Source organism: Kiloniella litopenaei (assembly GCF_000982415.1).
In the GTDB taxonomy this organism is placed as follows: Bacteria; Pseudomonadota; Alphaproteobacteria; order Kiloniellales; family Kiloniellaceae; genus Kiloniella; species Kiloniella litopenaei.
In genome coordinates, this window is sequence record NZ_LANI01000018.1 from 1 (window position 1) to 200,520 (window position 200,520).

The window sequence follows — 200,520 nt, forward strand, 5'->3', positions numbered from 1 at the left end:
AAACACTATTGAGAGTTCTTCAGTAAACTCGTATAATAGGTGAAGGCTGTGGGTTCTTGGGTACCCACAGCTTCTTTAAGATGATATATTTTAATTTAGGAAAGAGGAGGAGGTCTGATGTCTGAAGTAACTATTTCAGGGCAACCTGCTCAACTTGCTCCAAAAATTTCAGCTTCTGGTTCTGGTGTATCGAAATCAAGTTCAATCGGTGCGAATGCAACTCAAGCTGTTGTTAATGTTCGGAAGAGCATTGAGACGAAAATAGCAGAATCACCTAGTGCTCCAGTGGAGGCCAAGGCCGTTTCAAATGGTGCAATTGATACTGCTGCGTCCCAGTTATCATCAAATATTGTGACTTACCGTGATAGTGAATCCGGTCGTTTAGTCGTACGTTTAATTGATGAGAAAAATAACGCTGTGATTTCTGAATTCCCAAGTAAGACGATGTTGGGTAACTACCCTAAACAGTCTAGTTTGCCGTCCTCAACTAATGTTAATCTGGATACAGAAGCATAACTGGAATGCATCTTGCATTAGTGATGCTATGTTTTTTATTTGGAGCGAGACATGGAAGCTGGCACTTTAACATACGTTAATGGATCCCCACGAATTACTGGGCAGTATTCTGGGTTTGATACCAACGCTATTGTCGAAGCATCAATATTGGCTAAACGCCTTCCTGCTGTCAGGATGGAAAGTACGATTAGCAATAATGAAATTCGTACGGAAGCTTATGGTGAGCTTAATACACTTTTAACATCCCTGCGAAATTCATTGAACGGGTTACGTAATCCACCTGGTTTAACTGGACGGGATAACAATGTTTTTGAAGCCAAAGCAGGCTTTCTAACCTCTTCTACAGCAACGCCTGCAACGGATATTCTGGGTGTTACATCTTCAAACTCTGCTGCGGCTGGTGTATACGAGATAGAGGTTTTGCAAATTGCAACTGCAAATAAGATTTCTTCTGGTACTGTTGCAGATGCTACCGCGGCCCAAGGGGTAACAGATACAATAACATTAGGTGTATCAGGGGGCACAACAAAAGATATTTCTATTACTGCTGATATGTCGTTAAACGATATTGCGGGGGCGATCAATGGTGTTTCAAATGATACTGGTGTAAGGGCGTCGGTCATCAAGGTTGGTGACAATGATTTTCGTTTGGTTCTGACGGCAGAAGAAACTGGCAAGGCCATTACACTTTCTGGCGCGGGTAATTTTTTAAGTACCTATGGTGATGGCGCTGTCCTCACAGAGCTCCAGGCAGCCAACAAAGCTCAAATCAAAGTGGATGGTATTGCTACAGTTATTGAGCGTGACACAAATAATATTACGGATGTGATAGATGGCGTTACAGTTCAGCTATATAAAGCTGAAGTCGGTAACCAAATTAAAGTAGAGATCAATAATAATTTAGGCGGTATTAAAACTGCTATTAGCGGGTTTGTTGATACCTATAACTCTTTGAGGGATCTGGTTAAGCAACAGCGGGATTTTGATCCTTCTTCCAGTTCGGGGACAAAGCCTGCTTTATACGGTGATGATATCTTAAGGCGTGTTGAACGCGCATTGAGTGGAATTGTTAGTACCGGCGCTGAAGGTGTAGATAGTAGTCAGATCAATACTCTCGCATTATTGGGCATTGAGCTTGACGATGATAATAAGCTGGTGATTGATAGTAACAAACTAGATGATGCTTTGGTGACCAATCTTGATGGTGTGCGGAGTGTATTTGAATTTACTTTTGAGCCAGATGATACGCGTCTTGCGATTATTTCTCGTACACAAGCAATCAATGTTGATGATTTTTCTTTAGTCATTGATGGCATTGACGGTAGTGGAAATATCACTGGTGCATCTGTAACGGGATATGGCAATGTATTTGATATTTCAGGTAATACACTCAAAGGACAAGTTGGTACTGCTTTTGAGGGAATGACAATGGTTTTTGTCGGTACGCCGGGAAGTGGGGCCCAAACAATTGAGGTGAAGACATCTTATGGTATCGCTGAAAATTTCTTCCACTCAATTGACGATTTCGTCAAGCCGGGATCAGGACAGCTTTCGACAAGGCTGCTTGAACTCGCTGATGCAAACAAAGAATTGAATGAAAAAATTGTTGCCCTTGATGCGCGGTTAGAACTGACGCGTAATTTCTTAATAGAGAAGTATTCCCGTTTAGAACAGGTATTGGCGCAAGCTGATGCAATGAGAAAACAGCTTGAAGCACAAGCAAATGCTAGTAAAAATTAAAGAGGGATGATCTATGTATTCTAATCCCTATGGTGCAAATGCATACTCTCAAGCTTCCAAAAATGTAGGCCCGCTAAAAGCAATTGTTATGTTGTACGAAGGTGCTATTCGTTTGATTAGCGAAGCCAAACGGGCACATGATGCTCAAGACTATGAGGCAAGGTTTATAGCGATTGACAAAGCATCTAAAATCATACTTGGCTTGCAGGGGCAACTGGATTTTGAAAATGGGGGGGACGTTTCCCCGATGCTTCACGAGTTTTATGATAGCTTGTTTATGAGAATGATGCAGGCTAACTCACGAAACCCGGAACCTATTTTTGAAGATGTTTTGATCAGTTTAAAGAATATGAAGGAAACATGGGCGGCTGTGGCCGAACAAGTTGGTGAAGGCAGCCAACCTGCGAGAGGTATTGGGGGAAAGCCTAATGATGTTTCACCTTCAAATGATAAAAATAGTCCTCCATCGAGCGCGTCGTTAAACGTGTAAATACTAGAAATTAGAAAGTTGTTCACACAATCCTCTAATGAGGCATTTGTCTTGAGGGGATATATTTTTATGCCCACTATACAAGTGCGATGTAAAATTTTAAGCTAGTTTTTTTATGACGTATTTATCAAAATTTAAAGCGTGGGGACCAGGTGAAGCAGGGCAAGAAATTCAACTACAAGGTTGAGAAAGCTGCAGAAGATACTTTGCAGTATCTTATGAACAGACAATTTGATAATGCATCTGAAATTGCTGCAAAAAATTTAAAGAAAAAGCATAAGCATCCTGTATTTTTGTTTGTAAAATCTGTTGATTCCCTTCTTCAGGGCGATGAAGTGTCATTCCGTTCACAGCTAGATGCGTTATTCAAGCTACCTTCTATAAGATACACAGATTATTATAACTTTGGTGTTTTCTTTCAACAGCACAAACTAGATGTTTTGGCTGTTGAGTGTTTTTCCGCCTGTGTGCAGCTTAAGCAGGACTTTTTTGAGGGACAAGAACAGTTAGGGAACTCTATTTTTAACCTGGGAGAGTATGAGAGCGCTCTGGGCGCTTATTCTGCTGCGTTAAAATTAAAGCCGAAAAGTAAAGAGCTTATCATTAGCGCGGGTAAATGTTGTTCGAAGTTGGGACATTATTCTGATGGGCTTGATTATTATGAGAGCCTTCTTTTTGAACATCCTTTTGATAGCGATGTAAGGACAGGTTACGCGAGTTGTTTGATCGGTCTTGATCGTGAGGCAGAGGCCGTAGCATTTCTTGGAAAAGATATTGATAAATCTTACAAAGCTGAAAAAGACTATTATTTGTTGTCTTTGGTTTCCTATAACAATTCCAAACTGCACTCAGCTTTGAAGTTCGCAGCCAAAGGGCATGAAATAAATCCAGACTATCTGCCTGTCCTAAAGATGTACGGAACCTGTCTTGGGCGTTTGAATATTCATGGTTTAGCAATAGACATCTTAAAAAAGGCAATTGAGAAAGACCCAAATGATCCAGAGGTATTATATAACTGTGGAAACTCATTTCAGGGAATTGGAGAAATTGATCAAGCCAGAGAATATTATATGGAATGTTTGCGGATTAATCCGGAATATTACTTGGCCTTTAATAACTTGGGTTTTGGTTATAACTATCAAGGAGATATCAAGAAGGCTAAAGAGTGTTATGGCATTGCTTTAGAGCTCACTCCCAAAAGAGAGGATTTCCATAGTAATCTGCTATTCACAATTTTGCATGAAAAAGATAGCAGCCCTGAAGATCATTTGAGAGAAGCACGCGTGTGGCAGGATAAACATGCCATACCGGTTGATGAGAGAGTTAAAGAATATAAGTTTAATCCTGCCGAGGTGAAGAAGCTTCGTATCGGTTATATTTCCGGGGATTTTGGTGATCACGTTGCCGCTTACTATTGGTTACCAATTGCAGAGCATCATGACCGAGACAAATTTGATATTTTTCTTTACTCTCAAAAGCCTAGAGAAGATGAGTTATCCCAAAAAGTTAATGCAAAAATAGACACGATTTGCGACAAAAAAAGAGATGTCTTTAACTTGTCCGACGAGGAATTATGTAAGCAAATTGTTGATGATCAGATTCATATTCTTGTTGATTTGTCAGGACATACTGGGGGGAACCGTTTGAGAGCCCTAACTTATAAACCTGCACCAGTTCAAGCAACATATATTGGTTATCCAGCAACAACAGGTTTGGAAACGATTGATTATTTTATAACTCAGCCAATACATACTCCAATAGAATCAGCAAAATATTTTTCTGAAAAACTGGTCCATACGCCCGGCTGCACCAGTTATAATATTCGAGATGCTGGCCGAAATGTACAATCTAAACCTTTGCCTTATAAAAAGAACGGTTACGTAACATTTGGAAGTTTTAACCGTCCAAGTAAAATATCAGATGCTTGTATTGATACCTGGGTGGATGTGATTTCTGGCGTACCAAACTCTAGGCTTATTATTAAAAGCTCTGGAACTGCAGGAGATGAATTTAAAGACAAAATTATTGGGCGTATGAAAGCTCAGGGAATTTCTGCTGATCGTATAGATTTTCGAGGGCGTAGCAGTTACGAAGACTTTTTAGAAGAGATCAATGAGATTGATATAGGGTTGGATTCTTTCCCTTATACTGGCGCAACTACGTCATTTGATGCGCTGTTTATGGGACGTAGCTATATTACATTACGAGGAACCGGAGCTGTTCATGCGATTGTTGGCGCTACTTACTTGGAATACTTTGGTCACCCGGAGTTCGTTGCCCATTCAACAGATGAATATGTCAAAATTGCTATTAATGCAGCGAAAAATATGTCCCAACTGGAAGACATTCGCCTGAAATTACGAGATACCTTTTTGCGTGAAATTGCAGGCAGTGGCCCAAGATTGTGTGCTGCTTTGGAGACAGCTTACCAGAAAATGTGGGATGTTTATATTTCTGGGGAAGAAAAAGACCATATTGTTATTGAATAAAGCCAATTAGAAAATTGGATCAGTTCAAAAAATAGCTGTTTGGAGAGCATTATTAGGTGATTACAAATCGTGCCATTATTGATCAACATCATGTATGGCATTGATTTTGCTTGGTAAAGGTAAGTTGGCTTTCATAAACAAGGGTTATCTATGCTTGGTTCTTTTAATGATGAAGGGGTCTTTTTCGCCAAGAAAATAATCCCGAATGATTTGATTAACGGCTTACTTGAAGAAATTATTACCCTTTCGCAGGAAGAGAAAACTGTGAGGGGAGGGCAAGATGATCTCTTTTCTGCTGCTGAGTACAGTTTGCTTGAGTTACTTCAATCAGTACCCGCTGATGAATACTTCGCCTTGCTTAGAGCGATAAAGTCCTCAGTGTGGGTTAGGCAGATTGCTACATGTTCTGGGGTCGTTGAAATGGCTCGTAAACTGTTGAATTCTTCTCATATCTCCCAGCGAGGAAACCCAGTGTTGCATTTGACGGGGGATAGGTTCCAATTAAGTGATAAATCACTGGCTGCCCCCTGGCATCAAGATTGGCCTGCTTTACGCTCTTCGAAAAGGACCTTGGTTGTATGGGTTCCCTTGGGCGGAGCGGAAAATTCTGGTGCTTTAAAATTTAAGCTTGGCAGTCATAAAGCTGGTCTTATCAAGACGTCTGAAATAGAGGCTGTCTATGAAATTGATCCTGATGAAATTCAGAAGTACGAGACTGTGCAAAGAGGGGTACCTGTCGGAGATGCTGTCTTTTTTGACAGCCTGACGGCCCATTCTTCTGAAGGTACGCAAAGGCTGCGCATGGCCCTTAGTTTTCGCTTTGAGGATCTCAGTTGTGATGAATGGAAGAAGCGGAAGTTTACAAGCTCGCATATTGATGGAATTGAAAAACGAGAGTTAACGGATGCAGAAAAAAACATTTTCTCCTAGTGAGGAAGGGGCACGAGCCGTAGAGAAGTATGCCGCCGTGCCTCAGTTTGAACGAGCGATTGAACGCTTAGATGGGCAGTTGCTTGATAACCCTTTTATGGTGACTCGATCGGGTTTGATTGCAAAGTTGCTCTTTCTCCATGATGTCTATGGGCGGATAAAAGATGTGCCAGGGGATATCATAGAACTGGGTGTTTGGTTAGGCCAATCACTTGTGATGTTTGAAAATCTACGGGCCATTCACGAGCCCTTTAACTCGTGCAGAACTATATACGGGTTTGATACTTTTGAAGGATATGTGGAAACCAGCGACCTTCCAATCGCCCAAAGTGAAATTGATAAGTATACCCAGCCTGAAAGTTGGCAAGAGGAGATCGAAGCTCTTTTTGCGGCACATTGTTCTATAAATAATTCAAATACAAAATTAGAACTCATTAAGGGAGACATACGGGAGACTCTTCCTGAATTCTCCCAAAATTATAATGGTTTCGCTGTATGTATCTTTGTGGATATCGCGACTTTTGAAACAACGGAAATCGCAATCGCCTTTGCCAATGAACACTTGGTTAAAGGTGGGGTGTTGGTGATAGATGACTATGGTGATACCTATCCTGGGGTGATGAAATCCTTAAAAGCCAACGGTATCGATGGTTACGAATGTGAGCTTAATCCCTATTTCAAGACGAAGTTACTGCTGTGGAAAAAATAATTGAAAATGCTAAAGCCGCTTTTGATAAAGACGGTGTTTTTGTTGCTGAGAAACTGTTGTCAAATGAACAGGTATCGAAGTTAAGAGAAGGCTTTTTGGCTTCACGTGAGTATTGCGCCAAGTTGCAAAAGAAGTATGAGCTGGATGCTCAGCAAACAGATACGGTTCACCACGTACTGTTCATGCATGAAATCTTTCAAGAGGTCCTTGATAACCCAGACTATATGGCAATTGTTGAGACCTTCTTTGGAGGAAGTAAATTTGTCCTGAACTCCATTGGTGGGCAAAACAACAGAGGTGATGCAAACTATGCCTCTAACATTCATCGGGATGTTCGCTTCTATACTCAAGATCGTCTGATGTTAAATACGATCCTAATTATTGATGATTTTACGGATACTAACGGTCCAACCGAGTTTTTACTGGGGTCTGACAAAGTTAAGGATAAACCCAGTGAAGAGAGCTTTAGTGAAAAGGCCGTATCATTAACCTGTCCTGCTGGCTCGATCATATTTTTTGATTCACGTATTTGGCATCGAGCTGGGAAAAGAAAGATCATAGGAGATGATCGGATAATTTTTACACCGATATTTGCGAGATCGTTCATCAAGCCCGGTTTTGACTATTCTAAAGCACTACAGGCTTATGGCCTTGAAAAGGTTTCTGATAATATCAAGCAGTTGTGTAGTTATTACAGCGATATTCCGGCCTCTCACGATGAATGGTATAACCTTAAAGAACGGCGATGTTATTTAGCGGGGCAGGATGATTGATCGTGAACTAACACAGGAAAACAAAGCCTGGGGTAATTCAAAATACGCGACAGATTTTGATTACCTTATGCATGACTATGTTTTGAAGACACTTAGGCCGTTATTCTTGGGTAAAGAATGTGCCGAGTTAGGCTGTTATAAGGGAGAGATGACGCGGAAGCTGTCTAAAGAATTTTCCAGTGTTACGGCCATTGATATTGAAGAGAAATACTGCGATATCATTAAGGGCATGGGGCTACAAAACGTGTCCGTAGTTCAGTCTGATTTTTCCAAATACCAAAACTACAATCAGTTTTCGGACCTGCTCTCTCTTCATAGTTTAGAGCATGTCGAGGATGATCTGGGGCTGCTTCGTCACATTCAGACTCATAAATCTTCAGATACGAGACTTCATATCGTTGTCCCCAATGGAACCTCTCTTTCTCGGCAGATCGCAGTAAATATGGGGTTCATGTCTGAGCCCCTGGCCGTTACTGAGTTTGAAGAAGCAATTGGCCATCACAGGACATATAATCTGGAATTATTAAAAGATCTGGCTAGTAGGGCGGGGCTAAAAGTCATTAAGGCTGGTGGAATTATGCCAAAGATCTTTTCTAATTCTCAATACGATAAGGCATTGCAAGAAGGGATAATAGATAGAGCTTATCTTGATGCTGCTTATGCGTTAAGTGATGAAATTCCTGAGCTCTGTTCGTCCATCTATATAACTTGTAACTAGTCAGTACTTTGTGGGGATACATGTATTATCCCTATACCACTCTTCCCAAAACCATTTCCGTTTATAAGAAGATAGAGATCATCGCCAATGTATAGGGGATAAGGGTAACTTGTCTGATAGGTAAATGCTGGGTGGTCGATCTCTATTTTATCTAATGTGCGCTCCCACCCCTCATCAACTTTTCTTGCAAAACCAACAGTATAACTGTTTGAGCCATCTCGAAAATCAGTCATACCTCTGGAACAGAAACTTAAGAAGCTCTCACCGTTAAAAGAAAAAGCTATGGGCCTGGAAAAAACTTCTGAAGGGTAGATCGGGGGAATTGTTCTCTCGTAACTACATTCTAGATTGTCGAGGCTTGGTCCAAAGGCAGATTTTACGTAATACTCTGGTTCATATCTGTCGGCAATTTTTTCCCAACGTTCTGTCGAAATGTAATAGGTTCTCAATCCTTCACTTTCTTGCACGACAAATGGGGTGACCGCGCTTGATGGATTTACCCTATCACGTGTTAAAAAAGGGCCTATGGGGATTTCCTCGACCTGAAAGAGCCCATCAACCAGCTCTAGGGTCAGGTAACCGGAAGCATTTAAATAGGCAGGTGTGCCGTTCAGCATGTTCCAACCGCTATAAAGGAGATGCCAGCTGTTATCTATCTCTAGAATTTGAGAAGGAATGGCACCGTCGGTGTCAAAAAAACCCACGCGATTAGGGTGGTAGAAATCGTCATCTTTGTGAATGATATTGAAATTCTTATCTAGCTTTTGATAGCAGATGTAAGATTTATTCTCCTCAGTTCGGTTAGAGAAAAACAGATGTATTTCATTGTCTAGTTCTAATGCGCAAGGAGACTGTGCGTAGCTCCGATCGATTTGCGGAGCAGGGAGTAATTTCTTTAGTTCGAAGTTTAAATGTCTCATGGCAAATATAATTAGCTAAGGAAAAATGAATTGTTGTCTGTTTTATAAAATTGTAATTGGCCTTGGATCTCTTTTCTTATGTTGATAGCTGTTTCGGTTAAGAGGCGTTCGAGAAGGCTTTTCCTCTCTCCTTGATAGGGGGCAAGTACTTTTAGTTCAATGCCGCGCTGCTCAAAGCCATCAGGCTTATAATAATTCACGCCGCCCTCAAGATTTATATAGCAGCGAGCTTCAAGTTGGCGACAGATTTCTTCGATCCTTTGTTGTCCTCTAAGTTCAGTTGGAATCTTCAAAGAAGAAGATCGAATTAACTGAGGTCGATAATCAAGGGCCTTCAAAGTGTAGTCGATGGTATCCTCTAGGTAATCAACGACTGACCCTTGGGTGTTGCATATGAAAGATGACAACTCTTCAAAATTCGCTAGATTTTGAAAGATATGAGGATAAGAGTTGATCTGCTGCTTTATGATTTCGTCGGCATCATTAGCAAACTGTTGAGACAGTATTAGGCTATGATAATCAGATTTGGTGAGGGGCAGGGTGAACCAGCCTTGTGTCCCATCCTGCTTAGTAAATTTGTTCCTGTGAACCCATCCTCTTCTTGGAAATTGAACGCAATCCAGAAGGACAAAAATATCAGCGGCGGCTGCCAGGCGATAGTAGCCGGCATAGGGAAAGAAGTAGGGCTGCATAATTGCCACTGAGGTCATCGGTTTATATGCGTCTTAATTTAGAGCTTGGAATTCTGGCAAGGTCGGCTGCATTGGCGACAAAAACATTCTCGTCTTCTGTATCTTTCAAAATTATGCAACCAGCACCAATGACGTTGGCTTGGCCTATGTTGATATTGTCCCGAAGCGTGGCATTCACGCCGATGAAGGTATAGGCGCCTACGTGGACTGAGCCAGAGATCACAACGTGCGAGGCAATAAAGCAGTTATCTTCGATAGTGGAGTGGTGGCCAATATGATTACCACTCCAGAGATACACATTGTCCCCGATTGTGACGAAGGGCTGAATAGTATTGTCTTCTAGGATAAGGCAGTTTTCACCGTATTGAATGTCGGGAAAGGTCGTCGCTCGACTAGATAGATAGCTTGCGAGTTGATATCCCTTGGCTTTACAGGACTTTACTTTTTCTGCTCGTAATTTGTTCACACCTGTAAAGCTAACAGCAACAAACATGCTATGGTCTGTTGTTGAGTACTTGTTCTCTATCTCTTCAAAGGGAATAACAGGTAAGCCAAAGATTTCCGCTTCGGTGATGTAATCTGCATCGACTGTAAAGGCGACGGGTTGGTAATCACTGTCGTGTTCAAACATGTAATAGACAAGCTCGGCTACTTGCCCATTTCCGAAAATGATCAGCTTTTCCATTTCAAGTTCCTGATGGTTGTTACTAGCTACAACAGCATGCCCGAATAACTCTTAAAACTAAGATAAGATTTTTGTCTAACTCTATTGTTAAAGCTTAAATATTGGATAGAGGCAGAATGAGCTTCAATTTGTTTTCTTTGGTTTCATTAAGAGCTTTCCAAAGATAATTTGTGTATCCACTTGCCATCAGATTGTCTGCGTGTTTAGCCAAATCTTGGGATGTCATATAGCCCATTCGCCAGGTGATTTCTTCGTGGTAGGCTATTTTTATCTCCTGTCGGTTTTCAACGGACCTCACAAAAGCAGAGGCGTTATGAGGGGAGCCTACCGTACCTGGATCTAGCCAAGCATGCCGCGACCTTAGTTGTTTGACCTGCAGTTGACCATACCATTTGTTTATATCGGTGATATGTTTCTCATTGTTGAGGCCTAGTTTGTCATCTCGAGCAACTTTAACGACTTGATTGTCGTCGTAATAAAGACCAATGAGAGCATAGTTCGTTTTTGGGTTTATTTGGTTTCTTTTCTATTTCGGTACCCAGTCTTTTTTCAGCAAGGGAGATAACACTGTAATTTTCGGGATCGTTCTCTCGATAGGTAAAAACGTTGCTCCTGATCTGGGTTGTTTGTCGGTTTATAATAACCGTGTAAGACCATTCCCTAATAATGCTTGAAAAGCATGGAGGTATTCTTTTGTTGTCATGATTTGCATATCTCTGATACCGGATAGCATCAGGGTTGTCAGGGGAAAGTATATCATTGGTTTGTCATAACTGTTTACTGACAACGCGCGTAATAGGGTAAAGGTGACTACCAGTTCCACCTGCTAAAATAATTCCTTTCACCCCCCCTAAACCTAAATCACTTTGTTCTTAGTTGACTGATCCTAATTGAAATTAGTGTACCGGATGGCGCACGTTATATTTTTCTGAATTTAAAATATGCTGCCAAGCCTGTTTTTTCTCTGTGTCTATAAAAACGGGGGCTCTTAGGTTAACAGTTTTTTGAATAGAATCCGGGGTTTGGCGGAGAGTTGTAACTAGCATTATAGCCAAGTTTTCTGGTGCAATCGCATATTGATTCATTGCTCCCGCGAGATCTTTATCTTCAATCTCTCCACTGCTCAGATCATAAGGTTTCAGAATGAAGGTGAGATCAGCTTCGTCAACTGATTGCAAAAGCATGTATCCGTCCAATAGAGCATGTGAAGGCACAGATAGACCGTATTCTTTATACTCGGAGAATCCTACAATACCTTGGGGTAGCTTGATGGTTTTGTCACGATCGATTTCCATCACCCCGAAACGGGTTTTCAGCGTAATTACGTTATTTGACACTTCTTCTGCCTTCGGCATTGTGATCCCGGCGAAATTTTGATCTGTATAATTTGTTTCCAAGTCCAACATAATGGCCTCTCTAGTCACAATAGGCAACCATGATTAACGAATAGTAAGCGTGAAATCACAAAGGCTTATCTAAGGTAATTTAATAGGGTTGTTTCGTTTATTCGCGTTAAGCTGATATAGGAAGCCTGAAGCTGTACCTGATCAAAGGCGAGTTTACTGGTTGCTTCGGCAACATCCACATCTTCAATACCGGAAATTGTATTTTGGACGTAGGTCTTAAAATCGGCGTGATTTTTATTGGCGCCTTCCAAAACGGTCAACTGTGCGCCTATTTGGCTTCGGAAGGCAGCAACGCCATCAAGCGAAGTTTGGAGCAAGTCGTAGGCTTCCTGTAAGACAGTGGTATCATTATTGTTTCCCGCGTACTCAACATAGGCGAGGCTTCTGAGGATTTTCTCAAATGTCGGATCATCAGCTGTAATGCCATAGGTTAGTGTAGCATCCTGATCAATTCTGTTGCTGAGTTTGACATTATCGCCATCATAGTAATCAAAGTCCGCAGTAAAAGTACCTGGTAAGCCTGCTTGCGGCGTATAGGCCGGGTCGGAAACGTCAACAGGTGGGGTGTCGGTCAGACTTCCAGAAAAAAGATACCGCCCTTCGTGTTGAGCATTCATCAAAGCGGTGATTTCCTGTCGAAAGCTGACGGCGAACTGATCCAGTGGAATTTCCTGAATGTTTGAACTGTTCAGGCCGTTAAGTACGTCACTGAGCAGATTTGTAATTCGCGCAGACATGGTTGCCATGTTGCTGTCCATAATCTCCAGCCTTGTTTTCGTGGTCTGGATGTTACGTTCAAATTGTGTCGTACGGACATTGTCGCGTTGTAAGCTGACAAGCTCTAGGGCCTGCGCTGAAATATTTGTGTATTCCTGCGTGATTTTACCGCTGGCGATCTGAACGGTTCTATCGGAAACTTTGGCCTGTGTAGAGGCCATGTTTGTGTGCAATAGTTGATTTTGAGCATAACTGGAAACGCGAATCATCTATTTTTCTCCTTAGGCGAGCTCTATAACGGTATCAAGCATCTCGCCTGTAATCTGTATTACACGTGCAGCGGCGTTATAGGCGTTTTGAAAAACCACCATGTTGGCAAGTTCTTCGTCCATATTTACACCGGATTCATTTTGCATTTTTATTTGTAAGTCCCCGGCAAGGGAGCTTTGAAATGAGAGAGAGTTTTCTGCTGATTGTGCGACGGTGGCGCTATAGGATAGCATGACCCCAGCATAACCACTTATTGTTGTTGAGGTTACATCAGGTCCATTGGACACGCCATTAAACGTGTAGTTCTGTTCAAAAACACTGGCTAGCTGAAGAGCAACATCATTATTGCCTGGTCCTAACGCATAGTTAGGGGGCGTGCCACTTAGGCTCCCTCGTGAAATATTTGAGGGTGTGTCAATCATGTCTTGTCGTACGACAAGACCGGAGGAAATTCCGGTTTGACTACCTTGACCTGCAACGGCTGGTACTGTTGTTGAAAGCTGTGGCGTTACAAAGAAATCATTTAAACCAAAGAAATTTGAAAAGCCGTTGTAGTTTTCGTTTACAGTATCGCCATCTGCATCGTACTGAATAACCGAATCCCCGGCATTTGTTGCCGCACCAGTATCTTTGAAAGCCAGACGTACGTTGCTATTTAATTTGATTTCCAATCGGCCATCGGCATCAAAACCTGCGGTACCGTTAGCACCAAGAAAGGTATTGATAGCGGTCTGGACAGCAGCCGGCGTTGTCGCGCCCGCTGTAATCGTGCCCATGCCACCGACCATGGCGCCGGTTGAATCTAGCAATACCATGTTAACATCACTACCAATGGTCATCGCTTGGGCTGTGTTTGGGAAAGATCTTGAACCAAGCATCGTGGCTGGGTCAAGTGCACCCGTCCCCAATCCCATGGGTGTATTGGCCCCTCTATTGTGGGCGCGATTTACTTGATCACGCAAAGCAGCTGACATTTGGTCGAGCTGATTTGTCATGGATGGTAGGATTGTATCACGTGCTTTGAATAGCGCGCCGAGCTTTCCACTCGTAATGCTTGATGTTATGTCGTTTGCTGCAGAGGGAGTTGTCCCTGCATTTAAGTGAATGCCATCCAAAACAGCGGGGTAACTTTCATCGGCGGTAATAAGTGTAGTCTGTCGGAAAGAAAGATCAGCTTGAAAGCTGCCGCTAATCAGCGTGTGTCCCGTTTTTGTTAAGACATTGACTTGATTTTTGTCCGTAACAAAATATTGGATATCCATATATTCGGCGAGCTTATCAATAGCTTGATCTCGTTTGTCTTCCAGATCTCCTGTTGGTAGCCCTAATGCAGTCTGACCGGGAATTGTGCCGTTGATTTCAGCGATAATAACCAGTTGTTGTTCAATATCATCTACGGCTTGCTTAATTTCTGCATCAGCACGCATGCGTTCAGCTTGAACAGTATCAGCCATATCGCGAATACGCTGGGCTAAAATCGTACCATTGTTTACTGACGTAAAGTAATTTGCTGAAATTTCGGGACTGCTTCCCAGGGTTTCCAGAGATGCATTGAATTTATCAATAAGATCACCAACAGAATTTTTATTTGCAACTGATCCAAACATCTGTTGAATGCGGTTCAGATAGTTGCTTTCTGTCTGTATAGAGGCAAGCGTCGTTGTTTCTTCTCTGAAATCCCTCTGAATCAGGGTGTTTACATTACGTCTGATCGTATCAGCTGTTACACCAGCGCCAACGCCAGCAATAACCTGTGTTTCCTGTAAAAGAACCTTACGGGAATAATTCGCGTTATTGATGTTTGCCAGGTTTGATGAGGTAACCGCCAGAGCATTCTGGTTTACCTTTAATCCTGTGAGCGCGTTGTTCATTGCGATGGTTAGCGACATAATGTCCTCAAATCTTATTTCTTATTTAATCAACAATTCAAAAATTAGAGGCACTGATTTAAGTGCATAGGTGCTGTTGTTTGTGTTGATTGTGCCTTTTGCGCGGCAAGGACACCTGCTTGCGAATAACTTGTACTGCTTTTGACTTTTTGCTCTTGAACGGCTTCTACAACAGCTTGCATCAGGCGCTCATTGCTTGTTTTTGCCGCTAGAAGTGCAGTTTCATTCTCGCTAACAGTTGTGTTGAGCAGCTGAATAACATCCCGCAGTTCTTCTTTCAGGAGAGGGTCGAGATGCTGCATGAAAGATGGGTCTTTCTTAAGTTGGGAAGAGCCCTGTTCATATGCATTCACAAGAACGAGTTTCTGTTCTTGTAGTTGGCTCATTTCCTTGATCTTCATTGCACGAAGGAGCTCAATTTCCCGGCTCATGACTGAAACAAGGCCTTTAACTGTTGCAATGACACTGTGAACAGTTGTTTCCGGTGTGTTTTGTGTTGCTGTAGTCATTTAAACCTCCTGCAGCTTCATGATTTCGCGATAGACAGCATCGGAAATTCCGATACCACCTGATTCGGCAAGAGATTTTCCGTACTCTTGAACCATGAGAGAACGAAAAATTTTCTCTCCAGAACCACCACCCATGGGACCATCGGTTGGCAGGTTCTCAAAAATGGGTGTTAACATTTGGGTTAGAAAAACGGCTTCAAAGTCTTTGGCGGTTGCCATCGCTTCGGCTTCGCTTTTCGGTTTCATGCTGGCAAGGGATTGGGCTTTACCAACAATCGTTTCGTTGATGACGTTATCTGCGTATGTCTGTGTATCAATTAGCATTATAACAACTCAATATCAGCTTGAAGAGCACCAGCTGCTTTGATGCTTTGTAAAATTGCGATCATGTCTCTTGGGCCAACACCCAGTGCGTTCAGGCCATTTACGACTTCTTGCAAAGTTACTCCGGACGGAAGAAGGGCTAGGCGTTTGTCGCTGTCGTCATCAATTTCAATTTCTGTGCGGTCAACGACTTCTGTTGTGCCCGTGTTGGAAAAGGCATTTGGCTGGCTGACTTGTGGTGTCTCTGTTATGCGAACGGTCAGGTTGCCCTGGGCAATGGCGACCGTACTGATACGAACATCATTACCGATAACAATGACGCCTGATTTTTCATCGATCACTACTTTCGCAGGGGTATCGACGCGTACTGGCAATTGTTCGATGTCTGTCAACATGGCAACGGTGTTGCCTCTGTAGCGTTCAGGAACATCCAGCTGAACGGTAGAGGGGTCTGTGCTGATAGCAGAGTTGCCGCCAAGTTGTGTATTTATTGCCTGTGCGATACGTCTAGCTGTTGTAAGGTCAGGGTTTTTAAGGGCAATTTTTACACTCTGAAGCTCTTTCAGGTCGAAATCAATTTCTCGCTCAACAATTGCGCCGTTTGAAATTCGCCCTACTGTCGGAACTCCTCGGGTAATGGTTTCCGCATTACCGCCAGCGCTAAAGCCGTTAATGGCGATCGGCCCTTGGCCAACTGCGTAAACTTCCCCGTCGGCACCCATCAGCGGAGTTACAAGTAGCGTACCCCCTTGTAAGCTCTCTGCTGTTCCAATGGCTGAGACAGTCATATCTATCCGCGTGCCTTGGCGTGCGAAAGGGGGGAGATTGGCGGTGATCATGACCGCGGCAACATTATCGGTATCAAGATCGTTATCCCGGGCATTGACGCCCAAACGCTGTAACACGCCGATAAGGCTTTCACGTGTAAAGACGGCATCGTCAATGTCATCACCCGTGCCGTTTAGGCCAACAACCAATCCATAACCAACTAAAAGGTTATCTCGAATGCCTTCAAAATTGGCGATATCTTTAATTCGTGATTGAGCAGAGGCGTCTGATACTTGAACAGCAAATGATACCAGCAATGTGCCCAAGAGGACTGTTGCTCTGTATAAAATGGTTATATGTTGTACTAAGCTCATTCTTCTACCCATTGTTTGGTTGGTTTTTGGTGTTAATGAAAGAACCAACGCGATGTTCTTAGTACCTTATGCGAATTTCGTGCCAATATTATTTGACCTTGACGATTGGTATGAAACTGCCAATTTATAAGGAATAATTTTGCTTCTGAATAAGAGCTGGGTAACAATGGTGCTATTGATTTGGTAAAACTTGCCCATCGGAAGACAAATTTTATCGAGAACCTAACGTTCACCTGTAGTTAGATTAGGTAATAGGCTTGAAATGAAGATTAGAACGGGATCATCCGTCACACCAGCCGCAGGTTCGAAGTCTAAACGCAAGGCTTCGGGAGTAGGGGGCAGTTTTAGTGATGCTTTGGAGGCCGGCGCCGGGGATTCTGTTTCCGATACAAGTGGAGTGTCTGCTGCTGGTGGGGTGAGTGGCCTGCTTTCGATTCAAGAAGTACCTGATGCCCTAACAGGCAAACAGAAGGCAAAAAAACAAGCTGAAGATATCCTGGATGAACTGGAAGAATTGCGGCTTGGTTTGTTGTTCGGGTCGATACCTGTTTGGCGTTTGGAAAAAATCGAATCGCTCGTTGCGCAGCGAAGAGAGCAAATTAATGATCCTCGACTCCTGGAGATTTTGAATGAAGTCGAGGTTCGTGCCGCCGTAGAGCTCGCTAAATTAGGGCGATAATCCTCTGTTTTTAATCGCATAAATAGAAATAAGCATTAATTCTTCATGACAAACTTGTCGTGACAGGGAAATTCCCTATACTGCACGCCCAAATTGCCAATTTATGGGGGTTGCCATGACTATTCCTCTTCCAATTGATTATCGTCCGCAAGAAGACGAAGAGTTTATGAATCCAGTCATGCTGGAGTTTTTTAAACACAAACTTTTGGCTTGGAGAGAAGAACTACTCGCTGAATCATCTGCCACGTTGCAGACGCTCCAGAATGAAACATTGCAAGAGCCAGATCTTGCTGACCGTGCTTCATCTGAAACTGAACGTGCTTTGGAGCTACGTACGAGAGATCGCGAACGTAAGCTTATTGGGAAGATTGACGAAGCCCTTCGTCGTATAGACGAAAATGAATATGGGTTTTGTGAAATTACAGGCGATCCGATTAGCATCAAGCGTCTGGAAGCTCGTCCAATTGCGACCATGACACTGGAAGCTCAAGAACAGCACGAGCGGATGGAAAAGGTTCACAGAGACGATTAATTAATTCTCTGCTTCAATAGAAAAAGACCCGGGAGATATATCTCCCGGGTCTTTTTTTTGCGGTACGTTTCCTGCTTCTTAGAACGGGAAAATTATATCATACAGTTGTTGACCATAACGTGGTTGTTGGACATCGCTTAGTTGTCCGCGACCACCATAGGCAATACGGGCTTCTGCGATCTGGTCATAGCTGATTGTGTTTGTGGAAGTAATATCTTCGGGACGGATCATGCCAGAGACAAGAAGCTCTCGTACTTCGTAGTTCACACGAACTTCCTGACGTCCGGAAATGATAAGGTTTCCGTTTGGCATAACTTGTGTGACCAAAGCGGCGACACGCAGATTGATTTCTTCTTCACGATCAACAGAACCAACCCCCTTTGAGGCACTGGTGCTTTCGCCGTCAACAAGTGTCGCCGGGTTTAAGTTGTCGTTAAAAATGCGGCCGAGGTCAGTTTCATAGCCCAGAAAGTTCGTCAGACCTGCGCCTTCGGCGTTGGCTCTTGTACGTTCTGTCGTATTTGACACAGCGGCTTTGTCATCGATCTGGATAACGACTGTTAACAGATCGCCAATTTCGTCGGCTCGTTGATCTTTCAAGAAGGCTCTTGAACCAGGTCGCCATAGGGAGTTGGGCTGTCTGGTCGCAACTTGCGGGGCGGGCATTGGCAAGGCAATCGGCTGCGGTGGTGCCGGATTTTCGATTTTGCTAAGTTGAGGAACTTCGCCAATTTCAGAGATCCGAGATATCGCATTACAGGCGGTTAGTGAAAAGCCCAGGATACCAGCGATCAGGTATCTGCTTATGTTGGATTTCAGTAAAATGTTCATAGCTGAGCTCCTTAGTTCGTGCCAATAATGGTTTTGTTGACGAGAGAGACGGTGACTAGTCCTGAACCCGTCACTGTTCCATTGACGATTGTGTTGGATTGTGTGTTAACCAGACGAATTACTTCCCCGATGGCGCCACTTTCCAGTGCTCTGCCCTGGGTCCTGAGATTTAGGGATCCGCTTTGCAAAAGCATTGTAACCAAGCCGTTTTTGTTAACTGCTTTGGGCGTGTCGACGTCGTTTGTTCTGATCACTACTTGGTCTTTGAGTGTTTGTTTCGGGGTCATTCCAATCAAATTTTCAATGTCAGTGATCGCATTCTTGCTGAGCTTTGACTCTTTAATTGTGACCCACTGGATGTCTTGTGCCTGAATGATATCGCCTTTTGACAAACGGTGTTTGAGTACGGGAACATTCACCATCTCAATCAAATGACCGGAAAGCGTTTTGTTGATGATTGGACGCCCCTCGGCGGGAATGACAATCTGTGCCGTGAAACGATTGCGACCGGGTCGATAGCTGATGTTTTCTACCCTCAGGGTAGGTTCAATTTCAGCAGGAATTTGGAGATCGCGATCCTTCCTGTCGAACTCAATTTTTTTGTTATCCACCAACCCTCTTTCCAGTAGGGCAGCTTCGACGCTGTTGCGGATATCAACCGAGTTAATTGTCTGGCTCGCCCGTGTTACCATGGCAGTATCAAGGTGTGAGCTAGGTTGCCAGTCAAGTTCATTTTTCTGGGCTAGTGCCCACAGCCACCGTGCTGAAAGTTCGACATCTTTGCCTAGGGCAGGTGAGCGGGCGATAGCTGTTCTGGCTTTTGTATCAGTACCAGAGAAAATATCATCCAGATACACAATGTCCCCTTCAATCACGATATCCTTGTTGAGGTTAATGATTGATGGAACTGAATTAATATTCGTCTCGGCAAAACTTGCCCCAATAAGGCCAGCCTGAGCGGTAAGCGATAAGCCAGTGACGAATAGTAGTCTCTTAAATAGATGCATAATTCTTCTCCGCCTGATCTCAATTATCTCAAGTTTGCAACAGAGCGCATCATTTCATCGGATGCAGTCAGAATTTTTGAATTCATTTCGTATGCACGTTGTGCGGTAATCAGGTTTGTGATTTCTGACACGGCATTGACGTTTGATGTCTCTAGTGCTCCTTGGAGAATGCTACCAAAACCTGTTGAGTTCGGTGCTCCATTGGTTGGTGCCCCCGAAGCAGGCGTTTCAAGGAAGTAATTGTCTCCGATAGCTTCTAAACCAGCTTCGTTGGGGAATATCGCAAGATCAAACTGTCCGGCTAGTGCGGCGTTAACCTGGCCATCAAGCTTTACGTAAACTTCCCCGGCAGAGTTAATTGAAATTGATACTGCGTTAGTTGGAACATTAATGCCTGGCTGAACGGTGTAGCCATCCGGTGTTACAATGTCGCCAGTTGGTGATAGCTGAAGTGCACCAGCACGTGTGTACCCGGTTTCTCCGCTTGGTAGCTCTACATTGAAGTAACCTTCTCCGTTAATGGCAACATCAAGCGAGTTGTCTGTAATGTTCATTTCACCCTGACTGGTGATGCGATAGGTTGCAGATGGCTTCACACCCAAACCGAGCTGGATACCTGTCGGGACAACAGTGCCGGTGTCGGAAGAATTTGTCCCCACACGACGCAGATTTTGATAGAGTAAATCGCTGAATTCTGCGCGCTGACGCTTAAAGCCCGTGGTGTTTAAGTTGGCGATGTTATTTGAAATAACTTCAACATTAAGCTGTTGGGCCAGCATTCCAGTTGCACCGATGTTTAATGATCTCATTTTGCGGCTCCTGTTAAACTTTTAAACTGGCCAGTGACTGAATGGCTTTTAGCTGGCGGTCATGTTCTTGTTTGATGAATTTAGCCATTGATGTGTAGCTACGTGTCGTGTCGATCAGCCGGGTCATTTCAATGACGCCTTGCACATTAGAGCCTTCGATCGCTCCTTGGATAATTTCCCCCGCGACTTGATCAATTGGTTCTTGATTGTCTGCGGTACTGAAAACGCTCCCGGCTTCTTTTACGAGAAGTTGTTCATCTTCAAAATCAACGGTTTTAAGGCGTCCTGCGGTACCAGCACTGGAAGATATAGTGCCATCTCTTGTGATTGTAATATCAGTTGCCGTCGCTGGGATTGATATGGGTGCATCGCCATCGCTTAGGACGATATAGCCTTCTGATGTAACAAGTTCTCCGTCCGGGCTCAGCTTAAAGGAGCCGTTTCGTGTGTAGCGGTCTTCGCCGTCAACTTCTACGGTAAAATACCCTCTGCCGGAAATAGCAACATCAAGGGGATTATCCGTTGTATGAAGTTGCCCCTCTGCAAGGTTTCTTACTAATCGCAGATCTTGTGTGAAGCTAAGGTTTTCACCAGTTTTTGTATCTTTTAGATACTCGACGAACATCATGCCTTCGTTCTTGTAGGCATTGGTGTTCATGTTCGCAACATTGTTGGCAATGATCGACATTTCTCTGCCGAGGGCCATTTGCCTTGAAAGTGCTATATAACTGGGGTTTTCCATCCTGGATACATCCTTGTCATCTTGAATTTGCCCTAGTCAATGCATGATGTGTGCCAATTAGATGAGGCGCTGGAAAATATAGATAAACTAGGCTCGTGACAGGGAATGGACACTGTTGGTGCTGCTTTAGTTGGTTAAGAATTTCCGGTATAGGGCAACATTTACCGCCAGGGGGTATTTTGCGGTCCTTGATGGGGTGGTTCGGTTGATTAGAGGGGAAAGTAAGTGAGGTTCTATAAAGGGCAGACGCGCTATCTCGTGTTGGGTAGATATTAACACTTTTCGATTAAGCTGGTTTCAGATACAAATTATTTAAGGGACAGTTTATATGTTATGGCGGTGTTTTTCCTGATAAGTATCTGATTTATCGTCCATACTACTTAACGACTTTTTAACCATCTTCACCCCTTATTAATGGGGTATTTTAATTGGAGGCTTATATCAGCATATGACTGATGAATCTGTTGGAGAAGAAGAACTAGAGGTCGAAGCACGTCCCAAGGGCGGGATGTCGGGAAAGAAGCTCGTTCTTTTTTTCATATTGCCTTTATTGCTTATTCTTATTGCAGGCGCTGGTGCCTATTTCACAGGTATGCTTGATTCTTTGCTTGGTAAAGAAGAAGTCGCTGAAGAAGAGGTCGTTGAAGAAGTTATTCCCGCACACGGCCCGGCTGCCTTTTATGATGTGCCGGAACTGTTAGTTAACCTCAACTCTTCGGGTAACAAAAAACATTTCTTGAAAATTACAATTAGTCTGGAACTGGAAGCACAGACAGATATTCCCGGTATTGAAGCAGTGATGCCAAGGATCGTGGATAATTTTCAGGTTTATTTAAGAGAACTTAGAATTGAGGATTTGAGTGGGTCGGCTGGCATCCAGCGATTGAGAGAAGAATTACTCCTTCGTGTCAATGCTGCGGCTGCACCTATAAAAGTGAAAGATGTATTATTTCAGGAAATGCTGGTACAGTAACCTGTAAGGTAAAAAATGGCTGACGAAACGGAAGAAGAAGTCGATCAGGAAGCCATGATGGCCGAATGGGAGGCCATGGCGGATGAAGACGCGGACGATGTGGATGATGTTTTCGACGAAGGCGAAGACAACCCTGGGGGTACGCGTGTTCTAGACCAAAGCGAAATTGACAGTTTGTTGGGTGTCGATGCTGGCGATGATGACGGTGGCGATAATTCGGGCATCCAGGCAATTCTCAATTCTGCGTTGGTTTCCTATGAACGTCTGCCGATGTTGGATATTGTTTTTGACCGCTTGGTCCGAATGATGTCCACGTCCTTGCGTAACTTTACTTCAGATAACGTAGAAGTGAGTTTGGACAATATAACCTCGGCCCGTTTTGGTGATTATCTAAATTCTATTCCTTTGCCCGCGATGTTGACAGTCTTCAAGGCTGAGGAATGGGATAACTATGGTTTGATGACCGTTGATTCCGCCTTGATATATTCAATTGTTGACGTGCTGCTTGGCGGGCGGCGTGGCACAGCGGCCATGAGAATTGAAGGACGTCCCTATACAACAATTGAACGTAATCTGATCCAGAGACTTGCGCATGTTGTGCTTGCTGACCTGTCGAGTGCGTTTGATCCTCTTTCTCCGGTTACCTTCAGGTTTGATCGACTGGAAACAAACCCGCGTTTTGCAACAATTGCACGCCACGAGAATGCGGCGATTGTTATTACATTGCGTGTGGATATGGAAGATCGAGGCGGACGTGTTGAGCTTCTGATCCCCTATGCAACGCTTGAACCTGTACGCGAACTGTTGCTTCAAATGTTTATGGGTGAAAAGTTTGGCCGTGATTCAATTTGGGAAGGGCATCTGACTGCGGAGCTATGGCAGACGGACGTTTCTATCCTTGCCGTGTTAGAACAGGTCAACATATCGCTTGGGGATGTGATGAACTGGAAAGTCGGGGATACAATGGATTTGACCGTTTCTCCGGAATCCCTTGTCGAGCTGCGATGCGGGGATGTTTCTATGTTCAAGGGAAACATGGGGCGTAAAAGTGGGAACATTGCTGTAAAGATTGCCAATAAAATTGTGCGCGATGATGGCGAATAAACGATGTTAGATTTGTCGAATATAGAGCTTGGTTTTAATATTCTGGTTGCAATCCTGTTGGTTGCAACAATTATCTATGCGGTAATTTTAAATAAAAAATTGGATGCTTTGCGCGAAGCAAAGACCGAAATGGAAGGTTTGATTGTCTCGTTTTCCGAGACAACGGCAAAGGCTGAAAGAAGCTTGGCCGAATTTAAGGCACATGCATCTGATACAGGATCTGGATTGAAGGAAAATACGGCCAAAGCGGACGGAATTTTATCTGATCTGAGCTATTTAGTCGATCGGGCAGAGATTGTCGCCGATCGCTTGGAAGAAGATCTTGGCCTGGCAAGACAGAAATCCCCCGAGACGGTTTTACCAAAAGGGGTAAAGCCCGGTGATGTCAAAAGCGACGTGGGAAAAAATCGTAAACAGGATGCTGGTAATGATAAATCAGCTGCGGCAAAAAGAGATCTTTCCCCGGCTGCCGAAGACCTTTTGAAAACCCTCAAGGGCATGCGTTAAGGAGAATTTACTATGCGTTTGCTGCCAATATTAATTGCTGTGTCTTCATTGACATTGGTTGTGAAAGCGGGGGGCGTGTGGGAAGGCTTTAACCAAACGGGTGAGGCTTTTGCCCAAGAAACACCTGAAACAGATCAGAAAACAGAAGATGCAGCGGCAACAGAAGCGCCTGATGATAATGCGGTAGATGCAAATAAAAATGCTGAAGAGACTGCTGAGGGGGCTGAGCCAGAAGAAACACCTGAAACTGCGTCAGTTGAGGAGGACCCAAAGGGTATTCCTGTGGTTCAGGGAATTGAAGCCGATCCTTTTTCAATGACAGATGAAGAAATTGAATTATTACAATCTTTGTCTGCGAGAAGAGAGCAGCTTGAAACTCGGGAACGGGATGTTGAGCAAAGAGAAACTCTTTTGCTCGCAGCAGAACGCAGAATTGATGAGAAAATTGCTGAATTGGGCAAGCTTCAGAATACAATTGAAGGTTTGATTGTTCAACACGATGAGCAAAGTGAAAAACAAATGCTCAGCCTGGTCAAAATTTATGAAAGTATGAAGCCTAAAGATGCGGCCAGAATCTTTGAAGAATTGGATATGGTTGTTCTTCTTGAAGTGGTTGAACGCATGAAAGAAAGAAAGACAGCACCGATTCTAGCGAGTATGAACCCGAAAAGAGCAAAAGCTATTACGTTAGAGTTAGCGCAAAGACGGGAATTGCCCCTATCTAAAGAGTAATCGAATCCCGATAAAGATTTATGGTTAATTTTTTGAATTGCCAGTTCGAAATACTGAATCAGCCCTGTATCCATTGAGATACGGGGCTTTTGTTTTGTTCTTGTCCCAAGTTTTTTGAAAATAAAAGCCTAAGATCTTGAAAAGCTGTGGTTTGTTTACACTGCGTTAATTCTATGCTGATAGCTTGAAATCACAATTTAAGCGAATGTGTGTGCAAGAGAGATAGTTAAGGAGTTGCTGATGTCGGATGTCGACATGAATATGCCAATCCTCATCGTGGATGATTATAAAACCATGTTGCGTATTGTGCGCAATTTGCTCAAGCAGCTAGGCTTCAACAATGTTGATGAAGCGACAGATGGCAGCAGTGCGTTACAAAAGTTACGTGGTAAGCAATATAGTCTGGTTATTTCCGATTGGAATATGGAGCCAATGAGCGGCCTTCAGTTGCTGAAAGAGTGTCGTGCAGATGCCCATTTGAAGGATTTGTCCTTCATTATGGTTACGGCTGAAAGTAAAACTGAAAACGTTATCGCGGCAAAACAGGCGGGTGTGAACAATTATATTGTGAAACCTTTCAATGCAGCGACCCTTAAAAAGAAGTTGATCGCAGTACTCGGAAACTTCTAGAGGTTGATGTTATGACCAACTCGGTCAGAGAAGAGTTACTCGAGAAACTAAAGGCTTTTGACAGTAATGCGCAGGATACAGATCTTGAAGCATTAGTGGATAGCCTGTTGCAGAACTTTGGTGAGGATGCAGTTGAAACCAATCACAAGCTGTTGGCCGAGATTGGTTCCGTTGCAAGTTATATTCACGATATGAAGACGCAGCTGGCTTCTTTACGACCTGATGAAATCAAGAGTGACTTTCTCCCGACCGCGGCTGATGAATTGGATGCTATTGTGGGGGCGACTGAACAAGCCACCCACAACATCCTTTCCGCTATGGAAACTTTGGAAGAAGTTTCTGAGAAGCTTGAGGATGCCGCCCTTACTGATCAAGTGAATGACGCTGTGACCCAAGTGTACGAGGCCTGTAGTTTCCAAGATATAACAGGACAACGTATTTCAAGAGTTGTGAATGCTCTTCAACATGTTGAAATTAAAGTTGATAAATTACTTGGTGCATTTGGCGGTGAGGAATTTTTACCGGACAATACAGGTGGCAAGCCAACTCCAAAGCGAGCTGATGGAGTGGAGAGACCAGATGAAGATCTACTGAATGGCCCCCAGCTTCCTGGTGAAGGTGTTAGCCAGGATGACATCGATGCACTAATGGGGTTTGATTAGTTGATATGCTTGGCCCTTTATTTCGCAGACGCCAAGAAGATGGCGATCGGAATTATGTCGCCTTATTAAGCCTTAAGCTCTTGCTTTTGGCTTTTTTCATTATGCTAAATGCGATTTCTTCATACGAAGAAGAAAAAGCCCGGGCAGTTCTTGAATCCGTTAATAATACGTTCCGGGGTGATGCCAGTCATATGGAACGACATGCTTCTTTTGATCAGGCTTTAGATAATCTTGATGATAAAGCTGATCTTGTAACTGAAATTGAAAGACTTTTTGAAACGACAATTCCTGCTGTAGAGAGAGAGCAGGGAAGTACTCAAAATTTTTTACGTCTAAAATTGCCCACTGAAGCTTTGTTTTACCGTGATGAAGTCGAACTTGCTTCAGGGCGCGAGCTTTTGCTGAAAAGATTAGCTGCATCCTTAAAAAAAATAGATATTGATGGCGGTTATTACGAATTAGAGTTTCTGTATGGTACATCTGCTCGCAGTGATGGACAAAAAAGCTCTATTAATTTGATGTTAAAGCGACTGGAAGTGGTTGCAATCGAAGTATTGGGTACTGGTATAGCAAAAGAGAGATTTGCAGTCGGATTACAGCCAGAAGAAGTTGGCAATGTTTTTGTTGTTATTCGGTTATATGATCAAGCGCCACCTAATATCACCTTTAGCTCTTTTCGAGAGGAAAGGTAATGGCAAGAAAGGGACAAGGTAATAACACGCGGGATGGAAAGCCGGGAACTGCACAGGCAGATAAAATTTACGAAGAAGGTAAAGAAGGTGTTGGGGACGGATCTGTAGAGGCAAGTTCTGAGAGTAGTGGTACGGCTGATGCCGTTGGAATGAAATTTTTTGTCGATCGTAGACAGAATGAGCAGGCAGTTTCTGTTAATTACGGATCAAGTTGGATGGTCACCTTCACGGACCTTGTTGCGTTAATGCTCACTTTTTTTGTTTTACTCTATTCCATGTCCGTGATGGAAGAGAAGCAATGGCGGAATTTGGTTGATTCCCTATCAAGCCATTTAAAAATAGAGCGGGTTGTTGCTGAACCCAAGCCAGCTAAAAGTTTAACGATGGAACCTGTTGATTTTATTCCAGGTGAAGATCTGGATTATTTACAGGCCCTGTTATCTGAAAAATTCAAGGCGGATACAGATTTATCCCAAGCTATCCTCACAAGGTTAGACGACCGGGTTGTTGTTTCTGTGCCTGGCGATTTATTGTTTTCCACGGGCGCGACAGAGCCAATGGAAGCGGCGCAACCAGTCTTGCGGCGCTTGGGTAGAATTTTTCAAAATATCAGTAATAAGATTGAGATAGCTGGGCATGCTGATCCTGCTGTCCCTTCTGGTGAGCAGGAATATCAGACTAATTGGCCTTTGTCAGTTGCTCGGGCTGACTATGTTGCTGGTTTATTAGAAAAATCTGGATATAAAAGCACAATTCTGTCGCGCGGGTATGGTGATTCGCGTTATGATGAAATAACCGATAAGTTATCCGAAGACCAAAGGAAAAAGCTCGCGCGCCGTGTTGATATTATTGTGCATTCCTATGCAGGAGAGAATGGGTGATTAAAACGCTATGCCAAATAGTTATGGCAGGGGCGTTTTTGTTATTTTTTTCTTCAGCTCCTTATGCCCAGGATATTCCTGTTAGAACAGGTATTCATCCGGGGTACGGTCGTATCGTTTTTGATTGGCCAGAGCAGGTTGGCTATGATGCAAAAATACGCCAGCGAGAATTGATTGTTCAGTTTGATAAGGCAGGTAATTATCAACTGGATAACGTTCTTTTGGGTATTAAAGGATACACAGGGAAACCGATAGTTGATCCAACCAAAAAGACACTAACCTTTCCGTTACTTGATGATTTCTCTCTGAAGACATTTACTGCCGGCCCTAAAGTTATTATTGATCTGCAAGTCGATCTAAATGCAGACAACAGTAATGAGGTTGCAAAAGAATCAAGCGCCCCACCAGTGTCTGGCGTTGGGTTTAGATTTGCAGAACATCCAGATTATAACAGACTGGTTTTTGACTGGCCTCAAAAGGTACAGGGTGCGATTTCTCAAGCGGATGACAAATTAACTGTACGTTTTGATAAAGGTGCAACAGTTGACCTTGGTAAGTTAAATAAACAAAAAATGCCGTTTGTTCAAAACGGTCGAGTTATCGCAACCAGTCCAAAGCTAACAGTTGAGTTTGGCTTGGCTCCAGAAGTTCAGGCTCGAATTTTTAATGTTGGGCCGAAGTCAGTTATTGACCTAAAGGTCGGGACTGCAAAGAAAACAGCTTCATCAGATAAAAAAATAAATGAAGTTCAAAGCGAAGAAAAAACCGGGCCTGTTGATGGCAACAAAAAACAGGTGAATGAAAATAATAAAAACGAGAACATTGAAACTGTAAAATCAGCGCAAAAGAAGCCCGCAACAGCATCAAATGAGCCGCCATCTTCTCTTCCCAAATTAGAAGAATTAGCCGGCCCCGGCCCCTTATCTCTTTTACCCAAGCCAACTGGTGTTGATACGCCAAGTACCGCGGCTCCCCGAAAAGGAGAGCAACAACCCGAGGTGGTTGCACAGGCTGCCCCTAAAGATGACATCACAACTAACGTTGAGACGAAAAGTAGTTCTGAAGATATCACTCCTCCCTCTCCTCAAGAAGGGGGGGATGCAAATAAGGGTAATACAAAAAAACGGCTTTCAAGTCCTCAGGGAAATCAAGGGCCTGTTAAGTTATCAGAATTTAAACTAGTGGATGCCCCTGAAACGGATGATCCTGATACTGAACGGTCCATAGAGCAAGATCTGGTTACCTTGACGGAACCCCTTGAAATACCCAATCTTGTTCCACCTCCTGGACGATCTGCTGATCTGCTGCCACCCACTATTTTGAATTTTAATTGGAAAGAAGAAACGGGCGCGGTTGTTTTCCGTCGAGGAGAACATTTATGGCTCGTCTTTGATCGGGAAGGTCCTGATAATCTGGCTGAAGCCATTGAGGCCATGGTGCCGCATTTTGCCCCGGTTGATACGCAACCTGTTGCTGGTGCAACAGTTGTTCGCTTAACCGCGCCAGCAACTCAGGTGCCTCGTTTAAGTAAACAGGATAACACTTGGACCATTGATATTCGTCGGCGATCCTCACTGCCAGTCCAGGCTATTTCAAATGTTCTTGGGGAAGGGGAAAATGGGCCCGAAGTCCGTTTTCTCGTGAAATCGGTTAGCCGCTTGTTGTCGCTTTCTCACCCAGAGCTTGGTGACAGGTTAATTGTTGCGCCGATCGGAGAACCAAACCTGGGCTCATCTGATATTGATGAATTTCCTCAATTCAGATCATTACCTTCTTATCAAGGTGTCGTGTTACAACCGACTGCAGAGGGGTTGGTGGTTGCATTGACATCGCGCGCGGTTGTCGTTCGTAGCCGCGACCAGTTAATTGTATCCGACGAGACTGCCCGTTCTCTGCCCCGAAGTGGAGAAGTGAGACCGTCACCTCCTATAAGAATGCTTAATTTGGAAGCTGATCGTCTGGGGACGGAAGACGATTATTTAAGAAACTTACAAGAACTTCAACGTGCCGCGGTTGAAACAACTGGTATGCAACAGGGCTTGGCGCGCTTAGATCTCGCCCGGTTCTTTTTTGCACATGGAAGAGTTGCCGAAGCTGCTGGGATGCTGAAGCTAATAGGCCAGGAAAATCGACGGTTAAGTGATGATCCGTCTTATCAGCTATTGCTGGGGGCGACCCAGTTTTTGAGCGATAAGTTTGACGAAGCACAGAAAACCCTCTCTAGTCCTGTATTGGCTGGTGAATGGGAAGCAAACCTGTGGCAGGCTGCACTGGCGGCCGCCGGACAAGATTGGGGCCCTGCGGCTATCGGATTTTCAGAAACCGAGACACTAATAGATGATTTTCCACAAAATATCCGAAACAAGCTTTACTTGCTTGCAGCTGATTCCAAGTTACATGTTGGGGATACCGGAAGTGCAAGCCTGCTAATAGGCAAAGTTCTATCCAGTGAACCAACGGATTTTGAAAAAGCCCAGGCCGATTATCTGGAAGGTCAGCGACAACTCCAGGATGGTTTCCCTGAAGAGGCACGTACAATATGGAAGGGCTTGAAATATAACAGGCACCGCCCGACAAGTGCGAGAGCACGACATGCTCTGACCAAGCTTGATATAGACGAAGGAACAATTACTCAGGAAGAGGGTATTGAACAGCTAGAACAGCTCAGGTTTGCCTGGCGTGGGGATAAGTTTGAGTTCGCTATTTTGAGTGAATTGGGGGATCGTTATGCTGATGAGCTGGATTTCCGAAAAAGTTTACATTCTCTGCGTCAGGCTGCGTCTTATTTTCCACATTCAGAGCGCGCAGATAAAATTGCGAAACGCATGCAGGAAATTTTCGAGGGTATGTATGTCGAGGATGGTGGCAAGAGAATACCCCCGTTATCTTCTATTGCGTTGTATGAGGAGTTCAAAGAACTAACGCCTCTTGGGGATAAAGGGGATACCATGATCACCAAGTTGGCAGATCGTCTGGTTGATGTCGATTTGCTTGAACAAGCGGGTAATTTGCTTGAAGAACAAATTGAGTTTAGGCTTGAAGGAGAAGAAAAAGCCCGGGTTGGAAACCGATTGGCGCTTATCCGGTTGCTAGATAAAAGTGCAGAAGAAAGTCTTGTCGCTTTAGATACGACCAAGAGTGACAAGATGTCTGATGATTTGGCTCAACAGAGATTACATTTAAGGGCGAGGGCTTTGGCAGAGCTTTCCAAAGAGGAAGAAGCTCTTGGTCTGTTGACAGATGACGAAAGCCTGGATGCTTTGCGTTTAAAGGCAGATATCCTCTGGAAACAGCGGAAATGGGAAAAAGCGGGGAAAATATTGGGTAAATTAATTCCGGCTTCTCCGCCAGAGGACAGAACTTTGAATGATAAAGAAAGCCAGGCTGTTATTAACCTGGCTATTGCTCAAACCCTTTCCGAAGATAACGAAGGACTTAAACTGTTGAGAGACAGTTACAGTTCTATCATGAGTAAAGGGCCGCATAGCGATACATTCAAGCTTTTGACAAACAGTTTGAATTCCGGGTCGGTGACTTCTATCGCAGAAGAACTAAAGCAAATTTCTCAAGTCCAGGCGTTTATGGATCAATACAGAAGCAGGCTTAAGTCTTCCCCCCTAAGTGAAATTAATTAGTATATTTTTATATGCATTGTTGATTTCGGGGGTTAGCATAGGGCCTTAACTATCCGAAGCTTCGAACCAAACTGCCTGCAATTAAATACCAGCCATCAACCATAACAAAGAAAATCAGCTTAAATGGTAGCGAAAGCATAATTGGGGGCAGCATCATCATACCCATCGACATCAAAACGGAAGCAACGACCATATCTATGATCAAAAAAGGTAAAAATATTAGAAAGCCAATTTCGAAAGCACGTCTTAATTCACTGATCATAAAGGCGGGTATGAGCGCCCGGAGAGGGGTTGCTGATGGTTCTGCGACTTCCCCGGTCTCAGCCAAATCAAGGAAAAGACGTAAGTCTTTTTCTCTTACATGTTGCAACATGAAGTCTCTGATTGGCCCTGTGCCTCTGTCCCAGGCCTCTATTTCGGAAATCTCTTCATCCACAAGAGGTCTAATGGCGTCCTGATAAACTTTTTCCATTGTCGGGGTCATAATGAAAGCGGTGAGAAAAAGGGCCAAACTGATTAGGACGGTATTGGGAGGGGCCTGTTGAATGCCCATTGCCGTACGAATAAAGGACAGGACAACAATAATTCTGGTAAAGGAAGTGACCATCATGAGGATGGCTGGTGCCAAGCTCAAAATGGTCAGTAAGGCCAACATTTGTAATATGCGACCACTTCCTGAGCCAAGTATTTCATTGTTCAAATCAAGTGTGAGTGCTTGCGCCCAGCTTTGGTCGGGAAAGAAAGAAAACCCGACAGTTAACAGTGTAACAACAATGATTTTTGGGCTGTTAATTTTTCTCATACCCCTGATCTTTCATCACTTTTTCCGCGTTTAGCCGCTTTGTCGTCGTTTAGAGGGGCTAACAGGTTATTTGGCTCGTCCAAAGGAACATCACAGGCAAGTGTATCGAGTAGAAGATCATTTGCGGCGCCAACCAAGACTAAATGTTCTTTGTTATCACATTGAATAAGAACGATTTTTCTTTTAGCGTCCAGCGGGCGGACTTCTTTGATGTGAATGCGTTTTTGTTTATTCCCTGTTATGGCAGGGCCGTGGCCTAAGCCTAATTTTTTTGCGATAATAGAAAAAGCAAAGATCAGGCCGATAATAAATATCAAGCTTAAGAAAAACTGGAAATAGTTACCATAATCCATTTAGCTATTTTTTTCCTGGCCGGTTAGCGCTTGTATAGGCTCGCGCTGCTTTGTTGTGGCTGGTGGTTTCTTTTATTTCGACCCGTACTTTATCCAAATTACTGTTGATTGTAATGGTAAGGTTATCAAGCTCTTCGATTAGCGCTAGTAACTTGGGGGATAATTTTGATCGTTCTGCGGGGGCGAGGTCTTGTAATTCCTGACACAAAAAATCGGTGACTTTGGGCAAATCAGTAACATCAAAGTCTTGGCCCGACTTGATCGTCGAATTGGCCAGAGAAATTTGCTGGGAAAGATGTGTTATCTGTTCCTGAAGTTCATTAAACTTGGTCATGACTGTTTTGGTGTTTCATCAAAAGGTTGTTTTTGTTCATCATAAACATAGTTTAGAATTGTGGCTACAGCTGTTAATGCTTCTAGGGGAATTTCACTTTCGAGTTCTACGTTAGCAAGGATTTGTGCCAGATCTGAATCTGTTCTGACTTTCACACCTTGGTCAAATGCGATCTGTAAGATTTGTTCTGCGACCTCACCTGACCCTTTTGCAATTACTTTGGTTTGCCCCGATGTACTTCGTTTCACGGCGACAGATAATTGTGGAGAAGGGGAGGGATCCGAAACAGAAAGGCCTTCATCTTGCGTGCTTGAAAACGAAGGCGGGAGCTTCTTTTGGTGGTCTTCGTTCATCACACTCATCGAGTTTACTCTAATGAAATCAGGAAATTCATTACTAGTTTGCCCTTTTATACTTAATGAAAGGTTATAAAGGAAAGGGCGCTGTATAAATTCAACAGTGTCTGTGTAAACGTGGTGGCAGGGTTATTCGTCTTCGGCCGTTAGATCAATTCCCAACATGTCTAAAGAGCCAGCCACAGCAGCTTTATTTTCTTCTTGAATACGTTCGTGCAGTTCTTGCCGAAGAACGGTCGCATCTTCTGGAAACGTGAAGCCAATCTTTACCGATTTCCCACGGATATCAACAACTTTGACTTCAATGTCGTTGTTGATGATGACAGATTCACCAATTTTCCGTGTAAGATATAACATCGTGGACGTCGGACTCCCTGTCCCTAGGTTGCCAAATGCTGACTTGTGTTGTTTTTATAACTACTTGTTCTATTGATAAGTTTATACGTGTATTTTTCAAATAGGTCGAGCCAAAGTTCTATTTTTATGTTATTTTTTGCTAGATTGGAAATTCGTTAACAGGTTATTAAGCCAGTGGGCGTATTATTCCGAGGGTTGTGGACCTTAGCGTTTATGAGGAGAGCCGACATTGGCTGATAAGCTGAAAATTACCGATGTTCTTGCCAGAAAAATGGATTGGCTGACACAGCGACAGGCTGTGATCTCTAAGAATATTGCGAATTCAGATACTCTGAACTATGTCCCATTGGATTTGAAAGATAATCATTTTAAGTCCTTGGTTAGTAGATCTGCACCTGTGATGGCACAAAAGTCCAGTCACGAGGGACACTTGTCGAGCAGTCCACTAAAGGGTGATCAAGCCCGGGCCGGTAAGGCAAAAGATATCTATGAGACGGCTCCGGCAGGTAATGCGGTTATTCTTGAAGAGCAAATGATCAAGATGTCACAAACCCAGTTGGATTATCAAGGCATGGTGCGCCTTTACAAGAAGCATCAGGAAATGTTCAAAATGGTCCTTAAGGGGCCATAAAATAGCCTGAGCGTTTTAATCTCTGGTGTTCATGAGTTTTAGGAAAGCAAGTTATGTCCGATCTTTACAAATCAATGCAGGTTTCTGCCTCAGGCATGAGAGCGCAAGGAACAAGGTTGCGCATTATTTCGGAAAATATTGCTAATGCTGATTCTGTTGCGCAAGAACCAGGTGGCGCCCCTTACCGCCGCAAAATGGTTTCTTTTGGCTCAGAATTGAACCGGGAACTCGGTGTTGAAAAAGTTGTTGTTAAAGACGTTCTTACCGATAAGTCAGAATTTAAAAGAGAATATTTACCGGGGCATCCAGCGGCTGATGAAGATGGATATGTGCTTCAGCCAAATGTGAACTCTCTTATCGAGATGACTGATATGCGTGAAGCCCAACGAAGTTTTGAAGCAAACTTACAGGCGATACAAGCGTCAAAAAGTATGTTGCAGCGTACTTTGGAAATACTTCAGTAACGCGGGTGTTAAGAGGATCTAAAAAATGGCTGTAAATTTTGTTGATGCAGTAAATGCTTACAACCAAGCTGCCGAGAAAGGGCTGGCTGGTAAAAAGAGCTCTTCTGATCCTGTTGGGGAAGACTTTGCCTCTACCCTGCGGGATGTTGCGACAGATACCTTGGCGACGATGCAAACAGCCGAAAACAAGACGTTAATGGCTGCCGCTGGTAAAGCAGATGTTACAGACGTTGTAACGGCGATGTCCGAAGCCGAAGTAACATTGCAAACGGTTGTTGCCGTACGTGATAAGGTTGTTCAGGCCTATCAGGAAATTTTAAGAATGCCAATTTGATTTGGCAGTTAAAGTAAAATTATTAAAAACGAATAAGTAAATAACAGGCCGGGCATGAGTGAAACTGACGTCATCGAATATGGTAAAGAAGCAGTGTGGGTGATGTTGAAAATGAGTGCTCCGGTACTTTCTGTCGCTCTGCTTGTTGGTTTGATCATTTCTTTGTTTCAGGCATTGACCCAGCTTCAGGAAATGACGCTTACTTTTGTACCGAAGCTTATCATTATCAGCCTGACGCTTGTTGCGACTGCTCCGTTTATGGCGCAGACACTGGGTACATTTACTGAAGAGCTGATGGACAGGATTGTCGCCTTAGGATAGATCATGCTCTATGATTTACTCCCTTCCAGCGTATACATCGTATTAATCGTATTCACGCGTATCGGTAGTGCGATGATATTGCTACCGGGTTTTGGTGAATCGTACGTATCTCCAAGAACGCGCCTAGCACTATCTATGTTAATCAGTATCCTCGTTGCTCCAATTTTGGCAAAGAGTATTCCGGCCATGCCAGATGAAGTATCTGGACTTGGGTTCTTGATTTTCAGCGAAGCTATTATCGGATTTTTTATGGGGACGGTTGCCCGGATGTTTCTGAGTGCTGCGGCATCGGCAGGGATGATTGCCGCAACAATGTCTTCATTGGCAAATGCGTTAATTCAGGATCCGGTTTCTGCTCAACAAGCATCTATTATGGGGACTTTTCTGACGGCAATCGCGATTGTTTTAATTATGGTTTTGGATATTCACCACCTTTTTATCTTGGGGCTGGTGGATAGTTACGAGCTTTTTGTTCCTGGACAGATTTTACCAACAGGTGATTTTTCAAACATGATCGCACGTATTGTCGGCGATACCTTTATCTTGGCAACCCGAATGGCTGCACCTTTTATTGTTGTGGGGATGATTTTCTTTTTAGGCCTAGGGCTATTGGCAAAGCTAATGCCACAAATGCAGGTGTTCTTTGTCGCGATGCCTTTGCAGGTCGCCATGGGAATAACAATACTTTTCTTGTGTGTACCTGTTATGATTAAGGTCTATATGATAAGTTTGGAAGAACATTGGATGGTATTTGTTAAGTGATAGATACATCCCTAAATTCTGAAATGTTAGAGAAGGGGGACTGTCGTGTCAGAAGATAGTGATGAGTCCCAAAAAACCGAGGAGCCGACAGCAAAAAAACTTGCTGATGCACGCGAAAAAGGGGATGTTCCCAAATCCCAAGAGATGAATTCTTGGTTTTCCTTTTTTGGTCTCTTGCTTTTCCTCAGCTTTTTTACGGTCTGGATATCGACAGAACTGGGTACAACCCTCTCGTCATTATTTGAACGGCCAGATATGATCCGATTTGATACCGGACATATATATGAGACAACCCTGTCTGTGATTAAAGATGTTGGCATCCTTTTCATTGCCCCAGCTGTTATTCTTGTCGCTTTTGGTATTGCATCAGGCTTGATGCAACATGGATTTTTACTCTCGGGGAAATCCTTAACACCTGAATTAAAAAAAATTTCCCCCCTTGCAGGATTCAAGCGACTTTTCTCACTGCAATCAGTGATGAATTTAGTGAAGGGCCTTGCCAAGCTTATCATTGTTGGCGGCATTATCGGTTTTGTTCTTTGGCCAAAACGCTCTGTCGTACCCCAGCTTTCAGAATTGAGTGTTGGACAGGTGGCGATGATACTTTTGGACTGGTCTACCCTTATTGTAATTGCAGTGGTTGCTGTTATGGCTGTGATCGCAGGGTTAGATTATCTGTATCAATATTTTGAGTATATCAAGAAGCTCAAGATGACAAAGCAGGAAGTCAAAGATGAATCAAAGCAGAGTGAAGGTGACCCGATGGTCAAGGGGCGCCTGCGTCAATTACGGATGGAAAAAGCGCGTCAGAGAATGATGGCCGCTGTGCCCAATGCTGATGTAGTTATAACAAATCCGACGCACTTCGCGGTTGCTCTGGAATACAACGGCATGATGATGGAAGCCCCGAAACTTACAGCAAAAGGGGTCGATGCTGTTGCTTTTCGTATTCGTAATGTTGCTGAAGAAAATAAAATTCCAGTGATGGAAAATCCGCCGTTGGCACGGGCTCTTTATGCTGGTGTTGAAATCGATCAAGAGATCCCCCCCGAACACTATAAAGCTGTGGCTGAGATCATTGGTTACGTTATGAAACTTAAAAAATAATATGTGTTCTCGATCATAGAGAGCCTTTCTTGTGCTATCCTGTTTGTTTTTAAACGATTTTCGGGTTAATCTTTTATTTACTGTCTTTTATTTCTTTTTAATGGTCACGAATGTGCCCGTAAAAGAAGGCATTTCGTGGGGGAAGCAGGGAAGTGTCACCTACTATCTGGATCGCAATTAGTAGCTTTTTAGCTCTGGTCATACTTGCTCTTGTTTTCGTTGTCTGGCGATACAGAAAGATGCTGGCTTTGCGCCAGTATGCCTTTGCAGCTGTTCCCAGACCGCGTCAAATTGTCGATCCCAGAGGGAAATGTCTTTTTGCAAATCCGGCATTTGAAGATTTTTTTGGGGGGGACCTGAGGTCTGTTCCGGATCTGATCCTGGCTGAAAGTCATGGAGATGAGGAAATTGGCCGTAAACTGGCAACCCTGGAGTTAAATGCCAAAAACGGTGTTTCAGGTCATGTTGAGATTGAAATACCAGGAGTGGGTTCTGGAGATAGTGATGTTCAGTGGCGTCATGTCGCTGCCTATCCATTGCCAAATCGCCCGGGGTATGTGTTCTGGTTCGTTGATGACATTACCATGCGCCGTCAGATGGAGAAGGTCATTAATGATCAGCAACAGCGGTTTGTTGATCTTTTGGAAAATGCCCCGATCGGTTTCTTCTCTGTGGATGCTGATGGTGCCTTCCTTTTTGCCAATCAAACTCTTACCGACTGGTTGGGCTATTCGTCGTCGGAATTGGAAAGTGGGCAAATCAAGCTGCATGATATTGTTGCTGAAGCTGCTTTGGAGGATGTGCCCGCATATCACCCCTTTGAAGATGTTGAGAGTCAGTCCGGAGAAGTTTTTCTTCAAAAAGCTGATGGGGAGAAGCGTATTCTCGCCGTGATAAGCCAGCACATTGCTGAAGGTAGTGGCGACAAGGGCTTTCGGACGAGGTCTGTTGTCCGGAATTTAACGCTTGAGCGCGAAATGGCGACGGCATTGGAGCAGTCGGAAAAACGGTTCCGAAAATTCTTTAACGAAGCCCCGGTTGGAATTGTTTTGTTGAATGAACGAGGTGTTATCACCGAAAATAACAGGGCATTTCAAGAGCTTTTGGCCACAACAGAAGAGGTTAAAGGAAAACCTCTGCTTTCTTTGATTGGTGATCAGGAAAGAGAGAGTGTTCGTGATGCGTTGGTTTCTGCAACGACCTATGAACGCAAGGCAATGGAAGTTCACCTGACAGGAAATTCAGATACTGTCTGTAATATGAACGTCACTCACGTTGATGAAAACTCTGGATTACCTAGCGGGTACATTCTTAATTTTACAGATACGACTGAGCAAAGAAGTTTGGAAGCGCAGTTTGCACAGTCACAAAAGATGCAAGCTGTTGGGCAGTTAGCTGGTGGCATTGCGCACGATTTTAACAATCTACTGACAGCTATGATCGGTTTTTCCGATTTACTCCTTTTGCGTCATCGGCCAGGCGACCAATCTTTTGCTGATATAATGCAGATTAAGCAAAACGCTAATCGTGCGGCCAATCTGGTTCGTCAGTTGCTGGCCTTTTCCCGTCAGCAGACGCTTCAGCCAAGGCGTTTGAATGTAACGGATATTATTGCTGAACTGGCACATCTTCTTCGCCGTCTTATTGGTGAGACGATTGAGCTACGGATTACACATGGCAGGGATCTCGGGGATGTTAAGGCGGATCAGGGGCAATTAGAGCAAGTTATAATCAATCTTGCTGTGAACGCGCGTGATGCCATGGATCAAGGGGGGGTGTTGGAGATTATTACATCGAATGTAATGGTTGATGCCCCCTATAAAGTCAAAGGCGAAGAAATTCCACCTGGCGATTATGTGTTGGTCAAGGTTCAGGACACGGGCCATGGTATTCCGACTGAAATTATTGACCGTATCTTTGACCCTTTCTTTTCTACTAAAGAAGTCGGGGCGGGAACTGGTCTGGGACTATCAACTGTCTATGGTATTGTGAAACAGTCCGGCGGTTTTGTTTTTGTTGATTCAACGGCAGATCAAGGAACCGTTTTTTCTTTACTGTTACCGCACTTCCAAGAAGATGCACAAGATCAAGACGAACTGGCTGCTGAAACACCCAAAGCACAGGATTTGACTGGCCGTGGGAATATTCTGTTGGTTGAAGACGAAGATGCGGTGAGATCCTTTAGCGCGAGGGCTCTGGAGAATAAGGGGTATAAGGTGCTTGAGGCCAATTCAGGCGAAGCTGCGCTTGAGATTCTTCAAGAAGAAGGTGGAGAAGTGATAGATCTGGTCATTACAGATGTTGTGATGCCAAAGATGGATGGGCCTACCTTGATCAAAAAGCTTTATGAAACTCACCCGGATTTAAAAGTTATCTTTATTTCTGGCTATACAGAAGATTCTTTTCGGAAAACGCTGGATGTAGATTCTGCAATTGAATTCTTGCCAAAGCCCTTTAGCCTGAAGCAGTTGGCCTCTAAAGTTAAGGATGTCCTTGCTACACAGTAATTTTACTTTGTGGAGCCCATATAAAAAGTCATTTTTTTTTTACAGGTATTTGATCCAAACCGCGCATAGGTTAAAGGTTTTATTACAACGATGTTCTCTTAATGTTCTTTTTCGTTGCTTCATGAGAACAAAGAGGGTACATTGTTCTCGTTGCAGCAAGTGTGAGCCTGTGGGATAAGGGAGGCAACGATGGCACAAAACGTCTTACAGTTAGTGGAGAATAGCACGGTGGACAAACAAAAGGCATTAGATGCAGCCCTGGGACAGATTGAACGCGCTTTTGGTAAAGGCTCGATCATGAAGTTGGGCGAAGGAACGACAGTAGAGACCGAAGTTATATCCACAGGATCTCTGGGGTTGGATATCGGCCTTGGCATTGGTGGGTTGCCGCGCGGACGTATTGTTGAAGTGTACGGCCCGGAATCATCTGGTAAAACAACCCTGGCCTTGCACGTTGTTGCTGAAGCACAAAAAGCGGGTGGAACATGTGCCTTTATTGATGCGGAACACGCTCTGGACCCAGCTTATGCAAACAAGCTTGGGGTTGATGTAAACGAGTTGCTGATTTCTCAGCCAGATGCTGGTGAACAGGCATTGGAAATTACGGATACATTGGTACGTTCTGGTGCATTGGACGTGTTGGTCGTGGATTCCGTCGCTGCCTTGGTTCCGAAAGCTGAACTCGAAGGCGATATGGGAGATTCTCTTCCTGGTTTACAAGCTCGTTTGATGAGCCAGGCGATGCGTAAATTGACAAGTTCAATTTCAAAATCTCGAACTCTCGTTATCTTTATTAACCAGATCCGTATGAAAATCGGTGTGATGTTTGGTAACCCGGAAACAACAACGGGTGGTAACGCGCTTAAATTTTATTCTTCTGTTCGTCTGGATATTCGTCGTATTGGCGCCATTAAAGATCGTGACAATATTACGGGTAACCAAACCCGGGTGAAGGTTGTTAAGAATAAGATGGCCCCTCCATTCCGGGTTATTGAATTTGATATCATGTACGGTGAAGGTATTTCCAAAACGGGTGAGATGCTGGATCTCGGTGTTCAGGCCGGTGTTGTTGAAAAGGCCGGGGCCTGGTTCTCTTGCGATGGGCAGCGTATTGGTCAGGGAAGAGAAAATGCCAAGAAGTTCTTGATGGAAAATCCTGAAGTGGCAGCGAAAATTGAAGCTGCTGTTCGGAAGAATGCCGGAATTGTTGCGAACGCGATGCTCGAAGGAAAAGAAGAAGGTGAAACAGAAGACGCTTAGTTTTCCTTTCCAGAGTTGAGAATAAAAAAGGAGCCATTTCGGGCTCCTTTTTTTATGTTTTATTCGGTTGTGAGGGCTGGAAAATTATGGATTGGTTACGCGTCCAAAGGCCTTTGTGAACCCTTTTAAAGAAAATGGAATTGCGATTTTCTTTTTAACCGCATCAAAAAATACAACACGTCCTTCGTTTTGACTTTTAAAGCTATTTAAAAGTTCATTGTCTATTTGAATTTCAGACTGACAGCCGGTTCTTAAACAACGAATAAAGGGATATTGTCTTTTTAGCTGAGGACCAACTTCCAGTGAAAACCCTTCTGGCAGGCGGATGCCTAGGGGAAGAGTTAGAATAAGGGTCGTGATGCCTGCGGTATTATTGTCAGGGCGTCCAACGGCCAAGTTCAAGACAGGTGTTGGGTTTTCGCCAAGTGTAACATTATGCACAATATAACAACTAAGTGGTTCGTTGACCGTGCAATGTGCAGCCCAATTTCCATAGCGTTCGGTTGATCTTTGCGGTGCCTGTTGTTGAGCTGTTGCAACAGAGGATGTCGCAATAAGAAACAGGCAACAGCTCGCAATGGTTTTTAAATGTTCAAGAGGATTTATAAGGACCATGGTTTCAAACTTGTCTGTTTATATAAATTAGGTAGTCGTGAATGTTGATTTATGAAGTATTTTATCTAGCTATATCGAATAATCGTGGAAAATTAAAGGCAAGTTATTATCGGGACTGTGTGAAGGTTGAGGCAGGGAAATTGTAATGCTGTAAGCGAAGCCTAGACAGAGCCTTGGCAGCACGTTAAAACCGCAGATAAGATTTCCCGCATTCTGTTATGAAAGAATGCGTCCTGTCCAAGTTTTAGGGTAAGTGATTAAAATGATTACCGGCAATGAGATCCGTAGGGTCTTTCTCGATTATTTTGCAAAACATGGTCATCAAACCGTAGAATCTTCGCCGCTGGTGCCGCGAAATGATCCAACGTTGATGTTTACCAATGCAGGTATGGTACAATTCAAGAACGTCTTTACCGGTAACGAGACACGTCCCTATAACCGTGCAGCGACTTCGCAGAAATGTGTCCGCGCCGGTGGTAAACATAATGATTTGGAAAACGTCGGCTATACTGCAAGGCATCACACATTCTTTGAAATGATGGGCAACTTTTCCTTTGGAGATTACTTCAAGGATGTAGCCATTGAACATGCCTGGAACCTGATTACAAAAGAATACGGCGTTCCCGAAGAAAAGCTGTTGGTGACAGTTTATTCCGAAGACGAAGAGGCTGCTGCTCTGTGGCGTAAAATTGCGGGCCTGAGTGATGATCGTATTATCCGGATCTCAACAAGTGATAATTTTTGGTCGATGGGGCCGACTGGGCCCTGCGGACCTTGTTCAGAAATTTTCTATGACCACGGAGATCACATCTTTGGTGGTCCTCCGGGAAGCCCGGATGAAGATGGCGACAGATTTATTGAAATCTGGAATCTCGTATTTATGCAGTATGAGCAAATTGATGCGCAGACAAGGGTTGATCTGCCCAAGCCATCTATTGATACCGGGATGGGACTTGAGCGTATAACTGCGGTTCTGCAAGGAAAGCACGATAACTACGATGTTGATTTACTTCGTACGATCATTGAAGCGTCTGCACATGAAACAGGCGTTGATGCGGACGGTGACCATGCGGTTTCTCACCGCGTTATTGCCGATCATCTGCGTTCAACGGCCTTTTTGATTGCCGATGGCGTTTTGCCATCTAACGAAGGTCGCGGCTATGTATTACGTCGTATTATGCGACGTGCCATGCGCCATGTTCACAAGCTTGGTGTGAAAGATCCAGCTATTTACAAGCTTGTTCCTTCGCTGGTTGGAATGATGGGAACTGCTTTCCCTGAACTCGCCCGTGCAGAAGCGCTAATTACCGAGACGCTCAAGCTGGAAGAAAACCGCTTTGGCCAAACACTGGATCGCGGCATGAAGTTACTTTCTGCTGAAACGGACAAATTGGGTGACAAGGGCACGCTTAATGGCGAAGTTGCCTTTAAGCTGTACGATACCTATGGCTTCCCGCTGGATCTTACACAGGATGTCTTGCGTGGACAGGGACAGTCTGTTGATATCGAAGGCTTTAATACTGCCATGGAACAGCAGCGTGCCGCAGCACGTCAGGCATGGAGTGGCTCTGGAGATGCTGCGACAGAGAAAGTCTGGTTTGAAATTCAGGAGCGTGTCGGGGGTACAGAATTCCTTGGCTACGATACCGAGACAGCCGAAGGTCAGATTCTGGCGATCTTGAAAGACGGGGACGAGGTTTCTGTTGCTAAAGCTGGTGATCAGGTGATGGTTATCACCAACCAGACACCATTCTACGGTGAAAGTGGTGGTCAACAGGGGGATCACGGCCTGTTGTTCTCGGCCGAAGGTGCAGAAGTTACGGTTAAGGATACCCAGAAAAAACTGGGCAACCTATTTGTTCATATAGGTGAAGTTACCCGTGGTGAGATCGCGGTTGATCTTGCGTTGGAAATGAAGGTCGATGTGTCTCGACGTTCTGCCCTGCGTGCTCATCACTCTGCAACACACCTGTTGCACGAAGCTCTTCGTCGGCGTTTGGGAACACATGTAACTCAAAAAGGCTCTTTGGTGGCAAAGGAACGTCTCCGTTTTGATATTAGCCAACCTAAACCTTTGGAGGCCGATGATATTGCTGCTGTTGAACGTGAGGTGAATGATTATATTCGTCGCAACGATCCGGTAATAACGCGTCTGATGACCCCGGATGAAGCGATTAAAGAAGGGGCCATGGCTCTCTTTGGTGAGAAGTACGGTGAAGAAGTCCGCGTTGTCTCTATGGGCGGTTCAGATAGTTCTACGGGTAGTGGTTATTACTCAACAGAGTTGTGTGGTGGTACCCATGTCAGAAGAACCGGAGATATCGGTTTCTTTAAAATTGTATCCGAAGCTGCGCTTGCTTCTGGTGTGCGTCGTGTTGAGGCCGTTACGGGGCAGGCTGCATTGGATTACGTATCAGCACAGGAAAAACAGCTGGCAGCAGCGGCGGCAGCCATGAAGGCATCGCCTGCTGAATTGGAAGCCCGTGTGACATCGCTTCTGGACGAAAGAAAGCGATTGGAACGTGATCTGACTGATGCGCGGCGCAAACTGGCTGCTGGCGGGGGAAGTGCAACTGGTGAGGCCGAATTCAAGGACGTAAACGGTATTAAAGTTGCTGCTCGCGTTCTCGAAGGTGTTTTACCTAAAGATCTGAAACCGACGGCTGATGAACTGAAAAAACAGATTGGTACCGGTGTTATTGTTCTTATCGCAGATACAGATGGCAAAGCCTCTATCGTTGTTGCAGTGACGGAGGATTTAACAGCTAAAGTTTCTGCTGTTGACCTTGTACGTGCAGGCTCTGCGGCCCTTGGTGGCAAAGGCGGTGGTGGACGTCCCGATATGGCACAGGCGGGTGGCCCTGATGCCTCAAAGGCTCAGGACGCAATAAAGGCAATCGAAACCCTGCTTGGTTGATTAGCTCCGGGTTCAAATCAAAAAGCTCCGTAGTTAGTGAATACTACGGAGCTTTTTTTGTAATGATCATGTTTTCACGAATTATTTCTTACCATCGGCAAGTTTTATCGCCTCGGGATGCTGGCGCAGTTTTAGCATAGCCCAAACACCCAGAAATGGTCCAATAGCCAGAGGCGCAAAGGCATAGTGCCAACTTAGAAAATCTACAGCGTATGGCATTAAATGAATCGTGATTAGGGTCAGTGTAAAGCCTAGTGATGTTTGTAGTGTTAGCATTGTCCCGACGATTTCAGGCGGAGATAATTCAGCAACAGATGCGGAAAATTGGGCGGAATCAGCAATGATACTGATCCCCCACACAATACAGAGCAATGTTAGCCAAATTGGGGATGTACCGAATAAAAAACCAACTGACAACGCACAGCTACCACTAATCAACATGGCAATGATCGTTAAGGTGGTACGCCCGAGTTTATCAGCCAGATATCCTGCTGCGAGGCAACCAACAGCACCTGCTGCCATTGTTACGAATGTTGCTAGTTTGGCAAGGTCATGGGCTTGAATAGTTTCCATTGTTAGTGAAAAGCTGGCTGTCAGGAATATTCCAATCCAGGCCCACATTGCATAGAGTTCCCACATGTGCCCCAGATAGCCGAGATTTGCCAAACGAACGGATTTGATATTCCAGGCCGAGAGAATATGTCGAGGGTGAAATCGCGGCGCCTTTGTGTAAGCGGGCCCCATTTTGAAAAAGAGAATACCAATGGCTGCTGCGACTGCACAGATCGATGCTGTTGCAATTGTAAAACGCCAGTCTATACCACCAATTGCATTAAAAAGATGCGGGGAAGCAGACCCCAGAGTTAAGGCACCGACCAAAATACCAACGAGCAATCCCATGTCACCCTTTGCCCACGTTGCGGCCATTCGCATGCCAACCGGGTATATACCTGCCATGCAAACCCCGGTGATAAAGCGCAGCATAGGCACAATCCCGTCTGTTGGTTCAATTAACAACAATAGTGCGTTAGCTATGGCTGCAATGATTGCTGAGCTTAAAAAAAACAGTTTTGGTGGTAAACGATCAGCAAGGCCAAAAAGAGCAGAGGAAAGGCTACCAACGACAAAGCCAATTTGAACTGTCGAGGTAAAGAGGGCTTGTTGGAAAGAGTTCAAGTCATATTCGACAACAAGAGAGGGCAGCACAGCAGAGGCAGAGAACCAAAGTGCCATAGCTGCGACTTGGCAAAGCGCCAGTATAGCCAAAGAAAGCCATTTATCAGAAATAGATGTCATATTGCCCAGAAGAGATGAAAGGAACTCTTTACAAGGTATGGGGTGGATCATGCTTTGTCGAATAAGAATTTGATCAGAGAAATTCAACCTGATTTTAAATCAGAATGGATAGCCATACCAAACATGATGTGTTGGTACTGTTAATTGCGTATCATCGCATGTGACGAGGTGAGGTTTTTGATCTGCACATGATACAAAAAAAGGCCGCGACTTGCGGCCTTTCTTCGTTGCAAGGTCTTCTTACAGTATCAAGCCTTGGCTTTAACGTCAGAAATAATATGCAAATCGCGTTGAGGGAAGGGGATAGAGATACCTTCCTTATCAAAGGCCTCTTTAATCGCTCTGCGATTGTCACTTAATGTGGGCCAATAATCTCCACTATCTGTCCAGTATCTAACGTTCAGGTCAACTGAACTTTCACCCAAACCGCTGATAATAATCTGTGCGGCTGGATCTTTGTGGATACGGCTGTCGCCAGAAAGTACAGCCAAGGCAACTTTTTCTGCTTTGGCAATATCATCACCGTAACCAATGCCGATTGCCATATCTGTACGGCGCTTACTGTTTCTGCTGTAGTTCGTCACAGTGGCAGACCATAGCTTTGAATTTGGTACAGAAAGGTACAGTCCATCCACAGTGGTCATGTGGGTGATGAAAAGACTGATTTCTTCCACCGTCCCTGAGATACCATCTGCATCAACAAATTCACCAACTTTTAGAGGGCGCAAGAATAACAACATAAAGCCAGCGGCAATGTTTTGCATCGTTCCTTGCAAAGCGAGGCCAATTGCCAGACCTGCAGCACCGAGAACAGCAATAATACTTGTTGTTTCCACGCCGAAACGGGCCAGAACAGCAATCAAGACAAAGATCATTATTGTATAGCGAATGATCTTAACGATGACTGGTTTAAGGGTCGTATCAACTTTTCCCGATTTGGTGAGAAGTTTGTCTGTATATTTTGCAACGCGTCCTGCGACAAAAATACCAACAATGAGAATGGCCAGAGCAGCAAGAATTTCCAGTGAGAAATCCAGTGCGGTCTGTGTGAGTTGCTCTACAAGCTGTGTGTATTCTTCGGTGATTGTCACAACCAAAGTCCTTTTTTTAAGATTACAGGCTGTCCCCCGGATAACCCCCCATTGGACAAAACCCCCGCCGTGGATAATACAGCGAGGGCTTTGAAAAATCACCTAGTAAAAATACCAACCTGTTTTATTGAGTTGATATAGGATTAGGCTGAATGAATTACGCGACGTCGGCGAGAACTTTTACGGACACCATGCGATCAGGATCATCAACAGCACCACTGCCCGGGGCACCTTTTTTGATGCCGTCAACCAGCTCCATGCCTTCGATAACACGTCCCCAAACTGTATATTGACCGTTAAGGGATGGTGCGCTGTCAAACATGATGAAGAACTGGCTGTCGCCTGAGTGCGGGTTTTGGGCACGAGCCATACCAACAACACCACGTACAAATGGTTCCTGGGTAAATTCAGCACGGAGCTTTTTGCCTGAACCACTTGTTCCTGTTCCGGTTGGATCCCCTGTTTGAGCCATGAAGCCGTCGATTACACGGTGGAAAACGATGCCATCGTAAAAGCCTTCACGTGCAAGTTCTTTGATACGCGCAACGTGAGTAGGAGCAAGATCTGGCAGCATCTCGATGGTTACTTTTCCAGTTTCCAGTTCGATAACGAGCGTGTTTTCCTGATCTGGTTTTGTGTCTTCTGTCATGGCTAGGGCCCTAAATAAGTGTGATAAACTATCTGCAAAATAGGTATCTGAGAGCACTTTTGCAAGGCAGCATCTTTGTTGAGATAGAATTTTAAAAAATAAGAGAAACCCTTACTTTTCCTTGAAAATAAAAAGCGCTGAATCCATTGGGATTTCAGCGCTTTTTTTGAGTTTTCTGGTCTGGTGCCTATTGAATATCAGCAAGTACCTTTACAGAAATCATTTTGTCAGGATTGCTAACTTTACCAGTATCCCGAGGGCCTTTTTTAATTGAATCAACATGTTCCATACCCTGTATGACTTTACCCCATACAGTGTATTGCCCATCAAGAGACGGCGTTCTTTTAAACATGATAAAAAACTGGCTGTCCCCTGAATGGATATTCTGGGAACGTGCCATGCCGACAGTACCGCGAACATAAGGTTCACGAGAAAATTCGGCTTTTAGTTTTTTACCAGACCCGCCAGTACCAAGACCTTTGGGGTCACCAGTTTGTGCCATAAATCCTGGTATTACTCGATGGAATACAATGCCGTCATAAAAACCTTCACGGGTCAGTTCTTTGATTCTTGTCACGTGGTTCGGGGCAAGATTGGGAAGCATCTCGATGAAGACTTTACCGGTTTTTAGTTCAATCACCAGCGTGTTTTCAGGATCAGCTGCTTGTGAACTGGTTGACGCCAGGGTCAAGGCAAACAGGCCAGCGAGTAAATGACGTAGGATTTTTGGCATCTTTGTTAGCTCATCGCTTTCTGTAGGTTGGTATCGATCGCATCCAGGAATTGATCTGTTGTCAACCAATCCTGATTTGGGTTGATCAGAAGCGCAAGATCTTTTGTCATCTGGCCGGATTCAACAGTATCGATACACACTTTTTCGAGTGTTTCAGCGAACTTAACCACTTCAGGTGTCTCGTCAAACTGTCCACGGAACTTAAGGCCACGTGACCAGGCAAAGATAGATGCAATCGGGTTTGTGGATGTTTCTTTGCCTTGCTGATGCAGACGATAGTGACGTGTCACTGTGCCGTGTGCTGCTTCTGCTTCTACGGTCTGCCCATCGGGTGTCATTAGAACAGAAGTCATCAGACCAAGTGAACCAAAGCCCTGTGCCACTGTGTCAGATTGAACATCACCGTCATAGTTTTTACAAGCCCAGACAAAACCGCCAGACCATTTCATAGCTGCCGCAACCATGTCATCAATAAGACGGTGCTCATATGAAATGCCTTTTGCAGCAAACTTGTCAGCAAATTCTGTCTGATAAACTTCTTCGAACAGGTCTTTAAAACGACCATCGTAAGCTTTCAGAATTGTATTTTTTGTGGACAGGTAAACTGGCCAGCCAAGATCAAGACCGTAGTTCATACAAGCACGGGCAAACCCACGAATTGATTCGTCCAGGTTGTACATGCCCATGGCCACGCCAGCTTCCGGGAATTCAAAAATTTCACGGGTAATTGGCTCACCACCGTCTTCCGGTTGGAAGGTCATGGTTAGTTTACCTGCGCCGGGCACCAAGAAGTCTGTGGCTTTGTATTGATCACCGAATGCGTGACGGCCAATGACGATTGGCTGTGTCCAACCGGGAACAAGACGGGGAACATTTTCCATAATGATCGGCTGGCGAAAAACAGTACCACCCAGAATGTTTCGAATAGTGCCGTTTGGCGAACGCCACATCTTTTTCAGATCGAATTCTTCCACGCGTGCTTCGTCTGGTGTGATCGTGGCGCATTTAACACCGACGCGATGTTCTTTGATAGCATTGGCAGCATCAACAGTGATCTGATCATCAGTTGCATCACGGCTTTCGATAGAAAGATCAAAATATTTCAGATCAACATCAAGATAGGGGAGAATAAATTTTTGTTTGATTTTCTCCCAGATGATGCGTGTCATCTCGTCGCCGTCGAGTTCGACGATTGGATTTTTAACCTTAATTTTGGACATGTTCGCCTCCTTGTTTGTCGGCTTGTTTCATATAATTTGGGGAACTCACAGAGGAAAATAACAGTCTTTCGCTGCAGTGCAAGATAACTTGGAATAACAATTGATATCAAAGTCGCTTGATATCTGTTTCTATACTGGTCCTCGGCATACTTTCAAGCTGGGTAAAGATTTCTTCTATGCTATTGACAACACTATAAATATTATCTGGGTCTTGTCTTAAATAACCCGCTGAAATTTGATGGTTTATCAAATTCAAAAGGGGGTCCCAAAAATTTTCTAAATTGACGACAATAAGAGGTTTGTCATGCATGCCAAGCTGTTTCCAGGTCGCAATTTCGAAAAATTCATCCAAAGTACCCAGTCCGCCAGGCAAAATACAAAAGGCATCAGATTGATCGAACATTGTCATTTTGCGGGTATGCATGGAATCAACAACAATCAATTCATTTACTTCTTTATGGGCGACTTCCAACTTGTCCAGATATTGAGGTATAATCCCGGTTACTGTTCCGTTATGTGCCAAAGCACCGTCAGCAACCCGCCCCATTGATCCAACACGACCGCCCCCATAAACGATTTTAATATTGTTCTCTACGGCCAATCGGCCCAATTGATGAGCTTTTGCAAGATGTTTATCACTGACCATATTGGACGAACCGCAGTAAACACAGAGAGATTTAATATTGGCCATTGTTGAATTCCTTTTATTATTTTTTTTGTGCAAAGTTGCAAAACGGCACGTAAATCATAAGGTTAGGTCCTTTTTTTACGTGCCGTGAGGTGTATTATATCTATAGATCTGGTGATGGCAATAATCTGAAAAGATCGCATAGGACGCTATTCGTTTATTTTTGTTGTCCAAAAAATGTCATAGCCCTTGTTCTTTTCCTGTAAGGACTTAACCTAGGGTCAGAACAATGTTAGTCTGGGGAATAATTTCCCACCTGCTTTGGTGATAAAATATTATCGATCAAGATAAAGATTTAGGAGGCATCTTTGAGCCGTACCCTCGTTTTTTCATTCGTAGCTGTTGCCGTGCTGTTTATCGGAAGCGTCTCGATCTGGTATGCCCTGGATGATGATTCTGCTGTAGTTACAGAAGGTACAAGTTCTTCAACAGATGCACCGAAAAAAATAATCAATAAACTTTCTGGAAAACGTGCTGATCCAGAGGGTAGTGATTCTGAGACAGATAATTCTGAGTCTGCTGTGACTGAAAGTGATGTCACAACAAGTGACACTGTTCAGACAAACGAACCCGTTACTTCGGAGGTTTCTGAAGAAGACAAGTCACAAGGATCTATTGATAAAACAGAAGTCGTCAAAGATAACAAACCGGATGTATCAGCAGAAGAACCTTCTGATGATGTGAAAACGCCGGCGGTTATCGTTGACCCATCGCTTGCCTTTGATGTGATCAGGGTCGAAAAAACCGGTGATACTGTTCTTGCAGGCAGAGCACCCGCGGGGAGTGAAGTTCGAATTGTTGATGGCACAACATTGCTTGGAACTGTTCAGGCCGATAATAACGGACAATGGGCCTATGTACTGGAAACACCACTTGCCCCCGGTGCCCATGAATTGGGGCTGCAGGTTAATAATGAAGAGCAAGGCGTCAGATTAAAATCTGCGGATGTTGCCATTGTTGATGTTCCAAAAGGGGATAAATCTGCCCTTGCCGTCCTTGTCCCCGAAGACAAGGGAGGAGCATCAAAGATTATTCAGTTACCTGAACGGGTAGAGGATGACGGCATTAAAGACGGTGAGTTGGCGTTAGACAGTGTTGATTATGATGATTCTGGCCAAACTGTTATTGGGGGAACATCGCAGCCGGGACAAAAGGTTGTCGGTTATTTGAATAACGAGTTTGTGGGGCAAGGCGTCACAGACGATGAAGGTCGCTGGACCGTTGAATCTGAAAAAAATGTCAAAGAAGGTTTGCACCAACTGCGAATTGATCAGGTTGATGACGAAGGAAAAGTAACGGCCCGCGTAGAGATCCCTTTTTCCCGATCAGGAAAGGTTGAATCGCTTCCTGATGAGCGAGTTGTCACTGTTCAACCAGGTAATAGCCTATGGCGGATTTCTCGTGCAATCTATGGAGAGGGGGCGCGTTATGCTGTGATCTATGACCGAAATCAAGATCAGATCAGAAATCCGGACTTGATTTATCCTGGGCAAATTTTTGTTCTCCCCAAAGAGAAGTAAATCGTAATTCGACGTTAAATTGTTAGTTTTTCGGAAAATACCTTACATTGAACCTCGTAATACAGTATTACAGCCCAAATGTTATCTGTAGCGTATGTGATAAACACAGAGCTACGACACAAATTATTTGAATATTGAATGGAGACGGCAGTGCTGAAGCACATTCTAGTGCCTATTAATAAAGCTGGTTGGCCTTTTGTTGGTGGCGCACTTGCGCTGAGTGTCGGGTTTGCATTGATTTGGAAGCCTTTGGCAATTGTTGGGCTAATTATCGCAGCATTTTGCACTTATTTTTTCCGTGACCCGGAAAGGCAGACACCGGTTCGTGAAGGCCTTGTTGTCAGTCCTGCCGATGGGCATGTAAGTGCTGTTGAAACGGCCGTGCCGCCAGCGGAATTAAATATGGGTGCCGAGCCAAGAATGCGGGTTTCGGTTTTTCTGAGCGTATTTGATGTTCACGTAAACCGTATTCCAGCAGCGGGTAAAATCACCGAATTGGCATATCACCACGGCGCATTCTTGAATGCTGCACTTGATAAGGCATCTGAGCTGAACGAGCGTATGTCCGTTAAAATGGAAACAAATGACGGTAAGGAAATAGCGTTTGTACAGATTGCAGGTCTGATTGCCCGACGTATCATTTGTAACCTGACATTGGACCAGGAAGTTAAAACAGGTGAGCGTTTTGGTTTAATCCGCTTTGGTAGTCGTACAGATATATACTTGCCGGACGGTGTTGCTCCTCTTGTTTCTGTTGGGCAACAAATGGTTGGTGGCGAAACGGTGATTGCTGATCTTTTGTCTGATGAAGCACAACGTGAAACAGAGGTACGCTAAATGTCTGGTCTCAAGCGCCGTCGTCGACTTCATGGATTTTCTGTAAATCGTCTGATACCAAATGCCATTACCTTGATGGCGCTGTGTTCAGGTCTATCAGCAATTCGTGCGGCGCTTGAAAGTAACTGGAAGCTAGCGGTTATTGGTATCGTTGTGGCGATGATCCTTGATGGATTAGATGGCCCGGTTGCACGGTTGATGAAAGGAACGAGTGAATTTGGCGCACAGCTTGATTCGCTTGCTGATTTTGTGAACTTCGGTGTGGTTCCTTCATTGGTTATTTATTTGTGGGCAATGGATGGAACTGGTGGTCTAGCCTGGGCGGTGTCGCTTTTCTTTGCCATTTGTTGTGGTATGCGTCTGGCGCGTTTCAATACCAGTTTGCTTGACGAAAACCCGCCCCCTTGGGCTTCGAAATTCTTTACAGGTATTCCAGCACCTTGCGGTGCCGGGCTTGTTCTTATTCCCGTTGTTTTATCATTTGAGTTAGGCGACGATATTTTACGTTCGTCTGTCCTAAATGGCATGATGCTGGTTGCGGTGGGGGCTCTTTTTGTCAGTACTATCCCGACCTATTCATCAAAACGAATTCGTATTCCAAGACGTTATGTTGGTCTTGTGTTACTTGGGTTTGCTGTTTGTATTATGCTTTTGTACAGTACACCCTGGGTATCATTGAGTGTTGCGGGGATAGGTTATCTGGTGTCCATTATTTTAGCACAATTCTCTTATCGGTCGACGCGTAAGAAGATGCTGGCTCAAGAAGGTAAAGACCCCGACGACGCTGGAAACGACGAAAATACTTCTTCTGAAAAAGAATAAAAGTCAGGCAGGTTATGTTTGACGCCTGGATGAGAACAAAGATTGACCCTCCTCTTGATAAAATAGGGGAGGCTCTTTCACGTTCTGGCCTGGGGGCTAATCAGATAACCTGGGTTGGATTTTTTGGGGGAATGCTTGTCATTCCTGCACTTGCCACTGAATCGTATTATTTAGCGATGACAGCGATTGCTTTTAACAGGCTGTGTGATGGCCTGGATGGGGCTGTCGCCAGAAAACAGGGGATAACGGATCTTGGGGGATACCTTGATATTACCCTTGATTTTATTTTTTATTCAGCAGTTGTTTTCGGTTTTGCCCTTGCGATGCCCCAAGAAAATGGGGTGGCGGCTGCTTTCCTTATTTTCTCTTTTATGGGAACCGGAGCGTCGTTTTTGTCCTTTGCAATTGTTGCAGCCAAGAAAAAAATTTCCACGGACATCCGCGGTAAGAAAAGTATCTATTATCTGGGTGGCCTGACAGAGGGAACAGAGACGATTATTTTGTTTCTGGCTCTATGTATTTGGCCCGAGAAGTTTGTTCTTATGGCTTGGATCTTTGGGGCCCTATGTTGGTTGACCACTGTTTTCAGGATCCACGCAGCTCTTGATCTTTTTGACGATTAATAAAAAAGCCGGCAACAAAGTTACCGGCTTTTGAAATACATGCTTATCCCTTTTATTCGGCTGGAATAACTTTTTCATCATCTGATACGGGACCAGCCGCTGGTGGTTCGGATGGTGTGTCATTCTTTTTAAATCTTGCCTTTATCCGCTTAACGAGATTGCGACTGTTTACCCTTACCATTAAAGAGCAAGGTGTAATGACAAGGGTTAGAATGGTCGCGAAGCAAAGCCCGAAAGCAATTGCTGTGGCAAGTTGTGTCCACCATTGAGTAGAGGGGGCGCCGACTTGAACTGTTCGATTGATCAGATCAATATTCGTTGCAAGAACCATCGGCATCAGTCCGAGAACCGTTGTGATCGTTGTTAGCATCACCGGACGTAAACGTTGTGCTCCCGTACGGATAATGGCTTCCTTTTGATCTTTGAACTTGGTTGATACGTAATCAAAAGTATCAATAAGCACGATATTGTTGTTCACAACGATACCAGCCAAGGCAATGACGCCGATGCCTGACATAACAATTCCGAAGGGTTGATCTGTAATAAGAAGACCGATGAGAACGCCAATTGTTGACATGATCACGGCAGACAGGATCAAGAAGGCGCTGTAGAAGCTGTTGAACTGGGTGACCAATATGATGGCAATCATAAAGAGAGCGACCCCAAAGGCCTTTACAAGAAATTCTTGCGATTCCTGCTGATCTTCATTTTCCCCTTTGAACTGAATTGTCACTCGAGGATCAAGCTCTTGGCTTGCCATCCATGCCGTCAGTTCCTTGACCTTGTCATCGGCGAGAATACCTGGTGCTATGTCTGATTTAACGGTTGCAACCCGTTGGCTGTCGACGCGGTTGATGACGCCAACTTTTGGCGCAGCAGTACGGGTGATGAAATTCGATATAGGGATCAAGCCGACATTGGTTTGAATCTTTATCTGATCCAGATGTTCGATGTTTCTGTTGTTACGGGGAAGGCGGACGACAAGATCAATTTCTTCGTCACTGTCATCCGGGCGATAACTGCCCAACTTCATGCCATTGGTGACCATCCGGATATAGCTACCGATCAGGGCAATGTCTGCCCCAAATTTTGCGGCCTGGGCACGATCAACATCAATACGCCATTCAATGCCGGGCACAGGAAGACCGTCCTCGATGTCAACAAAACCGTTTGCTTCTCTTAGATGGTTGGCCACTTTGCTTGCCCAAGGGTATACAAGGCTAGGATCTGTTGATGCAATTTCGATATGGATTGGTTTTCCCGATGAAGGACCTTTTTCTTCTTTTCTGGGTTCGACAGAAATACCCCCTAGAACGGCCGTCCTCTCGCGAATTTCTGCAAGAATTTCATCAGCAGGGCGTCTGTTGAACCAATCCGTAAATTCCATTTGGATATTGCCAATGACGTCTTCTGGCTGCTCGCTGCTTGTCGTGCTTTCGGCGTTAGTGCTGACATAGATATTGTGTAATTCATGCTTTTCATTTTGAATATCAAGCACGATTTGTTCAACTTGTCTGACGAGGTAGTCACGTTCATCTATCGACATGTTGCCCTGGGCACGAACCTGTAATACGGCATTATCAGGTTCGATATCCGGAAAAAATTCAACGCCTTTACCATAATTACTGTAAAGCATGATAACGCCAATAAGTGAAGCAAAGGTCAGGGTTGCAATGGTGCCCGGTATTCTGAGAACCAGGTGCATCAGCTTTATGTAAAGACCCGTAAAACCAGAGACCGCATTTAAGTCTCCGGCTTCTGATGCGGCCAGGTTTTCCATAGATTTTTTGTCCGCAGCACCACCGGCTTTGCCAATCAGTCCCCCAATTGTCGGCACAACGATCAAGGCCATGACCAACGAAGCACTTAGGGTTGCGATGAGGGTAATGGGCATGAACTTCATAAATTCACCCATAATACCCGGCCAGAAAATAAGGGGTGCAAAAGCCGCGAGTGTGGTTGCGGTTGATGCAATGATTGGCCAGGCCATTCGAAGACTAGCTTGTTTGTAAGCTTCTCTTCTGTGCAAGCCTTCACTCATTTTCCGGTCTGCAAACTCGGTGACAACAATGGCCCCGTCAACAAGCATTCCAACCGACAAAATCAGGCTAAAGAGAACAACGACGTTAACGGTTAAACCCGCGGCATGCAGGATCATGATAGAGGCGAGAAACGATCCGGGAATAGCAATACCGACAAGGATGGATGATCTGAAACCCAGGGCTGCGACCACAACGATCATTACCAGAATAATCGCTGATAGAACGTTATTTTGCAGGTCCTGCAACATCGTGCGGATGCCTGTTGATTGATCTTGGCTATAAGAAACGTTGATAGATTCAGGCCACAATGTTTGTTGCTGGTTAACAACATCGCGAACTTGTTCGATGGTTTCAATAATGTTTGTACCAGTCCGCTTTGAGATTTCCATGGTCAAAGCGGGCTTGTTGTTAACCCGGGCGTATTCAGTTGTGTCTTTGAATGTTTTGCGAAGAATTCCGATATCTTTGACACGAACAACAGCATCGCCATTAACCTTAACAGGCATGTTCAAGATATCTGTCGTGTCTTCGAAAAGGCCTGGGACCTGAATGGCAAAACGGCCTTGGCCTGTATCCAAAGATCCAGCAGCAACAACCAGATTGGATTTACCGACAGCAGTAATAATGTCGTTGGCATCAAGATTGTAGCTTTCAAGGACCAGAGGATCGACGACGATTTCGATCAATTCATCTCTATCGCCAACCAACTTTGCTTCGAGAACGTTTGGGATAGATTCCAGTTTGTCTTGCAGGTTCTTGGCTATGGCGAGCAATGCTCTTTCAGGAACATCACCTGAAAGATTAACAACCAGAATAGGGAAAAGGCTCAGATTGACTTCGTGAACAGAAGGTTCATCCGCATCGTCGGGAAGCTCGGCTTTGGCAATATCGACTTTCTCTCTGACGTCAGTCAGGGCAAGGTCAATATCGGAACCCGCTTCGAATTCCATAACCACGTTACCACCACCGAGAAATGAACTCGATCTCATTTCTTTTACGCCTTCGATACTACGAAGCTCTTTTTCCATTGGCTTTAGTAGCAGGCGCTCAGCATCGACCGGGGAAATGCCCTCGTGGTGCATACTGACATAAATAATCGGAATGGTGATGTCGGGGTTATCTTCTTTTGGGATGGTAACGTAGGACACAGCCCCGGCAATAAGAATAAGAATAAGCCCCAGTATAACGGTGCGTGAACGTCCTAAAGCACCCGAAATGATGTTTGTCATGACTGAGCTGCCCCGGTTGTTGTTTCCTGTTTAGGCTCAGTAGGTGTGACGGGGGTAAGTTCTTCCAATGTGTCAGCATCAATTGCTTTCACTTTTTGTCCGTCTTTGATCAGTTCTTGTCCAATAACAACAAAGGTTACTTCTTTTGGCAGGCCCCCAAGCCATAGACCGTCAGTTGTGTTTTCCAGAATGCTGGCTTCTTTGAATTCGATTGTGTTGTCGGGGGTCAAAGTTTTCACGCCAATCGTACCGTTGGCATTAATCGTTAGAATACCGGATGATACCTTATGCGCTTGCATGTCATTAAGGGTCAGAACCGTTTCGGCTGTGATACCATCCGCGATTTTCATGTCCGGGTTAGGTACAGCAACCTCAATGCGAAAGGTACGTGTGTTCGCATCGGCCATTGAGGCGATATATCTAACTTTTCCTTCAACGGTTTGGCCTGTAATCAAACGTACGTTGGCAGTGTGGCCGACAGATATGTAGGGGACCAGTCTCTCGCTAACATCTGAAACAACAAGTATGGTTGACAGATCAATGATCGTTCCGATTTTATCGCCAACATCGATGTATTCACCTATTTCTACCGCACGACTGTTCAAAACCCCTGTAAAGGGTGCAGGTATCAGTGTATTGGACAGGGCAACCTGTGCACGTCTTAATTCTGCCTCTGCTGATTCTAATGCTGCTTTGCTGGCGGCAAGTTTTGTTTCAGCTTTAAATCCTTTTTGTGAAAGGCGTTTTGCTGCTTTGTATTCAATCGAACGCTGTTCTTTCAGGGCTTTGAATTCCTGAACTTTTGCTGCGCGCTCATTCACATCAAGTTTGGCGACAAGCTTACCAGCTTCAATTATATCGCCTTTGTCGATTGCAAGATCAATGATCTTGCCGCTGGCTTCACTCTTTATTTCTACGGTGCGTAAAGCTTCTGTTCTTCCCCGTACGGTCAGATAGCGCGTATAGGGAACAGCGGTCTTAGTTTGCACGCGAACAGAGGGAGTTTTTGTTGCTTGATCAAGGTTAACTGGTGGTTTCTTAATCTCTGGTTGTCCTGCCTCGCCAGCTTCGGAGCTATCTGACAATTGCCCTGACATAACCCAGCCAGCTGTTCCAACAGCTAGAATGAATGCGAGTAAATAGGAAACTTTCATGATAAATGCCTGTTGGTTTCTATCTGCTTGAGATTTATTTCTGTTCGGGATCTATTGGATGCGTCTTGTTCGCGAAGCTCTGCAATGAACCGTTCTTTATTTTCTTCTAAATAAGAGAGTGAGTTTTTATAAACTGTTAGCCCTAAACCGTGGCAAAGGCGGCGCCCACTTGGCAATGCGGCGGGATCACACTTTGTCATGCGCTCAATAGTTTCTTTGTAGAAAGAAATTCTTTGTTCCAGAAGGTTTATGACCTGGGGTACTGGCATAAGGTCCGCAAAATAAAGAACAAAGAAAAAGTCAGAAGTAAACTTATCTGGCGCAGGTGGGGCGAGAAGGCTGGTTATCAACGCGTCCTGGCCTTGTTGGGTTAGTTTGTAAACCTTTTTGTCGGGCCTTTTTTCCTGTGCCATCTGGGTGCATTCAACAAGGCCTTCAGCAGAAAGTCGACCAAGTGCAGGGTAGATTGAACCAAAACTCGCGTCCTGAAAGTGACTAAAAGCCCCTTCCTGGAAAGCCTTTTTAATTTCATATCCACTTGCTTGCCCTTGGTATAGCACTGCGAGGCATAGTGTTCTCACATCCATATTTAATAGTTACCTGAACTTATTTGTTATATTTTTGCATCATAAAGATCCGGTCTTGGTTTTAAAGAATAACCCAAGATATATATTGGTTTGATATACTTAGGATCAATATATATCAAGTCAATATATATGAAGAGATTTTGACAAAAAAATGGTGAAGATAAGATTGGATTAAAAATCAATTAGTTACGTCTAGTATAGGTGGGATTTATCTAAAATACCCGAAATTGAAATGGTGACTGGTTTGGGGTATCATGGGACAAAGGATTGATTATATGGACTACTCTATACCTCTATCGGGTTTACAGTATCAGGCACATCGTATGTCTGTATCTGCAAATAATACCGTCAACGCGGGATCACTTGATTCATCGCGATTGCCAGAGCGTGTCCCCTTTGCGCCAAGTCGGTTGGATGCTGTTAGCCGTGAACCGGGTGTTTCGGGAAATTTACAGCAACTAGGTCCCAATGCCCCCTTGTCAGAACCTGGTCAGAGTGCTGGGTTTGTAGAAGTATTTTCTGCAACAGGTGTGAATATTGAAAGAGAATTAGTAGATCAAAAACTTGCGTCTATTGCATACAAAGCAAATGCTACCGTGATAAAAACATTTTCCGAGCTAGATGAAACACTTCTTGATACAATTAAAGAATAGTCTTTTATCGTATTTATCTTTTATCTTAACCATAAAAATATCAGCATTTGTCAGTTGTTAGCCAGATAAGTGGTTTTTTGTTGCAGATTTGATTAAATTTTATTTATAATTTAGTAAGTTTTATTCGCCATTCTTTGTTTTAGTTGCCAAGTATATATTCTTTAAATCGAAGTATGTGCTTTCTTTTTTGTTCTCTGTATGAGTGCTCTGAAATATGTCAAAAGAATATGATAATATGAAAGATGACCGGATAAGTGATGATAAACGTCGCTTTCAACGGGTGTCTGTGCTTTGGTCTGGAGAGTATGCAGATGATCGGGGGGCTGGGCAGAAGTGTGTAATCTTTGATGTGTCTGTAAATGGTGTTCGCGCAAAGTTTGATCAAGCACTGGCGATTGGAACACAATTTGTTCTGGAAATCGCTGGTGGAGTTCAGCTGTTGACAGAAGTTGTATGGGCAAAGGGAAAAACTGTCGGGCTTCGTTTTAATGATAGCCCTGATAAGATGGCAAGCATCATGGCGGGTGTCTTGCCGAGCAAATGTTTGGAATTTGCATAAGCAGATATACACTGGTCAGTGCTTTGTTTGGCTAGGGCTTATATTATTGATAGATTAATGCTTCAGGTGTTGCGTTTTTTTGCAACACCTTTTTATTTGATTTTACTGTCTTTAATTGGGGCAAGTATCGGCCTGTAAAAATTAACAGATAAAATTAACAAGTGTAATAACAGGTGAAGATCGCAAATTGATTGTGATTTGTGATCAAACGAATCTCAACAGGGCTCATCTTTGAGTTGTTTAGAGGGGTAGGACATGAGCTTAATGCTATTACTTCGCCTGAAAACAGATGAAATTTTATTGCTTTTTTTTGTTGATTAGTGTTTTATTATATTCGTTGTCAACGATCTATTCGAAATGTGTTTTGGAGTTATCTATTTGATATTAGATGGATAATTTTCCTTTGTTTATGTGTGTTTCATGCTCTTAGTGTAGTCTGTATTTTGTATACAATTTTACTGTGCTGCTTAACTGTAAATTGACTATGCAACTCCAGATGGATAGCTTAAAACCATCCTTATTAGATTAGGTAGAAGAACACTAATTAATAAAAGAAGCGCATTCCGCGCTTATTTGCGACATTTGGGAGGATATCGTGATTAAAAAAGGACTTATGGCTACTGCGGCTCTCGCAAGTATGCTTACGATGGGTGCTGTATCAGCAGAAGCAAAAACGTTTGTTTATTGCTCTGAAGGTAGCCCAGAAGGTTTCACACCAGCGCTTTACACATCAGGTACTTCATTTGATGCCAGCTCTCGTAACATCTACAACCGTCTTGTAGAGTTCGAAAGAGGTTCAACCATCATGCAACCAGGTTTGGCTGAATCCTGGGAAGTTTCAGAAGATGGTCTTTCATACACCTTCAAACTACGTCCAGGTGTAAAGTTCCACACAACAAAATACTTTACGCCATCGCGTGAATTGAATGCTGATGATGTACTTTTCAGCTTTAACCGTCAGTGGAAAGCCGATCATCCTTACCATAAAGTTTCTGGTGGTACGTACGAGTATTTCTCTGGTTACGTAAGTTTCCCGGACATTCTGGAAACAATTGAGAAAGTTGACGATCTTACTGTCAAATTTACTCTACAGAAGCCAGATGCTGCTTTCATTTCAAAAATCGCGATTGATTTTGCTTCTATTCACTCTGCTGAATACGCTCAGCAAATGATGGACGCAGGTACGCCTGAGAAGTTTGACCAAGAGCCAATCGGCACAGGTCCTTTCCAGTTCGTATCTTATCAGAAAGATGCTTTCATCCGCTATCAGGCGAATGAAGACTACTGGTCAGGTCGTACGCCGCTAGATAAGCTCGTTTTTGCGATTACGCCTGACGCACAGGTTGCGTATCAGAAGCTTGCTGCTGGCGAATGCCATCTTGTTCCTTATCCAAACCAGGCTGATCTTGCTGCAATCGAAGCAAACAAAGATCTGACTGTGGATAGTCAGGAAGGTATGAACGTTGGTTATCTTGCGTTCAACACCGAGAAAAAACCATTTGATGACAAGCGTGTTCGTCAGGCTCTTAACTATGCCATGAACAAAGAGTCTATCATCAAAGCTGTTTTCCAAGGCGCTGGTAATGCGGCTAAAAACCCGCTTCCACCAACACTTTGGGGCTATAATGAAGAGATTCAGGATTATCCTTATGATCCTGCAAAAGCGAAAGCTCTGTTGGCTGAAGCTGGTGTAACAAACCTAAGCACAAACATCTGGGCGATGCCTGTGAAACGTCCTTACAACCCGAATGCTCGTCGTATGGCTGAGCTTATTCAGGCTGACTGGGCGAATGTTGGTGTGAATGCCGAGATCGTTTCCATGGAATGGGGTGAGTACCTTTCCCGTTCACAGAAAGGCGATCACGATACTGTCCTGTTAGGTTGGACTGCGGATTATCCGGATCCGGATAACTTCCTGTCACTTCTGAACTGTGCATCTGCAAAATCCGGTGGTAACCGCGCGCGCTGGTGTCACAAAGAATTTGACGATCTTTTCCAGGAAGCTGTGAAAGTATCCGACCCAGACAAGCGTACTCAACTTTATGAGCAGGCTCAGGCTGTCTTCAAAGAAGAAGCTCCTTGGGTAACTGTTGCTCACTCTGTTGTTCACAAAGCTATGAGCAACAAAGTTGTTGATTTCCGTATTGATCCACTTGGTGGTCATGTATTCTACGGCGTTGATTTAGAAGAATAAGAAAAAAATCTTATAACTAAATATGAAACGGGGGGGGTGTAAACCCTCCCCGCTTTTCTTATAAGCGAAGTCAGGATCGCGATGTTACGCTTTATTCTTTCAAAGTTGGGTGTCCTTATCCCAACGTTTCTTGGTGTTACTCTGATTGCTTTCAGTTTCATCAGGATGTTACCGGGTGACCCAATCGAGCTGCTAGCTGGTGAACGTGGTGTTTCTGCTGAACGGCATGCCCAGCTTATGGCAGATCTGGGGTTTGATCGCCCGATTTGGGAACAGTATTTTTCATTCCTTTGGGGAATTCTACAAGGGGATTTCGGTGTCTCCTTTACCAGTCGTACGCCAGTTTTAGAAGAGTTCCTGACGCGGTTCCCCGCAACGGTCGAGCTCGCTGGGTGCGCAATAATTTTTGCAGCTTTGATTGGCTTACCTGCCGGAATCATTGCTGCGGTTAAACGCGGTTCAGCGTTTGATCATACCTTGATGGGGATTTCCCTGACCGGGTATTCCATGCCTATCTTCTGGTGGGGACTTCTTTTGATTATCCTGTTCTCCAGCCCGGATATGTTGGGGTGGACACCGGTATCAGGTCGTTTGTCCGCACTGTTCTGGATCGATCAAGACACTGGCTTTATGCTTATAGATGCTTTTGTCAGTGACGAAAAAGGTGCCTTTAAGTCAGCGGTCTCACACCTTATCTTGCCGACAATTGTTCTTGGTACCATACCGATGGCTATTATCGCGCGACAGACACGTTCTGCTATGCTGGAAGTTCTTGGTGAAGACTATGTGCGTACGGCAAGAGCCAAGGGGCTTTCGCCAATGCGGATTGTTGGGGTTCACGCACTCCGGAACGCATTGATCACTGTTATAACGGTAATTGGTCTTCAGGTTGGGGTCCTTTTGGCCGGTGCTATTCTGACAGAAACAATTTTCTCTTGGCCTGGAATTGGTAAGTGGATGATTGATTCTATCTCTCGACGCGATTATTTCGCTGTCCAAGGTGGTATCGTCCTGATTGCTTCGATTGTCATGATGGTGAACCTGTTGGTTGACTTCATGTATGGTCTGATCAATCCAAGAATTCTGCATCGGAGGTAATGATGAGCCAAGTTCAAAATACAGCCGAACAGTCTTCGGCACCTGAACAGATCAGTCCTCTGCGTCAACAGTTCAGAGAGTTCTGGTTTTATTTTTCGGAAAACAAGGGCGCCGTTGTCGGCCTGTTTTTCTTCCTTTTTATCGTGTTTATTGCTCTTTTTGCTGATGTGATAGCACCACATTCGCCAGACCAACAAAACCGAGACTTCATCTTGATTCCGCCGTTTTGGCAGGATGGAGGCAATATCCAGTTCCTGTTGGGGACCGATGCTGTTGGTCGTGATCTTTTGTCGCGCCTTATGCATGGATCACGCTTCTCGTTGTTTGCCGGATGTATTGTGATTGTTATCAGTCTTACATTTGGGGTTTTGCTTGGCCTGTCAGCTGGATATTTCAGAGGCTTCTACGAAGTTATCGTGATGCGGGTTATGGATGTTATTCTATCCATCCCAAGTTTGCTGATGGCCTTGGTTCTTGTCGCGATGCTTGGCCCTGGACTACGGAATGCGATGATCGCGATTTCTATTACCTATCTGCCGCATTATGTTCGCCTTGCACGAGCATCTGCTGTTGCCGAGTCTGCCAGAGATTATGTGACGGCGAGTAAAGTTGCGGGTGCGGGTACGATGAGATTGATGCTGGTGACAATCTTGCCAAACTGTATGGCACCATTGATTGTTCAGGCTTCGTTGAGTTTTTCAACTGCGATCCTCGATACTGCTGCGCTTGGCTTCCTTGGTATGGGGGCACAGCCACCAGCTTCAGAGTGGGGTACTATGTTGGCCGAAGCGCGTGAGTTTATTCTGAGTGCTTGGTGGGTTGTTACCTTCCCTGGTATTGCCATTCTCTTGACCGTGCTGGCTATTAACCTGATGGGTGATGGTCTGCGTGATGCCCTTGATCCCAAGATGAAGAGGTCTTGATCCCATGAGCTTATTGGATATTAAAAATCTCTCTGTCGAGTTCCAGACGGCGCATGGTTTGTTCCGTGCTGTAGATGGCGTGAACCTTGAAATTGATCAGGGGGAAATGGTCGCGATTGTTGGAGAATCCGGATCGGGTAAATCCGTTTCCATGTTGGCCTTGATGGGCTTGCTTCCTTGGACGGCAAATATCACCGCAGATCGCATGCTCTTTGATGGTATTGATCTGTTGTCAATTTCGAAAAAAGAGCGTCGCCAAATCATTGGTAAAGATATTTCCATGATTTTTCAGGAGCCAATGACCAGTCTCAACCCTTGCTTTACCGTTGGTTATCAGATCATGGAAGTGATCAAAGAGCATTTGGGTGGCACCAAGAAAGAGTTGGAAAAAAGAGCGATTGAGCTTTTGGGAATGGTTGGTATTCCCGCACCGGAAACAAGATTGCGTGCTTTCCCGCATCAAATGTCTGGCGGTATGAACCAGCGTGTGATGATTGCAATGATGATTGCCTGTAATCCGCGTTTGTTGATTGCTGATGAGCCAACTACGGCTCTGGATGTAACAATTCAGGCACAAATTCTTGAGCTTCTTGGTGAGCTACAGAAAGAGCAAGGCATGGCCTTGGTCCTTATTACCCATGATATGGGCGTTGTTGCTGAAACTGCCGAAGTTGTGAACGTTCAATACGCAGGTCAACAGGTCGAGCGTCAGGATGTTGTCGGGTTGTTTGACAAGCCGCAGCACCCTTATACCCATGCTTTGCTTAATGCTTTGCCTGAACGTGCGACCAGTAAGCGTCTTCCTTCAATTCCCGGGGTTGTGCCGGGGTTATTGGATAGACCAACAGGGTGCCTTTTTAATCCACGTTGTCAGTTTGCAACTGATAAATGCAGAAAAGAAGCACCGGATCATGCCAACAAGGTTTTGTGTCATTATCCTTTGGTTGACGGTAAGCCAACAAACAATCATCCCGGTGTCTCTGTTTCAGGGGGAGCTGCATAATGGGTGCTGAAACTGTATTAAAAGCCGATAACCTAAAGCGTTATTATGATGTTAAGGGCGGCATGTTCTCTAAGGGCGGTACCGTCAAAGCGCTAGATGGGGCAACCTTTCAGCTGGAAGCTGGTAAAACCCTGGCCGTCGTTGGTGAATCAGGATGCGGTAAATCTACGCTTGCGCGCCTTGTTACGTTGATTGAAAAACCAACAGAGGGTGAGCTGATCCTTGGTGGAATGGACATTGCTTCGGCGCATAGTAAGGAAGATATGATTACACTGCGCCAAATGGTGCAGATTGTTTTCCAGGACCCTTACGGTTCTTTGAACCCGCGTCAGAAAATCAGTGATATTCTGGCGGAACCACTGAAGATCAATACAAAGATGTCTGCTTCAGAAAGGCGCGAAGCCGTTCTTTCTATGATGTCTCGTGTTGGTCTTCGTCCGGAGCAGGCTGATCGCTATCCACATATGTTCTCTGGCGGTCAGAGACAGCGTATTGCTGTGGCTCGTGCCCTGATGCTGCGTCCCAAAATTGTTATTCTGGATGAACCTGTTTCTGCGTTGGATGTGTCTATTCAGGCACAGGTATTAAACTTGTTGACTGATCTGCAAGAAGAAATGGATCTTGCTTATCTTTTCATTTCGCATGATTTATCAGTTGTAAAACACATCGCGGATGACGTTCTGGTGATGTATCTTGGTCAGCCAGTGGAACATGGAACACGGGATGAAATTTTTAGTAATCCACAGCATCCCTATACACGCGCATTACTGTCCGCGACGCCTGTTGCAGATCCTAACAGAAAGAAAGAGCGTATTAAGTTGGTTGGGGAGCTTCCGTCTCCGTTAAACCCACCGTCTGGTTGTTCTTTCCACCCGCGTTGTCCACTTGCCAATGATCGTTGCAAGGCTGAACGACCGGTTCTCTCTCCAACCAGTAGTGCGCAGGTATCATGCCATGCTGTTGAAGAAGGGCGAAGTTAGGCTAACTCTTCTGGATTTCAAGAATGCGCCCAAAGATATTTGGGCGCATTTTTTTGTTGGAATTAGTTATTGATTCTAAGGCGTTATTTTAAATTTCGTTTAAACGACACTTCTCTTGTGTTAAGACTGTTCCACGCAAAGTTTGTTCGGGGGAAAGTGTGCAATTTGAAGAGACGAGTTTTTCCACAGAAGCTTTATGGGATCGTGCAACGGAAGTTGTGCGGGAAGACTATTGTGAATTGGATCTACTACTTCGAAAGCTTGGCAGCCCGAAGCCGACTATCGGTTGGAACCCCGCTATGGAAAGCCTTCCCGGGGATCAGCTGAAGTATTTTCTTGATTGGTGGGATAAAGCCAGAGGGGCTGACTTCGCTGCTTCTCCGGATGCTGTAGATCCAATGGAGTTGCGTTCGATTTTAGGGCATTTGGCGGTTTTGGATGTTCTGGATGGTGGTGAGAATTTTCGATACCGCCTCTATGGATCTGCGATAATGAATGAACCGGGAAAAGATCTGACAGGGCTTCTTCTTTCTGATATATGGACCCCGCTGAGAGCGTTTTTCACGATAAGTTATCGCGCAGTTGTTCTACGCAAAGAACCACTTTATACCCAACATGAGCCACATCACTCCTTAAAGATGCAAATCTGGGATCGGTTGATTCTTCCGCTTAGTAATGGGGACGAAGTCGAACGTATAATAGTGGCAATTGTTCCCAGCAAAACAAAACCATCGTACAAAAAAGATTATTTGTAATTATTTGATATATAAAAGTTTAGTTAACTCTATTGCCTGATTCGCAAAAGATATGGTGATGTTCAGGTGAGACGGTGAAGCGGATACTTTCGCCGGGTGTTGCTTGGATCATTCCATTAAGTCTTGCGACAGCCTGTTGATTCGCTTCTGAATTGAAATAGATATAGGTATCCGAGCCAAGTTGCTCAACGCTTGTGATTGTGCCCCTTATTTCTCCTGTGACCCCTTTTTCTCCTGCGTTTAGGGGAACCAAATGTTCCGGACGGATGCCGATTTGTAGTTTTTTTCCTGTTTGCATTGCCTCAGGCTTCAAATTACTGGCTTTGGTTTCTATGTAGTTATCTGTTCCGGTAATCTGAATGGATGTGGTTTGTGATTTTTGTTCGGGCACTGATGCCGGAAAAATATTCATTTTTGGCGACCCGATGAATTCTGCCACGAAGGTATTTACCGGGGTTTGATACAGCTCTAACGGGGCACCTGTTTGTACAATTTCGCCATTGTTCAAAATGACAATCCGGTCTGCAAGTGTCATCGCTTCAACTTGATCATGTGTAACGTAGATCATGGTTGCTGCTAACTGTTTGTGTAGCTTGGCGAGCTCTATTCGCATTTCCAATCGTAAGGCAGCGTCAAGATTGGAGAGTGGCTCATCCAAAAGAATAACCTTTGGGTCTCTTGCGAGGGAGCGTCCTATTGCGACACGTTGGCGTTGACCCCCTGAAATTTGACCTGGTTTTCGATCAAGAAGATGTTCCAGTTTCAGAATAGAGGCAATTTCCTGTACTTTTTTGTGAATTGTCTCTTTTGGCAGTTTTCCCAACCGTAAAGGAAAGCCAATATTTTCTGCGAGTGTCATGTGAGGATAGAGAGCATAAGATTGAAACACCATGGCGATATCCCGTTCAGATGCGGGCAACTGATCTGCCCGTCGGTCCCCGATCCTGAATTCCCCTGAACTGATATCCTCTAAACCGGCGATCATACGTAATAATGTGGACTTACCGCACCCTGATGGGCCGACAAAGACGACAAATTCGCCTGGCTTGATATTCAGGTTTATATTTTGGATAACGCGGATATCACCAAAACTTTTATTGATATTTTTAAGTGATAGTGCGGTCATCGTGCCTGCGTCCTTTTATGGCTAATTTTGGGATCTGTTGTTGGGGCGGAATAGTTGGAGAGGCCGACATCCTGGTGATTGGGATAGCGACGGGGATGAGATGCTATGGCATAACTTGCGGTATCTATCGCTATTTTTAGACAGGTTTCAATCGGTTGTGATCTTGCATAAGCAGCAAGAAAGCCCGCGTTAAAAGAGTCTCCTGCACCAACCGTATCCCTTACGACTGTTTTCTTTGATTTAAGTATCAGGGGGGATGAACTTTTTCTGTCCACTCTTGCGCCTTCTTCGCCAAGTTTTGTTACAAACAATGCGTTGTGGGGCATGCTTCTTAAAACAGATTGATAGTCAAGAGAGTGAGCGTCGAGCTTGTTGGATGGTTGTTGCGATAAGAGTCCAGTTGCTTCGGCTTCATTAAACAAAGCGATGTCAGTGTAGGGAAGCCAGCTTAATACTTCATCACGTGTGTGTGCGGTCCAACCATTTGTCGGCCATGCGGTATCCAGGGCGATTATGCCGCCCTTTGATTTCACGAACTTGAATATTTCGGTCAGGGCTGGACGAATTGTTGGCATCAACGATGTTCCGACAAACAGGACAATTACATTGTCGAGTTTCATTCCGGCCAATTTGTTGTGTAATTCCAGCGGTTGGAATTGTGCTACGTGTCCGGGGGTACTGAAAAAAGTCCGTTCTCCGTCGGGGTGGGTAATACCGACGGTAAGTGCTGTATCAACGCTATCAATAATCCAGTCATCAGACAGATCTGGATATTGTTGTCTAAGCCAGTTCCCAAAAAGATCATTTCCGATATTAACGACCATACGCTGTTTGATTCCCAGGGCACTCAGGGCTTTCGCTGTTATGCCTGCGCCACCTCCTTCACGAAGATTTGCATCGGGCAGAATAACTTCTGTTCCGGGTGTTGGCCAAGGGGCTTGCGGCCCCATGATTAAATCAACATTCACAGTTCCAACGGTGATGATTTCTGGGTTTTCAAGGTTCTTTTTGGGGTTGGGTGCTTCAATCATCCCTTAACGCTCCCACTCATTAGCCCGGATACGAGCGATTTTTGTAAAAAGTAAGCCATAGAAACAGGGGGAATAGTTGCCAGAATGCCTGCGGCTGATATCAGGCCGTAATCCGCAACTCGACCTGCCGCAAAGTCAGCAATGGCAACGGGGAGGGTTTTTGCCCTGATATCGTTCGTGAACAGCAAAGCGTAAAAGAATTCGTCCCAAGCCATTAGAACGGCCATTAATGCCGCTGCACCCAAGGCTGGCTTTGCAATAGGGAGGGTTATGTGCCAAATGATCTGAAGACGGTTTGCGCCATCAATTAAGGGGGCTTCATCAAGATCAATCGGAATGGCGTCAAAGTTACTTTTTAACAGCCAGGTCGTAAAGGGGACGAGCACTCCACAATATACAGCAATCAAGGCGATGTGGGTGTTTAAAAGGCCGAGGCTTGCCATGGCAGAGTAAAGCGGTAATACCAAGGCAACTGGGGGCATCATGAAGGTCGCTATTGCTATAAAAAGAAGGCTTTTTCTACGCGTTCCGGGAAGGCGAGACAGGCTATAAGCTGCTGGTATTGCAACGCTAAGCGATAAAACAGTGGCAGATATCGCAACGATCAAGCTGTTCCTGAGTGCATAAAGAAAAGATTCTGCGCTGGCGCTATCAAAATCACCTATCAAGCTGGTGTAATTTTCAAATGATATATTCTCTGGTATCCACGCCAGAGGTAACGTCGTGAGGTCTTTTGTCGAACTGATACTCATTATAAATAGCCATAGAACAGGGCAGAGAAGAACCAGTCCCAACAATATAGCGGCGCTATATACAATAGCTGTTTGGGTTTTACTTCGCTTGATCATGCTGTATCCCCCTGTTTTTTTATAAGCCATAAATAGGTGGCGATCAGTAGCGCGCTGATTAGGACGACGATAAGGGCATATGAGGCGCCAGAGCCAATGCGCATATAGGCAAAAGCCTCTTGATAAACGTGGAAGCTAACAGTTTTAGTACTGTTTGCCGGACCACCACGTGTCATAACGTAAATAATATCAAAAACTTTGAATGCTTCGATCGTCCGAAGGACAAGCGCGACACTGACCGGTGCGATTATTGCTGGGAAAACAACAGTCCAGAAGCGTTGCCAAGCATTTGCCCCGTCGAGGGTTGCTGCTTCGATTAAGTCCTTTGAAATCGTTTGCAGGGCGGCGAGAGTTATAAGTGCGACCAAAGGAAAGTTTTTCCATATATCCGCAATTGCGACCATCCATAATGCCAAATCTGGATCTCCGAGCCAGCTTTGATATTCTGCTAATAGTCCTATTTGCGTCAAAAGAGCGTTTAGTGCCCCAAAGTCAGGACCATAAATCAGGCGCCACATCATGGCATTGACCACTGTGGGAAGAGCAAGCGGCAGAATCAAAAGGGCGCGTAAAAGTGTTCTGCCTTTGAATGCCTGATTCAAAAGCAGGGCAACCAAAACACCAATGATTATCTCTGCGGAAACAGAAACGGAGACAAAATAGGCCGTATTTTCGATTGAATCCAAAAATTTAGAATTACCAAGTGCCTTAAGGTAATTTTTAAAACCAACCCAACAGTCTGTCGTAGCTGGTGACGCAAGATGAGCTGCTGTAAAGCTGTAATAGACGGTTTTGATCAGGGGGTATCCCACGACCCCGATGATGATTGTCATCATCGGGGTCAGCAGGAGCCACGCAGTTGTGGCTTTGGAAAAACGCACCATTGATTTTTGCTACTCTAATCCAGATCAGCAGCAACATCAGCAGCTTCGTTTAGTGCGTCTGCTGGTTCTTTTGAGCCTAACAGAGCTTCTTGGATCGCTACTTGTAGGGCAGAAGACATTTCCTGATATGATGCCTTGGTCGGGCGAGGATACATCGCCGCCAAACCAACTTTTGCGGCTTTCAGAAGCTCTTCTTGGCCTTTTGTTACCGCAGGGTTGTCATAAGATGACTTCCAGACAGGCAAACTTAATTTTGCGAAGTTTTCCTGTACAGGTTTAGAGGACAAATGCTGAATGTATTTCCAAGCAAGATCTTTATGCTTGCTCTTGGATGTGATTCCCAAGCCCATAGAGCCATTTACGGCTGATGCCGAGCTAATACCTTCTACACCCGGAGCAGGGGCAATGCCAACATGACCGGCTACGGATGATTCTTTCGGATCGTTTGCCAGGTTATACATATAGGTCCAGTTAACTGCGAAAGCAGCTTGCCCGCTGGAGAATGTCCGGCGTACGTCTTCTTCGGAATATTCGCGTGAATTTGGATTGGTCAAGCCAAGTTTGATTGTATCAACCATGTATTCCAATGCTTTGAGACCGCCCCCTTGTTGGAAAACTGGTTTGCCATCGGCGTCCAGAAATTCGCCCCCCATTGCAGAGAGGAAGGTAGCGTAATCACAGATGACGGCTTCTGACTGCGACCAGCTCCAGACCAATGGGTAATCAACGATGCCTTTATCTTTGATAACTTTTGCCTGTGTTGTCAGTTCGGACCAGGTAACGGGTGGTTTTGAAATACCTGCTTCTTTTAACATTTTTTCATTATAAAAAAGGTACTTGGTATCAACGATCCAAGGCATACCATAATACTTTCCACCGTACTCAACAGTGGTCCAAGCACCGTCGAGAATTTCTTCTTTTGTGGCTTCGTTGATTTTGTCGCTGACATCGGTCAGTAAGCCATACTGTGCAAATTCTGCGGGCCAGATGACATCAAAAAGAACAACGTCATAACCCTCTGCCGCATTATGAGAAAGAACGATTTTGTCATGTAAGGCTTCGTAAGGAACAAATTCCATCTTAACATCAACACTTGGGTTGGCCTTTTCAAAGGCCGCAGTCATGGTTTCGATGTCTTGTTCGCTGTAAGCCGCTTGCGCCATGAATAGAGCGCTTAATTGGGTCTTTTCTGCATTGGCGGGTGACGTGGTTACAAGAGCCCCGAGAGCCGCTGCCATGAGTAGTTTACTTTTCTTCATATTAACCTCCCTGTTTTAAGGTTATTGCCACAAATACTGGTTCACAAAAGTTTGTAGTTTTAATTTGTCTGTGGCAGTTTGAGTGGATAGTGTTATTTATTAACTCAATTTGATTTAATTAATCTAACATGGAATTGTTCTATGGCAACGGAAAAAAATAAAAGCGCTGAAAATCATGCGGTTAAGTCGGGCGTTTTGGGCACGAATCTGGAACATGCCAAAGAGCATAATTTAAGGGCTGTCATTGATGCTGTGCGTCGCCATGGAGAGTTGACACGCGCTGAAATAACACGGGCGACGGCTCTTTCCGTTCAGACAATTTCTAACCTGGTTGCCGAGCTAGAGCAGCGTGGTCTGTTGATCGCGGGGGAACCACAGAAAGCAAAGCGGGGACAGCCTGCACGTCCGTATAGGTTGAACTCTCAAGGTGGTTTTTCTGTCGGTATCCAGATGGATCATCAACTTGCCTTGGCTGTTTTGGTGAATTTGGCGGGGGAAGAATGCGCAAAAATTCAGAAAACAGTAGCTCGACCTTCTGCTGATGAAGGTATAGAGATTTTTGCCCATTTGGTCGATGAGGTTATTGAGGCAGGTAAGGTAGAAAAGCAGCGGGTGTTTGGCGTTGGTGTTGCTATTCCAGGTCCTTTTGATGTGAGTGGACCGACCGGGGTTGGCCCTGGGTGGGTGGGGTATCCTCTCGAAGATAATCTGTCGCGACGTATTGGCTTGCCGGTTATTGTGGAAAATGACGCAAATGCAGCAGCCATTGCCGAACGTTTACATGGGGCCGGGAAAAAATTTGATAATTTTGTTTATGTTTTTATCGGGATGGGACTTGGCGCTGGGCTTTTTCTGAATGGGCAAATTTATCACGGGGTTCGTGGGGCCGCAGGTGAAATTGGTCACATCCTTGTCGAGACTGATGGCAAGAGTTGTGAATGTGGGAACAAAGGATGTTTTGAGCGTTATGTTTCTTTACGTGCGGCTTATCACGCACTTGGCGAAGAAGATAATCATCATAGTTCGCCTGAGCATTTAGAAAAGCTGTTCGAAGAAAAAGATCCTGCTTTTATGGGCTGGTTACAGGAAGCCGCAGAAAAGCTCAGAATAGGTATTCTCGCGCTCGAAAGTTCCTTTGATCCAGAGGTCATTTTTATTGGTGGTTTACTGCCTCCAAAGATCGCTCGGGCGCTTGTGGATCTGTTAAACCCTTTGTTGCCTTCGGTTGTAACGCAGCTAAAGCCATTGGAGCAGAGGGTCTTGTTAGGCGTTAGTGCCCCTTCTGCCCCAGCACATGGTGCGGCGAGTGTACCGATCTTTTATGAGTTTAATGCGGAACTGTACAGTCATTCAAAAAAGCCCGTGGGTCGGTCATAAAGTACTCTTTTATGATTTAACTTCAGTGGGGCGCAAGCTATTGGGTAAAAATTTCGGTTAGTTGTTCTGCATTTTCGTATCGTTTGAATTTCTTACTGGCAATTTCCAGTAACTCTCGTATAACCCAGCTGTCTTTTCTATTTTCTTTGTAATAAGCGGAATATTTATAGGAAATAGAAGGTTTAAAAGGGCGAATTTTAACGCCTTTCGCGGCCCAAACTGGTGCAGAGAATGGCTCTAGTACGCCACTGCAAAGCCCTTTGCAAACCAGCGAGTATGCATTTGCTGAATGTTGCGTGCTAAAAGGCGTTTGGGGTGTAATCCGCTTGTAAAGATCCGTATGTTGGTGAAAAGCAAGAACTTCGTCACTATCAAGGGCTATAAGCCTTTCTCCTATCAGGTCTTCTTCGAAAATAACGCTCTTTTCAGCCAAAGGGTGATTAGGGCATAGCGCGCAAATATAATCAACCTTGGCCAAGATAGCTTGTTCGACACCTGGCTGATCCCCCATTTGGTTGCCAAAGGCAATGTCGAGATCTTCGTCCATGATCATATTAAAGTAACTCTTAACGTCTGTTGTATTCAAGGTAATGGAAACCTTTGGATGTCTTGCTGTAAATTCTTCTAGAATTTCTGGAATGATACTTACAGATAAGGCCCCGAGAGAGATAATCCGTATATCCTGTTGTTTATTTCTTGATATGTCTTCAGCAGCATTTTTAAGTTTAGAAAAAGCTTCGAATACTTCATCAAGCTTTCTGTAAAACGCCATGCCTTCCGGTGTGGGAACAACTCGGCCTTTGCGACGGTGAAGAAGCTTGAGTTGTAGGGAGTATTCGAGATCAGCTAGTAAGCGGCTGATTGTTGGTTGTGTGGTTTTCAGACTTTTGGCTGCAGAAGAAATGGTGCCATTTAAAATTGTTGCCCTGAAGGCCTCTAATTGTCTCATACGCATCTTATGCTATCCATTATGCTTTTTTTGTATACCTATATACATCATTATACATTGATTCAATTCCTGGATCGTGGCCTTCTTATCGCTCAATTCTGTTGGGTTACTTGTGTGCGTTAGCTAACAAAGCTGGCGGGTTAATAAAATTTTACCCCTTATAAGTTGTTTGATGTGTATATTGGGTGTTTATTTTTCCGCTTAGTATTTGTGTAGTAATTGGTTGGTGTTTTATTTGCTGCTTTCTTCGTTTTGTTAGGGTGGGTGGCTACAGGAGTTATTTGTGACTAAGTATTATTCAGCTAAAGAAATGCTTGCGAAGCTAGTTTCGTTCGATACTGTGTCACGAAACAGTAATATTCCTCTGATTGAATTTGTTGAGAATTATTTGAATTCCCACGGTGTGGCGTCTCATCGTGTCCAAAACTCAGATGGCACGAAAACCAATCTGTGGGCGACCATTGGTCCTGATACTGATGGTGGCGTTATTCTTTCCGGTCATACAGATGTTGTCCCCGTCGATGGGCAGCCTTGGGATACAGATCCCTTCGAAGTTGTCGAAAAAGAGGGGCTTCTTTATGGTCGAGGAACGGCCGATATGAAGGCTTTCTCTGCGATAGCTTTGTCTTTGGTTCCAGAAATGATTAACGCAAAAATGAAGCGGCCAATTCATCTTGCGCTTTCTTATGACGAAGAAATCGGGTGCTTAGGGGCCCCGTCAATGATTGAAGACATGGCGCCAAAGGTAAAAGCAGAAGCAGTGATCGTTGGTGAGCCGACGATGATGAAGGTTGTGTCCGGGCACAAAGGTGCTTTGGGTCTGACAACCAGAGTGCGAGGCTTTGAGGTTCATTCCAGTCTGGTTCATACAGGTGTATCCGCCGTGCATGTCGCAGCAAAGCTTGTTGTCTGGCATGAACAGAAGATGCTCGAAAACAAGGCTCGAACTGAGAATTTGTCTGAAAATGCTTTGTTTAACCCTCCCTATACCACCCTGCATTGCGGTGTTATTGAAGGGGGGACTGCGCATAACATTACTGCAAAGGACTGCTCTTTTTCTTCTGATTTCAGAACCCTGCCGTCAGAAAACCCCATGGACTATTTAGACGCGTATCGTGCCTATGCCAAGGAACTGGAAGCAGAAATGCAGCGTGTTGCACCTTCGGCAAAGATCGAAATTGACGTTAGGGGGAATGTCCCAGGGTGTCGCCGCGAAGTTGATGGTTCGGCTGAAAGGTTGGTTCGCCAGATTACGGGTGATAATGCTGAGCATGTTGTCTCTTATGGTACTGAAGCAGGTCAATTTCAGGACGGTGGCTATTCGACAATTGTCTGTGGTCCGGGTGATATTGCACAGGCCCATGCGGCAAATGAATACCTTTCTGTTGAACAGCTAAATGCAGGTGTTGATTTTCAACGACGATTGATTGAACGTTTAGCCAGCTAAAGTATGGAAAACGGATTAATAATTTAAATACGTACAGTAGAGATACCGAACTAAGGAATTAACAATGCCGATTATAAACAGGTTTGCAGAACTTCACGATGAAATTACAGGGTGGCGCAGAGAAATCCATTCGAACCCAGAGCTTTTATTCGATGTTGAGGAAACCGCGAGTTTTGTCACTGAAAAGCTGAAAGAGTTTGGTCTCGATGAAGTTGTCACTGGTATTGGCCGTACAGGCGTTGTCGGTATTATCAAAGGGAATCAAACTGGTTCGGGCAAGGTAATCGGCTTGCGGGCTGATATGGATGCTCTACCAATACATGAAGAAACGGGCCTTGATTATGCGTCCAAAGTTGATGGTAAAATGCATGCCTGTGGTCATGACGGACACACCGCAATGCTGTTAGGTGCCGCAAAATACCTAGCTGAAACCAGAAATTTTGATGGCTCTGTTGCCGTGATTTTCCAGCCTGCAGAAGAAGGCGGCGGCGGAGGCCGTGAAATGGTTGATGATGGCATGATGGATCGTTTCGATATTCAGGAAGTGTATGGCCTGCATAATTGGCCGGGTGTACCTGTGGGTAGCTTTGGCACGCGTCCTGGTGCATTGATGGCAGCAACTGACATCTTTACCATTGATATCCAGGCATCTGGCGGGCATGCAGCTAAACCACATGAAACCATTGATCCAATAGTGATTGCCAGCCATATTATTCTGGCGTTACAATCTATCGCTTCTCGTAATGTCGATCCAATTGAATCCGTGGTTGTTTCCGTGACAACATGTAATGCAGGAACTGCATTTAACGTTATTCCAGACACCGCAAGTCTGAACGGTACTGTTCGTACCTTGAGTGAGTCTGTGCGTGATTTGACGGAAAAACGAATTCAGGAAATTGTTGAACATACCGCAAAAGCACATGGTGCGACGGCCGTTCTTGATTACACGCGGAACTATCCCGTGGTGATGAACCACGAAAAAGAAACGGCTTTTGCTGTAGATATTGCATCTGGCATTTCAGGCGAAGACAAAGTGGATACGGATGCAAATCCAACCATGGGCGGCGAAGATTTTGCCTTTATGCTCAATGCACGTCCTGGGTCATTTATTTTCCTGGGCAATGGCGATACAGCACCGGTTCATCATCCGAAATACAACTTTAACGACGAAATAATTCCCATTGGGTGCTCTTATTGGGCTAAGCTGGTTGAAACGGCGATGCCTATAAATCGTTAAGAATAAAAGTTTTAATAAGTAGTGTGGTTCAAACAGATAAAGTTAGTAAAACAGGGAGTATAAAATGACAATTAAATCATTACTCGCGGCGGGTGCATGCGCGCTTGCTCTTGGCGCGGGTTCCGTAAATGCGGAAACCTTTAAGTGGTCGTTCCAGGGCGATGTTCAGTCTCTTGATCCGCATGGGTTGAACGAAACCTTCACGCTGGGTTATTTGGGGAATGTCTATGAAGGCCTTACCTATTATGACAACAATCTGGAACTTAAGCCTGGTTTGGCTGTCAGCTGGGAAAATACAGGTCCTACAACGTGGATTTTCAAGCTACGCGAAGGCGTTAAATTTCACAACGGTAACGATTTCAATGCAGATGATGTGATCTTCTCATGGAAACGTACCCTTACTGACGGCTCTGACATGAAGGGCTATGGCAGTCGTATGAAAGACATCAAGAAAATTGATGACTATACGATTGAAGTTGAAACACCTGCGCCAAACCCAATTCTACCCCGTGAACTCGTGTTCTATTACATGATGGACAAAGAGTGGTCAGAAGCTAATGGTGCGGTTGAAGCTACCAGCCCGAAAGCAGCTGATTCCACAGCAACTTATGCTGCGCAGAATGCTAATGGAACCGGCCCATTCATCTTGGCTGAGCGTCAGCCTGATGTACGTTCCACTTTCAAGCGTTTTGACGGATATTGGAAAGACATCCCAACAAACGTTAAAGAGGTTCACTTCACACCAATTGCTCAGGGTGCAACCCGTGTTGCTGCTCTGATTTCTGGTGAGCTTGATCTGGTTTATCCTGTTCCTGTACAGGATTGGAACCGTCTGGAAGATGCTGATGGTGTGCGTCCTCTGACTGGTCCTGAAGCACGTACGATCTTCTTGGGTATGGATCAGTGGCGTGATGAGTTGCTCTACTCCAACATCAAGGGCAAAAACCCACTGAAAGACAAGCGTGTTCGTGCTGCTATGGCGCATGCAATTGATCTGAACGCAATCGATAAGAAGATTATGCGTGGTGCGGCTGTACCATCTGGTCTTTTGATTGCACCACAGATCAATGGCCATGATACTAAATTTAATAATCCTTATGCGTATGATCCGGAAAAATCCAAAGCGCTTCTTGCTGAAGCTGGTTACCCAGAAGGTTTCGAGCTTGGTATGGACTGCCCGAACAACCGCTATGTAAATGACGAGAAAATCTGTCAGGCTGTTGTTGGTCTTCTTGCGCGTGTTGGTATCAAGGTTGACCTGAATGCTCAGCCAAAGTCCAAGTACTTTGCTAAGGTTAGCCCGCAGAACGGCAATGACACTTCTTTCTATCTGTTGGGTTGGACGCCAAGTTCTATGGATGTTCATAACGTTCTGTATAACCTGATGTCTTCTTTCGATACTGAAAAGAAAACAGGCCAATTCAACTATGGCCGTTATTCCAACCCACGTATTGATGAAATTGCAAGCAACGTTGAAAAAGAAACAGATCAAGCCAAGCGCCAGGAAATGGTCGCAGAAGCTTTCTCTATTCTTAAAGAAGACGTTGGCTATTTGCCACTTCATCAGCAGCCTCTGTCTTGGGGCGTTCGTGATGGTATTGAGCTTTCACAGCGTGCGGATAACGTTCTTGACCTCCGCTATGTTGTGGTTGGTAAGTAACTCTTGAATGAGTTTTAATACAGGGGGCCTCAGTGTAGTGGAGGCCCCCGTTTTTACTGGCTCAATTAAAACTGGGGCCTAGTTAACAGGGGACGTTATGTTCAAGTTTGTATCGATGCGACTGTTACAGTCGATTGTCGTGATGCTGGTCGTTGGCTTGATTGCCTTCGCCCTTTTCCGATTTGTCGGGGATCCCATTAACAATATGGTTGGTCAGGATACAACGCTCGAAGAGCGGGAAGCCTTGACTGAATCCTTGGGGTTAAATGATCCATTTATTGTTCAATACGGGCGATTTGTTTCAAACGCTGTCCAGGGCGATTTCGGCATGTCATATCGTTTGCGCCAGCCCGTTAGTGGTCTGATTGCTGAACGTTTCCCTGCTACCTTGGAACTCTCTCTGGTTTCTGCGATTTTAGCCTTGGTGTTGGGGGTTCCTATGGGGATCTACACGGCGCTAAAACCGAAGTCATTTTTTAGTCGCAGTTTTATGACGGTATCTCTGGTGGGGGTATCGCTGCCGACTTTTCTTATTGGTATTCTATTAATCCTGTTCTTTGGTGTTACCTTGCGATGGTTACCGACCTTTGGTCGCGGTGAAGTTGTCGAACTCGGTTGGTGGACCACAGGTTTCCTCACTTCTAGTGGTCTGAAATCTATTATCTTGCCAGCTATTACCCTTGCGGTTTTCCAGATGACACTGATTGTACGTTTGGTTCGCGCTGAAATGCTCGAAGTACTGCGTACAGACTATATCAAGTTTGCACATGCGCGTGGCCTGAGCCCACGTTTGATCAACTTCTCTATCGCCTTGCGTAACACGCTGGTCCCTGTGATCACCATTATCGGTCTTCAGGTTGGTTCTATCATTGCCTTTGCGATTATTACCGAGAGTGTGTTCCAGTGGCCGGGTATGGGGCTGTTGTTTATTCAGGCTGTGTCCGAAGTGGATATCCCGGTTATGGCAGCATATTTGCTGCTGATTGCCTTTGTTTTTGTTGTGATCAACTTGATCGTCGATATTCTCTATTTTGTTGTTGATCCCCGTTTGCGAGTACAGAGCTAATGAGTGATATTTCAAGCGAAGCACCATCATTTATCACGCGCTTCCGTGAAAGTGATCTCTGGTACAATTTCAAGAGATCTCCGGGCGCAATGATTGCCGCCTTCCTGACTTTTGTAATTGTCTTTGGTGCAATCTTTGCCAACTTTGTGGCCCCGCATAACCCATTTGATCTCTCAACAGTGGATCTCTTTGACGGCTTGCTGCCGCCAGCATGGGCCGAAGACGGTAAGGCGACTTACCTGTTGGGTACGGATGACCAGGGCAGGGACGTTTTCTCCACAATTCTCTATGGCTCTCGTATTTCTCTTATCGTAGGTTTTGCCTCTGTTGGTTTGGCTGCTGTTTTGGGAATTACGGTTGGTCTTATCGCCGGATATTCCGGTGGTATGGTTGATTCCTTCCTGATGCGTGTTGCTGATGTACAGCTGTCTTTCCCGGCAATTTTGATTGCTCTTTTGATTGACGGCGTTGCCCGGGGTATTATGCCGCGTGACGTTCATGATGAACTTGCCGTTTATGTTCTTGTTGTTGCGATTGGCCTGAGTTTCTGGGTGCAGTATGCGCGTACGGTTCGTAGTTCTGTGATGGTTGAGCGGAACAAAGAATATGTTCAGGCTGGTCAGGTGATTGGCCTTCCCGACTGGATTATTCTAATCCGTCACATTCTGCCGAACGTGATGGGACCTGTTCTGGTAATTGCGACCATTCAATTGGCGCTGGCGATTATTACCGAAGCAACGCTTTCTTTCCTGGGTGTGGGTGTTCCGCCGACGTCGCCGTCTTTGGGAACATTAATACGTATCGGGAACGACTATCTCTTCTCAGGTGAGTGGTGGATTACCATTTTCCCGGGTGTTGCTTTGGTGGTTCTTGTTCTTTCCGTTAACATTCTGGGTGACTGGCTACGTGATGCCCTGAACCCGAAACTGCGCTGATAGGGAGTGATGTCATGAGTAAAGAATTACTGGATATCAAAGATCTCGTTGTTGAGTTTCCCTCTCGTCATGGTGATGTTACTGCGGCCAAGGACGTTAATCTGACTGTTGCTGCAGGTGAAATCCTGGGTGTAGTTGGTGAATCCGGAGCGGGTAAATCCACGATTGGTAATGCTGTCGTTGGTCTTTTGGAGCGTCCGGGGCGTGTCGGCGGTGGTGAAGTCTTCCTTGAGGGAGAGCAGATCATTGGCAAGTCCCAAGCGGAATTACGCAAGATCCGTGGTAAGCGGGTTGGCATGATCTTTCAGGATCCACTGACTTCGCTGAACCCGCTAGAGACTATTGCCTCTCAGCTAATGGGTACCATTCAGACCCACCTTGATCTCTCAGACGAAGACGCTCGGGCTCGGGCAATCGATCTGTTGGATCAGGTTGGTATTCCGGACCCCTCTGTGCGGGTTGATCACTATCCGCATCAGTTCTCTGGTGGTATGCGCCAACGTGTCGTCATCGCTTTGGCCCTCTGTGCCGAGCCAGATGTTATTCTGGCGGATGAACCAACAACTGCTTTGGACGTGTCCATTCAGGCCCAGATTCTTGATTTGCTGAAAAAGCTGGTACGGGAAAAAGGCGTTGGCATGATCATCATTACCCATGATATGGGCGTGATCGCCGAAGTTGCCGACCGCGTTGCCGTGATGTACCGGGGTGTTGTGGTGGAAACCGGGCCGACAGCCAAAATACTTGGTAACCCGGATCATCCCTATTCCCGTAGTTTGATTTCAGCTGTGCCGCGTCCAGATGTTCGCTTGCATCGCTTCCCTGTTGTGGAAAGCATTGAATCCGCTGGTGAGTGTAAGGAGCTTGATCTAAATACGCACTGGTTGGGCAAGGCACGCGATTTTGGTAAAAGTGACGGGCCTCTGCTTGAAGTTAAAAATCTCGACATGGTTTTTAAATCCGGTGGTATGTTGGGCGGCGGTAAAAGCGAAGTTCGTGCCGTTGATAACGTCAGTTTTGATATTCGTGATGGCGAGTGCTTTGGGATCGTTGGTGAGTCAGGATCTGGTAAATCCACCATTGCTCGTCTGGTTACCTCTATCTACAAGGTTGCTGGTGGTTCCATCAACTTTGCAGGAACTGATCTGACCAAGATCAAAAAACGTCGTGAACTCAATGTGCACCGTCGTCAGATGCAGATGATTTTCCAGGACCCTTTTTCATCGGTGAATTCGCGAATGAAGGTTCGGGATATTATTGCAGAACCTATTCGCTTTCATAAGCTGACAAGTTCCGAAGCAGAGACACGCCAGATTGTGGATGATCTTCTCGATCACGTTGGTCTCGGGGCCAAGGCAGCTGTTAAGTTCCCGCACGAATTCTCTGGCGGTCAGCGTCAGCGTATTTCCATCGCCCGTGCACTGGCAACGCGTCCGCGTTTTCTGATTTGTGACGAGCCGACGTCTGCTCTGGATGTATCTATTCAGGCTCAGATTCTCAATCTTTTGAAAGATCTTCAGGAAGAACTTGGCCTGACCATGATGTTCATCAGTCACGATCTTCCGGTGATCCGTCAGATGTGTGATCGGGTTGGTGTGATGTCCAAAGGCAAGATGGTCGAGATCGCCGATACGGAAGAGCTGTTCAAAGCGCCACAGCATGATTACAGCAAACATCTGATCAGCCTGATGCCAAGTTATTCCGGCCTTATGGACCGGGATGCGGGCCAAGCCGAGGCAAGTTAAAGCTAATCTAAACTGGATATAGAAAAGGGCTTTGGTTTTTTCCAAAGCCCTTTTTCTTTTCGGGATCAGGTTAAGCTAAAATGATGGTCTAAGCGTAAACAGCCTGAGAAACAGATCCGTGGATATGGGAAACAAGTTCCGGTTCCAGTTTCAGGCGCGCCGCGAGCATGTTCAGGTACCCTTGTTCCGCGGGATCATCCACTTCGATTGCCATCAGAGACGCCACGTAAAGTTCAACGGCCTGTTCCTTGTTTTTCGCCAGAGCAACCAGACTGTCGATATCCAGTGGACGGCGCAGTTGATCCATCAGGAAGGCTTTCTCATCGTTTGACAGGCCAAGCTCGTCGATCTTGGCAAAGATGGCATCCTGTTCTGCACTATCAATCTGACCATCGGCTTTTGCTGCTGCAATCATGGCAGAAACCAGTGCGGCACCAAAGCTGTTTGCTGTTTCTGTTTCCGCTTCGACAGCAAAGGCTGAATCCTCGGGAACGGGTGGCACAATAGCCGCCTGTTGCGGTGCCTGATATGCTGTATATTGTTGTGGGGGCGTAGGCATGCTGTGGCCCTGTGCATGACCTTGTGTATGACCTTGCGTCTGTCCGGGCGTATGTCCGGGCACCTGTCCTTGGCCCATCCCTTGCTGTGGAGCTGCGTTCTTGTTGCCCTGCCAATCGCTGTAAGCCTTATATGCCAGCCCGGCAACAAGGGCGAGGCCACCGTACTGAACGGTTTTCTTTGCCATCTTGCGCCCCTTCTTGGACCCCATCATATAACCGGCGAGGCCACCCGCGACTGCGCCGCTAGCCAGACCACCGGCATTATTGGAAAGATAGTCTTTGCCCTTTTGTAAGGCAGATCCACCACCTGTTCCACCAGCTGCGCCAAGTACTTCATTGATTAGTTTCGATGCGTTAAACATGCTGTCCCATCATAGAAATTAGAGTTTTCGCAAGATCACTTTGTTTGTTCCTATCTCATATGGGGGATCTTTTGCAGGTTTCAATTCCCCATAGATGCTGCGTCTGGAAAGATTATCGTGATAGATTATATAGGAAAACAGTAGAGCCAGTACTTTAGCTATTATGTTTTCTGAGGCTTTTTGCCATTTTGCTCGAATCACCCCATGTGGATAACCACATCACGGCATTGGTTGCTAGGGCAATTGAACGTGTGAGTACCCGCGCCCATAACGAATTTGTTGTAATATGATCTTCGGCGTGGTGTAGATGGGAAAGCTCTTCTTGTTGAATATCCTTAATCAAAGAAAAGAGCGCGGGATCTCTATCCTTTAAGAAGAACAGCTGATCTTCTAGATGATGGTGCACTGTTTTCTCAACAGCTGCGGTACATAACCAAACGCCCTGACGTCCCAAGAGTGCGGTGGCAAAACCCAGAACAAAACCGCCATTGCCCCAAAGTGCCATAATACGACAAGGTCGAGAATTGCGTTCGGGCATCGCAGACCTAAAGAGTGCGCAATGATTGATTTCGTGCTCTAGTGTTTCCTCTAAAAACGCTACGATTTCCGGATAGAGGAATTTTGAGACCCATATTTGGGCGCGATAGATCCTGATCGCCCCGTATTCCCCTGCGTGGTTGACCTTAACAATGCGAGAGATTGTAATTTTATCAGCTTGGTTCATGTTTTCGTAGGGCATGAATGGGGAATGATTGGGAGAGCAAGTGTTATTCAAACACAGCTTTGGCGCGAAGAAAACACAATATTATAATCACTGAGATCATTGGTCGGTTTCATGCCTTATCAAAAAAATAGGTGGATAGTAGTTCCGGAGGTTGCTTTTCAAATAACGCGCAAAGGTTGATTAGTCATGAACCTGTTACACTGTTGTGGTATGTTAAGAGTGTCATGGGTGATCGGGGAGAAAAGCGATGGGTGTTCGTGTTGGAAATGTTGAATTTCATGCTGGGCCGGAAGGTCTGGGCGCGCCGGATGAGCTGGAAGCGGTGATCGTTGATTTTATCGACGGGGCGCAAAAGCGTCTGGATATCGCGGTGCAGGAACTGGAAAACGAAACCATTGCAAATGCTATTATTCGTGCCCGACAACGCAAGGTCCGGGTCAGAATGGTTATCGAACAAAGCTATCTCAAGGCCGCAACAGCGCGGGTTGATCCCTGGGTAGCGGGTGGCAAACACGAAGCAAACAGACAGGTACACGATGCAATCCTGCGGGCCAAGATTGATGTTAAGGTCGATTATAACTCAAAGATTTTTCACCAGAAATTTATTATTCGCGATGGCCTGTCTGTCCTGTCTGGCTCGACAAACTTTACCCCCACAGGCACGCACAACAATCTGAATCATGTGATTATCATTCACGACCAGAAGGTTGCGAAAATCTTCAGCCGTGAGTTTGCGGAAATTCAACGCGGACATTTTGGCAAGCGAAACGAGGGCCACGATAAAGCGCCGATGGATACGGTGGTATCCGACGTGCCTATCCGGGTCCTCTTTGCGCCGGATCACAGCCCGGAAATGGAGATCATGAAGCAGATGCTCAAGGCCCGTGAACGCATTGATTTTGCAATCTTTACCTTCTCAAAATCATCGGGGATTGATGATACCATGCTGCGCTTGCTTGACCTCAACATGCCGATACAGGGTGTCTTTGACGGTGGGCAGGGCAGTCAGGACTGGGCGCCCGTGGATGACCTCAAGGCAAAGGGCGCAGATCTGTTCTTTGTGCATAAAGGCGGACAGCTCGGCAAGTTGCATCACAAGCTGATGGTGCTGGATAGACAGGTGGTGATCGGCGGCTCCTTTAACTACACGGGTCCTGCGAACCAATTGAATGATGAGAATATTATTATCCTGGGTGACCTAGACACCACTTCCCCTGTGCAGCGCGAAGCCCAGAAGAAAATCGCGAGCTTTGCCCTCGCGGAGATTGAGCGCATTATCCGCGATCACGGGCGTCCCGTTCCCTAGGTCTTGTCGTATAGGTCAGGCGACGCATTCAGTTGCCGTTGCAAGTTACGGCCTTTTGTTTGACGCAAAAGAGAAAAGGGAGCGTGTGCTCCCTTCTTCCTGTGTCCGGCTGTTCCAAGGCTGCTTTATCTAAAACATGCGTTTTAGGGTGCCTTTTTTATCGATAAATTGATGTTTAAAAGCTGCTCCGGCGTGCAGCAAGATCACGGCAATCAGGCCATAAGCTATATAGTAATGCAGGCTGATGGCAAGGTCACGGATGGCATCGGTAATGGCCATGACCGAGGGAATGTCGAAAAGCCCAAAGAAGGTAAAACTGTTTCCTGATGAAGTGGAAATGGCATAACCAGTCAGGGGCACGACAAACATGGAAAGCAGCAATACGATATGCACCACTTTTGCCCCGACCTTTTCCATCGGCTTGAGCGATTTTTGAAGTCCGGGCGAGGGGGAGATGACTTTCCAGATCGCAAAGACTGTGGCCAGTAACAACACACAGACCCCAATGGCCCGGTGTAGTTCTAACCCTTTGTGATACCAGGAATCATAATAGCTAAGCCCGACCATCCACCAACCAAGACCGATCAGGCCGATAATGGAAAAGGCTATGAGCGAGTGCAGCAACTTGCTGACCAGCCCATAGCGTTCTGTTGAGTTGCGTATCATAGCTGATTAAAGCACTTTTGCTTATTTCTCTTTGATGGCTTCAATAAAGAGATCAACCTGTACGTTTTCTGCTGCTGGACCAAGATTGTAGTTCATACCAAAATCACTACGTTTGAGGATGTAGCTACCTTCGAAACCAGCGCGATATCCACCCCAGGGATCATTCCCTTCACCGATCTTTTTAACATCAAAAGAAATATTTTTGGTCACGCCATGAAGTGTCAGATCGCCAGAAAGCGTACCGCCGTTGGCATCACCATTATATCCCGTGCTGACAAAGGTTGCCGTTGGAAACTTTTCAACATCAAAAAACTCTGCACTACGCAGGTGTTTGTCACGTTCAGGGAGATTGGTATCCAAACTCGCTGTGTCGATCTCTATATTAACCTTTTGGTCAGTGCCATTTTCTGGATCATAGTCAATCGTTCCGGAAATCTTGTTAAAAGTCCCGGATAGCCAGCTAAAACCCAGGTGATTGGTTTTGAAATTAATAAAAGAGTGCGTCGGATCAATTTTGTATTCAGCAGCATTTGCCATTGAAACAGACATGGCCAGCGCGGCAAGGCCAGCAGGAAGAGCTTTAAAAGGCAACTTGAAAGGCATGTAATATTCCCCGTGAAAAAGATTCTTTCCAAATTAAGTGGTGAATTGAACCCTATCACCCAATTCACAAATCTGGATGTAACTATTGTGTGAGCAATCTTCAAGGAGGGGGCAATAACAAGCGAATGTTTTGCCACAATTGATTGTATTTTGTTTGGAGAAAGAAATTCGATCCGGGGCCAGGATAAACAAAAGTTGAAATAAGTTAATAAAATCAGTGAAAGGGTGTTCCATATTTGATTTCACTATACTTTAATTATTTCAATGGCTTAAAGAATAGGTGTCCCACGAATTAAACCCACAGGTGCGGCGTGGGGAGAACTACGTTTTGCTCTGGTTTTTCTTGAGGTTGCAATTATATTGTATTTGGGGAAGTTAATACAATCGGGGGTCGATATGGTGGATCTATCTCTAGATAATTTGCTACATGCATAAGTATTAGCAATTAATAAAATTCAAATTTCATAGGATATTTTTCAGTGACTATAATGAAAGTCGAAAACGATTACAGTGGGACATTCTCTTGCCCTTTATGTAAGCAGAAAAGTCGATTTTACGCACACCAGTTGCTATACTCTCGGTCTCACACCTCTTTTTATTCTGTTGATTGTAATGCTTGCGCCAAACATTCTCTCTGGAAAGAATTTATCCAGCACCATAATGGTACTTTTAAGGTAAAACTTATTGACCCGATTACTTCATCAGCACCTTCTCCTGCAGAGGATATGCCTGAAGATGTTAGAAAAGATTTCCTAGAAGCAAGCCTAGTATCAATTTACTCATCTAAAGCCGCTGCAGCTTTATTAAGGTTATCTCTTCAAAAATTGTGTAAACATCTTGGGCAACCCGGCAAAAATATTAATGAAGACATCAGAGCCTTGGCGAAAGAAGAAGGATTCAGTCAAAGGTTAGTAAAAGCTGCAGATACAGTCCGAATTATTGGTAATAACGCGGTACATCCAGGGGAAATGAATGACGAAGACATCGATGATGTCTGTCACGGCTTATTTCAGCTTGTTAATTTAATTGTAAGCACAGCGATAACTGAACCTAAAAAATGGAATGATCTTTACGATAAAGCACCTGAAAGCAAAAGACTTGCAGCTGAAAAGCAGGATGCATCCTAATACTTTAGTAATTTAAAGAGAATGTGTTGATGCCTGAAGAGAATACTGAAATCCAATCCAAAGAAACAAAAAACTGGCTACCAAAACTATTTTTAGGGATGGTTTTTTTTATTGTGATAGCTTTTATTACAATTACATTTTCACCAACATTTAGAAATTTCCTCACCTCTATCATTTCAATTGATGGGGTAATTTCTCAAAAATGGGGTGTGATTGGAGATTTCTTTGGAGGCTTTCTAAACCCAATCGTCAGCTTAGCTGCATTTGGGGGGGTGATTTACACAGTACTACTTCAACGAAAAGAACTTTCTCTTCAGCGTGATGAGCTACAAATAACTAACGAGCAACTTAAAGCCTCAGCAGAAGCTCAACAGGAACAATCGGACCATTTATCTCTACAAAGCTTTGAAAATATTTTGTTCAAACTCATTGATAGGCACTGCTCAAATATTGAAAATATGAGAGGGAAAGTAGGGACTGTTGAGTTATTTGGTAGTACTCTATTAATCCATATAATTGGAAATGTAATAAAAGCTGTTGGTAAAACAAGCCCTAAAAATGTAACTAATAATGGGCGAAATAAAGAGCAATTTATTGAAGCTTTACATAATAGAAACTTAGCCACATTTTTCACAATTTATCTTCGTTTATCGTATCGAATATATAAATACATTTGGATTTATTTTGGTTCCACAGAGGAACCGAGTGACCAAGAATTAAGCTATGCCAAATTGTTTCGCGCTCACTTCACAAACGAAGAATTGTTTTTTTTATTCGTAAACTCTCTGACACCAGAAGGTCATAAATACAAGAAATTTATTATTCGATACAAGCTATTGGATAACTTTGACGAATCAAAGCTTCCTGACGATGGCTATCTCAGAGAGCAGTATATTCAAATGAGGATATAGTGTTATTTATGACCACCATCTGAACTTTCTTCCGCTTCTTCGATTTTGTATTCATCAAAGGTCACGATCTCTTCGCCTGTCCAGTTGTTTAGGCTTGCGAAGGCAGATTGAAGTGGGATTAGCTCATTGCGGTTAAAGACCTTGGTGGCGTCGGTGACGGAGCCGAAATCACCTGTGTTTTTGGGAGTGATTCCTAGCAGGTGGATAGGGGTAATGATACTAAAATTTTTATAATTTAAAAACTAAGATACGGATTCATTGTGTCCCATAGACTGTTACTGCGTGGGACATATTTATCTCTAAGTTATTGATGCTGTTGAATAGTTTTTGGTTTTGGTGGATCCGGGACCAGGATTCGAACCTGGACTGAAGGAGTCAGAGTCCTTAGTTCTACCGTTAAACTATCCCGGATCAGGGTACAGCGTTTGTAAATTCCGGCAGATCGTATCGATCTCTATAAGCCAGATTGCTGTGTAACGGTGACTTGCGGGGCTTCATATAGTCCCTTGGCTCTGATCTTACAACACATTTTTGCATCCTGTGATGTTTTTTTGCTTTTGGGGCAATTTTAGGGCCCTGGTGGTGAATAGATGTTGATTTTTCCCCCTTTGAATTCGTAAGAAGGGAGTACCGGATTGTTGTCCGGTTGTTTCAGGAGCAGAATTTTTGACGGTTACTTCGCAGGCCCGTAAAAAAGCCTTGTCTAAAAAGACGGCAAAACGGGCGGATAACAATGTTTACGCCGCAATTGATTTGGGGACAAATAACTGTCGCCTGTTGATTGCGCGTTCCAGCCGCAAAAACTTTCGCGTTCTTGATACCTTTTCCCGCATTGTCCGTTTGGGCGAGGGGCTGAGCCAGACAGGTAAACTGTCGGAAGAGGCCATGCGCCGTACGCTTACTGCGCTCAAGATCTGTAACAGCAAACTTAAACGTCGTGGTGTAACAAAACTGCGTTGTGTCGCGACCGAGGCCTGTCGTCGGGCGGCAAACGGGGATGATTTTATCAAACGGGTCAAGCGGGAAACCGGGCTGGATCTGGAAATCATCGATAACTCGGAAGAGGCATCTTTGGCCATTATGGGCTGTGCACCCTTGCTCAACCCCGATCTGCCCGAGGCCCTGATCTTTGATATCGGCGGGGGCAGCACCGAAGTTAGCTGGATTCGTCAGGCTGATAAAGAATCTGTGCCATGCAACGCAAATGCGGATGATGCAAAGCCCCAGATGTCCCAGAGTTCCCAGACTTCTGAAACTTCAAAACAGATTCCACCCAGTGCTATTTTGCCCAATCCGGTTATGGAAGATTGGTATTCCGTTTCCAAAGGGGTTGTGACCCTTGCCGAAAAATACGGCGGGCGGGATATCACGCCGGAAACCTATCAAAAGATGGTTCAGGAAATCTATGATGACTTCCTGATCTTTGAGGAAAAACACGGCTTTGCCCAGCGCGTGCAGGACGGCACCCTACAGCTGTTGGGTACATCCGGCACGGTCACGACGCTGGTCGGGGTGTATAAAAAGTTGCCGCGCTATGACCGCAACCGGGTTGATGGCACCCTGATCAACTGTGATACCGCCATTGGTCTGTGCCACAAGATTGCGGGCATGACCTATGCCCAGCGGGTGGCGAACCCCTGTATTGGCAGTCAGCGTGCCGATCTAGTGGTGGCGGGTTGTGCGATTTTTGAAGCCTTGGCCAAGCTGTGGCCTGTGGCGCAATTGCGCGTGGCTGACAGAGGCCTGCGCGAAGGTATTCTCTACAAGCTGATCAACGAGGATTGAGATTGCATCCCGCCTTGTCGTATGGCTTTTAACAGAATGTTTTAACTTCTATTCTTTATTATAAGACCGAACAGATACTTCATGGCGTGTTTTAGGAGTACTCGGTTTTTAGGGGTATTCTGTTTTGGGGCAGATCACGAGATATTTGAGATTTTATCAATCCTGATGTATAGCCCTGCTGTGCAACACAACACTGAACGTTTCGTGTGCCGTATAGTTGGCGTGTCGTATAGCTGGTGTGTCCTATAGAATGTCTTTTGATCCCTGTGATCACGTGGCAGAAAACGACAGTCAGAAAGTACCAGTTCGTAAAGTACCAGTCAGAAAGAGGAAGAATGAGCTCTTCAGGTAAATCCAAAAAAGGCGGTTCTCGCCCCAGCAGTAATCCTTCGGGGCGGGGACTAAAAGTCCGTGTGAAAACTGCTGCCCGGCGCTCGAACTCTTCTGCGCGCTGGTTGAACCGTCAACTCAACGATCCCTACGTTCAGGAAGCCAAAAAGCGTGGCTATCGGGGGCGAGCAGCCTTTAAGATTGCTCAGATCGACGACAAGTTTAAAATTTTCAAAAAGAATTCCCGCATTGTCGACCTAGGGTGTGCCCCTGGGGGCTGGTGTCAGGTCGCTGTTGAACGCTGTGGACCCGGAGCGCATATCGTGGGCATGGATCTCCAAGAGGTCGAGCCGATTGCCGGGGTTGTTCTGCTGCAGGGCGACTTTATGGATGACGATGCGCCTGCGCGCCTTAAGGCTGAACTGAACGGGCCTGCCGATATTGTTCTGTCGGATATGGCGGCGGCGGCGACGGGCCATCCTCAGACGGATCACCTGCGGATTATGGGCCTGATGGAGACCGCCCTGATGTTTGCAGAGGAAGTTTTGGTTCCCGGCGGAAGTTTTATCGGCAAGGTCCTGCAGGGTGGGGCACAGGCCGAGTTGTTGAAGTTGGTAAAAACCAAATTTAAAAGCGTGCGCCACTTCAAACCAGATTCCAGCCGCAAGGATTCTTCTGAAATGTTTCTGGTCGCGACAGGTTTCAAGCAAAATTAAGGTCGCGCCAGTCGCATAGTCAAAGCTTTGAAAAATCCATAAAAATCAAAGCTAAAGCTGGGATGTGAATTGAAAATTCAGGACTTTTTGTCGTTCTGTTTTACGGGGCGTGAGGCCTGCATAAAAATTAATTGGAATCGTCATCTTTTAATCACTTGGCTTTAGGTCGCTTCTGTGTAGAATGCGGCGTCAATCGGATTTAGCCACTATGGTGTGGCACCCATAGGGGAAACGGGGTTTCCTCTCGTCTTAGGGATAGATTGACATGCACATCCGCGAAGCTCTCACATTTGATGACGTTCTGCTCCAGCCTGCAGAATCCTCTGTTCTTCCCGCACAGGCAGACACGCGTACAAAGCTGACTGCCTCTCTCGAACTGAATATCCCGCTGCTTTCTTCTGCCATGGATACGGTCACCGAAAGCCGTCTGGCGATTGCAATGGCCCAGTTCGGGGGGATTGGCGTTATTCACAAGAACCTGTCTATTGAGGAACAGGCCAGTGAAGTTCGCAAGGTTAAAAAGTTTGAATCCGGCATGGTTGCCGACCCGCTCACCTTCCCGCCCAGCGCGACGCTGGCGGATATTCTCCGCCTTCAGGAAAGTGTCAGCTTTTCCTGTTTCCCGGTTGTCGAGGATAAAACGGGCAAGCTGGTCGGCATTATCACCAACCGTGACATGCGCTTTGCCCAGGACCCCAATCAGCCGATTTCAGAGCTGATGACCAAGGATAACCTGATCACGGTTAAAGAAGGCATTACCGGCGATGAAGCGAAACGCTTGTTGCATCAACACCGTATCGAAAAGCTGCTGGTGGTTGATGATGACTATCGCTGTATCGGTCTGATCACCGTTAAGGACATCGACAAAGCGGCCAAGCACCCCGTTGCCTGTAAAGACGCACATGGTCGCTTGCGGGCCGCGGCGGCAACAGGTGTTGGTGAAGAGGGCTTTGCCCGTGCAGAGGCCCTGATTGATGCTGGCGTGGATCTGTTGGTGGTTGATACCGCCCACGGTCATTCCCGTGGTGTGATCAACGCGGTTGAGCAGATTAAAAAGATTTACCCGACAACACAGGTTGTTGCAGGTAACGTTGCCACTGCCGAAGCAACCCGCGCCCTGATCGGGGCCGGTGCCGATGCGGTGAAGGTGGGGATCGGACCGGGATCAATCTGTACAACCCGTATTGTTGCCGGTGTCGGTGTGCCACAGCTAACGGCGATTATGGATGCGGTCGAAGTCGCGAACAAAAGCAACGTCGGCATTATCGCCGATGGTGGTATCAAAAACTCTGGCGATATTGCCAAGGCCATTGCCGCCGGGGCACGCGCGGTGATGGTTGGCTCACTCCTCGGCGGGACAGACGAAAGCCCGGGGGAAGTTTTCCTCTATCAGGGGCGTTCCTATAAGTCCTATCGTGGCATGGGATCTGTCGGTGCCATGGCACGCGGATCTGCGGATCGCTACTTCCAGGATGATGTGAAAGACAACCTGAAACTGGTTCCCGAAGGGATCGAAGGGCGCGTTCCCTACAAAGGCCCGGCAAATGCAATCGTTCACCAACTGGTTGGTGGCTTGAAAGCATCCATGGGCTATACCGGATCGCCGACCATTGATCACATGCGCGAGAACTGTGTTTTCTGTAAAATCACCAACGCTGGCCTGCGCGAAAGTCACGTCCATGATGTGACAATCACCCGCGAAGCCCCGAACTATCGCAGTGGTGGTTAAGTCGTAATCAAGAGATGGGGAGCGTAATCAGCGTTTGGTTTCTGCTCTCTAATCTATTATTTATAAGGGCGGCCCCCTGTAACGGGTGTCGCCCTTTTTATTCCCGGCTATAAACGCGAGATCAGTTGTGAGACCTTCCGGACGTATTCAAACTTCAATCGACCTTCTGACCGAGGTTATGGGCTCATCCCTGCCCATGGATCGGGTGGTCAACAGCTACCTACGGGCGCGGCGCTTTATTGGCTCTAAAGATCGCAAGGATATTTCTGCACGGGTCTATGGCGTGATCAGGTCCAGGTGTCGGCTGGATTGGTGGACAATCAGATCCGGTCTTGGCGATGGCTGTCGATCACTGGTTTTATCCTATGCGATCCTGGTCGAGGGGATGAAAGCCTCTGAACTGGACGAAATCTGTGACGGCGGTGACTACAGCCCCCGTGCCCTCAGCGAATTTGAAAACGAAGCTTTGGCAACCTTGCAAGGACAGGACCTGAACCACCCGGATATACCCGCAGCGGTGCAGGGGGAATTGCCAGACTGGCTTTATGCTTTGTTTGAAGCGCAGTTTGGCGTCGAGGGCGCAAAGGCTGAAGCCGCTGGTTTGCAAGCACAGGCCAGTCTTGACTTGCGCGTCAATCTGCTCAAGGGCAAACGGGATCAGGCTATCGCGTTCCTCGGCAAGGATAATGTGGAAGGGGGCGCGACGGATTTCTCGCCCTGGGGCATCAGGGTTCAGGGACGGACGGCCCTTGGAAACTGCAAAGCCTTTCGCGAGGGACTGGTTGAAGTGCAGGACGAGGGATCGCAACTTATTGCCTTGTTGTGCGATGTGACACCCGGTCAGTCTGTGCTCGATCTCTGCGCGGGTGCCGGGGGGAAATCTCTTGCTCTGGGCGCTCTGCTGAAAAACGATGGTGAACTGGTGGCGATGGATATTGATCCCCGCCGACTTCAACGGGCGGAACCCCGTGTTGAAAAAGCAGGCATTGAAAATATCCGCTATGCAACGCTGAACAAAGAGAACCTGAAGAAGATGTCAGCAAAAGGCGCTGGCGAAGGTTTTGACCGTGTCTTGGTCGATGCCCCCTGTTCAGGAAGCGGCACATGGCGGCGACAGCCGGATGCACGTTTGCGCATTACCCCGGATAAGTTCGTAAACTACAGGGAAATGCAGGCGACCGTACTGGAACAAGGGGCGTCTTGCGTAAAGATTGGCGGACGCCTGATCTATGCGACCTGTTCCGTTCTTGATGAGGAAAACACGGATCAGATTGATGCCTTCCTTGCAAAGCACCCGAACTATCAACGCGTGCCTGCCAGCAAAATCTGGGAAGCGCAAGGCATGGAGCCCTGTTCCTTTATTGACGAGACTATGAAGGTGTCCCCCGCGCAACACGGCCTTGACGGTTTCTTTTGTGCGGTATTGGAAAGACAGTCGTAATCGGGAATGGCGCTGGATTGCACCCAAAACAATTTGTGCGCTGACAATCCTGATCGGATAATATCTTTTGGTGCAAAGCCAAGAAAAGCTTGCTAGGGCTATATCCTGTTTTCCCGATTTTGTTTTTCTGCTCTTTTCTTCCGACAGGTCACCTCAATGGATTTCTTTTCTCCCGAGCTTCTTGCTCTGATGTTTGCTGCGGGTCTTTTCGCGGGCTTTGTTGATGCCATTGCCGGGGGCGGGGGGCTGATTACGCTGCCTGTCCTGTTGACTGTCGGACTGTCGCCGGTTCAGGCCATTGCAACCAACAAGCTACAGGGATCTTTTGGCACCTTTTCCGCGACGCTTAATTTTATCCGCAAAGGCCATCTGGATATCAAGGCGTGGATACTGCCGATTGTTCTGACCTTTGTCGGGGCGGGGTCTGGTGTACTTGTTCTGCGGTCGGTTGATAGCAGCTTTCTGGTCAATGCCATTCCCTTTTTATTGATTGCCATTGCTATCTATTTCCTGTTTCAGCGCAAACTGGGGGATGAAGATCGGCATCAGCGGATCAGCCGGAATGTCTTTGCCTTTTTCTTTGGCACGAGCATTGGGTTTTACGATGGTTTTTTCGGCCCCGGTACGGGATCGTTCTTTACCTTGGCAATTGTGACCCTGCTTGGCTACAACATCCTGAAAGCGACGGCCCATGCAAAGCTGTTGAACTTTACCAGCAACTTTGCCTCATTACTGTTCTTTATTCTGGGCGACAGTCTGGTGTGGTCTGTTGGCCTGATTATGGCCTGTGGGTCCATCGTCGGGGGCTATCTGGGATCACAGATGACCATGAAGCACGGGGCGCGGATTATTCGCCCGCTGTTGGTTATCACCTCGATTCTCATGACGGTCAAGCTGATCCATTCCAACCCTGATCATATTCTCGGGCGCTGGATAGTTTCGTTTTTGGATGTTTTTCTTTCGTAGTTTCAAAAGCTGTGTTTGGAAGAGAAAATTTATATTCTTGCTTTAGGGCAAAAACTTCAGAAAACCAGTAATTGAGCTGTTTCTGCCTTTGACATTTGCCACGCTTTGCGGCAGGAAAGGGGCGTGAAACTGAACGCGCCCTGGATGCTAGGTAGTTGCATGTGCCACTACGGGTATCGGGCTTATAGCGGAGCATGAGTTCCATCCATGACTGATCGTATTCTCATTATTGATTTCGGGTCACAGGTTACCCAGCTGATTGCACGTCGTGTGCGTGAAAGCGGTGTCTATTCCGAAATTCATCCCTTTAACGCCGTTGATGACGCGCTTTTGGAAAGCTATGCCCCCAAGGGTATCATTCTTTCCGGTGGTCCGGCTTCTGTAACCTGGGACGATGCCCCGTCTGCACCGAAGAAGGTGTTTGAAATGGGTATTCCGGTTCTGGGGATCTGTTATGGACAGCAGACCATGATGGAACAGCTTGGCGGCAAGGTTGAAACATCAGACCATCAGGAATTCGGTCGCGCCATTGTTGATATCAAAGAAGACTGCGCCCTGTTCCACGGGGTCTGGAATGTCGGTACACAAGAGCAGGTCTGGATGAGCCACGGCGACCGTGTTGGCAAGCTGGCACCGGGCTTTCGCGTGGTGGCAACGTCCGAAGGCGCGCCCTATGCGGCTGTGGCAAACGATGAAAAGCGTTTCTATGCTGTTCAGTTCCACCCGGAAGTGGTGCACACGCCGCATGGCGCCCAGCTGTTAAAGAACTTTACCCATGGCGTGGCTGGCTGTTCCGGTGACTGGACCATGGCTGCCTTTAAGGATCAGGAAATTGCCAAAATCCGCGAACAGGTTGGTGACGGCAAAGTTATCTGTGGCCTGTCCGGTGGTGTCGACAGCTCTGTTGTTGCTGTTCTGTTGCACGAAGCGATTGGCGAACAGCTCACCTGTGTGTTTGTTGATACCGGCTTTATGCGTATGGGCGAAGCAGAGCAGGTTGTTACTTTGTTCCGGGATCATTACAACATCCAATTGATCCACGTTGATGCTTCTGAAAAGTTTTTTACGGCTCTCGGGGATGAATTCGACCCAGAGAAAAAGCGCAAAACCATCGGTGGTCTTTTCATTGATATTTTCGAAGAGGAAGCAAACAAGGTTGGCGGTGCAGACTTCCTTGCACAGGGAACGCTGTATCCGGATGTGATTGAATCCGTTTCCTTTACTGGCGGCCCAAGTGTGACCATCAAATCGCACCACAACGTGGGTGGTTTGCCAGAGCGCATGAATATGAAACTGGTTGAGCCTTTACGCGAGCTGTTCAAAGACGAAGTTCGTGATCTTGGCCGTGAACTCGGGCTACCGGATACCTTTGTTGATCGCCACCCCTTCCCGGGGCCTGGCCTTGCGATCCGTATTCCGGGGCAGCCACTTACGCCAGAGAAGTGCGATATCCTGCGCAAAGCAGATGCAATCTATCTGGATGAAATTCGCAAAGCAGGTTTGTACGATGAAATCTGGCAGGCTTTTGCCGTTTTGCTTCCCGTCAGAACCGTTGGTGTTATGGGCGATGCCAGAACCTATGACTTTGTCTGTGCTTTGCGTGCGGTCACATCAACTGATGGTATGACGGCTGATTATTATCACTTTGATCATGAATTCCTCGGCCGCGTTTCCAACCGGATTATTAACGAAGTCCGCGGGATCAACCGTGTGGTCTATGATTGCACCTCAAAGCCACCGGGAACGATTGAGTGGGAATAATTCTGTAGAATTAATCTTGCAGTCCAAGTTTTTGTTGAGGGCGAAACCACGTGTTTCGCCTTTTTCATTTTTGTGTGGATTAAGGAGTAGCGGGGGCACTACACGCGCAACCACAACCTTTTTGTCCTTGCTCCTTGGCTACTTCATCTGCTTTGCAGCAGGCGGTAGTATTGTGTTCTGGGACGCCACCACAACATTGGTGATTGTCGGGTGTTATTGATTTTGACTTCTCTGTTTTTCTTTCCATTGGTCCTTACTTTGCATGATGTAGGGTGAGCATGAATACTGCTGGTAGTCTTTGTTCCTTAACGGCATGTAAGTGAAGCATCGATTTCACAGCCATCACTATCTTGGGATGCATCGATACAGCATTCGCAAACGAGGTAATCGACCAATTGCTGGACCGATGTGTAGTTTGCCCGGCAAATTAGGGTTGTCGCCTGTCTTTCCTGGGTGATCAGGTCAGCGATCATGAGGGTTTTCAGGTGGTGTGACAGGGTTGATCCCGGAATTTTCAGTTTGTCTTGTAATGCACCGACAGAAAGGCCTTCTTTCCCGGCACGAATAAGTGCACGATAAATATCCAGCCTTTTGGGTTTTCCCAATGCTTCCATCTGTGACGCGGCAGTCTCTACATTCATAATGAAGCTCTTCTGTTTTAAGATGATTACATAATAAACTGTATTTCTAGAATTATCAAAATAAAGTTCTAAATTATATTTGTGTACAGATATTCAAAACCGTTACAAAGGCAAGGTGATGGAATGATTCAAAGATTTATAACTGAAAGATAATAGAATGGAAGAGCTTGGTGAACGTATCAATGTTCTCGAAGGTTATATTGCAGAACAGGATAAAACCATTCAAGAACTCAGCGATGTTTTAGCTGAACAATGGCAGGTTATCGAAAAACTTACCAAGCGTTTGGAACGTTCAGAGCGAATGGTCGAAGAGATTGTCAGTGGTCAGGATGATGGAGGGGGTACAGCTGTCTTTGTCCCCTGAAAGTTTGCAGAAATCTTGGGCTCGATTTAGTTGGGGCTGATTTCCATTAAATACGAACGGGTATAATAGTGATCCCAGTCTTCTGAATGAGTATGTTTGAACCGGTGCTTTTGGTAAAAATTATTGGCTCTGCTTTCTTTAAGGGCGCAAAGCTTTATGGGTAATTTTTCCCTGCAGGATATATCAACTATTTTCTTCATAACTGCGGAGCCTACACCGCTGCCTTGTGTGGTGGGATCTATGTAGAGATGATCAAGCCAAAGATGATCGTCTTTGGCAAAAAGAACATAAAAGCCAATAATTTGTTTTCGCCTTAAAACAAGTGTTGTTCTTTCCGGCTGGAACTTACTGGCAAAGCGTTCTCGGGCACGTTCTGGGTCAAAGCGTCCAACATTTGTCAGGCTCTCTTTCATCGCAGCAATGCGAATTGTGATCAGTTTTTCCAAGTCTGATGGGGAAGCTGTTCTAAAAGAGAGCGACATAATCGGTTCTTGTTCGGATATAATTTCGGTGAAAGAAAAAATGGGCTTTACGAGATTTCCTGTATGACGCGGTTGCGCCCTTGGTCTTTGGCTCTATAGAGCGCTTCATCTGCACGCTGGATGAAACCTTCGAGAGATTCGCCCTTAACATACTTTGAAACACCGATAGAGAGTGTAATGCGTCCAAACTCTTGCCCGGTTTTTTTGTTTCTCAAAACCTGTTTTGCTATTTTTTCACGGATTTGATTTGCCAGGCTGGTCGCATCATGAAGGCTGGTGTTGGGCAGGATACAGGTGAATTCTTCTCCGCCATAGCGGGCGGGGGTGTCCTGTCCTTTGACGGCGCTTTTTAACTGGCGCGCCACGACTCGTAGTACTTCGTCGCCAACTCTGTGCCCGTAGGTGTCGTTGAATTTTTTAAAATGGTCAATGTCCATTAAAAGCAAGCATAGATCTGTTTTTTCTTCTTCCGCCTTTTCCGCTTCCTTGATCAGGTTTGTATCAAACAGCTTTCTGTTCCCGATTTGAGTCAGAGCATCTGTTAAAGATTCTGTTCTCACCTTTTCAAGATTTGCTTGCAGCGTATCAATTTCGCTGGATGATTTTTGTAACTGGCTTTGAAGGACTTTGTTTTTCTCTGTGATTACTGCGGTTTCCCGCACGATTTCTTGAACAAAATGCTGCAAAGAAGAGGCATTATCTTCTTCGGCCATATCGCCCGCAATACTGGTGATTTTTTCGCCGTAGCTGGCGTTGTCACTGCCGGCTTGGCTAATCTGTTGAATGACTTGTGCCAAGGTATCCTGTATCCTGACGCCAGCTTCTTGTAGGTGGTCACCATGGGCAGTGTCGGTTAAATAGAACTGTTGATACAGCTTGTTACAGGTTTCAAGCGTGAAGGGCTTGTCTTCTTCTATAATCTTGTCGATCGCTATTTTTAAATCTGTATTTTTGCCGCTGACATAATCATACCAGATTGTGTAGTTTGGGGGTGTTGAGGGGATGCCCCTTTGTCCCATAATCTTGATAGCTTGCTCTGCGTAAGTCTGAGCACTTGTAAAACTATCGGCAACCAACATTTGCGGTATATCCTTAAAGTTTAATATCTTTGTTTGTAAAGTTAACAAGGTAGATATTTACCCAGTTAAGTATATAAATAATCATACCTGTTTTCAGGTTATAGAATTTTTATAACCAGTCTTATTTATAGAATCATAGGCGTTAATTAGTAGCTAACAGGATGAAGAATATTATTAAAAACTTCGAGGGCTTCGGTCAGGCTTCGTGTTCGCTTTAGTTTTTTGTGTCCGTTGAACACCGTGTATTCTTCATAGCGATTTTTGTGGCCCATGGACTTAACAACCGAAAACAAAGGAGTTTCATGTGCGTGTCTAAAGATAGAAAAAACGGCACAATCCCCTAGCATATCAATTGCATAGTCCCGCCACTCTCCTTTGGCAACTCTTTGGCTATAAACAGATAATAGTTGCCCAATTTCCTGTTTGTTGAACGTTATGTGTTGAGAGCTCTTCTTTCCCTTGTTCAGGTAATAAACAGCAGTCATCCAGCACCTTTTATGCAGTGAACATCCATAACTACAGGTTGGCTGATTTTTTTGTGAAGGTCCACTCATAAAAATAAATCATCCATAACATCGTTAGTAGAATAACTGTTCGATAAAGATGTTGATCTATTTCGATTAAATCCTGATATTGATCTCGGATACCCAAAGATGCGGAATTAATGCGGGACTGTCTATTTAATCCTGGGTTGTTATTACGTCCTAATATTGAGAGCTCTATGACAGATAGCAGAGAAAAAAAGCAATATGATGTTGCTGTAATCGGTGGCGGAATGGTCGGGATTTCATCTGCTTTGTGGCTGCAAAAGAGCGGATATTCAGTTTGTGTTATTGATCGTAATCCCCCGGGTAACAGTACGGCCAGCGGCAGTGCATGTACCTTTGCTGATTATGCCTGTATTCCGATTAATTCCCCATCCTTACCATTTAAAGTACCAGCGCTGGTTCTAAGCAAAGACAGTCCTTTTGCGATAAAATGGAATTACATCTATCGAATGCTTCCTTGGCTTGGACAGTTTGTATCCCATTGCCGTCCAAAAGAAGTTATCCGTATCATTGATGCACTGGCTATCCTGCTTTCCAAGGCCGAAAGTGGTCTAATGCCCTTGATAGAAGATACCGGGGCACAAGACCTTATTCAACGACGCGGATGTCTCTATCTATATAATACAGAAAAAGGTTACGAAGCTGCGATTTCTGATATTCAGGCCAGACAGGAACGCGGGGTGTCGCTTTGTGAAATTGAGGCTGGGGAAGTATATGAAATGGAACCAGAACTGGCGAAAGTCTTTTACAAGGGAGTGTTTTTCGATAAGTCATTTCAGTTTTTATATCCAGGAAAATTGATTGAACGCTTTACAGAACATTTTGTATCCCAAGGTGGCGCTTATGTTCATGAAAACGTTGAAGCAATAGAAAACTCTGGTGATGACAATGTGCGTGTTCTGTGTGCAAACACAGAATTTGTCGCGAAAAAAAGTGTTGTTGCTGCTGGTGCTCATGCACTGAGTTTACTTCCTTCCCTTGCGGGGAAGATGCCATTGGATACCGAACGCGGATATCACCTTATGCTCAATGCGCAGACCTCTGTTCTTAACCGTCCTGTAGGTTGGGCCGAAAAGGGGTTCTATATGACCCCACTAGGCGATCAAGTAAGAATAGCTGGTACGGTAGAACTTGGTGGTTTGCAAAAGGGTTATACCAATAACTTGTTGGATTATCTGGAGCGAACGGCAAAAAAGGCCCTTCCAGATCTGGGGCAGCGTCAAAGTGAATGGTTGGGTTTTCGGCCATCAATGCCCGATGCATTACCTGTGATTGGATGTTCTCCTCATAACAGGAACATCATACTGGCATTTGGACATCAACATATTGGCTTAACGTTGGGGGGAATCACTGGGAAAATTGTTGCTTCAATCGTTAAGGAAAGTGAGGTCTCGTTTGACCTTTCACCCTTTTCCCCAAAACGGTTTAGCTAACAGTTAGTTCCCGGATGCTACGTTTGATGGAGTAACTTGTTTGCTGTGGTATACGGTGGTTTGTGAGCTTGCTTCTTGATATGGGCTTTCATAGCAGGTAACGCCACCAATATTACGGTAACAATAAAGGTTTTCGTAACCAGAATTTGCTAATCCATTTTCCAATTGCTCGTCTCTGCAATAGGGCTCACCTTTTGATGTATAGACGATGGAACAGTCCTTTGCCATTGCCCAGCTAAAGAAATGATCTGTTATGGTTTTATCGGTATGAACAAGCGTTCCGACACTGGCCGCTGCAGTTACAGGGTCCGTTAAGCTACATCCGGCTAATGATGTTGCCGCTGTAATACTTATTAATAATGCACTTAAAAGACGCTTCATAATTTTGCCTAGTTTAAAGCCGATCATCCGGTCAGTGATATACCTATTTGCGAAGTTTAGGGCATCTTCGTAAATAAATTATTAGGAAATGAGGTGTCGATCTTAGTAACACGCCCTGTTATTTGATGATTGCGATTGTTGTCGTGGTAAAGTTTCTATATAAAGTTCAACGAATTTCGAGTGATGACGGATTAGTCGCAGGCTTTTAAAAACAAGTTCTATACTAATGGTTATTCACAAAACCGAGGGATAATTAATTCGTGGCTGATATTTTTCAGGAAGTTGAAGAAGATCTGAAACGTGAACGCGTTGAAGTTCTTTGGAAAAAATATGGTAAGTGGGCAATTGGTGCCGCTGTTCTTATTGTGGCGGCAACGGCCGGTTTTCAAGGTTGGGAAAGCTATCAGAGCACTGTGCAAGCTGAAAAATCAGCAGCCTTTGCTTCTGCCTTGGAATTGTCCCAGGCCGACAAGACAGACGAAGCTGCGAAAGTGTTGGCGCCTTTGGCGCAGAGTGATGATGGTTATGGGACCTTGGCCCGTTTTGAACAAGCACGTTTGTTGGCTGAATCCGGTGATACGACAGCTGCTGTTAAGGTTTGGGACGAGATAGCTGCAAGCAGTCCTCCACTTTCAACCTTGAAGGATGTCGCGGCTCTATTAGCGGCTATGCATCTGGTTGAAAATGGCGAGCTCGCCGATGTGAAGCAACGTCTGGCTGGATTAGCTGTTGCAAACGGTGCTTTCAGATACAGTGCTATTGAACTACAGGCGATCGTTGCTTTACGCGAAGGTGATAACGTTGCAGCTAAAGCGCTTTTTCAGCAGCTCATAGATGATGTCGATGCACCGAATGGGATCAAAAGTCGTTCTAGTCAAATACTAGAGAGCTTGGCGGAGTAAGATAAATGGGGATGGGGATGCGTAAAAGCCTGTTGATGCTTGGTCTGGGCTTTGTTCTTTCGGGATGCAGTCTGGCTGATGAATGGTGGGGTGAAGACGAAGCTCCACCTTTACCTGGCGCACGTATTTCCATTCAATCCGTTGATAAGGGATTGCAGGCTGATCCATCCATAAGTGATCAACGCATTGTTTTGCCGCAACCGTTTAAAAATACGTACTGGACCCATAATGGGGGAAATCCAGCCCATGCCATGTTCCACCTTTCATTGGGTGATTTACCGCAAGAAAGCTGGAGCGATGATATCGGTGAAGAAAGCGACGGAGACGAGTTAATTCTCGCCCAGCCGATCGTTGTTGAATCCGTTCTTTTCACCATGGATTCCAGATCAACAGTAAAAGCATATGATCGTGTGACTGGTCGTGTTTATTGGGAAAAAGACCTGGACCCCCATGATGAAGATGATGGCTTTTTCGGTGGGGGAATCGCCTATGCTGATGGCCGCATTTTTGTATCAACTGGATTTGCAAGGGTTTTTGCGCTGGATGTTCGTTCAGGGGATATAATTTGGTCTCAGGATGCACCCGCACCAATCAGGGCCGCGCCAACCGTGAATGGCGGGCGGGTCTTTATTATTACGCTTGATAACCAGACGCTTTCACTGGCAGCTGATGATGGCCGCCGATTATGGAGCCATATCGGACTACAATCTGAAACAAGCTTGCTGGGCGGGGCCAGCCCTGCAATCGCCGGACGTAAATTGGTCGTGCCGTATTCTTCTGGTGAGATTGTTGCCATTGATGTCATAGAAGGCGACGAAGAATGGAATTTGAACCTTTCTTCTGTCAAAAAGACTGATCCTCTGACTGATCTGGCCCACATTAAAGCGATGCCAGTTATTGACAGAGACAGGGTCATTGCCATAAGCCACTCTGGTCGGATGGTTGCGATTGACCTTAAAGAAGGTGTTCGTCTTTGGGATACCGATATTGGTGGCGTTCAGATGCCGTGGGTTGCGGGTGAGTTTATCTATGTCCTGACCAATGATTCTCAGATTGCAGCGGTCAGACGACAGGATGGTCGCATTCGCTGGATACAATCTTTGCCACGTTTTGCTGACCCCGAAGATCGTAAGGACCTAATTGCATGGCAGGGACCCGTATTGGCTAGCGATCGTCTGATCGTGGCAGGGTCTCATGGTGAAGCAATTTCCCTGTCACCATATACAGGTGACATATTGGGTTATCTTGAGCTTCCTGATGGGGCTGCAATGCCGCCAGTCGTTGTCGGAAATAGCTTGTACTTCCTGACAGCTGAAGCAGAAATTATCGCGATGCAGTAAGCCTGTGGGCTAATGCGCGAGAAGAAAGACAAACAAAATGACTTTTACAGTCGCTATTGTAGGGCGCCCAAATGTTGGCAAATCTACATTATTTAACCGACTTGTTGGAAAACGGCTCGCACTTGTCGATGATCAACCCGGGGTAACCCGAGATCGGAGAGAAGGTGATGCCTATCTTTTCGATTGCAGGTTTCGAATTATTGATACTGCTGGTCTGGAAGAGGCCTTCGATGGCAGTCTGGAAGCGCGTATGCGTCGACAGACGGAACGAGCTGTAGAAGAGTCTGATCTCGTCATTATGGTTATCGATGCCCGCGTGGGCGTTATGCCAATTGATGAGCACTTTGCGAAATATCTCCGCCGAGGCAAAACGCCCATCGCTTTGATGGCGAACAAGTGCGAGGGAAAAGTCGGCGAAGAGGGGCTTATGGAGGCCTATTCTTTGGGGCTTGGTGAACCTATTCCGTTTTCGGCAGAACATGGTTTGGGCAGCAGTGATTTATATGATGTTATCAAGGAACATATGACACGTGCTGTCGAGGAAAAGGCATCATCTGACGTTTTTGAAAAGTCTGAACCTATAAAGCCAGCCCCAGCAATGGCAGCCAAAGCGGCCGAAGCCAAAGCAGCGGAAGAAAGTGATTCCGAGGATGACGAATATCCTGAGGATGAGTTCGAGGGCTTTGAAGATGACGGCGAAGGGCGTGGACCTCTTCAGTTGGCTATTGTGGGGCGTCCGAACGTTGGTAAATCGACGTTGATCAATAAATTGATTGACGAAGACAGATTACTGACTGGCCCCGAAGCTGGGATTACACGGGATGCGATTGCCATCGAATGGGAATACCGGGGAAAGCCTCTTAAGCTTGTGGATACCGCCGGGTTACGTCGTCGATCAAAAATCGAAGATAAGGTAGAGAAGCTCTCTGCTTCTGATACTATTCGTGCGCTGAAATATGCACAGGTTGTTGCTTTGGTTCTGGATGCTGATGGTGTCCTGGAAAAGCAAGATTTAACCATTGCCAGAACGGTGATTGACGAAGGTCGTGCTTTGGTCATCGTCGTAAACAAATGGGATACCTGCAAAGATAAGGACGCTGTCATGCAGCGTGTTAAAGATCGACTACAGACATCTTTGCCACAGGTTAAAGGTATTCCCGTCGTCACCATATCTGCACTTAAAGGGCACAAGCTCAATAAGATGCTGGATACTGTATTTGATATCTATGATGTGTGGAACATTCGTTTGCCAACGGCTGGCTTGAACAGATGGCTTGCAGAATTGATTGAACGCCACCCGCCGCCCGCGCCTGGTGGTCGACGGATTAAGTTGAAATACATCACGCAGGCGAGAACAAGGCCACCGACCTTCGCTATTTCCTGTTCTTTGCCCGAAGATCTACCTGCGTCTTATACGAGGTTTTTGGAGAATAATCTCCGGGAAACCTTTGATATGCCGGGTGTTCCTCTTCGTATGCATATGAAAAAGGGTGATAACCCTTATGCAGGTAAGAAAAAGAGAAACTAAAGAAAAAGGCTCCGATTTGGAGCCTTTTTCTTTAGAACTTAATTTTGTCTTAGATCTATATACTGCCCGTTGAGGGCACAGTCAGCCGAGGCCAAATCAACGAAAGTATCGGTAATTTCCTCTGGCGCTCTGAGTTTCATTGGATCTTCGCCAGGGAATGCTTTTTCGCGCATGGTTGTTCTGATTGGTCCGGGGGAAATCAGGTTAGCCTTGACGTTTGTTTTTTCAATCTCACAGGCATAAGACTGTACCAATGTATTCAGTGCAGCTTTTGATGCTTTATACAGGCTCCAGTATGCTTTTGCTGTTGATCCCGTGGTAACAAAAATAGCGCGGCCTGCGTCTGATTTTTTTAAAAGCGGATCAAGACTTCTGATCAAGCGATAGTTTGCGGTCACATTGATATCAAAAGTTTCTTGCCAGATTTTGGGCTTGATGTGGCCTATGGGGGATAGAGGGCCAAGTGATCCTGCATTTCCGACAAGAATATCAAGCTTGCCATAGCGGTCATATAGGGATGCACCTAGCTGGTCCAAACCATCCATATTTTTAAGGTCATGGGGAATAAGGATAGGATTTTTACCGCCCTCAGAGCGAATTTCATCATCTATTTCTTCCAAAGCGCCGACTGTTCTAGCCATGAGTAACAGCTGAGCGCCTTCTTGTGCATAGCGTTTGGCCACAGCGCGTCCAATACCCCGAGAAGCACCGGTGACAAGCGCAATTCTACCTTCAAGCCGTCCATTAACTACATCACTCATTAATACGTCCTATCCGGCTTTTTTCTTGGATTGCATAAATCTAGGTACGTCAACGACATGATCCTGGTAATCGTCGATCTGTGTTGGGTAGTGGCCAGTAAAGGGGGCATCACAATATTGAGGCGCATCTGCATCGCGACCTTCTTTGCCCATTGCGCGGTACATGCCATCAATGGTCAGGAACGCAAGGCTATCGACGCCAATGTGTTTGGCCATTTCATCCAAATCCATTTGGGCTGCTAAAAGCTCTTTGGATTGAGAGATATCAATACCATAGAAGTATGGATAGCCTATGGGGGGGGAGGCAATGCGCATGTGTACTTCTTTCGCACCCGCGGCCTTAACCATCTCTACAATTTTGACAGAGGTCGTACCGCGAACAAGAGAATCATCAACAAGGATGACACGCTTTCCTTCAAGAACGGCTTTGTTGGCGTTGTGTTTTAACTTCACACCAAGATTTCGGATCTGTTGGCCAGGCTCAATAAAGGTACGACCGACATAGTGATTACGTATGATACCCAGTTCAAAGGGTACACCGGATTCCTGCGAGTATCCAATCGCAGCAGGAACACCGGAATCAGGTACCGGAACGACAACATCTGAATCGACGTGACTTTCCTGTGCCAGCTCTTTACCAATATTTTTGCGGGCTTCGTAAACACTGACACCGTCAATGAATGAATCCGGTCGGGCAAAGTATATGTATTCGAAGATACAGGTTTGTTGACGCGTGGGCGGGAAGGGGCGCAGGGATTGCACGCCATCATCGTTGATGACAATCATCTCTCCGGGATCAACATCTCTGATGAAATTAGCACCAATAATATCCAGCGCACAGGTTTCTGACGCGACGACATAACCGCCATCCAGCTCGCCCAGAACCAACGGCCTGATGCCGTGGGGGTCACGAACAGCAATAACACCTTCTTTTGTCATGCAAAGCAGGGCATAGGCACCTTCAATACGCTGAATAGCGTCTGTAACTTTACCAACAATGGTGTCCTGAATTGATGTTGCGACGAGGTGCAAAATAACCTCGGTATCCATTGTTGACTGAAAGATTGATCCCCGCATAACCAGCTGGTCTCGGATTTTTTGCGAGTTGGTCAGATTCCCGTTATGACAAAGGGCAAATCCACCATCGTGAAGTTCAGCAAAGAGAGGCTGTACGTTTCTCAACGCTGTTTCACCTGTGGTGGAATAGCGGGTATGTCCGATGGACACATGTCCTTTGAGGCGTTCGATAACCTCTTGAGAGGAAAAGTTATCCCCGACATGCCCCAAGGCACGGTGATTGTAAAATTCATTACCATCATAGCTGATGATACCGGCAGCTTCTTGGCCTCTATGCTGTAAAGCATGTAGGCCCAGCGTTACAAGAGCCGCAGCCCCTTCGTGCCCATGAACGGCATAAACGCCGCATTCTTCGTGGAGCTTATCATCATCATGAAAATCTTCGAGTGTCATGGCTTTCGCTTTCCTGAACTCAGTAATAAATCTGTTATTCGCTGCCACTTACGGCATCTATGGTCTTCTGCATTTGTGAACGCATTTCATCGTTATAGCCGGCTGCATCTTCATTATCTGATGAAGATTGTGATTCCGGGCTTATCAAACGTTGGTATGTTTGTGTTGCGTTATAGGTTTGTCGTGCGGCTTCGGCCTGCATGAGAACCTGTTTAATGGTCTCATTATGGAATTTTTCAGGTAAAGCTTTTACTAATACAGCTGAGGCCTGTTGAATTGTCGGGCGTGTTTTTGCGCGTTCGACGTCCTCTGGCCAGCCTTCTTTTTCAGGCATTAGAAAAACAAACAGGGCGATCCAGGCGATACTGACAATTATGCCACCACGTACCAGACCGAACAGAAAGCCCAGTGATCTGTCCAAGGGGCCAAATGTACTTTCCCTTACATGTCTGCAGATTGCTCTGATCATTACCATGAACAGGCCAAGCGTTATGACAAATAGGGCAAAGCCAGTGATAATTTCAGCAACAAAAGGTATATTTACAAACTGTTGCACATAAGGAAGCAGAGGGTGGAATGTCCAGAGTGTCACAAAGCCTGCGCCAATCCATGATGCCACAGATAGCACCTCGTGAACGAACCCCCGAAACAGAGCAAAGAGGCCCGAGACGACAATGATGCCAATTACAGCGACATCGAAGAGTGAGATGGGTAAGTTTTCCATCAATACCTAACAATTTTGCCGGTTAGCCACCCGCAGTTTTCTTGACTGATTTCGCTGCAAACAATGCAACCAGATCCTGCAGATGTTCAATCTGTCTTGTATCTAACCCCGAAGCGGCTTTATTACAATTCTTCTTTGCACGAATTGGCGGAATTATTGCATTTTTAAAACCAAGCTTAGTTGCTTCCTTTAGCCTGCTCTCGGATTGATTAACGGCTCTTATTTCACCGGAAAGACCAATTTCCCCAAATACAACAGTATCTTCGGGCACAGGAATGTCCATTGCTGCTGATATTAAAGCAGCAGCTACGGCCATATCTGCGGCGGGTTCACCAATGCGTAATCCCCCCGCGACATTCAAATAAACTTCGTTACCGGCCAGTACAAGACCGCATCTGGCTTCGAGAACGGCGAGAATCATAGCTAGGCGGCCAGAATCCCACCCGACAACGGCACGTCGCGGGTTTGCCTGTTGCGAAGGAGATACGAGTGCCTGTATTTCTACAAGAACAGGGCGGGTACCTTCCAGCCCGGCAAAAACGGCTGCGCCTGTCACATTGCCTCGACGTTCTGCAAGAAAAAGCGCAGAAGGGTTGGATACTTGCTCAAGCCCTTGTTCAGACATCTCAAAGACGCCAATCTCGTCGGTAGGGCCAAAACGGTTTTTCACAGCTCGTAAAATTCTGAAGTGGTGTCCACGTTCCCCCTCAAAGGTCAAAACGGTATCAACCATATGTTCCAGAACTTTTGGTCCGGCAATGACGCCTTCTTTTGTGACGTGTCCCACAAGCAAGACACTAAAGCCTCTGGCCTTGGCCAGTTGGATCAGTTCCTGAGCAGATGCCCGAACCTGAGACACGGTTCCGGGCGCAGAATCCAGACTATCAACAAACATGGTTTGAATAGAATCGATGACTACGACCTGAGGCGCATCATGTTCATCAAGCGTTGTGGCTATATCGCGTACAGATGTTGCCGAGGCGAGTAAAAAGTCATCGCCTTTTAAGCCCAGACGTCTGGCACGCAACCGCACCTGATCAATAGCTTCCTCGCCGGATATATAAACGCACTTGATGCCGGCCTGATTGGTCAGCGCGGCTAATATCTGGGTCAGAAGTGTTGATTTCCCGATCCCGGGGTCTCCGCCGATGAGGACAGCTGATCCGGGGACCAGTCCACCGCCACAGACGCGGTCAAATTCCAGGTTCTTACTAACCATTCTTGGAACGGGTTTGCTTGTTCCTTCCAGACTAACAAATTCGATTTGCTTGCCCTTACGGACATTTTTTTTACCCAATCCACCGGGCACTGGAGAGGATGAGCCAGCTTCTTCTGTAATAGAGTTCCACTCGCCACAGGAATCGCACTTACCTGACCATTTTGCATAGTTTGCACCGCAGGACTGACAGACATAGCGAATTACGGGGCGCGCCAAGGGGATCTCCTGAACTTGTTGTGTTTCTGTTTAAACTTACCCGATGATATTCAGGTAGAAAATGGTTTTAGGCTGTTGCCCGGTCACTATGTGCGAGACTGACTTTTATTGGGCCCTCTAATAGTCCATTTATGAATTGATGAACATAAGGATTATCGGTTTTTTCCAGCTCGTTTGTAGGGCCAACCCAAGTTATTTTACCGCCATAAAGCATCGCGATACGATCAGAAATTCGTTTCGCGGAATCCATATCATGGGTAATGGTTAGCCCTGTTGCGCCGAGTTCTTTGACCGACTTTACAATTAACTGGTCAATAACATCACCCATCACGGGGTCTAGTCCCGTCGTGGGTTCGTCAAAAAACAGAGTTTCGGGGGTCGTGGCAATGGCTCTTGCGAGTCCGACCCGTTTTTTCATACCACTTGAAAGTTCCGCAGGAAATTTACTCGCAAAGCGTTCGCCCAAACCAACGGCGGAAAGCTTTTCGAGTGCGATGCGGTGCGCCTCTTTTTTGGGAACGCCGTGGGCTTGAATTAAACCAAAAGCAACATTATCCAGAATGGTAAGAGAATCAAATAAGGCGGCGTACTGGAAAAGCATACCGAATTTTCGACGTACTTTTTCCATATCATCGTTGTCTAGACCAATGATATCCTGTCCGTTTATTTCTATCGTCCCAGAATCCGGGCGCAACAAACCCAGTATACATTTTAACAGCACAGATTTTCCTGTGCCTGACCCGCCGATGACGACAAGGGATTCCCCTGCGTAAATATCAAGATCCAGATTGTCGAGAATGACTTTGGGCCCAAAGGCTTTGGTCAAGCCTCTGATTTTTATTCTGATGTCCTTGTTGGTGATATCTGTTTTGTTGTTCATATTGAGAAAAACAATTCAGTTATGATGTAGTTAAAGACGAGAATAAGAATAGAAGCAGACACAACAGCATTTGTTGTGGCTGCGCCAACTCCTTGGGCTCCACCTCTGGAGTGGAAACCGTGGTAACAGCCCATCAAGGTAATCAGGAAACCAAAAACAGCGGCCTTGACCAAGCCAGAGATGACATCAAGATTTTCCATAAAATCAATGGTGTTCTTGATATAGGTTGCCGGGTTAAACCCAAGTTTGTGGACGGAAACCAGGTACCCACCAAAAACACCAATTGTATCAGCCACAAGTACGAGGAGGGGAAGTGTTAGCACCCCTGCGATAACACGCGGAGCAATAAGATACTTAAACGGGTTTGTTGCAAGAGTATAGAGGGCATCAATTTGTTCAGTCACACGCATTGTACCGATTTCTGCGGCCATGGCGGCGCCGACCCGACCAGCAACCATTAACCCGGCTAGCACGGGGCCAAGTTCACGGGTGATCGAGACGATAACAACGTTTGGAATAGCACTCTCTGCTGAAAAACGTGCAAAGCCTGTATAGCTTTGCAGGGCGAGAACCATACCTGTAAAAATGGCTGTCAGCCCCACGACGGGGAGAGAGTAGTACCCGACCTCTATCATTTGCTTGATAATAAGCTTTGGATAGAAAGGAGGGCGAAAACAGTGTGAAATTGCTGTCCCGGCAAAGATGGAAAGACGCCCAATAATCTCTAAAAAACGTAGCGTAAGATTACCAAGAGGCTGAAGAATGGGCATGCATTTTTACCGTATGGATTGAGATTGAAATGACAACAGTGGGCAGTCAGTCGAAAAGCTTCCGAATTAGACTTTAACGAGCAATGAGCTTGGTTTGTCCAGAGTTTCCCTCCCCCAAGGATTTATCCGTTTCTCTGCGAGAGACATCAGTGTTCACACATTCATATACAACAAGTTGTCCCCATTAGCTTAGGCACAATACCTAAGGTGTTCTTTTGCGTCAATCTAGGCCAAGGCAAAGTGTTGGGTTATTTATATGAATCGGGAAAGTTAGTAACTTTCGGGTAGCTGATCTTCCTCAGCGAGATCAGAGAACTTTGTAAATTCACCATTAAAGTGAAGCTCAACAGAGCCGATTGGGCCATGACGTTGCTTTCCAACAATCATTTCGGCCTTGTTTCTTGCTGCATCCAGACGTGCCTCGTGATTGGCCAATTTTTCATGAAACTTATCTGTTGAATCGTCAGCACCTTGACCCGGTTTTTCTCGGGCAATGTAATATTCGTCACGATAGAGAAAGATCACAACGTCTGCATCCTGCTCAATAGAACCGGATTCACGAAGGTCTGAAAGTTGTGGACGTTTATCTTCACGCTGTTCTGTTTGACGCGATAGCTGGGAAAGCGCAATGACGGGCACATTCATCTCTTTTGCAATCCCTTTTAGACCACGAGAGATTTCAGAGACTTCTTGAACGCGGCTATCACTTTTGCCTCCAGGCGCACCTGACATCAGCTGTAGATAGTCGACGATAATAATATCCAGACCATGCTGTCTCTTTAGGCGTCTGACACGATTACGAAGGCCCGGAATTGTGAGGTTTGGCGTATCATCGATAAAAAGTTTGTAGTTTGAAAGTGCACGGCTGACTTGAAAGACGTGTTCAAACTGATCTTCGGTCAATTCACCTTTACGCATCAGATGAGACGGTGTTTCCGCAGCAGAGGACAGGATCCTGCTTGCGAGCTGATCTGCTGACATCTCTAGCGAGAAGAAGGCAACGGACATGGGGATATCAACTTCGTCACCTTCGGCATTGTGGCCGGGTTTTGTTGATTGCGCGATGTTAAAGGCGATGTTTGTCACAAAGGCCGTCTTACCCATTGAAGGACGAGCCGCAAGAATAATCAAATCAGAATGATGGAAGCCACCCAGAAGCTTGTCGACATCGCGCAACCCGCTTGATACACCGGAAATACCGTCGCCCTGTTTCATGGCAACGTCAATGTAGTTCATCGAAACGGCAAGCGCGTCGGCAAAGGATGTAAAGCCGCCTTCGGTTTGACCTTCTTCTGCCAAACGATAGAGCTTTTGTTCCGCGCCTTCAATCTGTTGGGTTGCCGAGAGTTCCAGTTCGTGTGTATGGGCGTTATTGACCACTTCTTCGCCAAGATCAATCAACTCTCTTCTGATATAGAGATCGTGAATGATCTTACCATATTCAGAGGCATTGATAATGGTAACCACATTGCTTTGAAGCTCGGCGAGATAGCTGGTGCCACCAAGATCTTCCAGATTGCCATTGCTGGCGAAAAAGTTTTTGAGGGTCGTCGCGTTCGCAAGCTGCCCGCGTTCAATCAATGTTTTGCAAGCGTGATAAATTTCGGCATGGGCCGGATCTGCAAAATGAACAGGGAGAAGGAAGTCCGAGATTCTTTCAAAGGCTTTGTTGTTAGACAGAACGGCACCCAACAGTGCTTGTTCTACCTCGTAGTTATGAGGGGGAGAACGTAGTTCTGGTCCATCATCAAAGGGGATGTCTGAAACGTCAAAGGGCGGAATCGCGTGATCTTCCATGGCCTCGAATCTAGAAAATGATTATCAAATAACACGTGGGCGCAGCTGTTTCTCTATCCTGTTTAAGGCAAAAACAAGCGCAGAGGAATGTAGCTCGTTAGGGAAGAGAAGTACAGGTTGGAAATGAAAACGGCACCCCGAAAGGTGCCGTCTCATGAAACTCAAAAGTGAGAAAAGAAGACTTATGCTTCTGTTTCTTCTTCTGTGCTTTCTTCTTCAACTGCTTCTGCAACAGCTTCACGCTCTTCAGCTACTTCCTCAGTGGAAACAGCGCCGCCTGAGCTAAGCTGTAGCTCAGCTTCTTCAGCAGAACGTGCAGTGTTAACAACAATGTTAACGGAAACTTCTGGGTGCAGAACAACTTTAACGTCGTGCAGGCCAAGAGTTTTGATAACTTTGTCGAGAACAACCTGAGAGCGGGCAACTGTAACGCCAGCTTCAGTAACTGCTTCAGCAATATCACGGGTGTTTACAGAACCGTAAAGCTGCCCGGAATCACCAGCCTGACGAATCAGGGAAACAGTTAGACCTTCAAGCTTGCCAGAAACCTGTTCGGCTTCTTCACGACGCTTGAGGTTATCTGCTTCCAGCTGAGCACGCTGGTTTTCGAAGTGTTCAAGATTGGCTTTAGTTGCGCGCATAGCTTTCTGCTTTGGAAGCAGGAAGTTACGAGCATAACCAGGTTTTACGGTGACAACATCACCCATTTGACCAAGTTTTTCGATGCGTTCTAGAAGGACGACTTGCATGATAAAATCTCCTTCTTACCCGATCAAGTATGGCAATAGAGCAAGGAAGCGAGCACGTTTGATAGCTTTTGCAAGCTCGCGCTGTTTCTTTGCAGATACTGCGGTTATACGACTTGGTACAATTTTACCGCGCTCTGAGATAAAACGCTGCAGAAGACGTGTGTCTTTGTAGTCGATCTTTGGTGCGTTTGCACCAGCGAACGGGCAGCTTTTACGGCGACGGTTAAATGGGCGACGTGAACCAACGCCCTGGCTAACGATTTGAACGGCCATGTTTCTCTTCCTTAGCTAGCTGTTGCTTCACGAGGAGCGCGATCACCACCCTCACGAGGAGGGCGACCACCACGATCACCACCACGACCGCCGCGATCGTCACGACCGCCACGACCACCACGACCACCGCGCTCATCACGGTTGCCACGGTTTTGCATGATTACTGATGGCTCTTCTTCAAGCTCATCAACACGCAAAGTAAGGGTACGAAGAACATCATCATTGATGCGCATAACACGTTCCATTTCCTGGACCGCAGCAGCTGGTGCATCGATGTTAAGAAGAACATAGTGGCCTTTGCGATTTTTCTTTACGCGATAAGCCATGTTACGCAGACCCCAATATTCGGTTTTGCCTACGGAACCACCGTTCTCGGTAATAATACCAGTGAACTGTTCAGTGAGTGCATCGACCTGTGAGGACGAGATGTCCTGACGTGCGATATATACACATTCATAAAAAGCCATAGTTACTCCTCACGGCTTTGTGGGCAGAGGAAAAACCTTTACCCGGAGCTGGTGTCCTTGTTTCCGCTTGAGGTCACCAGCAAGGAGTTGATTTAGTGCGGATTAACGTGCGGAATATAGCGATCTTGGTGCAGGGGTCAAGCTCTATAGTATGTGTTAAGGCTAAGTTGTTGAAAACGCATGGTTATGGCTGTGAGTTTTTGGTGCGTTTTTACCTTTGGTGATAATTAAGTATACACGCCGTTGCATAATGACTTCTGGAAGGCTATTTCTGGGGCAACACAAATACTCTGAATGTTGTTTGTTCATTGGCGAATTAAATTTTGCCGTTTGATAGGACAAAAGCTTCTTAGCAAGGAGCCGGTACACGACAACATCAGCGCGTTTAATAAGGAGTTTATAATGAAGCGTGCATTTGTTTTTCCCGGACAGGGATCACAAGCCGTTGGTATGGGAAAAGAATTGGCAGAGGCTTTTTCTATCGCTCGCGAAGTTTTTGAAGAAGTCGATGAAGCGCTGGGACAAAAGTTATCTGCGCTGATGTTTGAAGGGCCTATCGACGAACTTACGCTTACAGAAAATGCCCAGCCTGCTTTAATGGCTGTGAGCACGGCTGTCGCCCGTGTATTACAGAGCGAAGGTAATTTGTTGTTGGGCGATCATGCTTCTTTTGTTGCAGGGCATTCTCTTGGTGAATATTCGGCTCTGACGGCTGTCGGAACGGTTGAACTGGCTGATGCTGCACGCCTGTTGAAGCTACGTGGTCAGTCTATGCAGCAAGCTGTTCCCGTTGGCGAAGGCGCGATGGCCGCTCTTCTCGGTCTTGATTTTGAAGATGCACAGGCGGTTGCTGAAGAAGCTGCGCAGGGTGAAGTTTGTTCGGCTGCGAATGATAATGCGCCAGGACAGGTTGTCGTTAGTGGTCATAAAGCTGCTGTTGAACGTTCTTTGGAAATTGCCAAGGCAAAAGGCGCAAAACGTGCTGTATTACTGCCTGTATCTGCGCCTTTCCATTGTTCGTTAATGGCACCTGCGGCTGATGCGATGGCCGAAGCCTTGGCCGCTGTCACTCTAAAGGCACCGACTGTGCCCGTTGTTTGTAATGTTTCTGCGGATATGGTCACGGACCCAGAAACGATTCGCGAATATTTGGTACAGCAAGTAACGGGGGTTGTTCGCTGGCGTGAGTCTGTACTGTATATGCGCGCGAATGAAGTTGAGCAATTGGTCGAGTTGGGTGCAGGGAAAGTGTTGAGTGGTCTCAACCGTCGTATCGATCGCGATCTTACATCGGCGAACGCAGGAACGCCTGAAGAAATAGAAAATCTGTTGAAGAGTCTTTAAAAGTTTAAAAGCCGAAGGACGAGTACTTGGTCTCTTGCATGAAATTGAGTATTCTTCCGCGCATAAATATTGATCTTAGGAGTATAGGATGTTTGATCTTTCCGGTAAGACAGCACTTGTTACAGGTGCTTCTGGCGGTATTGGAAGTGCAATTGCCAAGGCCTTGCACGATCAGGGGGCTGTTGTTGGTCTTTCGGGTACCAGAGTGGAAGCACTTGAAAAGGTAGCTGCTGAACTGGGCGGTGATCGGGTCCATGTTTTGCCCGCGAATCTATCTGATGCAGATGCGCCAGCGGATTTGGTGAAACGCGCTGATGAAGCAATGGGGCAACTTGATATTCTGGTGAACAATGCAGGATTGACCCGTGATAATCTTGCGATGCGTCTGAAAGATGAAGATTGGGATACCGTCCTTGCCGTTAATCTTACAGCCAGCTTCCGTCTGTCCAAAGCATGTCTTCGTGGCATGATGAAGCGTCGTTGGGGACGTATTATCGGAATTACTTCTGTTGTTGGCACTACGGGGAATGCTGGTCAAACGAACTATGCTGCTTCAAAAGCAGGCTTGATTGGTATGAGCAAGTCTCTCGCCCAGGAAGTTGCGTCGCGTGGAATTACAGTCAATTGTGTAGCACCTGGTTTTATTGCTACGGCAATGACCGATGTGCTCAGTGATGATATTAAAGAAAATCTTCTAAGTGGTATTCCCTGTGCAAAGCTTGGCTCTCCCGAGGATATCGCAGCTTCGGTTGCCTATCTATCCAGTAATGAAGCTGCTTATGTGACAGGCCAGACCTTGCATGTTAACGGCGGAATGGCCATGATATAATCAGCATTTGACCCTCTGGCGTTGAATCTTTATGAAAGATAAACGATTAAGAGCGTTGGCAAGCCGACTTAAAGTGTGTTATGAGGCGGCGCTTCTCTGCAGTTGGCAGGGAAAAATAGAAATTCAGGCCTTAGGGTCGTTAGTAAAACCGCCGAAAGGCGATAAATAGTTAAGGGCTAAAGTTTATGAGCAACGATGTCGCTGATCGCGTAAAGAAAATTGTAGTTGAACACCTCGGTGTTGAAGAAGCCAAAGTTGTGGAAAGTGCAAGCTTCATCGACGATCTTGGTGCTGACAGCCTGGATACTGTCGAACTCGTTATGGCATTCGAAGAAGAGTTCGGTTGTGAAATTCCAGACGATGCTGCTGAAAAAATCGTAACAGTTCAGAACGCTGTCGATTTCATTTCAGAAAACGTTTAATCGTTTTTTAGAAGTATATGACGCCGGGGAACTCCCCGGCGTTTTCGTCTTTAATAGCGTAGAGACTTTTTAGAATCATGCGTCGTGTCGTTATAACCGGTCTCGGTATGGTATCTCCGCTTGGGTGTGGTGTGGATCATATATGGTCACGCATTACCAACGGAGAATCAGGTATTGGTAAAATTACTCAATTTGATGCGTCGGATTTGCCGTCTCAAATTGCGGGTGAAATTCCTGTTGGCGAAACTGCTGACGGTTACTTTAATGCGGATGATCATGTCGCAGCCAAGGATCGCCGTAAGCTTGATCCCTTCATTGTGTATGGTATTACCGCTGCTCAACAAGCTATTGAAGACGCGGGCTGGAAGCCCGAAGATGAAGAGAGTTTGTTCCGCACTGGTGTGATGATTGGATCCGGTATCGGTGGCTTGCAAACCATTGCTAATGGTGCGGTCATGATCGAAGAAAAGGGGCCGCGCAAGCTTTCTCCTTTCTTTATTCCTTCATCACTGATCAATTTGATTTCCGGTCATGTTTCTATTCGTTACGGATACAAGGGGCCAAACCACTCTGTTGTGACAGCATGTTCAACAGGTGCACATGCGATAGGTGATGCTGCACGTTTGATCCAGATGGATGATGCAGATGTTATGGTCGCTGGTGGTGCCGAAGCTGCTGTTTGCAGACTTGGTATCGCAGGCTTTTGCGCATCACGTGCGCTGTCTACCGGCTTTAATGATACCCCCGAAAAAGGCTCTCGTCCTTGGGATAAAGGACGTGACGGCTTTGTTATGGGCGAAGGCGCTGGTGTTGTTGTTCTTGAAGAACTGGAACATGCAAAAGCGCGTGGAGCTACGATCTACGGCGAAGTCGTTGGTTATGGCCTGTCCGGGGATGCACACCATATTACGGCCCCACCTCCTGATGGAAATGGTGGTTTCCGTGCAATGTCTGCTGCACTTAAACGTGCAGGTATCAATGCCAGTGATGTGAACTACATCAACGCTCACGGGACTTCTACACCGTTGGGTGATGAAATTGAATTTGGCGCTGTGAAGCGTCTGTTTGGAAACAATGAAGACCTTTGTATGTCTTCGACCAAATCCGCGATCGGTCACTTGCTGGGTGCTGCTGGTGCTGTTGAGGCTATCTTCTCTGTAAAGGCAATCAAAGAAGGTGTGATTCCTCCAACGCTTAATTTGGAAGATCCATCTGATGAATGTCAGGGGATTGATCTGGTTCCTCTTGAAGCGCAAGAGCGAAAAATTGATGTCGCACTATCCAATTCCTTTGGATTTGGCGGAACCAATGCAAGCCTAGTGCTTAAAGCATTCAGATAAATTCACTTAAGCTGTGAGTGAAGAACAAAAAGTATCTACGAGGCCCTCTTTTTTGAAGTGGGCCTCGCTTGTTTTCGCCTTGGGGATTTTGTGTTTTTCCATCGTATTATACATGGGGCGACAGGAATTTTTAGCACCGGGACCTCTCAAAAAAGATCTCACCATTGTAATCCCCAAAGGGTCTGGGTTAGAGAAAATATCGAATATTCTGAAAGACGAAGGCGTTATTCGTGAACCGATTATCTTTCAACTGGGTGCACGCTATACCAAAAAAGCAAGAAACCTAAAAGCTGGCGAATTTTTGATGCCTGCGGCTGTTTCTATGAAAGACGCGATTGAGATACTGGAAAACGGAAAAACGGTCAGCTACTCAATTACGATCCCGGAAGGGAAAACATCATTCGAGATTGTCGAGATACTGCGAAATCATCCTGATTTGGAGGGTGAAATTACAGATATACCCGAAGAAGGCAGTCTTTTACCTGAAACCTACTCGTTTGTCCGGGGCGATAGCCGTCAATCCATTCTTGACCGAATGAAGCAGGCATTAGAACGTCATCTTGATAAGTTGTGGAATAATAGACAGGAAGGCTTGCCGCTTAAGACCAAGGAAGAGGCATTGGTTCTGGCGTCCATCGTTGAAAAGGAAACAGGTATTGCGTCAGAAAGACCGCTTGTTGCGGGGGTTTTTATTAATCGCTTGAATTTAAAAATGCGTCTGCAATCGGATCCAACAGTAACATATGGTATTACACTTGGCGCTAAGCCTTTGGGGCGAAGTTTAACCCGTAAGGATCTAAAAACCGCAACGCCCTACAATACCTATACGATTGATCGCCTTCCCCCAGGGCCCATTGCTAATGTTGGCTTGTCTGCGTTAGAGGCTGTGACACAGCCAGCAAAAACCAAATATTTGTACTTTGTCGCTGATGGTACAGGGGGGCATGCTTTTGCTCGCAACCTTAAAGAGCATAATAAAAATGTACGTCATTGGCGGTCAGTGAATAAAAAATAAACAGATTGTTGCGATAAAGAACCACTGAACTTTTAATCGATTGTATGTGTGTGATAGGGCTCGTTTGAGTGAAGATCATATTTACAAACTGTATGTAGTGTTTGTTCAACAATCTGTTCGGCTGAAAGCGATGTTTCGTATAAGGATTCAAGTGAACCCAATGCGAATGAATGTCCTGATCCAATAGCCCAAAATCTTGAAAATTCATCTACATTTCTTTCGGGATCTATATGAAAAATTGTTTTGTGCGTCGCGATTAACAGGTTCATTCCACTCCCTTTGAAATGATTTCCTGTTGGTAGCGAAAGACATTTTTCTGTTAATATCTTTTGAATTTTTAACATACTTTTGTAGGTCGACATTCTATCCGCGAAGTTAAAACAATCTTCATGTTCTAAACATAGATAGTCTAGAATTGTATGGTAAGTTGTCTCACCTACATGTCCAATGGTCCCGTGCTTAAGGAAGTGAATTTTAGAAGAATTTATTTTTTCCTGAGCTGGATGTAGGGTGTTGATATCAGAGCATTTAGAGTCACTGCCGATAACAGTTTTTCCTTGTTTTTTGACGGCGATCACGATTGACATAACGGCTTCCTTATTGCTTGAAATCAAGACAAGCAAAGCAATGATCATCGTTATCGTAAACTGTGTATTAATGTATGGCTGGATAGTGACTATTCAAAAATGAACAGAATTGTTTTTATCGTTTTCTCTGGCTATCCATTTTCTTTTTTTATGTGATATTATGGTTTTTTAACGATATGTGGGTGAAAATACGATGATTACTTGACCTTTTGTAAATGTTGAGTAGTTTTGCGGCACGCACAAATGCGGTATAAAAAAGGCAAAGGTTGAATGGCTAAAGAAGAACTCCTTGAGTTTAGTGGTACTGTTATTGAAAAGCTCCCGAATGCAATGTTCCGGGTAGAGCTTGAAAATGGACACGAGATTATTGCCCACACAGGTGGTAAGATGCGTAAGTTCCGCATTCGCACCATGGTTGGTGATAAAGTTGACGTCGAAATGACCCCTTATGATTTGACTAAGGGACGGATCACTTTCCGTCACAAATAATCCTCTATCTTTAAAAATAGAGAATACAGCGCATTTGCGCGTTTGGTCGGTATGACTGAACGCGCTTTTTGTGCTTGTATTTGTCGTCAAGGAAATATCTGTTTCTTTCGAAAGGGTTTTGGCATCGCCTGGGCACCGGATTTATGAAATTTGGTGCTTATATATTATTGAAAAAATTATCTTTCTACTGATGTTTTAGCGCAATTAAATACGAGGAAAATGCCCGTGCTTTTGCATTAGAGATATTCCCTCAAACAGTTAAAAAATGAATGGGGCATTTTATACACGTGTCTTGGATGTCAAACTGGCAGAAGATGCGAGCAGGGCTATGCATTCGCCTTTTTTATTTAAACTGGTTGATCAGATTTGATTAAAGTCGTTCCTGTGATAGGGGCGGCTTTATAAAGCTATTTTATAAAAAAGTAGCACGACAAGCTGTGTTGTATTCTACTGTTTGTTCGGCAGTTTGTTTGAAATAAATTCTGATATAAAAAGCGGCAAAGTGGAAAAGAATAATACGGCTAGATACATTGGCTTTGGGAAAGAAATTCTGGCTTTATTCCGTTCCAAACCTTTGCCTATAATGGTTGCTGCTTTTGAGCTTTCCATTAAAAATGGCATGGGAAATTTGTTAACGGCAGTTATACCGCTTTTGACAAAGCCGGGGGTGATTACTGAAACCTTTATGTTACTCTTTTTTAACGTACCCCGCAGACTTTCCCCCCAAGTGCGGACAGCCGCTTTGCTGGCGCAGTAAGCAGGTGCACTGGGAAGGCCTTTGAACGAGGCAAGAGAAGACATGATCGCGATTTGCCCCTGGCCATTTGATTTCATTACTTCAATCGCGGGAAAAACAGTATTGAACACACCGTTCAGATTTATATCCATTATTTCCCGTGTCTGATGATCAGATTCGTCTTGTTGTCCTGTACCACCGGATATACCTGCGTTGGCAATAACGAGATCGAGTTTTGATGTTTGATTGGCTTTGATAATTGCTTCACTGCAAGCCGTTTGATCTATAACGTCCAATTGCAATGAATGTACTTGTGCGCCCCGTTTGATACATTGGCCTGCTATGGCCTGTAAACGAGTACGATTTCTACCACAAAGGAAAAGAACATTTCCTGGCATAGCATAATATTCTGCAAGGGCAGCCCCAATGCCACTGGATGCGCCGGTAATAAATATGGTCTTTGGAATTGTCATTCTTGCAGTAACTCATAAGCTTTGGGTATAAGGCTTATGAAAATAAAGCTGCTTGTGATGAATGTAAAACAATCCATCCATGTAGATACGGATGATGCTTCAATAACCCCGAGGAACCATTATGGGAAAAGCAATTGCCAGCATGACAGGATTTGCCCGTGCTGAAGGTGAGTACGCAGGGACGACCTGGTCTTGGGAGCTTAAAAGCGTCAATGGTAAAAACCTGGATGCGAGATGTCGGGTTCCAAACGGATTCGAAGTTTTGGATGCTAAAGTAAGGTCGGCTTTGGCAAAAAGCTTTAAGCGTGGCAACTTCCACATAAACCTTGTGATTGATAACAAACACAAAGCTGTGCAGTTACAAGTGAACGAAGACATTCTGCAACAAGTAATTCCGCTGGCCACAAGAATTGGGAATGATCTGGATGCGGTTGCGCCTTCGATTGATGGCATCTTGAATTTACGGGGTGTGTTAGAGCTTGTCGAAGAAGAGGAATCCCAGGATGAGGCGAATGCACGTTTGGCGTTGATTGAAACAAGTTTGCAAGATGCGATTGAAGCCATGCAAACCATGCGCGGTGAAGAGGGGGCAAGACTTGCAGAAATTGCGTCCGGTCAACTGGATGCTATTGAAAGCTTGCAACAAGAAGCAGCAAAGCTAGCAGCTACACAGCCAGCAGCTATACAGGATCGTTTTAATAAACAGCTGTCAGAATTATTATCAGATGCTAGCCCTGTTTCTGAAGAGCGGATGGCCCAGGAAATTGCTGTTCTGGTAACGAAGGCTGATATCCGAGAAGAACTTGATCGTCTGGCTGCACATGTTGCAGCTGCGCGTGAGCTGTTGGAAAACGGTGGACCCTGTGGACGTCGGTTAGATTTTCTCTGTCAGGAGTTTAATCGCGAGGCCAATACACTTTGCTCAAAATCTTCGGATGTTGCCTTAACTACGATTGGTATTGAGCTCAAGGCGACGATAGAACAACTTCGCGAACAAATTCAAAACGTCGAATAAAAGTAAGGTTTTAAAAACAATGAATGCTGTTGTTGCCCCCACGCTTGAACGTCGTGGCCTTATGCTGGTCCTTTCTTCCCCTTCCGGGGCTGGTAAAACAACAATTTCCAGAATACTGCTGGAGAGAGAAGAAGAGCTTACTCTATCCATATCTGCAACAACGCGACAAATGCGTCCGGGGGAAATTCACGGCAAAGATTATTTCTTTGTAAGCCCGGATGAATTTAATTCCATGGTTGATAATAACGAGATGCTGGAACATGCGACTGTATTTGATAATAAATATGGTACGCCGAGCGAGCCAGTAGAACAGGGGCTGTCATCGGGGCAGGATGTTCTCTTCGATATTGATTGGCAAGGAACACAGCAAGTTGCAGCAAAAGCCCCTAATGATATTGTTCGCGTGTTTATTCTTCCGCCGTCGCTACAAGAGCTTGAGAGGCGTCTCTATGCACGGGCTCAGGACAGCGAAGAAGTTGTCAAAGGACGTATGGCCAAAGCGGCTGATGAAATGAGCCATTGGGCTGAGTATGATTATATTATCGTAAATACAGATGTCGAAAAATCTGTTGCTGATGTTCAGGCTATTCTCCGAGCGGAACGCTTGAAACGAGATCGAAGACCTGATCTTGATTCTTTTGTTCGTGGATTACGTCAAGCCTAAGCTGGAAGTTGAGTTGTATCTTCAACCTTTCAACTGGTCATAAGCGCGGGCAATCGAACAGAACTCATGAATAGTTAGTTCTTCTGCCCGGGCGGTTTCTTTAATACCAGCGATGGATATGAGCTCTGGTGTATTTGTGCCCAAGCTTTTCAGGCTTTGTCGCAACATTTTACGCCTTTGTCCAAAGGCAGCTTCCGTTACTTTTTCCATTGTGAATACATTTGCTTTTGCCAATGGTTTTTGTCTCGGTTCTAATCTTGCCACAGTTGATGTTATTTTTGGCGGAGGGATAAAAGCTCTGGGTGGAATATCGAAAAGTGCAGATGTTTCGCAAAGCCATTGCGTCATGACACTCAGACGGCCATAGCTTTTGGTTTTGGGTTCAGCTATCAGACGGTCAACGACTTCTTTTTGAAACATAAGTGTCAGGCTTGCAAATGAGTTTGCATCCAGCGCAATTTGTTTCAGCCATCTAAGCAAAAGTACTGTCGAAATATTGTAGGGTAGATTGGCGACAATCCGTCGCGGCGAACTTCCGAGCTCTGTTAAATCAACCTTGAGGGCGTCGCTTTCTATGACTTGTAGCTTGTTGTTATAGGCTGTTGATACTTCCTTCAGCGCTTCCAGACAACGTTGATCTTTTTCGATCGCAATAACCTGTTGCGCGCCCTCCATAAGCAGACCGCGTGTCAGGCCTCCGGGTCCCGGGCCTATTTCGAAGATTGTCCCCTGATCAAGTGGCCCTCCGCCTCGTGCTATTCTTGATGTGAGATTTAGATCTAGCAGAAAGTTTTGCCCGAGTGATTTTTTTGCAGCGAGATCAAAGCGCGCTATAACCTCTCTCAGTGGGGGGAGTTTGTCCGTTGATCTATTCATATCTAATGCGCTTTTGCTTTTGCCATTGTTGTCGCCATCTCTATCGCGGCAATAAAACTGTTGGGGTTCGCGATACCTTGTCCTGCGATATTATAGGCGGTTCCATGATCTGGTGACGTTCGAATAAAGGGCAGGCCAAGGGTAATGTTGACACCGCTGTCAAAATCGAGGGTTTTTATGGGGATCAGAGCTTGATCATGGTACATACAAACAGCGACATCATAACTTTCACGGGCTTTGGCATGAAACATTGTATCTGCCGGTAGAGGACCTGTGATATCAATACCTTCTTTTTTTAATAGTTCGAGTGTTGGGCTAATTAGGTCTATTTCTTCTGTTCCCATTGCCCCGTTTTCTCCTGCGTGTGGGTTTAATCCTGAAACGGCGATACGTGGCTTATCTATACCAAAATCATGTTTTAACGCAGTATTTGCAGTTCTAATTGTGTGAGAGATTAAATCGCTGTCCAGCTTATTGACGGCCTCTTTCAACGAAAGGTGAATAGTAACAGGAATAACGCGGAGTTGACTGGAAGCAAGCATCATCACAGATGGCGTTTTGCTATTGGCTAAGTCGGCGAGATACTCTGTGTGCCCTGGGTGTTTAAATCCAGCTTGATACAGAATATCTTTATTTATCGGGTTTGTGACAATTGCCGAGGCCTCTTTATTTTGCACGAAGCTTACGGACCGTTTTATGGAGTTGATAACAGCTGAAGCATTATCTGGGTCACCTATACCCGGAATAGCTGGCTGTTTCAATTCTTCTGTCAGGACGGGTAATGCTTGACCAAAGCATGTAAGAGCATCAAGGGGATCAGATATTCTTTTTATGGGAATAGGTAGGGATAGATCAGATGCTAATTTCTCCAATCTGTCGGGGCAATCCACAATAAAGAAAGGGAAGGCACCTTGATGCAGGTGCTCCCAGGCTTTTAGGCTCAATTCACCGCTAATACCTGCCGGATCTCCCATTGTTATGGCAATGGGTAAGGGGGCCAGTTGGCTCACAAACGGATATCCACGTTTGAACTTCTGCGAAGATCCAAGAGATATCTTCTGGCTAATGTATCCAAACGATCATTCGTGAGTTTTTCTTGAATTGCCAATCGGTCAACGCCACCACTTTCTTGACGTTCACATACGGCGATTACCGCCAACCCACCCGAGACTTTAATGGCTGGTGTTGTCTGACCAACACTGACCTGCTCAATGGCGGATCTGGTCGTCGCAGGAAGGTCTTTTGTTCTAACCGTTCCTAAATCGCCGGAACCTTCATCACCTAGTTCATCAGCTAGTTGATCCATTTCTCCACAGCTGGTGAATTTTCGACGGGCATCGGCAGCTCTTGACTGTGCTTTCTGAGTGTCTTCAAAGCTGGGTGCTGCAGGTAAAGAGAAGAAGAACTGTTTTAAGCGGACTTTCTTTTCGCTTTCCGCTGATCGTTGATCCTGAACCAATAGAATGTAATATCCACTTTTGGTGCGTATAGGGCCAAGTAAGGAGCCAGCGGAAGCGGATTCAACGGCGCTTTGTAATTCGTTAGATAGCTGTCCGGTTTGCAACCACCCTAAATCTCCACCGAGCCCAGCACTGTTTGATTGCGATATCTGTCGGGCAATGGCAGAGAAATTACCACCATTTCTTATTGTCAGCAGAGCTTCATCGGCCTGGGCTTTGATTTTTGCTTCGTCCGATGCGGTATCAACGCCTAGAAAAATTTCAAAAATTCTCTTTTGAATTGCGGGGCCATCCGATTGAAGTTTCGTAATAACTTCATCTATTTCAGCTTCAGAGATATTAACCGATGATCTCAAGCGCCTGTTAACAACGGCTCTCCAAGCAATATCAGCTCTAAACTGATCTAAGAGAGTAGTTTGTAATACACCTTGTTTACGCAATCCATCCGTCAGTTGTTGCACAGTCATTTTATTCTGCTTTGCAACTGCGGCTAATGCTCGTTGAACCTGCTGATCAGATATTGTGATGTTGAGACGTTCAGCTTCTTGTAGTTTTAGCCTTTCGTCGATAAGAATACGAACGACTTGTCTCACCATTCTTTGTCGAACTTGTGGGGTATTCTTTTGCTTGCTTGAGACAATAGCGAGTTGAGTACGTTGGCTAACGTCCAGCAGAGAAATAATATCGTCGTTTACGACTGCCGCAGGACGAAGAACGTCTTGTGAAAATGAAGTTGTTGCTGTTGTTAGCATGAGGGCAAAGCCCAACAAATTAGCAGCAAAATTAATTCTCATTTGATACCAGTACCTTTTGTCTCAGATAGCCGAATTACTCTATAGCGGCTGAATTGTACCCAAGTGTTTAAATGTTAGTTCAACCATAAATCGGTTATCTGGCTCTACTTCTCTATCCTGGAACCAAGTTCGTGAATATTGGCTATCAATAATAATACACTCATCATGGTAAATTAAGCCAAGACTTGCCTCTCGAGATGAATCCGCATCAATATCACGGGTGTAACTGGAATTGAGACTCCAGTATTTTGTCATTTGACTGTTAATTCCAATCTTCACTTCTTCTCGATCAGAAGTTTCCCCATCGATGTTATCATCCTTGAGGAAGACGTAATCCAGATCTAGATTCAGGGCAGCCGGACCTATATTGACTTCGATTTCATTCCGGTTGGCTCCTAAATCATCAGGATCAAATCTGAACCGGTAGAGAGCACTAAAATTATCAATTGTATAAATCCCGATATGCCCGACAATGTCTGATACTGCATCCTTTAGCCCGGAATTTTCTTCGTGGAGGTTACTTTTCCCGCTAAAGCGATAACTTTGCCCAATCAGGAAGTCTGCCTGATTTCCAGAGACTGTCGATGCCGTCCATTTTACACCATAGCTTACACGGCTTCCGGAATCCACGCGATCTGTTCCTGCAAAGCGGTTTAAGGAAAAGAGCGAAGCATCATCAAATTCAAAATCACGGCTATCGTCGTTTGGAATTTCGTTCGGATTAGATCCGTTCGGGGCTAAGACCCCCTGAACAATAGGTTCGATTGTTTGACTGAAATTGCCGCGGTGGCTGGCAAAGGGAAAGCGCCACTCCAAGGCTATCTGGGGGAAGACTCGACCAGTAAAGCCGGTATAGCTATCACCGTTTTTTCTGATCTCATCGTTCTCTGTATTAACACCGTTTACCCAGTAACCATCGGTTTGTATTTGTGTCGTGAGTTTGTATTGATCGCCCCAAGACCCTGTATAGGGAAGATCCCATCCCCCGATTAAAGACACGCGCCGACTGTCACGCCCTTCACTTCGCCCTAGCGCTTGTGCATTTGCATCTAGACGATAAGTGGCTCCTGTGACACCAGGTTGGCTTTGGAAATTGTACTGCGCACGGGGTAATACATAAGGGTTTTCAGAATCGTTTATGTCATTTCGTGTACTTTGAAAGGTGTAACTATCAAGTCTAGCAAAGTTTCGTCCTCTGAAACCCTCGATAAACGCGCTGGTTTCCAATTCAGAATCTGTGTTAAAGCCATAAACACGACCATAAGTATCATCGGTTGCTCGCTCAGCGTTAAAGCCCCATCGCCAGGTTTTATCTAGATCAAAGCGTCCTTCACTGATAATTTGTCCACGAAACTCGTCTTTTTCTACATTCCCATTATTTTCATCTCTGTCGGCGATCGTCGCGCTGGCTTCTATCGACAGATCCCCTTTATTGAACTTTTTTTCATATTCGCCAGCAAGAACAATACCCTGTTTGGTTGTTGCTATTGGCGCAAATAAAAATTCTGACGATTCATCAATAGCCCAATAGTAAGGGATTTGTAGGGTAATACCTAATTGGTTCGAGTTACCGTAAGTAGGTAATAGAAAACCGCTTCGTCTTTTTACTGTTGGGTCAGGATGGGCAAGATAGGGGGTGTAGATAACGGGAACGCCAAAGATTTCCATCCATGCATGATCGTATTTTATCGTTTGGGATGTTTTGTTGTGGACAATTTTCTTCGCCTTTAATTGCCAGATAGGCGCTTTACTGGGATCGTCTTTGCAAAGCTCACAAGGGCTGAACACACCATTGGAAAATACTGATATGTTTCCACTGGTTAATTGGCCCGTTGATGCCGCCAGCCGACTGCGGTCTGTCAACAGGATACGGATGTCGCGAATAAAACCTTCTTTCAGGTTATCCGTGAGCTCTACATGTTCAGCAAAAACAATATCACCACTGGGCTCTAGAAGACTTATATTTCCTGTTGCGCTGACAACATTTGTATTCATATTGTAGGAGACACTATTGGCAAGAACTGTACGTTCTCCCTGAGATATTTCAACATTTCCCGATGCCGTAACGACACCCAATCCTTCGTCATAGATAACTTCGTCCGCGCTGATCAGTGCTGGTATATCTTCATTAATACCGTCCACTGATTGGGCAGAGGATTTATGTGACACGGATATTCCGACAACAAAGGTTAGTGCCAAAATAGACACTGAATTTTTCAGTAGTGTTTTTACCCCCCTAAAAGACATGTTTTATCCGTCTTCCAGGTGTAAAAGCATAGTGACACCTAACAATAGTGATACCCCCGCTGGCGACCAGGCTGCTAAAGCAACAGGTACTTTGGTTGATTGTCCCAAAGCAAAAACAAAATTGGATAAGAAATAAAGCAGAAAACCAGTAAGAATACCAGAGAGGATCATCAACCCAACCCGTCCACGGCGATGTTGTTGCATGGAAAATGTTGCGGCGAGCAAGACCATGGCAAGGAAAAGAAAAGGTTTTGATAGTAGCCGGTGAAATTGCAATTTTAGTTTAACAGCAGAGAATCCAGCTTTTTCCAACAGATTAATGAAGTATGGCAGCTCCCAGAAAGAGATGGACTTGGCACTTGCAAAACTATCCTGCACTTTTTCCATTGTGAGATCCGTTGGAATGAGGACTTCTTCAAAATAATCTGGTTTTTTACCGGGGTAAGAGTGCCAAGTATTTTTCAAGGCCCAGTTGCCATTTTCCAAGCGGGCTTTTCCTGCATCATACCTGGACAAAAACTCGCCATCATTCGTTAGATTGAAAATGATGACGCGGTTTAGAGAAAGATCTTTATTAACTGATCCCGCATGAATAACGGAAAGTCCTGTTTCATCTGGCTGTCGAAGCCATAATCCTGTTTCCGAAACTTTAAAAATGGCTTGATCTTTTTTCTTGTATAGCCGTGAAAGCTCTTTGTTTTTAGCAAAAAGAGCAGAAGACACTGGGTTAATGACAGCAAAGGCCAAAACACCGATCATTATAGAGCAAAAAGCAAAGGGAAAAATAATTCCCCAAATTGAAACGCCAGCTGATCTAATGATAACCAGTTCGTTTGCTCGAGTAAGCTTCCAAAAAGTTGCCATAGCTGCGAATAGAATCATGAATGGCATGATCTCTTCACTTAATTGAGGCATTTTATAGAGAACTATTTTTATGATTTGCAAAAATGGAACTGATTTTCCTTCAAGGTCGTCAGAGACTTCGATTAATGAAATAAGAAAAACCACGCCCATCAAGACAAAGAAAAAGCTGAAGAAGCTCATTAAATAGTTTTTGGATGCGTATCTGAAAAGTGTCCAGGAGATGTTGGCGGATTTAACCGGTTTTTTATTTACAAGCGTTGTCATTACGATGCCACGACCTCTTTTGTGTCAGATGGGCCTGAACCACCGGATATTTTCGATGTCGAGCTTTTAGGTTTTCTCACAATGAAATAAAGGGAAGTAATCACAACAAATATAGGCCATGCGTAAATAAGCGGAATAAGATTTTTGTTTTTCTCAGCGATGTCTTTAAGTAGAAACATCGTCAGCATCATAACCCCCATGATACTGATAGCGAACATAATTCTTCCTAAATATCCTCTGCGACTAAACTCACCAGATAAAAGGCATGCCAAGGCAATGAAGGCCATAGCAAGAGTAAAGAGAGGGCTGGCGATGCGATAATGACCAGCGGCAACCAGTTTGTCGTAATTATCAACATCCCTTTGATCCGTCAGGTCGGGGAAGATTAGCTGGTTAAGAAAGCGCTCTCTTGGTTTTAGCCAGCGATCACTTTGTTCTTGTCCTATATCGCCGAATTTAAGGACATACTTATCAGAATAAGCAATGGACAGTTGTCCTGTTATCGGGTCAACTTCTTGCCTGCTGGCATTCCAAAGAACGGCTCTGAAATCATCTTCTTCCTTTAGAAGAGCCCCGGTATCAGCTAAATATGTCACCTGTTGCCCAGGTAGACTACTATCGTGAACAATGAGACCTTTTAGCTCACCGGCAGGTGTTTTTTCTTTGAAATAAATCGTGTATTCAGTGTTAATCGTATTAAATTTGCCTTCTTTCAAAAGCACTGGCGACAAGTTATCTCTGAAGTAATGTTGTAGCTCTCTGAATTCGCGGTATGAGACTGGTAAAAAATATAGGTTAATGGCGACAACAGTTATCATTGATATTACGCCAAGCATAATTCCCGGGCGTGCGAGCTGGAGTTGCGAAAATCCAGCAGCTTTTAAAACCACGAGCTCGCTGTCCGTCGTCAATTTATTATAAATAAAGAGGACTGAGCAAAAAGTTGCTACTGGTATGACGATTACAAGGAAGTAAGGCATCAACAGGATAACAAAATAAAAGAAAGTAGATGCCGGAAGGCCGTCGTTAACAATCATGTCAACGAATCGTAGTGATTGAGCCAACCATACAGCAACAGCAAGGGATACTGCGACTGAAACAGCAAACAAAACCAGTTGCACAAGCATATAGCGCGAAATAATCTGCATAGGGTCCGTAAAATAACCTATAAAAATTTATACAGAAGAAATAGCCAGAACACCCTTGCCACGTCCAGTTAATTCGTGGATTTTCTTAAGAAGAATAATGAGATTTGAGTCATGGAATGCAACGTTCTATGATTGCCATTGCATTTTACATAGTATTCCTTGTTCTATAGCAGCAAATTAATAAATGGTTTTACCGAAGAGGGCGGCATGAAGTTTTCTTTTGTCTCTGACAAAGTTCCAAGTACTGGTGCGATCGTTGCGACAGTAACTGAGGGTGGACAACTCTCCACAACAGCAAAACAATTTGATGACAAGATTGGTGGTGCATTAAGTCGTGCAATCAGTAATAGCACCTTTAAGGGAAAAAAGGGTGAGTTGCTTGAAATTCTTGCGCCTGGTGGTGTGGAAAACAGCCGTATCATTCTGGCTGGCTTGGGGAATCCGAATGAACTCAAGGCAACAGATTTCGAAAATCTGGGTGGGCAGCTTTATAAAGAACTGTCCGCAAAGGGAGAGAAAGCGGTTTGTATATGCACCGATGATGTCAAGGTTCATGGATCAGAAGAAGATAATGCTGGTGCGCTTATTGCGTATGGTGCCTTACTTCGTAGCTATCGTTTTGATACCTATAAAACGACAGGCAAGAACGACAACAAAAATTCTCTTGAAGAGTTTTCTGTCTTTTCAACAGATTCTAAAAGCATAGAAGATGCTTATGAGAAATTGTCCAAAGTTGCTGAAGGGGTTTTCTTCACCAGACAGCTAGTATCCGAGCCGCCTAACGAACTATACCCTGCGACCTTTGCAGATCAAGCCAAAGAGCTTGAAGCTCTTGGGGTGAAAGTAACTGTGCTCAACGAAAGCGATATCACCAAACTGGGGATGAACGCTCTGTATGCTGTTGGTATGGGCTCAGAGCGTGAGTCCAAAGTCGTGATCATGGAATGGAATGGTGCTTCGGAGAAATCTGCCGAGAAGCCACTGGCTTTTGTTGGGAAGGGCGTAACATTCGATACAGGGGGTATTTCCCTGAAACCGGCTGCCGGTATGGAAGATATGAAGTTCGATATGGGCGGCGCAGGGACAGTATTTGGCCTGATGAAAGCACTTGCGGGACGTAAGGCAAAGGTGAATGTTGTTGGTGCCTGTGGTTTGGTCGAAAACATGCCGTCAGCGAACGCGCAACGCCCGGGTGATATCGTTAAATCCTATTCAGGGAAAACCATTGAAGTCCTGAATACAGATGCTGAAGGTCGTTTGGTTCTTGCTGATGTACTTTCCTATACGCAAGAGAAATACAATCCTCGCCTTGTTATTGATTTAGCAACGTTAACCGGTGCGATGATTATTGCGCTGGGTAATGACATCGCAGGTATTTTTTCAAACAACGACACTTTGTGTGAACAGCTTTCAACTGCGGGCTTAAGTGTTGATGAACGTGTCTGGCGTCTGCCTATGGCGGATTGCTATGACAAGCTATTGGACTCTGACGCAGCCGATATGAAGAACATTGGCGGCCGGGCTGCTGGATCAATTACAGCTGCACAATTCCTTCAGCGCTTTATCGATAAGGATCGCCCCTGGGTGCATATCGATATTGCTGGCGTTGCTTGGTCAACGAAAGAAAAAGCGATTGCAGCAAAGGGCGCAACAGGTTTTGGCGTTCGTTTGCTTGATCGCTTTGTTGCTGATAACTACGAAGATTAAGACGTAAAAGGCGGGGTGCGTTGTGCCCTGCCTTTTTATGGACGAGTTTGATGACCGATATCCGATTTTATCATTTGACTAAAACAGCGCTGGAAAGTGCATTGCCGCAAATGCTTGAGAAAGTGTTAGAGCGCGGCCAGCAAGCTGTTATTTTATCATCTGATGAGCGCGCCTTGGGCGAATTGGATCAGAATCTTTGGAGTTACCGCCCTGATTCATTTCTGCCACATGGGACGAAGAGGGATGGATCAATTGATGAACATCCGGTTTGGTTAACAACAGATCAGGATGATATTGCGAAACGAGATGTGGCTTTCATTGTCCATGGTGCACACCCCGGATCTCTTGAAAGTGACAAAACGTCTTTATGTGCCATCTTGTTTGATGGCAATAATCCAACAGTTGTCCAGGATTCCAGAGTTCTCTGGAAAGAATTGAAAGCTGCCAATCACGAGCTGACATACTGGCAACAAACTGACAGAGGGTCTTGGGAGAAGAAGGCCTGATCGCCGTTCTTCTCCTCAACCTGGTATTGCAATCAGTGAGATAAGAGGACAGGGAATTCCTGATTGGAAAACAGTGATTTGGTCACGCCGCCAAATATCATCTCTCTGATCCGACTATGTCCCCAAGCGCCGGCAACAATCAGACCAATTTCTTCCTCTTTGGCTGTCTTGAGAATAACATCTTCGGGGAAGGGACTCTCTACGACTCTTTTTTCAGACTGAATATCATGACGCTTGAGGTGTGAAGAAATATCATCCTGAGATATATTTCCCTCTTCAGGTAACCCGACTGATAGCAAAATAACTTTTTGTGCCATTTTTAAGAGTGGTAAAGCCCCTCTAACAGCTCGTGAAGCTTCAGCTGATCCGTCCCAAGCGATGAGAATGTTTTTTGTAATATCATGGGGGATTTTTCGGTTGGGAACTGCAAGGATTGGCAGGCTGCTCTCCATCAATAAAGACCCTGCAAATTCTAATTCATCGGCGAACTTTCCTTTTACCTGACTAATGATTGTCAGATCAGTAAAGCGTGCGTGGAACGCAATGATATCCTCTTCTCTGCCTTCATGTTCACGCCATTCATAGTTCGTCCCGATTGAATGGGCTTTTTCTTCAAAATTCTTTTTGAGCGCGGCTGCTTGCTCTTTTATATTAGTGCGTTGTTGTTCAATGATTTCTTCAGGGAAATAGCCCGTTACACCATGGGGAGCACCGTGCAATATCGCTTCTGGTGTTCTGAGTGCATGAACGCCCAAAAGATGTGCGTTACTAAATTTTCTAGATAGCTGAAGGGCGGCTTCTAAACGCGTTTGACCTGCTTCAGTGTTATCAATTTGAACCTGGATGTCCTTTAACATAAATGTATCTCCATTTATTTAGGAATACAGAAGGTGCTCGAAATATCTGTTCTGCATCTTCTTTTGATTTCTATATGAATTCTGTTTCCCTAGACGGAAAAATGCATTGATCTTAATCAATCTTTGTTAAGTACATTAAGGCCTGTCTGTTTTCTTTTAACCTTCTTACGGTATGTATCAGGTGTTTTGTCAAACTCGTTCTCAAAAGCACGCGTAAAATAGCTCTGAATTTGATAACCCACTTTCAAAACACTTTAATAATAGTGAAAGATGTTCTGGTCTATAATGAAAGGCCGTCGCTCAGAAAATTTTAAGCGTTTTATTGTTTCGTCGCTGTCTGAGGTTTTGTATTGGGTACGATTTTATTTTGGTGATAGGTGTACCGTTGAACCGGGTTAATTATTTTTTTGTTCTTTTTGCAGGCTTGGTCATAAACGGTATATGTTCTTTTCCGTCCATGGCCGAAAAGGTAACGTTACGGATTGGATATAATGTGAATTCGTCATATCCGCATTTCTTAGGGTCTGGATTAGAACCTGCTTCCCCACCTGGTGTGTCACTGGATATTCTGAATCAAATTTCCAGAAAACTAAATTTTAATATCAAATATATAAGGCGCCCGGGTCGTCGTATATTGCACGAACTCAAAGAAAATAATCTGGATGCCGCGTTTATTTTTTCATACAAACCTGAAAGGGAAGAGTTTGGCGTCTTTCCCAAGAAAAACAATAAGCCTGATGGGGATAAACGATTAGCCGTTTTATCGTATTTTTTGTATACGGTAGAGGGTCGTAACTTGGGTTGGGATGGTCATAAGTTTACCAACTTACAAGGTGTGATTGGTGCAAATTCCGGCTATTCAATTGTTAAAGATCTCAAGAATAGAGGAATAAAGGTTGAGGAGGCGAGATCAACAAGAAACAATTTTACCAAGCTAAAAAACGGTCGAATTGATGGTGTCGCTGATCAGGGTATTGTTGCCGATGCTTATATCCACAAAAATAAAATCAATAATATTGTTAAAATCAATAAACCTATCGCGACAAAAGATTATTTTTTGATTTTTAGTCATGTTTTCTCAGACCAAAATCCGACCTTACGTGATAAAATTTGGGATGAAATCTCGGAGCATAGGGATGAATTATCTAAAAAATTCATGCCACGTTATCTTGAAGAATATCAACTTCAACCCGGCACGAATTAATCTAAATAATTCAGATTCTCTATGAAGCTTCCAGTTTTTCCTGGGCTTCCAACCATTGCGTTTCTGCTTTCATAAGCTCTTTTTCTATTTTGGCTAACTCTTTAGAGAGTTCTAGCTGTCGGGAATTATCCCCTTCATATAGCGAAGGATCGGCCAATTCTTTTTCAAGCTTGTCTTTCTTTGCCTGGAATTTTTCCATCTTTTGCTCTGCCAGACGAACAGCTTTCTTGAGATCCCCTCCGGCTGCTCTGGCTTCAGCTGCTGCTCGACGCTTGTCCTTTTTACTCATGTTTTTTGCACGAGTTGCGTCATTGCTTTGGCTTGTCTCGTTTGTCTTTCGAGAAGACTGACGTTCTTTACGGCGCTGTTCCATCAAAAGACGTTTATAATCTTCCAGGTCACCGTCGTAGGCTTGTACGTTACCATCGGCGACGAGCCAGAAACGATCAGCAGTGAGTTCAATTAAGTGAGGATCATGTGAAACCAGTACGATAGCCCCTTCAAAGGCGTTCATGGCCTGAACAAGGGCTTCTCTGGAATCCACGTCCAGATGGTTGGTTGGCTCATCCATAAGCAGGATATGAGGGGCATCTCTGGTTGACAGGGCAAAGAGCAGACGTGCTTTTTCTCCACCAGATAGTTTTCCTACCTTTGTTGATACATGATTAACGCCAAAGCCAAAGCGTCCAAGCTGAGCTCTCACTTTTGATTCCGGTGTTCCCGGTTTCATCAGACGAGCCATCAAAGTGTAGGGTGTGGCATCCAAATCAAGTTCTTCGGCTTGGTCCTGCGCAAAATAACCGACTTTGAGTTTAGATGACTTGTAGAGTTGGCCTTCTTGAGGTTCCAGACGCCCAGCAAGAAGTTTGACCAAGGTAGATTTACCGTTTCCGTTTGCACCTAGTAATGCAATTCGATCTTCCATATCCAAACGAAGATCTAACCCCTTCAGGATAGGTTTTCCTGGCTCATAGCCAATATCCACACGATCAAGGTTGATGAGTGGTGGCGCCAATTCTTCAGGTGATGGGAAATCAAAGGCCAAAGTGCTGTCTTCGGCAACAGCCGCAATTGGCTGCATACGTTCCAGCATTTTTACACGGGACTGTGCCTGTTTGGCTTTGGACGCCTTGGCTTTAAAGCGGTCGATAAAGCTCTGAATGTGTTTGCGCTGTTCTTGCTGTTTCGCGTGCTGTGCGGCTTGGTGCTCCAGACGTTCGCGACGAACTTGTTCGAACTGATCATAATTTCCTGTGTAGGAGTTCAGTTGAAGGTTCTCGAGATGAATGATCTTGTTGGCAACATTGTTCAAGAGCGCGCGGTCATGGGAAATAAGCAGCAGTGTTCCCGGATAATTCTTTAGATAGCTTTCCAACCAGATCGTTGCTTCCAAGTCCAGGTGGTTGGTTGGCTCATCCAAAAGCAGGAAGTCAGGCTCGGCAAAAAGCAAGCTGGCCAAGGCTACACGCATTTGCCAACCACCAGAAAGTGCGGAACAGGGCTGTTGCTGTGCTTCTTCGTTAAAGCCCAGGCCTGCCAGTATTCGTGCTGCTCTACTCGGTGCTGTATCGGCTTTTATATCTACAAGGCGCTCGTGAATTTCTGCAATGCGCATTGGGTCTGTTGCGGTATCAGCTTCTTTTAGAAGCTCTGTCCGTTCAACATCAGATAGAAGAACAGTATCAATAAGGCTGGTATTACCCGATGGCGCCTCTTGGGCAACTTTCCCCATTTTGGTTTTATTGGGAACGTTGATGTCGCCTGCTTCCGAGGGAATTTCCCCAGAGATAATTTTCAACAGCGTTGTTTTGCCCGTGCCATTACGGCCAACAAAACCAACCTTGTCATTTTTATGTACGGTGGCAGAGGCTTCCTCGAAAATCGGGCGGCCTACGATGCGATATGTTAGGTTATTAATATGTAGCATGTGCGCTTAATATCACCGAAGCAGGGCTGTGGTAAGAGTTTTCTTGCAGAAAATTCTTAAATTAGCATTCGCCAGATCTTAGATGCCGATCTGTTTCTATTTTACAACTATTCTATTGGTGGAATTTAGTTTTCATGAGGGCGAAAAGGGGAATGTGCCCTTTGCATAACTGCTAACATAGAGATGTCATGTAATTACAGTTGCCCCAAAGCATTTCTGGCTGTATAAGGCCGCCAAACGATTTCCATTCTTTATCTAAAGTAGGAGTGCCTGATATGGCTCTTGAGCGTACTTTCTCTATCATTAAGCCCGATGCCACAAAGCGTAACCTGACTGGTAAAATCATTGCCAAGTTCGAAGAAGCTGGTCTTCGCATCGTTGCGTCCAAGCGTATTCACATGAGCCGCGAACAGGCCGAAGGTTTCTACGCAGTTCACAAAGAGCGTCCTTTCTTTGGCGAACTCGTTGACTTCATGATTTCCGAGCCAGTGGTTGTTCAGGTTCTCGAAGGTGAAAACGCGATTGCAAAAAACCGCGAAGTTATGGGTGCTACAAACCCGGCTGAAGCTGCTGAAGGTACAATCCGTAAAGAATTCGCCCTTTCAATCGGCGAAAACTCTGTACACGGTTCTGATGCTCCTGAAACAGCTGCTGAAGAAATCAAATACTTCTTCTCAGACGCTGAGTTGGTTGGCTAATAGTCTTATCCGACTATACGAGATTTAAAAGGGGAGCTTCGGCTTCCCTTTTTTTTTATGAGCAATACCAACGCGCTATTTTTTATTTTTCCGGCTGAGTATTCCTTTATTTTGTATGCAAACAATTTGTCAGCATCCAATTTTTTCAGGTGCAAAAATTAAATGTACTCTTCCCGTTAAAACGATCATTCTTATGCGTAGTACAACTTGTCTCTCGCAACGTGTGTCTCGATACGCTTCAAGTATCATAAGTCGAGATAGTCTATGGTAAGGTCCCATGATTGATAACGTGAAATCCCTTTTTGATATTCCGTCCGATATTTGTTTTTTAAACTGTGCGGCACAGTCACCAATGTTGAAAACGGCCAAGGTCTCTGGTGATGCCGGGTTGGCAATCAAATCAAATCCATGGACCCTTGATCCGGACTTCTGGAGCGATCGTTCCGGGGAATTGAGAGCAATTTTGGCTGAGATGATATTTGCACAGACAACTGATGTTGCTCTTATTCCTTCCACAGCCTATGGCGTTGCGACTGCGGCGAAAAATCTATCAATGGATAAAGGGCAAAATATTGTTCTGCTCGAAGGCCAGTTTCCGTCGAATGTGATTGCGTGGGAACAGAAAGCACATGCATGTGGCGGCAGCCTAAATATTGTTGGACGACCTGCGGATTATGATTGGACACCTCATGTACTAGAGGCAATATCTGAGAAAACCGCTATTGTAACATTGCCGCCGTGTCATTGGACTGACGGCAGTAAAATCGACCTTGTTGCCGTTGGGCAACGTTGTCGGGATAAAGGCGCGGCGCTGGTCGTTGATGCGACCCAGGCGGTGGGGGCGATGGCCATTGATGTCAGTGCTATCCAGCCTGATTTTCTAATTTGTTCTTCCTATAAATGGCTTTTAAGCCCTGTTGGTTCTGCCTTTCTCTATGCCGCGCCTAAGTGGCAAGAGGGACAGCCAATAGAATATAACAAATTCAACTGTGATGATCTTGACCCTTCAACAGGAATGCATTTGCCGAAAGCTGGTGCCTTGCGTTTTGATATGGGGGGACGGAATAACTTTATCCTGTTGTCCATGGCTTTGGAGTCCGCAAAGCAAGTAAGAAAGTGGGGCGCAGATGACGTGCAGAAAACACTCCGCCCCTTGACAAACCTTGTCGCTGAGATGGCGACGGAGAGAGGGTGGTCAGTGCCCGTTGGCGACAAGAGAGTTGGTCATATTATCGGTATCAGTTTCCCAAATCAAAATATTGATAATTTGGCGAAAAAGCTGGCCGATGAAAAAGTTTTTGTCAGTGAAAGAGGGGCTGGCATTCGCGTGTCGCCTTATCTCTACAATAACGCAGATGATATCGAGCAGCTCTTTGGGGCGCTTGATCGTTTTGTTGATGTGTAAATCAGGCAATAAAAAAGGAGGCTTTAAAGCCTCCTTTTTAGTAAGTTCAAGTAAACTTAAACCAATGTTACTGCCATCAGACCAAGAACGATCATAATTGCGATCACAGAATAGGTGGTAACTTTTGTAAAGCTTTCCCAACCGCGCTGGCGTTCAACCGTTAGTTCTTCGTTTGTCATTGTCGTGTGACCCTCTGTTTCACAAATATCTCATATCTGGCCAGGGGCCAAATTCAGAACGACTTTATCAAAGGTTGCCACATTTTCAAGTCTGAACTGGTGTTCTTAACGGGTGTTGTTCAGGTTTTTCTTCTTTATCCAGGCATAAATGTCTTTTGATTTATCTGATTGAATGTTTCAGGATATCCTCAGGTGTCCTTGCCTATTCCTGTTTTCCTGCCAGTAAGAAGATATAAGAAGAAAATCCATGCGTGCTGCTTATTATGAAGAATTCAATGGCGATATAAAAGTCGGAACCCTGGCTGATCCAGCCCCGCCAGTTGGTGGTGTTGTGCTTGAAGTCAAAGCCAATGGTGTTTGTCGAAGTGACTGGCACGGTTGGGTGGGGCATGATGGTGCAATCACAAACTTCCCTCATGTGCCCGGGCATGAATGTGCAGGAACAATTGTTGCGGTTGGGGACGGGGTTACACGGTGGAAGAAGGGGGATGAGGTTATTGTGCCCTTTAGCTGTGGTTGTGGTCATTGTCCGTCCTGTGCAAAAGGGAACGAGCATATATGTGATGACGACTTTCAGCCCGGATTTACGGGGTGGGGTGCCTTTGCGCAGTATATGGCTGTCGAATATGCAGATGTGAATTTGGTGGCTTTACCCGAACAACTTGATCATGTGGTCGCGGCCAGCTTGGGCTGCCGTTTCATGACGGCTTTTCGCGGTGTGGTAAAACGTGGAAAAGTTGGCCCCGAACAGTGGGTTGCCGTACACGGGTGTGGCGGTGTTGGTTTGAGTTCCCTGATGATTGCCCGTGCGTTGGGGGCGAAGGTTATTGCCATTGATGTAAATGATCAGACCTTGCAACAGGCAAAGCTATTAGGTGCAGAACACGTAATTAATGCGATAAAAGTCGATAATGTAGTGGAAGCTGTTTTGTCCGTTACCAGTGGTGGTGCAGAGGTTTCAATTGATGCGCTGGGATCGCCCATAACGGCTTATAATTCCATTGCCTGTCTTGCGAAGCGCGGGCGGCACGTCCAGATTGGTTTGGCCGCGGGGGATCATAAAGACATGAATATTCCGATGAACCTTGTTATCGGGCGGGAACTTGATCTGCTCGGAAGCCATGGAATGCAAGGGCATCAATACGGGCAGATGCTGGATATGATTATCAAAGGTGATCTGTCTCCCGAAAAGCTTATTGATCGGACCGTTGATTTGAAAGAAGGAGCCGATGTCCTGATGAGTATGACGACGACATCACCAAGTGGCGTTGTTGTAATTGATAGGTTCTGAACTCCTAAAAAACAGAGGCAATTTTCGCATACAAAAAATAAAGCCCCGTAACCTTGGGATGGTTGCAGGGCTTTAATGGGGCATAAACTGTAATCCTTATTCGATTTTTTTCGTTTAAGGATTAGAGAGTATGTCTTCTGCTGTTAGTGATACTTGCGTATAAGTAAGCTGGTTATCTGAAATCGTAATGTGCTGTTCGGCGATGAGCTTTAAACATTCAGGATAAAGTCTGTGTTCAGCCGTTAGGACGCGGGCGGCGAGACTGCTTTCCGTATCGTCGGGGAGTACGGGCACAGCTGCCTGACCAACAATGGGGCCGCTGTCCATTTCATGGCGGACAAAGTGAACCGTGCACCCGTGAAGCTTACAGCCTTCATCCAGCGCACGCTGATGGGTGTCCAGTCCGGGAAACAGGGGCAAGAGAGCAGGGTGGATATTGATCATTCTGTTATGCCAATGTTCAACAAACTCTTTGGTCACCAGACGCATAAAGCCAGCTAAACAGACAAATTCGACGTCTGAATTTTCCAGAGTGTTGGTAACTGCATTATCAAAATCAAGGCGGCTTTTATAGTCGCGATGATTTATGGTTGCTGTTGCGACCCCTGCTTTTTTTGCGCGGTCCAGCCCTGCGACGTCTGGTACGTTAGAGACGACCAATACGATTTCTGCAGGGAAAGATGGATCTGCCGCGGCATCCAAAAGAGCCTGCAGATTACTTCCCCTGCCAGAGATCAGAACGCCAACTTTTAAGCGGGCCACGTTTCTGCGAGCCTTTCAATCTGAACGGCTTCTTCACCTTCAGTACGAGTTTCTATCGTACCAAGAGAGACAACGGTTTCTCCCTGGGCCTGCAGGATACCGGTTACCGCTTCAACCTTATCGGCAGCAACGACAACCGCCATGCCAATACCACAGTTGAAGGTGCGCATCATTTCGTGTTCATCAATGCCACCGACCTTGGCAAGCCAGCTAAAGACACGCGGAACAGGCCAGGAGATACCGTCGATTGTCACACCCAGACCTTCGGGTAGAACCCGGGGCAGGTTTTCGATAAATCCGCCACCCGTGATGTGGGCGAAGGCCTTCACACCTTCGCCATGGGGACCAAAGGCGCGAATAGCTTCAAGACAGCTTTTTACATAGATACGTGTGGGGGTCAGCAGTGCTTCACCAAGTGTTATACCGTCTTGGAAGGGAGCGGGGTCACTGTATTTCAGGCCGGAAATCTCAACGATCTTACGGATGAGGGAGTAACCGTTAGAATGTGGACCGCTTGATGCAAGGCCGAGTACAACATCGCCGTCTTTGACTAAGTCACCAGTCAAGGCTTGTCCGCGCTCAACGGCACCGACAGAGAAACCGGCAAGGTCGTAATCATTGTCGCTGTACATGCCCGGCATTTCAGCCGTTTCGCCACCGATTAATGCGCAGTTTGAAAGCACACAGCCTTCGGCGATACCTGCGATAATATCACGTCCTGCTTCGACGCTCAGTTTTCCCGTTGCGTAGTAATCGAGGAAAAAGAGAGGCTCACCACCCTGTACCACAAGATCGTTCACGCACATGGCAACGAGGTCGATTCCCACGGTATCGTGTTTGTTTGCTTCAATGGCAACTTTCAACTTTGTGCCGACACCGTCATTACAGGCGATGAGAAGAGGATCAGTAAAACCAGCAGCTTTTGGGTCAAAAAAAGCGCCAAAGCCACCTAATCCAGCCATAGAGCCAGAACGAGTTGTTGATTTTGCAAGGGGTTTGATGGCTTCAACCAGCTCATTACCTGCGTCGATATCAACTCCGGCATCCTTGTAGCTCAAGGAATCAGGATTATTAGGGATGGTACTTATGGTATCCTCCTGTAACTTCGAGTATTAATGTACTCAAGTGTCTGAACCTGATAATAATCCCGGATCATTTCTAGCCGGTTAATGACACCGAGCAATGGCTGACTTGGACGAATGAGATAACAGTCTCATTGAATAGTCATAGTTCGAGGTTATTATCAGGTCCAGATACTACCTAATGCAATTCGGTATTAGGCTCTGTAATTTGGGAAGATACTTAATCCGGGATGGTTTGCAATGCGGTTTCGCCGCTTTTTCTATAAGACAGCATTTCTAGCGACTTTTTTTGCGCTCTCGACAGGGCCGTGGCATTCGGCTGCTTTAGCCGCTAACGAAGTTTATACTGTTCATGGCATCGCCGTTGATGCAACAGCAGATACAGTGATTGACGCCAAAAAAGCTGCGTTAAGTCAAGGTTATGAAAAGGCTTTTCGTGCTCTCGTACGTAAACTGGTGCCTGAACATGATCATATAAAAGTACCGAAACTGAACTCTAAAGATGCCTTGAACTATGTGTTGGATATATCATTATCCGCAGAAAAATCATCTTCTGTTCGCTATATCGCAAATATGACTGTTCGTTTTAAAGAATCGCAGACTCGGGCACTTCTTCGTAATTCCGGGGCGGCAATTGCGGAAACTGTGAGTAAGCCTGTTCTGATTATTCCCATAGAAAAAAGAGCAGGGTCAAATTTGCTATGGGAAGATCGAAACCAATGGCGGACAGCTTGGGGTGGTGTTGGGACCAGTAATGGTCTGGTTCCCTTGACTATGCCGTTAGGTGATTTGGATGATCTTTCTCTTGTGGATGCCAAGGGCGCACTTGCGGGTAATGAAGGCTTGTGGAAGTTGGCAAGGAAGTACGGCAGCAGTGATGTTTTTCTGTCTGTTGCAGAAGTAAATAACGAAGGGGCATCTGCAACGATGTCAGCCGTTCGCGTTGGCCGTTTTGGCGAAGGCCGACGTTATCAGTTGAATGTGACCAAGGCTGAAGGGGAAACGACCCAAAAGATGTTACGCCGGGCAGCAAGATCGTTGGATAGCTCGCTTCAGCAAGATTGGAAACAGGCTAATTTGTTACAATTTGGTGTAGAGCGCTGGATACAGGTAGAGGTTCCCATCGCAGGATTGCAAGACTGGGTGCTCGTCAACAACCGATTACAGGGTGTTCCGGCGATCAATAAAGTTAAAACGCGTTCAATGAATCGGGCACAGGTGAATCTGGACGTTTATTTTGCCGGAGATGAAAGGCAATTATCATTGGCCTTGGCGCAAAAAGATCTGGCATTGGTCTTGAACGAACGGAGTATTTGGGAATTACAGATTTTGAACAGACCAACAGCTCAACAGGGGCTTAGTTTGCCTTCGCAAAGTAACCCGGATCTTGTCCCAGAAGAAACTGTGGTTGATGAAGTTGTTGTTCCTGAGCAAGAGATTAATCTGAACCCCGGAGACGAGGTTAGTGAATAACGGCCAGGTTCTTAGATAAAGTTTACCGGGTTTTGTGGTCAATACTAGAAGTTTGAGGGGGATACAATGACGGCCGAGCGTCAAATCAGATTCTGGCTTATTGGGCTGGTTGTATTTTTGCTGTCAGTCTTTGTTTTAAGATCTGTTCTGCTGCCTTTTGTTGCTGGAATGGCGATCGCTTATTTCCTTGACCCTGTATGTGACAAACTGGAAGACGTTGGTTTGTCCCGTATGCTGGCGACGACGGTTGTCACAATTGCATTCCTGTTAATTCTTATTATTGCGCTTGTCCTGCTTGTCCCGGCCTTGATTGGACAGATCGCAGATTTGATTGAAAGCCTTCCGAAGCTGGTAGAGGCTGTTCGGGGCCAGATGAGTAAGTTGCTTTTGATGATTGAAGATCGTGTTGATCCGACAAGTGTTGCCAGTCTTAAAGATGCATTTGGCGATAGTCTCAAATCGGTAACGGCATGGCTTTCACGTTTTGCAGGTAGCCTGATCGACGGAGGTGTGGCCTTTGCCAATCTGGTTTCTTTGTTGGTTATTACACCTGTCGTCACATTCTATTTACTAAGAGACTGGGATCGAATTGTCGCTAAGGTAGATAGCTGGCTGCCCAGACCACAGCTGGAAACAATCCGTCGGTTGGCAAAAGAAGTTGATGAAACCCTTGCAGGATTTATCCGGGGGCAGGGGACAGTCTGCCTTGTTCTTGGTGGTTTTTACGCTGTCGGTCTCAGCTTGTCAGGTCTGAATTTTGGTCTTGTTCTGGGGATGGTTGCTGGGCTGCTTTCTTTTATTCCTTTTGTCGGGTCCATCATTGGCTTGATCCTGTCTGTTGGGCTTGCCTTTTTCCAGTTTGATAGCTGGGGACCGATTGCACTGGTGGCCGGGGTCTTTTTTGCCGGGCAGATTCTCGAAGGCAATATTTTAACGCCAAAACTGGTTGGTGAAAAAATTGGCTTGCATCCCGTGTGGGTTATTTTTGGTTTGCTGGCTGGTGGTGCCTTGTTTGGCTTTGTCGGTATGCTTTTGGCCTTACCCGTTGCAGCTGTTATTGGTGTTGGTGTTCGTTTTGCGTTGAGCGAATATATGGACAGTCGTTATTATTATGGTATCAATCATCCTAGGGAATTTTCCGACGAAGATTCTCAAGAAAAACTACCTGAATAACGAAGTAAATAAACGGCTTACATCATACATGGATAGTTCACAGCTACCGCTAGATCTTGGGCATCGTCCTGCTCTTGGACGCGAAGATTTCCTCATTGCTCCTTGCAATGAGGTTGCGGTTGCGTGGGTGGATCAATGGCCTGATTGGCCTGGGCATGCATTGGCTTTTTATGGACCATCCGGTTGTGGAAAAACACATCTTGCTCACGTTTGGCGCACCGAAAGTACGGCTGTTTTTGTCTCTGCCAAGGATCTGCTTGAATCTGACCCGACCGAACTATTGGGAAAAAAGGGCGGGTGTATTCTTGATGATATTCAAGATCAGCTAACAAAAGATACAGAATTGCAGCGCAAGCTTTTCCATCTTTATAACTATGCCAGAGAAGAGACCGGGTATCTCCTTTTTACCGGGCGAGAAGCGCCAGCAAGGTGGGATGTTTCGCTGCCTGATTTATCTTCACGGTTGTCTGCGATCCCATCGTTCGAGATGGGGGCGCCGGATGAATTCCTGTTTGAAGCGCTGTTGGTAAAGCTTTTCTATGATCGTCAACTGACAATCTCTAAAGAGGTTTTGAGGTTTCTGGTCTTGCGGCTGGATAGGTCTTTTCAGGCTGCACGCGATATCGTCTCGGTTCTTGATCAACAGTCCCTTGCATCACAACGCGAGATTACCATCCCATTTATAAAATCGGTTCTGGAAGCTTAAATCCGCTTTTTATCTCTTCTCTATTCCTCGGGATAATAAATCCTTTCCAGTTCGGTGTTTGATTTTGTCAGTTCCACCCAATTTTCAATATTACTATTGAGGATACCAAAACCAGCCGGGGGTAGGCCTCCATAGATCCTTTGAAGCGCTGTACGGTCAGAATTTGGACCACTTATATCAAATAGGAACTGACTAAGTCCCGGGTTGTGTCCGATCAAGAGAATAGTGTCATGGGTGTCTGTTAGTTCGGCCAATTGCCTCAGTATGATCTGGGGTGATGCCAGATAAAGCTCGGGAATGAGGTTCAGTTCAATCTCGGTACCGAGTGTCTTCTGAATAATTTCGGAAGTTTCTCTCGCTCTTACCGCCGATGAACTTACAATAATTGATGGGGGAACCTCTTTGATTTTCTGTCCCAGCCAGCAAGCTTCTTCTCTGCCTTTTGTTGTAAGGGGCCGATCCCTGTCCTGTTGTTCTTTCTTGGCATGATGGGTCGTTGCGTGACGCGCGAGATAAATTCTTTTCATATGACAACTCAAGTATATTACGAGCTAGTTTTCTATGGACTATTGACTATACTACATTGATAGCCAGATATATTTTTTACAATTATTTTACCGTGTTTACGTAAAATCATTTCACCCACAATCTAGGAGACATTTATGACCGCCAAGGCAGCTCAGGAAGAAAAAAGAGCTAAAAACTCTGGAAAAGAGGGTGAAGTACTGTCTATTGCGGCTGATTCTCCGAGCAGATTTATCAACAGAGAACTTTCCTGGATCGCGTTTAATGAACGCGTTCTGGAAGAAGCAGACAACCCTTCGCATCCACTGCTAGAACGTCTGCGGTTTCTGTCGATTTCTTCCGGTAACCTTGATGAATTTTATATGGTACGTGTCGCTGGTCTGATGGGACAGGTCAAAGCAGGGGTGACCTCGCGCAGTCAGGACGGTTTAAGCCCCGATCGCCAGTTAAAAGCCATTGATGCGCAGGCTGCAAAGCTGATGCATCGTCAGCAGCTAATCTGGTCCTCTATCAGGCAAGAGCTACGGCAGGCTGATTTTGATCTTCTCAGCCTTGACGAGTTGACTGATCAGGATCGGGTCTGGCTGGAAGAATATTTTCAGGATCAGGTTTTCCCGATCCTGACGCCAATTGCTATTGATCCGGCTCATCCCTTTCCCTTTGTACCAAATCACGGGTTTTGTATGGTTCTGGAGCTGGAAGATGTACAGGAAGATAAGTACATCAATGGCCTGATTGCGATGCCGCACCAGCTGAACCGGTTTATTCGGATGCCAGGGGAACACCATCGCTTTATTCGTTTGGAACAGGTTATTCGTCTTCATCTATCGCAACTCTTCCCCGGCTTTGACGTGATCAGCGTGGGGCACTTCAGATTGCTGCGTGATAGTGATATCGAGATAGAGGAAGAAGCCGAAGATCTTGTCCGTGTTTTTGAGAGTGCCCTAAAACGCCGGAGAAGAGGGAGCTGTATCCGTCTTTCTATTGATGCGAACATGTCCAAGAACCTGCGTGCCTTTGTCACGCGAGAGTTGGACGTTGATCCTGACAGAATGTTTGTCCTCGAAGGACTTCTTGGACTTGTGGATACAAAGCGGCTGATTGTCAAAGATCGTCCGGATCTTGTTTTCCCACCCTATACACCACGTTTTCCGGAACGTATTCGGGAATTTGGCGGCGATTGTTTTGCCGCAATCCGGGAAAAAGATCTGCTGGTGCATCATCCTTATGAAAGTTTTGATGTTGTTGTTCAGTTTGTGCGACAGGCGGCAAAAGACCCGGCCGTGGTTTCAATTAAACAAACGCTATATCGGACCAGCGAAGATTCACCGATTGTGAAGGCCCTGATCGAAGCAGCAGAACGTGGAAAGACCGTGACAGCCTTGGTTGAGCTAAAGGCACGTTTTGATGAAGAGCGTAACATCCGCTGGGCCAGAAATATGGAACGGGCGGGGGTTCAGGTTATTTACGGATTTATCCAACTGAAAACTCATGCGAAGCTGTCGCTTGTTGTCCGTCGCGAAGGCAAGAAGCTGAAATCCTACGTCCACTACGGGACGGGGAACTATCACCCGATTACGGCCAAGGTCTATACAGACCTGTCGTTCTTTAGTTCGGATCAGGCCATCTGCCGGGATACAGCAAAGCTCTTTAACTATATTACGGGCTATGCCAAGCCACTGCCCATGGAAAAAATTGACTATGCGCCGCTGACTTTCCGGGAAAGGTTGTTGCAGCATATTCAAAGAGAAACAGAATTGGCACAGGAAGGCAAACCCGCCACAATCTGGGCCAAGATGAACGCACTTGTTGATCGACAGGTTATTGATCAGCTCTATAAGGCCTCGCAGGCCGGAGTGTCTATCGAACTGGTCATTCGCGGTATCTGTTGCCTGCGTCCGGGTGTGCCCGGCTTGTCGGAAAATATCCGCGTGAAGTCAATGGTTGGCCGTTATCTGGAACACGGACGTATCGTTGTTTTTGGGGATGGCCACACAATTCCATCCCGGAAAAATAAGGTCTTTATTTCATCCGCGGACTGGATGCCAAGGAACCTGGACCGGCGTGTCGAGAGTTTTGTGCCGATTGAAAATCCGACTGTCCACCAACAGGTGTTGGAACAGGTTATGATTGCCACCCTGAATGATACGGCTCAATCCTGGGATCTTCAGGCAGATGGTAGCTATATTCGTAAAGAAAGATGCGAGGACAGTTTCTCGGCACATAATTACTTTATGAACAATCCTTCCCTGTCAGGGCGGGGTACCTCACTGAAGGATAAGAGATCTACGCCTCGATTGAAGCGGCTTTTGTAGCAGACAATGTTTCTTCAATTTGTGCGTCTTTAACCAGATCCCAATAGATCAACCACATGTTAGTTTGGTGATGTGAAGGGATCTTTAGGTGATTCAATTTCCATTGAACGATCAATATTGATGATCGTTTCCGGGCTATGCTTGTTTTTCAGGCGCCGGAGCTTGTAATTTACGTGATATGTACCCGCGGGCAGGGGGAGGCTTCTGCTGTAGAAAAAGCCTCTCAACCCCTGCACAGAACTTTTATCTATTTCGTCACTTCGCTGGTATACATCCCCGTCGGGTAGCAATATTTTAAGCTCTTCCATATCACCTTGGCGAATACCCCATAGACTGACCCAAAAATAGAACTCTTTGCTTTCTGGCGGGAAGTTGTTGATTTCGACTTTCTGTGTGTCCAGCTCTTCATAGTTGGGGAAGTGATCGGAAAAACCTGTTCGGAAAACACCCGCATCTTTGTAGCCTAGCTTGGCATTGGCCTCGGCCGACCAAAAGGAGCGTCCTGTTGCAGCCTGTGCACAGCCTTCACTTCCTGTCATGCCGGTGAAGGGGTCGATGTTCTGACCTCGGTAAGAAAGGTGAAAGTGCAGGTGAGGAAAGCTGGTTGAACCGGAAAGGCCGACAAGGCCGAGAAGTGATCCTTGAGAAACTTCTTGCCCTGGTTTCACGATGACGCTGCCTTGGCGCAAGTGTCCGTAATGTGTTCGCCAGCCATCACCATGATTAATGACGACAGAATTACTGGGTTTGGGGGCAAGGCCCCGGGAAGATTTGATTTCCTGTTGGTTGAGGGCGCGGTCGGGTATTCCGTCCTTGATGATTTCTATTCTGCCTTTTGCGGCAGCTAGAACAGGAAAGCCACTTTCTTTCCATTCAGGTGAACTTACTCTGATGTCAATGCCCTGATGCCCATTATAAGTCAGGATGCCACAGGTATGATCAAGGGCTTCCGGGCCGGGCGCATAGTCAAAATAATGCTGGATAAAACAATCGCTGTCGGTGTCACAGGCAACAGGAAAGGCGAGCAATGGTGCTGGCGGTTTGGGTGGGGCTGAATGGGACTGGGAAGGCGCAAAAAAAGCTGTGCTGGTATAAAAAATACCTGCACATACGGCAATACTACAGCGCATGCCGACAGAAACAAACCTGTTGCAGAGATGGAAGATAGATCTCTGCCGTTTAGTCGAGATCCTCCACGACAAGCTTGCCATCCTTGATGCTAAGAGCAATAAGACCTTTTTTGAGCCGCAGGGCTTTGTCACCGAATACTTCCCGCCGCCAGCCGGAAAGAGCGCGGACATTGGCGTTATCATCTGCTGCAATCTTTTCCAGATCACTGCTGTTGGCGATGAGTTTTTGGGCGACATCGAATTCATCGCAGCACTGTTTGAGCAGTACTCTCAACAGGTCAATGATTGCGGCAAGTCCATTATTTGGAATGTGACGCTCCTTGGGCTTGGGGCAGGCATCTTTGGGAAGATCGATTGCCACCTTAACCGCGGCCAGGATTTCCTTGCCAAGGCGCCCATCAGCCATATCAACCGAAACTCCGCGGGTCTTGGAAAGTTCCTTGGCATTTGTCGGGCGATTAGAGGCAATATCATACAGCTGTTCGTCTTTTACCACTCTGCTACGAGGGGTGTTGCGTCGCTGGGCTTCGCGCTCTCGCCATGCGCCAAGCTCTTTCAAAATCGCCAGATAACGTCGATCATTGGATCTGGTTTTTAATCTGAGCCAGGCCGTATCGGGATCCTGGCGATATGTTTCAGGATCTTCCAGAATGGCCATCTCTTCGGCAAGCCAGTGTTCGCGCCCGCTCTTGTCGATTTGCGACCGCAGCTTGGCATAGATGTCGCGCAGGTGCGTCACATCGGAAATGGCATAGGATATTTGCTTTGGCGTCAGGGGGCGCTTGGACCAGTCTGCGAAACGTGCGGATTTGTCAATTTCCACATTCAGCAATTTGCGGGCGAGATTGTCGTATCCAATCGAATCGCCAAAACCACAAACCATGGCTGCCAGCTGTGTATCAAACAGCGGGGCGGGGACTTCGTCCATGAGAAGACAAAAAATTTCCAAATCCTGACGTGCGGAATGAAACACCTTTAGAACGTCAGGGTTTTTCATCAAGTCAAACAGGGGCGTCAGGTCAATATCAGGGGCCAACACATCAATCGCTGCAAAGTTGTTGGCATCCGCGAGCTGTACAAGACAGAGCTTGGGCCAATAGGTCTGGTCCCGAAGAAACTCTGTATCAACGGTTACGACATCAGATTTTGCCAATTCCAGGCAAAGATCTGATAGTTCTTTATTGGATGTAATCAATGTCATGACGCGACTATACGTGCCTGACCCCTGCTTAGAAAGGTGAATATGGTTAATAAGTAAAATCCGCGTTTCAAGAGGTAGATATCAGCATAATTTGCGGCTTGTTGAAATTATTTACCCTGTTTCTCTAAAGTTGAGGCGCAAAACCTTGACAAATTGCCAATCTGATGCCTTTTTCCAACGGAATAATTTATGATTTTGGCAGTGGGTCAGGATTCAATTTTTACTGAACTTGAAAGTTCTCGGTTTTAAATTGTTCTGCACACAGAGATGCTAGATCGAGACAGCTATAATACCAAAGGAAATACCGATGCATCCTTATCGTTCCCATAATTGTGCTGAACTGCGCCTTTCTGACGAAGGTCAGCAGGTTCGCCTCTCTGGTTGGGTCCACCGTAAACGTGACCATGGTCAGCTTCTTTTTGTCGATCTGCGTGACAGCTTTGGTATTACTCAGTGCGTGGTGGATGTTTCCAGTCCGCTTTTTGAAAAGCTGGAAAATACGCGCGTTGAATCCGTTATTACTGTAACTGGCGAAGTTATTAAACGTACGCCTGAAACAGTGAACGACACGCTGCCTACGGGTGAAATCGAAGTTCGTGTACGTGAACTTGATATTCAGTCCCGTGCAGAAGTGCTTCCACTTCAGGTGAACTCTGATGAAGATGCTGGTGAAGATACTCGTCTTCGTTATCGCTATCTTGACCTGCGTCGTGAGAAGATGGTCAAGAAGCTCAAGCTTCGTTCTGGTGTTATTTCTTCCCTGCGCCGCCGCATGATCGAACAGGATTTCATGGAAATCCAGACACCTATTCTGACAGCTTCCAGCCCGGAAGGTGCGCGTGACTTCCTGGTTCCAAGCCGTATTCACCCAGGTAAATTCTATGCATTGCCACAGGCCCCACAGATGTTCAAACAGCTGTTGATGGTTGGTGGTGTTGATCGTTACTTCCAGATTGCGCCTTGTTTCCGTGATGAAGACAGCCGTGCTGACCGTTCCCCTGGCGAGTTCTATCAGCTCGATTTTGAAATGAGCTATGTGACTCAGGACGATGTCTTCAACGCAATCGAGCCTGTGCTTCACGGTGTGTTTGAAGAATTTGCCGAAGGTCGCGAAGTCTCTCCTTACCCATTCGTACGTATCCCATATGCTGAAGCTATGGCTAAATACGGATCTGATAAACCGGATCTGCGTAACCCAATCGAGATCAGCGACGTTACGGAAGCTTTCCGCGGCTCCAGTTTTGGCATTTTTGCCCGTGCTATCGAGGGCGGTAATGTTGTTCGTGCTATTCCGGCACCGGGTACAGCTGGAAACCCACGAAGTTTCTTTGACAAGTTCAATGACTGGGCGCGCAAAGAAGGCGCCGCGGGTCTTGGTTACATCATCTACGACAACGAAGGTGTGCCTAAGGGACCGATTGCAAAGAACCTTGATGAAGAGCGTCTGGCTCAGATTAAAGAAACTGCAGGCCTTAAAAATGGCGATGCTGTCTTCTTTGCTTGTGATAAAGAACTCGCTGCTGCGAAATTCGCGGGTCACGTTCGTAACAAGCTGGGTGTAGATCTTGAGCTTCTTGATAAGAACGTCTTCAAGTTCTGCTGGATCGTTGACTTCCCAATGTTCGAATTGGACGAAGACACTGGTAAGATCGATTTCAGTCACAACCCCTTCTCTATGCCACAGGGCGGGATGGAAGCGTTGGAGAACGAAGATCCACTTACTATTAACGCTTACCAGTACGATATTGTGTGTAACGGTATTGAGCTGTCTTCCGGGGCGATACGTAACCACCGTCCTGACATCATGTATAAAGCTTTTGAAGTTGCTGGCTACAGTAATAAAGATGTGGAAGAGAGCTTTGGTGGTATGTTGTCTGCGTTTAAATTTGGTGCACCTCCACATGGTGGTTCAGCGCCGGGTGTTGATCGCATGGTAATGATGTTGGCTGATGAACCGAATATTCGTGAAGTTATTGCTTTCCCAATGAACGGCAAGGCCGAAGATCCGCTTATGCAGGCGCCTGCCGAAGTTGATGAAGATCGTTTGCGTGAGTTGCACATCAAGCTTGATCTGCCATTGGAAGATACAGAAGAGAGCTAAATTTCTATCATAAATCCTGATCTTATCCGGGATTTATCGAACGATTATCGAATCGCCCTGCCTCATGAAGCAGGGCGATTTTGACTCGCGGTGGTTGTGAATGAGAGATAATGACCTCAGCCTGAAGTCGAAAAAGCGTCGTAAATTAGATAAAATTTGATGTTTTTTGATATTTCGCTTGCGCTGGGAATCGAAATGACTCATGATTCTCAAAAGCTTACCGTTATTCCTGGGGGGAATATCATGCGGAAAATTATAGTTGCTTCGACGCTTGCGCTGGCATTGAGCGGATGTGCGTTGCCGCCTGCTATTGGTGTTGCGTCTTTAGCTGTTGATGTCGCAAGCTACTTCTTTAGTGGAAAAACGCTGACTGATCATGGAATATCTGCGGTTGCACAGCAGGATTGCGCCCTGATCCGCTTAATGGAAGGCGATCTGTGTGACGAGTATGTTGAATTTGAAGTCGCCGAAGCTACGCTAGCGCCGCTTTCACCTGTTGATGAAATAGAGATCGCTGCAGTGGCGGATTTGGAAACTTCGATCAGTTACTTTGCCGAAGATGCTCAACTAGGGGCTACAGATCCTATGGAGGTTTCTGCTTATTCTGAAGAGATAGCAGTAATTGCTGTGCAGACGGATCATCTGAAAGTGCACAATACTGTTAACCATGAAGAAGTTGCAGAGATTTTTGATAGTGCCGATTACTTGGCAGATGATTTGCTGCCTGTAGAATTTGATGGTTAAGGCCGTTGATATTTGGCCAAAAGTAACCGTGAGTACATCATAAAAAATGCCCTGAGTTTTCAGGGCATTTTTTATTTTGGAAGATCAAATTTTTAGGTAATTTCTCGCGAAAAATCAGAGTGTTCTTTTTTCAATATATTTGGTGCCAAGATGACAAGCTATCTGGTTACCTTTGTTGAGGTACATTGATTTATCAGCAAGGTGAAGTAGCTGATTGGGGTTTGTGCCCGCTGTGTAGTTTTCATGACCAACGCTGACAGAAACAGGAATCTCATGTTGCCCCCAACGGACAATAAGTGAGTTTAAAATTTTGCTTAGCTTGCCCATGATTGCTTCGACCCTGTCCGGAGCTGTGTGGGGCATTAAGATTGCGAATTCGTCCCCGCTTAACCGTGCAATGTAATCACTTTTTCGACAGTGTTTTACTAATGTTTTTGCTACTTCTTTCAGAACACAGTCACCGGCCATATGGCCATAACTATCATTTATTGATTTGAAATGATTCATATCGCATATCACCAGTACACCTTTGTCGCCCGTCCGTGTTGCGCGATTTAGGGTTCGATCCAGCTCCAGTTGGAAGCCGCGGCGATTAAGCAGGCTGGTCAATTCATCTGTGATCGAGAGGTTTTCCAGATAGCGAATTCGTTCATGCTGTTCTGAAAGTGTCTGTTCGGCCAGGGCGGCAGCTTCCAATAATTCGATAATCTGTTTATCAGTTATTGGTTTATTTTTACAGGGCTGGGAATAGGCTATCCGGCGCAATCGAAACATCAAATTATCCCGATCAGCTGACGACTTAATATCATCGTTTTTGCCAAAAGCCGCGGGATATAGAGAGTCAGATCCGTTAAAAGCATCCGTATATGTCACACTCGCCACCATTTTTTGTTTAGATAACGAAATGGAATAAGCAATTTGTATGCCAGTGAGGTTTTATTTGTTAACTATCTGTTTTAACAGGTACGTATGTTTTCTGGGTGGTTTTATTATTGTGATTGGTACGCAATTATTGCCATTAAATTTACAAGATAGGTAATCGCTGGGTAAAATATGACCAGTAAATAGAGTATGACCAGTTCAATGGCGGCATTCCGTAATCTTATCTTACTTATTAATTGAATTCACTATGGGTGCCTCAATCTTGCCTGAAATAATAAGTACCTAGAATATGGTGATACTTAACAGGCTTTTGGTTTTATAGAAATGGATCTCTTTATGCGTAAATGGCAGAAAAAAGTATTTGGCTTGTCGGCTTCTGCTGCGGTGATGTTGTTTGTTCAAACCGGGCTGGCAGAACAAAACACTGACGATTTGCTTTTGCATAAGGCAATCTATGATCTGCGGTTGAATAGTTCGCACCAAGGGGCCATCAACAGTATGGGGGGGCAGATAACATATGATCTGACAAGCGATTGTCGTGGCTGGCTAATGGCAAATGATCTGGAGATGAGTGTTATTTACAGTACGGGTCAACGTATGGACATGGATCTCAAAATAAATACTTGGGAATCCTTGGATGGTGAGAAGTATCGCTTTACCGTAAAACAAGATGGTAATTTGTCTGGCCAAAGCGGTTATATCGGAAAGTCTTCTCGTTCAAATGACGATAATTCTGTTTTGGCAAAAATCACGGAACCAGAAAAGCAAAGTATTGTCATGCAAGACGTAATCTATCCCACTGCTTTTCTTAAGGAAATTATTCAAGCGGCTAAAAATGGTGAAACAGCTTTGAACAAGGTTGTTTTTGATGGCACGGCAGAGCTGGATGCCTTTCAAGCGTCTGCGATTGTTTTACCCAACGAAGACAAGAATATCCCTTCTGCATTGAGGGGTAAGGCTTCGTGGAAAGTTTTTTTGGCATTTTATGAAGTCGGTGCCAAAAATACACTGCCGATACAAGAACAGAAGCTTACGCTATTTGAGAATGGTGTCGTGACTTCTATTGACTTGGACTTTGGAGATTTCTCAGTAAAAGGCAGTCTTGTCGATTTTGAAGTTCATAGTGCTCCGCAATGTGAATAGCTGTCACAAAACAGTATTGATCTATGTATTCTGGAAGTATGACGTATCGACGGATGATTTTTTATTGGTTCTTTTTAGGGGCTTTTTGATAAGAACGTCCTTTTTGAATACTGTCTTTCCCCAGTTTATCTCGAACTTTGTCCAGCGCTGTTTCAATCTTTTTACGTTTTTCTTTTTCTGGATCCAGCAGATCATGGGGATCGGCATGTTCTGGTGAGACCAGGTCGCTTCCGCCAACGCCAAGCAACCGAAAACGCTGTCCGTTACACTGCTCTTTTAACAGTGGCAGTGTCGTTTGATAAATCTCTTCGGCGAGCTGTGTGGGGGCGAAAGTTTTTCGGCTGCGAGAGATAAGGCGGAAATCACAGGTTTTAAGTTTAAGGTTTATGGTTCTTGCGGCGTATTTCTTTTTCTTAAGGTTGCTGGAAACATTTTCACAAAGCCGCCATAGCACAACAGAGAGTTCGTCAAAGTCTTTTATATCATCATTAAAGGTTGTTTCATTGGAGATGCTTTTTGTTGGTGACTTCGGGTTGACTGTTCTGCCATCTTCCCCACGGATAAAATGGAACATTCGTTGCCCCATCTGCCCGTATTTTTTGATTAACTCCTCTTCTGAGTAGGGGAGGAGATCTTTTATAAGCCTAAGGCCGTCTTGATGCAGTTGTCTCTCGAGGCTTTTTCCAACCCCCCAAATCATTCTAACTGGTTGTTCTTTTAGAAAGTCCTGCGTGTTGCCAAGTCCAAGGACAGAGAAGCCCCGTGGTTTATCCAGATCGGACGCAATTTTGGCCATGGATTTGTTGTAACTTAAACCTACAGAAGCCGTTATACCGATTTCTTCCTCTATGCTTTTTATAAGCTTAACGAGGGTAATCGCAGGACAGTGGCCATGTAGCTTTTCTGTCCCTGATAAATCCAAAAATGCCTCATCAATCGAGAGGGGTTCAACCAAGGGGGTCAAAGCCTGCATCATGCTTCGAATTTTAAGGCCTTCTTCTCTATATTTGTACATGTTTGGTTTTACAACAATAGCAGAGGGGCAGGCCTTGAGCGCCTTGAACATGGGCATGGCCGACTTAACACCATAAAGCCGTGCCAGATAACATGCTGTAGAGACCACACCTCTTTTGCCCCCGCCTATTATCACGGGTTTATCTTGTAACTCTGGTCGGTCTCTTTTTTCTACGCTTGCGTAGAATGCATCACAATCAATGTGCGCCATCGTAAGGGTGCTGAGTTCAGGGTGATTGATTAATCTGGGTGAATGGCATCTTTCACAGCGATTGGGCTTGTCTTGTGAAACTGGTGGTGTTTCACGCCAATGAAAACAGTCTCTGCATAGGTCCGGCATGGAAATTCACGTTTATTTATTGTTCTTATTTTATACTCTTTATGTTCTGATTTTAGCAAGATGTTACCTGATGGAATTACAATGAATTTAGGCGTGTAAGAGCTTGTGTCAATACAACTTGAGAGTTAAAGTTTTTGGGATTTTAGGGGGTTAGAGGCAAAAAAATGCTTTTATTGTTAATTTTAACAATATTTCCGTTACCTTATGTTAACTAAAGTTGAGTAGTGTGGCATTCAAGGGTATTGTTTCGGTGAACATGGTTAATCACCTGAGACATTTAATGAAGCGCATTGGGCTCTCCATGTGTTTTTAGGAGGCATCGGCAGGAAACATCTATGCAGACTAACAAAGAAAAAACTGTTCTTGTTGTCGAAGATAACGAACTGAATATGAAGCTTTTCCACGATTTACTGGAAGCTCAAGGCTATAATATCCTCCAGTCCAAAGATGGTATGGAGGCGCTCTCAATAGCACGAACCCATAAACCCGACCTGATCCTGATGGATATCCAGTTGCCTGAAGTCTCCGGGCTGGAAGTAACAAAATGGCTTAAGGAAGATGATAATCTTCGTGCTATTCCCGTGATTGCTGTAACGGCTTTTGCCATGAAGGGGGACGAAGAAAAAATCAGAGAAGGTGGTTGTGAAGCTTATATTCCTAAACCCATCTCTGTTACGAAGTTTTTAGAAACCGTCGAAAGATTCCTGAACTAAAGAATTTTCTCGTCAGTTTTATTTTATAATATTGAAAGAGTGCAGCATTTATGGCGGCAAGGATTCTGGTCGTAGACGATATACCTGCTAATGTCAGGCTTTTAGAAGCAAAGCTGATGGCAGAGTATTTCGAGGTGATAACTGCTTCTGATGGGCAATCCGCACTAGAAATCGCTGCAAAAGAAATGCCGGATATCATTCTGTTGGATGTAATGATGCCTGGCATGGACGGGTACGAAGTTTGTAGCCGCTTAAAAAGCGACCCTAAGATGCGTCACATACCTGTTGTAATGGTTACCGCCCTTAGTGAGGTCAGTGACAGGGTTCGTGGTCTTGAGGTTGGCGCGGACGATTTTCTGACAAAACCACTTAATGATGTCGCCCTTTTTGCGCGTGTTCGTTCGCTGGTTCGGCTCAAAATGATGACCGACGAATTACGTGTTCGACAAGAAGCTTCTTCACGATTTGAATCCATTGGTTCAGGCGTATCAGATGAAGATGAAGCTATCTCAAATGCTAATATATTGTTGGCTGAAACTAATGATTTAGCTGCAAGCAAAATTATTAACTTCCTTACTGAATTGGAACACAACGTCGACCATTGCCGAAATCCACGAGAGGTTATTGAGCTTGGTCAGGAAAAGTCTTACGACCTTTTTATTGTTGCACTTGATCTTGGGGGTGAAGATGGGTTGAGACTATGTTCTCAACTACGCGCCCATGAAGAAACGCGCCACGTTCCAATCCTTTTGGTACTGGAAGAGGAAAATCTGTCGCAGTTGGCAAAAGGTCTTGATATCGGTGTTACTGATTATCTGGTTAAGCCAATTGATCCAAACGAATTGCGGGCGCGTTGTAAGACTCAAATTAAACGCCGGCGCTATCATGACCGATTGACTGACATGCTTAAGAAAAGTGTGGCAATGGCGTATACAGACCCTCTCACAGGGGTGTTTAACCGACGTTACATGAACGCACACTTGGATCGTGCTATCATGGAGATTGCAGAAACAGCAAAGCCAGTATCAACCCTTATGTTTGATATTGATCACTTTAAAAAAGTGAATGATACCTATGGGCATGCCAGCGGAGATGAAGTTCTCAAAGTCCTTGCGAAGCGTGTTGCTGATGCAATTCGTGATTTTGATATGCTTGCCCGATATGGCGGAGAAGAATTTGTAGTGATTATGCCGAGTGCTTCCTCGGAACAGGCCTTTACGGTTGCTGAACGCTTGAGAAGGCGAGTAGGGGATAAACCTATTGAGGTGCCGGGTTCAGAAGATCCATTGACAATCACAATCTCTGTCGGGGTTGCGACAACTTCTGATCCAATGGAAATGGCTGATAGCCTTCTGGCACGCGCTGATACGGCTTTATACGATGCAAAATCAATGGGACGTAATTGTGTGTGTATTGAACATTCCAGTAAAAATCCAGCGGGTGGTCATACTGTCACGGTCTGAGAAATGAAAGATCGTTACTGTTTGTAACAGACACAAAAAAGGCCGCATCAAGCGGCCTTTTTACTTTAAGCTTCAAAAGCTTATTTCATTTTCGCTTCTTTGAAAATAACGTGCTTGCGCGCAACGGGATCGTATTTGCGTAGCTCGAGTTTTTCAGTAAGTGTGCGCGGGTTTTTCTTTGCTACATAAAAGTAGCCAGTGTCCGCGGTGCTTACCATGCGAATTAGTTGAGTAGCTGGCTTAGCCATAGCGAAATCCTCATCGCGCTAAAATTACAAATATAACAGGGGCGAAACATAACGTTTTATGCCTTGAAGTCAAGCCTTGTTCTTACATTTTCTTCGTTGTGAACAGTTTCGTAGCAAAATACAAAAAATTACTGCGTTTTAGGGCTCAATTTATAAGCTCAGACGTTGTTGAGTTTGTATTGTTTTTAGCCATATTAAACAGCTTTGATGAATTTATCAGGGATTTCGCAACTTCTAAATCGATTTCCATCATCTCTGTTGTTTGTGGGCACGAGGCTCTTATTTGTTCCAGGTCTTCATTATCGGATGCTTTATTGTGTAGGGGATAGGTCATTTCCAATGTGCCGGATTGTAGTCGATCCATCATGTCATCTGCTGAACGGTAATTTCCATTTGTGGTACAGACATTGGGTATGATGCCCCGGTCATGAATCGCGTAGCCTGATGGTGCCAAGAACTTTGCCCAGGTAACTCTAAATTCCCCACCATTGGGTAGTTCATTAATGCTTTGAACAGTCCCTTTACCATAGGAATTACTACCGACAATCAGAGCTCTTCCGGAATCCTGTAGGCCAGCGGCAAGAATTTCTGAAGAAGATGCTGAGTTTGCGTTGATTAACACAATGATTGGTTGGCCTTTGGCAACATCCCTGCTTTTCGCTATGCTCAAATCATGGCTTTTAGGGTTTCGCCCTTGTACCGAAGAAATTGTCCCGCTGGATATAAAAAGATCAGCAGAGGTGACCGAAGCTGCTTTTATACCACCGCCGTTATCTCTTAGGTCCAAGATATACCCCAAAAGATCATCCCCGATTTCCTTTTGAGCTGTTCTTACTTTTGTTAACAGGTTTTGCGGTGTTTGTTTGTTAAAGCTGGATATTTGTATATACGCAATATTTCCCATCCGCTTATAGAACACAGTTTGAACGACGATTTTTTTACGGGTTATTTTGTAGATGAGGGGGGAAGCAACATTGGCACGATTAATTGCTAATTCGACAGATGTATTTTTAGGCCCCTTCATCAATTTTGTGATCTCTGTTTCAGGAAGCTGGCTAATGTCTGTTCCATCAACCTCGATAATTATATCGCCTTCTTTAAGGCCAACGGCCAAGGCTGGTGTGTTTTCCATAACAGATACGATTCGAGCGCCAGTCTTGTCTTTTACATAACGAATACCAATACCCGAGAATCCATTTCTATTATCTCTATATGCCAGCGCTTTGTCTGGGTTAGAATAGCGTGAAAATTTATCCAACTCGCCTGCGACACCATCAAAAATAGCTTGATGAATTTGTTCCCCGGTTGCACGTCTCAGAGCAGGTGAAAAGGTTGAAGCTTCTGAGACTACAGACGCTGTCAATCGGGCCCAAGCTTGATGATCTATGGTCGAAGGATAACTGTGTCGGGAAATTGCTTCGCCAGAATAGGTGAAAGTTAGTGAACTTCCTGCATCAATAATATCTATTTCAGGATCCAGAGTTGCGAGGTTATCCATCGCAGCAAGTGCAAGTCTAGAGGCGTCAATTTCTTCGATATAGTAATTAACAATGTGTTCAAAAGCATCGGCGTACAAAGCCGTTGCTGTTTTTTGTTCAAACTCTGCATTGTCAGGGTATTGGTGAGAGTAATTTCTATTTAGATTGGGCGTGCCGCACGCAGAGAGGAAGACCAACAGGAATACAGAAAGTATCCTTGATGCTCGATTCGTATTGAGAAGGTAAAGATGCGGCTGAAAAATTATAGGCATCCACCTAGTCTCCTCTTTCATAATTACAAAACACGGGCTTATTGCTCATGACATACATTAAGAGCATATTTTTAATTATATCAAGGTGTAAGGAATGAAATCTGCTCTGTCGTTACTTTGATTAACTATCTTCGTCTGTTTTTTCCGGGCGATCTTTTTGATCTGGTACCGATTTTATTTCGTTTTCGATCATTCTTTTTATTGGTTTTCGCTTTGAATGAGGATGTTTCTTCATCACCGTCACCTTCTACAATGCGCAACGCAATACCGCCAGTAATAGGATTGGATTCAAAGATTCGCACCATAACACTATCACCAAGGTGATATTCGCGTCCCCAACGGCGTCCGGTCAGGCTGTGATTTTTTTCATCATGAATGTAATAGTCGTCCGGGAGGTAGGACATGGGGACCAGCCCATCTGCCCCGGTTTCATCCAAGGTGATGAAAAGACCGGCACGGTGCACACCATTGATCTTTCCGGGATAGATGGTACCAATTTTTTTGGAAAAGAATGATGCTGTGAAACGGTTGATCGTATCACGTTCCGCCGCTGCAGAGCGACGTTCTGTTGCCGAGATATGTTCCGCAATATCGTTGAACTTTGTGGTTTCAGCACTTGTCAGGCCATCGTCGCCAAGTTTCAGGCCTTTGATCAGGGCGCGATGAACCATAAGATCGGAATAGCGTCGTATCGGCGATGTAAAGTGCGCATATCTTGTCAGGGCAAGGCCAAAATGGCCCAGATTGGTGGCGTCGTATCTGGCCTGACTTTGCGCTCTGAGAATGAGTTCGTTGATTAATTTTGCCTCTGGTAAGTCCGAAGCACGTTCCAAAACCTGTGTCAGAACTTTGGGGCGAATAACCTGTCCCTTGGCGAATTTAATCCCCATGCCGTGTAAACTGTCGGCGAGACCTTCGATCTTAACAGGATCAGGTGCTTCGTGAACCCGGTACATGCATGGAAGTTGCTTGCTTTCAAGCTCTATCGCTGCGGCAACATTTGCCATGATCATAAACTCTTCGATTAGTTTATGACTGTCGAGCCTTTGGCGTTTTACAATATCTGTGACCTCACCTGATTCGTCCATGACAACTTGAAATTCAGGTATTTCCAGCTCCAGTGTTCCCCGTTTATGACGGGCTTTGAGCATGGTGTCATAAGCACCTTTTAACGGCTTTAACACAGGATCAAGCAGATCAGCTGTTTTGTCGCTTGGGTAACCGTTAAGCGCTTCCTGGACTTCTTCGTAGGTCAATCGGGCTTGAGAGCGAATGAGCGCCCGGACAAATTTGTGCTTTCTGAGTTCGCCATCTGCATCAATCCACATATGGACTGCCATTGAAGGGCGGTCTTCATTGGGCTTTAACGAGCACCATCCGTTGGACAGGGCCTCTGGAAGCATGGGGACAACCCGATCAGCAAAGTAGGTCGAATTGCCGCGTGTTTGGGCTTCGTCATCCAGCGGACTTCCTGATCTTACGTAGTGGGCAACATCGGCAATGGCCACGATGATGTGCCAGCCACCTTCATTATCAGGATCTGGTTCAGCCCACACTGCATCGTCAAAGTCACGGGCATCAGCGCCGTCAATTGTCACCAGTGCAAGGTCACGGAGATCGGTTCTTGTGCCCAATGTGGTTTGTTTTGCTGCGGCAGCTTCTTCCAGGACCTCTTCAGGGAACTGGTTGGGAATATTGCGTTCGTGAATAGCCACCAGGCTAAGTGCACGGGGGCTGTCTATTCCACCAAGAACCTCGACGACCTTTACTTCTTTGAGGCCTTTGCGAGAGCGCCCTTTGCGAATTTCACACAGAACAAGCTCGCCGTGTTTTGCGGTTTTGGCATAATCCGGATTTAGAATAAAATCCTTCTTTGCTTTTTTATCAACGGGCCGAACGAAACCGCCTTCTTCTGTTATCTGATAGATGCCGAGTATTTTGAGAGGGGCAGCTTCAAGCTTTCGGATCGGAATACCCTGATAGCTTTTGTTATCAAGCCTTTTGAGCTTGGCAAGGATACGGTCCCCCACCACCAAATCAAATTTGCTTTTGCGATCAGGCAAAACATAAATCATAGGTGCCGGGTGATCTTCTTCCCATGCGGCGGGAACGGCAATAAGTTCTCCGTCGCTGTCGATCCGTGTCAGTTCGATAACCTGAACAGGGGGCAACCGACCATCGATATTATTCTTACGCTGTTTCGCGCCACGCCCAAAATGACCCTCGTCCTTTAGCTCTTTTAAAAGCTGTTTCAGGGGGATTTTGTCATTGCCACGTAAATTAAAAGCGCGCGCAATCTCACGCTTTCCAACCGCAGTTGGAGATTGCTCGATAAAGTCTAAAACCGCTTCCTTTGTGGGAAAGGGCGGGGATTTTCGATCAGAGGCCACGCCCTTTTCCTAACATCTATTCTTCAGTTTTTGTTGTTTTTTTCGCGGGTGCCTTTTTTGCCGCAGGTTTCTTTGCGGCTGTTGTTTTCTTTGTTGTCGTCTTTTTAGCTGTCGCTTTTTTAGCGGTTGTTTTCTTGGCTGGGGCTTTCTTCTTTGCAGGCGTTTTTTTCTTCGCGCCTTTCTTTTCCAGTTGCTTTGTTAAAAGCTCGACAGCTTCATCCAGTGTAATAGTGTCGACTTCTTTGTCTTTGGGTAACGAAGCGTTCACTTTGTTCCATTTCACATAGGGACCGTATCTGCCGGAATGAACCGTAATATCAACGCTATCTTCCGGATGCGCACCGATTGTTCTCAGCGCTGCGGCCGGGCCACGCTTAGGTGCCTCGGCAATCAGAGCAACAGCGCGGTTCAGGCCGACAACAAGAACATCATCATCCTTGGTTAGTGATTTAAAGGTTGATCCATGCTTTACGTAAGGACCAAAGCGCCCAATGCCGGCAATAATCATGGCACCGTCATCCGGGTGAGGGCCAATATCACGCGGTAGCGAGAGCAATCCTTGCGCAAGTTCAAAGGTTACATCGCTGATCGGTGTTCCCTTGGGAATGGAGACGCGCTTAGGTTTGGTTTTCTCAATGGCTTCGCCCAACTGAACGTAAACGCCATAGGGGCCTTTGCGGAGTGTTACGGCAAGTTCCGTTGCCGGGTCTATACCAAGTTCTTTTGGTTGACTGAGATCGTTTTCCCCGCCTTCGCCATCAGGTAAAGAAAGCTGGCGTGTATAACGACACTCGGGATAGTTCGAACAACCAATGAAGCCACCGGTTTTACCCAGTTTGATACCCAGACGTCCATCGTCACAGGTTGGGCACTCTCTCGGATGTTTAGCATTGGCGTCTTCTGGTGTTGGGAAGAAGTGGTCGCTGAGATCTTCGTCCAAGGCTTCAATAACCTCTGTGATCGTCAAGCCTTTGGTTTCATCTACGGCAGAGTGGAATGCTTCCCAGAAACCTCTGAGAACCTTTTTCCAGTCAACAGAGCCAGCAGAAATATCATCAAGTTGTGTTTCAAGATCAGCGGTAAAGTTGAACTCGACGTATTTAGAGAAGAAGTTGCGCAAGAAGGTGACAACGATGCGCCCGCGGTCTTCGGGTTTGAAGCGTTTCTTTTCCAGAACAACGTAATCACGGTCTTGTAGAACCTGAATGATAGACGCATAGGTCGATGGGCGGCCTATGCCCAGTTCTTCCATTTTCTTAACGAGGCTGGCTTCTGAATAACGCGGCGGAGGCTGTGTGAAGTGCTGTTCTTTTTCGATCTCTTCACGGTTGGCAACATCGCCTTCTGTCAACTTAGGAAGGCGGCGGTCATCATCCTGTCCGTCTTTTTCATCATCTTTGTCTTCCTGGTAAAGCTTCAGGAAGCCATCAAATCTTAAAACAGAACCATTGGCACGAAGAACGGCTTGTCCTTGGGCAACGTCGATGTCCACAGCAACCTGATCCAGAATCGCACTTTCCATCTGACTGGCGACGGTTCTGTTCCAGATCAGTTCATAGAGTTTACGTCCTTCGTCATCAAGGTGCGAAACGACATCCCGTGGGAGTAAATTGAGGTTTGTGGGGCGGATCGCTTCGTGGGCTTCCTGTGCGTTCTTTGCCTTGCTCTTATAAACCCGTGGGTTGGCAGGCAGATAGTCTTTGCCATATTGCTTGGCAATAAGGTCGCGACCAGAAGCTATGGCATCAGCTGAAAGGGTGACGCCATCTGTACGCATATAGGTAATCAGACCGACAGTTTCTCCGCCGAGGTCAATACCCTCATAAAGCTTTTGGGCAATACGCATGGTGCGGGATGCGCCAAAGCCCAGTTTACGAGACGCTTCCTGTTGTAGTGTAGAAGTTGTAAAGGGCGGTTGCGGGTTTCTACGAGATTGCTTTTTCTCTACCGTTTTAATGGTGAAGCTGGTGGCATCTTCCAGTAGATCTACAGCGTCTTGAGCCAACGTAGCATTGGCAAGATCGAATTTATCGAGTTTGTTACCTCTAAGGTGCGTTAGACGCGCGCCATACTTTTGTCCATCTGCCGTCGAAAGCTTGGCATCAACGGTCCAGTATTCCTGTGGTTTGAAAATCTCAATCTCGGATTCTCTGTCACAAATCAGGCGAAGGGCCACTGATTGAACGCGGCCAGCTGAACGACTTCCCGGTAACTTGCGCCATAGAACAGGTGATAGTGTAAAGCCAAACAGATAATCAAGAGCACGACGGGCGAGGTAGGCCTCGACCAGTTCCATGTTAAGCTCTCTGGGTTCAGAGAAGGCTTGCTGGATCGCCGTTTTGGTTACTTCGTTAAAAACAACCCGGGAAACTTTTTTACCCTTGAGCTTTTTCCGTCTTTCAAGTTCTTCAGCCAGATGCCAGGAAATCGCTTCTCCCTCTCTGTCGGGGTCAGTCGCGAGGATCAGTTGATCGGCATCTTTTAGTGCAGCGATAATATCTTTCAGACGTTTTTCAGATCCGCTGTCCACCTGCCATGACATTGCAAAGTCTTCTTCGGGGTCGACAGATCCATCCTTTGGGGGAAGGTCGCGCACGTGCCCGTAACTGGCGAGGACATGATAATCTTCGCCCAGATATTTGTTGATTGTTTTGGCTTTCGCCGGTGATTCAACAACGACAATGTTCATAGCTTCGGGTACTACCTACGTCTAAAATTTTCGCTTACAAACAGAAATATGTTCTGTTACTTAATACTCTGGTACCAATATTATAATATCTGGGTTTATGCCCGATATCTTAATTTTTCGACAAGAGGTTCCACAATCGATCCCTCAAGTGATCAAGGCGACGCGGTTTCCCGGTTGCCATTCGATCTGTCCTGCCAATTCAAATTCCAGCAAAATACCATTTAATTCTGTTGGTGATAGCTGGCTCTGTCGGAGCAGGTCATCTACATATACTGGGCTAGGACCTAACAACTCTTTTACAGAAAGTCGAGCATCAACCGCATCAACAGGTATTTTTTTCTCAATTACGGTGTCTAGAAGTGGTGTGGATAGTTCGGTCGTAACCTTTTTTTGGGGCTCCTTTTTTATTGGCGGATCAAAGGGGCGTTCTAATGCTTCGGCAATATCCTGGGCTGTTTCAACCAAGATTGCACCTTGTTTGATCAAGGCGTTTCCACCCTTGCTTCTGGGGTCAAGGGGGCTACCCGGTATTGCCATGGTCTCTCGCCCTTGTTCCTGTGCCAGTCTGGCGGTAATCATCGATCCGGATTTAAGAGATGCTTCTATAACCACAACACCCCGGCTCAGACCGGAAACCAGACGATTACGGCGCGGGAAGTGTTTGGCTTGCGGCTCGCTTCCCAAAGGCATTTCAGAGATAAGAGCCCCGTGCTCGATAATTGCTTCATAGAGCGATCTATTTTCTGGGGGATAAATTATATCCAATCCGCCGGCCACAGCGGCAATTGTTCCATTCTCTATTGCCCCTTGATGAGCTGCGGTATCAATACCTCTGGCAAGGCCTGATGCAATGAGGAAGCCGAACTTTCCGAGGTCCTGTGCCAGCTCCTTTGCTAAATTGATCCCGTTTGCGGACGCATTTCTGGCGCCGACAATTGCGATCGTTTTTTTCTTGAGAAACTTTGTATTCCCAATCACCTGAAGCAAGGGGGGAGCATCGGGAATTTGTGCAAGTAAAGGCGGGTAATTCTCTTCACCACAAGCAATGAGTTGTGCCCCAAATTTTTCAATTCTTGCTAGTTCAAGATCTATATTTAATCGACTTGCGACAGGATCTTTTTGATTATTCTTTATGGCTTTTGCGCTTAGGGCTTTCAAAGCCTCATGCGCTGATCCGAAACGTTCCAGTAGCTTGTAAAAAGTTATTGGTCCGATAGATCTGGATCGGATTAATTGAAGCCAATCAAGTTTTTCTTGCAGATCTTTGGGGGGCTTTATGGTGTTCAACATACCTTTATTTGGGGTGTTGTCGAGGGATGAGTCAACCCCGGAGTGTTATGTTGAAAAAGACATTCTTATTGAAATGATCATTTCTTTTGTCCGATTTTAGGCTCTTCACCTTTGATCAGACGCTTGATGTTTTCATGGTGACGCACCCAAACCAGAATAGCTAACAGTGCTGTTAATTCAACCATTTGAAGGTCATGATGAATAAACCAGACCGCAATGGGTGTCGCCAGCATTGCCATCAACGCAGACAGGGATGACATGCGTAGGGTTAGAGCCGTGAGTAGCCAAGTCAGGCAGGCAACAAGGCCAACCATCCAAGAAAGGGAGATGACGACCCCCAGGGTTGTCGCGACACCTTTTCCACCCTTGAATTTAAGCCAAACAGGGAAAAGGTGCCCCAGTACGGAGCCAAGGGCCGCGATCAGTGCGAGATCCGGTCCCCAAAGACCCGCGATCAGAACGGCAGCTGCGCCTTTGCCGCTATCGCAGATCAGAGTGAGAAAGGCGAGACCTTTGCGGCCTGTGCGGAGTACATTAGTGGCCCCTATGTTTCCTGATCCGATTTGACGAATATCACCCAAACCAAAGAGACGGGTAATGACTAGCCCGAAAGGAACAGACCCCAACAGATAGCTGCCTGCAAATGCTAACAGATAAAAGGGAGCCACGTGGCTCCATGATATGGGGTCTGGCATATAATATAGGTCCTTGTTTAGCGGGATTTAACGGGCGTGATTTATCATCTAAGAATTTTGACGGTCATAGATTGTACGCCCATCAACCACGGTTCGTAAAACCTTTCCTTGAGCAGGAAAACCTGTGAAGGGAGAGTTCTTGGATTTACTTCTGAATTTCTCCGGGTCAATGAAGTAAGGACTGTCCGGATTAAAAAGGACGAGGTCAGCCGCAGAACCTTTGGCAAGTTTTCCTACAGGAAGCCCCAATATCTCAGCTGGTTTACAGGTCACAAGCGAGAGACAATCCAAAAGCGAGAGCGCCTTTTTATGATAGAGCTGAAGTGCAAGTGGAAAAAGAGTTTCCAGTCCGACAATACCAAACTCTGCCTGCGCAAACGGCAGACGTTTTGAATCCTGATCATGAGGGCTGTGGTCACTGGCGATTGCATCAATTGTACCGTCTGCCAAGCCTTGAAAAATAGCTTCGCGATCTTCTTCTGAACGAAGAGGGGGGGATACTTTGGCGAAAGTTCTGTAATCAAGAACAGAATTTTCGTTCAGACAGAAATAATGAGGTGCGGTATCACAGGTAACGGGCAAACCACGGGCCTTGGCCTGACGAATTATATCAACGGCCCCAGCAGTTGAAAGGTGTGCCGCGTGATAACGACCACCGGTCATTTCGACCAATCGTATGTCCCGTTCAACCATAATGATCTCTGCATAGGTAGAGACTCCGGATAGTCCCATACGGGTAGAGATCTCGCCACCATTCATGACACCACCGGCAAGAGATGGTTCTTCCGGGTGCTGGACGACAAGGGCATTAAAGGTTTTGGCATAGCTCAGCGCACGGCGCATGGTTTGTGCATTGGCGACAGCCTTGGTGCTATCTGTAAAGGCGACTGCCCCAAACTCTGTCAGTAGTCCAAATTCTGTCAGTTCTTTTCCTTCGAGGCGTTTTGTTAAGGCGCCGTAGGGAAAGATTTTAACCATTTTTGCTTCACGGGCACGACGGGCAACATACTCAACGCCGGAAACATCATCCAGAACAGGTGTAGAATCGGGCAGGGCAGCGATAGAAGTAATACCACCAGCCGCAGCGGCCTGACCTGCGGTGAGAATTGTTTCCTTGTGCTCATCGCCGGGCTCGCGAAGATGAACACGGATATCAACAAGACCTGGCGCCAGATAATGCCCCTGACAATCAATTATCTCAATGCCTTCTGGTACACCGTCTTTGAATAGATCCGGGCCGAAGTCAGCAATATGAATGCCTTCGGTTAGTAGAGCGCCTTTCGTATCAAGGCCACTGGCCGGATCAATCAGGTGTGCGTTTATATAGGCGCGTTTTGTTTTGTCATGGAGTTGGCTCATGGTTTTGCTCCGTCTGACAAAGTTCCCTGAGTTAGGGCGTGTAAACAGGCCATACGTACAGCGACACCCATTTCTACCTGTGTTCTGATCAATGATCGATCCAGATCATCGGCCAGTTCACTATCAATTTCGACACCACGGTTCATGGGACCGGGGTGCATCACAAGGGCGTCCGGCTTTGCCATAGCCAATTTTTCCTGATCCAGACCGAAGTAACGGAAATATTCGCGGATGGAAGGGACAAATGATCCCTGCATACGTTCAAGCTGAAGCCTGAGCATCATGACAATGTCACAGCCTTCCAGACCTTCTTTCATATTGTGAAAGGTTTCTACGCCCATACGGTCAACAGAAGAAGGCAAAAGAGTTGGCGGTGCAATCAAGCGGACTTCTGCGCCCATTGTATTCAGCAGATGGATATTTGACCGGGCAACCCGGCTATGGGCGACATCGCCACAGATCGCTACGCGCAGTCCATACAGATCGCCTTTGCGGCGACGGATCGTCAAGGCATCAAGCAGTGCCTGTGTCGGGTGTTCATGGCTTCCATCACCGGCGTTGATCACCGAGCCATTTACCTTTTCAGACAGAAGTTTCACAGCGCCTGAGTCTGAATGCCGAACCACCATGACATCGGGGTGCATTGCATTGAGTGTCATGGCTGTATCAACCAGGGTTTCGCCTTTTTTGATAGAGCTAGAAGCAACGGTCATGTTGATAACATCGGCACCAAGGCGTTTGGCTGCCAATTCAAAAGAAGTACGTGTTCTGGTGGAGTTCTCGAAAAAGAGATTAATCACCGTGCGACCTTCTAATAGATCGATGGTCTTTTTCACGGCGCGATTCTGGTCAACATAGCCATCGGCTAGGTCAAGCAAGTTGGAAATCTGATCAGCTCTCAGGCCCTCTATTCCTAGCAGGTGCCCGTGGCCAGTTTGGCCAGCAGCGATCGTTTCAGCATATGTCGTCATTAAAACCGCAATATGTCATCGATGATGCGTGGATGCAAACATGGAAAGAGGATTCTTTTAAAATTCCCAAAAGCTTTATCTATTGGTCAAAATTTAAATGATTCCGTCTTCTTTTAGGGTGTGCAAAATTGTTTCATCGAGACCTAACACCTTCTCCAAAACTTCTTGTGTATCCTGTCCCATACTTGGCGGGGCTTTGCGGTAGTCAACGGGGGTTTGGGAAAACTTCATCGGGCTACCAATTAAGTCAACAGACCCTTGGGCGGCAGTTGGATGAGGCATGGAAATTTTCATTTCCCTTGCCTGGGTTTGCGGGTGGGCAAAAACGCCTTTCATATCATTTACTGGTCCGCAGGGAACGCCAAGGGGAGGTAATTTCTCTATCCAGTATTCTGAAGGATGTTTTGATGTGATTTCACCAATCAGAGGATAAAGGTCATCCCGGTTTCTAATTCGGTTTTGATTGGTGTGAAAACGTTCATCGTTAAACAGGTTCATGCAATCTGCAAAGTGGCAAAACTTCTTGTATTGTCCGTCATTACCAATGGCGAGAATGAAATGCCCATTACTGGAAGGAACAACGTTGTAAGGGACGATATTGGGGTGCCCGTTCCCAAGGCGTGGCGGGAGTTCGCCGGACGTCAGATAATAAAGGCCCTGATTGGCGAGCCAGGCAATCTGTGTGTCTAAAAGCGAAACATCGATATATTGCCCTTCGCCCGTTTGATTTCTGTGATGAAGGGCGGCAAGTATCGCGTTACTTGCGTACATACCACACATCAGGTCAACAATGGCGACGCCGACTTTCATCGGTTGTCCATCCGGTTCACCTGTCAGGCTCATGATGCCGCCCATGCCCTGGATGAGGAAATCATATCCGGCCTGTGGCGCGTAAGGGCCTGTTTGCCCGAAACCAGTAATTGAGCAGTATATCAGATTGGGGAATTCATCTTTCAAATCGTCATAGGACAGGCCGTATTTGGCAAGCCCCCCGACTTTGAAATTTTCAACAAGGATATCACTTTTGGCTATAAGCTGTTTGGCCAGCTTTTGCCCATCAGGTTGGGAAATATCCAAACTGACAGAGCGTTTATTTCTATTGGCAGACAGATAATAAGCGCTTTCGTCAGTGTCGTTGCCTTCTTTGTCCTTGAGGAAAGGAGGACCCCATTTACGTGTATCGTCCCCTTGGCCCGGACGTTCAATTTTTATGACATCGGCACCCATGTCACCCAGCATTTGCGTACAGCTTGGGCCTGCCATAATGCGTGAAAGATCAAAAACACGTAACCCTGATAGAGGCCCCGTCGGCTTCGTCATAAGAAAACCCTTAAATCTTACGTTTGAATTGTCACTGGTTTTGCCGCGCAAAATAGAAGCGCAGAATAAATTGTAAGGCGGAAGTCTAAAAAGAGGGGCGCACAGATGCAACGTTCAAAGTTCTGATCACCAATATTTGTTCTGGTGAAATAAGAAAAAAGCGTGCTTTTAAAATTCGCACGCTTTTGTCGCAATCAAACTTTTTGAATATGGTGTTATTTTCAGAATAACGGGTGAGTGTGCTTTTAGGTTATTTCGGGCCCATTAAGAACCAGAGAATAAGACCGATCACTGGTAAAAGAAGAATGAGCACGATCCAGAGTACTTTAGACCCGGTTGTTGCCCCGCTTTGAAAAATTTTTACTATTGCCCAGATATTTGCAACTAGAAGAATAAGCCCCAGGATACCGGTGTATTCGAAACCAAACATTTTTATGCCTTTCTATGTAAAGCACTGTTATCTCTTATCGGAAAAATAAACCTTATCTTACAGCAATGATATTCGTATGATTACGAATATGTATAGTGTCATTAATGGAAATGAAGACTGTTTTGAGCTGAGTTTTCTCTACGAGGGCCTATAAAGTACCACAAGGCGCAGCCAATGGCAGGCAAGATAAAAATTGTGATTGTCCAAAGGACCTTTACAGCTGATTTTTCATTACTCTGAAAAATTTTTGTTACGACCCATAAACTGATGAGTAAAACAGGTATAACAATCATGCTGCCGGTTTCCAGGCTAAACATTTAACTTTCCTTCTTTCACAAGTTTATACGGGTTTGCACAAGTTTATTCAGGTTACCAATTCAAACTTTTTGTGTATGTGATGTTGGTGAATTTACGCGTTATGAGAGAATGTAAACATTCGTATAAATACGGATGACTCGCCTGAATGCAAGGTTTTGCAAGGTAAAACCAGTTTGGGTCTAGGAAAGATTATAATGAAAAGTATTTTTCATTAAGAATGGAAAAGATGAGCGATTTATTATGTTGTATTTTGCTGATTAAAGGCACTTTCATTGCTTTTTATGCATTTCATACATAGCAGGAATGAAGGTGATATTTTTTTTAGGCTGTCGAACTTGGCAAAAGAGCGCTTATGGAAAAGGTATTTTGCGTTGAATTGCATCCAGTGCCCCTTGAAGAATGTAGGCTGCAGCTGCTTTATCGATAACCTTTGCTCGATTTTTCCGTGTCATATCAGCTTCCCCAATTAAAAATCGCTCTACAGCCGAGGTTGACATCCTTTCATCCCAAAAAACGATGGGTATTTCAAAACCAGCAATTCTTTTGAGATTGTCTGCAAGAGTTCTGACAGACTGACATCTAGGACCTTCCGATCCATCCATATTAACCGGTAATCCCATAACGATGCCGCCAATATTTTTATCTGCACAAATTTCTTTAAGCTCTTGGGCATCATTTTTGAATTTCGTGCGTTTTATTGTTTTTACGGGTGAGGCAACTTTGAAATCACGATCAGAAACGGCGACCCCAATGGTTTTTGTACCGGGATCAAGGCCAAGCAAACGTTTGTTTTTGTTTACGAGATCCGGAAGATCGTAAATATCTATCTCTTGCAATTTGACCTACCTTATCGTTTCCCGGCCTAATCGTTTTTCTGGTTATCTGAATGATATTCAGATTATTATGGAGTATTAGTTTCCTCATGCCGATTTTTCAATTTTCGGCATAAAAATGACAATCCAAGTGTTGTACTCACCTCTATGTTACGCGCGACAGCGTGTCCTATGGTACAGGGACATGTGGTTTGTCATAAGTGTCTTGTACTTACCTTAGTTGATGTGAAACGGAAAGCATATGTTTGGTGGATTTGGAGGACTGCTTGGTTCTTTTATTGTTTTTTTGTTGTTACATTCAATTCCGCCGATGCGTGGGGTGAAGCAATCCCTTATTAATCACTTGGGGAAAGTGGGGTATTATACCCTCTATTCTCTTGTTTCTACGGCCGTTTTGATCTGGCTTATTCATGAAGTCTGGGCAGCGCCTTATGTTGAACTGTGGCCTTTTGAACCATGGGCTGCGAGAGCAACGACGCATATCATGCCTTTTTCTATCCTGTTTTTTGTTATGGGTTTTGTTCGACCAAATCCGCTTTCAATTGGCCCGGGTAAAGGGTTCGACAAAGAACGTATGGGGATCGTAGGGGGTGTTCGACACCCTATATTATGGGGCTTTGCTCTGTGGGCGGGTGCACATCTTTTTGCAAATGGTGGTTTGGCTGAAGTTCTGTTTTTTGCTGGTCTGCTTCTTCTTTCTGTTGGTGGCATGTTTATTGTTGATCGGCGGAAAAGGCGTTTGATGGGGGATGAAAAATGGTTTGAATTATCTAGCGGAACATCAAATATTCCGTTTGTAGGGCTGATAAAGGGTGGGAATTGCCGCCCAACTTTAAAAGATGCTTTCGGGGTTGTTCTGGCTGTTCTGAGTTTCGGACTTGTTTTGTGGCTACATCCTGTTTTGTTTAATGTTTCGCCTTTATCGGGTTTTCTTTGAGCTTGGGGGGGACTTGTCTGGTATTCAAAGGATTGTGCTTGGTATCTGTGATACCTAAATCATGATAAAAGAACTTTTAATCATCGTCCTCTATGCTAACTGTTCGGTTGTTAAGCAATATTGTTTCTCTGCATCACCTCAAGTGATGAATGTAAATCCAAGGATCTCTGCCTATTTATGACGAATCCTCATTTTCTAGAAAATACTAAGAAAAAGAAAACAGGTATTCGACGTGTATGCTTGATGTGTATCGGCTGGATATGTGTTGGGCTTGGTTTGATCGGCATCATTTTGCCCCTGCTACCGACGACACCATTTTTGCTTGTTGCCCTGTGGGCCTTTTCTCATTCTTCGGAACGGTTTCATAACTGGCTCTATCAGCATCATCTTTTGGGGCCGATGGTGCGGGATTGGGATTGTTATCGGGTGATCCCTGTAAAAGCCAAGGCTTTGGCGATTACGATGATGAGCGCCAGTTTAGCCTATGTTGCTTATAAGGACGTTGTGCCACTATGGGGGCTTGGTCTTATTGGTTTTTGTTTGCTTTGTGTGGCTATTTTTATTCTCAGATGCCCAAGTCGGCCACCAGCCAGGCTTTCAAATCCATCAGCAGAATAAGGTTTCCTACGTTAGTCTGTGGTCTGGTTTTTTTTGGTGATTATTCGCCTAGGGCAAAGCAATTAAGTTTCCTGTTATTGAGCCGTATAATCTAGCTTATTTCAGATCCCGATTTCGGAACTATTTAAACAGCAGTTGCGATTGAATAATAGAAAAGCAATTTTACTTGATAAAAAGCACTCTACAGGCGTTGCAGCTTGAGCGGGTGAGTGCTATTTTCCGCTCGAATTTAATACGTGATACTTTCGATATCCATAGAAGATTGGAACCGAGTATGTCTGTCGACAAAAATACGGTAGCGAAAATTGCCAGACTGGCGCGCATCCGGGTTGATGAAAAGCAGCAGGAAGAGCTGACCGGAGAATTGAACCAAATCCTTGGCTGGATTGAGCAACTCTCTGAACTGGACACAGATGGTGTTGAGCCAATGACATCTGTTGTCGAAATGACCCAACCTCTGCGTGAGGACGTGGTCAATGACGGGCACTATGTTGAGCGGGTGACAAAAAATGCGCCTGAGTCTGCCCATGGTTTCTATGCTGTTCCCAAGGTGGTCGAATAATGAGTAACCTTAATAAGCTGACAATTTCTGATGCCCTTGATGGCATGGAAAAAGGGGATTTTTCTGCGCGTGAACTGACCGAAGCCCATATCAGTGCGATGGAAGAAACCCGCGAACTTAACGCCTATATCGTTGAGACCCCAGAAATCGCCCTCGAAATGGCTGATGCATCTGACAAGAAGCGCGCCGCTGGCGATGCCGGTTTGATGGAGGGGATTCCGATTGCGATGAAGGATCTCTTCTGTACAGAAGGGACACAGACAACGGCTGCGTCGCGTATTCTGGATGGTTTTGTTCCAACCTATGAATCAACTGTATCCGGCAATCTATGGAATGCCGGTGCTGTGATGTTGGGTAAATCCAACCTTGACCAGTTTGCGATGGGCTCTGCGAACATTACATCATACTACGGTAATGTGATTAATCCATGGCAACGCAAAGATAGTGATGCACAGCTGACCCCTGGCGGTTCATCCGGCGGTTCTGCGGCCTCGGTTGCGGCGCGTTCGGCAATGGCGGCAACAGGGACTGATACTGGTGGTTCTATTCGTCAGCCCGCAGCTTTTTCCGGTATCGTTGGGCTAAAGCCAACCTATGGTCGTTGTTCGCGCTGGGGCGTTGTTGCCTTTGCCTCATCTCTTGATCAGGCTGGCCCAATGACGCGTTCTGTCCGTGATGCGGCAATCATGCTGGAAGCAATGGCCGGTTATGACGCAAAAGATTCCACATCTGTTAATGTTGCTGTGCCGAGCTATCAAAAAGCTCTGACAGGCGATATTCGCGGCTTGAGAGTTGGTATTCCAAAAGAATATCGCATGGATGGCACACCAAAGGAAATTGACGATGCCTGGGAACAGGGCATCGAGTGGCTTAAATCTGCAGGAGCCGAACCTGTAGAGATCAGTCTGCCACATACCAAATACGCTCTACCTGCCTATTATATTATCGCACCAGCGGAATGTTCATCCAATCTGGCGCGTTATGACGGTGTTCGTTATGGGTTGCGTGTGGATGGAGAAAGCCTGGACGACATGTACGAACGTACACGTGGCGAAGGCTTTGGTGACGAAGTCAAACGTCGTATTCTGATTGGAACCTATGTTCTGTCAGCCGGCTATTACGATGCCTATTACAACAAGGCGCGTCGTGTTCGTACCCTGATCGCGAATGATTTCAAAAAAGCCTATGAAAGCGTCGATGTCATCCTGACACCAACTGCACCAAGCCCCGCCTTTGGTATTGGTGAAAAGATGGATGATCCGATTGCCATGTATTTGAACGATGTCTTTACCGTTCCTGCCAGCTTGGCCGGATTGCCGGGTATATCCGTTCCAACAGGGCTTTCCAGTGAAGGAACGCCGCTTGGTCTGCAACTGCTGGGTAAAGCTTTTGATGAAGAGACCGTCTTGAAGGTCGCAGGCGTAGTCGAAGAAGCTGCCGGTTTCTCTGCCTTGCCGCAGCTAATGGCGGGAGGTAAGTAACATGAGCTATCGTATCAAAGGAAATACAGGCGAGTGGGAAGTTGTCATTGGTCTTGAGGTTCATGCTCAGGTCATTTCAAAATCCAAGCTCTTCTCTGGTGCTGCAACAGCCTTTGGCGCTGACCCGAACCATCATGTATCGCTGGTGGATGCTGCGATGCCGGGTATGTTGCCTGTGTTAAACAAAGAAGTTGTTGAGCAGGGCATCCGTACCGGTCTGGGGCTTCGTGCAAAAATCAACATGAAATCTGTGTTTGAGCGTAAAAACTATTTTTATGCTGATCTGCCACAGGGATATCAGATTTCTCAGTTTCTGGAACCGATTGTTGGTGAAGGAACAATCACACTTGATCTCGAAGGTGGTGACGTTCGTGAAGTCGGTGTTGAGCGGATGCATCTGGAACAGGATGCAGGTAAATCCGTTCATGATCAGCACCCGACACAGTCCTATATTGACCTGAACCGTTCCGGTGTGGCCTTGATGGAGATCGTTTCCAAGCCGGATCTCCGTTCGCCTGAAGAAGCTGGTGCTTACCTGCGCAAACTGCGTTCGATCCTGCGCTATCTCGGCACGTGTGATGGTAACATGGACGAAGGGTCCATGCGCGCTGATGTTAACGTATCTGTACGTAAACCGGGTGATGAGTTCGGAACCCGGACAGAAACGAAGAACGTTAACTCTATCCGTTATGTCCAGCAAGCTATTGAGCATGAAGCCAAGCGCCAGGTTAAAATTCTGGAAGAGGGCGGCCAGATCGTTCAGGAAACGCGTCTGTTTGATGCAAGCAAAGGCACAACCCGGTCCATGAGAAGCAAGGAAGAAGCGCACGATTATCGTTACTTCCCTGACCCGGATTTGTTGCCGTTGGTTCTTGATCCTGCATGGGTTGAGGAAATCAAAGCGACAATTCCTGAGCTTCCGGACGAAAAGAAAGATCGCTTTATCAATGACTTTGGCCTGTCTGCTTACGATGCGGGTATTCTGGTTGCTGATCGTGAAAAGGCGATGTTCTACGAGGAAGTTGCCGAAGGTCGTGACCCGAAACTGGCTGCGAACTGGGTCATGGGTGATTTCTTTGGTGCGCTGAACAAAAGTGGCCTTGCTTTGGATCAGTCTCCGGTTTCAGCCAAACAGCTCGGTGGTCTGATCGGTTTGATCAAGGACAACACAATTTCCGGACGTATCGCCAAGGAAGTTTTCGAGGTGATGTGGGAAACCAGCAAGGATGCTGATACCATCGTTGAGGAAAAAGGCCTTAAACAGATCACAGATACAGGACCGATTGAAGCCGCGATTGATGAAATCATGGCTGCAAATCCTGATCAGGTTGAAGCCTTCCGTGGTGGTAATGAAAAACTGATTGGCTGGTTTGTTGGTCAAACAATGAAAGCGACGGGTGGTAAAGCCAACCCCGGTATGGTTAATCAGTTGCTTAAGAAGAAGCTAGCGGGATAAAACTGGTTTTATCACGATTAAAAAAGGAAGCTAGAGCTTTCCTGTAGAATAAAGCGGTACGGACATCATTTACAATGTTCGTACCGCTTTTTTATTGGGTCGGTTTTATTGTAGCGGGCCTTTGTGATCCAGGATCGTTATTGTGCCGATGATGAAGGTCGGATTTTCCTGATCATCAAGAAGGGGACAGTCAAGAGATTCAAATTTGACATCTTTCTTTTTCAAAAAAGAAAGAACCCCTTCGTTTCGGAAACACAGGGATTGATCTAATATTTCCACATAATATTCTGCCAACTCAACATCTTGACGTTCTCTATCGTTCGTTTGTGGGCCTTGGGTACTGATGATTTTGCCTATATATTCATCAAAGATGTTATTTGCACTTTCACCATGAACACGAAATTCAAAATCAGTTTGATTAAGCCTTTTAACGAGGAAAATATCGGGGACCAGATCAATATGGTCCAGAATATCAAATTCGCTTTTGAATGGTGTCCTTGGAGCAAAGGAAAGCCACCATTCCATAAGGGCGCGATTGCTTGAACCAACGAGTTCGTTCGTTGATGTAACTGGATAATACTTGATTACTTCGTATCTATTTTCCGTCACGCTAACCACTCTCTATGGTCGTTTCATTGAAATTATAGGTAAGGGCCGTAATCAAATCCTTAATTTTGACGTAAAACTTTACCTTTTCCTGTTTTGAGTAATATAAACTAGGGAATATCTATTATTAAGCGCCCTATTGCTAAATCCTATGAGTTTATTTCCGATAAGGCTCTTGGTATGATTGGGCAACAATTTAGTGAGGTTGGGACTAGATGTCATTTTTCTCAAAGATTTTTGGCCTTTCTTCAATGGACAAAGAAAAGGCGAAGCCTAAAGACGAACCCGTTATGTACGAAGGCTATGCCATTGTGCCATCACCCGATAAAGCCGAGAGCGGTCAGTGGCGTTTGAGTGGTTATATAAAAAAGTTAGGTGAAAACCCGGACGATCCAGAAATGGAACGCTTTTTTCTGAGGGCTGATACCTTTCCATCTCGTGAAGAAGCTGTCGAATTTACTGTTCGTAAAGGGCGTCAGATTATTGATGAGCAAGGTAAGCGTTTATTTGTAGATGGGGAGCCGACAGGGCGAGCCTGATCCTGATCTCGTTCTCGATTATACTTGCTGCTCCTGGCTACAGCTTACTGATCGCTATGGCTTTTGGCCGTCTTTAATTGTCCTCTACGATTGATGGTTTGACGAGTATATGAAGATTTCGTGCTCCATAAACTTCACCAACCTGATTTTTGAAGAAGTTAGATATCAGCGGCAAATTGCTCAACAGAGGTAGCTGGCTGTTATCATCAGTGACAGCTTTGGCCTGGTTCGACGCTATGCGATAGCTGTGATCTCCATTTAGAAGATCTATTCGTTCACTTGAATAACGTGTTGTACCAAGGTTTAGTTGAAGATTTTGACCTATTTGCGGAATCTGTTGATCTAACCGTGAAATTTCCTGGTCAAGATCTATATCCAGATTTGCGTCGGTTACAGTCTGCGGTCTGTTGGAAACAAGATCCAGGATAAGTGAATTATTATAGGTGTAAGCAAGACCTAGCTTTTTTTGAGGCGAAAAATCATCGCTGTTGTATGTATCTTCAAACAGGCTGCCGAAAAGTGGTACTGATTTGGGAACGGAAAGCCTGTTTTCATTTCTACGTGTTATGCTATTGAGGCTCAAGATCTTCAGGAAATAAACAGCAAATGCGGTAACGAATATGATGTTGTTAATTTGAATAAGTGTTGAAAGAGTTTCAAGGCGTATAAAACCGGGGTTTTGCCACGTTTCAGTCTGATCTTTTCGATCTTTGTCAGAATGAGAATCAGATTTTTTATTGCTGGCAATGGATTGCGTCAGTGGCTGTGATGCGACAAGCGTAGTCAGGCCAGTAATAAATTTTCGTCGGGAAAACGTCATTTGTGTCTCCGGTGTGTTTCCGGGTGGTTCCGGTTATTATAAGGGGACCGCACATATTCATTCTCTTATTGCACCGACTATAACACAATCCGGCCTGGATTGGTGAAAAAGAAGTCGTCGGTCGAGCGGTGGATTAGTTTATTTTTCTTAGTTAGTGGTTTTGAATAAATTATTGAGAAGATCTGAAAGTAAGAGTTTTCATTCCCTGTGGTTCCGCCTATTGTTTGGCTGAATTAATGAGGGAGCAAGCTATGGGCAAGAACAAGGGTAAGGCCGAAACACTTTTGGCACAGGCCGGGCATTATCTGGATAAAGAGAGTGGGTCAGTTGTTCCGCCGATCCAGCCATCAACCACCTTTGCCCGAAATGAACAGGGTGAGCTGTATGATAGCAATCGTATTTACGCGCGCGATCAAAGTGTAAATGCGGAAATGGCCGAAGCCATCCTTTGTGAACTCGAGGCTGGATCTTCCTGTAAACTATTCGCTTCGGGAATGGCCGCGGCAACGGCACTGGTGCAAACACTTCGCCCTGGTGACCGAATTGTTGCACCAACCGTTATGTATTGGTCCCTGCGTGCCTGGCTTATCTCTTTTTGTGCTGATTGGCATATCGATCTTGCATTTTATGATCCGCAAAATGAAGCGGATATGGTTGATGTTGTTAAAGCAGCCCGGACGGAAATTTTATGGATTGAAACCCCCGCGAACCCAACATGGGAAGTTGTTGATATCAAAAAAGCAGCTGACTTGGCGCACTCGGTGGGGGCACAATTAGTCGCTGATTCCACCGTTTCAACACCACTGATAACCAAGCCAATAGAATATGGTGCCGATTTTGTCTTCCACTCAGCGACAAAATATATAAACGGTCACAGTGATGTGGTTGCTGGGGCTTTAATCGCGGCCAAAGAAGATGCCCGATGGGAAAGGTTGTGTAAAATCCGTGCCCAACAAGGTGGAATCTTGGGACCCTTTGAAAGTTGGCTTTTACTACGCGGAATGCGGACAATGCATGTTCGTGTTGAGCGTGCATGTGAGAATGCAATGAAGCTGGCACAACATTTTGTTGGGTTTCCCGGTGTAAAGGAAGTGATTTACCCAGGACTAGCGTCTCATAAAAACCACGATGTAGCTGCAAAGCAAATGACGAATGGTTTCGGGGGAATGCTTTCAATCCGCTTCGAAGGTGGAAGAGAAAAAACTGCAACTATCATGGGACGCATGAAACATTTTGTCAGGGCGACATCCCTTGGGGGTGTAGAGAGCCTTGTCGAGCATAGGGCGTTGGTTGAGGGAGAGGGGACACCTGTGCCTGATGATTTGTTACGATTTTCTATTGGTATCGAAAATGTTGAAGACCTGATACAGGATCTGGAGCAAGCTATCATCGGATAGATTGTTCCAGATTGCTGTTTATTGTGCTTTATAGATAATCAGAAAAGTTGGGGTACATGATCACACTGTAGATTAGTGTGATCGGTACAATCAGCCATGTGATGATTTTCTCAGCTGTCTCCTGATGTGTTGTGAATTTCCGAATTATCAAATAGATAATCAGGCTGGATGCCATGCAAATTAAAAAAGTTGTAAGGCCATTATTGTGCCAAGAATCTTGAACCAGGTCCCAATAGTTCGAACGATAATCATTTCCTTGTGCTGCTGCCCAGCGGATAAACCCTGCTGTCACGGCCATTTGTGTGACGGCTCCAAGGATAAGAGCTGAAAGAAAGCATTTGATTATAACGCCGTAATGTCGATGCATGATGATCCTTACGAGAATATAATTTTGGGTAAATAGTGATAGGAGTTTGAGGGTATAGGTGGATAGGTTGAATATTTTTTACTTGTTGTTAGTTAACGTGGTTTCTAATTTCTGGGGCCTAAGATTGTTCGGATAACCCGATGGAAAATTCTTGTGCCCGTTTCTATTAGTTCATCTGGGAAATCAAAATCTGGGTTATGGAGTTGTGGCTGATTCAAACCAGATCCCAAGGTAAACATTGCGCTCTTACTGATTTTGCCGAATTGCCCAAAATCTTCAGACCAGCGCATGGGGGATGGCATTTCCTTGCATAAAATATTTTCGTCCTCAAAAGCTGATTTCAGTATATCTGTGGCCTTGGAATCGTTTGTTGAAGCCGCGAATATATCTTCGTATCCGAAGTCAGTTTTCAAGCCGTATTTTTCAGCAACACCCTTGATTAAGGTTTCTGACCTTTCTTGTAACAATGCCATAATGCGATCTGTTTCACTACGAAGTGTAACCATAACCTTGGCGAACCCCGGGGTAATGCCAAAGGCTTCGTCCCCGAGATGTGCATGGACGACTGTGACAAGGGCAAAGTCGTTTGCAAATTCCGTCTTGGCAGGTAGCTGTGTAAACGCGGTTACGAGTTCACACATTGCTGTTGCAGGGCTGATACCATCTTCGGGGTGCGATGCGTGTGATGTCTTGCCTTCCAGTGTTATCCAAAGGCCTTGGGATGCGCAGTTAAACGAGCCCTCTTTGATCCCAACGTTGTGTAGGGCTTCACCTGGTAGATTATGAAGCGAGAAAGCATAATCTGGTGAGATACGTGCAAAGCCAGGATCACGAATGACTGCTTTGGCCCCAGCCCCTGTTTCTTCGGCTGGCTGGAATAAAAGTACGACGCGGCCTTTCTCTGGGCGTGTTCTGTGCAATAAGGTAGCAACCCCAAGGACCATAGCCATGTGCCCATCGTGTCCACATAGATGCGCCGTACCCGAATAGTTTGATTTATAAGGTAAGTTACCTGTTTCTGTTATGGGTAAGGCATCAAGTTCGCAACGTATTAAAACGGTGGGACCTGTTTGTATTCCATTGTAAATCGCGGCTACTCCGTAGCCACCCAGATTGCGAATTATTTCGTCAGGCTCATACTGGGTAATGAAATCAGTAACACGAGTGCTGGTTTCTTGTTCTTGGCTTGAAACCTCAGGATAGCGATGTAATTCGTGTCGAAAAGTTATGAGCTTATCGAGGGTTTCTTGATCAAAAAGCATTTTTGTCCCTAATACCTGAGCGTGGCTATGGAGTTTTAAATATAAACGTTGTGGATTGTGTGTGTATGCGCTGGAAAATGAAAAGCGCCAATAAGCGGTTCATTCTCTAATATGATTATAAGAAGCTTAGGTAGAATTTTGGGAAGAATTTCTGCCGCAAACTCTTCACCCGTTACTTGCATTCTGTTTTCAAGCTTTTCTAATTTAGGAATGGCCGTGATAAAGGATTCTGGCTTTTTTATATTTGCTATCGCATTAATTTCCTGACGTGTTAGTCCAGAGAGAGAACCATTATTTTTTACCAACTTGGCATGTGCTTTTTGAAGCAGTGTAATGTCTTTAATGCTGTGAAGAGCTATAATTTCGTCATTGGTTAATTCTTCGGCAAAAATTGTCGCTATTTTATTTATCAGACTTGCTCTGTTCTTAATCATTTCTTCTGTAATGAGAGCATTTATCTCTTCAAGCGCTTTATTAGGTATACGCATAGCTGCGACTTCGTTCTTCGCTTTGTATTCAAGAAATGATTCCAATACAGATTCTTTGATAAATTCATCTGTAAAAATCATTTCGACAAATTCAACAGATCGATCGTGTTTGTTGAGTGACGTTACTGGCTTTGTCTGTGCACAGGCGGATAAACCAGTAATAAGAATGATGGCTATAAATAGGCGCAATATCATTTGTCTTCCTGTTTTCACGGACGGCTGAATAAACGACGTCGTTAGTGTTGGCATTGATGGGGCAAAAGAATTTGTTACTGCCAATAAATACAGCTTAACGTGATATGTCTGCCCAGGGATAGAAAAATATTTTTCCATTTGTAACCAGGTAAAGGTGGGGGAGGGATGACCTTTTTTTCTACATTCGCAGCATATTTTCGGATACTGATTTAATATAGTTTTAATTATTTGTTCTTATTTTGTTCCTGTTGATTTATGGAGAAAGTAATGACAAAACCCTTTAAAATGACACTATACGGTCCAGACGGTGTGCTTGTTTTATCTCGAGAATTGCCCTGGATTAAGTCTATTTCAATTGCACTTGATGTCTCTCAAAAGCTTTTGCTTCAGTATAGGGAGCAAGGTCATAAATCAGGTATGGTGGAGCTACAGGCGCAGGGTGTTTCTCATTGTCTGATATAGATCATTTGGTGTGTTTTGCCTTTTGACATGCCAATGACACAGTGCAAATTAAATTATTCTATATTTTCTTTTTAGTTATTGCCCTTACCAAGCAGATACGTCCAGAGCGGGCAGTTATATTGCGTTGTTCTTCTTTTCGACTCAGGTCTTCCTGCTCATTATCAAAAGGGTCATGAGCCCTATTTTTATTGACAGAAACGGTGACCCATTTTTGTGGTTTTGGGGCGTCACGCCGAATCAGAATGCATCGTCTACCCAGAATTTATCCACAACACTGAACCTGACAAAATTAATCTGGATAATCGGCAGATCATTCAGCCTAGTGTCATTCTGGACATTTCACAGAATTAGCAAAATAATTATTCTGTGACGATCACGGCCTGACAAAGCTGGGGCATTTCACGAAATAGTTCCTTTGCTGATGTCATTTCCCCCACTGCAAACTTGATTGCTGTATGGTTTGGTTTTTTCAAACTCGGGACAACGTATCGTACTGTCTTGGGAAAATCATCATCTGTTATTGACGAGATACTGTTCTTAACTGCTGGGGAGTGAGGGTGTTCGAATGCAAAAAGTAAGAATAATACAGGCCGTAACAAGGAAAATATCGGAAATAGAGGCAACACTTTCCGATCAAGGTGTAACTATTGAGATGTGCGAAGATTTTCAAAAACTGGAAAAAATTTGCAACTCAATAGAAGGGCGTAAAAAACTTTCAGAACCCTTTAGCGCAAAATATTTCGATATCCTGCCACGTGATGGGTTTTGGATTAACGGGGTGAACGAAGAAGGGAAAACGATCAGTACTCAGGTCATGCGACTTTCCGAGTTGGGTGATACGAACTTGGCCACGTTGTGGCAACAACAGCTAAAGCGACTGCATGGCGGAAGGTTAATGCAAACATCAAGTCCTGGCGCTCAACGTATAAGTGGCAAGGTTGTTTACCACGGGGACGTTTGGGTTGATCCTGTACAGGTTTCTGCCCAGTTCTGCCCAAAGACCTGGGCTGTCACTGATGTATTTCCGGCATGAATAAGCGGGGGGATACGATCTTCCCGTTGGATAACGGATATCTGCAAGTTTTCCAATATGCGCGTGGTTGCTTGATCGCGGCCAATAATGCCACCGGAATTTTCCCACCACTCCAGCCCTTGCGTTAACAGGATATCGGCTTGATCCGATGGCAAGGCTATGGGCGCTAATGTGATAACATCTTTTGTCATCAAAACTTTACACAGCAAGAAACACACTACGAGCGAAAAGAAACAATGCCATTAATAGGCGTATTCGGCAAAGAAATAACGTAGTTATGTGTGCTGAAAATTCCTAGTGGTAATATTGGTAATATCAGCTTTGAGGCAATTATATTTAATGAACTATCTCTTAAGGTCGCATTAATGCCATATGTATAGTTTATGTCTATCATTTAGATATTTTTTGATTTTATGTTCACGTTCCTCAATTATGTGTTTACTATTTCCCGTCATATACTGGCTATGAAATTCTATAAACATAAAGTCAATTTTATCGAGAAGCTCTTCTTTTATTAACTTTTCGAGAACATCATATTCACTGGACTCAATATCCATTTTTACAACTATTTGATCATAATGGGTTTGTTCTCTAAGCAATCTGGCAAAGTCGATAGTTTTGACTTTTGTCGCTTTGGAGGAATCAGAACTATAAAGAGCGCTATTATGGTTCTCAATAATTGAGGCTCCATCAGATTGTGATCCTCTATTGTCCTCGACTAAACCGAATAGATTCATATCACCATCCGCAGTCCATACTGCGGCTTCGACTATTTTGAGATTCTTAATGTGATTATATTTTTCTTTAAGAACCGAGACACAATTTGGATTTGGTTCTAGCAAAATATAATCATAAAATTGATTGGGGAAATATTTTCGAAAAAATGAAAAACCCTGCCCAAGATTAGATCCGCAATCAATAAAGAGACGTTTTTTATTGTTTTGCATTAGAAAAAGGCGAATTTTATGAAGATTAAAGATCCATCTTTTTCTTGCGCGAGCTATCCAAGAAATTTTCATGTAAGATAAAAGCCTGCTAAAGTGTTAAATTTCCGACGATGCATGAAGTAATTTGTAATCACTCAGATATAGGCTTGTATCTAAAAAGAGAAGATTTGCAAAGAATCCTTTATAAATAATACATGAGAGATGTCGTTGATTTTTTACAGTAAATTTATTGGCAAGGTTTAAGGGGAACTTAAAATTATTTTCTATGATGGTTAGTCAAAATAATGATCAGATGGACTAATATGGGGGATGTGCTTTTAACTTCAAAAAGGTCTGATTTTTGACCGTTTTTGGTAATACTGTCCAAAAATTAAGCTTGATATGAAATTTGATGATTTAGTAACACATGGAAGTGTAATGAGAAAAAATGGTGCCGTGAGGTAGAATTGAACTACCGACCCCGTCATTACCAATGACGTGCTCTACCACTGAGCTACCACGGCTTTGTTTGGACGGGCGTTATATGCCTCTGCTCGCATTTTAATGCAAGTCTTATTTTTATCTTTTTGCAAAATTTTGTCATCCCTTTAAATAGGTAACTGATAGCTGATGGAATACTCGTTGGCAGTTTTGGTCGGTTTGAGGCTTGACCTTGGGGGCAAGACTTTGCAATCTGCGGCCATGACAGATCAAGACAAGACCGAAAGTTCGGCAGGCGAGAGCCTTACAGATAATAATCAGCGTAGCCAGAAGTCCATAAATGCTGAAAAGGAAATGGCGCAACGAACCAAAATCAGACTGGAGCGTGAGGCAAAGGCGTTGAGAGATAACCTCAAAAAAAGAAAAGGCCAGTTGCGAGAGCGAAAATAATTAGCTTGGGCACATTTTGTGCTGACCAAGTTTCAGGGGTGATCGCTCTGAATTTGTTTATACATCTTTGAGTAATTATCGTGGATAAATCTGCTGTTCTTCTGATCTTCAATCTTGAGCTTTGGGGCGGAAGACAGTAGAAGGCTTATGGCCTTGCGCTGCATGAACGCGCAAGAAAATGGAATCGGTGAACATTGGGAGGATATGCCGTGGGAATTATGCCGGATACTTGGATTCGAGAACAGGCCGAAAACCATGGCATGATTGAGCCTTATGTCGAGGCACAAAGACGTGAGGGTGTTATTTCTTACGGCGTCAGTTCCTATGGATATGACGCGCGGGTTTCCAATGAATTCAAAATCTTTACCAACGTGCACAATGCGATTGTTGATCCCAAAGAATTTTCTGATCAGAGCTTTGTGGAAAAAGAGGACGATGTCTGCATTATCCCGCCGAACTCTTTTGCCTTGGCACGGACTGTTGAATATTTCCGTATTCCACGCGATGTTCTGGTTATCTGCCTTGGTAAATCCACCTATGCTCGTTGCGGTATCATCGTAAATGTGACGCCGTTGGAGCCAGAGTGGGAAGGCCATGTGACACTGGAATTTTCAAACACAACACCGCTGCCTGCTAAAATCTATGCCAACGAAGGGGTCTGCCAGTTTCTCTTCTTGAAAGGCGAAGGTGATTGCGATGTTTCCTATGCTGATCGTGCAGGTAAATATATGAAACAGCGCGGTGTGACCCTTCCTCGTCTGTAGTGGGCCACGTCTGAAATGGACCACGTTTGTGATGGATCTCACCTTTGGGGGCAGATTTAAGAGGCGGTAAATCTAACTTAGGCTTTTTTCCGCCTGAACAGAGAGATGTAATAAGGCGATTTATTTTGGGAATTGAGATCCTTTAAACAAATCGACGCCACGATTTGAACAAAGCCTTTGGATAGTCCTGTCTGACAGTTGATAACCAGGCAGAAACGGTAAAGTACGATGGATAAGATTAAAATTCGCGGGGGTAACCCGCTTAAAGGCAAAATATGGATCTCTGGGGCTAAAAACGCGGCCTTGCCGTTGATGACGGCTTCTTTGCTGACTGATGAAGTTCTGACACTCAGGAACCTTCCTCACCTGGCTGATATTACAACCCTTGCAAATCTGTTGGCGCAGCACGGTGTTGAACTGCACATGAACGGTTCAGCAGGTAGCGAGGGGTGTGCTGGCCGGGTTCTTGAAATGCATGCCAAGACGATTGAGACCACGAAAGCACCGTATGAACTGGTGCGGAAAATGCGGGCTTCTATCCTCGTTCTCGGCCCTCTACTGGCCCGTGAAGGGCATGCGGAAGTGTCCCTGCCTGGAGGTTGTGCAATTGGTTCTCGTCCGGTTGATCTGCATTTGCAAGGTATGGAGCAGCTGGGGGCAGAAATCGAACTTAAAGAAGGGTACGTACATGCCAAGGCGCCAAAGGGCCTGATTGGCGGTGAAGTTATGTTCCCCAAGGTTTCCGTTGGTGCTACTGAAAACATTATGATGGCCGCGGTGCTGGCAAAGGGGACAACGCGGATGATTAATGCGGCGCGTGAGCCAGAAGTGGTTGATCTTGCCGAGTGTTTGATGGGAATGGGGGCTAACATTCAGGGCGCCGGAACGGATACCATTACGATTGAAGGTGTTGATCGCCTGCATGGATATACCCACACTGTTGTTCCGGACCGTATTGAGACAGGAACCTATGCCATGGCCGCGGCTATGACAGGCGGGGAACTGGAGCTGGTGGGGGCGAGACCAGAACATCTTCGTTCCATGATCGATCAGCTTGCTCAGGCTGGTGTTAGCATTGAAGAGCTTGAAAACGGCATGATTGCACGTTGTTCAGGAGAACGGGTGATGGGGACCGATATTATGACAGAGCCTTATCCGGGGTATCCGACAGATTTACAGGCGCAGACAATGGCCCTGATGTCCACGGCTGATGGGGCATCAATGATCACTGAAACAATTTTTGAAAATCGGTTTATGCATGTACCAGAATTATGCAGAATGGGTGCAAATATTACGGTGCATGGTTCTTCTGCATTGGTGAGAGGGCAAGCGAAACTGACCGGAGCCGAGGTAATGGCCACTGATCTGAGAGCAAGTTTCTCGCTTATTATGGCGGGGCTGGTTGCTGATGGTGAAACTGTGTTAAACCGTGTCTACCACCTTGATAGAGGTTATGAGCGCGTTGAAGACAAGCTTGCTGCCTGTGGTGCCGATATCGAACGTATCAAGGGTGAATAGGGCCTGATAGGAACAGTTGGGAATTTGAAGATATGACTGAGGGAAAAAGACTGAAGATCAGAGCGCGCGACGCCGAAGACATTCGTACACTCTCTGGCCTGCTTCAGGATTCCCTAGCCCCTGTTTGTGATGTGGCTTATTTACGCGAAGAGAAACGCTTTGTACTGGTCGTAAATCGTTTTTGCTGGGAAATGCTGCCACAAGAACTTCGTGAGCGTGCCTTGTCGGCACCTGATACACCCGAAGGGCAAGCCGAGCAGGATGATGTTTCCTTTGAAGATGTTGATGATTTGCCAACTTTTCATCGAGTTAACACCGGACTGTGTTTTGACAAGGTAAAATCTGTTCAAACCAAAGGTGTGGACCTCAAAAACAAAGATGAAATTCTCAACTTGCTGACAGTTGCAGCAATACCCGGTTACATTACGTTACATTTTTCGGGTGGAGCCGCTATTCGCTTGGTGGTGTCACAAATACGCTGCCACATGGATGATATCAGTGAGCCATGGCCTACGCTATACCAACCTCGCCATAGCCTTGATGATGCTGACAAAGAACAGGGTCAAAATACAGCTGCAGATGCTGGTCATGAAGATAAGAGTGACCATCCAAAGGGCGAGCATTCAGAGGGTACACGCTCCCCGGAAGAAGCGTGATAGAGAACAAATAAGATTATACAGGCTATAGAGAGGCTGTGTCCTCTGGCCTTAAAAAAGAAAACGGATAAATATTATGCCCAAGATCGAACCGATGGTCCTGGCTGTCCCGAAGGGACGTATTCTTAAAGAACTGTTGCCCTTGATGAAAAGTGCGGGAATTGTTCCCGAAGACTCATTTTTTGACGACAAGTGTCGTCAATTACGTTTTGCAACCAATGTTGATTATCTGGAGCTTATCAGAGTTCGCAGCTTTGATGTGCCGACCTTTGTCGCGTTTGGTGCTGCACATCTGGGTGTTGCAGGTAGCGATGTTATTATGGAATTTGACTATCCGGAAATATACGCACCTGTCGATCTTGATATTGGACACTGTCGTATATCAGTGGCTGCGCCATCGACGTTATTGGAAAACGAAGACCCGTCACAGTGGAGCCACATTCGTGTTGCAACGAAGTACCCCAATATCACCAAAAAATATTTTTCTGCGCGTGGTGTTCAGGCGGAATGTATTAAGTTGAATGGTGCTATGGAACTGGCACCAAACCTTGGCTTGTGTCGCCGTATTGTTGATCTGGTCTCTTCTGGGGCTACGCTTAAAGCGAATGGCTTGGCCGAAATTGAGCAAATCTCAGATGTTTCATCCCGCTTTATTGTAAACCGTGCGGCACTTAAAACCCGACCAGATGCAATCAATCACTGGGTACGCAGCTTTCAGGAGGCGGTAAATGCCAAGTGAACTTAAGACTGGTTCTGCCAATTTTGAAAGTCAGTTTGTTGATCTGCTTTCTTCGAAACGTGAAGTGTCTTCTGATGTAAATGATGCTGTTGCCGAAATTTTAGCTGATGTGAAGCGTCGGGGCGATAAGGCTCTGTTTGATTACACAAAACGGTTTGATCGCCTGGAACTGGATACATCTTCAATGCGTGTTTCTGCCGCTGAAGTTGAAGAAGCTGTTGCGTCATGTGATTCTGAATCGATCAAAGCGCTTGAGCTTGCGGGGCGACGGATCTCAGATTATCACGCCCGCCAGAAACCGGAAGATTTACAGTACACGGACGAGGTCGGTGTGCAGCTTGGTCATCGATGGACTGCTGTTCAGGCTGCGGGGCTTTATGTACCCGGCGGATTGGCAAGCTATCCATCCTCTGTGCTAATGAATGCTTTGCCTGCCAAAGTAGCTGGCGTTGAACGATTGGTCATGGTTGTTCCATCGCCGGATGGTGTTTTAAACCCGCTGGTTCTTGCGGCCGCTTCTATCGCCGGTGTTGATGAAATCTATCGTATAGGTGGGGCGCAGGCAGTGGGTGCTTTGGCCTATGGTACAGATACAATCAAGCCTGTGGATATTATTGTCGGCCCGGGGAATGCTTATGTCGCGGCGGCTAAGAAGCAAGTGTTTGGTACTGTTGGTATCGATATGATCGCTGGCCCATCAGAAATTCTGATCATTGCGGATGGACAAAATGATCCCCGCTGGATTGCCGCAGATCTTCTTGCGCAGGCCGAACATGATACCGCGGCGCAATCCATTCTGATTACAGATGATGCACGCTTTGCTGAAACGGTAAAGCAGGCCGTTGATATTCATTTACAGGCGCTTTCCAGAAGTGAAATTGCAAGTAAAAGCTGGCAGGATCACGGGGCAATAATCCTTGTTGATAATCTGGAAGAGGCAGTTGCCTTGACGGACAGAATAGCCCCTGAACACCTTGAAATTGCTGTTGATGAACCGCAAGCTCTTGCGGGTAAAATCAGAAATGCGGGTGCCATGTTCCTTGGCCGACATACAGCCGAGGTGATTGGCGATTATGTGGCTGGGCCTAATCATGTATTGCCGACTGCAAGGTCGGCACGCTTCTCTTCTGGATTGTCCGTGCTTGATTTCATGAAGCGAACATCCTTGATTTCCTGTGATGCACAAAGCTTGAAAGCTATTGGTCCTGCGGCTGTCACCCTTGCGAAGGAAGAAGGGCTGACAGCGCATGCTTTGTCTGTATCTTTGCGTCTTCAAGGCTAATTTTGTCATATTTTTAAAAGTCCTGACCCGATTTACACGCAAGGAATAAGGTGTAAATCGGGTTAATTCCTTTTCGATCCGGGCTTTACCTTTTTGTTGTTCCGCTGGCATAGTGATTGGATCACTGCTGTTGATAGTGGTGTCATACGAACGATGGTGTTTGGGGGACTGAAAATGGAACAGGATAGACAGAAAGCTTGTCACTATCTTTCCCATATCAGTTTAGATGAGGAATCTTTGGCACGCAGTACGCCCGATGTGGAAAAAGAGCGTGCGATTGCCATTTATGACATTCTGGAACAGAATCATTTTGTGCCTTTTGGTTCTGATGCCGGGCCTTATATTCTGGATTTGGCAATCGTTGAAAATCGGCTTAGATTCAGAGTTGATAAAGAAGGGGGCACATTTCTGTGTGAACACATTCTTTCTTTGACGCCATTACGCCGTGTTATCAAAGACTATTTTGCTGTATGTCAGACATATTTTGAAGCCATTAAAATGGCCAGCCCCATGAAGATCGAAGCAATCGATATGGGGCGTCGCGGGTTACATAACGAGGGATCTGAAATTCTGCAGCAGAGGCTGGAGGGCAAAATTGAAATGGATTTCAATACTGCTCGGCGTCTCTTTACCCTGATTTGTGCTTTGCATCATGTTAGGGGGCGCTGAGTTGAGCGATCTACCTGACGCCGTTCTTATTGCCTGTACACATAATGCTGTCAGATCTCCGATGGCCGAAGGCATTTTAAAGCATTTGCTTGGTCACAAGATCTTTGTGGATTCTGTTGGTGTGCGATCCCAAGAGATTGATGGTTTTGTCATCGAAGTCATGGATGAAATTGGTATTGATATTTCAAAGCATCGTGCGAAAAACTTCACAGATCTTGAAGATAGCTCATTTGATCTAATTATTAGCCTTTCGCCCGAAGCTCAACACTCTGCGGTAGAGATGACAAGGACAATGGCGTGTGATGTAGAATTTTGGCACACTTTTGATCCGACCCTTATCGAAGGTAGCCGGGAAACGAGACTGGAATCCTACAGACAGGTGAGGGATTTCCTGAAAAAGAAGATTGAAGAACGATTTACCCTGGATCTAAAACCGAATTTATAATGCTAGTTGGTAAGTTTAACATTGTAGGACGTTGGGTAGAGATTGTGTTTTGCAAACAAGGCTTCGAGCGTGCCATCAGCTTTTATTAGTTTATAACCTTTGCTCAGGCGTTCCGATACTATCTCTGCATCGGCTCTTTTTTTGCTAATGGCTGGATGGATGTCTTCTAAAAAAAGTGTTTCCAGATAGATGATGTTGTCAGCGTCATCCAGATTTTGAGTCTGTATGATATAATTCCCCAAAATGTTGCCGGTAAAAAGTATATCAAACCGCTTCTCGATAAGCATCTTCATGCCGTTAATTTCTTTGGGGTAGGGGACAAGCTTGATGTTATCATCAATTAATCCCTGTAAAACATTGGTATATGCTCCGCCTTTGAGGGCACCAAAGGTGTATTTTTTCAAATTTTTAAGCTGGGTGAGCTTAATTTCGCTATCATTCCGAACAAATAATCCGACTTCTGTAACCCAGAAAGCTTGTTCCGTATAGGTTACCCAGTCTTGATTTTCAGCGATAAATGTAGAGCAGGATATACCATCAATTTCACCACTTTTAGTCAGAGCAACAAGCCTGTTCCAAGGCAGTATCTGATGCTCAACATCGTAACCGACACGTTGTCCGGCAGTCTTTAAAATATCAACAAATAAGCCGTGATTTTTCTGTTGGCTGTCGACCAATGGTTTCCATTCGTTACAGGCGAGAACAAGTTTCTCTGCTTTTGCAGGAAAGCAAAGGAAAAGCATGGCGCACAGAATTGATGCGAAGCGCGACTTCATGCTTATTGTTTCTCCCTCACTAGAACAACAGATAGTAACCAAAACAGAAATTATACATAAAAGCTTAACAATTCCCTTTGATCAGTAAAGGTTTTTTACTGGTTTGTTTTTGGTGTCAGTCGTTAGGTGAAGGACATTGTTTGGGAATAGGAATTTTGTTATCTAGCCTAGATGTTATTAAAAAAGTATCCTTGCCCACATGTCTCGTCCAATAAGGTTTGAGGATTACGGGGCGGAAATTGTCCTGAACCTTAAAGTAAGAATTGTAGTATATATGAAACTCATTACTCGCCAGTCTTCTGCAACATTTGTATTGGCATCGGGTTCTCCGCGTAGAAAAGCTTTGCTGGAACAGTTGGGATTAGAGCCGGATGTCATCGATCCGGCTAATATAGATGAATCCCCGAAAAATAGAGAACTTCCTCTGGATTATGCCAAGAGAATTTCTTTGGAAAAAGGTACGCTGATAGCTGAGCGTCACGCAGGTGCATTTGTCCTTGCGGCGGATACGGTGGTTTCTGTCGGGCGTCGCATTTTACCCAAAGCAGAGGATGAATGTGATGCACGAGACTGTTTATCGTTGCTTTCTGGACGCCGTCACCGGGTCATAACTGGCCATGTTCTTGTTTTACCAAACGGCAAGGTGATAAAAAAGATTGTGACGACCGCAGTGAAATTTAAATGCCTGCACCCGAATGAAATAGATGCCTATATTGCTTCTAACGATTGGAAGGGCAAGGCAGGCGGCTATGCTATTCAAGGTGGGGCCGCGGTATTTATTCCTTGGATTAGTGGTTCTTATACAAATGTGGTCGGGTTATCGCTGCCCGAAGTTACAAATATGCTGGTTGGAAATGGTTTTTAATGCCGAATGACAAATGAAATCTATATAGATTATCTGCCTGGGTTAATTCGTGCAGCACGTTTGGTGAACGAAAAAATAGAAGATTTTCTGGTTCTGCGAGATGATAAGCCGCAAGTCGCAGGCAATCAGTATATTGGCCGAATTGCCGGAATAGACAAAGGGCTGGGCGCTGCTTTTGTTGATATTGGTCTAGGGCAATCCGGTTTTTTACCTCTTCAAAATATTCCAAAGTCGCTTGGAGGGCACAACGTAAGCGAAGGAACATATTTATGTGTTGAGGTCGTGAGAGAAGCCTTTGACGGTAAAGGCGTTCGGTTGAAAGCTCTCGTAAAAGAGAATATCCCTAATAAAATTCATGTCGTGAAGAGCTTCGACAGGCTGGGGGCATGGTTGCAGAGACAAAAAGGGCATATTGATCTTATTGAGGTCACAGATGCCGCCCTTGCTGGGCAGGTTAAGAAATCTCTTGATGCACTGTCTGTTGAGGGATCTATCCTCAAGCATTCAGCAAAACGACCTGATCTTTTTGAAGTTGTCGGTATTGAAGAGCAAATAGAATTATTGCTTCAGACCGAGATTCTTCTGCCATCTGGTGGAAATCTTTTACTTGAACAAGGAAGAACTCTCACCGCCATTGATGTCAATAAAGGAGCTATGCAGCACAATGGTGGGGTCGAAATGCTCCATTATCACCTGAACCTTGAGGCGGCAGCTGAAATTGCGCGGCAATTGAGGCTCAGAAACATAGCTGGGAGAGTTATTATTGATTTTCCCTATATGAAATTGGCCGAATATAAAAAGAAACTACAAGCCGCTTTAAAGGCATGTCTCAGTAATGACTCTGTCGGGCATAAATTGTTGCCGTTATATATGACTGGTTTGCAAGAGCTGACAAGAAAGAGGTCAGGATTGAGTTTACAGGATCTGTTACTAAGGCCTGTTGGTATAGGTGGGTTAGGGCAAGAAAAGGATCCAACTATAGTCGGATATGAGGCCTTGAGGCGGCTGTGGTCTGAAAATATACGAAATAGCCATGTCCAGGCATCTCATGTCCAGGCATCTATTGCTGCTTCTTATATGGTTATACAGTCGTTGAAAGATTGTGCCGCTTTACCGTATGTTGAGGAAAAAATAGGAAAAAAAATCACTTTGTCTGTGGAACCTGAAGCCGATGTTAGTGATTATGCTGTGTTTGAATAGAAGCATGTGTGCAAAATAATGTCAGAAAAAAAACTAAGTAAACTTATCTGTCCTGTATGTCGTGGAGAAGGGGTCGAAAAATACAAGCCTTTTTGTTCAAAACGCTGTGCGGATGTCGATTTGAATCGTTGGCTTGATGGTGGTTATCGGATTCCTACCGAAGAACGACCAGGAGGGAATGTTGATGATGACGAAATTTTGTGATTAAGAGCTTGAAAATATAAGAAAAAACTCTTTTTTTACATTTTCTTTGTAATAGGGCTAGACAGAGCCTGAATCATTTTCTATAAGCCCTTCATCGGCGGCCAACGAGTTTGGCAAGCCCACGGTGCCCAGATAGCTCAGTTGGTAGAGCAGCGGACTGAAAATCCGCGTGTCGGTGGTTCAAATCCACCTCTGGGCACCATTTTAATTTTCCCCGAATAATTCCAAATATAACTCAAAACTTTGATATGTGATTTCCTGTTTTGTTAGGGATCTTTATGCTCGTTTGGCTTGTCTTAATTGCCAAGAGGGTTTTTGAAGTGAACTGCTCATTGCTAAGAGCTAACATTATTATGGTTAATGTTGACAGCTTCGTCGGATTTGTTTTCTCCTCGAACTGCTTTTGATTGGGGGCATTTATTCATCGGTGAGGTGTCTTACGTTTAAGAAACACGCCCGGTAGGGGATTTGAGTTCAGGGTAAAACACCAATAGGGTGTAAAAAATAATGGAAATCCACAATTGAAACTTGAAGGTATTTGGTTTTTGTTATAGGTTCTGCCCAGAACAACAGATCTTATCTATAATGTATCTGGCAGGTGTAAGTATAATGTATGCTGCTAGAGTGTAGTGGATAAAATCGATTGTGGCTTTTTTGCAACAGGCATGTCTAAATGGCCTGAGTGTCTATTGGATTCTTGACATTGGAGACCAGTGGATTGTAAAAGAACCACAGTATTCTATTTGTTGGTTATGAATTAGTCATTTTATTTGCCTGTGATTCGTAGTGAACACGGGGAAGCATCGGGGGAAAAATACCAATGCGCCAGTTGGGTAAAACATTGGCAGTTAGCTTTAAAACCGTACTCCTAGCAAGTGCGTTTGCTGTGCCAGCTATGTCTTCTGCTCAGGCAGTAACTCTGCAAGAGGCAATTACACAAGCTCTTGCAACAAACCCGGATATTGGGGTTGTTGCTCATAATCGTGAGGCTGTTGACGAAGAACTTCGTCAGGCACGCGGCCTATACCTTCCGCAGATTGATCTTTCTGCAGGTGCTGGAATTGAAAGCAACGATGACTCAACGTCTCGTGCTGGTGGTGGTACTGGTAAGCACGATGTGATTAATCCCACTGATGCTTCTATCACTCTGCAACAGCGTATCTTCGATGGCTTCGAAGCTGGTGCAACAGTTGAACGTGAAAAGGCCAGAGTAGAATCTGCTGCTAATCGCGTACAGGAAAATGCTGAATTTCTCGCTCTTGATGCAATTGGCGCGTATCTAGAAGTTTTGAGACAGCGTGAGCTGCTTGACTTGGCTAAAAACAACCTACAGATCCACATCGATATTGTTGCTAACCTGCAAGAACGTCTTGCTGGTGGTGGCGGAAGTCGTGCCGATGTTTCTCAGGCTGAAGCCCGTGCGGCACGTGCCAGAAACACACTAACCACGACTTACAACGATCTTCGTGATGCGGAAGCTAACTATACACGTATCGTCGGTCACTTCCCAGAAGATCTGGATACGCCAGAAGCATTCTCTGCTGAACTGCCTGGTGGTTTGGATGAAGCTGTCGATCTTGCTGTAAACAGTAACCCTACAATTCGTATTTTCGAAGCAGATGTTCGTACTGCTGAAGCAGAAGTTGAGCTTTCTGAAGTTCCTTTCTACCCATCAGTAAACTTGGAAGCATCAACAGAGCATCGTGATGAATTTGATGCGACACCAGGTTCTTATGAGCAAAACAACTCTGTAATGCTTCGCTTGCGTTGGAACTTGTTCCGTGGTGGGATTGATCGTGCTGCTAGACAGGAAGCTTTGGCTCGTTTGTCTGAAAGCAAAAACCAGCGTTATAGCTCCGTTGTTGATGCTCAGCGTGAAATGCGTCAGTCTTGGTTTGCTCTGGAAGCAAACCGTCAGTCTGTAACTGACTTGGCATCTTCCGTTCAGTACAACACAGAAACACGTGACTCATATCGTGATCAGTTCGATGTAGCACAACGTACATTGCTTGACGTGCTTGATGCTGAAAATGAGCTTTTCACTTCACGTGGACAGTTGATTTCTGCAATGACAAATGAACAGCTTGCTTCATATCGTATTCTTGCTCTTAGCGGTCAGTTGATGGCTAATCTGGGTGTGCAAGCACCAGAGCAGGCACGTGTTGATCACAAATCTTGGGCTGATGGCCTGATTGAATAATCTCTTAAATGGGATATTTAAATCAAAGGGCGCCTTATAAGGCGCCCTTATACATTGAGAGGCAGAAAGATTTGC

The 200,520-nt window shown here is 45.4% G+C and carries 194 protein-coding genes, 3 tRNA genes and 1 pseudogene; 106 read left to right on the forward strand and 92 right to left on the reverse strand.

Annotated elements, in window-relative coordinates:
- The first annotated feature begins 117 nt into the window (after nucleotides 1–117).
- The 8 genes from WH95_RS11790 (at nucleotide 118) to WH95_RS11825 (ending at nucleotide 8,365) form a co-directional block, all read left to right on the forward strand.
- Entirely contained in the window at nucleotides 118–516 is a 399-nt protein-coding gene (locus WH95_RS11790) for a hypothetical protein (protein WP_046507378.1), read from the forward strand.
- 51 nt (nucleotides 517–567) lie between these two features.
- Nucleotides 568–2,256: a flagellar filament capping protein FliD gene (gene fliD / locus WH95_RS11795; RefSeq protein ID WP_046507380.1), complete on the forward strand. Its 1,689-nt coding sequence runs from the start codon at nucleotides 568–570 to the stop codon at nucleotides 2,254–2,256.
- Nucleotides 2,257–2,269: 13 nt separating this feature from the next.
- Nucleotides 2,270–2,746, forward strand: coding sequence for a flagellar export chaperone FliS (gene fliS / locus WH95_RS11800; RefSeq protein WP_052741980.1), 477 nt, complete (start codon nucleotides 2,270–2,272; stop codon nucleotides 2,744–2,746).
- 152 nt (nucleotides 2,747–2,898) lie between these two features.
- Complete coding sequence (locus WH95_RS11805; RefSeq protein ID WP_046507381.1) at nucleotides 2,899–5,235, forward strand: tetratricopeptide repeat protein; 2,337 nt, start codon at nucleotides 2,899–2,901, stop codon at nucleotides 5,233–5,235.
- Nucleotides 5,236–5,385: 150 nt separating this feature from the next.
- Nucleotides 5,386–6,165 (forward strand): phytanoyl-CoA dioxygenase family protein, encoded by a 780-nt coding sequence (locus WH95_RS11810; protein WP_046507385.1) that lies wholly within the window; start codon nucleotides 5,386–5,388, stop codon nucleotides 6,163–6,165.
- Entirely contained in the window at nucleotides 6,140–6,874 is a 735-nt protein-coding gene (locus WH95_RS20625) for a class I SAM-dependent methyltransferase (RefSeq protein WP_052741981.1), read from the forward strand. The genes WH95_RS11810 and WH95_RS20625 overlap by 26 nt, the downstream gene beginning before the upstream one ends.
- Complete coding sequence (locus WH95_RS11820) at nucleotides 6,862–7,647, forward strand: phytanoyl-CoA dioxygenase family protein (RefSeq protein WP_052741982.1); 786 nt, start codon at nucleotides 6,862–6,864, stop codon at nucleotides 7,645–7,647. The genes WH95_RS20625 and WH95_RS11820 overlap by 13 nt, the downstream gene beginning before the upstream one ends.
- A complete protein-coding gene (locus WH95_RS11825; protein ID WP_046507387.1) occupies nucleotides 7,640–8,365 on the forward strand; it encodes a class I SAM-dependent methyltransferase in 726 nt (241 codons plus the stop codon). The genes WH95_RS11820 and WH95_RS11825 overlap by 8 nt, the downstream gene beginning before the upstream one ends.
- Here the strand turns inward: WH95_RS11825 and WH95_RS11830 are convergent.
- From WH95_RS11830 to WH95_RS11870, 10 genes and pseudogenes are all read right to left on the reverse strand, one after another.
- Nucleotides 8,362–9,285, reverse strand: coding sequence for a hypothetical protein (locus WH95_RS11830; RefSeq protein ID WP_046507390.1), 924 nt, complete (start codon nucleotides 9,283–9,285; stop codon nucleotides 8,362–8,364). The genes WH95_RS11825 and WH95_RS11830 overlap by 4 nt on opposite strands.
- 11 nt (nucleotides 9,286–9,296) lie before the next feature.
- A complete protein-coding gene (locus WH95_RS11835) occupies nucleotides 9,297–9,995 on the reverse strand; it encodes a WbqC family protein (RefSeq protein ID WP_052741983.1) in 699 nt (232 codons plus the stop codon).
- A 4-nt stretch (nucleotides 9,996–9,999) separates the two neighbouring features.
- Nucleotides 10,000–10,662, reverse strand: a complete 663-nt coding sequence (locus tag WH95_RS11840; RefSeq protein WP_046507395.1) for an acetyltransferase — start codon at nucleotides 10,660–10,662, stop codon at nucleotides 10,000–10,002.
- A 634-nt stretch (nucleotides 10,663–11,296) separates the two neighbouring features.
- Nucleotides 11,297–11,507 (reverse strand): annotated as a pseudogene (locus tag WH95_RS21175) (sugar phosphate nucleotidyltransferase).
- A gap of 51 nt (nucleotides 11,508–11,558) precedes the next feature.
- Nucleotides 11,559–12,068 carry a flagellar assembly protein FliW gene (fliW, locus tag WH95_RS11845; protein ID WP_046507398.1) on the reverse strand — a complete coding sequence of 170 codons (510 nt, stop codon included), beginning with the start codon at nucleotides 12,066–12,068 and terminating at the stop codon, nucleotides 11,559–11,561.
- A gap of 65 nt (nucleotides 12,069–12,133) precedes the next feature.
- The gene (locus tag WH95_RS11850) at nucleotides 12,134–13,054 is read right to left on the reverse strand and encodes a flagellin (RefSeq protein WP_046507400.1); all 921 of its coding nucleotides are present in this window, start codon (nucleotides 13,052–13,054) and stop codon (nucleotides 12,134–12,136) included.
- A 12-nt stretch (nucleotides 13,055–13,066) separates the two neighbouring features.
- Nucleotides 13,067–14,944: a flagellar hook-associated protein FlgK gene (gene flgK / locus WH95_RS11855; protein ID WP_046507403.1), complete on the reverse strand. Its 1,878-nt coding sequence runs from the start codon at nucleotides 14,942–14,944 to the stop codon at nucleotides 13,067–13,069.
- 44 nt (nucleotides 14,945–14,988) lie between these two features.
- A complete protein-coding gene (locus WH95_RS11860) occupies nucleotides 14,989–15,453 on the reverse strand; it encodes a hypothetical protein (RefSeq protein ID WP_046507406.1) in 465 nt (154 codons plus the stop codon).
- Nucleotides 15,454–15,777, reverse strand: a complete 324-nt coding sequence (locus tag WH95_RS11865; RefSeq protein WP_046507409.1) for a rod-binding protein — start codon at nucleotides 15,775–15,777, stop codon at nucleotides 15,454–15,456.
- Nucleotides 15,777–16,919: a flagellar basal body P-ring protein FlgI gene (locus WH95_RS11870; RefSeq protein WP_046507412.1), complete on the reverse strand. Its 1,143-nt coding sequence runs from the start codon at nucleotides 16,917–16,919 to the stop codon at nucleotides 15,777–15,779. Before WH95_RS11870 ends, WH95_RS11865 begins: the two co-directional genes overlap by 1 nt.
- Before the next feature lie 262 nt (nucleotides 16,920–17,181).
- On the opposite strand from WH95_RS11870, the gene WH95_RS11875 reads away from it, so the two are divergent.
- Together WH95_RS11875 and dksA are read left to right on the forward strand one after the other, a co-directional pair.
- On the forward strand, nucleotides 17,182–17,598 hold the full coding sequence (locus tag WH95_RS11875; RefSeq protein WP_046507415.1) for a flagellar assembly protein FliX: 417 nt from the start codon (nucleotides 17,182–17,184) through the stop codon (nucleotides 17,596–17,598).
- A gap of 115 nt (nucleotides 17,599–17,713) precedes the next feature.
- Nucleotides 17,714–18,130 carry an RNA polymerase-binding protein DksA gene (gene dksA, locus WH95_RS11880; protein WP_046507418.1) on the forward strand — a complete coding sequence of 139 codons (417 nt, stop codon included), beginning with the start codon at nucleotides 17,714–17,716 and terminating at the stop codon, nucleotides 18,128–18,130.
- Between the two features lie 78 nt (nucleotides 18,131–18,208).
- Here the strand turns inward: dksA and flgH are convergent, their stop codons facing one another.
- Genes flgH through flgF form a run of 4 tightly spaced genes read right to left on the reverse strand, consistent with a single transcriptional unit; the run spans nucleotide 18,209 to nucleotide 21,519 of the window.
- The gene (flgH, locus tag WH95_RS11885; RefSeq protein ID WP_046507421.1) at nucleotides 18,209–18,961 is read right to left on the reverse strand and encodes a flagellar basal body L-ring protein FlgH; all 753 of its coding nucleotides are present in this window, start codon (nucleotides 18,959–18,961) and stop codon (nucleotides 18,209–18,211) included.
- An 11-nt stretch (nucleotides 18,962–18,972) separates the two neighbouring features.
- On the reverse strand, nucleotides 18,973–19,968 hold the full coding sequence (gene flgA / locus WH95_RS20630; protein WP_052741984.1) for a flagellar basal body P-ring formation chaperone FlgA: 996 nt from the start codon (nucleotides 19,966–19,968) through the stop codon (nucleotides 18,973–18,975).
- 23 nt (nucleotides 19,969–19,991) lie between these two features.
- Complete coding sequence (flgG, locus tag WH95_RS11895) at nucleotides 19,992–20,777, reverse strand: flagellar basal-body rod protein FlgG (RefSeq protein ID WP_046507427.1); 786 nt, start codon at nucleotides 20,775–20,777, stop codon at nucleotides 19,992–19,994.
- Nucleotides 20,778–20,790: 13 nt separating this feature from the next.
- Nucleotides 20,791–21,519 (reverse strand): flagellar basal-body rod protein FlgF, encoded by a 729-nt coding sequence (gene flgF / locus WH95_RS11900; RefSeq protein ID WP_046507430.1) that lies wholly within the window; start codon nucleotides 21,517–21,519, stop codon nucleotides 20,791–20,793.
- Nucleotides 21,520–21,967: 448 nt separating this feature from the next.
- Here flgF and WH95_RS11905 point away from each other — a divergent pair, with 448 nt between their 5' ends.
- The 9 genes from WH95_RS11905 to WH95_RS11945 all read left to right on the forward strand — a co-directional run bounded on the left by WH95_RS11905 (nucleotide 21,968) and on the right by WH95_RS11945 (nucleotide 31,335).
- Entirely contained in the window at nucleotides 21,968–22,492 is a 525-nt protein-coding gene (locus WH95_RS11905; protein ID WP_046507432.1) for a flagellar basal body-associated FliL family protein, read from the forward strand.
- A 15-nt stretch (nucleotides 22,493–22,507) separates the two neighbouring features.
- Entirely contained in the window at nucleotides 22,508–23,596 is a 1,089-nt protein-coding gene (fliM, locus tag WH95_RS11910) for a flagellar motor switch protein FliM (protein WP_046507435.1), read from the forward strand.
- Between the two features lie 3 nt (nucleotides 23,597–23,599).
- Entirely contained in the window at nucleotides 23,600–24,103 is a 504-nt protein-coding gene (locus WH95_RS20635; RefSeq protein ID WP_052741985.1) for a DUF6468 domain-containing protein, read from the forward strand.
- A gap of 12 nt (nucleotides 24,104–24,115) precedes the next feature.
- Nucleotides 24,116–24,835 carry a MotE family protein gene (locus WH95_RS11920; protein WP_046507437.1) on the forward strand — a complete coding sequence of 240 codons (720 nt, stop codon included), beginning with the start codon at nucleotides 24,116–24,118 and terminating at the stop codon, nucleotides 24,833–24,835.
- Between the two features lie 240 nt (nucleotides 24,836–25,075).
- Nucleotides 25,076–25,465: a response regulator gene (locus tag WH95_RS11925; protein WP_046507440.1), complete on the forward strand. Its 390-nt coding sequence runs from the start codon at nucleotides 25,076–25,078 to the stop codon at nucleotides 25,463–25,465.
- Nucleotides 25,466–25,476: 11 nt separating this feature from the next.
- A complete protein-coding gene (locus WH95_RS11930; RefSeq protein ID WP_046507443.1) occupies nucleotides 25,477–26,127 on the forward strand; it encodes a protein phosphatase CheZ in 651 nt (216 codons plus the stop codon).
- Nucleotides 26,128–26,132: 5 nt separating this feature from the next.
- Complete coding sequence (locus tag WH95_RS11935; RefSeq protein WP_046507445.1) at nucleotides 26,133–26,819, forward strand: flagellar motor protein MotB; 687 nt, start codon at nucleotides 26,133–26,135, stop codon at nucleotides 26,817–26,819.
- Entirely contained in the window at nucleotides 26,819–27,700 is an 882-nt protein-coding gene (locus WH95_RS11940; protein WP_052741986.1) for a flagellar motor protein MotB, read from the forward strand. The genes WH95_RS11935 and WH95_RS11940 overlap by 1 nt, the downstream gene beginning before the upstream one ends.
- On the forward strand, nucleotides 27,697–31,335 hold the full coding sequence (locus tag WH95_RS11945) for a tetratricopeptide repeat protein (RefSeq protein ID WP_157845951.1): 3,639 nt from the start codon (nucleotides 27,697–27,699) through the stop codon (nucleotides 31,333–31,335). The genes WH95_RS11940 and WH95_RS11945 overlap by 4 nt, the downstream gene beginning before the upstream one ends.
- A gap of 49 nt (nucleotides 31,336–31,384) precedes the next feature.
- Here the strand turns inward: WH95_RS11945 and fliP are convergent, their stop codons facing one another.
- The 5 genes from fliP to csrA form a co-directional block, all read right to left on the reverse strand.
- The gene (fliP, locus tag WH95_RS11950) at nucleotides 31,385–32,137 is read right to left on the reverse strand and encodes a flagellar type III secretion system pore protein FliP (RefSeq protein ID WP_046507451.1); all 753 of its coding nucleotides are present in this window, start codon (nucleotides 32,135–32,137) and stop codon (nucleotides 31,385–31,387) included.
- Nucleotides 32,134–32,490 (reverse strand): FliO/MopB family protein, encoded by a 357-nt coding sequence (locus tag WH95_RS11955; protein WP_046507453.1) that lies wholly within the window; start codon nucleotides 32,488–32,490, stop codon nucleotides 32,134–32,136. The genes fliP and WH95_RS11955 overlap by 4 nt, the downstream gene beginning before the upstream one ends.
- Nucleotides 32,491–32,494: 4 nt before the next feature.
- The gene (locus WH95_RS11960) at nucleotides 32,495–32,824 is read right to left on the reverse strand and encodes a hypothetical protein (RefSeq protein WP_046507455.1); all 330 of its coding nucleotides are present in this window, start codon (nucleotides 32,822–32,824) and stop codon (nucleotides 32,495–32,497) included.
- Complete coding sequence (locus WH95_RS11965) at nucleotides 32,821–33,186, reverse strand: EscU/YscU/HrcU family type III secretion system export apparatus switch protein (protein ID WP_204247778.1); 366 nt, start codon at nucleotides 33,184–33,186, stop codon at nucleotides 32,821–32,823. The genes WH95_RS11960 and WH95_RS11965 overlap by 4 nt, the downstream gene beginning before the upstream one ends.
- Nucleotides 33,187–33,309: 123 nt before the next feature.
- Nucleotides 33,310–33,537: a carbon storage regulator CsrA gene (gene csrA, locus WH95_RS11970; RefSeq protein WP_046507458.1), complete on the reverse strand. Its 228-nt coding sequence runs from the start codon at nucleotides 33,535–33,537 to the stop codon at nucleotides 33,310–33,312.
- 229 nt (nucleotides 33,538–33,766) lie between these two features.
- Here csrA and WH95_RS11975 point away from each other — a divergent pair, with 229 nt between their 5' ends.
- The 8 genes from WH95_RS11975 to recA all read left to right on the forward strand — a co-directional run bounded on the left by WH95_RS11975 (nucleotide 33,767) and on the right by recA (nucleotide 40,923).
- The gene (locus WH95_RS11975; protein WP_052741987.1) at nucleotides 33,767–34,168 is read left to right on the forward strand and encodes a flagellar basal body rod protein FlgB; all 402 of its coding nucleotides are present in this window, start codon (nucleotides 33,767–33,769) and stop codon (nucleotides 34,166–34,168) included.
- 53 nt (nucleotides 34,169–34,221) lie between these two features.
- Nucleotides 34,222–34,632: a flagellar basal body rod protein FlgC gene (gene flgC, locus WH95_RS11980; RefSeq protein WP_046507461.1), complete on the forward strand. Its 411-nt coding sequence runs from the start codon at nucleotides 34,222–34,224 to the stop codon at nucleotides 34,630–34,632.
- Nucleotides 34,633–34,657: 25 nt separating this feature from the next.
- Nucleotides 34,658–34,966 carry a flagellar hook-basal body complex protein FliE gene (fliE, locus tag WH95_RS11985; protein WP_046507463.1) on the forward strand — a complete coding sequence of 103 codons (309 nt, stop codon included), beginning with the start codon at nucleotides 34,658–34,660 and terminating at the stop codon, nucleotides 34,964–34,966.
- Between the two features lie 54 nt (nucleotides 34,967–35,020).
- Nucleotides 35,021–35,287, forward strand: a complete 267-nt coding sequence (fliQ, locus tag WH95_RS11990; RefSeq protein WP_046507466.1) for a flagellar biosynthesis protein FliQ — start codon at nucleotides 35,021–35,023, stop codon at nucleotides 35,285–35,287.
- Nucleotides 35,288–35,290: 3 nt separating this feature from the next.
- Complete coding sequence (locus WH95_RS11995; protein WP_046507469.1) at nucleotides 35,291–36,049, forward strand: flagellar biosynthetic protein FliR; 759 nt, start codon at nucleotides 35,291–35,293, stop codon at nucleotides 36,047–36,049.
- A 45-nt stretch (nucleotides 36,050–36,094) separates the two neighbouring features.
- Nucleotides 36,095–37,156 (forward strand): flagellar biosynthesis protein FlhB, encoded by a 1,062-nt coding sequence (flhB, locus tag WH95_RS12000; RefSeq protein ID WP_046507472.1) that lies wholly within the window; start codon nucleotides 36,095–36,097, stop codon nucleotides 37,154–37,156.
- 152 nt (nucleotides 37,157–37,308) lie between these two features.
- Nucleotides 37,309–39,663 carry a PAS domain-containing hybrid sensor histidine kinase/response regulator gene (locus WH95_RS12005; protein ID WP_157845952.1) on the forward strand — a complete coding sequence of 785 codons (2,355 nt, stop codon included), beginning with the start codon at nucleotides 37,309–37,311 and terminating at the stop codon, nucleotides 39,661–39,663.
- Between the two features lie 189 nt (nucleotides 39,664–39,852).
- Nucleotides 39,853–40,923: a recombinase RecA gene (recA, locus tag WH95_RS12010; protein ID WP_046507474.1), complete on the forward strand. Its 1,071-nt coding sequence runs from the start codon at nucleotides 39,853–39,855 to the stop codon at nucleotides 40,921–40,923.
- A gap of 84 nt (nucleotides 40,924–41,007) precedes the next feature.
- On the opposite strand, the gene WH95_RS12015 is transcribed toward recA, so the two are convergent.
- On the reverse strand, nucleotides 41,008–41,538 hold the full coding sequence (locus tag WH95_RS12015; RefSeq protein WP_046507477.1) for an invasion associated locus B family protein: 531 nt from the start codon (nucleotides 41,536–41,538) through the stop codon (nucleotides 41,008–41,010).
- A 262-nt stretch (nucleotides 41,539–41,800) separates the two neighbouring features.
- Between WH95_RS12015 and alaS the strand changes: the two genes are divergently transcribed.
- On the forward strand, nucleotides 41,801–44,455 hold the full coding sequence (gene alaS / locus WH95_RS12020) for an alanine--tRNA ligase (RefSeq protein WP_046507480.1): 2,655 nt from the start codon (nucleotides 41,801–41,803) through the stop codon (nucleotides 44,453–44,455).
- Between the two features lie 81 nt (nucleotides 44,456–44,536).
- Here the strand turns inward: alaS and WH95_RS12025 are convergent, their stop codons facing one another.
- From WH95_RS12025 to WH95_RS12050, 6 genes are all read right to left on the reverse strand, one after another.
- Entirely contained in the window at nucleotides 44,537–45,751 is a 1,215-nt protein-coding gene (locus tag WH95_RS12025; RefSeq protein WP_046507483.1) for an MFS transporter, read from the reverse strand.
- A gap of 248 nt (nucleotides 45,752–45,999) precedes the next feature.
- On the reverse strand, nucleotides 46,000–46,842 hold the full coding sequence (locus WH95_RS12030) for a mechanosensitive ion channel family protein (RefSeq protein WP_218044492.1): 843 nt from the start codon (nucleotides 46,840–46,842) through the stop codon (nucleotides 46,000–46,002).
- Nucleotides 46,843–46,999: 157 nt separating this feature from the next.
- Complete coding sequence (locus WH95_RS12035; protein ID WP_046507486.1) at nucleotides 47,000–47,491, reverse strand: peptidylprolyl isomerase; 492 nt, start codon at nucleotides 47,489–47,491, stop codon at nucleotides 47,000–47,002.
- 187 nt (nucleotides 47,492–47,678) lie between these two features.
- Nucleotides 47,679–48,224, reverse strand: coding sequence for a peptidylprolyl isomerase (locus tag WH95_RS12040; RefSeq protein ID WP_204247779.1), 546 nt, complete (start codon nucleotides 48,222–48,224; stop codon nucleotides 47,679–47,681).
- 5 nt (nucleotides 48,225–48,229) lie between these two features.
- Complete coding sequence (locus WH95_RS12045; RefSeq protein ID WP_046507489.1) at nucleotides 48,230–49,444, reverse strand: NADP-dependent isocitrate dehydrogenase; 1,215 nt, start codon at nucleotides 49,442–49,444, stop codon at nucleotides 48,230–48,232.
- A gap of 106 nt (nucleotides 49,445–49,550) precedes the next feature.
- Entirely contained in the window at nucleotides 49,551–50,135 is a 585-nt protein-coding gene (locus tag WH95_RS12050; protein ID WP_046507491.1) for an LOG family protein, read from the reverse strand.
- A gap of 305 nt (nucleotides 50,136–50,440) precedes the next feature.
- Here WH95_RS12050 and WH95_RS12055 point away from each other — a divergent pair, with 305 nt between their 5' ends.
- The 4 genes from WH95_RS12055 (at nucleotide 50,441) to WH95_RS12070 (ending at nucleotide 53,934) form a co-directional block, all read left to right on the forward strand.
- Nucleotides 50,441–51,652 carry a LysM peptidoglycan-binding domain-containing protein gene (locus WH95_RS12055; RefSeq protein WP_052741991.1) on the forward strand — a complete coding sequence of 404 codons (1,212 nt, stop codon included), beginning with the start codon at nucleotides 50,441–50,443 and terminating at the stop codon, nucleotides 51,650–51,652.
- 138 nt (nucleotides 51,653–51,790) lie between these two features.
- Complete coding sequence (locus WH95_RS12060) at nucleotides 51,791–52,489, forward strand: phosphatidylserine decarboxylase (protein WP_046507495.1); 699 nt, start codon at nucleotides 51,791–51,793, stop codon at nucleotides 52,487–52,489.
- On the forward strand, nucleotides 52,490–53,311 hold the full coding sequence (locus WH95_RS12065; RefSeq protein WP_046507498.1) for a CDP-alcohol phosphatidyltransferase family protein: 822 nt from the start codon (nucleotides 52,490–52,492) through the stop codon (nucleotides 53,309–53,311).
- 14 nt (nucleotides 53,312–53,325) lie between these two features.
- On the forward strand, nucleotides 53,326–53,934 hold the full coding sequence (locus WH95_RS12070; protein ID WP_046507500.1) for a CDP-alcohol phosphatidyltransferase family protein: 609 nt from the start codon (nucleotides 53,326–53,328) through the stop codon (nucleotides 53,932–53,934).
- A 52-nt stretch (nucleotides 53,935–53,986) separates the two neighbouring features.
- On the opposite strand, the gene WH95_RS12075 is transcribed toward WH95_RS12070, so the two are convergent.
- From WH95_RS12075 to WH95_RS12085, 3 genes are read right to left on the reverse strand one after another with little or no spacing between them, the layout of a single operon-like run.
- On the reverse strand, nucleotides 53,987–57,205 hold the full coding sequence (locus WH95_RS12075) for an efflux RND transporter permease subunit (RefSeq protein WP_046507503.1): 3,219 nt from the start codon (nucleotides 57,203–57,205) through the stop codon (nucleotides 53,987–53,989).
- A complete protein-coding gene (locus WH95_RS12080; RefSeq protein ID WP_052741992.1) occupies nucleotides 57,202–58,359 on the reverse strand; it encodes an efflux RND transporter periplasmic adaptor subunit in 1,158 nt (385 codons plus the stop codon). The genes WH95_RS12075 and WH95_RS12080 overlap by 4 nt, the downstream gene beginning before the upstream one ends.
- Nucleotides 58,356–58,946, reverse strand: a complete 591-nt coding sequence (locus tag WH95_RS12085) for a PadR family transcriptional regulator (protein ID WP_046507504.1) — start codon at nucleotides 58,944–58,946, stop codon at nucleotides 58,356–58,358. The genes WH95_RS12080 and WH95_RS12085 overlap by 4 nt, the downstream gene beginning before the upstream one ends.
- Nucleotides 58,947–59,221: 275 nt before the next feature.
- On the opposite strand from WH95_RS12085, the gene WH95_RS12090 reads away from it, so the two are divergent.
- From WH95_RS12090 to WH95_RS12125, 8 genes are all read left to right on the forward strand, one after another.
- Complete coding sequence (locus WH95_RS12090) at nucleotides 59,222–59,599, forward strand: flagellar basal body rod C-terminal domain-containing protein (protein WP_157845953.1); 378 nt, start codon at nucleotides 59,222–59,224, stop codon at nucleotides 59,597–59,599.
- Nucleotides 59,600–59,813: 214 nt separating this feature from the next.
- The gene (locus tag WH95_RS12095) at nucleotides 59,814–60,158 is read left to right on the forward strand and encodes a PilZ domain-containing protein (RefSeq protein WP_046507510.1); all 345 of its coding nucleotides are present in this window, start codon (nucleotides 59,814–59,816) and stop codon (nucleotides 60,156–60,158) included.
- Nucleotides 60,159–60,771: 613 nt separating this feature from the next.
- Nucleotides 60,772–62,352 carry an ABC transporter substrate-binding protein gene (locus WH95_RS12100; protein ID WP_218044497.1) on the forward strand — a complete coding sequence of 527 codons (1,581 nt, stop codon included), beginning with the start codon at nucleotides 60,772–60,774 and terminating at the stop codon, nucleotides 62,350–62,352.
- A gap of 81 nt (nucleotides 62,353–62,433) precedes the next feature.
- The gene (locus tag WH95_RS12105) at nucleotides 62,434–63,450 is read left to right on the forward strand and encodes an ABC transporter permease subunit (protein ID WP_046507513.1); all 1,017 of its coding nucleotides are present in this window, start codon (nucleotides 62,434–62,436) and stop codon (nucleotides 63,448–63,450) included.
- 2 nt (nucleotides 63,451–63,452) lie between these two features.
- Nucleotides 63,453–64,373 carry an ABC transporter permease subunit gene (locus WH95_RS12110; protein ID WP_046507515.1) on the forward strand — a complete coding sequence of 307 codons (921 nt, stop codon included), beginning with the start codon at nucleotides 63,453–63,455 and terminating at the stop codon, nucleotides 64,371–64,373.
- 4 nt (nucleotides 64,374–64,377) lie between these two features.
- A complete protein-coding gene (locus WH95_RS12115) occupies nucleotides 64,378–65,376 on the forward strand; it encodes an ABC transporter ATP-binding protein (protein WP_046507517.1) in 999 nt (332 codons plus the stop codon).
- Nucleotides 65,376–66,356 (forward strand): peptide ABC transporter ATP-binding protein, encoded by a 981-nt coding sequence (locus tag WH95_RS12120; RefSeq protein ID WP_046507520.1) that lies wholly within the window; start codon nucleotides 65,376–65,378, stop codon nucleotides 66,354–66,356. Before WH95_RS12115 ends, WH95_RS12120 begins: the two co-directional genes overlap by 1 nt.
- A gap of 158 nt (nucleotides 66,357–66,514) precedes the next feature.
- Nucleotides 66,515–67,111: a PAS domain-containing protein gene (locus WH95_RS12125; RefSeq protein ID WP_046507523.1), complete on the forward strand. Its 597-nt coding sequence runs from the start codon at nucleotides 66,515–66,517 to the stop codon at nucleotides 67,109–67,111.
- 19 nt (nucleotides 67,112–67,130) lie between these two features.
- Here the strand turns inward: WH95_RS12125 and WH95_RS12130 are convergent, their stop codons facing one another.
- Genes WH95_RS12130 through WH95_RS12150 form a run of 5 tightly spaced genes read right to left on the reverse strand, consistent with a single transcriptional unit; the run spans nucleotide 67,131 to nucleotide 72,259 of the window.
- A complete protein-coding gene (locus WH95_RS12130) occupies nucleotides 67,131–68,237 on the reverse strand; it encodes an ABC transporter ATP-binding protein (RefSeq protein ID WP_046507526.1) in 1,107 nt (368 codons plus the stop codon).
- Nucleotides 68,234–69,268 (reverse strand): carbohydrate kinase family protein, encoded by a 1,035-nt coding sequence (locus tag WH95_RS12135; RefSeq protein ID WP_046507529.1) that lies wholly within the window; start codon nucleotides 69,266–69,268, stop codon nucleotides 68,234–68,236. Before WH95_RS12135 ends, WH95_RS12130 begins: the two co-directional genes overlap by 4 nt.
- Complete coding sequence (locus WH95_RS12140; RefSeq protein ID WP_046507533.1) at nucleotides 69,265–70,116, reverse strand: carbohydrate ABC transporter permease; 852 nt, start codon at nucleotides 70,114–70,116, stop codon at nucleotides 69,265–69,267. The genes WH95_RS12135 and WH95_RS12140 overlap by 4 nt, the downstream gene beginning before the upstream one ends.
- Nucleotides 70,113–71,000, reverse strand: a complete 888-nt coding sequence (locus WH95_RS12145) for a carbohydrate ABC transporter permease (RefSeq protein WP_046507536.1) — start codon at nucleotides 70,998–71,000, stop codon at nucleotides 70,113–70,115. Before WH95_RS12145 ends, WH95_RS12140 begins: the two co-directional genes overlap by 4 nt.
- 14 nt (nucleotides 71,001–71,014) lie before the next feature.
- On the reverse strand, nucleotides 71,015–72,259 hold the full coding sequence (locus WH95_RS12150) for an extracellular solute-binding protein (RefSeq protein ID WP_046507539.1): 1,245 nt from the start codon (nucleotides 72,257–72,259) through the stop codon (nucleotides 71,015–71,017).
- Between the two features lie 141 nt (nucleotides 72,260–72,400).
- On the opposite strand from WH95_RS12150, the gene WH95_RS12155 reads away from it, so the two are divergent.
- Entirely contained in the window at nucleotides 72,401–73,636 is a 1,236-nt protein-coding gene (locus tag WH95_RS12155; RefSeq protein WP_046507543.1) for an ROK family transcriptional regulator, read from the forward strand.
- A 37-nt stretch (nucleotides 73,637–73,673) separates the two neighbouring features.
- On the opposite strand, the gene WH95_RS20645 is transcribed toward WH95_RS12155, so the two are convergent.
- Nucleotides 73,674–74,591, reverse strand: a complete 918-nt coding sequence (locus tag WH95_RS20645; RefSeq protein ID WP_052741993.1) for a LysR family transcriptional regulator — start codon at nucleotides 74,589–74,591, stop codon at nucleotides 73,674–73,676.
- A 277-nt stretch (nucleotides 74,592–74,868) separates the two neighbouring features.
- Between WH95_RS20645 and argE the strand changes: the two genes are divergently transcribed.
- From argE to WH95_RS12190, 6 genes are all read left to right on the forward strand, one after another.
- The gene (gene argE, locus WH95_RS12165; RefSeq protein ID WP_082114127.1) at nucleotides 74,869–76,032 is read left to right on the forward strand and encodes an acetylornithine deacetylase; all 1,164 of its coding nucleotides are present in this window, start codon (nucleotides 74,869–74,871) and stop codon (nucleotides 76,030–76,032) included.
- A 64-nt stretch (nucleotides 76,033–76,096) separates the two neighbouring features.
- Entirely contained in the window at nucleotides 76,097–77,269 is a 1,173-nt protein-coding gene (locus tag WH95_RS12170) for a M20 aminoacylase family protein (protein WP_046507548.1), read from the forward strand.
- 64 nt (nucleotides 77,270–77,333) lie between these two features.
- Nucleotides 77,334–78,929, forward strand: coding sequence for an ABC transporter substrate-binding protein (locus WH95_RS12175; RefSeq protein WP_046507551.1), 1,596 nt, complete (start codon nucleotides 77,334–77,336; stop codon nucleotides 78,927–78,929).
- Between the two features lie 97 nt (nucleotides 78,930–79,026).
- The gene (locus WH95_RS12180; RefSeq protein ID WP_046507554.1) at nucleotides 79,027–79,995 is read left to right on the forward strand and encodes an ABC transporter permease; all 969 of its coding nucleotides are present in this window, start codon (nucleotides 79,027–79,029) and stop codon (nucleotides 79,993–79,995) included.
- On the forward strand, nucleotides 79,995–80,930 hold the full coding sequence (locus WH95_RS12185; protein WP_046507557.1) for an ABC transporter permease: 936 nt from the start codon (nucleotides 79,995–79,997) through the stop codon (nucleotides 80,928–80,930). The genes WH95_RS12180 and WH95_RS12185 overlap by 1 nt, the downstream gene beginning before the upstream one ends.
- Nucleotides 80,931–80,944: 14 nt before the next feature.
- On the forward strand, nucleotides 80,945–82,675 hold the full coding sequence (locus WH95_RS12190; RefSeq protein WP_046507559.1) for a dipeptide ABC transporter ATP-binding protein: 1,731 nt from the start codon (nucleotides 80,945–80,947) through the stop codon (nucleotides 82,673–82,675).
- A gap of 88 nt (nucleotides 82,676–82,763) precedes the next feature.
- Here WH95_RS12190 and WH95_RS12195 read toward each other — a convergent pair whose 3' ends face one another.
- Nucleotides 82,764–83,597 carry a tellurite resistance TerB family protein gene (locus tag WH95_RS12195; protein ID WP_046507563.1) on the reverse strand — a complete coding sequence of 278 codons (834 nt, stop codon included), beginning with the start codon at nucleotides 83,595–83,597 and terminating at the stop codon, nucleotides 82,764–82,766.
- Nucleotides 83,598–83,751: 154 nt separating this feature from the next.
- Complete coding sequence (locus WH95_RS12200; protein ID WP_204247781.1) at nucleotides 83,752–84,321, reverse strand: demethoxyubiquinone hydroxylase family protein; 570 nt, start codon at nucleotides 84,319–84,321, stop codon at nucleotides 83,752–83,754.
- Between the two features lie 247 nt (nucleotides 84,322–84,568).
- Between WH95_RS12200 and WH95_RS12205 the strand changes: the two genes are divergently transcribed.
- The gene (locus WH95_RS12205) at nucleotides 84,569–85,627 is read left to right on the forward strand and encodes a phospholipase D-like domain-containing protein (protein WP_046507568.1); all 1,059 of its coding nucleotides are present in this window, start codon (nucleotides 84,569–84,571) and stop codon (nucleotides 85,625–85,627) included.
- A 129-nt stretch (nucleotides 85,628–85,756) separates the two neighbouring features.
- Here WH95_RS12205 and WH95_RS12210 read toward each other — a convergent pair whose 3' ends face one another.
- Nucleotides 85,757–86,293, reverse strand: a complete 537-nt coding sequence (locus WH95_RS12210) for a cytochrome b (RefSeq protein ID WP_046507571.1) — start codon at nucleotides 86,291–86,293, stop codon at nucleotides 85,757–85,759.
- Nucleotides 86,294–86,314: 21 nt separating this feature from the next.
- Nucleotides 86,315–86,896 (reverse strand): YceI family protein, encoded by a 582-nt coding sequence (locus tag WH95_RS12215; RefSeq protein ID WP_046507573.1) that lies wholly within the window; start codon nucleotides 86,894–86,896, stop codon nucleotides 86,315–86,317.
- Nucleotides 86,897–87,384: 488 nt separating this feature from the next.
- Here WH95_RS12215 and WH95_RS21515 point away from each other — a divergent pair, with 488 nt between their 5' ends.
- Both WH95_RS21515 and WH95_RS12225 read left to right on the forward strand, forming a co-directional pair.
- Nucleotides 87,385–88,023, forward strand: coding sequence for a DUF4145 domain-containing protein (locus WH95_RS21515; RefSeq protein WP_204247782.1), 639 nt, complete (start codon nucleotides 87,385–87,387; stop codon nucleotides 88,021–88,023).
- Between the two features lie 29 nt (nucleotides 88,024–88,052).
- The gene (locus WH95_RS12225) at nucleotides 88,053–88,934 is read left to right on the forward strand and encodes a putative phage abortive infection protein (RefSeq protein ID WP_046507579.1); all 882 of its coding nucleotides are present in this window, start codon (nucleotides 88,053–88,055) and stop codon (nucleotides 88,932–88,934) included.
- A 337-nt stretch (nucleotides 88,935–89,271) separates the two neighbouring features.
- On the opposite strand, the gene WH95_RS12230 is transcribed toward WH95_RS12225, so the two are convergent.
- A tRNA-Gln gene (locus WH95_RS12230) sits at nucleotides 89,272–89,345 on the reverse strand.
- A gap of 255 nt (nucleotides 89,346–89,600) precedes the next feature.
- Here WH95_RS12230 and WH95_RS12235 point away from each other — a divergent pair.
- From WH95_RS12235 to guaA, 6 genes are all read left to right on the forward strand, one after another.
- Complete coding sequence (locus tag WH95_RS12235) at nucleotides 89,601–90,719, forward strand: Ppx/GppA phosphatase family protein (protein WP_052741994.1); 1,119 nt, start codon at nucleotides 89,601–89,603, stop codon at nucleotides 90,717–90,719.
- A gap of 335 nt (nucleotides 90,720–91,054) precedes the next feature.
- A complete protein-coding gene (locus tag WH95_RS12240; RefSeq protein WP_046507582.1) occupies nucleotides 91,055–91,765 on the forward strand; it encodes an RlmE family RNA methyltransferase in 711 nt (236 codons plus the stop codon).
- A 265-nt stretch (nucleotides 91,766–92,030) separates the two neighbouring features.
- Complete coding sequence (guaB, locus tag WH95_RS12245; RefSeq protein WP_046507585.1) at nucleotides 92,031–93,494, forward strand: IMP dehydrogenase; 1,464 nt, start codon at nucleotides 92,031–92,033, stop codon at nucleotides 93,492–93,494.
- A gap of 127 nt (nucleotides 93,495–93,621) precedes the next feature.
- Nucleotides 93,622–94,935: an RsmB/NOP family class I SAM-dependent RNA methyltransferase gene (locus WH95_RS12250; protein ID WP_046507588.1), complete on the forward strand. Its 1,314-nt coding sequence runs from the start codon at nucleotides 93,622–93,624 to the stop codon at nucleotides 94,933–94,935.
- Nucleotides 94,936–95,091: 156 nt separating this feature from the next.
- A complete protein-coding gene (locus WH95_RS12255) occupies nucleotides 95,092–95,901 on the forward strand; it encodes a TSUP family transporter (RefSeq protein WP_046507591.1) in 810 nt (269 codons plus the stop codon).
- A 207-nt stretch (nucleotides 95,902–96,108) separates the two neighbouring features.
- Nucleotides 96,109–97,662, forward strand: coding sequence for a glutamine-hydrolyzing GMP synthase (gene guaA, locus WH95_RS12260; protein WP_046507593.1), 1,554 nt, complete (start codon nucleotides 96,109–96,111; stop codon nucleotides 97,660–97,662).
- 305 nt (nucleotides 97,663–97,967) lie between these two features.
- Here guaA and WH95_RS12265 read toward each other — a convergent pair whose 3' ends face one another.
- Entirely contained in the window at nucleotides 97,968–98,303 is a 336-nt protein-coding gene (locus WH95_RS12265) for an ArsR/SmtB family transcription factor (RefSeq protein WP_046507596.1), read from the reverse strand.
- 157 nt (nucleotides 98,304–98,460) lie between these two features.
- Between WH95_RS12265 and WH95_RS12270 the strand changes: the two genes are divergently transcribed.
- Nucleotides 98,461–98,667, forward strand: a complete 207-nt coding sequence (locus WH95_RS12270; RefSeq protein ID WP_046507599.1) for a SlyX family protein — start codon at nucleotides 98,461–98,463, stop codon at nucleotides 98,665–98,667.
- A gap of 26 nt (nucleotides 98,668–98,693) precedes the next feature.
- Here WH95_RS12270 and WH95_RS12275 read toward each other — a convergent pair whose 3' ends face one another.
- From WH95_RS12275 to WH95_RS12285, 3 genes are all read right to left on the reverse strand, one after another.
- Entirely contained in the window at nucleotides 98,694–99,149 is a 456-nt protein-coding gene (locus WH95_RS12275) for a GNAT family N-acetyltransferase (RefSeq protein WP_046507601.1), read from the reverse strand.
- A gap of 47 nt (nucleotides 99,150–99,196) precedes the next feature.
- Nucleotides 99,197–100,228 carry a GGDEF domain-containing protein gene (locus WH95_RS12280; RefSeq protein ID WP_046507605.1) on the reverse strand — a complete coding sequence of 344 codons (1,032 nt, stop codon included), beginning with the start codon at nucleotides 100,226–100,228 and terminating at the stop codon, nucleotides 99,197–99,199.
- 146 nt (nucleotides 100,229–100,374) lie between these two features.
- Complete coding sequence (locus WH95_RS12285; protein WP_052741996.1) at nucleotides 100,375–100,713, reverse strand: DUF2794 domain-containing protein; 339 nt, start codon at nucleotides 100,711–100,713, stop codon at nucleotides 100,375–100,377.
- A gap of 236 nt (nucleotides 100,714–100,949) precedes the next feature.
- On the opposite strand from WH95_RS12285, the gene WH95_RS12290 reads away from it, so the two are divergent.
- Nucleotides 100,950–102,209, forward strand: a complete 1,260-nt coding sequence (locus tag WH95_RS12290) for an NAD(P)/FAD-dependent oxidoreductase (protein ID WP_046507607.1) — start codon at nucleotides 100,950–100,952, stop codon at nucleotides 102,207–102,209.
- A 3-nt stretch (nucleotides 102,210–102,212) separates the two neighbouring features.
- On the opposite strand, the gene WH95_RS12295 is transcribed toward WH95_RS12290, so the two are convergent.
- Nucleotides 102,213–102,590, reverse strand: a complete 378-nt coding sequence (locus WH95_RS12295) for a hypothetical protein (RefSeq protein ID WP_157845954.1) — start codon at nucleotides 102,588–102,590, stop codon at nucleotides 102,213–102,215.
- A 260-nt stretch (nucleotides 102,591–102,850) separates the two neighbouring features.
- Between WH95_RS12295 and WH95_RS12300 the strand changes: the two genes are divergently transcribed.
- The 3 genes from WH95_RS12300 to der are packed head-to-tail and all read left to right on the forward strand — an operon-like array spanning nucleotide 102,851 to nucleotide 106,360.
- Nucleotides 102,851–103,492 (forward strand): tetratricopeptide repeat protein, encoded by a 642-nt coding sequence (locus tag WH95_RS12300; protein ID WP_046507610.1) that lies wholly within the window; start codon nucleotides 102,851–102,853, stop codon nucleotides 103,490–103,492.
- 17 nt (nucleotides 103,493–103,509) lie between these two features.
- Nucleotides 103,510–104,832, forward strand: coding sequence for an outer membrane protein assembly factor BamB family protein (locus tag WH95_RS12305; protein ID WP_218044494.1), 1,323 nt, complete (start codon nucleotides 103,510–103,512; stop codon nucleotides 104,830–104,832).
- A gap of 37 nt (nucleotides 104,833–104,869) precedes the next feature.
- Complete coding sequence (gene der, locus WH95_RS12310) at nucleotides 104,870–106,360, forward strand: ribosome biogenesis GTPase Der (protein ID WP_046507614.1); 1,491 nt, start codon at nucleotides 104,870–104,872, stop codon at nucleotides 106,358–106,360.
- 38 nt (nucleotides 106,361–106,398) lie between these two features.
- Here the strand turns inward: der and WH95_RS12315 are convergent, their stop codons facing one another.
- The 10 genes from WH95_RS12315 to rpsF all read right to left on the reverse strand — a co-directional run bounded on the left by WH95_RS12315 (nucleotide 106,399) and on the right by rpsF (nucleotide 115,686).
- Complete coding sequence (locus tag WH95_RS12315; RefSeq protein ID WP_046507617.1) at nucleotides 106,399–107,121, reverse strand: SDR family NAD(P)-dependent oxidoreductase; 723 nt, start codon at nucleotides 107,119–107,121, stop codon at nucleotides 106,399–106,401.
- A 9-nt stretch (nucleotides 107,122–107,130) separates the two neighbouring features.
- Nucleotides 107,131–108,591, reverse strand: a complete 1,461-nt coding sequence (purF, locus tag WH95_RS12320) for an amidophosphoribosyltransferase (RefSeq protein ID WP_046507620.1) — start codon at nucleotides 108,589–108,591, stop codon at nucleotides 107,131–107,133.
- A gap of 34 nt (nucleotides 108,592–108,625) precedes the next feature.
- Nucleotides 108,626–109,315, reverse strand: coding sequence for a CvpA family protein (locus WH95_RS12325; RefSeq protein WP_046507623.1), 690 nt, complete (start codon nucleotides 109,313–109,315; stop codon nucleotides 108,626–108,628).
- 22 nt (nucleotides 109,316–109,337) lie between these two features.
- Nucleotides 109,338–110,750: a DNA repair protein RadA gene (gene radA / locus WH95_RS12330; RefSeq protein WP_046507625.1), complete on the reverse strand. Its 1,413-nt coding sequence runs from the start codon at nucleotides 110,748–110,750 to the stop codon at nucleotides 109,338–109,340.
- A 67-nt stretch (nucleotides 110,751–110,817) separates the two neighbouring features.
- A complete protein-coding gene (locus tag WH95_RS12335; protein ID WP_046507628.1) occupies nucleotides 110,818–111,630 on the reverse strand; it encodes an ABC transporter ATP-binding protein in 813 nt (270 codons plus the stop codon).
- On the reverse strand, nucleotides 111,627–112,400 hold the full coding sequence (locus WH95_RS12340; RefSeq protein WP_046507631.1) for an MlaE family ABC transporter permease: 774 nt from the start codon (nucleotides 112,398–112,400) through the stop codon (nucleotides 111,627–111,629). Before WH95_RS12340 ends, WH95_RS12335 begins: the two co-directional genes overlap by 4 nt.
- 270 nt (nucleotides 112,401–112,670) lie before the next feature.
- Nucleotides 112,671–114,197 (reverse strand): replicative DNA helicase, encoded by a 1,527-nt coding sequence (locus WH95_RS12345; protein ID WP_046507634.1) that lies wholly within the window; start codon nucleotides 114,195–114,197, stop codon nucleotides 112,671–112,673.
- 182 nt (nucleotides 114,198–114,379) lie between these two features.
- Nucleotides 114,380–114,946 (reverse strand): 50S ribosomal protein L9, encoded by a 567-nt coding sequence (gene rplI, locus WH95_RS12350; RefSeq protein WP_046507636.1) that lies wholly within the window; start codon nucleotides 114,944–114,946, stop codon nucleotides 114,380–114,382.
- Nucleotides 114,947–114,961: 15 nt separating this feature from the next.
- Nucleotides 114,962–115,219 carry a 30S ribosomal protein S18 gene (rpsR, locus tag WH95_RS12355; RefSeq protein WP_046507639.1) on the reverse strand — a complete coding sequence of 86 codons (258 nt, stop codon included), beginning with the start codon at nucleotides 115,217–115,219 and terminating at the stop codon, nucleotides 114,962–114,964.
- Nucleotides 115,220–115,230: 11 nt separating this feature from the next.
- Nucleotides 115,231–115,686, reverse strand: coding sequence for a 30S ribosomal protein S6 (rpsF, locus tag WH95_RS12360; protein ID WP_046507642.1), 456 nt, complete (start codon nucleotides 115,684–115,686; stop codon nucleotides 115,231–115,233).
- A gap of 402 nt (nucleotides 115,687–116,088) precedes the next feature.
- Between rpsF and fabD the strand changes: the two genes are divergently transcribed.
- The 5 genes from fabD (at nucleotide 116,089) to mltG (ending at nucleotide 120,636) form a co-directional block, all read left to right on the forward strand.
- Nucleotides 116,089–117,030, forward strand: coding sequence for an ACP S-malonyltransferase (gene fabD / locus WH95_RS12365; RefSeq protein WP_046507645.1), 942 nt, complete (start codon nucleotides 116,089–116,091; stop codon nucleotides 117,028–117,030).
- Nucleotides 117,031–117,118: 88 nt separating this feature from the next.
- Nucleotides 117,119–117,859, forward strand: a complete 741-nt coding sequence (gene fabG / locus WH95_RS12370) for a 3-oxoacyl-[acyl-carrier-protein] reductase (RefSeq protein ID WP_046507648.1) — start codon at nucleotides 117,119–117,121, stop codon at nucleotides 117,857–117,859.
- 185 nt (nucleotides 117,860–118,044) lie between these two features.
- Complete coding sequence (locus WH95_RS12375; RefSeq protein ID WP_046507651.1) at nucleotides 118,045–118,281, forward strand: acyl carrier protein; 237 nt, start codon at nucleotides 118,045–118,047, stop codon at nucleotides 118,279–118,281.
- A gap of 77 nt (nucleotides 118,282–118,358) precedes the next feature.
- Complete coding sequence (gene fabF / locus WH95_RS12380; RefSeq protein WP_046507653.1) at nucleotides 118,359–119,621, forward strand: beta-ketoacyl-ACP synthase II; 1,263 nt, start codon at nucleotides 118,359–118,361, stop codon at nucleotides 119,619–119,621.
- Nucleotides 119,622–119,673: 52 nt separating this feature from the next.
- Nucleotides 119,674–120,636 (forward strand): endolytic transglycosylase MltG, encoded by a 963-nt coding sequence (gene mltG / locus WH95_RS12385; protein WP_245622969.1) that lies wholly within the window; start codon nucleotides 119,674–119,676, stop codon nucleotides 120,634–120,636.
- 32 nt (nucleotides 120,637–120,668) lie between these two features.
- Here mltG and WH95_RS12390 read toward each other — a convergent pair whose 3' ends face one another.
- A complete protein-coding gene (locus tag WH95_RS12390) occupies nucleotides 120,669–121,223 on the reverse strand; it encodes an Ntn hydrolase family protein (protein ID WP_157845955.1) in 555 nt (184 codons plus the stop codon).
- Between the two features lie 270 nt (nucleotides 121,224–121,493).
- Here WH95_RS12390 and infA point away from each other — a divergent pair, with 270 nt between their 5' ends.
- Nucleotides 121,494–121,712, forward strand: coding sequence for a translation initiation factor IF-1 (gene infA, locus WH95_RS12395; protein ID WP_046507661.1), 219 nt, complete (start codon nucleotides 121,494–121,496; stop codon nucleotides 121,710–121,712).
- Between the two features lie 447 nt (nucleotides 121,713–122,159).
- Here infA and WH95_RS12400 read toward each other — a convergent pair whose 3' ends face one another.
- The gene (locus WH95_RS12400; RefSeq protein ID WP_046507663.1) at nucleotides 122,160–122,921 is read right to left on the reverse strand and encodes an SDR family NAD(P)-dependent oxidoreductase; all 762 of its coding nucleotides are present in this window, start codon (nucleotides 122,919–122,921) and stop codon (nucleotides 122,160–122,162) included.
- 121 nt (nucleotides 122,922–123,042) lie between these two features.
- On the opposite strand from WH95_RS12400, the gene WH95_RS12405 reads away from it, so the two are divergent.
- Nucleotides 123,043–123,936 (forward strand): YicC/YloC family endoribonuclease, encoded by an 894-nt coding sequence (locus WH95_RS12405; RefSeq protein ID WP_082114130.1) that lies wholly within the window; start codon nucleotides 123,043–123,045, stop codon nucleotides 123,934–123,936.
- A gap of 19 nt (nucleotides 123,937–123,955) precedes the next feature.
- Nucleotides 123,956–124,600, forward strand: a complete 645-nt coding sequence (gmk, locus tag WH95_RS12410; protein WP_046507666.1) for a guanylate kinase — start codon at nucleotides 123,956–123,958, stop codon at nucleotides 124,598–124,600.
- A 21-nt stretch (nucleotides 124,601–124,621) separates the two neighbouring features.
- Here the strand turns inward: gmk and rsmA are convergent, their stop codons facing one another.
- The 6 genes from rsmA to WH95_RS12440 form a co-directional block, all read right to left on the reverse strand.
- A complete protein-coding gene (gene rsmA / locus WH95_RS12415; protein ID WP_046507669.1) occupies nucleotides 124,622–125,476 on the reverse strand; it encodes a 16S rRNA (adenine(1518)-N(6)/adenine(1519)-N(6))-dimethyltransferase RsmA in 855 nt (284 codons plus the stop codon).
- Nucleotides 125,477–125,478: 2 nt separating this feature from the next.
- Entirely contained in the window at nucleotides 125,479–126,486 is a 1,008-nt protein-coding gene (pdxA, locus tag WH95_RS12420) for a 4-hydroxythreonine-4-phosphate dehydrogenase PdxA (protein WP_082114131.1), read from the reverse strand.
- Nucleotides 126,483–127,730, reverse strand: coding sequence for a peptidylprolyl isomerase (locus WH95_RS12425; protein WP_046507671.1), 1,248 nt, complete (start codon nucleotides 127,728–127,730; stop codon nucleotides 126,483–126,485). The genes pdxA and WH95_RS12425 overlap by 4 nt, the downstream gene beginning before the upstream one ends.
- 39 nt (nucleotides 127,731–127,769) lie before the next feature.
- Nucleotides 127,770–129,899 carry an LPS-assembly protein LptD gene (locus WH95_RS12430; RefSeq protein WP_162199389.1) on the reverse strand — a complete coding sequence of 710 codons (2,130 nt, stop codon included), beginning with the start codon at nucleotides 129,897–129,899 and terminating at the stop codon, nucleotides 127,770–127,772.
- Nucleotides 129,900–129,980: 81 nt separating this feature from the next.
- On the reverse strand, nucleotides 129,981–131,105 hold the full coding sequence (lptG, locus tag WH95_RS12435) for an LPS export ABC transporter permease LptG (protein WP_046507677.1): 1,125 nt from the start codon (nucleotides 131,103–131,105) through the stop codon (nucleotides 129,981–129,983).
- Entirely contained in the window at nucleotides 131,105–132,253 is a 1,149-nt protein-coding gene (locus tag WH95_RS12440; protein ID WP_052741998.1) for an LptF/LptG family permease, read from the reverse strand. Before WH95_RS12440 ends, lptG begins: the two co-directional genes overlap by 1 nt.
- A 207-nt stretch (nucleotides 132,254–132,460) precedes the next feature.
- On the opposite strand from WH95_RS12440, the gene WH95_RS12445 reads away from it, so the two are divergent.
- Both WH95_RS12445 and WH95_RS12450 read left to right on the forward strand, forming a co-directional pair.
- Entirely contained in the window at nucleotides 132,461–133,960 is a 1,500-nt protein-coding gene (locus WH95_RS12445; RefSeq protein ID WP_046507680.1) for a leucyl aminopeptidase, read from the forward strand.
- A gap of 50 nt (nucleotides 133,961–134,010) precedes the next feature.
- On the forward strand, nucleotides 134,011–134,466 hold the full coding sequence (locus WH95_RS12450; protein ID WP_046507683.1) for a DNA polymerase III subunit chi: 456 nt from the start codon (nucleotides 134,011–134,013) through the stop codon (nucleotides 134,464–134,466).
- A gap of 32 nt (nucleotides 134,467–134,498) precedes the next feature.
- Here WH95_RS12450 and WH95_RS12455 read toward each other — a convergent pair whose 3' ends face one another.
- Nucleotides 134,499–135,323: a universal stress protein gene (locus WH95_RS12455; protein WP_046507687.1), complete on the reverse strand. Its 825-nt coding sequence runs from the start codon at nucleotides 135,321–135,323 to the stop codon at nucleotides 134,499–134,501.
- A 385-nt stretch (nucleotides 135,324–135,708) separates the two neighbouring features.
- Here WH95_RS12455 and WH95_RS20650 point away from each other — a divergent pair, with 385 nt between their 5' ends.
- Nucleotides 135,709–136,527 (forward strand): substrate-binding periplasmic protein, encoded by an 819-nt coding sequence (locus WH95_RS20650; RefSeq protein WP_052741999.1) that lies wholly within the window; start codon nucleotides 135,709–135,711, stop codon nucleotides 136,525–136,527.
- A gap of 19 nt (nucleotides 136,528–136,546) precedes the next feature.
- Here the strand turns inward: WH95_RS20650 and WH95_RS12465 are convergent, their stop codons facing one another.
- Nucleotides 136,547–138,454, reverse strand: coding sequence for an ABC-F family ATP-binding cassette domain-containing protein (locus tag WH95_RS12465; RefSeq protein ID WP_046507689.1), 1,908 nt, complete (start codon nucleotides 138,452–138,454; stop codon nucleotides 136,547–136,549).
- Nucleotides 138,455–138,729: 275 nt separating this feature from the next.
- Between WH95_RS12465 and ndk the strand changes: the two genes are divergently transcribed.
- Entirely contained in the window at nucleotides 138,730–139,152 is a 423-nt protein-coding gene (ndk, locus tag WH95_RS12470; RefSeq protein ID WP_046507692.1) for a nucleoside-diphosphate kinase, read from the forward strand.
- Between the two features lie 277 nt (nucleotides 139,153–139,429).
- Nucleotides 139,430–140,557 (forward strand): aminotransferase class V-fold PLP-dependent enzyme, encoded by a 1,128-nt coding sequence (locus WH95_RS12475; RefSeq protein ID WP_046507695.1) that lies wholly within the window; start codon nucleotides 139,430–139,432, stop codon nucleotides 140,555–140,557.
- Between the two features lie 56 nt (nucleotides 140,558–140,613).
- On the opposite strand, the gene WH95_RS21180 is transcribed toward WH95_RS12475, so the two are convergent.
- Nucleotides 140,614–140,736, reverse strand: a complete 123-nt coding sequence (locus WH95_RS21180) for an aa3-type cytochrome c oxidase subunit IV (protein ID WP_113772018.1) — start codon at nucleotides 140,734–140,736, stop codon at nucleotides 140,614–140,616.
- 247 nt (nucleotides 140,737–140,983) lie between these two features.
- On the opposite strand from WH95_RS21180, the gene WH95_RS12480 reads away from it, so the two are divergent.
- Nucleotides 140,984–142,027, forward strand: coding sequence for a zinc-dependent alcohol dehydrogenase family protein (locus WH95_RS12480; protein ID WP_046507699.1), 1,044 nt, complete (start codon nucleotides 140,984–140,986; stop codon nucleotides 142,025–142,027).
- Between the two features lie 114 nt (nucleotides 142,028–142,141).
- Here the strand turns inward: WH95_RS12480 and purN are convergent, their stop codons facing one another.
- Together purN and purM are read right to left on the reverse strand one after the other, a co-directional pair.
- Nucleotides 142,142–142,789 carry a phosphoribosylglycinamide formyltransferase gene (gene purN / locus WH95_RS12485; RefSeq protein ID WP_046507701.1) on the reverse strand — a complete coding sequence of 216 codons (648 nt, stop codon included), beginning with the start codon at nucleotides 142,787–142,789 and terminating at the stop codon, nucleotides 142,142–142,144.
- The gene (gene purM, locus WH95_RS12490) at nucleotides 142,777–143,847 is read right to left on the reverse strand and encodes a phosphoribosylformylglycinamidine cyclo-ligase (protein ID WP_082114133.1); all 1,071 of its coding nucleotides are present in this window, start codon (nucleotides 143,845–143,847) and stop codon (nucleotides 142,777–142,779) included. The genes purN and purM overlap by 13 nt, the downstream gene beginning before the upstream one ends.
- 264 nt (nucleotides 143,848–144,111) lie before the next feature.
- Here purM and WH95_RS12495 point away from each other — a divergent pair, with 264 nt between their 5' ends.
- The 3 genes from WH95_RS12495 (at nucleotide 144,112) to WH95_RS12505 (ending at nucleotide 147,223) form a co-directional block, all read left to right on the forward strand.
- Complete coding sequence (locus WH95_RS12495) at nucleotides 144,112–145,344, forward strand: DUF2066 domain-containing protein (protein WP_046507707.1); 1,233 nt, start codon at nucleotides 144,112–144,114, stop codon at nucleotides 145,342–145,344.
- A 66-nt stretch (nucleotides 145,345–145,410) separates the two neighbouring features.
- Nucleotides 145,411–146,517 carry an AI-2E family transporter gene (locus WH95_RS12500; protein WP_046507710.1) on the forward strand — a complete coding sequence of 369 codons (1,107 nt, stop codon included), beginning with the start codon at nucleotides 145,411–145,413 and terminating at the stop codon, nucleotides 146,515–146,517.
- Nucleotides 146,518–146,545: 28 nt separating this feature from the next.
- On the forward strand, nucleotides 146,546–147,223 hold the full coding sequence (locus WH95_RS12505; protein WP_046507713.1) for an HdaA/DnaA family protein: 678 nt from the start codon (nucleotides 146,546–146,548) through the stop codon (nucleotides 147,221–147,223).
- A gap of 20 nt (nucleotides 147,224–147,243) precedes the next feature.
- Here WH95_RS12505 and WH95_RS12510 read toward each other — a convergent pair whose 3' ends face one another.
- The gene (locus WH95_RS12510; RefSeq protein WP_046507716.1) at nucleotides 147,244–147,750 is read right to left on the reverse strand and encodes a SixA phosphatase family protein; all 507 of its coding nucleotides are present in this window, start codon (nucleotides 147,748–147,750) and stop codon (nucleotides 147,244–147,246) included.
- 135 nt (nucleotides 147,751–147,885) lie between these two features.
- On the opposite strand from WH95_RS12510, the gene WH95_RS12515 reads away from it, so the two are divergent.
- Nucleotides 147,886–150,063, forward strand: coding sequence for an RNA degradosome polyphosphate kinase (locus WH95_RS12515; RefSeq protein WP_046507718.1), 2,178 nt, complete (start codon nucleotides 147,886–147,888; stop codon nucleotides 150,061–150,063).
- A 59-nt stretch (nucleotides 150,064–150,122) separates the two neighbouring features.
- Here WH95_RS12515 and WH95_RS20655 read toward each other — a convergent pair whose 3' ends face one another.
- Together WH95_RS20655 and rnd are read right to left on the reverse strand one after the other, a co-directional pair.
- Nucleotides 150,123–151,193 (reverse strand): M23 family metallopeptidase, encoded by a 1,071-nt coding sequence (locus WH95_RS20655; protein ID WP_052742000.1) that lies wholly within the window; start codon nucleotides 151,191–151,193, stop codon nucleotides 150,123–150,125.
- A gap of 49 nt (nucleotides 151,194–151,242) precedes the next feature.
- Entirely contained in the window at nucleotides 151,243–152,394 is a 1,152-nt protein-coding gene (rnd, locus tag WH95_RS12525; RefSeq protein ID WP_046507721.1) for a ribonuclease D, read from the reverse strand.
- A 307-nt stretch (nucleotides 152,395–152,701) separates the two neighbouring features.
- Here rnd and aspS point away from each other — a divergent pair, with 307 nt between their 5' ends.
- Entirely contained in the window at nucleotides 152,702–154,495 is a 1,794-nt protein-coding gene (aspS, locus tag WH95_RS12530; protein ID WP_046507724.1) for an aspartate--tRNA ligase, read from the forward strand.
- A 195-nt stretch (nucleotides 154,496–154,690) separates the two neighbouring features.
- The gene (locus WH95_RS12535) at nucleotides 154,691–155,239 is read left to right on the forward strand and encodes a hypothetical protein (protein WP_157845956.1); all 549 of its coding nucleotides are present in this window, start codon (nucleotides 154,691–154,693) and stop codon (nucleotides 155,237–155,239) included.
- A gap of 114 nt (nucleotides 155,240–155,353) precedes the next feature.
- On the opposite strand, the gene WH95_RS12540 is transcribed toward WH95_RS12535, so the two are convergent.
- Nucleotides 155,354–156,112 (reverse strand): GGDEF domain-containing protein, encoded by a 759-nt coding sequence (locus WH95_RS12540; protein WP_157845957.1) that lies wholly within the window; start codon nucleotides 156,110–156,112, stop codon nucleotides 155,354–155,356.
- A gap of 345 nt (nucleotides 156,113–156,457) precedes the next feature.
- Here WH95_RS12540 and WH95_RS12545 point away from each other — a divergent pair, with 345 nt between their 5' ends.
- A complete protein-coding gene (locus tag WH95_RS12545) occupies nucleotides 156,458–157,264 on the forward strand; it encodes an EipB family protein (protein ID WP_157845958.1) in 807 nt (268 codons plus the stop codon).
- Nucleotides 157,265–157,325: 61 nt separating this feature from the next.
- Here the strand turns inward: WH95_RS12545 and WH95_RS12550 are convergent, their stop codons facing one another.
- A complete protein-coding gene (locus WH95_RS12550; RefSeq protein ID WP_046507732.1) occupies nucleotides 157,326–158,618 on the reverse strand; it encodes a DNA polymerase IV in 1,293 nt (430 codons plus the stop codon).
- A gap of 335 nt (nucleotides 158,619–158,953) precedes the next feature.
- Between WH95_RS12550 and WH95_RS12555 the strand changes: the two genes are divergently transcribed.
- Entirely contained in the window at nucleotides 158,954–159,331 is a 378-nt protein-coding gene (locus WH95_RS12555; protein ID WP_046507735.1) for a response regulator, read from the forward strand.
- A 50-nt stretch (nucleotides 159,332–159,381) separates the two neighbouring features.
- The gene (locus WH95_RS12560) at nucleotides 159,382–160,794 is read left to right on the forward strand and encodes a PleD family two-component system response regulator (protein WP_046507738.1); all 1,413 of its coding nucleotides are present in this window, start codon (nucleotides 159,382–159,384) and stop codon (nucleotides 160,792–160,794) included.
- An 80-nt stretch (nucleotides 160,795–160,874) separates the two neighbouring features.
- Here the strand turns inward: WH95_RS12560 and rpmG are convergent, their stop codons facing one another.
- From rpmG to ruvX, 12 genes are all read right to left on the reverse strand, one after another.
- On the reverse strand, nucleotides 160,875–161,042 hold the full coding sequence (rpmG, locus tag WH95_RS12565) for a 50S ribosomal protein L33 (RefSeq protein WP_046507740.1): 168 nt from the start codon (nucleotides 161,040–161,042) through the stop codon (nucleotides 160,875–160,877).
- A 145-nt stretch (nucleotides 161,043–161,187) separates the two neighbouring features.
- Nucleotides 161,188–162,792 (reverse strand): S41 family peptidase, encoded by a 1,605-nt coding sequence (locus WH95_RS12570; RefSeq protein WP_046507743.1) that lies wholly within the window; start codon nucleotides 162,790–162,792, stop codon nucleotides 161,188–161,190.
- A gap of 125 nt (nucleotides 162,793–162,917) precedes the next feature.
- Entirely contained in the window at nucleotides 162,918–165,182 is a 2,265-nt protein-coding gene (rnr, locus tag WH95_RS12575; protein ID WP_046507745.1) for a ribonuclease R, read from the reverse strand.
- A 16-nt stretch (nucleotides 165,183–165,198) separates the two neighbouring features.
- The gene (gene topA, locus WH95_RS12580) at nucleotides 165,199–167,871 is read right to left on the reverse strand and encodes a type I DNA topoisomerase (protein WP_046507750.1); all 2,673 of its coding nucleotides are present in this window, start codon (nucleotides 167,869–167,871) and stop codon (nucleotides 165,199–165,201) included.
- Between the two features lie 144 nt (nucleotides 167,872–168,015).
- On the reverse strand, nucleotides 168,016–169,161 hold the full coding sequence (gene dprA, locus WH95_RS12585; protein ID WP_046507752.1) for a DNA-processing protein DprA: 1,146 nt from the start codon (nucleotides 169,159–169,161) through the stop codon (nucleotides 168,016–168,018).
- A 77-nt stretch (nucleotides 169,162–169,238) separates the two neighbouring features.
- Nucleotides 169,239–169,856 carry a glycerol-3-phosphate 1-O-acyltransferase PlsY gene (gene plsY / locus WH95_RS12590; RefSeq protein WP_046507755.1) on the reverse strand — a complete coding sequence of 206 codons (618 nt, stop codon included), beginning with the start codon at nucleotides 169,854–169,856 and terminating at the stop codon, nucleotides 169,239–169,241.
- A gap of 48 nt (nucleotides 169,857–169,904) precedes the next feature.
- On the reverse strand, nucleotides 169,905–171,215 hold the full coding sequence (pyrC, locus tag WH95_RS12595; protein WP_046507759.1) for a dihydroorotase: 1,311 nt from the start codon (nucleotides 171,213–171,215) through the stop codon (nucleotides 169,905–169,907).
- Nucleotides 171,212–172,186: an aspartate carbamoyltransferase catalytic subunit gene (locus WH95_RS12600; protein ID WP_046507762.1), complete on the reverse strand. Its 975-nt coding sequence runs from the start codon at nucleotides 172,184–172,186 to the stop codon at nucleotides 171,212–171,214. The genes pyrC and WH95_RS12600 overlap by 4 nt, the downstream gene beginning before the upstream one ends.
- Nucleotides 172,187–172,279: 93 nt before the next feature.
- Nucleotides 172,280–173,506 carry a CaiB/BaiF CoA transferase family protein gene (locus WH95_RS12605; protein ID WP_046507765.1) on the reverse strand — a complete coding sequence of 409 codons (1,227 nt, stop codon included), beginning with the start codon at nucleotides 173,504–173,506 and terminating at the stop codon, nucleotides 172,280–172,282.
- 250 nt (nucleotides 173,507–173,756) lie between these two features.
- Nucleotides 173,757–173,936, reverse strand: a complete 180-nt coding sequence (locus WH95_RS12610) for a PLDc N-terminal domain-containing protein (RefSeq protein WP_046507767.1) — start codon at nucleotides 173,934–173,936, stop codon at nucleotides 173,757–173,759.
- Nucleotides 173,937–174,037: 101 nt separating this feature from the next.
- Nucleotides 174,038–174,253, reverse strand: a complete 216-nt coding sequence (locus tag WH95_RS12615; RefSeq protein WP_046507770.1) for a PLD nuclease N-terminal domain-containing protein — start codon at nucleotides 174,251–174,253, stop codon at nucleotides 174,038–174,040.
- 351 nt (nucleotides 174,254–174,604) lie between these two features.
- Nucleotides 174,605–175,090: a Holliday junction resolvase RuvX gene (ruvX, locus tag WH95_RS12620; RefSeq protein ID WP_046507773.1), complete on the reverse strand. Its 486-nt coding sequence runs from the start codon at nucleotides 175,088–175,090 to the stop codon at nucleotides 174,605–174,607.
- Between the two features lie 238 nt (nucleotides 175,091–175,328).
- Between ruvX and WH95_RS12625 the strand changes: the two genes are divergently transcribed.
- From WH95_RS12625 to gatB, 5 genes are all read left to right on the forward strand, one after another.
- On the forward strand, nucleotides 175,329–176,024 hold the full coding sequence (locus WH95_RS12625) for an NnrU family protein (RefSeq protein WP_046507775.1): 696 nt from the start codon (nucleotides 175,329–175,331) through the stop codon (nucleotides 176,022–176,024).
- Between the two features lie 177 nt (nucleotides 176,025–176,201).
- Nucleotides 176,202–176,642, forward strand: coding sequence for a YbaN family protein (locus tag WH95_RS12630; protein WP_046507778.1), 441 nt, complete (start codon nucleotides 176,202–176,204; stop codon nucleotides 176,640–176,642).
- A gap of 274 nt (nucleotides 176,643–176,916) precedes the next feature.
- Complete coding sequence (gatC, locus tag WH95_RS12635; protein WP_046507780.1) at nucleotides 176,917–177,204, forward strand: Asp-tRNA(Asn)/Glu-tRNA(Gln) amidotransferase subunit GatC; 288 nt, start codon at nucleotides 176,917–176,919, stop codon at nucleotides 177,202–177,204.
- Nucleotides 177,204–178,685, forward strand: coding sequence for an Asp-tRNA(Asn)/Glu-tRNA(Gln) amidotransferase subunit GatA (gatA, locus tag WH95_RS12640; RefSeq protein ID WP_046507784.1), 1,482 nt, complete (start codon nucleotides 177,204–177,206; stop codon nucleotides 178,683–178,685). Before gatC ends, gatA begins: the two co-directional genes overlap by 1 nt.
- A 1-nt stretch (nucleotide 178,686) precedes the next feature.
- A complete protein-coding gene (gene gatB / locus WH95_RS12645; protein WP_046507787.1) occupies nucleotides 178,687–180,141 on the forward strand; it encodes an Asp-tRNA(Asn)/Glu-tRNA(Gln) amidotransferase subunit GatB in 1,455 nt (484 codons plus the stop codon).
- Nucleotides 180,142–180,246: 105 nt separating this feature from the next.
- On the opposite strand, the gene WH95_RS12650 is transcribed toward gatB, so the two are convergent.
- Nucleotides 180,247–180,750, reverse strand: coding sequence for a PAS domain-containing protein (locus WH95_RS12650; protein WP_046507790.1), 504 nt, complete (start codon nucleotides 180,748–180,750; stop codon nucleotides 180,247–180,249).
- Nucleotides 180,751–180,962: 212 nt separating this feature from the next.
- Here WH95_RS12650 and WH95_RS12655 point away from each other — a divergent pair, with 212 nt between their 5' ends.
- Nucleotides 180,963–181,286 (forward strand): HlyU family transcriptional regulator, encoded by a 324-nt coding sequence (locus WH95_RS12655; protein ID WP_046507793.1) that lies wholly within the window; start codon nucleotides 180,963–180,965, stop codon nucleotides 181,284–181,286.
- Nucleotides 181,287–181,359: 73 nt separating this feature from the next.
- Here WH95_RS12655 and WH95_RS12660 read toward each other — a convergent pair whose 3' ends face one another.
- Nucleotides 181,360–182,106, reverse strand: coding sequence for a hypothetical protein (locus tag WH95_RS12660; protein ID WP_046507796.1), 747 nt, complete (start codon nucleotides 182,104–182,106; stop codon nucleotides 181,360–181,362).
- Nucleotides 182,107–182,357: 251 nt separating this feature from the next.
- Here WH95_RS12660 and WH95_RS12665 point away from each other — a divergent pair, with 251 nt between their 5' ends.
- The gene (locus tag WH95_RS12665) at nucleotides 182,358–183,503 is read left to right on the forward strand and encodes a trans-sulfuration enzyme family protein (RefSeq protein ID WP_052742003.1); all 1,146 of its coding nucleotides are present in this window, start codon (nucleotides 182,358–182,360) and stop codon (nucleotides 183,501–183,503) included.
- A 471-nt stretch (nucleotides 183,504–183,974) separates the two neighbouring features.
- Here the strand turns inward: WH95_RS12665 and WH95_RS12675 are convergent, their stop codons facing one another.
- A complete protein-coding gene (locus WH95_RS12675) occupies nucleotides 183,975–185,132 on the reverse strand; it encodes an amidohydrolase (RefSeq protein ID WP_046507802.1) in 1,158 nt (385 codons plus the stop codon).
- 35 nt (nucleotides 185,133–185,167) lie between these two features.
- Nucleotides 185,168–185,953, reverse strand: coding sequence for a hypothetical protein (locus WH95_RS12680; RefSeq protein ID WP_157845959.1), 786 nt, complete (start codon nucleotides 185,951–185,953; stop codon nucleotides 185,168–185,170).
- Between the two features lie 129 nt (nucleotides 185,954–186,082).
- Between WH95_RS12680 and WH95_RS12685 the strand changes: the two genes are divergently transcribed.
- On the forward strand, nucleotides 186,083–186,277 hold the full coding sequence (locus tag WH95_RS12685) for a hypothetical protein (protein WP_046507807.1): 195 nt from the start codon (nucleotides 186,083–186,085) through the stop codon (nucleotides 186,275–186,277).
- A 565-nt stretch (nucleotides 186,278–186,842) separates the two neighbouring features.
- Nucleotides 186,843–187,310 (forward strand): hypothetical protein, encoded by a 468-nt coding sequence (locus WH95_RS12690; RefSeq protein WP_046507810.1) that lies wholly within the window; start codon nucleotides 186,843–186,845, stop codon nucleotides 187,308–187,310.
- Between the two features lie 362 nt (nucleotides 187,311–187,672).
- Here the strand turns inward: WH95_RS12690 and WH95_RS12695 are convergent, their stop codons facing one another.
- Both WH95_RS12695 and WH95_RS12700 read right to left on the reverse strand, forming a co-directional pair.
- Nucleotides 187,673–188,329 (reverse strand): FkbM family methyltransferase, encoded by a 657-nt coding sequence (locus tag WH95_RS12695; RefSeq protein ID WP_046507812.1) that lies wholly within the window; start codon nucleotides 188,327–188,329, stop codon nucleotides 187,673–187,675.
- 356 nt (nucleotides 188,330–188,685) lie between these two features.
- Nucleotides 188,686–188,760: transfer RNA gene (locus tag WH95_RS12700), tRNA-Thr, on the reverse strand.
- A 106-nt stretch (nucleotides 188,761–188,866) separates the two neighbouring features.
- On the opposite strand from WH95_RS12700, the gene WH95_RS12705 reads away from it, so the two are divergent.
- From WH95_RS12705 to WH95_RS12740, 8 genes are all read left to right on the forward strand, one after another.
- Nucleotides 188,867–189,127: a hypothetical protein gene (locus WH95_RS12705; RefSeq protein ID WP_046507814.1), complete on the forward strand. Its 261-nt coding sequence runs from the start codon at nucleotides 188,867–188,869 to the stop codon at nucleotides 189,125–189,127.
- Nucleotides 189,128–189,336: 209 nt separating this feature from the next.
- On the forward strand, nucleotides 189,337–189,891 hold the full coding sequence (dcd, locus tag WH95_RS12710) for a dCTP deaminase (RefSeq protein ID WP_046507816.1): 555 nt from the start codon (nucleotides 189,337–189,339) through the stop codon (nucleotides 189,889–189,891).
- A 228-nt stretch (nucleotides 189,892–190,119) separates the two neighbouring features.
- Nucleotides 190,120–191,409, forward strand: a complete 1,290-nt coding sequence (gene murA / locus WH95_RS12715) for a UDP-N-acetylglucosamine 1-carboxyvinyltransferase (RefSeq protein WP_046507818.1) — start codon at nucleotides 190,120–190,122, stop codon at nucleotides 191,407–191,409.
- 32 nt (nucleotides 191,410–191,441) lie between these two features.
- Nucleotides 191,442–192,065, forward strand: coding sequence for a DUF2948 family protein (locus WH95_RS12720; protein ID WP_052742004.1), 624 nt, complete (start codon nucleotides 191,442–191,444; stop codon nucleotides 192,063–192,065).
- 76 nt (nucleotides 192,066–192,141) lie between these two features.
- Nucleotides 192,142–192,804, forward strand: coding sequence for an ATP phosphoribosyltransferase (hisG, locus tag WH95_RS12725; protein WP_046507819.1), 663 nt, complete (start codon nucleotides 192,142–192,144; stop codon nucleotides 192,802–192,804).
- A complete protein-coding gene (gene hisD / locus WH95_RS12730) occupies nucleotides 192,794–194,086 on the forward strand; it encodes a histidinol dehydrogenase (protein ID WP_046507821.1) in 1,293 nt (430 codons plus the stop codon). Before hisG ends, hisD begins: the two co-directional genes overlap by 11 nt.
- A gap of 174 nt (nucleotides 194,087–194,260) precedes the next feature.
- Nucleotides 194,261–194,755, forward strand: a complete 495-nt coding sequence (locus WH95_RS12735; RefSeq protein WP_046507823.1) for a UPF0262 family protein — start codon at nucleotides 194,261–194,263, stop codon at nucleotides 194,753–194,755.
- 1 nt (nucleotide 194,756) lies between these two features.
- Nucleotides 194,757–195,200, forward strand: a complete 444-nt coding sequence (locus WH95_RS12740; RefSeq protein ID WP_046507825.1) for an arsenate-mycothiol transferase ArsC — start codon at nucleotides 194,757–194,759, stop codon at nucleotides 195,198–195,200.
- A gap of 2 nt (nucleotides 195,201–195,202) precedes the next feature.
- Here WH95_RS12740 and WH95_RS12745 read toward each other — a convergent pair whose 3' ends face one another.
- Nucleotides 195,203–195,976: a substrate-binding periplasmic protein gene (locus WH95_RS12745; protein WP_082114136.1), complete on the reverse strand. Its 774-nt coding sequence runs from the start codon at nucleotides 195,974–195,976 to the stop codon at nucleotides 195,203–195,205.
- A 274-nt stretch (nucleotides 195,977–196,250) separates the two neighbouring features.
- Here WH95_RS12745 and WH95_RS12750 point away from each other — a divergent pair, with 274 nt between their 5' ends.
- The 5 genes from WH95_RS12750 (at nucleotide 196,251) to WH95_RS12770 (ending at nucleotide 200,445) form a co-directional block, all read left to right on the forward strand.
- Nucleotides 196,251–196,841 (forward strand): Maf family protein, encoded by a 591-nt coding sequence (locus WH95_RS12750; protein WP_046507828.1) that lies wholly within the window; start codon nucleotides 196,251–196,253, stop codon nucleotides 196,839–196,841.
- A gap of 6 nt (nucleotides 196,842–196,847) precedes the next feature.
- Nucleotides 196,848–198,041, forward strand: a complete 1,194-nt coding sequence (locus tag WH95_RS20660; RefSeq protein WP_052742005.1) for a ribonuclease E/G — start codon at nucleotides 196,848–196,850, stop codon at nucleotides 198,039–198,041.
- An 18-nt stretch (nucleotides 198,042–198,059) separates the two neighbouring features.
- On the forward strand, nucleotides 198,060–198,245 hold the full coding sequence (locus tag WH95_RS12760; protein WP_046507830.1) for a DNA gyrase inhibitor YacG: 186 nt from the start codon (nucleotides 198,060–198,062) through the stop codon (nucleotides 198,243–198,245).
- A 126-nt stretch (nucleotides 198,246–198,371) separates the two neighbouring features.
- A tRNA-Phe gene (locus WH95_RS12765) sits at nucleotides 198,372–198,447 on the forward strand.
- 618 nt (nucleotides 198,448–199,065) lie between these two features.
- Nucleotides 199,066–200,445 (forward strand): TolC family outer membrane protein, encoded by a 1,380-nt coding sequence (locus WH95_RS12770; protein WP_046507832.1) that lies wholly within the window; start codon nucleotides 199,066–199,068, stop codon nucleotides 200,443–200,445.
- The last annotated feature ends 75 nt before the right edge of the window (nucleotides 200,446–200,520 follow it).

Bases quoted from the DNA above. Each gene is read 5' to 3' on its own strand.
- WH95_RS11790 (WP_046507378.1), top strand. From the start codon at position 118: ATGTCTGAAGTAACTATTTCAGGGCAACCTGCTCAACTTGCTCCAAAA.
- fliD (WP_046507380.1), top strand. From the start codon at position 568: ATGGAAGCTGGCACTTTAACATACGTTAATGGATCCCCACGAATTACT.
- fliS (WP_052741980.1), top strand. From the start codon at position 2,270: ATGTATTCTAATCCCTATGGTGCAAATGCATACTCTCAAGCTTCCAAA.
- WH95_RS11810 (WP_046507385.1), top strand. From the start codon at position 5,386: ATGCTTGGTTCTTTTAATGATGAAGGGGTCTTTTTCGCCAAGAAAATA.
- WH95_RS20625 (WP_052741981.1), top strand. From the start codon at position 6,140: ATGCAGAAAAAAACATTTTCTCCTAGTGAGGAAGGGGCACGAGCCGTA.
- WH95_RS11825 (WP_046507387.1), top strand. From the start codon at position 7,640: ATGATTGATCGTGAACTAACACAGGAAAACAAAGCCTGGGGTAATTCA.
- WH95_RS11830 (WP_046507390.1), bottom strand. From the start codon at position 9,285: ATGAGACATTTAAACTTCGAACTAAAGAAATTACTCCCTGCTCCGCAA.
- WH95_RS11835 (WP_052741983.1), bottom strand. From the start codon at position 9,995: ATGACCTCAGTGGCAATTATGCAGCCCTACTTCTTTCCCTATGCCGGC.
- WH95_RS11840 (WP_046507395.1), bottom strand. From the start codon at position 10,662: ATGGAAAAGCTGATCATTTTCGGAAATGGGCAAGTAGCCGAGCTTGTC.
- fliW (WP_046507398.1), bottom strand. From the start codon at position 12,068: ATGTTGGACTTGGAAACAAATTATACAGATCAAAATTTCGCCGGGATC.
- WH95_RS11850 (WP_046507400.1), bottom strand. From the start codon at position 13,054: ATGATTCGCGTTTCCAGTTATGCTCAAAATCAACTATTGCACACAAAC.
- flgK (WP_046507403.1), bottom strand. From the start codon at position 14,944: ATGTCGCTAACCATCGCAATGAACAACGCGCTCACAGGATTAAAGGTA.
- WH95_RS11860 (WP_046507406.1), bottom strand. From the start codon at position 15,453: ATGACTACAGCAACACAAAACACACCGGAAACAACTGTTCACAGTGTC.
- WH95_RS11865 (WP_046507409.1), bottom strand. From the start codon at position 15,777: ATGCTAATTGATACACAGACATACGCAGATAACGTCATCAACGAAACG.
- WH95_RS11870 (WP_046507412.1), bottom strand. From the start codon at position 16,919: ATGAGCTTAGTACAACATATAACCATTTTATACAGAGCAACAGTCCTC.
- WH95_RS11875 (WP_046507415.1), top strand. From the start codon at position 17,182: ATGAAGATTAGAACGGGATCATCCGTCACACCAGCCGCAGGTTCGAAG.
- dksA (WP_046507418.1), top strand. From the start codon at position 17,714: ATGACTATTCCTCTTCCAATTGATTATCGTCCGCAAGAAGACGAAGAG.
- flgH (WP_046507421.1), bottom strand. From the start codon at position 18,961: ATGAACATTTTACTGAAATCCAACATAAGCAGATACCTGATCGCTGGT.
- flgA (WP_052741984.1), bottom strand. From the start codon at position 19,968: ATGCATCTATTTAAGAGACTACTATTCGTCACTGGCTTATCGCTTACC.
- flgG (WP_046507427.1), bottom strand. From the start codon at position 20,777: ATGAGATCATTAAACATCGGTGCAACTGGAATGCTGGCCCAACAGCTT.
- flgF (WP_046507430.1), bottom strand. From the start codon at position 21,519: ATGGAAAACCCCAGTTATATAGCACTTTCAAGGCAAATGGCCCTCGGC.
- WH95_RS11905 (WP_046507432.1), top strand. From the start codon at position 21,968: ATGACTGATGAATCTGTTGGAGAAGAAGAACTAGAGGTCGAAGCACGT.
- fliM (WP_046507435.1), top strand. From the start codon at position 22,508: ATGGCTGACGAAACGGAAGAAGAAGTCGATCAGGAAGCCATGATGGCC.
- WH95_RS20635 (WP_052741985.1), top strand. From the start codon at position 23,600: ATGTTAGATTTGTCGAATATAGAGCTTGGTTTTAATATTCTGGTTGCA.
- WH95_RS11920 (WP_046507437.1), top strand. From the start codon at position 24,116: ATGCGTTTGCTGCCAATATTAATTGCTGTGTCTTCATTGACATTGGTT.
- WH95_RS11925 (WP_046507440.1), top strand. From the start codon at position 25,076: ATGTCGGATGTCGACATGAATATGCCAATCCTCATCGTGGATGATTAT.
- WH95_RS11930 (WP_046507443.1), top strand. From the start codon at position 25,477: ATGACCAACTCGGTCAGAGAAGAGTTACTCGAGAAACTAAAGGCTTTT.
- WH95_RS11935 (WP_046507445.1), top strand. From the start codon at position 26,133: ATGCTTGGCCCTTTATTTCGCAGACGCCAAGAAGATGGCGATCGGAAT.
- WH95_RS11940 (WP_052741986.1), top strand. From the start codon at position 26,819: ATGGCAAGAAAGGGACAAGGTAATAACACGCGGGATGGAAAGCCGGGA.
- fliP (WP_046507451.1), bottom strand. From the start codon at position 32,137: ATGAGAAAAATTAACAGCCCAAAAATCATTGTTGTTACACTGTTAACT.
- WH95_RS11955 (WP_046507453.1), bottom strand. From the start codon at position 32,490: ATGGATTATGGTAACTATTTCCAGTTTTTCTTAAGCTTGATATTTATT.
- WH95_RS11960 (WP_046507455.1), bottom strand. From the start codon at position 32,824: ATGACCAAGTTTAATGAACTTCAGGAACAGATAACACATCTTTCCCAG.
- WH95_RS11965 (WP_204247778.1), bottom strand. From the start codon at position 33,186: ATGAGTGTGATGAACGAAGACCACCAAAAGAAGCTCCCGCCTTCGTTT.
- csrA (WP_046507458.1), bottom strand. From the start codon at position 33,537: ATGTTATATCTTACACGGAAAATTGGTGAATCTGTCATCATCAACAAC.
- flgC (WP_046507461.1), top strand. From the start codon at position 34,222: ATGTCCGATCTTTACAAATCAATGCAGGTTTCTGCCTCAGGCATGAGA.
- fliE (WP_046507463.1), top strand. From the start codon at position 34,658: ATGGCTGTAAATTTTGTTGATGCAGTAAATGCTTACAACCAAGCTGCC.
- fliQ (WP_046507466.1), top strand. From the start codon at position 35,021: ATGAGTGAAACTGACGTCATCGAATATGGTAAAGAAGCAGTGTGGGTG.
- WH95_RS11995 (WP_046507469.1), top strand. From the start codon at position 35,291: ATGCTCTATGATTTACTCCCTTCCAGCGTATACATCGTATTAATCGTA.
- recA (WP_046507474.1), top strand. From the start codon at position 39,853: ATGGCACAAAACGTCTTACAGTTAGTGGAGAATAGCACGGTGGACAAA.
- WH95_RS12015 (WP_046507477.1), bottom strand. From the start codon at position 41,538: ATGGTCCTTATAAATCCTCTTGAACATTTAAAAACCATTGCGAGCTGT.
- alaS (WP_046507480.1), top strand. From the start codon at position 41,801: ATGATTACCGGCAATGAGATCCGTAGGGTCTTTCTCGATTATTTTGCA.
- WH95_RS12025 (WP_046507483.1), bottom strand. From the start codon at position 45,751: ATGACATCTATTTCTGATAAATGGCTTTCTTTGGCTATACTGGCGCTT.
- WH95_RS12035 (WP_046507486.1), bottom strand. From the start codon at position 47,491: ATGACAGAAGACACAAAACCAGATCAGGAAAACACGCTCGTTATCGAA.
- WH95_RS12040 (WP_204247779.1), bottom strand. From the start codon at position 48,224: ATGCCAAAAATCCTACGTCATTTACTCGCTGGCCTGTTTGCCTTGACC.
- WH95_RS12045 (WP_046507489.1), bottom strand. From the start codon at position 49,444: ATGTCCAAAATTAAGGTTAAAAATCCAATCGTCGAACTCGACGGCGAC.
- WH95_RS12050 (WP_046507491.1), bottom strand. From the start codon at position 50,135: ATGGCCAATATTAAATCTCTCTGTGTTTACTGCGGTTCGTCCAATATG.
- WH95_RS12060 (WP_046507495.1), top strand. From the start codon at position 51,791: ATGGAGACGGCAGTGCTGAAGCACATTCTAGTGCCTATTAATAAAGCT.
- WH95_RS12065 (WP_046507498.1), top strand. From the start codon at position 52,490: ATGTCTGGTCTCAAGCGCCGTCGTCGACTTCATGGATTTTCTGTAAAT.
- WH95_RS12070 (WP_046507500.1), top strand. From the start codon at position 53,326: ATGTTTGACGCCTGGATGAGAACAAAGATTGACCCTCCTCTTGATAAA.
- WH95_RS12075 (WP_046507503.1), bottom strand. From the start codon at position 57,205: ATGACAAACATCATTTCGGGTGCTTTAGGACGTTCACGCACCGTTATA.
- WH95_RS12080 (WP_052741992.1), bottom strand. From the start codon at position 58,359: ATGAAAGTTTCCTATTTACTCGCATTCATTCTAGCTGTTGGAACAGCT.
- WH95_RS12085 (WP_046507504.1), bottom strand. From the start codon at position 58,946: ATGGATGTGAGAACACTATGCCTCGCAGTGCTATACCAAGGGCAAGCA.
- WH95_RS12090 (WP_157845953.1), top strand. From the start codon at position 59,222: ATGGACTACTCTATACCTCTATCGGGTTTACAGTATCAGGCACATCGT.
- WH95_RS12095 (WP_046507510.1), top strand. From the start codon at position 59,814: ATGTCAAAAGAATATGATAATATGAAAGATGACCGGATAAGTGATGAT.
- WH95_RS12100 (WP_218044497.1), top strand. From the start codon at position 60,772: ATGGCTACTGCGGCTCTCGCAAGTATGCTTACGATGGGTGCTGTATCA.
- WH95_RS12105 (WP_046507513.1), top strand. From the start codon at position 62,434: ATGTTACGCTTTATTCTTTCAAAGTTGGGTGTCCTTATCCCAACGTTT.
- WH95_RS12110 (WP_046507515.1), top strand. From the start codon at position 63,453: ATGAGCCAAGTTCAAAATACAGCCGAACAGTCTTCGGCACCTGAACAG.
- WH95_RS12115 (WP_046507517.1), top strand. From the start codon at position 64,378: ATGAGCTTATTGGATATTAAAAATCTCTCTGTCGAGTTCCAGACGGCG.
- WH95_RS12120 (WP_046507520.1), top strand. From the start codon at position 65,376: ATGGGTGCTGAAACTGTATTAAAAGCCGATAACCTAAAGCGTTATTAT.
- WH95_RS12130 (WP_046507526.1), bottom strand. From the start codon at position 68,237: ATGACCGCACTATCACTTAAAAATATCAATAAAAGTTTTGGTGATATC.
- WH95_RS12135 (WP_046507529.1), bottom strand. From the start codon at position 69,268: ATGATTGAAGCACCCAACCCCAAAAAGAACCTTGAAAACCCAGAAATC.
- WH95_RS12140 (WP_046507533.1), bottom strand. From the start codon at position 70,116: ATGATCAAGCGAAGTAAAACCCAAACAGCTATTGTATATAGCGCCGCT.
- WH95_RS12145 (WP_046507536.1), bottom strand. From the start codon at position 71,000: ATGGTGCGTTTTTCCAAAGCCACAACTGCGTGGCTCCTGCTGACCCCG.
- WH95_RS12150 (WP_046507539.1), bottom strand. From the start codon at position 72,259: ATGAAGAAAAGTAAACTACTCATGGCAGCGGCTCTCGGGGCTCTTGTA.
- WH95_RS12155 (WP_046507543.1), top strand. From the start codon at position 72,401: ATGGCAACGGAAAAAAATAAAAGCGCTGAAAATCATGCGGTTAAGTCG.
- WH95_RS20645 (WP_052741993.1), bottom strand. From the start codon at position 74,591: ATGCGTATGAGACAATTAGAGGCCTTCAGGGCAACAATTTTAAATGGC.
- WH95_RS12170 (WP_046507548.1), top strand. From the start codon at position 76,097: ATGCCGATTATAAACAGGTTTGCAGAACTTCACGATGAAATTACAGGG.
- WH95_RS12175 (WP_046507551.1), top strand. From the start codon at position 77,334: ATGACAATTAAATCATTACTCGCGGCGGGTGCATGCGCGCTTGCTCTT.
- WH95_RS12180 (WP_046507554.1), top strand. From the start codon at position 79,027: ATGTTCAAGTTTGTATCGATGCGACTGTTACAGTCGATTGTCGTGATG.
- WH95_RS12185 (WP_046507557.1), top strand. From the start codon at position 79,995: ATGAGTGATATTTCAAGCGAAGCACCATCATTTATCACGCGCTTCCGT.
- WH95_RS12190 (WP_046507559.1), top strand. From the start codon at position 80,945: ATGAGTAAAGAATTACTGGATATCAAAGATCTCGTTGTTGAGTTTCCC.
- WH95_RS12195 (WP_046507563.1), bottom strand. From the start codon at position 83,597: ATGTTTAACGCATCGAAACTAATCAATGAAGTACTTGGCGCAGCTGGT.
- WH95_RS12200 (WP_204247781.1), bottom strand. From the start codon at position 84,321: ATGAACCAAGCTGATAAAATTACAATCTCTCGCATTGTTAAGGTCAAC.
- WH95_RS12205 (WP_046507568.1), top strand. From the start codon at position 84,569: ATGGGTGTTCGTGTTGGAAATGTTGAATTTCATGCTGGGCCGGAAGGT.
- WH95_RS12210 (WP_046507571.1), bottom strand. From the start codon at position 86,293: ATGATACGCAACTCAACAGAACGCTATGGGCTGGTCAGCAAGTTGCTG.
- WH95_RS12215 (WP_046507573.1), bottom strand. From the start codon at position 86,896: ATGCCTTTCAAGTTGCCTTTTAAAGCTCTTCCTGCTGGCCTTGCCGCG.
- WH95_RS21515 (WP_204247782.1), top strand. From the start codon at position 87,385: ATGAAAGTCGAAAACGATTACAGTGGGACATTCTCTTGCCCTTTATGT.
- WH95_RS12225 (WP_046507579.1), top strand. From the start codon at position 88,053: ATGCCTGAAGAGAATACTGAAATCCAATCCAAAGAAACAAAAAACTGG.
- WH95_RS12240 (WP_046507582.1), top strand. From the start codon at position 91,055: ATGAGCTCTTCAGGTAAATCCAAAAAAGGCGGTTCTCGCCCCAGCAGT.
- guaB (WP_046507585.1), top strand. From the start codon at position 92,031: ATGCACATCCGCGAAGCTCTCACATTTGATGACGTTCTGCTCCAGCCT.
- WH95_RS12255 (WP_046507591.1), top strand. From the start codon at position 95,092: ATGGATTTCTTTTCTCCCGAGCTTCTTGCTCTGATGTTTGCTGCGGGT.
- guaA (WP_046507593.1), top strand. From the start codon at position 96,109: ATGACTGATCGTATTCTCATTATTGATTTCGGGTCACAGGTTACCCAG.
- WH95_RS12265 (WP_046507596.1), bottom strand. From the start codon at position 98,303: ATGAATGTAGAGACTGCCGCGTCACAGATGGAAGCATTGGGAAAACCC.
- WH95_RS12270 (WP_046507599.1), top strand. From the start codon at position 98,461: ATGGAAGAGCTTGGTGAACGTATCAATGTTCTCGAAGGTTATATTGCA.
- WH95_RS12275 (WP_046507601.1), bottom strand. From the start codon at position 99,149: ATGTCGCTCTCTTTTAGAACAGCTTCCCCATCAGACTTGGAAAAACTG.
- WH95_RS12280 (WP_046507605.1), bottom strand. From the start codon at position 100,228: ATGTTGGTTGCCGATAGTTTTACAAGTGCTCAGACTTACGCAGAGCAA.
- WH95_RS12285 (WP_052741996.1), bottom strand. From the start codon at position 100,713: ATGACTGCTGTTTATTACCTGAACAAGGGAAAGAAGAGCTCTCAACAC.
- WH95_RS12290 (WP_046507607.1), top strand. From the start codon at position 100,950: ATGACAGATAGCAGAGAAAAAAAGCAATATGATGTTGCTGTAATCGGT.
- WH95_RS12295 (WP_157845954.1), bottom strand. From the start codon at position 102,590: ATGAAGCGTCTTTTAAGTGCATTATTAATAAGTATTACAGCGGCAACA.
- WH95_RS12305 (WP_218044494.1), top strand. From the start codon at position 103,510: ATGCGTAAAAGCCTGTTGATGCTTGGTCTGGGCTTTGTTCTTTCGGGA.
- der (WP_046507614.1), top strand. From the start codon at position 104,870: ATGACTTTTACAGTCGCTATTGTAGGGCGCCCAAATGTTGGCAAATCT.
- WH95_RS12315 (WP_046507617.1), bottom strand. From the start codon at position 107,121: ATGAGTGATGTAGTTAATGGACGGCTTGAAGGTAGAATTGCGCTTGTC.
- purF (WP_046507620.1), bottom strand. From the start codon at position 108,591: ATGACACTCGAAGATTTTCATGATGATGATAAGCTCCACGAAGAATGC.
- WH95_RS12325 (WP_046507623.1), bottom strand. From the start codon at position 109,315: ATGGAAAACTTACCCATCTCACTCTTCGATGTCGCTGTAATTGGCATC.
- WH95_RS12335 (WP_046507628.1), bottom strand. From the start codon at position 111,630: ATGAACAACAAAACAGATATCACCAACAAGGACATCAGAATAAAAATC.
- WH95_RS12340 (WP_046507631.1), bottom strand. From the start codon at position 112,400: ATGCCCATTCTTCAGCCTCTTGGTAATCTTACGCTACGTTTTTTAGAG.
- WH95_RS12345 (WP_046507634.1), bottom strand. From the start codon at position 114,197: ATGGAAGATCACGCGATTCCGCCCTTTGACGTTTCAGACATCCCCTTT.
- rplI (WP_046507636.1), bottom strand. From the start codon at position 114,946: ATGCAAGTCGTCCTTCTAGAACGCATCGAAAAACTTGGTCAAATGGGT.
- rpsR (WP_046507639.1), bottom strand. From the start codon at position 115,219: ATGGCCGTTCAAATCGTTAGCCAGGGCGTTGGTTCACGTCGCCCATTT.
- rpsF (WP_046507642.1), bottom strand. From the start codon at position 115,686: ATGGCTTTTTATGAATGTGTATATATCGCACGTCAGGACATCTCGTCC.
- fabD (WP_046507645.1), top strand. From the start codon at position 116,089: ATGAAGCGTGCATTTGTTTTTCCCGGACAGGGATCACAAGCCGTTGGT.
- fabG (WP_046507648.1), top strand. From the start codon at position 117,119: ATGTTTGATCTTTCCGGTAAGACAGCACTTGTTACAGGTGCTTCTGGC.
- WH95_RS12375 (WP_046507651.1), top strand. From the start codon at position 118,045: ATGAGCAACGATGTCGCTGATCGCGTAAAGAAAATTGTAGTTGAACAC.
- fabF (WP_046507653.1), top strand. From the start codon at position 118,359: ATGCGTCGTGTCGTTATAACCGGTCTCGGTATGGTATCTCCGCTTGGG.
- WH95_RS12390 (WP_157845955.1), bottom strand. From the start codon at position 121,223: ATGTCAATCGTGATCGCCGTCAAAAAACAAGGAAAAACTGTTATCGGC.
- infA (WP_046507661.1), top strand. From the start codon at position 121,494: ATGGCTAAAGAAGAACTCCTTGAGTTTAGTGGTACTGTTATTGAAAAG.
- WH95_RS12400 (WP_046507663.1), bottom strand. From the start codon at position 122,921: ATGACAATTCCAAAGACCATATTTATTACCGGCGCATCCAGTGGCATT.
- WH95_RS12405 (WP_082114130.1), top strand. From the start codon at position 123,043: ATGGGAAAAGCAATTGCCAGCATGACAGGATTTGCCCGTGCTGAAGGT.
- gmk (WP_046507666.1), top strand. From the start codon at position 123,956: ATGAATGCTGTTGTTGCCCCCACGCTTGAACGTCGTGGCCTTATGCTG.
- rsmA (WP_046507669.1), bottom strand. From the start codon at position 125,476: ATGAATAGATCAACGGACAAACTCCCCCCACTGAGAGAGGTTATAGCG.
- WH95_RS12425 (WP_046507671.1), bottom strand. From the start codon at position 127,730: ATGAGAATTAATTTTGCTGCTAATTTGTTGGGCTTTGCCCTCATGCTA.
- lptG (WP_046507677.1), bottom strand. From the start codon at position 131,105: ATGACAACGCTTGTAAATAAAAAACCGGTTAAATCCGCCAACATCTCC.
- WH95_RS12440 (WP_052741998.1), bottom strand. From the start codon at position 132,253: ATGCAGATTATTTCGCGCTATATGCTTGTGCAACTGGTTTTGTTTGCT.
- WH95_RS12445 (WP_046507680.1), top strand. From the start codon at position 132,461: ATGAAGTTTTCTTTTGTCTCTGACAAAGTTCCAAGTACTGGTGCGATC.
- WH95_RS12450 (WP_046507683.1), top strand. From the start codon at position 134,011: ATGACCGATATCCGATTTTATCATTTGACTAAAACAGCGCTGGAAAGT.
- WH95_RS12455 (WP_046507687.1), bottom strand. From the start codon at position 135,323: ATGTTAAAGGACATCCAGGTTCAAATTGATAACACTGAAGCAGGTCAA.
- WH95_RS12465 (WP_046507689.1), bottom strand. From the start codon at position 138,454: ATGCTACATATTAATAACCTAACATATCGCATCGTAGGCCGCCCGATT.
- ndk (WP_046507692.1), top strand. From the start codon at position 138,730: ATGGCTCTTGAGCGTACTTTCTCTATCATTAAGCCCGATGCCACAAAG.
- WH95_RS12475 (WP_046507695.1), top strand. From the start codon at position 139,430: ATGATTGATAACGTGAAATCCCTTTTTGATATTCCGTCCGATATTTGT.
- WH95_RS21180 (WP_113772018.1), bottom strand. From the start codon at position 140,736: ATGACAAACGAAGAACTAACGGTTGAACGCCAGCGCGGTTGGGAAAGC.
- WH95_RS12480 (WP_046507699.1), top strand. From the start codon at position 140,984: ATGCGTGCTGCTTATTATGAAGAATTCAATGGCGATATAAAAGTCGGA.
- WH95_RS12495 (WP_046507707.1), top strand. From the start codon at position 144,112: ATGCGGTTTCGCCGCTTTTTCTATAAGACAGCATTTCTAGCGACTTTT.
- WH95_RS12500 (WP_046507710.1), top strand. From the start codon at position 145,411: ATGACGGCCGAGCGTCAAATCAGATTCTGGCTTATTGGGCTGGTTGTA.
- WH95_RS12505 (WP_046507713.1), top strand. From the start codon at position 146,546: ATGGATAGTTCACAGCTACCGCTAGATCTTGGGCATCGTCCTGCTCTT.
- WH95_RS12510 (WP_046507716.1), bottom strand. From the start codon at position 147,750: ATGAAAAGAATTTATCTCGCGCGTCACGCAACGACCCATCATGCCAAG.
- WH95_RS12515 (WP_046507718.1), top strand. From the start codon at position 147,886: ATGACCGCCAAGGCAGCTCAGGAAGAAAAAAGAGCTAAAAACTCTGGA.
- WH95_RS20655 (WP_052742000.1), bottom strand. From the start codon at position 151,193: ATGCGCTGTAGTATTGCCGTATGTGCAGGTATTTTTTATACCAGCACA.
- rnd (WP_046507721.1), bottom strand. From the start codon at position 152,394: ATGACATTGATTACATCCAATAAAGAACTATCAGATCTTTGCCTGGAA.
- aspS (WP_046507724.1), top strand. From the start codon at position 152,702: ATGCATCCTTATCGTTCCCATAATTGTGCTGAACTGCGCCTTTCTGAC.
- WH95_RS12535 (WP_157845956.1), top strand. From the start codon at position 154,691: ATGACTCATGATTCTCAAAAGCTTACCGTTATTCCTGGGGGGAATATC.
- WH95_RS12545 (WP_157845958.1), top strand. From the start codon at position 156,458: ATGCGTAAATGGCAGAAAAAAGTATTTGGCTTGTCGGCTTCTGCTGCG.
- WH95_RS12550 (WP_046507732.1), bottom strand. From the start codon at position 158,618: ATGCCGGACCTATGCAGAGACTGTTTTCATTGGCGTGAAACACCACCA.
- WH95_RS12555 (WP_046507735.1), top strand. From the start codon at position 158,954: ATGCAGACTAACAAAGAAAAAACTGTTCTTGTTGTCGAAGATAACGAA.
- WH95_RS12560 (WP_046507738.1), top strand. From the start codon at position 159,382: ATGGCGGCAAGGATTCTGGTCGTAGACGATATACCTGCTAATGTCAGG.
- rpmG (WP_046507740.1), bottom strand. From the start codon at position 161,042: ATGGCTAAGCCAGCTACTCAACTAATTCGCATGGTAAGCACCGCGGAC.
- WH95_RS12570 (WP_046507743.1), bottom strand. From the start codon at position 162,792: ATGCCTATAATTTTTCAGCCGCATCTTTACCTTCTCAATACGAATCGA.
- topA (WP_046507750.1), bottom strand. From the start codon at position 167,871: ATGAACATTGTCGTTGTTGAATCACCGGCGAAAGCCAAAACAATCAAC.
- dprA (WP_046507752.1), bottom strand. From the start codon at position 169,161: ATGTTGAACACCATAAAGCCCCCCAAAGATCTGCAAGAAAAACTTGAT.
- plsY (WP_046507755.1), bottom strand. From the start codon at position 169,856: ATGCCAGACCCCATATCATGGAGCCACGTGGCTCCCTTTTATCTGTTA.
- pyrC (WP_046507759.1), bottom strand. From the start codon at position 171,215: ATGAGCCAACTCCATGACAAAACAAAACGCGCCTATATAAACGCACAC.
- WH95_RS12600 (WP_046507762.1), bottom strand. From the start codon at position 172,186: ATGACGACATATGCTGAAACGATCGCTGCTGGCCAAACTGGCCACGGG.
- WH95_RS12605 (WP_046507765.1), bottom strand. From the start codon at position 173,506: ATGACGAAGCCGACGGGGCCTCTATCAGGGTTACGTGTTTTTGATCTT.
- WH95_RS12610 (WP_046507767.1), bottom strand. From the start codon at position 173,936: ATGTTTGGTTTCGAATACACCGGTATCCTGGGGCTTATTCTTCTAGTT.
- WH95_RS12615 (WP_046507770.1), bottom strand. From the start codon at position 174,253: ATGTTTAGCCTGGAAACCGGCAGCATGATTGTTATACCTGTTTTACTC.
- WH95_RS12625 (WP_046507775.1), top strand. From the start codon at position 175,329: ATGTTTGGTGGATTTGGAGGACTGCTTGGTTCTTTTATTGTTTTTTTG.
- WH95_RS12630 (WP_046507778.1), top strand. From the start codon at position 176,202: ATGACGAATCCTCATTTTCTAGAAAATACTAAGAAAAAGAAAACAGGT.
- gatC (WP_046507780.1), top strand. From the start codon at position 176,917: ATGTCTGTCGACAAAAATACGGTAGCGAAAATTGCCAGACTGGCGCGC.
- gatA (WP_046507784.1), top strand. From the start codon at position 177,204: ATGAGTAACCTTAATAAGCTGACAATTTCTGATGCCCTTGATGGCATG.
- gatB (WP_046507787.1), top strand. From the start codon at position 178,687: ATGAGCTATCGTATCAAAGGAAATACAGGCGAGTGGGAAGTTGTCATT.
- WH95_RS12655 (WP_046507793.1), top strand. From the start codon at position 180,963: ATGTCATTTTTCTCAAAGATTTTTGGCCTTTCTTCAATGGACAAAGAA.
- WH95_RS12660 (WP_046507796.1), bottom strand. From the start codon at position 182,106: ATGACGTTTTCCCGACGAAAATTTATTACTGGCCTGACTACGCTTGTC.
- WH95_RS12665 (WP_052742003.1), top strand. From the start codon at position 182,358: ATGGGCAAGAACAAGGGTAAGGCCGAAACACTTTTGGCACAGGCCGGG.
- WH95_RS12675 (WP_046507802.1), bottom strand. From the start codon at position 185,132: ATGCTTTTTGATCAAGAAACCCTCGATAAGCTCATAACTTTTCGACAC.
- WH95_RS12680 (WP_157845959.1), bottom strand. From the start codon at position 185,953: ATGGAAAAATATTTTTCTATCCCTGGGCAGACATATCACGTTAAGCTG.
- WH95_RS12685 (WP_046507807.1), top strand. From the start codon at position 186,083: ATGACAAAACCCTTTAAAATGACACTATACGGTCCAGACGGTGTGCTT.
- WH95_RS12690 (WP_046507810.1), top strand. From the start codon at position 186,843: ATGCAAAAAGTAAGAATAATACAGGCCGTAACAAGGAAAATATCGGAA.
- WH95_RS12695 (WP_046507812.1), bottom strand. From the start codon at position 188,329: ATGAAAATTTCTTGGATAGCTCGCGCAAGAAAAAGATGGATCTTTAAT.
- WH95_RS12705 (WP_046507814.1), top strand. From the start codon at position 188,867: ATGGAATACTCGTTGGCAGTTTTGGTCGGTTTGAGGCTTGACCTTGGG.
- murA (WP_046507818.1), top strand. From the start codon at position 190,120: ATGGATAAGATTAAAATTCGCGGGGGTAACCCGCTTAAAGGCAAAATA.
- WH95_RS12720 (WP_052742004.1), top strand. From the start codon at position 191,442: ATGACTGAGGGAAAAAGACTGAAGATCAGAGCGCGCGACGCCGAAGAC.
- hisG (WP_046507819.1), top strand. From the start codon at position 192,142: ATGCCCAAGATCGAACCGATGGTCCTGGCTGTCCCGAAGGGACGTATT.
- hisD (WP_046507821.1), top strand. From the start codon at position 192,794: ATGCCAAGTGAACTTAAGACTGGTTCTGCCAATTTTGAAAGTCAGTTT.
- WH95_RS12735 (WP_046507823.1), top strand. From the start codon at position 194,261: ATGGAACAGGATAGACAGAAAGCTTGTCACTATCTTTCCCATATCAGT.
- WH95_RS12745 (WP_082114136.1), bottom strand. From the start codon at position 195,976: ATGAAGTCGCGCTTCGCATCAATTCTGTGCGCCATGCTTTTCCTTTGC.
- WH95_RS12750 (WP_046507828.1), top strand. From the start codon at position 196,251: ATGAAACTCATTACTCGCCAGTCTTCTGCAACATTTGTATTGGCATCG.
- WH95_RS20660 (WP_052742005.1), top strand. From the start codon at position 196,848: ATGACAAATGAAATCTATATAGATTATCTGCCTGGGTTAATTCGTGCA.
- WH95_RS12760 (WP_046507830.1), top strand. From the start codon at position 198,060: ATGTCAGAAAAAAAACTAAGTAAACTTATCTGTCCTGTATGTCGTGGA.
- WH95_RS12770 (WP_046507832.1), top strand. From the start codon at position 199,066: ATGCGCCAGTTGGGTAAAACATTGGCAGTTAGCTTTAAAACCGTACTC.